209 protein-coding genes, 1 other RNA gene, 1 pseudogene and 1 other annotated feature (1 of these 212 cut by a window edge) are annotated in these 230,686 nt (G+C 39.1%); of the genes and pseudogenes, 152 read left to right on the forward strand and 59 right to left on the reverse strand.

Going from position 1 to position 230,686, the window contains the following annotated elements:
• The 15 genes from recQ to holA form a co-directional block, all read left to right on the forward strand.
• On the forward strand, positions 1 to 778 hold the 3' portion of the coding sequence (gene recQ / locus IGL24_RS06280) for a DNA helicase RecQ (protein ID WP_207699376.1). 1,010 nt of this gene lie to the left of the window's left edge; the window shows 778 of its 1,788 coding nt (coding positions 1,011-1,788); its start codon lies off the left edge, out of view; its stop codon occupies positions 776 to 778.
• Between the two features lie 88 nt (positions 779 to 866).
• Complete coding sequence (locus IGL24_RS06285; protein ID WP_206857886.1) at positions 867 to 1,169, forward strand: YlaN family protein; 303 nt, start codon at positions 867 to 869, stop codon at positions 1,167 to 1,169.
• Positions 1,170 to 1,171: 2 nt separating this feature from the next.
• Positions 1,172 to 2,338, forward strand: a complete 1,167-nt coding sequence (locus IGL24_RS06290) for an FtsW/RodA/SpoVE family cell cycle protein (RefSeq protein WP_207699375.1) — start codon at positions 1,172 to 1,174, stop codon at positions 2,336 to 2,338.
• A gap of 20 nt (positions 2,339 to 2,358) precedes the next feature.
• A complete protein-coding gene (locus IGL24_RS06295; protein WP_207699374.1) occupies positions 2,359 to 5,787 on the forward strand; it encodes a pyruvate carboxylase in 3,429 nt (1,142 codons plus the stop codon).
• Between the two features lie 17 nt (positions 5,788 to 5,804).
• Entirely contained in the window at positions 5,805 to 6,935 is a 1,131-nt protein-coding gene (locus tag IGL24_RS06300) for a CAP-associated domain-containing protein (RefSeq protein WP_207699373.1), read from the forward strand.
• Complete coding sequence (locus IGL24_RS06305) at positions 6,922 to 7,353, forward strand: YlbF family regulator (protein ID WP_207699401.1); 432 nt, start codon at positions 6,922 to 6,924, stop codon at positions 7,351 to 7,353. Before IGL24_RS06300 ends, IGL24_RS06305 begins: the two co-directional genes overlap by 14 nt.
• Positions 7,337 to 7,678, forward strand: a complete 342-nt coding sequence (locus IGL24_RS06310; RefSeq protein ID WP_207699372.1) for a YlbG family protein — start codon at positions 7,337 to 7,339, stop codon at positions 7,676 to 7,678. The genes IGL24_RS06305 and IGL24_RS06310 overlap by 17 nt, the downstream gene beginning before the upstream one ends.
• 183 nt (positions 7,679 to 7,861) lie before the next feature.
• A complete protein-coding gene (rsmD, locus tag IGL24_RS06315) occupies positions 7,862 to 8,419 on the forward strand; it encodes a 16S rRNA (guanine(966)-N(2))-methyltransferase RsmD (protein WP_207699371.1) in 558 nt (185 codons plus the stop codon).
• Positions 8,420 to 8,911, forward strand: coding sequence for a pantetheine-phosphate adenylyltransferase (gene coaD / locus IGL24_RS06320; RefSeq protein ID WP_207699370.1), 492 nt, complete (start codon positions 8,420 to 8,422; stop codon positions 8,909 to 8,911).
• Complete coding sequence (locus IGL24_RS06325) at positions 8,901 to 9,944, forward strand: SepM family pheromone-processing serine protease (protein ID WP_207114833.1); 1,044 nt, start codon at positions 8,901 to 8,903, stop codon at positions 9,942 to 9,944. Before coaD ends, IGL24_RS06325 begins: the two co-directional genes overlap by 11 nt.
• A 189-nt stretch (positions 9,945 to 10,133) precedes the next feature.
• On the forward strand, positions 10,134 to 11,402 hold the full coding sequence (locus IGL24_RS06330) for a hypothetical protein (protein WP_207699369.1): 1,269 nt from the start codon (positions 10,134 to 10,136) through the stop codon (positions 11,400 to 11,402).
• A gap of 116 nt (positions 11,403 to 11,518) precedes the next feature.
• On the forward strand, positions 11,519 to 12,160 hold the full coding sequence (locus tag IGL24_RS06335) for a helix-hairpin-helix domain-containing protein (protein ID WP_207699368.1): 642 nt from the start codon (positions 11,519 to 11,521) through the stop codon (positions 12,158 to 12,160).
• 19 nt (positions 12,161 to 12,179) lie between these two features.
• Positions 12,180 to 12,662 (forward strand): ComE operon protein 2, encoded by a 483-nt coding sequence (locus tag IGL24_RS06340; RefSeq protein ID WP_206857836.1) that lies wholly within the window; start codon positions 12,180 to 12,182, stop codon positions 12,660 to 12,662.
• Positions 12,637 to 14,928: a DNA internalization-related competence protein ComEC/Rec2 gene (locus IGL24_RS06345; protein WP_429968416.1), complete on the forward strand. Its 2,292-nt coding sequence runs from the start codon at positions 12,637 to 12,639 to the stop codon at positions 14,926 to 14,928. The genes IGL24_RS06340 and IGL24_RS06345 overlap by 26 nt, the downstream gene beginning before the upstream one ends.
• A 36-nt stretch (positions 14,929 to 14,964) precedes the next feature.
• On the forward strand, positions 14,965 to 16,011 hold the full coding sequence (holA, locus tag IGL24_RS06350; protein ID WP_207114830.1) for a DNA polymerase III subunit delta: 1,047 nt from the start codon (positions 14,965 to 14,967) through the stop codon (positions 16,009 to 16,011).
• A gap of 116 nt (positions 16,012 to 16,127) precedes the next feature.
• Here holA and rpsT read toward each other — a convergent pair whose 3' ends face one another.
• From rpsT to IGL24_RS06370, 4 genes are all read right to left on the reverse strand, one after another.
• On the reverse strand, positions 16,128 to 16,382 hold the full coding sequence (gene rpsT, locus IGL24_RS06355) for a 30S ribosomal protein S20 (protein ID WP_206857832.1): 255 nt from the start codon (positions 16,380 to 16,382) through the stop codon (positions 16,128 to 16,130).
• Positions 16,383 to 16,783: 401 nt separating this feature from the next.
• Positions 16,784 to 17,053, reverse strand: a complete 270-nt coding sequence (locus tag IGL24_RS06360; protein ID WP_206857831.1) for a hypothetical protein — start codon at positions 17,051 to 17,053, stop codon at positions 16,784 to 16,786.
• A gap of 196 nt (positions 17,054 to 17,249) precedes the next feature.
• Positions 17,250 to 17,375 (reverse strand): hypothetical protein, encoded by a 126-nt coding sequence (locus IGL24_RS06365; RefSeq protein WP_010735645.1) that lies wholly within the window; start codon positions 17,373 to 17,375, stop codon positions 17,250 to 17,252.
• Between the two features lie 71 nt (positions 17,376 to 17,446).
• Positions 17,447 to 17,902, reverse strand: a complete 456-nt coding sequence (locus tag IGL24_RS06370) for a DUF441 domain-containing protein (protein ID WP_010735644.1) — start codon at positions 17,900 to 17,902, stop codon at positions 17,447 to 17,449.
• A 435-nt stretch (positions 17,903 to 18,337) separates the two neighbouring features.
• On the opposite strand from IGL24_RS06370, the gene IGL24_RS06375 reads away from it, so the two are divergent.
• The 5 genes from IGL24_RS06375 (at position 18,338) to IGL24_RS06395 (ending at position 21,413) form a co-directional block, all read left to right on the forward strand.
• A complete protein-coding gene (locus tag IGL24_RS06375) occupies positions 18,338 to 18,763 on the forward strand; it encodes a DUF1310 family protein (RefSeq protein ID WP_206857829.1) in 426 nt (141 codons plus the stop codon).
• A 402-nt stretch (positions 18,764 to 19,165) separates the two neighbouring features.
• Positions 19,166 to 19,594, forward strand: a complete 429-nt coding sequence (locus IGL24_RS06380) for a DUF1310 family protein (RefSeq protein ID WP_206857825.1) — start codon at positions 19,166 to 19,168, stop codon at positions 19,592 to 19,594.
• On the forward strand, positions 19,575 to 20,822 hold the full coding sequence (locus IGL24_RS06385; RefSeq protein WP_207699366.1) for a hypothetical protein: 1,248 nt from the start codon (positions 19,575 to 19,577) through the stop codon (positions 20,820 to 20,822). The genes IGL24_RS06380 and IGL24_RS06385 overlap by 20 nt, the downstream gene beginning before the upstream one ends.
• 2 nt (positions 20,823 to 20,824) lie before the next feature.
• Positions 20,825 to 21,154 (forward strand): hypothetical protein, encoded by a 330-nt coding sequence (locus IGL24_RS06390; RefSeq protein WP_207699365.1) that lies wholly within the window; start codon positions 20,825 to 20,827, stop codon positions 21,152 to 21,154.
• A gap of 19 nt (positions 21,155 to 21,173) precedes the next feature.
• The gene (locus tag IGL24_RS06395; protein ID WP_207699364.1) at positions 21,174 to 21,413 is read left to right on the forward strand and encodes a hypothetical protein; all 240 of its coding nucleotides are present in this window, start codon (positions 21,174 to 21,176) and stop codon (positions 21,411 to 21,413) included.
• 66 nt (positions 21,414 to 21,479) lie between these two features.
• Here IGL24_RS06395 and IGL24_RS06400 read toward each other — a convergent pair whose 3' ends face one another.
• Positions 21,480 to 22,436, reverse strand: a complete 957-nt coding sequence (locus tag IGL24_RS06400) for a permease prefix domain 1-containing protein (RefSeq protein ID WP_207699363.1) — start codon at positions 22,434 to 22,436, stop codon at positions 21,480 to 21,482.
• The gene (locus IGL24_RS06405) at positions 22,433 to 22,765 is read right to left on the reverse strand and encodes a helix-turn-helix transcriptional regulator (RefSeq protein ID WP_207699362.1); all 333 of its coding nucleotides are present in this window, start codon (positions 22,763 to 22,765) and stop codon (positions 22,433 to 22,435) included. The genes IGL24_RS06400 and IGL24_RS06405 overlap by 4 nt, the downstream gene beginning before the upstream one ends.
• Before the next feature lie 257 nt (positions 22,766 to 23,022).
• On the opposite strand from IGL24_RS06405, the gene IGL24_RS06410 reads away from it, so the two are divergent.
• Positions 23,023 to 23,157, forward strand: coding sequence for a hypothetical protein (locus IGL24_RS06410; protein WP_277989385.1), 135 nt, complete (start codon positions 23,023 to 23,025; stop codon positions 23,155 to 23,157).
• A 110-nt stretch (positions 23,158 to 23,267) separates the two neighbouring features.
• Entirely contained in the window at positions 23,268 to 24,851 is a 1,584-nt protein-coding gene (abc-f, locus tag IGL24_RS06415; RefSeq protein ID WP_207699361.1) for a ribosomal protection-like ABC-F family protein, read from the forward strand.
• Between the two features lie 116 nt (positions 24,852 to 24,967).
• Here the strand turns inward: abc-f and IGL24_RS06420 are convergent, their stop codons facing one another.
• The 3 genes from IGL24_RS06420 to IGL24_RS06430 form a co-directional block, all read right to left on the reverse strand.
• Positions 24,968 to 25,801 (reverse strand): undecaprenyl-diphosphate phosphatase, encoded by an 834-nt coding sequence (locus IGL24_RS06420; RefSeq protein ID WP_206857805.1) that lies wholly within the window; start codon positions 25,799 to 25,801, stop codon positions 24,968 to 24,970.
• A gap of 155 nt (positions 25,802 to 25,956) precedes the next feature.
• Positions 25,957 to 26,661, reverse strand: coding sequence for a histidine phosphatase family protein (locus IGL24_RS06425; RefSeq protein ID WP_207699360.1), 705 nt, complete (start codon positions 26,659 to 26,661; stop codon positions 25,957 to 25,959).
• 23 nt (positions 26,662 to 26,684) lie between these two features.
• Positions 26,685 to 27,311, reverse strand: coding sequence for an MBL fold metallo-hydrolase (locus IGL24_RS06430; RefSeq protein ID WP_206857803.1), 627 nt, complete (start codon positions 27,309 to 27,311; stop codon positions 26,685 to 26,687).
• A gap of 320 nt (positions 27,312 to 27,631) precedes the next feature.
• On the opposite strand from IGL24_RS06430, the gene IGL24_RS06435 reads away from it, so the two are divergent.
• Positions 27,632 to 29,980, forward strand: a complete 2,349-nt coding sequence (locus IGL24_RS06435; protein WP_207699359.1) for an ATP-dependent DNA helicase — start codon at positions 27,632 to 27,634, stop codon at positions 29,978 to 29,980.
• 59 nt (positions 29,981 to 30,039) lie between these two features.
• Here the strand turns inward: IGL24_RS06435 and IGL24_RS06440 are convergent, their stop codons facing one another.
• Positions 30,040 to 30,534 carry a YajQ family cyclic di-GMP-binding protein gene (locus tag IGL24_RS06440; protein ID WP_206857801.1) on the reverse strand — a complete coding sequence of 165 codons (495 nt, stop codon included), beginning with the start codon at positions 30,532 to 30,534 and terminating at the stop codon, positions 30,040 to 30,042.
• A 154-nt stretch (positions 30,535 to 30,688) separates the two neighbouring features.
• Between IGL24_RS06440 and IGL24_RS06445 the strand changes: the two genes are divergently transcribed.
• From IGL24_RS06445 to IGL24_RS06460, 4 genes are all read left to right on the forward strand, one after another.
• Positions 30,689 to 31,636 (forward strand): YitT family protein, encoded by a 948-nt coding sequence (locus IGL24_RS06445; RefSeq protein ID WP_206857800.1) that lies wholly within the window; start codon positions 30,689 to 30,691, stop codon positions 31,634 to 31,636.
• Positions 31,637 to 31,736: 100 nt separating this feature from the next.
• Positions 31,737 to 32,075, forward strand: a complete 339-nt coding sequence (locus tag IGL24_RS06450; protein ID WP_207699358.1) for a metal-sulfur cluster assembly factor — start codon at positions 31,737 to 31,739, stop codon at positions 32,073 to 32,075.
• Positions 32,076 to 32,654: 579 nt separating this feature from the next.
• Complete coding sequence (locus IGL24_RS06455; RefSeq protein ID WP_207699357.1) at positions 32,655 to 32,819, forward strand: hypothetical protein; 165 nt, start codon at positions 32,655 to 32,657, stop codon at positions 32,817 to 32,819.
• Position 32,820: 1 nt separating this feature from the next.
• Complete coding sequence (locus tag IGL24_RS06460; protein WP_207699356.1) at positions 32,821 to 33,459, forward strand: hypothetical protein; 639 nt, start codon at positions 32,821 to 32,823, stop codon at positions 33,457 to 33,459.
• Between the two features lie 140 nt (positions 33,460 to 33,599).
• On the opposite strand, the pseudogene IGL24_RS06465 reads toward IGL24_RS06460, so the two are convergent.
• Positions 33,600 to 33,750, reverse strand: a pseudogene (locus tag IGL24_RS06465) (phosphoribosylanthranilate isomerase); the annotation flags it as partial.
• Between the two features lie 227 nt (positions 33,751 to 33,977).
• Between IGL24_RS06465 and IGL24_RS06470 the strand changes: the two are divergent.
• From IGL24_RS06470 to IGL24_RS06485, 4 genes are read left to right on the forward strand one after another with little or no spacing between them, the layout of a single operon-like run.
• A complete protein-coding gene (locus IGL24_RS06470; RefSeq protein WP_207699355.1) occupies positions 33,978 to 34,448 on the forward strand; it encodes an ASCH domain-containing protein in 471 nt (156 codons plus the stop codon).
• A gap of 10 nt (positions 34,449 to 34,458) precedes the next feature.
• Positions 34,459 to 34,917, forward strand: coding sequence for a GNAT family N-acetyltransferase (locus IGL24_RS06475; protein ID WP_207699354.1), 459 nt, complete (start codon positions 34,459 to 34,461; stop codon positions 34,915 to 34,917).
• A 14-nt stretch (positions 34,918 to 34,931) separates the two neighbouring features.
• Positions 34,932 to 35,330: a FosX/FosE/FosI family fosfomycin resistance hydrolase gene (fosX, locus tag IGL24_RS06480; protein WP_207699353.1), complete on the forward strand. Its 399-nt coding sequence runs from the start codon at positions 34,932 to 34,934 to the stop codon at positions 35,328 to 35,330.
• A 22-nt stretch (positions 35,331 to 35,352) separates the two neighbouring features.
• Positions 35,353 to 35,799: a GNAT family N-acetyltransferase gene (locus IGL24_RS06485; protein WP_207699352.1), complete on the forward strand. Its 447-nt coding sequence runs from the start codon at positions 35,353 to 35,355 to the stop codon at positions 35,797 to 35,799.
• A gap of 87 nt (positions 35,800 to 35,886) precedes the next feature.
• Here IGL24_RS06485 and IGL24_RS06490 read toward each other — a convergent pair whose 3' ends face one another.
• Positions 35,887 to 36,465: a helix-turn-helix domain-containing protein gene (locus IGL24_RS06490; RefSeq protein WP_207699351.1), complete on the reverse strand. Its 579-nt coding sequence runs from the start codon at positions 36,463 to 36,465 to the stop codon at positions 35,887 to 35,889.
• Positions 36,466 to 36,734: 269 nt separating this feature from the next.
• On the opposite strand from IGL24_RS06490, the gene arsC reads away from it, so the two are divergent.
• From arsC to IGL24_RS06505, 3 genes are all read left to right on the forward strand, one after another.
• Positions 36,735 to 37,166 carry an arsenate reductase (thioredoxin) gene (gene arsC, locus IGL24_RS06495; protein ID WP_242699685.1) on the forward strand — a complete coding sequence of 144 codons (432 nt, stop codon included), beginning with the start codon at positions 36,735 to 36,737 and terminating at the stop codon, positions 37,164 to 37,166.
• Positions 37,167 to 37,245: 79 nt separating this feature from the next.
• A complete protein-coding gene (locus IGL24_RS06500) occupies positions 37,246 to 38,112 on the forward strand; it encodes an AraC family transcriptional regulator (RefSeq protein WP_207699349.1) in 867 nt (288 codons plus the stop codon).
• Between the two features lie 138 nt (positions 38,113 to 38,250).
• Complete coding sequence (locus IGL24_RS06505; protein WP_207699348.1) at positions 38,251 to 38,829, forward strand: ClbS/DfsB family four-helix bundle protein; 579 nt, start codon at positions 38,251 to 38,253, stop codon at positions 38,827 to 38,829.
• A gap of 37 nt (positions 38,830 to 38,866) precedes the next feature.
• Here the strand turns inward: IGL24_RS06505 and IGL24_RS06510 are convergent, their stop codons facing one another.
• A complete protein-coding gene (locus tag IGL24_RS06510; protein ID WP_207699347.1) occupies positions 38,867 to 39,481 on the reverse strand; it encodes a LysM peptidoglycan-binding domain-containing protein in 615 nt (204 codons plus the stop codon).
• 340 nt (positions 39,482 to 39,821) lie between these two features.
• On the opposite strand from IGL24_RS06510, the gene IGL24_RS06515 reads away from it, so the two are divergent.
• Entirely contained in the window at positions 39,822 to 40,256 is a 435-nt protein-coding gene (locus IGL24_RS06515) for a universal stress protein (protein WP_206859434.1), read from the forward strand.
• A 67-nt stretch (positions 40,257 to 40,323) separates the two neighbouring features.
• On the opposite strand, the gene IGL24_RS06520 is transcribed toward IGL24_RS06515, so the two are convergent.
• The gene (locus IGL24_RS06520; protein WP_206859433.1) at positions 40,324 to 40,581 is read right to left on the reverse strand and encodes a glucose uptake protein; all 258 of its coding nucleotides are present in this window, start codon (positions 40,579 to 40,581) and stop codon (positions 40,324 to 40,326) included.
• Positions 40,582 to 40,749: 168 nt separating this feature from the next.
• Here IGL24_RS06520 and IGL24_RS06525 point away from each other — a divergent pair, with 168 nt between their 5' ends.
• Together IGL24_RS06525 and IGL24_RS06530 are read left to right on the forward strand one after the other, a co-directional pair.
• The gene (locus IGL24_RS06525; RefSeq protein WP_206859432.1) at positions 40,750 to 41,013 is read left to right on the forward strand and encodes a hypothetical protein; all 264 of its coding nucleotides are present in this window, start codon (positions 40,750 to 40,752) and stop codon (positions 41,011 to 41,013) included.
• Between the two features lie 22 nt (positions 41,014 to 41,035).
• Positions 41,036 to 41,224, forward strand: a complete 189-nt coding sequence (locus tag IGL24_RS06530; protein ID WP_206859428.1) for a hypothetical protein — start codon at positions 41,036 to 41,038, stop codon at positions 41,222 to 41,224.
• Between the two features lie 154 nt (positions 41,225 to 41,378).
• Here IGL24_RS06530 and IGL24_RS06535 read toward each other — a convergent pair whose 3' ends face one another.
• A complete protein-coding gene (locus tag IGL24_RS06535) occupies positions 41,379 to 41,564 on the reverse strand; it encodes a hypothetical protein (RefSeq protein WP_019724087.1) in 186 nt (61 codons plus the stop codon).
• 159 nt (positions 41,565 to 41,723) lie between these two features.
• On the opposite strand from IGL24_RS06535, the gene IGL24_RS06540 reads away from it, so the two are divergent.
• On the forward strand, positions 41,724 to 42,095 hold the full coding sequence (locus IGL24_RS06540; RefSeq protein ID WP_207116111.1) for a YxeA family protein: 372 nt from the start codon (positions 41,724 to 41,726) through the stop codon (positions 42,093 to 42,095).
• A 105-nt stretch (positions 42,096 to 42,200) separates the two neighbouring features.
• Here the strand turns inward: IGL24_RS06540 and IGL24_RS06545 are convergent, their stop codons facing one another.
• Together IGL24_RS06545 and IGL24_RS06550 are read right to left on the reverse strand one after the other, a co-directional pair.
• Positions 42,201 to 42,632 carry a hypothetical protein gene (locus IGL24_RS06545; RefSeq protein ID WP_206859423.1) on the reverse strand — a complete coding sequence of 144 codons (432 nt, stop codon included), beginning with the start codon at positions 42,630 to 42,632 and terminating at the stop codon, positions 42,201 to 42,203.
• Positions 42,633 to 42,691: 59 nt separating this feature from the next.
• Positions 42,692 to 43,447, reverse strand: coding sequence for a C39 family peptidase (locus tag IGL24_RS06550; protein ID WP_207700254.1), 756 nt, complete (start codon positions 43,445 to 43,447; stop codon positions 42,692 to 42,694).
• Positions 43,448 to 43,715: 268 nt separating this feature from the next.
• Between IGL24_RS06550 and IGL24_RS06555 the strand changes: the two genes are divergently transcribed.
• Together IGL24_RS06555 and IGL24_RS06560 are read left to right on the forward strand one after the other, a co-directional pair.
• The gene (locus IGL24_RS06555) at positions 43,716 to 43,913 is read left to right on the forward strand and encodes a hypothetical protein (protein ID WP_206859419.1); all 198 of its coding nucleotides are present in this window, start codon (positions 43,716 to 43,718) and stop codon (positions 43,911 to 43,913) included.
• Positions 43,914 to 44,162: 249 nt separating this feature from the next.
• Entirely contained in the window at positions 44,163 to 44,651 is a 489-nt protein-coding gene (locus IGL24_RS06560) for a hypothetical protein (RefSeq protein ID WP_207116113.1), read from the forward strand.
• Positions 44,652 to 44,714: 63 nt separating this feature from the next.
• Here IGL24_RS06560 and IGL24_RS06565 read toward each other — a convergent pair whose 3' ends face one another.
• Complete coding sequence (locus IGL24_RS06565) at positions 44,715 to 45,314, reverse strand: nitroreductase family protein (RefSeq protein ID WP_206859417.1); 600 nt, start codon at positions 45,312 to 45,314, stop codon at positions 44,715 to 44,717.
• 372 nt (positions 45,315 to 45,686) lie between these two features.
• Between IGL24_RS06565 and IGL24_RS06570 the strand changes: the two genes are divergently transcribed.
• The 6 genes from IGL24_RS06570 (at position 45,687) to pheT (ending at position 58,723) form a co-directional block, all read left to right on the forward strand.
• Complete coding sequence (locus IGL24_RS06570) at positions 45,687 to 47,150, forward strand: peptide MFS transporter (protein ID WP_206859415.1); 1,464 nt, start codon at positions 45,687 to 45,689, stop codon at positions 47,148 to 47,150.
• Between the two features lie 139 nt (positions 47,151 to 47,289).
• Positions 47,290 to 50,820: a PD-(D/E)XK nuclease family protein gene (locus IGL24_RS06575; protein ID WP_207700255.1), complete on the forward strand. Its 3,531-nt coding sequence runs from the start codon at positions 47,290 to 47,292 to the stop codon at positions 50,818 to 50,820.
• Entirely contained in the window at positions 50,817 to 54,536 is a 3,720-nt protein-coding gene (gene addA / locus IGL24_RS06580) for a helicase-exonuclease AddAB subunit AddA (protein WP_207115251.1), read from the forward strand. Before IGL24_RS06575 ends, addA begins: the two co-directional genes overlap by 4 nt.
• 66 nt (positions 54,537 to 54,602) lie before the next feature.
• Complete coding sequence (locus IGL24_RS06585; RefSeq protein ID WP_019724054.1) at positions 54,603 to 54,944, forward strand: winged helix-turn-helix transcriptional regulator; 342 nt, start codon at positions 54,603 to 54,605, stop codon at positions 54,942 to 54,944.
• Between the two features lie 46 nt (positions 54,945 to 54,990).
• Positions 54,991 to 55,205, forward strand: a binding site (T-box leader).
• 49 nt (positions 55,206 to 55,254) lie between these two features.
• Positions 55,255 to 56,298, forward strand: coding sequence for a phenylalanine--tRNA ligase subunit alpha (pheS, locus tag IGL24_RS06590; protein WP_206859408.1), 1,044 nt, complete (start codon positions 55,255 to 55,257; stop codon positions 56,296 to 56,298).
• 4 nt (positions 56,299 to 56,302) lie between these two features.
• Entirely contained in the window at positions 56,303 to 58,723 is a 2,421-nt protein-coding gene (gene pheT / locus IGL24_RS06595; RefSeq protein ID WP_207115250.1) for a phenylalanine--tRNA ligase subunit beta, read from the forward strand.
• 120 nt (positions 58,724 to 58,843) lie between these two features.
• Here the strand turns inward: pheT and IGL24_RS06600 are convergent, their stop codons facing one another.
• Positions 58,844 to 60,160 carry an ISL3 family transposase gene (locus tag IGL24_RS06600; RefSeq protein WP_429966297.1) on the reverse strand — a complete coding sequence of 439 codons (1,317 nt, stop codon included), beginning with the start codon at positions 60,158 to 60,160 and terminating at the stop codon, positions 58,844 to 58,846.
• Positions 60,161 to 60,305: 145 nt separating this feature from the next.
• On the reverse strand, positions 60,306 to 61,319 hold the full coding sequence (gene trpS / locus IGL24_RS06605) for a tryptophan--tRNA ligase (protein WP_207116098.1): 1,014 nt from the start codon (positions 61,317 to 61,319) through the stop codon (positions 60,306 to 60,308).
• Between the two features lie 251 nt (positions 61,320 to 61,570).
• Here trpS and IGL24_RS06610 point away from each other — a divergent pair, with 251 nt between their 5' ends.
• From IGL24_RS06610 to cbpB, 8 genes are all read left to right on the forward strand, one after another.
• Complete coding sequence (locus IGL24_RS06610) at positions 61,571 to 62,308, forward strand: amino acid ABC transporter ATP-binding protein (protein ID WP_206858790.1); 738 nt, start codon at positions 61,571 to 61,573, stop codon at positions 62,306 to 62,308.
• A gap of 13 nt (positions 62,309 to 62,321) precedes the next feature.
• A complete protein-coding gene (locus IGL24_RS06615; RefSeq protein ID WP_206858791.1) occupies positions 62,322 to 63,137 on the forward strand; it encodes a transporter substrate-binding domain-containing protein in 816 nt (271 codons plus the stop codon).
• 12 nt (positions 63,138 to 63,149) lie between these two features.
• The gene (locus IGL24_RS06620) at positions 63,150 to 63,797 is read left to right on the forward strand and encodes an amino acid ABC transporter permease (RefSeq protein ID WP_206858793.1); all 648 of its coding nucleotides are present in this window, start codon (positions 63,150 to 63,152) and stop codon (positions 63,795 to 63,797) included.
• A gap of 14 nt (positions 63,798 to 63,811) precedes the next feature.
• On the forward strand, positions 63,812 to 64,468 hold the full coding sequence (locus tag IGL24_RS06625; protein WP_207699587.1) for an amino acid ABC transporter permease: 657 nt from the start codon (positions 63,812 to 63,814) through the stop codon (positions 64,466 to 64,468).
• 220 nt (positions 64,469 to 64,688) lie between these two features.
• Positions 64,689 to 65,516 (forward strand): glutamate racemase, encoded by an 828-nt coding sequence (gene racE, locus IGL24_RS06630; protein WP_206858796.1) that lies wholly within the window; start codon positions 64,689 to 64,691, stop codon positions 65,514 to 65,516.
• Positions 65,516 to 66,868, forward strand: a complete 1,353-nt coding sequence (rph, locus tag IGL24_RS06635) for a ribonuclease PH (protein WP_207699594.1) — start codon at positions 65,516 to 65,518, stop codon at positions 66,866 to 66,868. Before racE ends, rph begins: the two co-directional genes overlap by 1 nt.
• Positions 66,869 to 67,381 carry a metallophosphoesterase gene (locus IGL24_RS06640; protein WP_207699588.1) on the forward strand — a complete coding sequence of 171 codons (513 nt, stop codon included), beginning with the start codon at positions 66,869 to 66,871 and terminating at the stop codon, positions 67,379 to 67,381.
• Between the two features lie 108 nt (positions 67,382 to 67,489).
• Entirely contained in the window at positions 67,490 to 67,990 is a 501-nt protein-coding gene (gene cbpB, locus IGL24_RS06645; RefSeq protein ID WP_206858799.1) for a cyclic-di-AMP-binding protein CbpB, read from the forward strand.
• Between the two features lie 167 nt (positions 67,991 to 68,157).
• On the opposite strand, the gene IGL24_RS06650 is transcribed toward cbpB, so the two are convergent.
• Positions 68,158 to 69,075, reverse strand: coding sequence for a mechanosensitive ion channel family protein (locus IGL24_RS06650; protein WP_206858800.1), 918 nt, complete (start codon positions 69,073 to 69,075; stop codon positions 68,158 to 68,160).
• A 177-nt stretch (positions 69,076 to 69,252) separates the two neighbouring features.
• Here IGL24_RS06650 and IGL24_RS06655 point away from each other — a divergent pair, with 177 nt between their 5' ends.
• Positions 69,253 to 70,266, forward strand: a complete 1,014-nt coding sequence (locus IGL24_RS06655; RefSeq protein WP_206858801.1) for a branched-chain amino acid aminotransferase — start codon at positions 69,253 to 69,255, stop codon at positions 70,264 to 70,266.
• A gap of 64 nt (positions 70,267 to 70,330) precedes the next feature.
• On the opposite strand, the gene fabI is transcribed toward IGL24_RS06655, so the two are convergent.
• Positions 70,331 to 71,086 (reverse strand): enoyl-ACP reductase FabI, encoded by a 756-nt coding sequence (gene fabI, locus IGL24_RS06660; RefSeq protein ID WP_206858802.1) that lies wholly within the window; start codon positions 71,084 to 71,086, stop codon positions 70,331 to 70,333.
• A 210-nt stretch (positions 71,087 to 71,296) separates the two neighbouring features.
• Here fabI and fabZ point away from each other — a divergent pair, with 210 nt between their 5' ends.
• Positions 71,297 to 71,737: a 3-hydroxyacyl-ACP dehydratase FabZ gene (fabZ, locus tag IGL24_RS06665; RefSeq protein ID WP_010735583.1), complete on the forward strand. Its 441-nt coding sequence runs from the start codon at positions 71,297 to 71,299 to the stop codon at positions 71,735 to 71,737.
• 330 nt (positions 71,738 to 72,067) lie between these two features.
• On the opposite strand, the gene IGL24_RS06670 is transcribed toward fabZ, so the two are convergent.
• On the reverse strand, positions 72,068 to 72,820 hold the full coding sequence (locus IGL24_RS06670) for a peptidylprolyl isomerase (RefSeq protein ID WP_206858803.1): 753 nt from the start codon (positions 72,818 to 72,820) through the stop codon (positions 72,068 to 72,070).
• Positions 72,821 to 73,006: 186 nt separating this feature from the next.
• Here IGL24_RS06670 and IGL24_RS06675 point away from each other — a divergent pair, with 186 nt between their 5' ends.
• The 9 genes from IGL24_RS06675 (at position 73,007) to IGL24_RS06715 (ending at position 83,026) form a co-directional block, all read left to right on the forward strand.
• The gene (locus IGL24_RS06675; protein ID WP_206858804.1) at positions 73,007 to 74,098 is read left to right on the forward strand and encodes a DUF871 domain-containing protein; all 1,092 of its coding nucleotides are present in this window, start codon (positions 73,007 to 73,009) and stop codon (positions 74,096 to 74,098) included.
• Between the two features lie 174 nt (positions 74,099 to 74,272).
• Positions 74,273 to 75,205 (forward strand): alpha/beta hydrolase, encoded by a 933-nt coding sequence (locus tag IGL24_RS06680; protein ID WP_207699589.1) that lies wholly within the window; start codon positions 74,273 to 74,275, stop codon positions 75,203 to 75,205.
• A 240-nt stretch (positions 75,206 to 75,445) separates the two neighbouring features.
• A complete protein-coding gene (obgE, locus tag IGL24_RS06685; RefSeq protein WP_034689254.1) occupies positions 75,446 to 76,759 on the forward strand; it encodes a GTPase ObgE in 1,314 nt (437 codons plus the stop codon).
• 277 nt (positions 76,760 to 77,036) lie between these two features.
• Positions 77,037 to 77,624, forward strand: a complete 588-nt coding sequence (locus IGL24_RS06690) for a DUF1269 domain-containing protein (protein WP_207699590.1) — start codon at positions 77,037 to 77,039, stop codon at positions 77,622 to 77,624.
• A gap of 143 nt (positions 77,625 to 77,767) precedes the next feature.
• On the forward strand, positions 77,768 to 78,721 hold the full coding sequence (gene rnz / locus IGL24_RS06695) for a ribonuclease Z (protein WP_206858811.1): 954 nt from the start codon (positions 77,768 to 77,770) through the stop codon (positions 78,719 to 78,721).
• Positions 78,705 to 79,493 (forward strand): SDR family NAD(P)-dependent oxidoreductase, encoded by a 789-nt coding sequence (locus tag IGL24_RS06700; RefSeq protein WP_207116106.1) that lies wholly within the window; start codon positions 78,705 to 78,707, stop codon positions 79,491 to 79,493. Before rnz ends, IGL24_RS06700 begins: the two co-directional genes overlap by 17 nt.
• 9 nt (positions 79,494 to 79,502) lie before the next feature.
• Positions 79,503 to 79,937 (forward strand): LapA family protein, encoded by a 435-nt coding sequence (locus IGL24_RS06705; RefSeq protein ID WP_207116107.1) that lies wholly within the window; start codon positions 79,503 to 79,505, stop codon positions 79,935 to 79,937.
• A gap of 264 nt (positions 79,938 to 80,201) precedes the next feature.
• Positions 80,202 to 82,499, forward strand: coding sequence for a single-stranded-DNA-specific exonuclease RecJ (gene recJ / locus IGL24_RS06710; protein WP_207699591.1), 2,298 nt, complete (start codon positions 80,202 to 80,204; stop codon positions 82,497 to 82,499).
• 14 nt (positions 82,500 to 82,513) lie between these two features.
• Positions 82,514 to 83,026 carry an adenine phosphoribosyltransferase gene (locus IGL24_RS06715; RefSeq protein WP_206859404.1) on the forward strand — a complete coding sequence of 171 codons (513 nt, stop codon included), beginning with the start codon at positions 82,514 to 82,516 and terminating at the stop codon, positions 83,024 to 83,026.
• Positions 83,027 to 83,242: 216 nt separating this feature from the next.
• Here IGL24_RS06715 and IGL24_RS06720 read toward each other — a convergent pair whose 3' ends face one another.
• Together IGL24_RS06720 and lexA are read right to left on the reverse strand one after the other, a co-directional pair.
• Positions 83,243 to 83,461 carry a hypothetical protein gene (locus IGL24_RS06720; RefSeq protein WP_207699592.1) on the reverse strand — a complete coding sequence of 73 codons (219 nt, stop codon included), beginning with the start codon at positions 83,459 to 83,461 and terminating at the stop codon, positions 83,243 to 83,245.
• A gap of 183 nt (positions 83,462 to 83,644) precedes the next feature.
• Positions 83,645 to 84,268 (reverse strand): transcriptional repressor LexA, encoded by a 624-nt coding sequence (gene lexA / locus IGL24_RS06725; protein WP_181055241.1) that lies wholly within the window; start codon positions 84,266 to 84,268, stop codon positions 83,645 to 83,647.
• A 151-nt stretch (positions 84,269 to 84,419) separates the two neighbouring features.
• Between lexA and IGL24_RS06730 the strand changes: the two genes are divergently transcribed.
• The 3 genes from IGL24_RS06730 to IGL24_RS06740 all read left to right on the forward strand — a co-directional run bounded on the left by IGL24_RS06730 (position 84,420) and on the right by IGL24_RS06740 (position 87,892).
• Entirely contained in the window at positions 84,420 to 84,671 is a 252-nt protein-coding gene (locus tag IGL24_RS06730; RefSeq protein ID WP_206853042.1) for a DUF896 family protein, read from the forward strand.
• A gap of 98 nt (positions 84,672 to 84,769) precedes the next feature.
• A complete protein-coding gene (tkt, locus tag IGL24_RS06735; protein WP_207699593.1) occupies positions 84,770 to 86,764 on the forward strand; it encodes a transketolase in 1,995 nt (664 codons plus the stop codon).
• A 258-nt stretch (positions 86,765 to 87,022) separates the two neighbouring features.
• Entirely contained in the window at positions 87,023 to 87,892 is an 870-nt protein-coding gene (locus tag IGL24_RS06740; protein WP_207116078.1) for a glucosaminidase domain-containing protein, read from the forward strand.
• Positions 87,893 to 88,068: 176 nt separating this feature from the next.
• On the opposite strand, the gene IGL24_RS06745 is transcribed toward IGL24_RS06740, so the two are convergent.
• A complete protein-coding gene (locus IGL24_RS06745) occupies positions 88,069 to 89,364 on the reverse strand; it encodes an ISL3 family transposase (RefSeq protein ID WP_207115953.1) in 1,296 nt (431 codons plus the stop codon).
• A 325-nt stretch (positions 89,365 to 89,689) separates the two neighbouring features.
• On the opposite strand from IGL24_RS06745, the gene cysK reads away from it, so the two are divergent.
• From cysK to IGL24_RS06875, 26 genes are all read left to right on the forward strand, one after another.
• On the forward strand, positions 89,690 to 90,616 hold the full coding sequence (cysK, locus tag IGL24_RS06750) for a cysteine synthase A (RefSeq protein WP_206859274.1): 927 nt from the start codon (positions 89,690 to 89,692) through the stop codon (positions 90,614 to 90,616).
• A gap of 185 nt (positions 90,617 to 90,801) precedes the next feature.
• Complete coding sequence (locus IGL24_RS06755; RefSeq protein WP_019724202.1) at positions 90,802 to 91,227, forward strand: Fur family transcriptional regulator; 426 nt, start codon at positions 90,802 to 90,804, stop codon at positions 91,225 to 91,227.
• Positions 91,228 to 91,590: 363 nt separating this feature from the next.
• Positions 91,591 to 92,943, forward strand: coding sequence for an NADH oxidase (locus IGL24_RS06760; RefSeq protein ID WP_207700299.1), 1,353 nt, complete (start codon positions 91,591 to 91,593; stop codon positions 92,941 to 92,943).
• Between the two features lie 271 nt (positions 92,944 to 93,214).
• A complete protein-coding gene (locus IGL24_RS06765; protein WP_207700298.1) occupies positions 93,215 to 93,505 on the forward strand; it encodes a DUF5960 family protein in 291 nt (96 codons plus the stop codon).
• Positions 93,506 to 93,742: 237 nt separating this feature from the next.
• A complete protein-coding gene (locus IGL24_RS06770; RefSeq protein ID WP_207700297.1) occupies positions 93,743 to 94,447 on the forward strand; it encodes a DnaD domain protein in 705 nt (234 codons plus the stop codon).
• Position 94,448: 1 nt separating this feature from the next.
• On the forward strand, positions 94,449 to 95,114 hold the full coding sequence (gene nth / locus IGL24_RS06775) for an endonuclease III (protein WP_207116080.1): 666 nt from the start codon (positions 94,449 to 94,451) through the stop codon (positions 95,112 to 95,114).
• Positions 95,115 to 95,433: 319 nt separating this feature from the next.
• Complete coding sequence (locus IGL24_RS06780; RefSeq protein WP_429966301.1) at positions 95,434 to 96,009, forward strand: hypothetical protein; 576 nt, start codon at positions 95,434 to 95,436, stop codon at positions 96,007 to 96,009.
• Between the two features lie 539 nt (positions 96,010 to 96,548).
• Entirely contained in the window at positions 96,549 to 98,045 is a 1,497-nt protein-coding gene (locus IGL24_RS06785) for a helix-turn-helix domain-containing protein (protein ID WP_206859294.1), read from the forward strand.
• Positions 98,046 to 98,262: 217 nt separating this feature from the next.
• Complete coding sequence (locus IGL24_RS06790; RefSeq protein ID WP_206859296.1) at positions 98,263 to 99,615, forward strand: lytic polysaccharide monooxygenase; 1,353 nt, start codon at positions 98,263 to 98,265, stop codon at positions 99,613 to 99,615.
• Between the two features lie 322 nt (positions 99,616 to 99,937).
• On the forward strand, positions 99,938 to 101,398 hold the full coding sequence (locus IGL24_RS06795) for an HTH domain-containing protein (RefSeq protein ID WP_207700439.1): 1,461 nt from the start codon (positions 99,938 to 99,940) through the stop codon (positions 101,396 to 101,398).
• Positions 101,399 to 101,434: 36 nt separating this feature from the next.
• On the forward strand, positions 101,435 to 103,180 hold the full coding sequence (locus tag IGL24_RS06800) for a VirD4-like conjugal transfer protein, CD1115 family (RefSeq protein WP_242542684.1): 1,746 nt from the start codon (positions 101,435 to 101,437) through the stop codon (positions 103,178 to 103,180).
• Positions 103,177 to 103,410: a hypothetical protein gene (locus IGL24_RS06805; protein ID WP_206859300.1), complete on the forward strand. Its 234-nt coding sequence runs from the start codon at positions 103,177 to 103,179 to the stop codon at positions 103,408 to 103,410. Before IGL24_RS06800 ends, IGL24_RS06805 begins: the two co-directional genes overlap by 4 nt.
• 45 nt (positions 103,411 to 103,455) lie before the next feature.
• Positions 103,456 to 104,280 carry a type IV secretion system protein gene (locus IGL24_RS06810; protein ID WP_206859303.1) on the forward strand — a complete coding sequence of 275 codons (825 nt, stop codon included), beginning with the start codon at positions 103,456 to 103,458 and terminating at the stop codon, positions 104,278 to 104,280.
• 13 nt (positions 104,281 to 104,293) lie between these two features.
• On the forward strand, positions 104,294 to 104,644 hold the full coding sequence (locus IGL24_RS06815; protein ID WP_207700440.1) for a PrgI family protein: 351 nt from the start codon (positions 104,294 to 104,296) through the stop codon (positions 104,642 to 104,644).
• Positions 104,586 to 106,895 carry a VirB4-like conjugal transfer ATPase, CD1110 family gene (locus tag IGL24_RS06820; protein ID WP_207700441.1) on the forward strand — a complete coding sequence of 770 codons (2,310 nt, stop codon included), beginning with the start codon at positions 104,586 to 104,588 and terminating at the stop codon, positions 106,893 to 106,895. Before IGL24_RS06815 ends, IGL24_RS06820 begins: the two co-directional genes overlap by 59 nt.
• Positions 106,888 to 110,205, forward strand: coding sequence for a lysozyme family protein (locus IGL24_RS06825; RefSeq protein WP_429966302.1), 3,318 nt, complete (start codon positions 106,888 to 106,890; stop codon positions 110,203 to 110,205). Before IGL24_RS06820 ends, IGL24_RS06825 begins: the two co-directional genes overlap by 8 nt.
• A gap of 26 nt (positions 110,206 to 110,231) precedes the next feature.
• A complete protein-coding gene (locus tag IGL24_RS06830; protein ID WP_207116094.1) occupies positions 110,232 to 111,161 on the forward strand; it encodes a hypothetical protein in 930 nt (309 codons plus the stop codon).
• 39 nt (positions 111,162 to 111,200) lie between these two features.
• Positions 111,201 to 115,271 (forward strand): hypothetical protein, encoded by a 4,071-nt coding sequence (locus IGL24_RS06835; RefSeq protein ID WP_429966303.1) that lies wholly within the window; start codon positions 111,201 to 111,203, stop codon positions 115,269 to 115,271.
• 20 nt (positions 115,272 to 115,291) lie between these two features.
• The gene (locus IGL24_RS06840) at positions 115,292 to 117,853 is read left to right on the forward strand and encodes a MucBP domain-containing protein (protein ID WP_429968417.1); all 2,562 of its coding nucleotides are present in this window, start codon (positions 115,292 to 115,294) and stop codon (positions 117,851 to 117,853) included.
• Between the two features lie 47 nt (positions 117,854 to 117,900).
• A complete protein-coding gene (locus IGL24_RS06845; RefSeq protein WP_206857401.1) occupies positions 117,901 to 118,461 on the forward strand; it encodes a hypothetical protein in 561 nt (186 codons plus the stop codon).
• A 47-nt stretch (positions 118,462 to 118,508) separates the two neighbouring features.
• Positions 118,509 to 118,682 carry a hypothetical protein gene (locus tag IGL24_RS06850; protein ID WP_206857400.1) on the forward strand — a complete coding sequence of 58 codons (174 nt, stop codon included), beginning with the start codon at positions 118,509 to 118,511 and terminating at the stop codon, positions 118,680 to 118,682.
• A gap of 74 nt (positions 118,683 to 118,756) precedes the next feature.
• Positions 118,757 to 119,935 (forward strand): hypothetical protein, encoded by a 1,179-nt coding sequence (locus IGL24_RS06855; RefSeq protein WP_207700239.1) that lies wholly within the window; start codon positions 118,757 to 118,759, stop codon positions 119,933 to 119,935.
• A gap of 146 nt (positions 119,936 to 120,081) precedes the next feature.
• Positions 120,082 to 123,072: a BspA family leucine-rich repeat surface protein gene (locus IGL24_RS06860; protein WP_207700240.1), complete on the forward strand. Its 2,991-nt coding sequence runs from the start codon at positions 120,082 to 120,084 to the stop codon at positions 123,070 to 123,072.
• Between the two features lie 24 nt (positions 123,073 to 123,096).
• A complete protein-coding gene (locus IGL24_RS06865; protein ID WP_206857397.1) occupies positions 123,097 to 123,621 on the forward strand; it encodes a hypothetical protein in 525 nt (174 codons plus the stop codon).
• Positions 123,622 to 123,645: 24 nt separating this feature from the next.
• Positions 123,646 to 124,209, forward strand: a complete 564-nt coding sequence (locus IGL24_RS06870; RefSeq protein ID WP_206857396.1) for a hypothetical protein — start codon at positions 123,646 to 123,648, stop codon at positions 124,207 to 124,209.
• A 5-nt stretch (positions 124,210 to 124,214) separates the two neighbouring features.
• The gene (locus IGL24_RS06875; protein WP_206857395.1) at positions 124,215 to 124,577 is read left to right on the forward strand and encodes a hypothetical protein; all 363 of its coding nucleotides are present in this window, start codon (positions 124,215 to 124,217) and stop codon (positions 124,575 to 124,577) included.
• 96 nt (positions 124,578 to 124,673) lie between these two features.
• On the opposite strand, the gene IGL24_RS06880 is transcribed toward IGL24_RS06875, so the two are convergent.
• A complete protein-coding gene (locus IGL24_RS06880; protein ID WP_207116082.1) occupies positions 124,674 to 127,073 on the reverse strand; it encodes a PBP1A family penicillin-binding protein in 2,400 nt (799 codons plus the stop codon).
• Entirely contained in the window at positions 127,063 to 127,704 is a 642-nt protein-coding gene (gene recU, locus IGL24_RS06885) for a Holliday junction resolvase RecU (protein ID WP_207116083.1), read from the reverse strand. Before recU ends, IGL24_RS06880 begins: the two co-directional genes overlap by 11 nt.
• A gap of 64 nt (positions 127,705 to 127,768) precedes the next feature.
• Between recU and IGL24_RS06890 the strand changes: the two genes are divergently transcribed.
• The 8 genes from IGL24_RS06890 to IGL24_RS06925 all read left to right on the forward strand — a co-directional run bounded on the left by IGL24_RS06890 (position 127,769) and on the right by IGL24_RS06925 (position 136,061).
• Entirely contained in the window at positions 127,769 to 128,308 is a 540-nt protein-coding gene (locus IGL24_RS06890) for a DUF1273 domain-containing protein (protein ID WP_206857387.1), read from the forward strand.
• 89 nt (positions 128,309 to 128,397) lie between these two features.
• Positions 128,398 to 128,811, forward strand: a complete 414-nt coding sequence (gpsB, locus tag IGL24_RS06895) for a cell division regulator GpsB (protein WP_206857386.1) — start codon at positions 128,398 to 128,400, stop codon at positions 128,809 to 128,811.
• Positions 128,812 to 128,828: 17 nt separating this feature from the next.
• An RNA gene (gene rnpB, locus IGL24_RS06900) (RNase P RNA component class B) lies at positions 128,829 to 129,199 on the forward strand.
• Positions 129,200 to 129,368: 169 nt separating this feature from the next.
• The gene (locus tag IGL24_RS06905; protein WP_207116084.1) at positions 129,369 to 130,538 is read left to right on the forward strand and encodes a THUMP domain-containing class I SAM-dependent RNA methyltransferase; all 1,170 of its coding nucleotides are present in this window, start codon (positions 129,369 to 129,371) and stop codon (positions 130,536 to 130,538) included.
• Between the two features lie 79 nt (positions 130,539 to 130,617).
• Positions 130,618 to 131,085 carry an ASCH domain-containing protein gene (locus IGL24_RS06910; protein ID WP_207700241.1) on the forward strand — a complete coding sequence of 156 codons (468 nt, stop codon included), beginning with the start codon at positions 130,618 to 130,620 and terminating at the stop codon, positions 131,083 to 131,085.
• Positions 131,086 to 131,135: 50 nt separating this feature from the next.
• A complete protein-coding gene (locus tag IGL24_RS06915) occupies positions 131,136 to 132,638 on the forward strand; it encodes a carboxypeptidase M32 (RefSeq protein WP_207700242.1) in 1,503 nt (500 codons plus the stop codon).
• A gap of 30 nt (positions 132,639 to 132,668) precedes the next feature.
• Positions 132,669 to 133,343: an HD domain-containing protein gene (locus IGL24_RS06920; protein ID WP_207700243.1), complete on the forward strand. Its 675-nt coding sequence runs from the start codon at positions 132,669 to 132,671 to the stop codon at positions 133,341 to 133,343.
• Between the two features lie 210 nt (positions 133,344 to 133,553).
• Positions 133,554 to 136,061 carry a M60 family metallopeptidase gene (locus IGL24_RS06925; RefSeq protein ID WP_207700354.1) on the forward strand — a complete coding sequence of 836 codons (2,508 nt, stop codon included), beginning with the start codon at positions 133,554 to 133,556 and terminating at the stop codon, positions 136,059 to 136,061.
• A gap of 155 nt (positions 136,062 to 136,216) precedes the next feature.
• On the opposite strand, the gene IGL24_RS06930 is transcribed toward IGL24_RS06925, so the two are convergent.
• Entirely contained in the window at positions 136,217 to 136,543 is a 327-nt protein-coding gene (locus IGL24_RS06930) for a hypothetical protein (RefSeq protein WP_206857380.1), read from the reverse strand.
• Positions 136,544 to 136,668: 125 nt separating this feature from the next.
• Between IGL24_RS06930 and IGL24_RS06935 the strand changes: the two genes are divergently transcribed.
• A complete protein-coding gene (locus tag IGL24_RS06935; protein ID WP_207700404.1) occupies positions 136,669 to 137,814 on the forward strand; it encodes a VanZ family protein in 1,146 nt (381 codons plus the stop codon).
• A gap of 75 nt (positions 137,815 to 137,889) precedes the next feature.
• Positions 137,890 to 139,239: a DEAD/DEAH box helicase gene (locus IGL24_RS06940; RefSeq protein ID WP_206857375.1), complete on the forward strand. Its 1,350-nt coding sequence runs from the start codon at positions 137,890 to 137,892 to the stop codon at positions 139,237 to 139,239.
• An 87-nt stretch (positions 139,240 to 139,326) separates the two neighbouring features.
• Here IGL24_RS06940 and IGL24_RS06945 read toward each other — a convergent pair whose 3' ends face one another.
• Positions 139,327 to 139,758, reverse strand: a complete 432-nt coding sequence (locus IGL24_RS06945; RefSeq protein WP_429966304.1) for a GNAT family N-acetyltransferase — start codon at positions 139,756 to 139,758, stop codon at positions 139,327 to 139,329.
• A 362-nt stretch (positions 139,759 to 140,120) separates the two neighbouring features.
• On the opposite strand from IGL24_RS06945, the gene alaS reads away from it, so the two are divergent.
• From alaS to IGL24_RS06960, 3 genes are all read left to right on the forward strand, one after another.
• Positions 140,121 to 142,763 (forward strand): alanine--tRNA ligase, encoded by a 2,643-nt coding sequence (gene alaS / locus IGL24_RS06950; protein WP_429966305.1) that lies wholly within the window; start codon positions 140,121 to 140,123, stop codon positions 142,761 to 142,763.
• Between the two features lie 168 nt (positions 142,764 to 142,931).
• Entirely contained in the window at positions 142,932 to 143,528 is a 597-nt protein-coding gene (locus IGL24_RS06955; protein ID WP_206857365.1) for an ECF transporter S component, read from the forward strand.
• A 34-nt stretch (positions 143,529 to 143,562) separates the two neighbouring features.
• Complete coding sequence (locus IGL24_RS06960) at positions 143,563 to 144,702, forward strand: cation diffusion facilitator family transporter (protein WP_207115938.1); 1,140 nt, start codon at positions 143,563 to 143,565, stop codon at positions 144,700 to 144,702.
• Between the two features lie 71 nt (positions 144,703 to 144,773).
• Here the strand turns inward: IGL24_RS06960 and IGL24_RS06965 are convergent, their stop codons facing one another.
• Positions 144,774 to 145,169: a ribonuclease HI family protein gene (locus IGL24_RS06965; protein ID WP_207115939.1), complete on the reverse strand. Its 396-nt coding sequence runs from the start codon at positions 145,167 to 145,169 to the stop codon at positions 144,774 to 144,776.
• 78 nt (positions 145,170 to 145,247) lie between these two features.
• Between IGL24_RS06965 and IGL24_RS06970 the strand changes: the two genes are divergently transcribed.
• Positions 145,248 to 145,685, forward strand: a complete 438-nt coding sequence (locus IGL24_RS06970; protein ID WP_206857360.1) for an EbsA family protein — start codon at positions 145,248 to 145,250, stop codon at positions 145,683 to 145,685.
• A gap of 104 nt (positions 145,686 to 145,789) precedes the next feature.
• Here the strand turns inward: IGL24_RS06970 and IGL24_RS06975 are convergent, their stop codons facing one another.
• On the reverse strand, positions 145,790 to 146,002 hold the full coding sequence (locus IGL24_RS06975) for a cold-shock protein (RefSeq protein ID WP_242542644.1): 213 nt from the start codon (positions 146,000 to 146,002) through the stop codon (positions 145,790 to 145,792).
• 180 nt (positions 146,003 to 146,182) lie between these two features.
• Here IGL24_RS06975 and IGL24_RS06980 point away from each other — a divergent pair, with 180 nt between their 5' ends.
• The 24 genes from IGL24_RS06980 to IGL24_RS07095 all read left to right on the forward strand — a co-directional run bounded on the left by IGL24_RS06980 (position 146,183) and on the right by IGL24_RS07095 (position 181,448).
• A complete protein-coding gene (locus IGL24_RS06980) occupies positions 146,183 to 147,853 on the forward strand; it encodes a formate--tetrahydrofolate ligase (RefSeq protein ID WP_206857356.1) in 1,671 nt (556 codons plus the stop codon).
• A 268-nt stretch (positions 147,854 to 148,121) separates the two neighbouring features.
• The gene (locus IGL24_RS06985) at positions 148,122 to 148,397 is read left to right on the forward strand and encodes a hypothetical protein (protein WP_207699645.1); all 276 of its coding nucleotides are present in this window, start codon (positions 148,122 to 148,124) and stop codon (positions 148,395 to 148,397) included.
• Positions 148,357 to 155,328 carry a QWxxN domain gene (locus IGL24_RS06990; protein WP_207699646.1) on the forward strand — a complete coding sequence of 2,324 codons (6,972 nt, stop codon included), beginning with the start codon at positions 148,357 to 148,359 and terminating at the stop codon, positions 155,326 to 155,328. The genes IGL24_RS06985 and IGL24_RS06990 overlap by 41 nt, the downstream gene beginning before the upstream one ends.
• Positions 155,329 to 155,465: 137 nt before the next feature.
• On the forward strand, positions 155,466 to 162,590 hold the full coding sequence (locus tag IGL24_RS06995; protein ID WP_429968418.1) for a QWxxN domain: 7,125 nt from the start codon (positions 155,466 to 155,468) through the stop codon (positions 162,588 to 162,590).
• 205 nt (positions 162,591 to 162,795) lie between these two features.
• A complete protein-coding gene (locus IGL24_RS07000) occupies positions 162,796 to 163,005 on the forward strand; it encodes a helix-turn-helix domain-containing protein (protein WP_206857350.1) in 210 nt (69 codons plus the stop codon).
• Positions 162,992 to 163,477, forward strand: a complete 486-nt coding sequence (locus IGL24_RS07005) for a DUF6773 family protein (RefSeq protein ID WP_207699648.1) — start codon at positions 162,992 to 162,994, stop codon at positions 163,475 to 163,477. The genes IGL24_RS07000 and IGL24_RS07005 overlap by 14 nt, the downstream gene beginning before the upstream one ends.
• Positions 163,478 to 163,577: 100 nt before the next feature.
• Positions 163,578 to 163,961 carry a hypothetical protein gene (locus IGL24_RS07010; protein ID WP_206857348.1) on the forward strand — a complete coding sequence of 128 codons (384 nt, stop codon included), beginning with the start codon at positions 163,578 to 163,580 and terminating at the stop codon, positions 163,959 to 163,961.
• Positions 163,948 to 164,646 (forward strand): CBS domain-containing protein, encoded by a 699-nt coding sequence (locus IGL24_RS07015; protein WP_206857347.1) that lies wholly within the window; start codon positions 163,948 to 163,950, stop codon positions 164,644 to 164,646. Before IGL24_RS07010 ends, IGL24_RS07015 begins: the two co-directional genes overlap by 14 nt.
• 4 nt (positions 164,647 to 164,650) lie before the next feature.
• Positions 164,651 to 165,115, forward strand: a complete 465-nt coding sequence (gene lspA / locus IGL24_RS07020; protein ID WP_207699649.1) for a signal peptidase II — start codon at positions 164,651 to 164,653, stop codon at positions 165,113 to 165,115.
• Positions 165,112 to 166,023 carry an RluA family pseudouridine synthase gene (locus IGL24_RS07025; RefSeq protein WP_206857344.1) on the forward strand — a complete coding sequence of 304 codons (912 nt, stop codon included), beginning with the start codon at positions 165,112 to 165,114 and terminating at the stop codon, positions 166,021 to 166,023. The genes lspA and IGL24_RS07025 overlap by 4 nt, the downstream gene beginning before the upstream one ends.
• A gap of 239 nt (positions 166,024 to 166,262) precedes the next feature.
• Positions 166,263 to 166,802, forward strand: coding sequence for a bifunctional pyr operon transcriptional regulator/uracil phosphoribosyltransferase PyrR (gene pyrR / locus IGL24_RS07030; protein WP_206857343.1), 540 nt, complete (start codon positions 166,263 to 166,265; stop codon positions 166,800 to 166,802).
• A gap of 14 nt (positions 166,803 to 166,816) precedes the next feature.
• Positions 166,817 to 168,100: a solute carrier family 23 protein gene (locus IGL24_RS07035; protein ID WP_206857342.1), complete on the forward strand. Its 1,284-nt coding sequence runs from the start codon at positions 166,817 to 166,819 to the stop codon at positions 168,098 to 168,100.
• 12 nt (positions 168,101 to 168,112) lie between these two features.
• Positions 168,113 to 169,039: an aspartate carbamoyltransferase catalytic subunit gene (locus IGL24_RS07040; protein WP_206857341.1), complete on the forward strand. Its 927-nt coding sequence runs from the start codon at positions 168,113 to 168,115 to the stop codon at positions 169,037 to 169,039.
• Between the two features lie 20 nt (positions 169,040 to 169,059).
• The gene (locus tag IGL24_RS07045; protein ID WP_207699650.1) at positions 169,060 to 170,340 is read left to right on the forward strand and encodes a dihydroorotase; all 1,281 of its coding nucleotides are present in this window, start codon (positions 169,060 to 169,062) and stop codon (positions 170,338 to 170,340) included.
• 4 nt (positions 170,341 to 170,344) lie between these two features.
• Entirely contained in the window at positions 170,345 to 171,424 is a 1,080-nt protein-coding gene (locus IGL24_RS07050) for a carbamoyl phosphate synthase small subunit (RefSeq protein ID WP_206857337.1), read from the forward strand.
• Positions 171,424 to 174,609 carry a carbamoyl-phosphate synthase large subunit gene (gene carB, locus IGL24_RS07055; protein WP_207115469.1) on the forward strand — a complete coding sequence of 1,062 codons (3,186 nt, stop codon included), beginning with the start codon at positions 171,424 to 171,426 and terminating at the stop codon, positions 174,607 to 174,609. The genes IGL24_RS07050 and carB overlap by 1 nt, the downstream gene beginning before the upstream one ends.
• Positions 174,610 to 174,775: 166 nt before the next feature.
• Entirely contained in the window at positions 174,776 to 175,552 is a 777-nt protein-coding gene (locus tag IGL24_RS07060; protein WP_207115470.1) for a dihydroorotate dehydrogenase electron transfer subunit, read from the forward strand.
• A complete protein-coding gene (locus IGL24_RS07065) occupies positions 175,549 to 176,478 on the forward strand; it encodes a dihydroorotate dehydrogenase (protein WP_206857327.1) in 930 nt (309 codons plus the stop codon). The genes IGL24_RS07060 and IGL24_RS07065 overlap by 4 nt, the downstream gene beginning before the upstream one ends.
• Positions 176,475 to 177,185: an orotidine-5'-phosphate decarboxylase gene (gene pyrF, locus IGL24_RS07070; RefSeq protein WP_207699651.1), complete on the forward strand. Its 711-nt coding sequence runs from the start codon at positions 176,475 to 176,477 to the stop codon at positions 177,183 to 177,185. Before IGL24_RS07065 ends, pyrF begins: the two co-directional genes overlap by 4 nt.
• Before the next feature lie 3 nt (positions 177,186 to 177,188).
• The gene (gene pyrE / locus IGL24_RS07075; RefSeq protein ID WP_207699652.1) at positions 177,189 to 177,821 is read left to right on the forward strand and encodes an orotate phosphoribosyltransferase; all 633 of its coding nucleotides are present in this window, start codon (positions 177,189 to 177,191) and stop codon (positions 177,819 to 177,821) included.
• Between the two features lie 202 nt (positions 177,822 to 178,023).
• Positions 178,024 to 178,665 (forward strand): YfbR-like 5'-deoxynucleotidase, encoded by a 642-nt coding sequence (locus IGL24_RS07080; protein WP_206857321.1) that lies wholly within the window; start codon positions 178,024 to 178,026, stop codon positions 178,663 to 178,665.
• Between the two features lie 41 nt (positions 178,666 to 178,706).
• The gene (locus IGL24_RS07085) at positions 178,707 to 179,408 is read left to right on the forward strand and encodes a carbonic anhydrase family protein (RefSeq protein WP_206857320.1); all 702 of its coding nucleotides are present in this window, start codon (positions 178,707 to 178,709) and stop codon (positions 179,406 to 179,408) included.
• Positions 179,405 to 180,307 (forward strand): LysR family transcriptional regulator, encoded by a 903-nt coding sequence (locus tag IGL24_RS07090; RefSeq protein WP_207115473.1) that lies wholly within the window; start codon positions 179,405 to 179,407, stop codon positions 180,305 to 180,307. Before IGL24_RS07085 ends, IGL24_RS07090 begins: the two co-directional genes overlap by 4 nt.
• A 205-nt stretch (positions 180,308 to 180,512) precedes the next feature.
• Positions 180,513 to 181,448, forward strand: a complete 936-nt coding sequence (locus tag IGL24_RS07095; protein WP_206857318.1) for an ETX/MTX2 family pore-forming toxin — start codon at positions 180,513 to 180,515, stop codon at positions 181,446 to 181,448.
• 84 nt (positions 181,449 to 181,532) lie between these two features.
• Here the strand turns inward: IGL24_RS07095 and efbA are convergent, their stop codons facing one another.
• The gene (efbA, locus tag IGL24_RS07100; RefSeq protein ID WP_207699653.1) at positions 181,533 to 183,233 is read right to left on the reverse strand and encodes a fibronectin-binding protein EfbA; all 1,701 of its coding nucleotides are present in this window, start codon (positions 183,231 to 183,233) and stop codon (positions 181,533 to 181,535) included.
• 192 nt (positions 183,234 to 183,425) lie between these two features.
• On the opposite strand from efbA, the gene IGL24_RS07105 reads away from it, so the two are divergent.
• The 10 genes from IGL24_RS07105 to IGL24_RS07150 all read left to right on the forward strand — a co-directional run bounded on the left by IGL24_RS07105 (position 183,426) and on the right by IGL24_RS07150 (position 191,943).
• Complete coding sequence (locus IGL24_RS07105) at positions 183,426 to 184,064, forward strand: hypothetical protein (RefSeq protein WP_207699654.1); 639 nt, start codon at positions 183,426 to 183,428, stop codon at positions 184,062 to 184,064.
• A 423-nt stretch (positions 184,065 to 184,487) separates the two neighbouring features.
• Complete coding sequence (gene trpX / locus IGL24_RS07110) at positions 184,488 to 185,513, forward strand: tryptophan ABC transporter substrate-binding protein (RefSeq protein WP_207699655.1); 1,026 nt, start codon at positions 184,488 to 184,490, stop codon at positions 185,511 to 185,513.
• Positions 185,510 to 186,391 carry an ABC transporter permease gene (locus tag IGL24_RS07115; protein ID WP_206857305.1) on the forward strand — a complete coding sequence of 294 codons (882 nt, stop codon included), beginning with the start codon at positions 185,510 to 185,512 and terminating at the stop codon, positions 186,389 to 186,391. The genes trpX and IGL24_RS07115 overlap by 4 nt, the downstream gene beginning before the upstream one ends.
• A gap of 2 nt (positions 186,392 to 186,393) precedes the next feature.
• Positions 186,394 to 187,164: an ABC transporter ATP-binding protein gene (locus IGL24_RS07120; protein WP_206857304.1), complete on the forward strand. Its 771-nt coding sequence runs from the start codon at positions 186,394 to 186,396 to the stop codon at positions 187,162 to 187,164.
• 185 nt (positions 187,165 to 187,349) lie between these two features.
• On the forward strand, positions 187,350 to 188,210 hold the full coding sequence (locus IGL24_RS07125; RefSeq protein WP_207699656.1) for a shikimate dehydrogenase: 861 nt from the start codon (positions 187,350 to 187,352) through the stop codon (positions 188,208 to 188,210).
• A gap of 114 nt (positions 188,211 to 188,324) precedes the next feature.
• Positions 188,325 to 189,473 (forward strand): LCP family protein, encoded by a 1,149-nt coding sequence (locus IGL24_RS07130; RefSeq protein ID WP_206857300.1) that lies wholly within the window; start codon positions 188,325 to 188,327, stop codon positions 189,471 to 189,473.
• Positions 189,474 to 189,635: 162 nt separating this feature from the next.
• On the forward strand, positions 189,636 to 189,899 hold the full coding sequence (locus IGL24_RS07135) for a type II toxin-antitoxin system Phd/YefM family antitoxin (RefSeq protein ID WP_206857299.1): 264 nt from the start codon (positions 189,636 to 189,638) through the stop codon (positions 189,897 to 189,899).
• Positions 189,899 to 190,165: a Txe/YoeB family addiction module toxin gene (locus tag IGL24_RS07140; protein ID WP_207699657.1), complete on the forward strand. Its 267-nt coding sequence runs from the start codon at positions 189,899 to 189,901 to the stop codon at positions 190,163 to 190,165. The genes IGL24_RS07135 and IGL24_RS07140 overlap by 1 nt, the downstream gene beginning before the upstream one ends.
• A gap of 623 nt (positions 190,166 to 190,788) precedes the next feature.
• A complete protein-coding gene (locus tag IGL24_RS07145; RefSeq protein WP_207700481.1) occupies positions 190,789 to 191,343 on the forward strand; it encodes a hypothetical protein in 555 nt (184 codons plus the stop codon).
• Between the two features lie 18 nt (positions 191,344 to 191,361).
• On the forward strand, positions 191,362 to 191,943 hold the full coding sequence (locus tag IGL24_RS07150; RefSeq protein WP_207700480.1) for a hypothetical protein: 582 nt from the start codon (positions 191,362 to 191,364) through the stop codon (positions 191,941 to 191,943).
• 111 nt (positions 191,944 to 192,054) lie between these two features.
• Here the strand turns inward: IGL24_RS07150 and IGL24_RS07155 are convergent, their stop codons facing one another.
• Together IGL24_RS07155 and IGL24_RS07160 are read right to left on the reverse strand one after the other, a co-directional pair.
• Complete coding sequence (locus IGL24_RS07155; protein ID WP_207700479.1) at positions 192,055 to 192,672, reverse strand: hypothetical protein; 618 nt, start codon at positions 192,670 to 192,672, stop codon at positions 192,055 to 192,057.
• 17 nt (positions 192,673 to 192,689) lie between these two features.
• A complete protein-coding gene (locus tag IGL24_RS07160) occupies positions 192,690 to 193,307 on the reverse strand; it encodes a hypothetical protein (protein WP_429966306.1) in 618 nt (205 codons plus the stop codon).
• 961 nt (positions 193,308 to 194,268) lie between these two features.
• On the opposite strand from IGL24_RS07160, the gene IGL24_RS07165 reads away from it, so the two are divergent.
• Both IGL24_RS07165 and IGL24_RS07170 read left to right on the forward strand, forming a co-directional pair.
• Complete coding sequence (locus IGL24_RS07165; protein ID WP_207700431.1) at positions 194,269 to 194,883, forward strand: hypothetical protein; 615 nt, start codon at positions 194,269 to 194,271, stop codon at positions 194,881 to 194,883.
• 88 nt (positions 194,884 to 194,971) lie between these two features.
• Positions 194,972 to 195,592 carry a hypothetical protein gene (locus IGL24_RS07170; RefSeq protein WP_207700432.1) on the forward strand — a complete coding sequence of 207 codons (621 nt, stop codon included), beginning with the start codon at positions 194,972 to 194,974 and terminating at the stop codon, positions 195,590 to 195,592.
• Positions 195,593 to 195,775: 183 nt separating this feature from the next.
• Here IGL24_RS07170 and IGL24_RS07175 read toward each other — a convergent pair whose 3' ends face one another.
• Positions 195,776 to 197,731: an RNase A-like domain-containing protein gene (locus IGL24_RS07175; RefSeq protein WP_207700433.1), complete on the reverse strand. Its 1,956-nt coding sequence runs from the start codon at positions 197,729 to 197,731 to the stop codon at positions 195,776 to 195,778.
• Positions 197,732 to 198,149: 418 nt separating this feature from the next.
• Here IGL24_RS07175 and IGL24_RS07180 point away from each other — a divergent pair, with 418 nt between their 5' ends.
• Both IGL24_RS07180 and IGL24_RS07185 read left to right on the forward strand, forming a co-directional pair.
• The gene (locus IGL24_RS07180; protein WP_207700294.1) at positions 198,150 to 200,321 is read left to right on the forward strand and encodes a type IA DNA topoisomerase; all 2,172 of its coding nucleotides are present in this window, start codon (positions 198,150 to 198,152) and stop codon (positions 200,319 to 200,321) included.
• A 70-nt stretch (positions 200,322 to 200,391) separates the two neighbouring features.
• The gene (locus IGL24_RS07185) at positions 200,392 to 200,706 is read left to right on the forward strand and encodes a hypothetical protein (RefSeq protein ID WP_207700293.1); all 315 of its coding nucleotides are present in this window, start codon (positions 200,392 to 200,394) and stop codon (positions 200,704 to 200,706) included.
• Positions 200,707 to 200,783: 77 nt separating this feature from the next.
• Here IGL24_RS07185 and IGL24_RS07190 read toward each other — a convergent pair whose 3' ends face one another.
• The 4 genes from IGL24_RS07190 to IGL24_RS07205 form a co-directional block, all read right to left on the reverse strand.
• The gene (locus tag IGL24_RS07190) at positions 200,784 to 202,100 is read right to left on the reverse strand and encodes an ISL3 family transposase (protein ID WP_207699991.1); all 1,317 of its coding nucleotides are present in this window, start codon (positions 202,098 to 202,100) and stop codon (positions 200,784 to 200,786) included.
• Between the two features lie 170 nt (positions 202,101 to 202,270).
• Positions 202,271 to 202,405: a hypothetical protein gene (locus tag IGL24_RS07195; RefSeq protein ID WP_429968419.1), complete on the reverse strand. Its 135-nt coding sequence runs from the start codon at positions 202,403 to 202,405 to the stop codon at positions 202,271 to 202,273.
• Between the two features lie 112 nt (positions 202,406 to 202,517).
• A complete protein-coding gene (locus IGL24_RS07200; RefSeq protein WP_207115953.1) occupies positions 202,518 to 203,813 on the reverse strand; it encodes an ISL3 family transposase in 1,296 nt (431 codons plus the stop codon).
• Positions 203,814 to 203,940: 127 nt separating this feature from the next.
• Positions 203,941 to 204,285 carry a GNAT family N-acetyltransferase gene (locus tag IGL24_RS07205; RefSeq protein WP_207700308.1) on the reverse strand — a complete coding sequence of 115 codons (345 nt, stop codon included), beginning with the start codon at positions 204,283 to 204,285 and terminating at the stop codon, positions 203,941 to 203,943.
• 260 nt (positions 204,286 to 204,545) lie between these two features.
• Between IGL24_RS07205 and IGL24_RS07210 the strand changes: the two genes are divergently transcribed.
• Together IGL24_RS07210 and IGL24_RS07215 are read left to right on the forward strand one after the other, a co-directional pair.
• Positions 204,546 to 206,915 carry a cation-translocating P-type ATPase gene (locus IGL24_RS07210; RefSeq protein WP_429968420.1) on the forward strand — a complete coding sequence of 790 codons (2,370 nt, stop codon included), beginning with the start codon at positions 204,546 to 204,548 and terminating at the stop codon, positions 206,913 to 206,915.
• Positions 206,916 to 207,603: 688 nt separating this feature from the next.
• The gene (locus IGL24_RS07215) at positions 207,604 to 207,777 is read left to right on the forward strand and encodes a hypothetical protein (RefSeq protein WP_207700467.1); all 174 of its coding nucleotides are present in this window, start codon (positions 207,604 to 207,606) and stop codon (positions 207,775 to 207,777) included.
• Between the two features lie 47 nt (positions 207,778 to 207,824).
• Here IGL24_RS07215 and IGL24_RS07220 read toward each other — a convergent pair whose 3' ends face one another.
• From IGL24_RS07220 to IGL24_RS07275, 12 genes are all read right to left on the reverse strand, one after another.
• Positions 207,825 to 208,064: a hypothetical protein gene (locus IGL24_RS07220; protein WP_206854078.1), complete on the reverse strand. Its 240-nt coding sequence runs from the start codon at positions 208,062 to 208,064 to the stop codon at positions 207,825 to 207,827.
• Between the two features lie 115 nt (positions 208,065 to 208,179).
• Positions 208,180 to 209,124, reverse strand: coding sequence for an L-lactate dehydrogenase (locus IGL24_RS07225; RefSeq protein WP_206854082.1), 945 nt, complete (start codon positions 209,122 to 209,124; stop codon positions 208,180 to 208,182).
• A gap of 114 nt (positions 209,125 to 209,238) precedes the next feature.
• Positions 209,239 to 209,679: a hypothetical protein gene (locus IGL24_RS07230; RefSeq protein WP_429968421.1), complete on the reverse strand. Its 441-nt coding sequence runs from the start codon at positions 209,677 to 209,679 to the stop codon at positions 209,239 to 209,241.
• A gap of 71 nt (positions 209,680 to 209,750) precedes the next feature.
• Positions 209,751 to 210,095, reverse strand: a complete 345-nt coding sequence (locus IGL24_RS07235; protein WP_206854088.1) for a hypothetical protein — start codon at positions 210,093 to 210,095, stop codon at positions 209,751 to 209,753.
• A gap of 35 nt (positions 210,096 to 210,130) precedes the next feature.
• Positions 210,131 to 210,322 carry a hypothetical protein gene (locus IGL24_RS07240; RefSeq protein ID WP_207115742.1) on the reverse strand — a complete coding sequence of 64 codons (192 nt, stop codon included), beginning with the start codon at positions 210,320 to 210,322 and terminating at the stop codon, positions 210,131 to 210,133.
• A 160-nt stretch (positions 210,323 to 210,482) separates the two neighbouring features.
• Positions 210,483 to 210,770 (reverse strand): rRNA processing protein, encoded by a 288-nt coding sequence (locus IGL24_RS07245; protein WP_206854091.1) that lies wholly within the window; start codon positions 210,768 to 210,770, stop codon positions 210,483 to 210,485.
• Between the two features lie 83 nt (positions 210,771 to 210,853).
• Positions 210,854 to 212,902 carry a beta-galactosidase gene (locus tag IGL24_RS07250; RefSeq protein WP_347564922.1) on the reverse strand — a complete coding sequence of 683 codons (2,049 nt, stop codon included), beginning with the start codon at positions 212,900 to 212,902 and terminating at the stop codon, positions 210,854 to 210,856.
• Positions 212,899 to 215,145, reverse strand: coding sequence for an alpha-galactosidase (locus IGL24_RS07255; RefSeq protein ID WP_207699547.1), 2,247 nt, complete (start codon positions 215,143 to 215,145; stop codon positions 212,899 to 212,901). Before IGL24_RS07255 ends, IGL24_RS07250 begins: the two co-directional genes overlap by 4 nt.
• Before the next feature lie 71 nt (positions 215,146 to 215,216).
• Positions 215,217 to 215,654 carry a DUF3284 domain-containing protein gene (locus IGL24_RS07260; RefSeq protein ID WP_207699546.1) on the reverse strand — a complete coding sequence of 146 codons (438 nt, stop codon included), beginning with the start codon at positions 215,652 to 215,654 and terminating at the stop codon, positions 215,217 to 215,219.
• 12 nt (positions 215,655 to 215,666) lie between these two features.
• The gene (locus tag IGL24_RS07265) at positions 215,667 to 217,001 is read right to left on the reverse strand and encodes a PTS sugar transporter subunit IIC (RefSeq protein WP_207699545.1); all 1,335 of its coding nucleotides are present in this window, start codon (positions 216,999 to 217,001) and stop codon (positions 215,667 to 215,669) included.
• Between the two features lie 133 nt (positions 217,002 to 217,134).
• Positions 217,135 to 218,169, reverse strand: coding sequence for a LacI family DNA-binding transcriptional regulator (locus tag IGL24_RS07270; protein WP_207699544.1), 1,035 nt, complete (start codon positions 218,167 to 218,169; stop codon positions 217,135 to 217,137).
• 166 nt (positions 218,170 to 218,335) lie between these two features.
• Complete coding sequence (locus tag IGL24_RS07275; RefSeq protein ID WP_207699543.1) at positions 218,336 to 219,373, reverse strand: Gfo/Idh/MocA family oxidoreductase; 1,038 nt, start codon at positions 219,371 to 219,373, stop codon at positions 218,336 to 218,338.
• Between the two features lie 211 nt (positions 219,374 to 219,584).
• Between IGL24_RS07275 and IGL24_RS07280 the strand changes: the two genes are divergently transcribed.
• Positions 219,585 to 220,466 (forward strand): MurR/RpiR family transcriptional regulator, encoded by an 882-nt coding sequence (locus IGL24_RS07280; protein WP_207699542.1) that lies wholly within the window; start codon positions 219,585 to 219,587, stop codon positions 220,464 to 220,466.
• Positions 220,467 to 220,541: 75 nt separating this feature from the next.
• Here IGL24_RS07280 and IGL24_RS07285 read toward each other — a convergent pair whose 3' ends face one another.
• From IGL24_RS07285 to IGL24_RS07315, 7 genes are all read right to left on the reverse strand, one after another.
• Complete coding sequence (locus tag IGL24_RS07285) at positions 220,542 to 221,120, reverse strand: histidine phosphatase family protein (protein WP_207699541.1); 579 nt, start codon at positions 221,118 to 221,120, stop codon at positions 220,542 to 220,544.
• A 178-nt stretch (positions 221,121 to 221,298) separates the two neighbouring features.
• A complete protein-coding gene (locus IGL24_RS07290) occupies positions 221,299 to 221,916 on the reverse strand; it encodes a TetR family transcriptional regulator (RefSeq protein WP_207699540.1) in 618 nt (205 codons plus the stop codon).
• A 19-nt stretch (positions 221,917 to 221,935) separates the two neighbouring features.
• Positions 221,936 to 222,619 (reverse strand): ABC transporter ATP-binding protein, encoded by a 684-nt coding sequence (locus IGL24_RS07295; RefSeq protein WP_207115734.1) that lies wholly within the window; start codon positions 222,617 to 222,619, stop codon positions 221,936 to 221,938.
• A 4-nt stretch (positions 222,620 to 222,623) separates the two neighbouring features.
• On the reverse strand, positions 222,624 to 223,697 hold the full coding sequence (locus IGL24_RS07300; RefSeq protein ID WP_207699539.1) for an ABC transporter permease: 1,074 nt from the start codon (positions 223,695 to 223,697) through the stop codon (positions 222,624 to 222,626).
• Positions 223,698 to 223,976: 279 nt separating this feature from the next.
• Complete coding sequence (locus tag IGL24_RS07305) at positions 223,977 to 225,821, reverse strand: carbohydrate-binding domain-containing protein (protein ID WP_207699538.1); 1,845 nt, start codon at positions 225,819 to 225,821, stop codon at positions 223,977 to 223,979.
• Positions 225,822 to 225,836: 15 nt separating this feature from the next.
• Positions 225,837 to 226,511 (reverse strand): DUF4956 domain-containing protein, encoded by a 675-nt coding sequence (locus IGL24_RS07310; protein ID WP_207115731.1) that lies wholly within the window; start codon positions 226,509 to 226,511, stop codon positions 225,837 to 225,839.
• Entirely contained in the window at positions 226,501 to 227,226 is a 726-nt protein-coding gene (locus IGL24_RS07315) for a polyphosphate polymerase domain-containing protein (protein WP_207699537.1), read from the reverse strand. Before IGL24_RS07315 ends, IGL24_RS07310 begins: the two co-directional genes overlap by 11 nt.
• Before the next feature lie 142 nt (positions 227,227 to 227,368).
• Here IGL24_RS07315 and IGL24_RS07320 point away from each other — a divergent pair, with 142 nt between their 5' ends.
• The 3 genes from IGL24_RS07320 to IGL24_RS07330 all read left to right on the forward strand — a co-directional run bounded on the left by IGL24_RS07320 (position 227,369) and on the right by IGL24_RS07330 (position 230,614).
• Positions 227,369 to 228,043, forward strand: a complete 675-nt coding sequence (locus IGL24_RS07320) for a response regulator transcription factor (protein WP_207115729.1) — start codon at positions 227,369 to 227,371, stop codon at positions 228,041 to 228,043.
• 4 nt (positions 228,044 to 228,047) lie between these two features.
• Positions 228,048 to 229,358, forward strand: coding sequence for a sensor histidine kinase (locus IGL24_RS07325; protein ID WP_206854132.1), 1,311 nt, complete (start codon positions 228,048 to 228,050; stop codon positions 229,356 to 229,358).
• A 257-nt stretch (positions 229,359 to 229,615) separates the two neighbouring features.
• Positions 229,616 to 230,614 carry a tyrosine-type recombinase/integrase gene (locus IGL24_RS07330; RefSeq protein ID WP_207699536.1) on the forward strand — a complete coding sequence of 333 codons (999 nt, stop codon included), beginning with the start codon at positions 229,616 to 229,618 and terminating at the stop codon, positions 230,612 to 230,614.
• The last annotated feature ends 72 nt before the right edge of the window (positions 230,615 to 230,686 follow it).

A 230,686-nucleotide genomic window follows, 5' to 3' on the forward strand; every position in this document is an offset into this window, starting at 1 on the left:
AAAGTTTTTTGTTCAACAATCCCAACGAGAAGAAGAGCAAAAACATAAAGAATACGACAAGATCAAAGCCATGACAGAATATGTGCACATCGAGTCTTGCCTTCAAGAATATATCCTCGATTATTTTGGGGAAGTAAGTGAACCTTGTCAGCGTTGTGGAAATTGTTTAGATGATCGTGAACTGATCGATGTCACGACAGAAGCGCAGATGGTTTTATCTTGTTTGAAACGAATGGGTGAGAACTACGGCAAACAACTATTGATGAAAGTCCTTGCAGGATCAAAAGATCAGAAGATCAAGCAGTTTCAGTTTGATCGATTGTCTACGTATGGGCTATTAAAAAAACAATCACAAAAAAATATTTTACAGCTGATCGAATATTTGATCTCAAGTGGTTATTTACTAGCAGCTAGTGGAGAGTATCCTGTGTTGAAAGTCAGTGAATTAGGAGTACAAGTCCTTATGGGGAAAGTAACAGTCCATAAAAAAGAACCTAAAAAAGTACAACAGCTGTCTGATGATGAAACAGACGGATTATTTGAAGTATTGCGCCAGTTGAGGACCGACTTGGCTAGTGAAGCTGGAGTGCCACCTTATGTCGTTTTTTCAGATGCGACGCTAAAAGACATGAGTCGTAATCGTCCAAGTGATCGTTTAGCTCTTTTGCAAATCAAAGGGGTAGGTCAGAGTAAGCTGGATAAGTATGGCAAGGTGTTTTTACAAACGATCCAAGATTTCCAAGAAAGCGCTACGCAAAGTGATGGTAAAAAAACATAAAAAAAAGCCTAGATAAATCTAGGTTTACGCTCAGATAGGAACGAAAATATGCTATAATGAATGAACTTAGAAATGGAGGGAAAGACAAATGGATTCTCTTTCAAAAGAGACGGCACTCAATGTGTTGATCGATGAGGCGGATCGTATCAAGCGTTTGATCCAAAATCAAACAAACAGTCTTTGTATCTCGCAATGTAAAGCATTTGAAGAGGTGGTCGATACGCAAATGTATGGATTTTCTCAGCAAGTGAATTTTGCGATACGAGTAGGTATCATTGACAAACAAGAGGGGCAATTGATGCTCAGCGAGTTAGAACGTCAATTGAATCATTTATACAATGAAGTCTATCGAGAAAATTATGACAAAAAAGAAAGTGGCAAGGGGGAATAGGCTTGCCTAACAAGGTAAAAAAAAGGCATCTGTTGGATTATAGTATTTTGATCCCATATTTGATTTTATGTATCATCGGATTGATCATGGTTTATAGCTCTACGTCCTACTTACTATTAGCCAATGGCAATAATCCAGCATCATCCGTCATCAATCAAAGTATTTTTTGGGTGCTAAGTTTGATCGTCATCGCACTATTATACAAAATGAAGATCGGTGTATTGAAAAATCAGCGATTGATCATGGCGGCTATCGCAGTCTTGACGATTTTATTATTGATCGTCTTGTTTTTTGGGGAAGAACGAAATGGTGCCAAAGGTTGGCTTGAGATTGCCGGTTTTTCTCTCCAACCCGCAGAGTATTTGAAAATCATTGCTATTTGGTATCTCTCCTTCACATTGTCGCAACGACAAATGAGTGTGCAAAAAAACTTTATCGGGACCGTCAAACGTCCCTTGCTCTTAGTCCTTGCCCTGACAGCATTAGTTGCAAGTTTACCCGATTTCGGGAATGCAACGGTTATTTTTTTGATCATCATCGTGTTACTATTAGCTAGTGGTGTCAACTATCTGTATACCTTGATCGTTGGTGTCGGAGGAGTCATTTTTAGTGTCGTAGCGATTTGGTTGATCAATGTGACCCAAGGGCGATTTTTCCCAGGGCGATTACAATATATTTATCATCGCTTTGAGATTTTCCAAAATCCTTTTTCTGACGAGTTGAATAGTGGACACCAAATGGTCAACGGCTATTATGCGATGTTCAATGGTGGACTATTCGGTCGCGGATTAGGAAATAGTATCCAGAAAAAAGGGTTTCTACAAGAGGCCCAAACCGACTTTATTTATGCCATTGTAGTAGAAGAACTAGGAGTGATCATGGGGATTTTGATTTTAGCCTTATTGATGTTCATGATTGCTCGTATCATTTTGGTGGGTATCCGCTCAAAAGATCCGTTCAATTCTTTACTATGTATCGGGATCGGTTCGATGTTTTTGATCCAAGTATTTGTCAACCTTGGCGGGATCACAGGGATCATCCCATTAACAGGGATCACATTCCCATTTTTAAGTCAAGGTGGTTCGAGTTTACTGATGCTTTCGATCTGTGTAGGCTTTGTCCTGAATATCAGCGCAGATGAGAAACGTAAGAGTTTAGGTATTTACTAAAATGACGTAGGAGTGATTCGATGAGAAAAGTTTTGGTAGCTAACAGAGGAGAGATTGCTGTACGGGTATTTCGTGCCTGTACAGAATTAGGGATCCAAACTGTAGGTGTCTATGCAGAAGAAGATGAATATTCCGTGCATCGCTTTAAAGCGGATGAGGCATATCTAGTTGGTAAAGGAAAAAGACCGATAGATGCGTATCTTGATATTGAAGGGATTCTTGAGATCGCGAAAGCAAGTGGTGCAGACGCGATCCATCCAGGTTACGGACTATTATCTGAAAACTTACACTTTGCGACACGATGCAAAGAAGAAGGAATCACTTTTGTTGGGCCAGAACTTCATCATCTTGATATTTTTGGCGACAAGATCAAAGCAAAAACAGCGGCGATCGAAGCGGGTATCGCATCGATCCCTGGAACAGATGGACCAGTAGCATCCGTTGAAGAAGTGTTGTCTTTTGCTGATCGTTACGGTTATCCAGTGATGATCAAAGCAGCATTAGGTGGCGGTGGTCGTGGGATGCGTGTGGCCTATGACGAAAAAGGCGCACGTGAAGGATACGAACGTGCAAAAAGTGAAGCTAAAGCTGCTTTTGGGAGCGATGAGGTCTATGTTGAAAAATATATCTCTGATCCGAAACATATCGAGGTCCAGATCTTAGGAGATACTCATGGGAATATCATCCATTTATTTGAACGTGATTGCTCCGTTCAACGACGTCACCAAAAAGTCGTCGAAGTAGCCCCTTGCGTCTCAATGGATGAAAGCCAACGTCAACGCATTTGTGATGCGGCTGTCCAATTGATGAAGCATGTCGGTTACGTCAATGCAGGAACCGTTGAATTTTTAGTTGAAAAAGACGAATTTTATTTTATCGAAGTCAATCCACGTGTCCAAGTGGAACATACGATCACTGAGATGATCACTGATGTCGATATCGTGACGACTCAATTATTGATTGCACAAGGAAAAGACTTACACCAAGAAATCGGCTTGCCACAGCAAAGTGAGATCAAAATCAAAGGCTCAGCGATCCAATGTCGGATCACGACTGAAGATCCTTTGAGTAATTTCCTACCAGATACAGGTAAGATCGATACCTATCGTTCTCCAGGTGGGATGGGCGTGCGTTTAGATGTAGGAAATGCTTATGCAGGTTATATCGTTACGCCTTACTTTGATTCTCTTCTAGTAAAAGTTTGTACACATGCAGCCGATTTTGCGACAGCGATCCAAAAAATGGAACGCTGCTTAAGAGAATTTCGTATCCGTGGAGTAAAAACAAATATCCCGTTCATGTTGAATGTGATCTTGCATCCAGAATTCCAATCCGGGCAAGCAAAAACGACATTTATTGACAGTACGAATGAATTATTTGTTTTCCCGCGCTTACGTGATCGCGGAAATAAAACAATGAAGTATATCGGAGAAATCACTGTGAATGGTTTTCCTGGAATCGAACGTGGTGAGAAGCCTTACTACGATGCGCCACGGATGCCTAAAGAATTGATTACTCGTCCAGATTACGTCACAGCTAAAAACGTCTTAGACCAAGACGGTGCCTCTGCTTTAGTGGATTGGGTCAAGCAACAAGAAAATGTGTTATTGACGGATACAACGTTCAGAGATGCGCATCAAAGTTTGTTGGCAACACGTGTACGTACAAAAGACTTCAAAGAAATCGCCCGTTTGACTGGCGAAGGACTTCCTGAGCTGTTTTCAAGTGAAATGTGGGGTGGCGCAACCTTTGATGTTGCCTATCGTTTCTTGAATGAAGACCCATGGAAACGTCTGCGCAAGATTCGCTCGTTGATGCCGAATACGTTATTGCAAATGCTCTTTAGAGGTTCGAATGCTGTCGGTTATTCGAACTATCCAGATAATGTGATCGCTGAATTTATCAAAGAGGCAGCTACGCAAGGAATCGATGTTTTCCGAATTTTTGATAGCTTGAACTGGGTACCGCAAATGGAAAAGAGTATCCAAGCGGTTCGTGACACAGGTAAAATCGCAGAAGCGACGATCTGCTACACAGGAGATATCAATGATCCAAGTCGTGCAAAATACAACGTACAATACTATAAGGACATGGCTAAAGAGTTGGAGCAATTAGGTGCTCATATGATCGCGATCAAAGATATGGCAGGATTGTTGAAACCACAAGCTGCTTATCGATTGATCAGTGAATTGAAGGCGACGACAGATCTACCGATTCATTTACACACACATGATACGAGTGGCAATGGGATCATTACTTACTCTGCTGCAACTAAAGCTGGCGTCGATATCGTCGATGTAGCGATGAGTGCGATGAGTGGTAACACTAGTCAGCCAAGTATGAGCAGTCTGTATTACGCTTTAGTCAATGGCCCACGTGTACCGGAGATCAATGTTCAAAATGCGCAACAACTGAATCACTATTGGGAAGATGTCCGTATGTATTACAAACCATTTGAAAATGGCTTGAATGCGCCTGAAACGGAAGTCTATATGCACGAGATGCCAGGGGGCCAATACTCAAACTTACAACAACAAGCCAAAGCAGTCGGCTTAGGCCATCGTTGGGATGATATCAAAAAAATGTATCATACAGTGAACTTGATGTTTGGTGATATTGTCAAAGTTACCCCATCTTCCAAAGTCGTAGGCGATATGGCATTGTTCATGGTCCAAAATGAGTTGAGTGAAGAAGATATTTACGAAAAAGGTGAAACATTGAGTTTCCCAGAATCAGTCGTTACGTTCTTCCAAGGAGAACTAGGGCAACCTGTTGGCGGCTTCCCAGAAAAACTCCAAAAAATCATCTTGAAGGGACGTCCGGCAATCACTGAACGCCCTGGATTATTTGCTGAAACTGTGGACTTCGAACAGGTCAAAGCAGAATTGGCTGCTAAGATCGGCTATGAACCGAAACAAGAAGAAGTACTAAGTTACTTGATGTATCCACAAGTATTCTTGGATTACCAAACAGCATATAATCAATTTGGAGATGTCACATTGCTTGATACACCTACTTTCTTCCAAGGAATCCGCTTAGGTGAAACGGTCAATGTCCAAATCGAGAAAGGCAAGATCTTGATCATTCGTTTGGATGAGATCGGTGAACCAGACATTGAAGGAAACCGCGTGTTATTCTTTAATTTGAACGGTCAACGAAGAGAAATCACTATCAAAGATACGTCGATCGTCAGTGCGGTAAAAACAAGACGTAAAGCAGAACCAACAAATCGAGAACAAATCGGTGCAACGATGTCTGGTTCAGTTTTAGATGTCTTAGTGAAAAAAGGCGATACGGTCAAAAAAGGTGATACGTTGATGATCACTGAGGCAATGAAAATGGAAACAGCGATCGAATCACCATTCGATGGGGAGGTCGCACATCTGTATGTTACTGCTGGAGAGCCAATTTCTTCCGGCGATCTATTGATCGAAGTCACAGAAAAATAAGAAAGGGGAGGGAATATTTGAAGCGATTAGGTTTATTCATAGCGACATTACTATTGGTCACAACAGCTTTATATTTGGAGCCAGTGGTGTTCCCTCCTAAGCTTGAAACATCTACACAAGACCAACAACTGATGGGAAATCAAAATCAGGTAACGTCTTGGAAATACCAGGAGCTAAGTGCGACTGGTTTTTCTACATATATTGGTCAGCCAGTCACCAAATTAGAATCAGCGATTGGCTCACCTAAAGACCGCTTGACGAGCGGATTCGGTTTTGAGATCAGATATTATCAAGATCCCATCAATCAAATCGTACTCGAAGCAAATATACAAAATGACCAAGTTGAGGCTATTAAAGTTTTAAATGCGAACGCGACGAGTTTAGCACCTTTTTCCGTTGGCATGACTATGCAGGACCTAACAGAAATTACAACGATTTTTCCGAACTTCACATTCGAATATGAAGACACGGAAGTCGGGATCGAATTAACAGAAGAAGACATGAATTATCGTCCCTTGATTGCTTTTGATAACGGCACATTTGCGATGCTTTTCTTTGATCAGGATACAGGCGGATTATTCTCAACGGTATATTTAAATAAGAAAAGCTTGTTGAAACTAATGCCCTATCAGGTCTTTGGTGAAGGCTTGCCACAATACCAAGTAGATGAGTCAGCTGACTGGGAAAGTATCAATCAGTCAAGAGAGCGTGTCGTCACCAGGTTATTGACACGATTGCGCCATGAAGCTGAACTGCCTGATTATTACCATTCTCCTGAGTTTATGATCCAAACGGATGTATTGTTAACCGATTTTCTCAATAAACCAGAAGAATGGCTGGCAGATAATCGTTTGGCTGAATGGGAAATGGCATCACAGACTGCCCAAACAACTGTTAGATTTACGCTTTCAAATGATGAAATCAATCGTTTGGTAGAAAAGCGGCAATTAGACCAGACAACAGGGATATTCATGCATCCAATCATTGATCCGACTTTTTCATTTTTATTGTTGTATACTGATCCTTATTATCATGATCGATTTTTGGATAAGGAGCCAACGCAGTTAGGCGTTGCGTTTTCAAAAGAAAACATGTTAGTCTTAATGCAGGAAAAAGAGGAGACTAGTGAAAGTAGTGATAATCAATGATGAGTTGTTTCAACTGGAGGATCAGTGCAATCAGCTTGTTCAAACGATTTTGACAAGTCATTTGATGGAAGAATATCTAAAGAATAAAAAAGAGATGGATCGTTCTATAAAAGTCGCTCAATTAAAAAATGAGTTTATTTCAAGCAGACAAGCATTTGAGAAGATTGAGCCTTATGGGAAGTATGTACCAGAGTTTCGTGAAAAACAGCGAGCCGTACGACAAGCCAAACGGCAATTGGATCTCAATGAAGAAGTAGCTGCTTTTCGAATAAGTGAAAATGAATTACAGAAAATACTTGATTCCATAGGAAAACAACTTGCACATACGATTTCTACTGAAATCAAAATCAGTGCAGGTAGTCCATTTTTTGAAAAAAGTGAAGGGTGCGGAGGAAACTGCCATGGACATAGAAAATAAAGAATTTGAACGAACACAACGACGAGGGTTGGTCGTGTGGGTATACAGTCTGAAACAACTGAAAAATCTTCGTAAATTTGGTTTGGTCCATTATGTCTCTCGTAAAATGAAGTACGTGATCATGTATCTGAACGAGGACAACTATGAACAAACGGAAGAAAGAATCAAAAAACTACATTTTGTGCGTAATGTCGAACGTTCTTACCGCCCAGACATCGAGATGAATTTTGCTGAAAAAATCGGCAAAAAAGTGGATGTCAAAGATGAAGGTTTTGAGATTGAAGAATTAAATACCAAGATTCGCTTGGCGGATCATGTTTTTTAAATGAAAGAAACTCATATCTTAGTAGCTTATACCAACGAAAATGAAGAAAATGTGAACAAATGATTTTGATTTTTTATAAAAAGTTAAGTTAAGAAAAAATAGACTTGAGATTTAGCGATTTTAATCGGAATCAAGTCTATTTTTTTGGTATACTAATAACAGTATGTTTCAAGGAGTGAGTAGATGCGAGTAATTTCAGGAGATTACGGCGGTCGCCGTTTAAAAAGTTTAGCAGGACCCAATACTCGACCAACATCTGATAAGGTCAAAGAATCGATCTTCAACATGATCGGTCCTTATTTTGATGGTGAAGTCGTATTGGATCTTTACTCAGGGAGCGGTGGGTTAGCGATTGAAGCTGTTTCTAGAGGATGTAGCTACGCGATCTGCGTGGAAAAGAATTATCAAGCATTAAAAGTGATCAAAGAAAATATCGAGATCACAAAAGAGCCGCATAAATTCAATACGATGAAATTAGATGCCGATAAAGCAATCGAGTCATTGGCTACAGAAAAGCAAATGATCGACATTCTATTTTTAGACCCACCTTATGCAAAACAAAAAATCGTCGATCAAATTGAGCGTATGGCAGAACTTGAACTTTTTCAAGATGCTGCGTTGATCGTCTGTGAGACAGATAAGGCAGTTGCGCTTCCTGATACGATTGGAGATTTCAAACAAATCAAGCAGCAGACCTATGGTATATCAGCGGTCACCATTTATAGAAAAGAGGAACAATAAATGAGAAAGGCCTTATTTCCAGGAAGTTTCGACCCATTGACCATGGGCCATTTAGATACGATCGAACGAGCTGCGAAGTTATTTGATGAAGTGATTGTCGGAATCTTTATCAATACATCAAAAAAAGCACTATTTACGTCAGAAGAACGCTTGGATTTGATCACACAAGCAGTAGCACATATAGAAAATGTTCGAGTGATCCATCAAGAGACACAATTGACGGTGACCACAGCAAAGGAACTAGGTGTTCAAGCATTAGTCCGTGGGGTTCGTAACATCAAAGATTTTGAATATGAGCGAGATATTGCCCAGATGAATCATCATTTGAGTCAAGAATTAGAAACGGTGCTTTTTATGGCAAAACCAGAATATAGTCATATCAGTTCAAGTATGCTTAAAGAAGTTCTTTATTTTGGCGGCGACGTAAGTACCTATTTACCGACAGTGATCAATGAAGCACTAGCTAGAAAGCGTGATGAAGATGGGAAATAAGAAATGGTGGAAAACATTATCCGTGATCCTTTTAGGCGGGTTATTAGCAGCCTTCGTTATTGTGCCTTTGCCGTATTATGTGGAAGCTCCAGGAGCGACAATCGATCTAAAAGATATGATCACCGTCGATGATCAAGAGGATAAGGAATCAGGATCGTTCTCTCTAACTTCTGTCGGCATTCGCAGAGCGACAGGCTTTGGGGTCGTCTCAGCACTTCTCTCAGATTTTCAAGACGTCCTGAGTGAAGAACAATTGACCGGCGGAGCAACCAACGAAGAGTACAATCAAATGCAAAGATACTATATGGAATCTTCCCAAAATGCGGCAATCGAGCAAGCCTTGAAACTGGCGAACATTCCTTATACGATGGAATTCAAAGGTGTTTATGTCATGAGCGTCGAAAAAAATTCGAGCTTTTATGGGAAATTATCCGTTGGTGATACGGTCACACAAGTGGATGGTCGAAGCTTTAAGAGTGCCGAAGAATTTATGGAGTATGTTAAAGGGCAAGAAGTCGGACAGGTGGTCACGATCACCTATACTCATAATGGAAAAGAAGAAGAAGCTTCTGGTAAACTGATCGAGTTATCCACGGATAAAAAGCCAGGAATCGGCATCACTTTGACAGATCATACAGAAATCGCCACAGACACAGAAGTTGCTATCAATTCTGGCTCGATCGGTGGTCCTTCCGCTGGCTTGATGTTTACTTTGGAGATTTACGAACAGTTGACGGATCAAAACATTCGTAAAGGGAAAAAGATCGCTGGTACAGGTACGATCAATAGCGCTGGAGAAGTTGGACGTATCGGCGGCATCGATAAAAAAGTAGCAAGTGCAGATGAAGCAGGGATGGAAATCTTTTTTGCACCAGACGATACGATATCTGATGATGTGAAAAAAGAAAATCCGGACATCAAAACGAATTATGAGGAAGCTAAAGCTGCAGCTAAAAAACTCAATACATCCATGAAGATCGTTCCTGTCAAAACAGTACAGGATGCTTTGGAATATCTTGAGAACATGGAATAAATAGTTGTTGACTTGAATGATCTGAAACTTTATTTTAAAAATACGAAAAAGTAGAAGTCTGATTTTATTCAGGACTTCTACTTTTTCGTTTATTTCAAAAATAGCAAAAAAACGTTTTGTTATTTTGTAGGTTATTTTAACTAAATTTGCTACCATATAACAAAAGAGTTGGAAAGGAGCAATCAACATATGGAACAATCAAGTAATCGTCAATCATCATTTGACTTTGGGCAATATTACTCAATCAAAAGGTATAAGAAACACTTTGGACATTTGAACAAAACAGCAGATTTCAAAAGAGTATTGATCGAGTGTCACAAACAAATGGAAGAAACACAAGATCAGTTACCAAAGCATCGCAACGGTGCGTTATGGATCAGACAAATTCTAACTGATTTTAAACAGAAAAAACAAAGTAGGTCTGATCGATTTTTCAACTTTGTCCTTAGACGAGACCAAGTGAAAGAGCCAAAAAAATACGAAAATACATTGAAAGAACTGAATAGCAAATATTTTGATCGAGAATACCTTCAAGGAATCATTAATAAAGGAGTATCGATCGATCGACCAGTAGCAATCGATGAGGCAAAAGTCGTTAGTGAAATCAGCCGTCTTCAGGAGACAGCGACACATAGGAAACCGATTAAGCATATACAACAGGAAAGAAAACCTGATCAACGAAATCAACAACCGCCAAAAAATCCAATAAGTACATGGAAAAAAAAGGAGTCAGAAAAAGAATTGGTTTACGCTGACCTCGACTTGCCAGTAAATCCGATAGGAAAAAAGCCCACTTACTCTGTTACTGTGAATAGTACATCTGACGAGATTCCTTATGCAGTGATTCAACATACAGTAGCTCAAGCATTTTCAGAATTAAATAAGGATACAGTTGAGGTAAATATAAAAGTTTCACGAGAAAATAATCAACAAATACATGAACGGAAAGAACTTGTCATTGAGCAACAAGAAAATCCGCCAAAATTACCTCCAAAAAAACACAGGAGAAACCCTTCTGTCCATGGAGAGGTGCCATTTACTGGACACCATGATAACCCGATCATGCCTAGACGTTTATCGACTATATCAGAAGTTTCTCATGATTCAGCGGTCTCACAAATCAGTGCAGGAAACGGTTCGTTGAAAAAAGCCTTTGAAAGGCGCAATTCGATACTTCAGGAATTACGCTCCGCACCGCAACAAGTAGCAAGTACATCAACATCCATGGCGAAAGAGCAAACTAGTAATAGTAAGCGTTCGGTGATGCAACGAGTATGGGAGATAGAAAATGGTTCTGGAGCGCCTAAAGGAACGTTTACCCACCAGGACCATGGGACTTCAAAACGCCCTTTGAATCTTACCATGCAAGAAGCGGTACGAAAATCTGGCAATAACCGACCGCCTGAAGTACCGTCTCGAAGCCTGAAACCAAAATATAATTCACAACAACGGGCATAAGTCGTGCTTCATACATAAAATGAATTAAACGTTTTAGGCGTATCTAATAGTGAAGGAGCATTACAACAAAGTGTTCCTTTACTATTTTTTAGAAAGGGAAAGTAATTGCCAAACCAATGAAGAAAATTGTTCAAGAATTCTTGGATTCGCCAAAACGTATAATGGGGTTCATCATAGTCAGTTTATTGCTTCTTAGCGTTTCAGTAGTGTTTATCTATCGATCGAATGACTCTAATCCTTTAAATGAATTTGCGGAAGAACCTTTCATGACATACTCATCAAGTACACAAGAGTCTGCAATCAGCGAAACAACAAGCGAACGAGTCATGTATGTAGACGTGAAAGGAAACGTCCAACAACCGGGGATGTATGCTTTCACAGACGTAGAACGGGTATTTGACATTATCCAAAAAGCAGGGGGATTGACGCCTAAAGCGGATGAAAAACAAATCAACTTTGCAGCAAAAGTCTCGGACCAACAAGTTCTATATATCCCAGAAGTTGGGGAAGTATTGCCCGAATTTACCGCCGTAACAGAGGAAGAAGAACTAGAGGATAAAAAAGTAAACCTCAATACCGCCTCTTTAACTGAATTACAAGAGCTTCCAGGTATCGGCGTAATGAAAGCACAAGAGATCATCAACTATCGCGAAACCAATGGCTCTTTTCAAACGATCGAAAGTTTAAAAGAAATTTCAGGATTTGGCGAAAAGACGGTTGAAAAACTCAAAAACTTCGTTACAATTACAATAGACTAAACCATTGAGGTGACAAATTATGAGCAATGAACGGATTCCTTGGGATCAGTATTTTATGGCACAGGCTGTATTATTATCATTAAGAAGTACTTGTACACGTTTAGAAGTAGGTGCGACCCTCGTGAGGGACAAACGGATCATTGCGGGCGGTTATAATGGCGCAGTGAGCGGGGATGTTCATTGTATCGACGAAGGCTGTTACGTCGTAAATGGCCATTGCCTGCGGACGATCCATGCAGAAATGAATGCGTTATTGCAATGTGCAAAATTAGGTGTGCCTACAGAAGGTGCCGAAATCTATGTCACCCATTTTCCATGTTTGGCATGTACAAAAGCGTTGCTTCAAGCAGGGATCAGAAAGATCCATTATTTACATGATTATCGTAATGACCCCTATGCACAGTCATTGATTACTCAATTGGGCGCATCCGTCCATCAGGTAAGCTTAGATATGAAATATTTTGCAAAACTGCAACATGAATCAACAGGAGAACTTGATTAAACGATTTGGCGAACAAGTTCGTAACCACTTGATATTACCAGCAATCTCTTCGATCATTTTATGTTCCGTCTATTATAGCGAGCATGATCTGCCTCGTGTGATCGCTGGTCTTTTTCTTCTCATTTTATTGAAACAAAACCGTACAGTAATCTTTCTTTGTTGTTTTTGTACCGTGACCGTCTGGTTCGCTTGTCTGCGAGCAGAGATCCCTACGATCGATCAGACTAAAACCACTGAGCAGTTGTTACTAGCAACTGATATGCTTCAACGCAATGGCGACTGGTTGACTGTAGAAGCACGGAGACTACCAACAGAACATAGAATCCAACTAAGTTACCAAGCGAAAACAAAAGAGGAAGCAGAGCGATGGGAGGACTTTCGAGGTGAAACGATCCAGCTTCAGGTCAATGGAAGTTACCAGATGATAGAACCATTACGCAATCGCTATGCTTTTGATACAAACAGCTATCTAAGAGGCAGACGTATCAGTGGTCGTTTCCATGCGACTGATTTTCAACTCGTTTCTGCTACAAGCGACTGGAGACATCTCGTTGGCGAACTTCGGGGAAAAGCGATCCACTATGTTAAGGAAAGATTTCCTCAAAAAATAGGAATATACATCAATGTTTTACTATTCGGTTTTCGCGATCATTCCTTTCGCGAATCAGAGACGATTTTTAAAGAAACAGGGTTACTTCATTTATTTAGTGTATCTGGCATGCACGTCCATTATTATTTAGGTTGGTTATATTACTTTTTTCGAAGAAGCGGCTGTCTTTTACAAATCAGTATTTTCCCTCTGATCCTACTCACAGGGACGTATGTTTTACTTGCTGGAGGTTCGTTTTCTGTTGTCAGAGCAGGGAGCTTATTTGTATTAAAACTTCTACTAAAATTATGTTCCATCAAATTATCCGTACTTGATTGCTATTCAATCAGTCTATGGGTGCTACTATTGTACGATCCATTGATCCTCCTTCAAACAGGCGGACAACTAAGCTTGTGGCTGAGTTTTCTTTTCATGATGCTCCCTCATGCATCAAAAGGGTGGCAAGACCGTTTGTTTATTGTATTTCAAACAACGATCATCTTGTTACCATTAAGTACATGGTATTTCTACGAATGGTCATTTTTAGGTGGTTTATTTACCATGATCATGATTCCTTTGTTCCAATCGATCGTTCTTCCAGGTGTATTTTTACTGTTTTTAACAGGGAGTATCCTTCCGCAAACAGTAATCGACCTCAGCGAATCTTTTTTATTTCACTTTGAAACATTCCTCGCTTGCTTTGATTTTTCCACATTGACTTTCGGTCAGCCGGCCTTCTTTTTTGTTTTATTAAGCATCATAATCCTCTTATTGATTTTTGAAAGAACCACGCTTTCTTTAAGGAAAAAAATCACGTATACATTACCGATCATCACCAGCTTTTTCTTGCTACCAATGTTTGATAGCACGACAACGATTACGTTTATCGATGTCGGACAAGGGGATAGTATTCTACTAAAAAGCCCAAGGAAACAAGAAGTGATATTGATTGATACAGGGGGAAGATTGACCTTTAAAAATGAGCCTTGGCAACAACGAGTCACTCGTCCTCATGCAGAAAATAATATTGTACCTTATTTAAAAGGGCAAGGTATCACACGAATCTCTAAATTATTTCTCACGCACAATGACACCGACCATATCGGCGAATTGGAAAGACTCGCGTCACATTTCACCATTGAACAAATCTATATTGGTTGGGGCGCACTTCAAGATCAAAAGTTTCGAGAACGCCTACTAAAACTCAGTAAGGAAGGTACGAAGATCATAGAGGTCAAGCAAGGCGAACGGCTATCCGCATACTTTGAATTGTCTGTTTTGATGCCTAACAAAAAAGGGCAGGGGAAAAATGAAGATTCAATCGTTCTTTGGTTTATGTATAAGAATCAGCGGTTTTTATTCTTAGGTGATTTGGACCAAGAAGGAGAACTCGAACTATTGGCGACTTATCCAACACTAAAAGCCGATGTCGTCAAACTAGGGCATCATGGGAGCCGCAGTTCAAGTCATCCGAGATTTCTGGAGGCGTTACAGCCAAGTATTGGTATCTTGTCGAATGGATTGAATAATCGCTATGGTCATCCGCATCCAGAAGTTATGGATACGTTAGAAAGTTTAGAGATAGCAGTTTACCGGACAGATCAAAATGGAGCAATCACTTTTTATTGGCATCCTCTTTGGGCGCAAAATGGACGTCTATTGAAAATGATAGACTAGTAATTTTTGTTTTCTCATGATAGGATAAATTGGAAAGTGGTGAGAGATGTGAGTATACAAGCTGAACTACAAAAAATCCGTAAAGAAAAACTCGCACCTTGTTATCTCGTTTTAGGAACAGAGAAATTTTTACAAGATCAAGTGCGCACAGAAATCCTCAAGAAAATACAAATATCTGGAGAAGATGATCTTAATTTTCTACGATTTGATATGAATCAAGCAACGATCGACGACGTGATCGCAGAAGCAGAAACGTTACCGTTTTTTGGTGATCAACGAGTGGTCTTTGTTGAAAATCCCTATTTTTTGACGGGTGAAAAAAGCAATAATAGTGTTGAACAAAATACGGATCTTTTAGTAGATTATCTAAAAGAACCACTTGAATCAACAGTACTCGTATTTTTTGCATCGTACGAAAAATTGGATGAACGCAAGAAAGTCACCAAGCAATTAAAGAAAACAGCTATAACGATCAACGTACAACAGTTGAATGAAAAAGAAGTGCGACAGTATTTATTGAATACCTTAGAAAATACGCCAATCACTTTAGATCGTAAGGCAATCGATCTCTTTTTGCGATTGACAGACTTGGATTTATCAAAAATGATGGCAGAATTAGATAAATTGCTCTTATATGGTCAAAATCAATCAGAAATCACTGCACGGGAGATCGAGCAATTAGTACCCAAGACATTGGAACACAATATTTTTGACATGACACAATACATGCTTTCTGGTAATACAGAGCATACGTTACGATTATTCGAAGATTTAGTGACGCAAGGGGAAGAGATCATCAAGATCAACGCGATTTTGCTTTCTCAACTGCGCTTGTATCTCCAAACAAAATTTCTAGTGAAAATCGGCTATCAACAAGCGAATATCGCTGAAACCTTGAAGATTCATCCATATCGCGTCAAACTAGCGATGCAAGAAGTCAGGAAGTTCGATGAACAAACATTAGTCCAATTGTTCGACCAACTCGTTGAAATGGATTATCAGGTGAAAACCGGGCAGATCGAAAAAAAATTGAGCTTTCAACTATTTGTGTTCCAAGCGGCTGAAAGACTTAAAAATAGATAGTTTTAATAGCAAACAAAAACACACACGATTTTCGTCGATGATTGAAAGAATCAGCGAAAGTGGTGTGTGTTTATTTATAAGAAAATAAATAAAAAAACCGGCCGTAGCCGATTTCCTTATTTAGCGATTTTTTTGCTTAAACGAGATTTGTCGCGGTTTGCTTTGTTTTTGTGGATAAGACCTTTAGTTTCAGCCATATCGATCGCTTTAGTAGCGTCTTTGTATAACGCATCTACGTTGTCAGCACCTGAAGCTACAGCATCCTCAAATTTTTTGATTGCAGTACGCATAGCACTAGTTTGAGATGAATTTTTTACATTCGCGTTTTCGCTTGTGCGAACACGTTTGATTGCAGATTCAATGTTTGGCATTTGTTTCACCTCCGATAAGTAAAGTTCTTACGCGTGTTACCGCATAATTCAACATTCATTATTATACCTAATGCGAGCGCGCATTGCAATATCAACATGACAAGTTTTTTTCCTTAACACGTAGGAAATTGTCAGAGACAGTGGATTTAGGCGCAGAGAAGATGAAAGAATAAAAGAGAAAAAGCGCTGTTGTGGGAGACAACAAGCGCTTAACCAAACGTGGTTTAATTTATCTTGGTAAATAAATAATTGAATGGGATGTTTGGTACTGGACTAGTATATAACAAAGTCAACCGTTTGCAAAGTTTTTTTTGAAAAGGGATACGATTGCTTTAAACCAATGAATCATAACGTTAACATTGAATAGTTATTTTATAACTGAAAAAATAAAAGAAAACAAACTATTCAGGTGTTCCGATGATTTTGATGTATTCATCGATGTTCTTGATCATCATTCGCTTGATGACTAATTGGTTTCGGCGATTCCATTTTCCACTAACTTCCAATACATACTTGTTTAATGGTAAACGTAAAACATATTTTGCCAAATAGCGATCTTTAAGTAGGCAATTGATCATGCGATCTTCAAGTTGGAGATTCAAACCAGTCAACATCATTGGTTGTTCTTGTAAAACATAGGTATCAATCAAAAGACCTTCAAAAGTTTCCATGAGCGTCTTCCTTTCTTCTGATTCAAACATTGCGCACTTCTTTTAAAATTTCTAACATAAAAGAGGTGTACTCACACCTAGTATAACAAAAAAGAAGCATCAAGCCAAAAAAAAGCCGAAAGAACTTGAATGATATCATAAGCATTCAAGTTTTCCGACTCTTTTTTCTAACTATTTGAAAAAACAGTTACGTCTATTAGAAATTGGCATCAAAGACATTTTGGATCAGATCAGGAAATAGTAAGTAGGTCAATCCAATAATCAATAGAACAGCCAATAAAAACCAACCAACAGTTCCAAAGAAATATTTTAGTTTTTGCATGTTGTGATCACCTCAAAATCAGTATACCATGAACGCCAAAAATATCCTTTCTTCAGCCACTCAATGCTTGATTATTTATTAAAAGAAAATAACTGTAGAATGCAATAAGCAATCCCTGAGGCAATGACAGGACCAGCTGCGATCCCTTTTAAGAAAACGACACCTAAGATCGTACCGAAGACTAAAGCCACGGTGATCTGTGGATCTGTAGCAATCAAGCCAACACCCTTAGACGAAAGTACAGCCACTAATCCACCACAAAAGATCGCTACCCAACCCATGGGTGATTTAAAGGCATCAAGTAAATCTTTTAAACCAATATCACCAGTAGCAATAGGCACTAAGATGGCGGCAGTAATGATCGTCACACCAATATTGATCCCTTTGCCTTGAAGCCATGTCAAAAAATCTTTAGATGCAGGAATAAACTTAACAAGTAAAATAAAACCAGTCGCTAACATCAAACTCTGATTTTTAGCAAGGACGGCAACTAGCATGATCAACCCAAGAAATAACCAACTTTCCATAAGAAAACCTCACTTTCTAATTAACCATCATACCATTTTTTTATGACGTTGCAAAAGAGTCATTAGTAAAATGTTTGATAGATCATGGAAAGAATAGAATGTAGTGAAAATTAATTCAGAATACAAAAATGAGATAAATAGCTACGTTGATGATGTCAAAACATGTTTTTATGAAGTTAAGGAAAGAATGATTGGATTGTCGTGTATACTTGATGTGAAAAAAGTAACAAATAAACGATACACAAAAGGAAAAAGTTAGATTTTTGTGTGAGTCAATCGAAATGGCGTAATTAAATAAGAGGAGATAAAACAAAGAGACTAAGATTATGTGACATGTCATTCTATACATAGGTTGATCAATAAAAAATACATAAAAACTGTAATGTAGTGCTGACGATTGAACAATGATAGACATATTTAAAAAGGAGGTCATTTATGAAGCGAAAATGGATCAAAAAGCGCCAAATCGTATTGATCATCACTGGCATATGCCTATTGTGGATTGGAGGAACGATGTATATGGACCATTTAAAGTTAGAAGAAGAAATGATCAAGGTAGTCAAAAGTGAAGAAGCAAAAAACGTTTTGGAAACAGGATTAAAAAACTTGGATCCTAATGCGTTGACAGCTGAAGGAGTGATTAAAAGTTATAAAATCGATTATGAAAATATTAAGAGCAATCCAATGGGAGGTATTAGTGTACCCCTAATTATCAATGGTAATTATAAACTAGTTATTTCCAACCTACTAAGTCGTAATTCGATAGATGGCGAGCTAGGTAATCTTAAAATTGGTAGCGCAAATACTACCTATGAACTAGGTGAATTGTTGAAAGAAGGAGTGGAAGATAGTGAGGAATAATGAAGAAGCAAAGGTTGAAATAGCAAAGCAATAATATGAAGATTTACATCTGAAAGGGGAGATATTTATAAATGGGAATAAAAACTTGATTGGCTACGTCTCCCACATCAACTGCAAATTCACCGGAGAACAATCCTTTATCATCACCGATAGCAAATATGTACCGTTATCCGCACCTCTCAGCGAAAGGGAAAACGTAAAAGAAGTTACTGTTTTGTATCGTGGTTCGTCATTTGATTCTTCATTGGATACTAAATTGGGTTGGCGGCAATCAATCTTTTGAAAGATGATTTTTTTGTCTCCTTTATAGACAGAAGATGTGTACATAGAAATAAGTATAGGCTGAAAAAAACTCTTAAAAAAGAGATAACATAAAAACATTAAAGAAAAAGGAGGTCATTTATGAAGCGAAAACCGATCAAAAAGCGCCAAATCGTATTGATCATCGCTGGCATATGCCTATTATGGATAGGAGGAACGATGTACATGAACCATTTAAAGTTAGAAGAAGAAATGATTAAGATAGTCGAAAGTGAAGAAGCAAAAATCGTTTTTGAAGCAGGGCTGAAAAATATAGAACCAAAGGCGCTGACATCTGAAGGCGTCATAAAAAGTTATAAAATTGATTATGAAAGTATTAAGAGGAATCCGATGGGCGGTATAAGCGTGCAACTGATTATCAATGATAATGATGAACTACTTGCTTATAATATTTTAAACCGCTATATGATAAACGGGCAACTTGGTGAACTAGAAAATGGTGGTGGAGGTTGGTCTAATGCACTTGATAAATTATTAAAAGAAGGGATGGATGACAGTGAAGAATACTGAAAAGGATAAGGTTGAAATAGCAAAGAAGCAATACGAACAATTAGATAGGGACAGTCCTTTTTCAATAAATAATAATAAAATAAATATCGGCTACGTCTCCCACATCAATAGCAAATTCACCGGAGAACAATCCTTTATCATCACCGATAGCAAATATGTACCGTTATCCGCACCTCTCAGCGAAAGGGAAAATGTAAAAGAAGTTACTGTTTTGTATCGTGGTTCGTCGTTTGATTCTTCATTGGATACTAAATTAGATTGGATATACAACAATTTTTATACAGCTTTTCAGGTGATCAATGGTGGTGGGTCAACTGGAATGCCTCAGCTCCAGTCTTCTGCTGTTACGCTTCAAAAAACATTGAAAGCTTATCCAAATGCTGAATTCAATGTATATGGGCACTCTTTAGGATCAATGAATGCGCAATATGCGTTGGCTAGTATCAGTTCAAGTGATGCTGATCGAGTCTATGGCTATGTGTATCAGGGGCCGAATATCTATGAAGTATTAACACCTGAACAAAAACAGCAAGCGGATTATTTGACCGAAGAGTATCGTGTGTTGAATTACATTGATTCAAAAGATTTAGTTACGATTGGTTACGGGAACGGCAAAAAGGCAGTTGGACAGATCGTTTATCCATTATCTGAACCGCTGGGCTTGATGGGAACGATCGATCAACATATGTGGGGCGGTTACCAATTTGATGAAGATGGTGATTTATTAACAACGAATGGTAGTGGCAATGTATTAATCGAATATCAGAGACGATTGAAGGAAAGATCGTTTGCTGGTCTTATGGGTACTTGGGGGAGTCAAGCAGGAGGAATGTCGACAACTAAAGAAGTCTACCTTGATGCAGTTCAAGCTAAAAGTATTGTCTCGGGAATGAAATCAGTGATTGATGAAAAAATCACTGATCTGATGACGGTCTATCAAACGGGTATCGATCAGGCAAACGAACTGTGGCAAGCGACAATAGCTAGTGCTCGTTCATTTGGAAGCAACCTTACAGAAATGGAACAAATAGAAGCATTAGAGCAAGGGGGAGTCACTCGACAACAAGTATTGATCGAACCAGTCACTGATTATGAAGCGTCGTTGAATCAACTTCGCTCGATCAAATCAAGTTATGAAGATCTGATTTACCAAATCAATCGAACGATCGAGCGCCAGATACAATTGGATAGTGAACTAGCAAGCCAATTTAAGAAAGGAACATTCTAGTGATGACTGATAATGAATCGAAAGAAATGAAACAAATCGAAGAGATTTATTGGCTAAAAAAATTAGAATTAGAGAATAAAATGGCGGATCTTGAAGCAGAAAAACGTTCATTTAATCGCTATTTGGATCAATTAGCAGAAAAAATTCCAATGATTCAGCGACTATTTTCAAATGAAGAAAGTATCGATCCTCGTGTTGCGTATCGTTTGATCAATGATACAAGAGAGGAAGGACAATATCTTGTACGCAAAGCATTACATAAAATCGAGGACGAATTAGCAGAAAATCAACAAAACTATCATTCAGCAAAATCCAACCATAAAAATTTTTAAATGGAAAGGAATGAAAATAATGTTTGATGAGCAAAGACAAGAGTTAGAAAAAGCACTGATTACTTTGTTTACCGCTAGAAGGGCCCGCGTTAGTTCAGATACAAAAAAGAACACCATCCAAGTCACGAGAGACCTCACGAATCAAGAACTAAAAGAGCTGACGAAACAATACAGCGATCGTTTGACTGATTCTGCAAAAGGGGAATGGGTAGATAAGGCAACAAATGTGGTACAAAAAATCACAGAATCTTTTAGTTAGAAAAAATCTCCCAATAAAAAAGTCGAATCGACCCGAAAATTTCGAGTGATTCGACGAAAAGAGCAGTTATTTACGTTTTAATTTTTCAAGAAAATAATCTTCAAAGATGCCACCTAACACAAAGAGGAGCCAAGAGTAACCCCAGCTTCGGGTCAAGAAGGACCAAACCATGTAAATGACGAAAATACTTGGCCAGTATAGGCGTTCAAATAAACGAATCGATTCGGCTGAGTCGCCATACATGTGTTGTGAAGCTCGTGGGCCTGGCTCATCTTCATCTGAGATAAAGAAAGTGCCTTCTGCCACTTTGGTAAACCAAGTATAGATGATGCTGACATAAACGATAAAGAACACACCTAGTGCAATAGCAGTAAAGAAAATTAATAAAGCCAATGATGTAGGAAATCCAAATGCATTAGTAGCAAAAAAAGGTGTGACTGATAGAATACATAAAGTGATACCTAAAACTAAACCTACACGGAAACTTTTCTCGTAGTTTTCGGTTTGACGACTGCCCTCAAACTTAACTTCTTGTGAATAAGGACGATCATTTAATTTCTTCTTTGTTGCTGAATAACTTAGGCTTGACGTAATGATCAAACCGACACCTAGAGCAATCAAGACAAACATTGCTAGAAGTCCGATGACATCATTCAAATGATTCGTTAAAAAGATCATGATTCCAACGGCTAGGATACAAATAGCAATACCAGCTGAAAGGAATAGAGAAAAGTTGCGGACCTTATCCCAAAAAGAAAGAGCTTCATCGAGTTCGATTTCATTTTCCCAGATTTCTTCATCAAAAGCTGAACGTGAAAGTTCCAATTCTTGCAATAATTCATCAATCGAGCCAAATTCGCTGATGACTGCACCAATTGCTTCATGTTCTGATTTGCCTTCTTCTAATAATCCATGATACTGATCTTCCATGATCGCTAATAGATCTTCTTTGGCTTTTTTCGTTTCAGGTGTGATCGGTACATTCAAAAATAAACTATCTAAATAATCTTTAATGGTTTTCATGTTTCTCCTCCTTGTAGAAAACGGTCAACAACGATCTTTGTTTGCTGCCACTCGTCTTTTTTTTCTTCTAATAATTTCTTCCCAGCGCTACTGATTCGATAATAGGTTCGCTTCTTTCCATGGGTGACTTCGCCAGGATAAGAAAGGATCAGTCCTTGCTTTTCTAAGCGTGTAAAAGCGGAGTATAAGGTTGTTTCCTTGATGACATACATTGAATCAGTTCCTTCACGAATCTGTTTTGAGATTTCGTATCCATAGGAGTCTTCTTTGGAAAGAATAGATAAAATGATGGCATCATTATACCCACGAATTGCATCACTTGATATCACTTGATCGCCTCCTTTGTAATTACTCCATCTGTCGTAATAATTATAAAACAATTACTACGACAGGTAAAGTAAATAAAATAAATTATTTACAATTCAGTCTCAGGTCCTAGTTTTGTTTTTTAGAGAAAGTGTAGGTGAACACAAGAAGAATAGACTTGAGACAAGGTTGGCTATTTTTGGTAAGGGTTTCATTTGAACTTTGATTTTTGATTTGATACAATTGAACAAATAGATAGTGAAAGGGAGGGACATATTAAATGGAAAGCTTGACTAAAATAACAGAAGCCAATAATTTTTCTAGATATCATATCAGCTTTAGTCATGCAATTATTTTTGTATTTTCTATTCAAGGCACCAGTGCGCTTAAAAATAGAAAAATCAATCAAAAATAAATGACCATTCAATATGTTTATTCCATTTGTAGCTACTCAACGAATAAATGAAATAACAAAAGGTCATGAATTTTTCATGGCTTTTTTGATTGGTCTTGAGGAGCGAGAAAATGTATATTCAAGCAAATAAGATCAGTAAAAATTATAGTGGGGTCCCACTTTTTGAAAATTTAAGTTGTGTGATCAATCAACAAGATAAAATCGGATTGATTGGACAAAATGGAACCGGAAAAACTACACTTCTTCAAATTCTGATGGGAACTGAAGGGATAGATGAAGGAACAACTAGTAGAAAAAAAGGACTATCGATCGGCTACATTCCACAAAAACTGGAAAATGGCTCAATCGCTACTTTTGACTATGTCTATCAAAGCTTTAAAGAGATCCATGATTTGCAAAAGCAACTTCATTATTATGAAGAAAAAATGTGTAGCCCAACTGAAGATCTGGACCGTATCATGAAAGTCTATGGTGACTTGCAGCAACGATTTGAGACGATGGGCGGCTATGGCTTAGAAGATCGGATAACTAGTATTCTAAAAGGCTTAGGACTTGATAGACAGCTTTTAACACCACTGGATCAGTTGAGTGGAGGCGAACGTATCCGAGTAGAGTTAGCCAAAGTATTGATACAAGAAAATGATGTTCTTCTATTAGATGAACCAACGAATCATCTTGATCTTGACTCTGTTCAATGGCTGGAAGAATATCTGAGGCTAACAAGTTGTGCCTTTCTCGTGATTTCCCATGATCGGGCTTTTCTCGACAATGTAGTCAAAAAAATATTGGAGATCGAGGACGGTCAGATAATCGAATATCCAGGGAATTATAGTCGTTACATGACGTTGAAACAATTACGAGTACAAGAACTCCAAAAGAATCATGAACTTCAACAAAAAGAAATCAAACGATTGAAGTTAATGATTCGCCGGTATCGTCAATGGGGAACTGAAGGGGACAACGAAGCATACTTAAAAAAAGCGAAAGAAATCGAGCGAAGACTAGAGAAAATGACGATCATCCATGCACCAGCCGTACCGCGTAAAAAGCTAACGAAGATCCGTCAGGAAAATCTTTCTGGTAAGGAAGTGCTGATTGCCAAAAATATCAAGAAAACAATAGGTAACAAATGCTTGTTTTCAGATAGTTCTTTTATGGTCTATCGTGGCGAACGGATCGCACTATTGGGTAAAAATGGCTCTGGTAAATCCACACTTCTAAAAGTAGTGATAGGCGAAACCGAAGTAGAGGAAGGGTCAATTAAAACTGGCGCAAGTATCTCCATTGGTTATTTGCCTCAGCGATTGTCGTTTGACCGCCCTGAACAGACGATATTACATTATACGAAGTACTTGATATCTGATGAGCAGAAAGCGAGACAAGTCTTAGCAAATTTTGGATTCTTTAGTGGGGATGTCGCTAAAAGAATCAAAGATCTTTCCGGAGGAGAACAAGTAAGGCTGTACCTTTTGAAACTGTTCCAGAAGAAAATCAATGTATTGATCTTAGATGAGCCAACCAATCATTTGGATATCTATGTCAGAGAAGAAATCGAAGACTTACTGGCTTCATTTACGGGGACAATTTTAGCGGTTACGCATGATCGCTATTTCTTACGAAAGAATTTCGATCAGATATTATTGTTAGAAAATGAAAAAATCGAAAAGCTGTTGTATGAGGATCGGACGCTTTAGAAGGAAGAAGTAATAAAAAAAGTAGTAAGCTCATAGGTTATGAGTTTACTACTTTTTTCATACTTGTTGCCCGGAACGATGATTTAACTGGTCAACGATAAATGTATCATTGTATCTTACATTGCGATAAACCAGTAACCGATCAAGATAACCCCTAAAATGATGCGATACCATCCAAAAACAGTAAAGTCATTACGTTTCAAGTAGTTGATCAAGAACTTGATTGCAAAAATCGATACAACGAATGAAACAACAGTACCAACTAACAGAATAACTACTTCTTCCATTTGGAAACTATTCCCATCTGCAAGGTATTTCACGATTTTTAATCCACTGGCTCCAAACATCACTGGAATACCAAGGAAAAATGAAAACTCCGTTGCGACAAAGCGAGAAGCCCCGATAAGAATTGCTCCGAGGATCGTCGCACCAGAGCGAGAAGTACCAGGAATCAATGCTAAGACTTGGAAAGCACCAATCAAAATCGCTGCTTGAAAAGTCAAATCATTCAAAGTCGACCAACGAGGTGTTTTGTTTTTGTTTCGTTTTTCAACAATGATAAAGCCGATACCGTAAACGATCAAAGCGATCGCTACTGGTAAAAATTTATAAAAATGAGCATCTAACCAATCGTCCAATAATAAACCAATAATGGCTGCTGGAATACAAGCAACGAGTACTTTTGACCATAAAACCCAAGTATCTTTTTTCTCGATCGAGGATTTACTCGGTGCAAAAGGATTCAACTTGTGGAAATATAAAACAACGACGGCTAAAATCGCGCCTAATTGGATCACGACATTGAACATTGACATGAATTGTGAACTCGCATCAAGCTTGATGAATTCATCGGCTAAGATCAAATGTCCTGTACTACTGATGGGCAGCCATTCTGTGATTCCTTCAATGATTCCTAGAATCGCTGCTTTTATGATATTTGAAAAAAACATAAATTCCTTCCTTCCCAATTAAAATACAACAATTAGTATACCGTTCTTTGTTTCTAAAGCCAAATTGTTTCTTCAAACTTAAAGCAAAACTAAAGACGTGAAAAAAATAAGCACACTGAAATCCGAAGACTTCAGTGCGTTTATTTGCTAACTTGCTACATAAATGATTCTCTTGTTTGTTGCTTTCCTTGTTCGATATAGCTTGTGTCATTGACACTTTCAATTGAAAAACGACCATTTTTATAGGTTACTTTTGTGACACTTCCATTCAGCAAACCTGCGCGTACCGGTTGACTAGGGTCGATCAGACTTAGCAGAAAAGCAATCGTTAGTCCATGAGAAACAACCAAGACATTGCCACCGTTGTTTTTCTCACATTGGTGTGCGATATCCTCAAAACCTGACCAGACACGTTCTTTTAATTCTGCATAAGGCTGTGCCCATCCAGCAGTGTCCGTTTCGTAGATGGCATTGGCGATTTGTTCAAAAGTAACATCTGTGGTGAACATTTCATCGTACGTTTGGAAGTTTAGTACGCGAGGAATGACACCCCACATTTCCATATCGTAGCCACCTTCTAAAGAACCAAAGCACCACTCGCGAATCCGCTTATCGATAAAATAAGGGATTTCTTTACCTTTGCTATGTTCGCCTAAAATGATACGTGCCGTTTCGTTTGCTCGACCACTGTCGCTTGAATAGGCATAAGAAAAATCGATGTCTTTTAGACCTTTTCCTAGAAAGTGGATACCTTCTTGACCTTGTTTCGTCAATGGGGTGTCACACCAGCCTTGCACACGTTCAATTGTATTGAACATGGTTTTACCATGACGGACGATATATAGGGTTGTTTCACTCATTTTGAACGACCTCCTAAGTTTGATTAAGCATTAAAAAATGGATTAGTTTTTTTCTCGTGTTCGATGGTTGTTGGCTCTCCATGGCCAGGGTAGACCACAAATTCGTTCGGTAAAACAAAAAGCTGTGTGGTAATACTATAAAGTAACTGCTCTAAATTGCCTGTATAAAGATCTGTGCGCCCAATACTTCCTTTGAAAAGGGCATCCCCAGAGATAACAAAATCATCAAAAATAAAGCTGACACTACCCGCGGAATGTCCTGGAGTTGGTACGACTTCAAAGGACATATTTCCAAGATGATACTGTTTCATTTCAAATTCATATTCTGCTGGAGAAACAATGATATTTTCCATATCATCATGTCGTCCAAGTCCTGAAAGATTCAAGATCGGGTCACCAAGCCATTCTTGTTCTAATGGACTGACATAAACAGGGATATCATATGTTTTTCTTAATGCTTCGACAGCGCCAATATGGTCATAATGCGTATGCGTCAACAAGATAGCGACTGGTTGCTGCTGCGTTTTTTCGATTTGTTCTTGGATCATCTCAGCATCTGCGCCTGGATCGACGATCAAAAGCGCTTCATCATTGTAGACAAGGTAACAGTTTTCCTCGATTGTTCCGGTTTTTAATTGTAAAACATGCATAAAAGAAACCTCCAACTTTTAAAAAATTCTTTCTAGTTTCTATCGTTCGATATAAGTATAACGCAAATATTGGCTTGAAACAAAGGTGTCTACTTAATATAACAGGACTTATCTGAATTATCAGATTATATGAAAACTGTCTAAAGATTTTAAACGTAAGAATAGAATTTTTTCATGGAAATTTCATTTATCATTGTTACATTGAATGTATCCAAAAATCCAAATTCTATATCCTATATCCCTGCTTATCCGAGCAGGGTGTTTTTGTTTTTTGCGAAAGCTACTATTTTGCGGTACTCTATTACAAGAAGGGGGCGACCATGGTGAAAAAATCTAAAATCTCTGTCCGTCATTTAGTCGAGTTCATCTTGCGTCGCGGCAGTATCGATAACCGAAAGAAAAGTAATCATACCGCCTTAGAAGGTGCTAAAATCCATCGCAAGCTCCAAAAAGAAGCAGGAGAAGAGTACCAAAAAGAAGTATTTTTACAAATCAACGTACCACTTGATCCCTATGAATTGATCGTTGAAGGACGAGCAGATGGGATCTTTAAACAAGATGGTGTGTATTACATTGATGAAATCAAAACGTCAGAACCACGGTTTGAAGACTTAGAACCAGAACAAGTCGAGCTATTTTTTCATCAAGCGAGAGTCTACGCCTACATTTACAGTCAGGAAAACAACTTGGAGGAAATCAATCTTCAATTGACGTATTACCAAACAACGGAAGAAGTGATCACACGAAGAGTTGAGCATCAGACGAAAGAGCAACTGGAAGTGTTTTTTAAAAAACTGACTGAGGATTACCAAGAGTGGTTGATTTTTCAGGAAAATTGGCGGACTGTCCGTAATGCCTCATTGATGGCACTGAAGTTTCCTTATGAAAAGTATCGTAAAGGGCAAAGGGAGTTAGCTGTGGCGGCGTATAAAACGATTCGCACAAAACAAAAACTGTTTGCGGAAGCACCAACGGGGACAGGGAAAACGATCTCTACATTATTCCCAGCGTTAAAAGCGATTGGGGAAAATGAAGGAGAACGGATTTTTTATTTAACAGCGAAGACCATTACGAGACAGGTGGCAGAAGATGCGTTAGAAGCGTTGAAGGATGTCGGCGCTGAAACAAAAAGCGTGACATTGACAGCGAAAGATAAGATTTGTTTTTTAGATGAAACGACCTGTAATCCAGATCAATGCCCTTATGCAAATGGTTATTATAATCGTATCAATGAAGGATTATGGGATTTATTGAATCATGAGAATCAGATCACTCGTGAAGTCATTGAAAAATATGCAAAGAAGCATACTTTATGTCCATTTGAACTTTCTTTAGATGTCAGCTTATGGTGTGATGTGATCATCGGAGATTATAATTATCTTTTTGATCCGACGGTTTATTTAAGACGTTTCTTTGAAGAAGAGAAAAATGAAAATCATCTTTTCTTGATCGACGAAGCCCATAATCTAGTCAATCGTTCCAGGGAAATGTATTCCGCCGAACTATCTTATGGAAAAGCACGCAAAGTCTATACAGAGATCCCTAAAGAATTTAAAAAACTACGGCGTCGTTGGAACCGTCTTTTAAAAGCTTTTGATCAGATCCAAGAAATTGCCCTTGAAGAAGGCTGGAACTATCATCATCAAAAAGCACCAGCGGATTCCTTGATCAAAGCAGGATTTCAACTCGGTGAATTCATTCAAGAATGGTTGGCTGAATTTCCAGAACATCCAGTACAAGAACAAGTTTTAGGCTTTTATTTCGATTTGCTGCACTTTTTAAAAATCAGTGATTTCTATGATGATCACTATGAAACGACTGTGGAGAAAAGCTATCACGATTTAGTGGTGAAGCAATTTTGTATCGATCCTAGTTCATTCTTAGAGCAATCGCTGAATAAAGGACGTAGTAGCCTCTTATTTTCTGCTAGTTTTTCACCGTTATCCTATTATCAAGAAACATTAGGAGGAAAGGAAAGCCTAGCCTATCGCTTACCAAGTCCTTTTCCAGTTGACAATCAACAAGTACTCGTAGCAAGTTACCTCGAAACGACGTATCGAAAAAGAGAACAAAGTTTGCCACGATTAGTTGAAACGATCCAACGATTCATTGAAGGGAAAACAGGGAATTATATGATCTTCTTTCCCTCGTATCAGTATTTGGATCAAGTCGCCGAACTGTTTAAAGAGACATATCCTGAGAGAAAGACGCTCATTCAAGGAACAAATATGAATGAAGAAGAAAGAGAAGAATTCTTAGCAAAATTCATGCTTGAACCGCAAGAAACATTAGTCGCTTTTTGTGTACTTGGCGGGATTTTTTCCGAAGGGATCGATTTACGAGGATCACGATTGATCGGTAGCATGATCGTTGGAGTCGGATTACCACAAATGAATCACGAACAGGAATTGATCAAATCCTACTATGATGAAAAAGAAAATCTAGGATTTGCTTACGCCTATCAGTTGCCAGGGATGAACAAAGTATTACAAGCGGCAGGACGTGTGATCCGTGACATGGATGACCAAGGAATCGTCGTTTTAGCAGATCAACGGTTCTCCTCACCGAACTATCGCAAACTCTTCCCACCGCATTGGCAACAAGCGAAAGAAGTTCGAACGGTAGAGGCATTGTCACGCACGATCCAAGAATTTTGGCAAGACCACTAAAAAAGGACGAAGCGTAAAGCTTGTCCTTTTTTGATGTGCGCTCAATAAGTACTTATTGACTAACGGTAGTTTGTAAATTGCAATTCGATCGGCAAGTCTAATTTTCTTAAAAGTGCGATCACTGCTTGTAGGTCGTCACGACTTTTACCAGTCACGCGGATTTGATCTTCTTGGATCTGTGTTTTTACTTTCAGTTTTTCATTTTTGATCGCTGTGGTGATCTTTTTACCGTTATCTCGGTCGATCCCATTGACTAGATCAGCGGATTGACGTGCTTTCCCACCTAAAGCATGTTCCGTTTCAGAAAAATGGATATTTTTGATCGGTACATTGCGCTTATTTAATTTTCCAAACAAAACATCTTTGATTTGCTCGATTTTAAATTCATCGTCACTTAGTACGACCAGTTTATTTGTATTCTCTAACTTGATCTCAACTGTTGAATCTTTGAAATCAAAGCGATTAGTCAATTCTTTAGTTGTTTGTTGGATTGCATTTTTTACTTCTTCGACAGATACTTCTGAAATGATATCAAAGCTTGCATCTTTTGCCATAAGGTCCTCCTCGTACATTCGTTTTCTTTTATTGTAGCATAGGCTTATTTTTTTGTGACCTCTTTACTAAAATTCTTCTCATTTAAGTAGGGACTATTTTATTTTCTGGAATAAACTGTTATTCTTACATTTGAAATAAACTTGAAAAGGAGAGGTGCTTGTGAGCAGATTCATGACTGTCTATCAAAGAAACGAAAATCTTAAGAAAATAGTGGTTATCTTGATGACCGGTTTGACTGCAGCGGTGGCATTGAATTATTTTCTGATTCCAGCCAACGTCTTTTCTGCAGGAATGAACGGGATCGCCCAAATCATTGCTTCACTATTATCTGAATGGGTTCATATAGATGTCGATACTGGAACATTTATTTTTCTATTGAATATTCCTGTATTTATATTAGGCTTTTTAAAAGTCGGAAAACGTGCAACTGTACTTAGTTTCATCAACGTTGTTTGTGTGTCAGTCATGACAACGGTGTTACCGACAGGACAAGTGACAGATAATATTTTGATGAACGCATTAGTCGGTGGTGTTTTACTTGGTGTGGGTGTCGGTATTTCACTAAAAATGGGTTTTACGACTGGTGGGATGGATATCATTTCATTAGTTCTTTCTCAAACAACAGGAAAAACTGTAGGAAACTACATGCTGATTTTAAATGGGATCATCGTCGTCGCAGCAGGTTTCCTCTTTAATTGGGAAAGTGCCTTATATACGATCATCTCGATCTATGCGATGACCCAAGTCATCGATGCGATCCATACGAGTCATCAAAAAGTGACTGCCATGATCGTGACAGTAAAACCAGAAGAAGTCACAGCTGCAATTTCGCAACGGATGGTGCGTGGAATGACTTTGTTACCTTCAGTAGGTGGATATTCCAAACGTGAAGGAAAAATGATCATGATGGTTATCACACGCTATGAAATGTATGACCTTGATCAGATCGTCCATGAGATCGACGAAGATGCATTTATCAATATTTTACCAACACACTCCGTCTTCGGTCGCTTTGCCAATGAAAATGAACAAAGAATGTATCGTTCAACGGGCGTTTTTCCTGAAATCAAACAAACTTCAAAAAAAGTAAAAACTAAATAAACAAAATTTCTGTATCAAGAGAGAGACCGGAAATGAATATTTACAAATACCTTAAAAAAAGGTATGATAAACAAAACTTGTGAGAAGGAGAATCCGAAGAATGAGTGAATCAAAATGGTCTGCTGAAGAAGTAGATGAAATCAAAGAGCGAATTCTCACCGCGTTAGAAATGGTGATTGACCCCGAACTAGGAATCGATATCGTGAACCTAGGCTTGATCTATGAAATCGAATTTGACCCTGAAACTGGAGATACTGTCGTTAAAATGACCCTAACAACAATGGGCTGTCCATTAGCCGACATCTTGACCGAATCGATCCATGATGCGTTAAAAGAAGTCCCAGAAGTATCAAAGGCAGAAGTAAAATTGGTTTGGTATCCCGCATGGACGACTGATAAGATGAGTCGTTATGCACGAATTGCGCTAGGGATTCGTTAGGTAATAGGTTCTTTATAAGGTAGATCAAACCTGTAGTATAACTAATGATGAAGTAAACGTTGAACTCTCCTATCAACTTTTTTAGAAAAGTTGATAGGGGAGTTTTTTTTATCTTAGACAGCGCTACTATATGGATGAAAGTGAATAAAACAGTTCAAATAAAAATCTTTTTTTTTAGTAGTCATGCGATGCTTTTTAGCTTGGAGACAACCAAATTTTGAACGGAAGATGACAGAAATGGCTACTCGATCAATGAGAATTTTCATTCTTTGGATGAGAGGTATGCAGAAAGAGTAAAACTGATTCATATTGATCTGTCTTACAATACTGGGATTGCCTTGTTTAAATACAACGATAAATTTAAACATTCGACATGAGTGAGCTTTATTAAGAACAGGCTGGAAATGCTAAAGATATTAAAATCAATAGAATAATCAACAATCATAAATCTTGATTTTAGTTTAAAATTATAAGTATCGTTAGGGATAACGTGTGTACTTTGTATGTAACGTATTCAAATTACTGCGAGGAAATGATATAATCTATCATGTAGTTAATAATAATAAGGAGTCGGTATTTATGGCAAACATAAGTTTAGAACGTCCAATTATTTTATCTAAAGAAGATGTCAAAATTATTGAAAATACGCACCCTACAAAAAGATTCTATGACTTATTAGAAAAGAAATCTAGTGATCGTAGTAGCAACAAGGAGCAAGTGCCTAATTGGATGAGAAAAAAATAATATGGACTATACTGTGATTTCATTAAGTAGACAGATCAAAATGCTGGTTGAAGTTATTAAAGAAGAGGAAACTGAGATTGGAAATAAAGCTCTTAGAAAAAAGGTAAGAGAACGCTTTTCGAACTTTGTAGAATCTTCTTTTTTTTGTGAAAATAATTCAGAAATGACTGAATTTTTAAAACATGATGCCATACAAAAAGAGCTTTATCATGCGACAAGGACGTATTTGATTTTTAAAGATGAAATACAAGAACATCTCTTAGGTTTTTTTACGTTAGCAATCAAAGATTTAGATATTAGCAAGCTTGAGATAAAAGAGAAAAAGAAATTAGTTTTTAACGGGAAATCACCGAGTAAAGTAGGCGTTGCATCCTCTTATCTAATTGCTCATATCGCAAAGAATGATTCTTTTTCTAAAGAATTTTCAGGAGAAAAAATCATTGAAGAAGCTTTATTAATTGTTGACGATGTTAGAAAATCAATTGGTGGAAAATTAATCATACTTGATAGTATTTGTATTCCAAAGGTGATGGATTTATATAAACAATTTGGATTCCGTGAAATTGGAGAAACATTTACATCACAAATTGGACAAGAGCTACAGTTGATGGTGCTTTCAATGCCTAACTCATTAGATTGATAAGAGAACGCTTGGAAATAAATTAATTAAGAGTATAGCATTTTTATGATAGGTTCTTTCTTGTAGACGAATTTTTTTGATTACATAAAACTTGTTGGTTTGCCAATTATATAAGCGATCTTTATCAGGCGCAGCCCAACCCAACCACGTGGGTCTCCAGGAACGTGGATATCGATATCTTTTGCTTGCCAGTCGATACGATAAACCTAAAGAACCTAGTAATAATGGAGTGATCTGGTGCTCGTTTAGTTTTTGAGTGATCAATAAAAATTCTTTGAAATGAAGTTCCATGGATGGTCTCCTTTTTTATGATTGGTTGTATTGTACGTCTAATCTCCAATTGAATCCTGAGACTAAAACCAGCTTCTCATAAAAAGAGGAGTTGGTTTTTCTTTTATCTAAAAAAATGAGACTGCATCAATCCAAATGTACGCTTTGCAAGCGTTTGATCTTGGTTCGCTTAGTCTCTTATTATTTGTTACACTTGATTTACGATCTATCAGAAAGAAGGTGACTGTATGAATCTAAAAGCACAAAAATATTGGGAACGTTTTTGCTCCAAAAATGATGTGGCTCACGCGTCACTCTATGAAATTTTTGCTTTTGGCAATACGAAAGAACACGCAGATGAATTAGCTAATCTGGTTTTAGCTGGAAAGAAAACGGGGACAAGCTCGGGTTATGAATTGTACCAGATAGATAATGAACCATTACCTAAAGTTGGTGATTACTCTATAGTTGTGAATGGGTCTGATGTACCGATGGGGATTATTCAAACGGTCGAAGTAGCGATCGTACCTTGGAAAGAAATCACCGAAGAACAGGCAGCTACGGAGGGGGAAGGCGATCTATCTCTTGCTTATTGGCAAAAGGGGCATTACAAGTATTTCAAACCTTATTATGAAGAACATGGACTCTTGCTCAATGAAGAAACGAAAATCGTCTTTGAACGATTCAGACTAGTTGATCGATATCAGCCGAATGAGTAAGGAGAGATAAATGCGAATTTATTTAGTAGAAGAAGTAGTAGAAAAGAAAAAAATCGTTCAAGAAATCTTGGCTGACTTGCCAGAATGGTTTGGTTTACCAGATTCAACACAAGAATATGTTGAGAACTGTCAAAATTATCCGTTGTGGGCCTTACAAGAAAATAACGAGTCTATAGGTTTTATCAGTTTGAAAGAAACAAGCAAAGCCACTGGTGAGGTCTATTGTATGGGTGTCAAAAAGGCCTACCATCATCAAGGAATAGGAAAGCGATTGCTACAGGAGTTGCAATCGTATGCTAGTGAACATTATAAGTTCTTACAAGTAAAAACAGTCGCTGAAGGAACATATGGTACTTATGATCAAACGATTCGATTTTACCGAACAATGGGCTTTGTTGAATTAGAAGTATTCCCTACGCTATGGGATGAATGGAATCCATGCTTGGTAATGATCAAAAGTCTTAACTAAAAAAGGAGAAAAAGATGAAACTCTCACATATGACATTTATCGTACGTGATTTAAGTCGTTCGACGGAAATATTTACGGAGATTTTTGCTGCAAAAGAAGTGTATTCAAGTAAGGAAAAGCAATATTCTTTATTTCCAGAAAAATTCTTTTTGATCGATGATCTATGGGTCGCACTGATGGAAGATCAGCAAGCGAAACTTCCGAAAACTTATAACCATATCGCTTTTGAGATCACTACCGAACAAATTCCATTATATAAAGAAAAACTTCATCAGTTAGATCTAAAAATTGAAGAAGGTCGTTCGCGCGTATCAGGAGAAGGGGAATCGATTTATTTTTATGATGACGATGATCATTTGTTTGAACTTCATGCGGGGAATTTAGCTGATCGTCTGAAGAAGTATGAAGAATAACTAAAAGTTTAGGAGCAATGGTATGATCAAAAAAGTGCAAAAGCTAGACCAACAGATGATGGATCGACTACTTACTATTTGGTTAAAGACCAATGTCGAAACACATGATTTTATTGATGCGACTTATTGGCATGAGAAAAAAGTTTTGCTAAAAAAAGAGTTGCCGAAAGCAGAAATCTATTATTATGAAATTGAAGGTCAGATCGTTGGTTTTATGGGAATCATAGATGAATCTTATTTAGCTGGTATTTTTGTCGAGTCAATGTTTCAGAATAAAAAAATCGGCCAAAAATTGATTGAAGCAGCGAAAAAAGAAAAGGAACGAATAGCCTTACATGTTTATCATAAGAATCAACGAGCGATACGCTTTTACGATAGAAATGGCTTTAGAAAAGTGGCTGAACAAATCGATGAATCAACGAATGAGAAGGAATATCTCATGGTCTGGGAAAGAACTGAACAGATTTAATGAGTACAAAAATCGCTTGTTCCGATTCCAAATAGTAAAAAAACAAGATCCATCCTTGAAGGCAGATCTTGTTTTTTTGCTTGATTACTAGCGATTGAAAAGTATAAATGGCAAACTTGCGAGTAATGCGATCACTCCACAGACGAGCGCAAACAAAATGACGATTCCTGCTTTTTCAATTAGATTTCTGGTCTTGTTTCTTTGTTTACGAAGAGGTTCGACATCTTTGTTCTCCATGAAAGCAACGATTTCTTTGTAGGTTTTGATATTTTCTTGTTTTTTGAGTCGATCGACTTTTATTGCACCGTACATGCTGATGGTCCAAAAAAGCAAGGGAAGCATAAGTCGCCAAATCCCAGGTAAAAACAAGGATGGTCCTACTGAAATCAAGGTGAGAAGCATAAAGCCTAACATGACCTTGGTATATTTGTTTATTTCAGAAAGTGGTATATTTTCTTTCATTTTTTCTACATCTCCTTTGACTAATTCATCCAAAGAAACGTCAAATAAGACACTCATCAATAGTAGATTATGAATATCGGGATAGCTGCGCTCATTCTCCCAGTTTGAAATCGTTTGTCTTGAAACATATAACTTTTCTGCTAATTCTTCTTGGGAGAAAGCTAATTGTTTACGATATTTTTTGATTTGATGACTTAAGTCCATCGTATCCGCTCCTTCTGATCTCAGCATAAATGAAAAGGCAAAAATCAACGATCAAAGGTTTTTGTCATTAACGAAATCAACGTGTAAAAAAGTCTTTGACATGTTTGTAAATGCTGATAAATCAATCTTTTTCGTTTTCTAATTTTATGTAAGATTATGACTATTTTTTTCGTGAACTGTCTCTTTTTTGTCGTTAAGAGCAATCTGCGTCTAAGTTTATGATATCATAAACTTAATCCTTAAAGGAAAAGCGGAATGGAGGAATGGTTTTGGACAAAACAACAGATGTGAAAAAGAGAATCTATTTTTTATGTACAGGTAATTCTTGCAGAAGTCAGATTGCCGAAGGGTATGGGCATGCATATTTGACGGATCAATTTGAAGTTCGGAGTGCTGGAGTGGAGACACACGGCTTGAATCCACGAGCAGTCAAAGTGATGGCAGAAGATGGAGTTGATATTACAAGTCAAACATCCGACTTGATTGATCCGGATTATTTTAACGATGCAGATTTAATTATCACACTGTGCGGAGATGCGTTGGATAAATGCCCGGTGATTCCTGCTCATATTCGCCATGAACATTGGGATCTAGAAGATCCAGCGAAAGCTGCTGGGACAGAAGAAGAGATTATCGCTGAATTTAGAAAAACTCGCGAAATCATCAAAGACAAGATCAAGGCTGTTGCTAACAAAGCCTAGGGTGTATTGATTATTGTGGTCTAAGAAAAATCAAGTGATGATTGTACGAACCTTGTAAACTAAGTAGTGAGGTGAGAGGATGAAAGAATTGAACGAACTGATCGCTTACATCGAAGAACGTTTAACAAGTGAGATCAAGTTAGAAGAAGTGGCACGACGATTGGGTATTTCTGAATATCATTTGAAACGGACTTTCTCATTTGTTGCGGGGATATCTTTGTCGGAGTATATCAAGAATCGGCGACTTGCTTGTGCCAATGAAGATCTTGCTAAAGGTGAAAGTGCAACAGTTACAGCTTTTAAATATGGCTATCAAACGTTAGAAGGTTTTTCGAGAGCGTTTCGTGACTGGACAGGCTACTTGCCTTCAGAAGTCAAAAAAGCAGGAGTTTATAAATCTTATCCTAAACTTGCCTTTCACTTAGAAATCAAGGGAGGAAATTCAATGGATTACCGAATTGAAGAAAAAGATGCCTTTGCAATTGTCGGAGTATCAAAACGTGTACCGATCCAATTTGAAGGAGTCAACCAAGCAATTATCGAATTAGCAAAATCAATCACAGAAGAACAAAAAGAGGAAATGCACGCGTTGGGTGATCTCGCACCTTATCAAGTGGTGAATGCTTCCTTTCAATTCGATGAAGGACGCTTGGAAGAAAAGGGCGATTTGACACACATGATCGGTTTCTTAACCTCAAAAATCGACCATTGTGAAAGTTTACAGCAACGGATCATTCCTGCACACACATGGGCTATTTTTCCAAATCAAGGACCTTTTCCAGAAGTCTTACAGACGACGATGGCAAATATTTTCTCAGATTGGCTGCCAACCTCTGGATATGAGTTGGTTGAAGCACCCGAGATCTCATTTACCAAATGGCTTGATCAAGAAGAGGCCTATAGTGAAGTGTGGATCGCTGTCACAAAACAGAATACAAATCGTTGAATCAAACGAGTAGTATCAGAGAATGGTAGTTCATTCTAGGATATTACTCGTCTTTTTTTGAGAAATCAGGCATACTAGAATTATAGTTTGATTGGAAACGTTTTAAAACGAATGTGATTTTTTGATAAGGAGAAGTTTATGAGACCAAAGTCAAGAGAGGAATTATTGACACTCGCAGCTGAAAATTATGAGAAGTTAAATCAGTTGATTGAGTCAGTACCGATTGAACAAAGAGAAGCAACCTTCGATTTCGATGAAGCATTTCTAGAAAAGAAAAAAGAAACGCATTGGCGAAGGGATCAAACGATCAAAGATGTGTTGATCCATCTCTATGAATGGCATTGTTTGCTATTGAAATGGGTGACACATAATCAACTAGACGAAGCAATTTCTTTTATACCAGAACCATATAATTGGCGAACGATTTCTGAAATGAATCGTGGGTTTACTAAAAAGCATAAGTCTACTACCTTAGAACAAGCGACTGACTGGTTCAAGAATAGTCATGAAGAAGTGATGCGATTGGCGCAAAGCTTCGATAATGATCAGCTATTCCAAAAAAATCAATATCCTTGGGTGGGGAATACGACGCTAGGCAGTTATTTTGTATCTTCTACATCGAGTCACTATGATTGGGCAATCAAAAAAATCAAACAAAGTCAAAAGCAGAAACAAAAATCAAAGGCAGCTAACGCAGAAAAAGAACAAAAAAAATAGGAATCTATAAGATTCCCATTTTTCAAACTCGCTCTTTTTAGTACCAACCGTTAGCTAACCAGAAAGCTTTTGCTGCGTCCCAAGAGCCATAACGAGAGGCAACATATTGTTCTGCAACTCTTTCTTGGTTGGCAGCTGAGTAGTCACCATTCAAGTAAGAAGAGTCTAATTGGTAACGGCCGATGTAGCGTCCGTTTGTTGCTGTGTAAGAACCGCTAGATTCTTTTTGTGCGATCCATTCTTTCGCATCGTTTGTACCAGTCGAAACTGCCACTTCAGCAGCAGGAGCTTGTTCAACAACTGGTGCTTGTTCGACTACTGGAGTTTGTTCCACTACAGGTGTTTCCACAACTGGAGTAGTTTCTTGAACAGGAGCAGCAGGAGCTTGAGTAGCTACAGGAGCTGTTTTTTGTTCGCCAGTAGGAATAGTTAGTTCTTGACCTGAAAAGATCAGGTGAATGTTTGAGATTGAGTTTGCTTCGGCAATTGTTTGGATCAAGGAGTTGTCACCAACGTATTTTTGAGAAATCGTTGATAAAGTATCACCTGATTGAACAGTGTAGGCTTCGTCTGCATGTGCAGAAGTACCCATAAATAAAGCAGCGCCGGCAGCCAAAGTTGTTCCAAAAAGAATTGTTTTAAGTGATTTCATGAAAGATCTCCTTCGTGTTTTAAAAAGTTATTTGATTAGCTGTTTCGCTAACGAGTAATACTTTAACACGCGATCATATTTCATAGGTGAAAGATACGTGACAGTTTGTGACAAAAGTGCATTTTATGTAACAAATGTATGTTTAAATAATGTGCGTTTTAATTAGAAAAAAATCATAAATGGATAATCATGCGCTTCTGACATTTGTTTTTTATTAGAAAGATTTAAAAATGAAAAAGCGAAAAAGACGCAAATTATTTTTCACGAACCAAGAAAAAAGTGAATTTTTTATAAAATTCGTACAAAATGATACACTAAAAGATATAAGGAGGCGGTACTAATGGGTAAAATGTATAATAAAATAATGGTGGCAATTGATGGTTCAGCGAAAGCGGAGAAGGCTTTTGCTGAAGCTTTAGAGTTAGCGAGGGATAACCAGGCTGAGTTATTGATCGTCTCGATCATCAATAAAATTGAATTGACGCATAGCGCCTATGCATTCTCAAAAATCTATGCAGAAGAAAAGCAAAAAACGGAAGTAGAATTATTGAAGCGAATCAATGATGCAAAAGAATTTGGTATAGAAACGATCCATGCAATCGTCGAAACTGGTGATCCGAGAACATTGATCGCTACAGTATTGCCAAAACAAGAGTCGATCGATTTGATCGTGATGGGTGCAACTGGTAAAGGATCGATCCAACAAGCATTGGTAGGATCAACAGCTTCTTATGTAGTGACACATGCGCCATGTAATGTATTAGTAGTTAAATAAATAGTAAGAATGAAAGCTGCGTTGTTCAAATTCAACGTGGCTTTTTTAGTGTAAACAGCTAGATAGTTTACTTCGGATGTTTGTAAAGATAAAAGATCCATAAAATCAATAGAATCATTGAAACAATCAAACCAAATTCATGAGAAAGCAATTTTCGAGTGGACTCCCAATGCCGCAAGGAAAAGATCCTGTAAGAGAAATACGCTACAGGAAGAAGTGCAATCAAAACGGTAACCTTACGTTTGGTCCACTTTGTGTAGTAGATCGCTAAAGCTGTCATTAGAAAAAAAGGAACATAAAAGACTAATTGTCCCAAAGTGTCCATATTATATACGCCTCCAAGGAAATGAAATCCATAATTAAAAATAACATTTTGTATGTTTTTACACAAGGGTAGATGTTATAAAATTTCTTGATTTTATAAAAAAGTCGTTTTTTTGATTCTTAGTTCACTTATTGTTATAATCCTTTTAAGGAAAGGGTGTAATGTTTCATGGACCAAGTAATTTTAGAAGTAGATCTACATTTAGTGAATAATATCCGTATTTACTACTATATAGTTAGCAATAGTGTGGAACCGCGCGTTTTGATGAACAAAATCGATGGTATTTTGTCAAAAACGGATTTTCATCAATTTACAGATGGGGAAGAGAGTTACTACAGCATTCCGGTTGAAAAAGTGATTTATACAAAAGTGAATGTGCGCAAAGATCTAGACACGAAAGAAGTACATGCACCGATATTCACTGAATACTGAAAGAAGCTGGAGGTTATCTGAGATGAATCCCTATGAGCAAATGATCCAAGATTTAATTGATGGAAAAATCGATAAAATAGAGGTCAAGCGTGAGGAAGTCATGGCTTTTCGCGAGGCGTGGTTAAAGCTTGAAAATCGCAAGTTTGTGGTCGGTAAAGCCCAATTGAATGGCTCTGTGACTTATCACTATGACCCTACAAGACTATTTTGATAGTAGGATAGGGCAGAAGGATGCCTTTTTTGAACATCGACTTTTCGCAAAAAAAGTCAAAGAAACTCTAAAAAAACCTCAACAATCATTGATTGTTGAGGTTTTTTTTTAGCTTCTGTCGTGTGAACTTTAATCATGAGATAGCGACACAACTTTATTTGAATAGATTTTTAAATTTGTCAGTTATTCCTTGAAAGTCGACATTTTGCAAAAATTCTTGGGCTTTTTCTTTGTAAGGACCTAGTTGTTCTTTATGCTCTTCGAAAAATGTTTTGGCTTCAGTAAAATTTCCACTTTGGACCAGATCTTTGATTTTCTGAAGTATTTCTTCTTTATTCATAATGAAACACATCCTTTCTTTCTTATAATAATAGCAGAAATAAATGAGATTTTGTAAAAATAACTTCTGTGCGAAAGTCTGATAAAAAACTCAATCCACAGACGGATGTTAGAAATTTACCCACAGGATATACTCAGAGAGTAAATAGGAGGTAGGAAAATGAAAATAATCAAAGTTTTAGTAAGTATTGCAGTATTTAGTGGTTTGGCGTTATTTGGTTTAAAGTTTTACACGCAAGGGGCAAGTGGAGAATTGCCAGCAGTGATTGATCAGTTAAATCCATTGGTCACAAAGGGAGAAGTTTATGTGAAAACAAAACAACCAGATGAAGTCAATTCATATGGTACAGCAAAATATATCCAAAAAGCAGTTGATGCGAATGGAAATGAACGTGAGATCGAGTTTAATGGTATCTCCGTTTTAAAAGAAGATCGTTACTTGAAACTAACAAATAAAGGCGCCCATGTTGAAACGTACGAAGAAGTTTCAAGAGAAGCGGTTCCTGAAAAAGCATTATCAGTTATTGGTTAATTATATTTTTATTATGTAAACTACGAAATAAAACGGCACCATACTCAAAAAAACAAGCCTAAGAATGATCGATTCGTTACGTAATCTTTCGTTCTTAGGCTTATTTTATTTTTCTTCGTTTTTCTCAATATTCAGTTTCAATTGGTCGATCCGCCGTTCGATTTTTTTGATCAATCCACTAGGTAAACCGATGATTTCTGCTGATGCTAAGACAGAAGAAAGCAATTGATATTCAAGTGCTTCTGCATGGATTTTACGGTAGATAGTCGCTAGGCGCTCAATGTATTCAAAATGGGTATAACCAGTTTGAATGATCAAAAATTTTAACAAATCGATCGCTTTTTCATAGTCTTGCTCAGAATAATAAGCTAGTGCTTGCCGATATAGTTTGATTTCTAGTAAATCAAGGGAAGCAGGGCTGTATCGATTTGTCCATTCATTGACTGACACTTTTTTTTGGATGTTCCCTGAAGTATCACGGACGAAAATGATTGGGATCTCATTCGGATCAGCCTTTTTATGAATAAATCGTTCCACAGCATCTCACTCCTTCCATGCGTTGTTAGCTTGAGTATAAGCTATTTTTCTAGGAATTACTAGTTCTTTTCTAAAGTGAGCATTTGACCACCCATTGCCTCAAACACTTGCTCGAAGTCATCGATGGGTACCGCCCGATTTTTTTCACCGTAAGGATCGTTGACATAGATCGACTGCTCATCAAAGCCAGTGACGACGCAGGCGTGGACTAATGGAGTGACTTGTACTTCACCGTTTGCAGTCGTCCAAGTCATGAAGTCATATTCTGTTGGCACTTGAAAGTCGATCGTGACAGAAGTCCAGACCGGTTTGCCATCTCTGAGCGCAGATTTGATATCTGCCAAACGAGCATCTGTCTGCGGTTCGGTATGATAATCGGTTTGCACGATTTCTTGAGCTAATGTAGCGATAGGTGGCACATAGACGCCCATTGCCCAATCGCCACCCCAGATCTCACCGACGAAACCTTCGTTTGGATCGCCATGAGTACCATCCTCATTGAAAACTGGAACATAATTCAACTGTTCGGCTAATTGATTTTTCGTAGTTTCGTAGCCATAGAAGCGTAACAACATCGATAATGCAGTCACTTCGCAACCGTTCTCTAGCGCAGGTTCATCGAATTGATTTTCAATTGGCACATCGAGAAGTACTTGTTTTTCTTCATTTTTGATCGTTTGTTCAACTTTTTCAGCGGATGTGGATAACGATTTTTTATCTTCCGTTTGTTTATGAGTAAAGTAAAAGACGCTTGAAATCAACACGAGTGTTGTCCCAACGAGCAAGAATCGCTTTTTACCTTTTTGTTTTGACATGGAATTCTCCCCCAGACTGTTTTCTATTATAATTGTTTTTCTGGAAAAAACTACTGTAACCTTTTTTTTGTGTATAAAAAAACGAAAATTATCCGAAAAAACTACTTTTTGACAGATTCAGCTGTTTAAATTTGTGAAAACGAAAACAGTACGCTATAATGCGGATAGATCAAATAAGATTTTGATCAAATCATCACTAACGACACACACAGATAAATAATCGATGATTTTCTGTGGCAAACTGTTTGAGTAGTTTAGGAGGATTTTGATGACGGAAGAAATGATTAATTTAGGAGAACAATATTCATGTAGGCCCATTGGTTTTACCAAAGCAGTTGTTGGAGAAGTTGTTTCAAAAATGACAAATTGCGCCGTAGTCAAAGTTGCCCAATGCGCTATAGAAGATCAAGAATTATTAGAAGAAAAAGCTAGCATGGTAGTAGCTAAGTATGATACATTTGAATAAGAAGATCTGGACCTGCAACATCGAATAAGTAATGTTGCAGGTCCTTTTAAGGTTATGAAAGAAGCGTTTAGCACGTCTTATGACCGAAGTGTTGCTCCTTGAATACCGATTATCTAGGTCGTGAAAAAAGTGATCTGATCTTAGCGTTGAAGGTCAACTTTTGGATCACCGATCGTTTAGTTAAAGAAGGGGACAGGATTTACCCCTTGGATTTTCTAAGAGTTGAAAATAGAGGTGTGGATCGATAAGATGGTTTCCTTTTTAACAATAGTTCTTTTTCTATTTGTCATCGTCATGTGTTTATTTCTTTGGCTGGTACGCCGAGAAATCGTGTATAAAACGGTGCGGAATCGCTGGGTCTATTTAGTTGTTCCTTTTCTAGCTATACTTGTTCTATGGTATACATTGGTTAGCCAACCAACTTTAGATGAGTTAGTGAAAGGGGTCTTAGCTTCGCTTGTCTTATTGAGTTTCTTACTAGACAGTCGAGGTCTGACAACAGAAGGGTTAGTACTGAATAGTTTTGACCGTCGAGGCGTGCCTTTTTCTGAAATAAATAAAATCGTTCTTTACCAACCAAAAGATTCGAAAGAAGTCAAAATGAATTTTTTCCGAAATGGTTGGCGTGGACCGTTATTGAAGTTTTCTGTTTCATTAGAAGAACTGATTCCCTTTTTAGCGAAGCATTTAAATGATGATGCAGAACTTGATATCATGATCGAGCATGAAGACGAATAAATACTAAAATGAAAAACAGCTCCCTATTTTAGAATAGGAGAGCTGTTTTTTGTCATTGACGAACTATGCACCAAATACACGGAAACGATCTGCATCGTTCATATATTCTTTTTCGCCAGCTGGAGATTCAGGTGAACCAAAGACTAATTGTGCACGTAATTTCCAGTTTGCTGGAATTGACCATTCGTTTGCTACAGCTTCATCGATTACTGGGTTGTAGTGCTGTAAGTTGGCGCCTAAGCCTTCTTCGCTTAATGCTACCCAAGTGTTTGCTGTTGCAATCCCGTTTGATTGTTCTGACCAATCTGGGAAATTGTCTGCATATAATGCAAATTGTTCTTGCAAGTTTTTGATAATATCTGTGTCTTTAAAGAATAAGACAGTACCATAGCCTTTTTTAAAGCTTGCTAATTTGTTTTGTGTGTTAGGGAAAGCTTCAGCTGGTGTCAATGGACGTAATGCTTCTTCTGTCATTTCCCATAATTTTTCGTGTGCATCGCCGAATAGGATCACAGCACGTGTTGATTGCGCATTGAAAGCAGTAGGACTTTCTTTGATTGCTTCTTGGATCAAAGCAGTTAGTTCTTCATTTGATTGCGAAACGTTGCGTCCTAAATCATAAATCGAACGGCGGTTTTTTAAGCTATTTGTAAATTCAGTCATAAATCAGTTCTCCTTTAAATCGCTTTTCTGCGTTTTTTTCTTGATGACAAAATGAAGTATATCACCTTACAAAAAGTAAGTAAAATGAAATGCTCAAAAAAACTTTTTTAAATATAATAATTTTAGATATGATTTAAAGGCCTTGATATAAGACCGTTTACATGACGGATCTAGCGATATTTCTTAGAAGTTGCGAGAAACGAACTATATAATTATTAAAAATAACCTATGTTTTTTCTTATCATTTTCCCATTGAAATTTTGTTGTATTTATAGAAAATAGGTATATATTTCTTAGATATATATTTTCACACGAATTTTCGGCAAATGTGTGTATTATTTTCTGAAAATTAAAAGAATTGGGGTATGGATTATGGAAAAACAAGACAAAGGGTTCTTCGGTCAGCCGAAGGGATTGTCTACATTGTTCTTTACAGAAATGTGGGAACGATTCAGCTATTATGGAATGCGCGCCTTACTGATCTACTATATGTACGATACAGTAGCGAATGGAGGTCTTGGCTTACCTCGAGCAACAGCCTTGTCGATCATGTCGATCTATGGTTCGTTGATCTACATGTCAAGTATCGTCGGCGGTTGGTTTTCTGACCGGGTGTTAGGAGCAAAACGGACTGTCTTTATTGGTGGGGTCTTCATCATGATTGGACATATCGTTCTAGCATTGCCGTTTGGTGTCTCAACTTTATTTATCTCGATGGCATTGATCATCATTGGTACCGCCTTTTTAAAACCGAATGTTTCTGGCATGGTTGGACATTTGTACACTAAAACCGATCTACGAAGAGATGCAGGATTTTCAATCTTTTATATGGGGGTCAATCTTGGGGCATTACTCGCACCGTTGATCGTCGGCACGATTGGGCAAGAGTATAACTATCATTTAGGGTTCTCATTAGCAGCGATTGGTATGTTCTTCGGATTGTTGCAGTATGTGATCCAAGGACGTAAGACGTTGGATGGTGTAGGGATGACAGCACCTAATCCATTGACACAACAAGAACGTAAAGGATTTATCCGCAATGTTGTGATCGCTTTGATCGTATTTGCCATTATTTTTGGCGGGGCACAACTAACTGGACATTTGACGATCGATTTCTTCGTCAATACAATCAGTGTCTTGGGGATCGTTTTACCACTTTATTACTTTATTAAAATGTTGACATCAAAAGATGTATCGACGGAAGAAAAACCAAGAGTATGGGCATATATCCCGTTATTCTTAGCAGCAATCATCTTTTGGTCATTACAAGAACAAGGCTCATCGATCCTTGCTTTATTTGCAAGTGAACGGACACGATCCACTTTGATGGGCATACCGATCCAAGCTAGCTGGTATCAATCATTGAATCCGATTTTTATCTTTATTTTGACACCGGTATTCGTGACATTGTGGACTCGCTTAGGCAAACGTCAACCTTCGACAGTAGTGAAATTCTCGCTAGGTTTACTATTTGCAGGGCTATCTTATCTATTATTGATGTTACCAGGTATGTTATATGGAACAGCTGGCAAAGTAAGTCCGCTTTGGTTAATCGGAAGCTTCTTCATTATTGTGCTTGCTGAACTTTGCTTGTCACCAGTTGGACTATCTGTGACGACGAAATTAGCACCAAGAGCTTTTGAGTCACAAACGATTGCGATCTGGTTCTTAGCGGATGCTTCTTCACAAGCCATCAACGCACAAATCGCTCGTTTTTACACACCGGGTACCGAATCAGCTTACTTCGGGATCATTGGGGTCGTGGCGATCGTAGGTGCAGTGATCTTGTTTGCAATCAAAGAACCAATCAAAAAATTAATGGGTTCGATCCATTAAGCCATGTTTTTGTCGGAGAGGACGATTGTCCATCTCCGGCTTTTTTTATTTCCAAAATTTAGGCGATAATAGAACAAATGTTCAGTTGTTTTTGTTATAATGATGACGTATATCAATTGGGAAAAAAGGAGGAAGCAAGGTGTCGTTACAATTTATCTTGGGGAATGGTCAAAAAGACCACCGTAAAGCACTAATTGATGAAGCAGCCGCTTGGCTTGAAAAAGATGAAACACATCAGGTATTTTTCCTTGTACCTAACTATAATAAATTTGAGCAAGAGCAGGAATTATTAGCCGAGATGCGTAAAAAAAGCGGAAAAAGCTCTTTTAGCACAACGAATATGCAAGTATTCAGTTTCTATCGTTTGGCTTGGTACTTACTGCAACAAACCACATTGCTTTCAGGAAATGAATTGACGGAAGCTGGTTCAGCGATGATCCTACGTCAGATTTTAGAAAAGAAACAAGAGGAACTGACGATTTTTCGAGGTGAAATCAGAAAAAAAGGCTTCATTCGTCAGTTGCAAGAATTATATAGCGAATTACAGGTAGGCAAGATAGCGCCAGCTGATTTGCTGACATCTGTGACAGGCGAGTCACCAAGAGATGAGGATCGTCAATTAAAAATGAAGGATCTGCAATTGATCTTCACCGCTTTTGAAGAGGAGTTGCTTCAACGAGCGCTCCAATCGGAAGATGCGTTAACCGTATTAGCAAATTATATGGCAACTCAGGATTATCGAAACATCAAATTTTTAGTCAGTGGATTTGCGCGAATCAATGCGCAAGAATTCCAATTGATACAAAAAATGATGGAAAAGGGGCAGCTTGTCGTTGATCTCTTATTGGATCGCCCTTATAAATCCGACTTGCCTGATCCATTGTCCTTGTTTTACAACACAGGTAAGGTTTATTTTCAACTACTGAACGCTGCACGAGAACAAAGTGTCCCTGTGGCAGTCGATCATTATGCGCCGGCACGAGCATATAAAAAAGAACTTCAATCGTTACAACAAATGTGGGAAGAAACTTCCAGTCACCAGAAAAGCACACCAACAAAGATTGGTGCGCAAGAGACACTACATCTATGGGAAGCAGAAAATCCAACGGAAGAAGTTCGCCAATTAGCGGTGGAGATCCGGCGTTTGGTCAGCCAAGAAGGGTTTCGTTATAAAGACATCCAAGTATTGACAAAGGATATGACGCTATACGGAAATCTATTGCGACCGATTTTCCAAGAAATGGCGATCCCTTTTTATTTGGACGAAGAACAACTGATGGAAAACCATCCATTGATCGAATGGATCAATAGCCTATTTGCTTTGGATCGTTACCAGTATCGTTTAAACGATATCATGCGTTTCTTTAAAACTGAGTTAACGATCGGTACACCAACCGATGAACTAGATCTTGATACGTGGCAGACGGCCAGAAACCAGTTTCGCACGGATCTGGATATCACAGAAAATGTTGCTTTAGCATACAACTATCAAGGCAATTATTGGCTTCGAGAAAAAGATTGGCAGTTTGTCGCCTATGATTTTGAAGCAGAACAGCTAGAAGACGTCAAACAGTTGGAAGAGCAATCAAATACGATCCGCAGACTATTTCGCGCATTGGTGCCTGTATTTATTGGGGATATCAAGAAATGTCAAACAGGACAAGAAGCAGTCACGTTGTTTTATCAGTTCTTGATCGAAAGTGGCGTGCAACAACAATTACTTTTCTGGCGTGACCAAGAAGTAGCCCGAGGAAACTTAGCTGCGGCTAGAAACCATGAACAAACCTGGGGTGCTTTGATGGATCTTTTGGATGAATATTCATTGATCTATGGAGAAACACCATTTGACTGGTCCTTGTTTCAAGAGATCATCACTAGTGGCTTAGAAAATCTCAGCTATGGGAAGATCCCTACGGCAATCGATCAAGTTCGGATCAACCGTTTGGAACTTGTACGTGCGAATCAAGCGAAGGTCACATTTGCAGTTGGCTTGAATGATCAGGTGTTCCCAGATCGCCATGAAACGAAAGGCTTATTATCTAGCGAAGAACGAGAAGCGTTGAATCAAGGGCTGGCTGATGATCAATTTTTATTTGATCCCGCAAAGGAGAGTATGTCATTTGAACCTTTCCAAGCTTATTTAGTGTTTGCCTCGGGAACTGAACGGTTGTACTTGAGCTATGCGCAAAGCTATGATACGAATCGCTTGAAAATGTCTCCTTATTTGAAACGAGTCGTCGATTATCTGGGTATTCCGGTCGAAGCAAAATGCCAGTTGCAGTTGACGAGTGAACCCGATTGCTACGTGGGAACGTACCGTAGTGGCATCAATACGATCAATCGCGTCTACCGTTTAGCAAAAGAAGCAAAACAGGCTGTGCCGCTTTATTGGCAACAATTAAAAGATTTGGTGCTTCGTTCTAACGAACGGAATTTTGCGTTGACGATCTTTGAAAGTCAAGATCACCTGAATGTCCCTGTATCTTTGTCAGAAGAGATGGCAGAGGCCTTATACGGTAAAGAAATCTATACGTCGATCTCACGGATGGAAAACTTCTATAATTGTGAATATAAGTATTTTGTTCAATTTGGCTTGAAGCTGAAAGAACGTAATATTTATGGTTTGACACCAGCTGCTACCGGTGATTTTTATCATGAGTCACTCGATCGTTTCTTCAAGTTGTTATTCTCCAATCAACTTTCACTCGTAGCAATGTCTGAGAAAGAGCGTCAAGAATTTACTGAAAAAGTGTTACAAGAAGTGTTCGGTGAATTGCGTTTTGAGATTTTAGATAGTTCTGCACGAATGAACTATATCCGTTACCAATTAGGACAAACGATTCAAAAAGTGGCGTGGGCGTTACAAAAACAAAGTAGGAACACTGGTATGAAGCCGTTACAAACAGAGATTTTATTTGGACAGATTGCTGGTGCTCGAGGGATTCCTGGGCTTGAGATCCCTTTGGATAAGGGCGGGAAGCTCCATGTACGTGGAAAAATCGATCGGATCGATGTCGCTACTGAACAAAGCGACACGTGGTTGAGTGTCGTGGACTATAAATCAAGTGGCCGTTCCTTTGACGTGACAGAAGCATATTATGGAATGGCGATGCAACTATTGACCTACCTTGATGTAGCGTTGATGGATGCCGTACGTTTAACCGGCAAGGCAGCAGTCAAACCGGCAGGCTCTTATTACTTGCATGTGCATAATCCCGTGCTGACGGATACGACAAATGTCGAGAAAAACACGTTAAAGAAATTCAGCTATGATGGGGTTTTTGTCGATGATCCAGGCTTATTAGAAGTACTCGATCATTCATTGGAAGCGAAAGAAAGCTCACTGATCTATCCGGTGAAGAAAAATGCCAAAGACGAGCTGCAAAAAGGCAGTTATAGCAAAGAAAAATTTTATACAGAAGAAGAACTGCAATTGTTCATGAATCATAATCGCGAGAATATGCGTTTAGCTGGTGAGGCGATCACATCCGGAGAGATCAAACTGAATCCAGCCTATAAAGACAAACAAAGAATCGCTTGTGAATATTGCCCGTTCCGAAGTATCTGTACGTTCGATGTCATGCTGAAAGAAAACAATTACCATCGTTTAGAAAAGCTTGATAAAGAAGAAGCATTACGCAGAATATTGAAAAGGAGTGAAGAAGAGTGACCTCAATTCCTTTAAAACCAGAAAATGAGCGCTTTACCGATGAACAGTGGCAAGCTATTTTTGATCAAGGAGATAATCTTCTTGTTTCGGCATCGGCTGGCTCAGGTAAAACAACTGTTTTGGTTCGCCGAGTGATCGAGAAACTAAAAATGGGGGTCAACATCGATGAGCTGTTGATCGTCACGTTCACGGAAGCCGCTGCAAGAGAAATGAAAGAGCGCATCCAGTCTGCGTTACAAGAAGCAGTCAATAGTGAAAGTGATCCGGTTTGGCAAAAACATTTTACGAAACAGCTTGTGTTGCTCCCAACAGCAAACATCTCAACACTCCATGCGTTTTGTTTGACCGTCATCCGTAAATATTATTATTTGATCGATATCGATCCAGTGTTTCGAATGTTGACAGATGAAACAGAGACGATCTTAATGAAAGAAGATGTGTGGGATGAAATCAGAGAACAGCTGTACGCTGAAAACCAAGAAAACTTCTTTCGTTTAACGATGAACTTCTCAAATGATCGTTCAGATGATGGATTGACGAATCTCGTGTTTTCTCTCTATGATTTTGCCCGCGCAAATCCTGATCCTATCGTTTGGTTGGACCGTTTACCTGAAGCTTATCGCTTAGAAGGTGGCTTAGCAGCTTCTACGTTGTATCAAGAACAGATCCGGCCATTGGTTTTAGCTGACTTACTTCATTGCACGCAACTTTATGAAGAAATGGTTGTTTTGGCACAAGAGGAAGGGCTAGAAAAAATGTTGGAACAAGTTGCCCAAGAGCAGGCAAGTATCCAACAAATCTATGAAGGATTCGTCAGTGATGAATTAGAGAATGCTTATCAAGGATTAGAAAATTTGACGTTCACAACATTCAAAAGCAGTCGCAAAGCGGAGTTAAAAGAGCGTTCGGCTGAAGTCAAGGCGTTAAGAGATCGTGCCAAAAAAATCTTGCAACAAATCGGTAAAAGCTATTTCCCAGTTTCACCCGCACAAATCGAAGAGTTAAGCCAAAAAGCGTTACCTCTCGTTGAACAAATGACGGAAGTCACTAAACTTTTCATGGAAGGATTCAGTGCGCGCAAACGCGAAAAAGGCGTACTGGATTTTAACGATTTGGAACACTTAGCGCTACAAATACTGACGAAACAGCAAGAAGAAGCGTGGCAACCAAGTGAAGCCTCGGATTATTATCGCAGGAAGTTCAAAGAAGTGATGGTCGATGAATACCAAGACGTCAACCAGCTACAAGAAGAATTACTTTATTGGGTCAGAGAACCGGATGAAGAAAAAGGCAATCTCTTTATGGTAGGGGATGTCAAACAGTCGATCTATTCGTTCCGTTTAGCTGATCCCACCCTTTTTATCAATAAATATGAGAAATTTTCGGAAGAAAGAGGCGGACGACGGATCGTCTTAGCTGAAAATTTCCGCTCACGGCAAGAAGTTTTGGCATTTACCAATTTGATCTTTGAACAATTGATGGACCCGACAGTCGGACAGATCGCCTACGATGAAGCGGCTAGACTTGTCCTTGGTTTTTCTGGTTTCCCAGAGAATGAGCGATTTTCACCAGAGATCCTGATTTATGAAAAAGCCCAAGAAACATCAGAAATCGAACTACCCATGGATGAAGTATTGGAAGATAAAACAGAAGGCGAATTGTTTATGACAGGGTTGAAGATCCGTCAGCTGATCGATTCACAGTTCATGATTTACGATAAAAAAAGGCAAGAAGAACGGCCAATCGAATACAAAGATATCGTTTTGCTGACGCCGACGAAGAAAAACAATCTGACAATCTTAGAAGTGTTCAAAACCTTTGATATTCCCTTAGAGTTAAATGATGCTCAAAATTATTTCCAAGCAACCGAGATCCGCACGATGATCTCCTTGCTGCAACTGATCGACAATCCTTATCAGGATATCCCGTTGGCTTCTGTCCTTCGTTCGCCGATCGTCGGCTTGATCGAACCAGAATTAGCGCGTATTCGCTTAGCAGATCAGGCGCATACTTACTATGATGCAGTGCTAGCTTATCAAAATAATAACGAAGACGAGTTGTCGGCTAAACTCCTTCATTTTAACAAGCAATTACAACAATGGCGGGAGTTAGCACGTCGTTCTTCAATCACTGATCTGTTATGGGAAATCTATTACCAAACGGGCTATTTGGAATACGTCGTAGGGTTACCAGCTGGTGCGCAGCGTCAAGCGAATCTTTATGCGTTAGTGGATCGTGCGAAAGCTTACGAACAAAGCTCTTTTCGCGGACTTTACCAGTTTGTCCGCTTTATTGAAAAAATGCAGGAAAAAGACAAAGATTTAGCGGAACCTGTCCTTGCTTCCAGTGACAATGCCGTTCGTGTCATGACTATCCATGCCAGTAAAGGATTAGAGTTCCCAATCGTCTTTTTATTAGATATGACGAAGCAATTTAATTTGCAAGACTTAAAAAACCGCTATGCTTTTGAAGAAAAACTCGGTGCAGGGGTCCGCTATATGGAGCCAGATACTCGGGTCTTATATGATACCTTGCCTTATCAAGCCATCAAATTAGCGAAACAGAAAAAACTGCTCTCGGAAGAAATGCGTAAATTATACGTGGGCTTGACACGAGCAGAGCAAAAATTGTTTATTGTCGGTTCCTATAAAAGCAAAGAAGACACGTTCAAAGCTTGGTCAGAAGCAAGCGAACAACCTGACTTAGTGCTAGATCCAGTGATTCGTCTGAAAAGTATGAGTAGTTTGATGAATTGGATCGGCTATAGTTTGATCCGCCATCCGAAAATGACTGAATACTTCCCAGAAGCTACACCGTTGCCACAACTAAAAGCTTCGCCTGGAGACTTTACGATCACTTGGATGAATCAAGAAGAGGTCATCGCACAACGCCAAGCGTTAGCAACAAAAGAAGAACAAGCAGAAGAGCATGTAAGCGATCAAACACCATTGTCCGCAGATCTAAAAACTCGTTTAGCGTTTGCTTATCCTTATGAAGCTTCTTCGCAAACGACTAGTTATCAATCTGTTTCTGAGATCAAACGTCTTTTTGAAGACCCGGATGATTCACCAGATGCACGATTGACCTGGGAAAGAAGTGATAAAAAAGCATTTGCACAACCGTTCAGGTATACACAAGATCAGTTGGCAGAACCCCGTTTTTTACAAAAAGAGCGTAAAGTTTCTGCCGCAGCAGTGGGGACTGCGACACACTTTCTGTTACAGTTATTACCATTGGAAAACTTGACGAAAGAGCGAGTCGAAAAAGAATTAGCGATACTGGTCAAAAAACGCTTGGTGGATGAGAAAGTTGCTAAAAGAGTACCGATTGCAGCTATTCTTTGGTTCTATGAATCATTTCTTGGCCAATCATTGATCGAACATTCAGAAAAAGTCAAACGAGAACAACCATTTTCAATGCTTCTCCAAGCAGAAAAAGTATTCAAAGAATATCCAAATGATCAAGACGAATTATTAGTCCATGGGATCGTGGACGGGTATCTCGACTTTGATGAGTATGTACAGCTTTATGATTTCAAGACCGATTTTATCTTGCATCCAGAAGATCCTGAGGAAATAGAAAAGGTCATCAGCAAATACCGTGGTCAATTGAACCTCTACCAACGAGCATTGAGCGAAGCGTTGAATAAACCCGTACAAGATGTCTTTCTAGTGTTATTACAAGCGAAGAAAATAATAAATCTTAATAAAGAATAAGAATTGAGCAAACTGGACTTACACTTTGTAAGTAATATGCTATACTCATAAAAAGAGGTGAGTAAGATGGAGCTAACACAGACAGAATTCATTCTGTGTCCCAAATTTGAAAAAACATTCTCGATTTTAGGAAAAAAATGGAATGGATTGATTATCGATGTATTACTCGAAAATGGTCCGCAGCGCTTTGTTGATCTCTCTGCAAAAATCCCAATGGTCAGTGACCGTGTCTTGGTCGAACGATTAAAAGAATTAGAAAAAGAAAAAATCGTTACGCGTAATTTTTCATGCAATGAATCGAGTCGTTCTGAATATATGCTGACTGAAAAAGGAGCAGATTTACAAAAAGCGATGGTCCAGTTACAACTTTGGAGTGAGAAATGGGTCACACCCGAAGAATGCAGTTGATTTTGTCTCAAAAATCTTGTACACTGGTTTTTAGTTGAATAATCAAAAAAGAACGATGACGAAAAAGAGTAGTTTGGTTGAACCAGTCAAGGGAGATCTGTCATAGACTGAAAGCAGATCCTGTGTTTGAAAAATGAAGTTCACTTTCCGAGTTCGTCTGGAATTTTTTTCAGGCCGGCAGAACGTCTGTCGTTAATAAAATGAGTGTACGGTCGTTTGGATCGTAAATTAGGATGGTAACGCGAAGACCTCGTTCCTTGATAGGAATGAGGTCTTTTTTGCATTTGAATTTTAAAGGAGGAAATCGCGCATGTCTTTACAAGCACAACTCGAAAGCTTGAAGGAAGCAACGATCGTCAAGATCAAGCAAGTACAGGATCTAAAAGAATTAAATCAGATCCGTGTCGAAACACTAGGAAAAAAAGGACCAATCACTGAGGTCTTGCGAGGAATGAAAGATTTAAGTCCGGAAGAGCGTCCAAAAGTGGGAAGCTTTGCCAATGAGATCCGTGATCTATTGACACAAGAGATCGAGGAAAGAAAAGCAGTCTTAGAAACTGCTGCCATGAATGCAGCATTAGAAAAAGAAACCATCGACGTGACACTGCCAGGTCGTTCAGTCAAACAAGGCACACGCCACATCTTGACACAGATCATGGAAGAAATCGAAGATATTTTTGTTGGTATGGGCTATCAAATCGTTGAAGGCTATGAAGTGGAGTCAGATCATTATAACTTCGAACGAATGAATTTACCAAAAGATCATCCAGCTCGTGATATGCAAGATACCTTCTATATTTCAGAAGAAATCTTGATCCGTACGCATACGTCGCCTGTCCAAGCACGGACAATGGAAAAACATGACTTTTCAAAAGGCGCGCTACGTATGATCTCACCTGGGAAAGTTTTCCGACGTGATACAGATGATGCAACGCATAGTCATCAATTTCATCAGATCGAAGGATTAGTGATCGATAAGAATGTCACGATGGGAGATCTGAAAGGCACATTGGAAGTCGTGATGAAGAAGATGTTCGGTGAAGATCGCCAAATCCGTTTACGACCAAGTTATTTCCCGTTCACAGAGCCTTCTGTTGAAGTCGATGTCAGCTGTTTCAAATGCGGTGGCTCAGGCTGTAACGTCTGCAAACACACCGGCTGGATCGAAATTTTAGGCGCTGGGATGGTTCATCCGAATGTTTTGGAAATGTCAGGGATCGATCCTGAAGAATACTCCGGTTTTGCTTTTGGACTGGGACCAGATCGTGTCGCAATGTTACGCTATGGTGTCAACGATATTCGTAATTTCTATCAAAATGACTTGCGCTTCTTAAGTCAGTTCAAGGGGGAGTAAAAGAATGTTAGTATCATATAAATGGTTGAATCAATACGTTGATTTATCAAATGTGACACCGCAAGAACTTGCGGATAAAATGTCGGTCACAGGAATCGAAGTCGAAGGGGTCACTGTACCTGAAGAAGGCTTGAAGAAAATCGTTGTGGGAGAAGTGAAGGAATGTGTCCCACATCCTGATTCTGATCACCTATCGATCTGTCAAGTAGACATCGGTGAGGAAGAATTATCACAAATCGTTTGTGGTGCGCCGAATGTCAAAGCAGGAATCAAAGTCATTGTGGCTTTACCAAATTCACGGATTGCAGGCAATGTCAAAATCAAAAAAGGAAAAATGCGCGGACAAGTCTCTAATGGGATGATCTGTGCGTTACAAGAAATTGGTTATTCTGACAGTGTCGTACCTAAAGAATATTCAGAAGGTATCTACTATTTACCACAAGAAGCGGTCAACGGTGAACCAGTCTTTTCTTATTTAGATATGGATGATGCGATCATCGAATTATCGATCACACCAAACCGTGCGGATGCCTTATCAATGAGAGGTGTGGCTTATGAAGTCGGCGCGATCTATCGTCAAACACCGGCATTCAATGAGGAAGAATTAGTAGAAGTCGATCGTAAAGCTTTAGAAAAAATTGCGGTAACAGTGGAAGACAAGGAATTGGTACCAGCTTATCAAATCCGCATCATTGAAAACGTCAAGATCCAATCGAGTCCACAATGGCTGCAAAATATTTTGATGAATGAAGGAATCCGCCCAATCAACAATGTCGTGGATATCACAAACTATATCTTATTATTGTTCGGCCAACCATTACATGCGTTTGACTATGATAAGTTAGGCACAGAAGAAATCGTGGTGCGTCACGCAGCAGCAGAAGAAAACATTGTGACGTTGGATGGCGAAACTCGCACATTGACCGCAGAAGATCTAGTCATCACGAACGGTCAAGTACCAGTGGCTTTAGCTGGTGTCATGGGCGGACTTGATTCAGAGATCACAGAAACAACCACAACTGTGGCATTAGAATCTGCTTTATTCGACCCAATCTCGATTCGCCGAACAGCGAAACGTTTCAATCTTCGTAGTGAATCATCTGCGCGCTTTGAAAAAGGCATCAATAAAGCAACTGTAGGCGAAGCAAGTGATGTGGCTGCGGCAATGATCGTTGCTTTAGCAGGCGGAGAAGTGTTACAAGGTGCTGTCAAAGGCTCTGAGTATCAAGCAGAAGAAGTAAAAGTGCAAATCACATTGGATCGTATCAACCATTATTTAGGTACAGCATTGACTGTATCTGAAGTCAGTGAGATTTTTGAAGCATTAGGATTCGGCTATCAAGTCGAAGGTGAAGCATATACAGTCATCGTGCCGCCAAGACGTTGGGATATCCAGATCGAAGCAGATATCATTGAAGAAGTAGCACGTATCTATGGCTACGATCGTCTGCCTTCAACGTTACCAAGTGGCGAAACAGTTGCAGGAAGCTTGACACAAGAACAAGCGACTACACGTAAGATCCGTACGTTACTGGAAGGTAGCGGATTAAGTGAAGCAATCAGTTATGCGCTGACCACAGAAGAAAAATCTCGTCAATTCGCGTTGAAAGAAACAGCAATCACTCGCTTGGATTGGCCAATGAGTGAAGACCGTTCTGTCTTACGCATGAACTTGATCAGTGGTCTATTAGATAACGTCCAATATAACACGGCACGTAAAAATGCGGATATCGCATTTTATGAAGTGGGTCGCGTATTCTATCAAGAAAACGATCCATTGACTCATCTACCACAAGAAGTCACTCACGTAGCTCTTGCAGTAACTGGTACATGGGCAGAGAAAAGTTGGCAAAGTAAGCCGCAAGCAGTTGACTTCTTTACTGTCAAAGGGATCTTGGCCAATGTTTTTGAACAGCTTTCATTGGCTGATGACATCAGTTACCAAGCTTTGACAACGATCAAAGAACTTCATCCAGGTCGTACTGCGGCAATTTATTTAGGGGAGACAATGATCGGCTTTGTTGGTCAAGTCCATCCGATGACCGCAAAAGCTTACGATATTCCAGAAACATATGTTGCTGAGTTTGATTTAGCGACCGTCGTTGAAGCAGCTCAAAAAGGGATCACATTCCGACCAGTAACAAAATTCCCAAGTGTAACGCGTGACATTGCGATGTTAGTTGCTGAAAATGTGACGAACCAAGAAATCGTTCGCACAATCCAATCAGCTGCTGGCCGTTTCTTGACAAATGTTGAACTATTCGATGTATATCAAGGTGCAAACATCGAAGCAGGACACAAATCAGTTGCGTATACATTAAGTTTTGAAAACCCGGAAGCAACACTAACGGACGAAGAAATCAATCAAGCGATGAGCAAAGTTGAGAAGGCGTTGGCAGAAACAGTCAATGCAAGTATTCGTTAATATTAAATCGACAAAAAAATTGGAACAAGGTCATTGAATGACCTTGTTCCAATTTTTTTATGGCTCTTCGACAAGTAGTGTTGGTGAGTTCAAATTGAAAGAATTTCATCGTGAATCAATCTAAGCAGAAAGAAGCTTAGATTGATTCTTTTTTGTATTGGATTGGTCTTGAAAAACTAATCCTTGAATCAAGTAAATTCGGTCACGAAAATGGAGAAAGTTACGGTAACCATAAGCAACGCGTTTGATCACCTTGATTTTATTGTTTGTCCCTTCTAACGCCCCGTTACTATAGGGTGTTTGAAAGGCATTCGCGATGCCTGTTCTATATTTATTGAAGAAAGTGAGCTTCTTACGAAACCACTCAGGAAGTTGTGTATCTAAGGTGTTCACCACTTCGAAAAAGTAGTTCGTATCCTTTTGTTTATAATGATAAAGAAGGAGTTGGCAGGTGTCATAAGCCAGCTTCAAGGTGGAATCATAGCTTAGTAGTTCATCGACAATCGCTTTTTCAGTCATTGGTCGCTTAAAGGAATAATCATAACGGTAATGAGAGCTATTTAATAGATAAGAATCCTTTAGAAGCAACTTCCAGAAACGTTTGAATCGTTTGTACTTCAGGCGATCGATCTTGCGATACGTGTTCATGATTTGAATCCGTAAATGGTTCAATGACCGGTGGATATGTTGGATAATATGAAAGCGATCCGTGATAATTTGTGCATGGGGAAAAATACTTTTCGCTAATTCAAAATAAGGAGCGTTCATATCCATGACGATATATTGGACATTTTCTCTTGCTTGACGGGTGTAGCGAGAGAAATAGGTACGTAAATAAGCAAGTTTACGACTTTCAAGAAGACCTAGAATCTGATTGGTTTGGCCATCCATGAAGATAAAGCTCATTTTCCCAACACAAGATTTCATCGCTTTAAATTCATCAAAGCAAAGAACAGAAGGCAAGTAGTCAAAGCAGACTTTCACGTTCTTCACGGCTACTTTCATGATGCGTAAAATCGTTACATCCGATACGAAGTACCGGATGGCAATGTCTTTTCTACTAGAGTTGATCGCTAATTCTGCCATGATTTTTCGTTTCAAGTTGACAGAAATCGAACAATTTCGATCGACTAAAGAAGTTTCAGCGGAGAAAGTTGCGCCACACTCTTTACATAGAAAGCGAGTTTTTTTAAGACTTAAGACAGTTTTGTTTGAACGAATCGGCAGTAATTGAATCGTGGTTTGGTGAGTACCATACTTAATTACTTGTCCTTCGTTTTTAATCCCACATCTTGTACAGCAAGAGGGAGTGTAATCTAAGCGACCATGAATCACATGGGAGGTAATCCCTCCTTCTTTCTTTTCAGAAAGCCAATCTGTAGGGAAAATGATATTTTCATCTGTTAAACCGAGTAATTTTTTAGTATGATAGTCCATGGAGATATCCTTTCTTGATGAGTTGGTTTTGGTCGACTTAATTCTATCAATTTGGATATCTCTTTTACTATCTTTTTTTACAAAAAATAGTGTTAGCAGAAAACAAAATTGTTTTCCACCAACACTAGATATTATAGAACCTTTTTTATTTGTTGAAGTAATTGATGCCCATTGCTGCTTTTACTTCCGAAAGTGTAGCTGCGGCAACTTTTGCGGCTTCTTCACTACCATGACGTAAGATATCCATCACCGCTTGTGGGTCCTTCGCCAACTCTTCACGACGTGCGCGGATCGGCGCGAACTCAGCCTCCAACACATCAATCAAGTAACGTTTGATTTTCACATCACCTAGACCGCCACGACGATAATGAGCCTTCATTTCTTCGATCGCTTCTTTATCTGTACCAAAAACATCTAAGTAAGTAAAGACCATATTGCCTTCGACTTGTCCTGGATCTTGGACATGGATGTGATTTGGGTCGGTATACATACTCATGACTTTTTTCTGCAAGACATCAGCAGGATCAGAAATGTAGATGCCGTTACCTAATGATTTACTCATTTTTCCGTTACCATCGATGCCTGGTAAACGTCCCATTCCTTTAGGAGGGAAGACGCCTTTAGGCTCAACGAGTACTTCACCATACGTATGATTGAAGCTTTGGACGATTTCTTGTGTTTGTTCTAACATTGGTTTTTGATCTTCACCAACTGGGACTAGGTTTGCTTTAAACGCAGTGATGTCAGCAGCTTGTGAGACAGGGTAGATGAAGAAACCTGTTGGGACACTTTCACCAAATTTCTTTTGCTCGATCTCTGTTTTTACAGTTGGGTTACGACGGACGCGACCCACACTCACTAAGTTTAAGTAATACATTGTCAACTCTGCTAATTCAGGGATCTGCGATTGGATGAACAATGTTGATTTGGCAGGATCTAACCCGACCGCTAAGTAATCTAAAGCAACTTCTAATACATTGGAAGATACTTTTTCCGGATTTTTGGCATTATCAGTCAATGCTTGCATATCCGCGATCATCACAAATAACTGATTCGCTTCATCTGCTTGCATTTCTACACGTTTTTTTAATGACCCGACATAATGGCCTAAGTGTAGTTTGCCAGTAGGACGGTCTCCTGTTAAAATAATATTTTTCAAAAAAGAACACCTCTTTGTAATTTGTCAGACTAATACTTAATATCTTACCGTTTTTTTACCGAATAGACAACAGTCCAGACAGAAATCATCGAAAAAAGTAGCTGAAAAATCGTTATTTATACCAATTATAAAAGAAAAGGGATGGGTAATTTTCTTGGAAACTTTACAAGTTGCCAAAGTTTCAGATATAATGTGTTCTATTATATTACTTTAAAAGAAATCTTACTAAATAATAATGGGAGTGTAATGATATGACAATGATTAAATTTGACAGTGTGGAAAAGTATTACGGCAAATTCCATGCTTTGAAAAACATCAATCTTGAATTTGAAAAAGGAGAAGTCGTCGTTGTCATTGGTCCATCAGGATCAGGGAAAAGTACGATGCTACGCTGTATCAACGGCTTAGAAACAATTACTTCAGGAAAACTTTTGATCAATGATGTCGATATTCGTGACAAGAAAACGAAACTGACGGAGATCAGAAAAAATGTTGGGATGGTATTTCAACATTTCAATCTTTACCCAAATAAAACGGTTCTGGAAAATATCACACTAGCACCGATCAAAGTGTTAAAACAAGATGAAGCGACTGCTGTGAAAAATGCAGAGAAATTTTTAAAAACGGTCAACATGTTAGACAAAAAAGATTCGTATCCATCAATGTTATCTGGAGGACAACAACAGCGTGTGGCGATTGCTCGCGGCTTAGCGATGAATCCTGAAATGCTGTTATTTGACGAGCCAACATCTGCGTTAGACCCAGAAATGATCGGTGATGTTTTGGACGTAATGAAAAAACTGGCAAGAGATGGGATGTCAATGATCGTCGTGACCCATGAGATGGGCTTTGCCAAAGAAGTGGCTGATCGTGTCATCTTTATGGCTGACGGTCAAGTATTAGAAGATAGTCGCGATGTACGCAATTTCTTTGATGATCCAAAAGAAGAACGTGCAAAACAATTTATCAGTAAAGTAATCAACCATTGATAGGAGGCATAATATGCGAAAGACAACATTCACTCGTTTATTCTTTCTTTTTGGACTAGTATTTCTAGTGTTAAGTGGCTGTAAAGGCAGTAGCTTAGCAGAAAAAGATATCTTGACTCGCAGTAAAGAAACGAATGAGATCGTTTGGGGCGTCAAGTATGATACTCGTTTGTTCGGCATGATGGATATCGAAAGCCGAACAGTCCAAGGATTTGATATCGATATCGCCAAAGCAATCACGAAAAAAATCTTAGGTGATGACGGAAAAGCATCCTTTGTCGAAGTTACTTCAAAAACCAGAATCCCATTATTGAAAAATGGAAATATCGACGCCATCATCGCAACGATGACGATTACTGAAGAACGTAAAAAGCAAGTTGATTTCTCATCCGTCTATTTTGATGCTGGGCAATCATTATTAGTGAAAAAAGGAAGCCCAATCAAAAGCGTAGAGGACTTAAATGCGGAAACGACCATTCTAGCAGTAAAAGGATCAACTTCAGCCGTAAACATCAGAAAACATGCGCCGGATGCTCAAATCTTGGAATTAGAGAACTATGCAGAAGCATTTACTGCTTTACAATCTGGTCAAGGCGATGCCATGACGACGGATAATGCAATTTTACTTGGGATGGCAGCAGAAAATCCTGACTATGAATTAGCAGGTGGAACTTTTACAGAAGAACCTTATGGGATCGCCATCAATAAAGGACAAGAAGACTTTTTGAATGCCGTCAATCAAGCATTAGAAGAAATGGTTGAAGACGGTACGTATGATAAGATTTATGAAAAATGGTTCCCAGATACGACTCAGGGAAAAATTGATTAAGGAGGGAATACAATGAGTGATTTGATACAAACTTATGGGCCAGCCTTCCTTGATGGATTCAAAGTAACGATCCTATCAAGTGTCTTGGCGCTTTTATTCAGTTTGATCATCGGAACGTTGATGGCGATTTTTCAATTGTCACACAATCGTTGGATAAGAGGCTTTGCGAAAGCCTATGTTGAGTTTTTTAGAAATATCCCATTACTGATCATCGTGATGTTCTTCTATGTTGTATTACCGCTTTACTGGATCAGTTTTGACGGATTTCAGGCAGGGACGATTGGTCTTACGATCTATACTTCAGCATTTATTGCAGAAACGGTTCGTTCAGGAATCCAAACCGTGCCAAAAGGACAGATGGAAGCAGGGCTTTCTTCAGGATTTACGTACTCAGAAACCATGCGTTACATCGTGTTGCCGCAAGCATTTAAAATCGTGATCCCGCCATTAGGCAATCAATTCATCAATTTAGTCAAAAATTCATCGATTTTAGCTATCGTTGCTGGGTTGGATCTAATGTACCAAGGCGATTTGATCGCTAGTGAAACGTTCAACACTTTTGACACGTATATCATTGTCGGGTTGTTTTATTTGATCATTACCTTACCATTGTCTTACTTGATGGTTTATCTTGAGAAAAAATGGGCAGTTCGTTCATAGAAAGGAGAATCTCAATGGATTTTAGTGGTGCATTTTCATGGATGAATATTCGCTTTTTGTTAGAAGGCTTAAAAGTAACGATCGAAGTTTCGTTATTCTCAATTATCTTCAGTTTTCTGATCGGTGGATTGACAGGTGTTCTTCGTTTCGCGAGTATTCCGTATTTATCAAAAATACTAGGTCTGATCATCGATATCATTCGTAATCTGCCTTTATTGCTTATTATCTTTTTCACCTATTTTGCTTTACCGCAAATTGGTATCCAAATGAATATTTTTTGGTCCGCGGTTGCGGCATTGACTATTTTTGAATCTGCAATGTTATCAGAGATTTTCCGTGCCGGTCTGAATGCTGTGCCTAAAGGGCAAATGGAAGCCGGTCTCTCTACAGGACTTACTTATGTAGAGACGATGCGGACCATCATCTTACCTCAAGCATTCAAGTCGATGATCCCTGCCATTGTGAGTCAATTGATCTCATTGATCAAGGATACATCGTTAGCCGTGATCATTTCTTTACCAGAGTTGACGCACCAAGCACGTATCGTCTATGGTCAAAATACCAATTACGTCTTACCGATGTTCGTAATGATGACTTTCATGTATTTTGTCGTATGTTACGCACTTTCTCTACTATCCTCATATTTGGAAAGAAGAAAGTACAGTTATTGATAGGAAAGCATAAAAATCGAATAGTGAACGGTTCGTAAGAAGGAATCCACGAAATTTGGTCTTCAAATTTTTTGTGGATTCCTTCTTGAGTTAGTAAACAAATTTTTCCAGGGCAAACGTTCGAACGAATTGTCGGAAAAGACGTGGAAAGAAGGTGATAGTACTTGATAAATCACCTCAAAAAGTCCACAATATAGAAGATAGAATTTTTTGAAAAAGGATGATTCGATTGACAGATAAACGTCCGATCGGTTTTATTGATTCAGGAGTTGGTGGTCTAACGGTCGTCAAAGAAGCACTGAAGCAATTACCGAATGAAAACATATTATACGTTGGCGACACAGCACGTTGTCCATATGGTCCAAGACCAGCAGAGCAAGTGATCGCCTATACATGGGAAATGACGAATTATTTAGTTGAAAAAGGCATCAAGATGCTTGTGATTGCCTGTAACACGGCAACAGCCGTGGCCTTAGAAGAAATCAAAGCAACTCTATCGATCCCGGTGATCGGTGTCATTTTGCCAGGGACGAGAGCCGCAGTAAAACAAACAAAAAATCAGCGAGTCGGTGTGATCGGCACGCTCGGTACAGTCAAAAGCGCAGCCTATGAAACAGCCTTGTTGGACAAAGCACCTGACCTAAAAGTCACGAGCTTAGCCTGTCCAAAATTTGTTTCTGTTGTCGAAAGCAAAGAATATCGTTCATCAGTTGCCAAAAAAATCGTCGCTCAAACATTGGCTCCGTTAGAGTTAAGAGGAATCGATACATTGATTTTAGGCTGTACACATTATCCGTTACTTCGCCCCATCATCCAAAATGTTATGGGGGATAAAGTCACCCTGATCGACTCAGGTGCTGAAACGATCGGTGAGGTGTCCATGTTGCTTGATTATTTTGAAATCAGTAATTCACCAAAAAATGGTCGCACGTTATGCCGGTTTTATACAACAGGCTCAGCTAAAATGTTCCATGAGATTGCCCAAGATTGGTTGGGATTAAAAGAACTGATCGTTGAATCGATCGACTTAGGAGGGAAAGTGCAATGATGCGTCACGACGGAAGGAATGTCCAAGACTTACGAGAAATCACCATTGAAACGAACGTGCTGAAACATCCGGAAGGTTCGGTGTTGATCAGCTTTGGCGAAACAAAAGTGATATGTGCAGCAACCATCGAAGATTCCGTACCACCTTTTTTAAAAGGAAGTGGTAAAGGCTGGGTAACAGCAGAATACAGCATGTTACCGCGAGCAACGAACACGAGAAATCGTCGTGAAAGCAGTAAAGGAAAGTTAAGTGGCCGTACGATGGAGATCCAACGCCTGATCGGCCGTTCCTTGCGGGCAGTCGTCGATTTAGAAAAATTGGGTGAACGGAGTATCATCGTTGATTGTGATGTGATCCAAGCAGATGGTGGAACCCGAACAGCAAGTATCACAGGTGCATTTGTAGCTTTAAGATTAGCGATCGAGAAGTTATTGCAAGCAAAAGTGTTGCCAAATGATCCAATCAAAGAACATATTGCTGCAATCAGCGTCGGTATTTTAGCAGACGGGACATGTGTCACTGATTTAGATTATCATGAAGATGTTGCGGCAGCAGTCGATATGAACTTAGTGATGACTGAATCAGGTAGATTTGTAGAGATCCAAGGAACTGGGGAAGAAGCAACCTTTGATGGCGAACAGTTGAATGAAATGCTTGTGTACGGAAAAACAGCCATCGAATCCTTGATATTGGAACAAAAAAATGTTTTATTGAGTGAATTTGCCGAGGCGACAGAGGCACAACAAGAGAAAACGATCGTCATTGCCACTCGAAACGCAGGTAAGGCAGAAGAATTCCGCACGTTATTTGCAAAAGAAGGGTATACAGTCAAAACATTATTTGACTATCCTGAGATACCAGATGTCGAAGAGACAGGTACGACATTTGAAGAAAATGCGCGTTTGAAAGCAGAAACGATTGCACGAGTATTGAATCAGCCAGTGCTGGCGGATGACTCTGGCTTAAAAGTCGATGCCTTAGGCGGCAGACCAGGAGTTTATTCTGCGCGTTTTGCCGGGGAACATAAAAGTGATGCCGGCAATAATGCGAAATTACTTTTTGAGCTAACAGATGTACCTGATGAAGAACGCACCGCACAATTCCACTGTACATTAGTCTTTGCGGCGCCAGACAAAGAAAGTCTAGTAGTAGAAGCAGACTGGCCTGGTCGAATCGGGCGAATCCCTAAAGGTGAAAATGGCTTTGGTTACGATCCATTATTCATTCCAGACGGCTACGATAAAACAGCCGCAGAGATCTCAAGTGAAGAAAAAAATGAGCATAGTCACCGAGGGTTAGCAATGGCAAAACTAAGTCAAGAATGGCAAGCATGGTTGGAAGGAGTGGAGTAGATGCGTTATTTAGTAGTTAGTGACAATCACGGGGATCGAGCAATCGTGCAAGAACTGCTTACCCGTTACCAAAATGAAGTCGATTATTTCTTTCATTGCGGGGATTCAGAACTTGACGCAAAAGATGAAGTTTGGGAAACTTATATCGGCGTTCAAGGAAATTGTGATTTTAGTACCGATTTTGAAACGAAACGAGTAGTCGATACAGGGCTCGACCGCGTATATATGACACACGGACATTTATCAAATGTCCGCTTTGGTTTGACACAGTTAGCGCTTGAAGCAAAAGAACAACAAGCAACGATCGCTCTTTTTGGTCATACGCATCAATTAGGTTGTGAATTTGAACAAGGGATCTTGTTCTTGAATCCGGGAAGTATTTCCCAACCGCGAGGCATGATCCAAATTCCTGCGTATGCACTGATCGATAGTACGAAAGACAAAATTGCAGTACAATATTATAATCGATCACACCAAAAGATCGATAACATGGCGTTTGAGTATAAACGTTGAGAAACAAACTCTAATTTTTGCTAAAAATAGAAATGTTTGTCTGGATTTTGCATCCGTTTTCGGTAAAATAGAGATGTTGAAAGAAATTGAAATGGAGGCCAATGTGTAATGATTGGACCAATCGTAAGAGAATTATTACTGCAAAATCAAGAGACCTTTTTGGTTCCAGCAGAAAACGTGGCAAATGTTATGTATCAACATCCGTTATCACATGGATTATTAGTTTTATCGAAAGTGGGATACACCAAAATCCCTGTCTTAGGAAAAGATGATCGCTTTGTCGGCTTAGTCAGCCTATCGAACGTCGTCAACAAAATGATGGATCTGCAAACAATCAGTATGGAGCCATTAGAAGGTTTGACGGTAGCTGACGTGATGGAAACAGATGTACCAACGATCGATGAGCATTGGGATCTAGAAGAAGTACTTCATCTATTGGTTGATGCATCATTCCTACCAGTTGTCACTGAGGATAAAGTTTTCAAAGGAATCATCACACGAAAAGAATTATTGAAAGCAGTCAATTATATGGTACACGAATTAGAACGTCAAAATATCGTGTCACCTAAAATAGATGAATTGAGAGAAAGAATCGATATTGTTAGTTAAAGAGTAGTCGATTTTACTAACTAAATAAAAACTAAGCAACCTCCAAAAGCTAGATCTTTATGATCATTTTGGAGGTTGCTTGGTTTTTAAAGATGGATGGAGCTGATCAAATAATACAGTGGTACTATTTTTTTTAATATATCTTTATTTCAAAAATGATATAAAAACTATTTCAACACGATCGGTGTATTCGGAATGCTGTAACCAGCGGCTGTCAGTTCTTTGACGTAAGAACTTAAAAATTCTTCTTTTAGCTCAAATTGCTTACCGTTCAAGACGTAACAAATCGTACGGATCGCAAAGTTACTGTTTCCGATATCTACAAGACCAAAAATCGTTGGCTCTGTTTGTAATTCCTCTTCGTATTTCACAGCTAATGTTTCATTGACTTTTTGAATGATCTCATAGATCTTATCATAACCTTCTTCTGGAACGATACGGATATCAAGAACGACTTGCATATTCGAACGAGAAAGGTTACTGATCGTTGTGATGCTACGGTTTGGGATAAAGTGGACTGTGCCATCGACACCTTTTAATTGCAAGGTACGGATACCAACTGATACAACTGTTCCTTCAATGGTCAAATTCGTTAACTTGACGTAATCGCCAACGTCCATTTGTTGTTCCATGATGATAAAGAAGCCAGTGATCACATCACTCATAAACCCTTGTGCACCTAAACCAATCGCGACACCTGCAATCCCTGCACCGGCTAACAATGAACCAATCGGCACACCGATGACGGAAAGAATCGCGTAAATAAAGAAGAAACCAATCGTATAATTGAAGATGGTATTTAAAAGACTTTGTAATGTCTTTAAACGGCTGCCGTTAAGGACGGCTTTTTTTGAATACTGTTTAAAAGACTTATCGATCAAGTATTTACCGATGCGATTGATAAGACCAAATAGGAGAACCAAAAAAATCAGATATAATCCTTTTTGGATCATCGTAGAAAAGATGCCATCCCAATCAATATCATTCCAAAACCGTTGGAAAGCATTGACTTGATTAACTGCTTGATCTGTCAAGGTTTCTCCGGTTGAGCTGGTTGTTTCTGCTGTAGCAATGAATGAAAACATAAAATCCCCTTTTCTAAATCTTCTTTTTTGTATTGTAACAAGAACAGCGCAAAAATCAAAATAAATCATTACATAAGTCCATAGGAACACTTGCAATAACAACTGAGCAAAATAAACGATGACAAATGAGAGAGATAGTGCTAAAATATTTCAAAACTGACGATTGGTGGTATGAACATGCAAATAGATTGGGATAACTTAGGATTTTCTTACATCAAAACACCTTGGCGCTTTGTTGCCAAATGGAAGGATGGAGAATGGGAAAAAGGCGAACTGACTGAGGATAATCATTTATCTCTTCATGAAGGATCACCTGCGCTTCATTATGGTCAACAGTGTTTTGAAGGACTAAAAGCTTACCGCAGAAAAGATGGGAAAGTCAATTTATTCCGTCCGGAGCAAAATAGTCGTCGCTTGAATCAAAGTGCGAGACGTTTATTGATGCCAATGGTTCCAGAAAATATGTTTATTGATGCAGTGAAAGAAGTCGTAAAAGCAAATGAAGCGTTTGTTCCTCCTTATGGTTCTGGAGCAACCTTGTATCTACGTCCATTTTTGATCGGTGTAGGAGAAAACATCGGTGTTCATCCAGCACCTGAGTATCTGTTTGTCGTTTTCTGTACGCCAGTTGGTGCCTATTTCAAAGGTGGATTAAAACCAACGAACTTTATTGTATCTGAGTATGATCGAGCAGCACCTAACGGAACCGGCGCTGCGAAAGTCGGAGGAAACTACGCAGCGAGTCTATTGCCTGGAACAGAAGCGAAGGAATTGAACTATTCGGATTGTGTCTACCTTGATCCAGCCACTCACACAAAAATCGAAGAAGTGGGGGCAGCGAATTTCTTTGGTATTACGAAAGATAACCAGTTTATCACACCACAATCGCCTTCAATTTTACCAAGTATCACGAAGTATTCTTTGTTACAGATCGCTGAAGAACGTTTAGGCTTAAAAGCAGTGGAAGGGGACATCTATGTCGATCAACTCGATCAGTTTTCTGAAGCTGGCGCGTGTGGCACGGCAGCGGTGATTTCGCCGATCGGTGGAATCTATTATAAGAACAACTTACATGTCTTTTATAGCGAGACAGAAGTAGGACCTGTAACTAAACGCTTGTATGACGAATTGACAGGTATCCAGTTCGGTGATATCGAAGCACCAGAAGGTTGGATCGAAGTGGTTGAATAACAACTTGATTTATACAATAAAAAAATCAGCTCTCATCATAGAGGGCTGATTTTTTGTTCGTTGATTAAGACAAGTGAACACCTTTATCGACATAAATGATGTCACCGATGATCCCACTTGATAACGGGCTGATCAAGAACGCACAAGTATTACCGACTTCTTCGATCGTTACTCCTTGTTGATCAGGTGTACGTGACTCAGATAGTTCGATCAATTTTTGGTAGTCTTTCACACCAGTTACTGCTAACGTTTTGATCGCACCAGCTGAAATTCCATTGACACGGATTCCTTTAGGTGAAAATTCTGAAGCTAAGTAGCGAATAGCTGCTTCTAGTGATGCTTTTGCGATCCCCATCATGTTGTAGTTAGGGATTGCTCGTTGTGAGCCAAGATAAGACATACTTACGATCCCACTGTTAGGTGCTAAGTATTTTTGTGCATATTTTGATACAGCGATCAAAGAATAGCTGCTGATATCTTGCGCTAATTGATAGCCGTCTCGAGAGATATCAGACACATTACCTGAAAGCTCTTCTTTGTTGGCATAGGCGATCGCGTGGACTAAGCCATGGATCTCGCCCGCATATTCACCGATCGCATCCATTGCTTTTTCGATGCTCTCGTCGCTTGCTACATCGCATTCCACTGTGAAAGCATCTTCACCGACTAATTTGACTAGTGATTTCTTCATGCGTTCATTTTGGTACGTATAGATGATCTCCGCGCCTTGTTGCATCATTGCTTCTGCACAACCCCAAGCAATACTACGTTTATTCGCAACGCCCATGATCACGATTTTTTTTCCTTCTAAAAAAGACATATAGACACTCCTTTGATTCAATAAAAGTTTTGTGTGACGAAAATATAAGTGCAAAAAAATAACTTCTTGATTTCTTATTATTAAGTAAAATGCTTTGATTGTCAAACTATTTTTTTGATGAATAAAAAATGATTGCCAAATAATCAAGAATATGATACTTTGATAATCAAAGTATTGATTACGGCAATTGCCTGAAAGAAGGAGTAAACTATGTCATACGCACTATCAGCAACGGAAGTAATGGATCTTATTCCAAACCGTTATCCAATTTGTTATATCGATTACGTTGATTCGATCGATTCTGGAAAGAAGATCATTGCAACGAAAAATGTAACGATCAATGAAGATTTTTTCCAAGGTCATTTTCCTGACAACCCTGTCATGCCGGGGGCTTTGATCTTAGAAACCCTTGCACAAGCAGGCTCTATCTTGATCTTGAAATCAGAAGAGTTCTTAGGCAAACGTGCGTATATCGGGGGGATCAACAAAGCAAAATTCCGCCAAAAAGTCGTTCCTGGTGATGTGATGAAATGTCATTTTGAGATCATCAAAATGAAAGGTCCAGTAGGGACTGCTATTTCTGAAGCCTTTGTCGATGACAAAAAAGTATGTGAATGCGAGTTTACATTTATCGTCAACGAACAAGCCTAAGGACAGTATTGCGCTTTAAGGAGGCAGAGACCGCTTCCTCAAGAAAAAAATAAATGAAGATAGGAAAGTGGACCATCATTTTCCTTAAAAAAAGAATCATCTTGCGGATAGGTTTCTATTCGCGGATGATTCTTTTTTGTGCTTTTCTAAAGGTTGCTACAAAAGTTTAAGTTTTTTTAAACTTAAATGATAATAAATCTTTTTTTCGTAAAAAAATAAAAAATAGTCTTATCTCGAAAATTCAGGGAAATCTAAAAAAGAGACGCCCAAAAAGTAATCTACTTTTAAGGCATCTCTTTTTTAGTTCAGCGGTCAACGTACAATCGACTGCTATTTTGCTTCTTGTAAGATATTGATTTTTTCGATCTTCACATCTTCTGTTGGTTTGTCTGAGCTATCTGTTTCGACAGCCGCGATCGCATCAACGACATCCATACCTTCAACTACTTGCCCAAAGACAGTATATTCACCATCTAAGCTAGGGTAGCCACCGTCTTTATAAGCGTCGATGATTGCTTGTGGGTAATCATCTTTTAATAGGCCATCATGCATATCATCTGAATTTTGGACGATGAAGAACTGACTGCCATTACTGTTTGGATCTTGTGTACGAGCCATTGAGAGAGCTCCGCGAATGTTGTAAAGTTGGTTTGAGATCTCTGTTTCAAAGCCTTCTCCCCAAATACTTTCTCCGCCAGTACCGTTTCCTTCAGGGTCGCCACCTTGGATCATAAAGTCTTGGATCACACGATGGAAAGTAACGCCTTCATAGTAACCATCTTTGGCGTGAGTCATAAAGTTCTCTACTGCTTTTGGTGCAAGCTCTGGGAACAATTTGATCTTGATCGTTCCTTTACTTGTGACCATTTCAACTAGATCTTCGTTATCAGCAACTTCTGTATTCAATTGAGGTAATTCTAATGAATTTAGATCAATACTTTCTACAGTGCTCGTCTCTGTTGTTTTTTCTGTTGTTTCATTCGTACTTGAAGATGCGTTATCTGAACCATTCGAAGTACAACCTGCTGCAAATAATAGCGTTGCAGCCATACTCATGCTTAAAAATAATTTTTTGTGTTTCATAAGTAATTCCTTTCTGATTTTGTTCGTTGTTATCTTTAATGATAGCAAATTATAAGATAAATACCTACACTTTTTCTTATAATAAACGAAATTATTTAATAAACATTAAAAGGTGTAGACCATTTGGAAGCGGTTTGTTATAATGTAAGTGGATACAAAAACGCACATCCAGGAGGGTAACATTACATGGGAAAATTAGGGATTTCAATTTATCCAGAACGTTCAACATTTGAAAAGGACAAAGAATATTTAGATTTAGCACATAAATATGGATTCAAACGTGTGTTCACAAGTTTATTACAAATTGCCGATGACAAAGAAAAAGTTCTGGCAGAATTTAAAAAAGTAGTTGATTACGCGAATGAATTAGAGATGGAAGTCATGGTCGATATCAATCCGGCGTTATTTGAACAGTTAGAAATCTCGTATGATGATCTATCTTTCTTTGAGGAGATGGGTGCTGATGGCATTCGTCTTGATATTGGTTTCACTGGAGCAGAAGAAGCAAAAATGACTCGTAATCCTTATAACATCAAAATCGAGATCAATATGAGTTCTGGCACGAATTATGTAGACAATATCATGAGCTATTCTCCAAACACTGATAATTTGTTAGGTTCGCATAACTTCTATCCTCATCGCTATTCTGGATTAGGGTACGATCATTTTGTCGCTTGCTCGGAAAAATTCCGTAAATATAATTTAAATACAATGGCTTTCGTCAATTCGCAAACGGCGGATTTTGGTCCATGGCCGACACAAGACGGGCTTTGCTCATTAGAAGATCATCGCGATCTAGAAATCGCAACACAAGTCAAACACTTGATGTTAACTGGTTTGATCGATGATATTTCGGTAGGGAATGCCTACGCAAGTGAAGAAGAGTTGCGTGCGATGTCTGAAGCCTTCTTTGCAAGCTATCCAACATTGAAAGTAGATGTCGCAGATGATATCACGGAAGACGAGCGTATTTGTTTATTTGATAATCTTCATAGTTATCGTGGCGACCGCTCAGAGTATATCTTGCGTTCAACAATGACACGTATCTACTACAAAGACAAACCTTTCCCAGCGCATAACACGAAAGATATGACGCGTGGGGATGTATTGATCGATAACGTTGGTTACGGGCAATACAAAGGCGAAACGCAAATCGCTTTAAAAGAAATGAAGAATGATGGACGAGTGAATGTAGTGGGGCGTATCTCAGATGATGAGTTGTTTTTACTTGATTTCTTAAAACCATGGTCAAACTTCAAGTTGATCGAAAGCAAATAAATACGTTTAGAACGATTAAAATAGTCAGTCGAAAGAGACCTGTAAAGCCGTAATCGCTTAACAGGTCTCTTCTTTTCAATCACAATTATTATTTATTCTACATTGCATCACACGGACTCTTTGTTTATACTAATTCCAGATAGTACGTTAATGTAAAAGCAAGGAAGGTATAAAATGAAACTTTGGATCAAGATTTTAATCGGTGCAGCATTACTCGTAACAGTCGTATTAGTCTTTGCGGGAAATTATTTTTATAATTATGCTGTTGTTCCTTCAGAAAAAGATTTTTTGGAAGGCGATACGCCAGGAACAACCAAAACAAATGAAGAATCAGCGGCGCAATCGTGGTTTGCAAACCCTGAAAATCGTAAAGAGTGGCACCAGACATCTGCGGATGGTTTGGAGCTATCCGCAATTTATCTGCCCGCTTCAGACAGCCACAAAACAGCAATCGTCGCTCATGGGTATATGGGGGATGCGGAAACGATGGCAAACTATGCGAAGATGTTCCATGATCTTGGCTACAATGTATTAGTACCCGATGCGCGTGGACATGGGAAAAGCGAAGGAGATTATATCGGTTTCGGCTGGCACGAACGTAAAGATTACGTGAAATGGATCGATCAAGTGATCGAAACGAATGGACAATCGGAAGAGATCGTCCTTTATGGTATCAGTATGGGAGCTGCGACTGTCATGATGACTAGTGGGGAAACGCTGCCTGCAAATGTTAAGGCAATCATCGAAGACTGCGGATATTCATCAGTCAATGAAGAGTTGAGCTATCAGCTGAATGAACTGTTTGGTTTACCGCCATTTCCATTGATCCAAGTTACTAGCCTGATGACAAAAATCAGAGCAGGTTATTTCTTTGGGGAAGCTGATTCAATCAAGCAACTAGAAAAAAATAAATTACCAATGCTGTTTATCCATGGCGATGCAGATACATTCGTTCCATATAAAATGTTAGACAAAGTTTATCAAGCGACAAATGGACCGAAAGAAAAATATGTCGTTCCAGAAGCAGAACATGCCAAAGCATATTCGGTTGATCCTGAGAAGTATCAACAAACTGTAAGTAGTTTTTTAGAAAAATACGTAAAATAGCGGTTGTGACCAAAGTGTTTCTTAAAGAACTTTTTTGAAACGTTTGGTCACAACGTTTTATTTTGTCTTGATTCATTCTTGCAGTAAAATAAAGAAAGAGTCAGGAATTTCCGTGAAACTTTCAGTTTAATGATGGACAAACGGTCCATTCACCGATAAAATAGACAGGACTTGTGTTTATTGTGGAGATTCAGGTAGTCATATAGTAAGAATAGATAAATGAAATAGGAGGACGAAAATATGTCCATGTTTTTAGATCAAGTAACGATCGACGTGAAGGCTGGTAAAGGCGGCGACGGGATGGTTGCCTTTCGTAGAGAAAAATATGTACCTGACGGTGGTCCTGCAGGTGGCGATGGTGGTCAAGGCGGCGATGTGATCTTAGTCGTTGACGAAGGATTACGTACGTTGATGGACTTCCGTTTCAACCGTCACTTTAAGGCTCAACCAGGAGAAAATGGTATGAGTAAAGGGATGCACGGACGTGGGTCAGATGATACGTATGTCAAAGTGCCTCAAGGAACAACAGTCCGTGATGCAGAAACAGGTGCGTTATTAGGTGATCTGATTGAAGATGGCCAAACGTTAGTAGTTGCCAAAGGTGGACGTGGCGGACGTGGAAATATCCGCTTTGCTTCTCCAAGAAACCCTGCACCAGAGATTGCAGAAAATGGAGAACCGGGACAAGAGCGTAAAATCGAATTAGAATTAAAAGTTTTAGCAGACGTGGGTCTGGTTGGTTTTCCTTCAGTAGGAAAATCGACATTACTTTCTGTGATTTCTTCTGCCAGACCAAAAATCGGTGCGTATCATTTTACGACATTAGTGCCCAATTTAGGGATGGTCACAACAAGTGACGGACGTAGTTTTGCTGCGGCGGATCTTCCTGGTTTGATCGAAGGCGCTTCTCAAGGTGTCGGCTTAGGTACACAATTTTTACGCCATATCGAGCGTACCCGCGTGATTTTGCATGTCATTGATATGAGTGGCATGGAAGGCCGCGACCCTTATGAAGATTACTTGGCGATCAACCACGAATTGTCTTCACATAACTTGCGCTTGTTGGAACGCCCACAAATCATCGTTGCCAATAAAATGGATATGCCAGATGCAGAAGAAAACTTGGTGAAGTTCAAAGAGCAATTAAATAAAAACAAAGAAGATGAATTTGCGGATGACATACCAGTATTCCCAATCTCTGGCGTGACTCGTAAAGGATTAGATGCGTTGCTGAATGCGACAGCTGATCTATTAGAAGTAACACCAGAATTCCCATTATATGAGGAAGAGATCGAGGAAGAAACCGTTCATTATGGCTTCAACCCAGAAGGTCCTGAATTTACGATCGATCGTGAGCCGGATGCAACATGGGTATTGTCAGGTGAGAAGATCGAGAAGTTATTCCAAATGACCAACTTCGACCATGATGAAACAGTCATGCGTTTTGCACGTCAATTACGTGGTATGGGTGTCGATGAAGCATTACGTGCTCGAGGAGCCAAAGATGGCGACTTAGTACGCATTGGCGAATTTGAGTTTGAATTTGTAGAGTAAGCTCTTTTTAGACAATAACGATTGCAACGAAAGACAGTATAAGAAAATGTCCAACACCAGATAGTAAGGCAAGATCTGAGAGACAAATACACCTTATTTTGTGGATTTTGTCTTACTATTATAAGTGTTGGCTTTTGCTTCTTTGTTTATTCAATTTTAGGAGATGACGGATGTCATACTCCTTTTTTTGTATACTGCGTTATTTTTTGAAGGGTTTCCCTTTTATTTTTGGTTATTCCAAGGTACACTAAAAGAAAATGAGAAAGAGGCGATCTCTATGAGCAAACGAGTGATCATATTAAATTTTGAATTGGAAAGTCAAGCTTATCAAGCATTTTCTGAAATCAAAAAACTTCACATGACAAGAGCAATCAAAGGCGAACAAATGGCGGTCATCAGCCATGTTTCAAATGGGGCACATCAATTTAAAATCGAAGACTTTTTAGATTTTACTGGAAACAATAAATCTTCTAAAGGTGGCCTTATCGGAATGTTAGTAGGTGTTTTAGGCGGACCATTAGGGATTTTGTTAGGCTGGTTTGCCGGTGGGATGATCGGTGCGAGCCAAGACGCAAAAGAAATCAAAGATGCACAAACTGTGTTTGATTTTGTCGGCAATAAAATCGGTGAAGGTGCAACAGGTCTGATATTGATTGCGGAAGAAGAGGATAACCGACCATTGAATCAACTTGTGATGATGGAATTAGGTGGAGAAATCACTCGTTTGGATTATGAAGAAGTAGAGCAAGACGTTCATGATGCAACAGAAGTTGAAAAACATGCAAAAGAAACAGCGCAGAAAAATTGGGATGAAAAACATCAAAAGCCAACCCCTGGCTCAGAGGATTCTACACCTTCTGAATAAGAAGAAAGCATCGAGAGTAGTATTTATTCAATCTTTTGGTTCAGGGAAAATCTTTCTATGAACAAATATCCTACGACTTTCGGTTGATTGTCAGTTGATTTTCCCCTAAAATTAATAAGAATGAATAGAAAGTCAGGTAAATTATGGAACTAGAATTTTTAGGTACAGGTGCAGGCGTTCCTGCAAAACATCGCAATGTCTCAAGTATCGCATTGAAACTATTAGACGAGCGAAATGAGATTTGGTTGTTTGATTGTGGTGAAGGCACACAGATGCAGATTCTGCGAACGAACATCCGCCCAAGAAAAATAGAAAAAATCTTTATCACTCACCTTCATGGCGATCATATTTTTGGTTTGCCAGGGTTGATCAGTAGTCGTTCTTTTCAAGGTGGTGAAACACCTTTAGAAATCTATGGCCCTAAAGGTACAGAAGCATTTGTGCGTAATGCATTGACGATTTCTCAAACGAAACTAGGCTATCCACTCGTCTTTATCGAATTAAATGAAGAGCAGGCAATCTTTGAAGATGCCCATTTTTCTGTTTATACCAAAAAATTGAATCATGGCATCGATAGTTATGGGTATCGGGTCGTTGAGCATGATCATAAAGGCGAATTGCAAGTTGAAAAACTCAAAGAATTGAACATTCCCGCTGGTCCCATTTATGGTAAGCTGAAAAAAGGTGAGACCGTTCAATTAGAAAATGGACAGGTCATCAACGGCCGTGATTTTGTCGGACCCGATAAAAAAGGACGGATCGTGACGATTTTAGGTGATACTCGTAAAACGACGAATTCCGTTTTGTTAGCGAAAGATGCTGATGTGTTGGTCCACGAAAGTACCTTCAATAAAAATGAAGCAAGAATGGCGCATAATTATTTCCATTCAACGACTCATCAAGCCGCAGAAGTGGCAAAAGAAGCGAATGTAAAAAGGTTACTATTGACTCATATCAGTGCAAGATATTTAGGAAAAGCAACAGTAGAACTTGAACAAGAAGCACAAGAAATCTTTCCAAATACAAAAGTCATGAAGGATTTTGAGATTGTGGATGTTCCATTTCAGGAGGAGAAACAGGATGAAATTAGAAAATAAAGTCGTTTTAGTCACTGGTGGCTCCGGTGGTTTAGGTGCGCAAATCTGTTATGAAGCAGCCAAACAAGGGGCAATCGTTGTCACTTGTGCCAGACGGATCCAACAAATCGGTGAAGTGAAGGCAGTTTGTCAAGAATTGAGCGGAAAACCAGCTTATGCGTTCCAATTAGATGTCAGCAACCCTGACAGCGTCGACGAACTATATGCGAAAGTGATGGCTGAGGTCGGACGTGTCGATATTTTAGTCAATAATGCTGGATTCGGTATTTTTGAAGACTTTTTATCGTTTGATTTAGGCAAAGCCTATGATATGTTCGAGGTGAATGTCTTAGGTATGATGGTCTTGACGCAAAAATTTGCGATCGATATGGCAGAAAGACGTGAAGGCCATATCATCAATGTGGCGTCTATGGCTGGAAAGATGGCGACAGCCAAATCAACGATCTATTCAGCGACTAAATTTGCTGTTTTAGGTTTCTCTAACGCGCTACGCTTAGAGTTGAAACCATTAGGAGTAGCTGTTACGACTGTCAATCCTGGACCGATCGAAACAGAATTTTTCGATAAAGCTGATCCAAGTGGCAGTTACTTGGAAAAAGTCGGTCACCTCGTTTTAGATTCAGGGAAATTAGCTCAAACGATCGTGCGAGCGATGAAGCATCCTAAACGTGAGATCAACCAACCATTATTACTTGAGATCGCATCAAAATTTTATACTCTTTTCCCAACCATTGGAGATTACTTTGCAGGTGGAATTTTTAATAAAAAGTAGGTGAAGTAAATGAAAAAGCAAGGTAGTGTGATCGTTGGTTTTTTATTAGTATTGGTCATTGTTGTGTTTGCTGTATTGAATAATCAAAATGTTCCTGTAAGCTTTGGTTTTGCTTCTTTTAACGCCCCATTGATCTTAGTGATCATCGGTTCGGCGTTGATCGGTGCATTGATCATCTTTTTAACAGCATTTACAACCCTATGGCAACAAAAGAAACAATTGAAACAATTAAGAAAAGAACTAGCAGAGAACCAAACGGACATCCAAAAGAAAATCGAAGAGGCAACAGAAGAACAAAAAAGAGAATTTCGCAATGAACGTGCGGAGCTTGAAGCTGCCTATCAAGCAGAATTACAAGCAAAGCAAGCACAGATCGAACAAATGAAAACTCCATCTGAGTCCCCTTCTCAAACACCAAGACAAAGTGTCAATTACTTTGATTGATCATGAGCGATTGCCAAAGTAGGCAAGCGAACCACTTTCGTAGAAATGTTTAGCTCCGAGAAATAAGCCGTGAGACCCGAAATTTGATCGTCAAATTTTGGGTCTCACGGCTTATTTTTGAAGGAATTGCTGTTGGAATACCGTTTCTTCGTTTTTAAGGTTAAAAACGGAAATGATTTTTATTTCTATTCCATTCGCGCGTCTACTGAAATTCTTTTTTTTAGAGGTGACGTTTGCTATAATGACTAAGTTAGGGGTGAGCATGTGAGACGAGCAAATTTTGATTGGAAGGTCAATGAAACAACACCTTCTGAATCCTTTATCCAAATAATCAAAGAACAACGATTATCTTCGATGATCGGACAATTGTTGTGGCAAAGAGGATACCGAGAACAAGAAAGTATCCATAAGTTTTTACATCCAAAAGAACAAAAACTGCACGATCCATATTTGATGTTTGACATGGACAAAGCAATCAGCCGTATCCAAGAAGCGGTGATCAATGGCGAACAAATTTTAGTCTATGGGGATTATGATGCAGATGGAATCACTAGTGCGACTGTGATGAAAGAAACGTTGGAGTTGCTTGGTGCCCAAGTAGAAGTCTTTTTGCCCAATCGTTTTGAACATGGGTATGGACCTAATCCAACGGTGTACCAAGAGAAAATAGCTGCTGGAACGCAACTGATCGTCACTGTTGATAATGGAGTAGCGGGGCATGAAGCTATCGCCTATGCCCAACAACAAGGAGTAGATGTGATCGTGACAGATCACCATGAGTTGCCAAATGAGTTGCCGGCAGCTTATGCGATCATCCATCCTCGTCATCCGCAAGGCAATTATCCCTTTGGCGAATTAGCCGGTGTCGGCGTAGCATTCAAGGTAGCGACTGCTTTGTTGGAAGAACCACCCGCAGAGTTTCTTGATCTAGTAGCGATTGGGACGATTGCTGACTTGGTTTCGATGACGGATGAAAATCGAACGCTCGTAGCGTTAGGATTACAGGCAATACGTCAAACGGAGCGTGTCGGCTTACAAGCATTGTTTGCCCAAAGTAGTGTGCGTGCGAATGAAGCAGATGAAACAATGATCGGTTTTTCTATTGCCCCACGTTTAAATGCCATCGGCCGCATGGGCGATCCTAATCCAGCAGTCGATTTATTAGCGACATTTGATGAAAGCCAAGCGCAAACATTAGCGGAACAGCTACAAACAGTCAATGAAGAGCGTAAAGCAATCGTGGAGCAGATCACCACTGAAGCATTAGCGATGATCAATGAAGAGAATCAGATCCATTTATTGGCACATCCAGGTTGGCATGAAGGTGTTTTGGGGATCGTGGCAGGCAAGATCATGAATCAAACTGGCAAACCAACGATCGTTCTAGGAATCAAAGATCAAACTGTCGCAAAAGGATCAGGTCGCAGTATCGAAGCATTGAACCTTTATGAGATGCTAAATGAGATGAGCGAACTGTTTACATTTTTTGGCGGCCATCACGCAGCAGTCGGCTTGACGATGCCCGCAGAAAATATCCCGCAGTTACAAGAGCGGATGAATGCCTATGTGAAAGAGAAGGCAATCGATTTATCAAAAGGACCAGTATTGGCGATCGATGAAATCGTCTCGCCAAAAGACGTGACTGTTGAACAAATCGATACGTTGAAATTACTCGCACCTTTCGGAACCGATAATCCTGTCCCGAATTTCTTATTTAAACAGGTCGCTGTCCAAAATGTGAAACGAATTGGCTCAAGTCAACAGCACTTGAAACTTTCTTTAGTCGATGAAGAGAGTCAGCTAGATGCAGTCGCATTTGGTTTTGGGGCACAAGAAAATGAGTTTTTAGATGATTCTCTCGATATCGTAGGGCAATTATCGATCAATGAGTGGAATGGTCGTAAAAAACCGCAGTTGATGGTTTCCGATTTTGCAGTAGAAGGGTTACAAGTGTTTGATTGGCGAGCAAAACGCTATCGAACATTGGCAAATGAAATCGAGCGTCCGATCTATTTAGCATTTGATGAAGCATCGATCAAAGAATTAAACGCCTCTTTACAGGAACAAATCATTCTTTGGTCAGAGAAAGAGACAGTCCAAGCATGGATCGAGGAAAATGATCCGAGTGCGCTTGTCGTGATCGATTGTCCGGCTGAATTACATGTCTTAAAAGAGATCTTAGCTCTTGGTACGTTCAGTCGTGTGTACTTCTTAGGTATTTCAGTCGATGAAGCGTACTTGAATGGCGTAGGGACGAGGGAACAGTATGCTAGACTCTTTAAATTGATCCATGCACAAGAACGGATCGACATCAGGCATAAATTAGGTGCGATCTCAAACTATTTAAAAATCCCACAAAAATTATTAATTTTTATGATACAGGTGTTTTTTGAGTTGAAGTTTGTTACAATAAACAATGGTGTTTTAGAGAAAGTCGCAGATCCAGCGAATCATCCGTTGACAGATAGTCTTCACTATCAAAAGCGGTTGAAGAAAATCAAATCAGAGGAATTTTTACTATTAAGTGACATTCCCACAATAAAAAAATGGTTAACAACCTAGGAGGAAACGAAAAAGTGGATTTAAAAAATTATATTGCTAGTATTCCAGACTATCCGTCAAAAGGAATTATATTTAGAGACATCTCTCCGTTGATGGCTGATGGAGATGCTTATCGTGAAGCAACAAAGCAAATCGTTGATTATGCCAAAGAAAAACGGATCGATATGGTTGTAGGACCTGAAGCACGTGGATTTATCGTAGGCTGCCCAGTAGCATATGAGTTGGGTGTCGGTTTTGCCCCTGTACGTAAGAAAGGGAAGTTGCCTCGTGAAACGATCGAAGTGACTTACGGACTTGAATATGGGACAGATACATTGACATTACACAAAGATGCGATCCAGCCAGGACAAAGAGTCTTGATTTGTGATGACCTGTTAGCGACAGGCGGAACGATCAAAGCGACGATCGAATTGATCGAAGAACTTGGTGGAGTTGTCGTAGGCTGTGCCTTTTTGATCGAGTTGATGGACTTGAATGGCCGTGACAAAATCGAAGGCTATGATATGATCACTTTAATGGAGTATTGATCAGAGAATCGAACAATTGAACAAACTTAACAAACATCCTTACCACGAACACACTGAAGGTTCGTGGTAAGGATGTTTTTCTTGTGTGGAGGGGGAGAGCTTCAATTGTTCAAAGTAAGAGAAAAAAACTGTAGCAAATTGGTCGAAAAAAAAAGCAAACGACGATCGATCGTTTGCTTGGAAGGGGTTATTCATAGAATCTTAACTACTTACTTTTTACGTGTGCCTGGAGCTGTAATAGGTTTCATGGTAAAAGGAGTCTTCATGTGTCTGACGACGTTGTGATTGACGGTATTTTTTTTCATCCCACAACATGAACCACAATGTAAACAAAGGAACAAAAAACAAAAGCGCTGTACGCAGCCCGAAATTACCAATAATAATACCTAAAAACAAAACGATCAACACTAAACCAAAACGTCTCATTGATTTCATGACATTCACCTCTTTATAGAATGCGAACAAAAGTTCGTACTATTAGTATACGAACTTTTGTTCGGTTTGTAAAGAGGGAAGTTTAAAAAGAGCAAAATATTCCGTGAAAGAGGAAAAGAAGAGCTTGAGATCATGATCTCAAGCTCGCACATAAATGCTCATCGATTGTATTGTTTTTTCTGATCAATAAATATGGCTTCGGTAAAGACCAACGACACGACCTAAGATCGATACCTCATCTAAGATGATCGGTTCTAACAGATCATTTTCCGGTTGTAGACGGAAATGGTCTCTTTCTTTGTAGAAACGTTTGCACGTTGCTTCGTCTTCAGCAGTCATCGCAATCACGATATCGCCATTTTGAGCAGTTTCTTGTTTGCGGACAATGACATTGTCACCATCTAAGATCCCTGCGTTGATCATACTTTCTCCGCGGATCGTCAACATGAACAAACTACCTTCTTCGGAAGAAAGATTTGGTGGCACTGGAAAGAAGTCAGAAGCTTCTTCGACAGCTAATATCGGTTCTCCGGCAGTTACTACACCTAGTACTGGTATCGTTGAGGGACGGATACCGATTTTTGATAATCCTTGTTGCGTCAATTCGATCGCACGTGGTTTCGTAGGGTCTCTTTGAATAAAGCCTTTTTTCTCTAATCGGGCAAGATGACCATGGACTGTCGAGGTAGAAGAGAGCTGAACGGCTTCTCCAATCTCACGGACAGTTGGTGGATAGCCTTTTTGGGTCACTTGTTCGTGAATATATCGTAAGACTTCGATTTGTCTTGTTTCAGTTTGTCGGGCCACAAGGTACACCTTCTTTCACTTGATAAGTAAATAGTACCATAGAAAATGCTTGATTTCAAACAAATGTTCGCATTAAAACCTATTGATGTAGTTGTTTTTTTTTCATTTTTTATATAAGATATAGGAGAAGCAAAAGCAAGGAGGGATATTGTTGTTATCACCTGATAAAATCGAACGTATCAATCAGTTAGCTAAAAAGAAGAAAGCAGAAGGATTGACACCTGCTGAAGTCAAAGAGCAAGCGAAGTTACGTGAAGAATATCTAGCATCTTTTCGTTCTGGTATGAGACATCATATCGAAGGAATGAAAGTCGTAGATCCTGAAGGAAATGATGTTACACCTGACAAATTGAAAGAAATCCAGAAGCAAAAAGGTATCCATAATAGAAATGACAACTTTTAGTAAAAAAAACTAAAAGTCGTTGCTTTTTCATGGGAATTGCTATAAAATAAGAATGAGAAATATAGGTAAAAAAAACCTAAATTACAGGAGGGGTTACATTGTTTGATAAAATTGATCAGCTTGGTGTGAATACGATCCGTACATTGAGTATCGACGCAGTACAAAAAGCAAATTCAGGACATCCGGGGTTGCCAATGGGTGCCGCACCAATGGCTTATGCGCTGTGGACGAAACATTTGAAAGTAAATCCTAAAACATCTAAAAATTGGGTCGATCGCGACCGCTTTGTCTTGTCTGCGGGACACGGTTCAGCGATGCTCTACAGCTTGTTACACTTAGCAGGGTACCAAGTGACGATCGATGACTTGAAACAATTCCGTCAATGGGAATCAAAAACACCAGGACACCCTGAAGTCAACCATACAGATGGTGTGGAAGCGACAACTGGCCCACTCGGTCAAGGAATCGCAATGGCAGTCGGTATGGCGATGGCAGAGGCACATTTGGCAGCGACGTACAACAAAGAAAATTTTGATGTCGTGGATCATTACACGTATGCGTTATGTGGCGATGGCGACTTGATGGAAGGCGTTTCTCAAGAAGCAAGTTCAATGGCTGGCCATATGAAACTTGGCAAATTGATCGTGTTATACGATTCAAATGATATTTCTTTAGACGGACCAACCTCAAAAGCCTTCACTGAAAATGTTGGCGCACGTTATGAAGCTTATGGCTGGCAACATCTTTTAGTCAAAGACGGGACAGATCTAGAAGCAATCTCAAAAGCGATCGAAGAAGCAAAAGCGGAAACGGACAAACCGACATTGATCGAAGTGAAAACAGTGATCGGTTTTGGCGCACCTAACCAAGGAACTTCTGCGGTCCACGGTGCGCCGATCGGTATAGAAGGGATTCAAAAAGCCAAAGAAATCTATGGCTGGGAATATCCAGACTTTGCCGTACCAGAAGAAGTAGCGGAACGTTTCCGTCAAACGATGGTCGAAGAAGGCGAAAAAGCTGAAAATGCTTGGCATGACATGTTCGCTGCGTACAAAGAAGCTTATCCAGAATTAGCGCAACAATTTGAAGATGCGTTTGCAGGCAAATTACCTGAAAATTGGGATGCAGAACTGCCAACATACGAAGAAGGCGAAAGCCAAGCAAGTCGTGTGTCTAGTAAAGAAGTCATCCAAGAATTATCAAAAGCGATCCCAAGTTTCTGGGGTGGTTCAGCCGACTTATCCGGCTCAAACAATACGATGGTCACAGCGGACAAAGACTTCACACCTGAACACTATGAAGGCCGCAACATTTGGTTTGGTGTTCGTGAGTTCGCAATGGCATCTGCGATGAATGGGATCCAATTACATGGCGGTACACGCATCTATGGCGGGACATTCTTTGTCTTTGTCGATTACTTGCGACCAGCTGTCCGTTTAGCAGCGATCCAAAATACACCAGTCATCTATGTGTTGACCCATGACTCGGTAGCGGTCGGTGAAGACGGGCCAACGCATGAGCCAGTGGAGCAATTGGCTTCTGTTCGAAGTATGCCAGGAGTTCATGTCCTACGTCCAGCAGACGGGAACGAAACACGTGCCGCGTGGAAAGTAGCTATGGAATCAACAGATACACCGACGATCTTAGTACTAAGTCGTCAAAACTTACCTGTTTTGCCATCAACAAAAGAAGTGGCAGATGACATGGTCAAAAAAGGCGCTTACGTCTTGTCTCCAGCAAAAGGAGACCAACCAGAAGGGATCTTGATCGCAACTGGTTCAGAAGTAGCTTTAGCTGTCGATGCACAAAAAGTATTAGCAGAACAAGGCAAAGACGTTTCTGTCGTTTCAATGCCAAGTTTTGATTTGTTTGAAAAACAATCAGCTGAATACAAAGAAAGTGTCTTGCCAAAAGCAGTGACAAAACGTGTGGCCATTGAAGCAGCAGCTTCATTCGGCTGGGAACGTTACGTAGGTACAGAAGGGAAGACGATCACATTCGATCACTTCGGCGCTTCTGCACCTGGAAACAAAATACTTGAAGAATTTGGTTATACCGTGGATAATGTTGTTAATGTCTACAATCAATTTTAATCAAATAATAAAAGCAGTTCGATTGGAGTGCTTGGAGATTTTTTCCAAGCCTCCAATTTTCTATTTTTTTCGACTAAACCGAATGAGAAGAGATGTATTTATATTGCTTTTATATTACTTTTTTGTTACGTAGGTATTACAAAAACGGAATTATATAAGATTTATTTGAGTTTCAATAAAATAAAACGTATAATTTAAATGATTAAGTTTCGTTTAAGAGGAAGTTTTATTCACCGTTTCATTTGAGGAGGAATTTGAATGCAAGAGCTGAGAACCCGTAGTGCCCGACATCATAGGCCAAAAAGGAAAATGATCATTAATAAAAAAGCCATTGCACCCTTAGTGGGTACAAGCCTATTAGTTGGGCCAATGTTGGTCACAGCAACACCACAAACAGTACGAGCAGATGAACTAGAGGTAGCATCTTCTGCCGATCCACAAGCCTTTATCAATCAAATTGGCTGGGCGGCGTCTGAAGTTGCAGCAAGTAATGACTTATACGCATCGGTCATGATTGCACAAGCATTACTAGAAAGTGCTTATGGAACGTCTGGATTATCAAGTGCTCCATATTATAATCTCTTTGGAGTAAAAGGTAGTGCAGGTCAATCTGTGGTGTATATGAATACGAAAGAATTTTTGAATGGTCAATGGGTGACGATGAATGAACCGTTCCGTCGCTATTCATCTTATTGGGAATCTTTCCAAGACCATGCAAATGTTTTACGTTCAACAAGTTTTTCTACAGGAGATTACCATTACTCAGGTGTATGGAAAAGTAATACAACAAGCTATTACGATGCCACAGCGTACTTAACTGGGAGATATGCAACAGACCCAAATTATGGCAGTAAACTAAATGAATTGATCAGCACGTATGATCTGACTCGTTTTGATACACCATCGACTGGATCAACAACAACTAGTACGACAAGCACCACAACGACAAGTACAACAACCTCAACGACAACGACGACAAGCAGTAGCCAGACTTATACAGTTGTTTCTGGTGATACACTTTGGGATATTGCCCAAAAATTCGGCATGTCCGTCGATGACCTTATGGCGAAGAATGGCATGACGATGTCTAATTATTCATTATTAGTTGGTCAAGAAATCAACGTCTAAGCATTAGACCGAGTATAAAACAAGAGGGTAGGAACGATTCTGGCTCTCTTAATAATAAAGTAAACCCCGCGAAAATCGCTTCTCGTATTTTCGGCTCTTTGTCAATAAGGACTGATGAGTGCAATCAAGTGAAATCCGGAAGAAGAAGTGAACACTTCTTCTCCGGATTTTCTTCGTTATTTGACGTGAATGACTTGATTCGTCAAAAAGATTCGGATGCGCATGTTCTCAAATGATTTAAAGCCATAAGACACTCGTTTGAGTGTTTTGATGTGGGTGTTTTTTGCTTCAATTTTCCCATTAGAGTAAGGATAAATCAAAGAATGACGAATCCCTTCTTCATAGCTCAGAAGATTTTGTAGTTTTAGCCGAAATTCTTTATCTAATGTTTCTGGTAACTGATGCAAGAGAGTGAAAAATGACTCGTGGTCTTTGTCACGAAAGGCATCCGCTAGTTCATGGAACGCTTGATAGGCGACTTTCAAGGCAGTTGAAGCACTTAATAAACGGTCAAGCACCATGGCTTCTGTCAGGTAAGGATACTTTGGGGCACGAAAGCTACGCCAAGTTTTATATTCTGTGTGGTTGATATTCTTCCGATTTTTGGTGAGTAAGCGCCAATGGCTTTTTAATTTCCTTGGCATTGTCCGATTGCCCGAAGCAATCAGGCGTTTCATTTCACGGACACGAAAATCTTGGAACGCTTGATTCATGTGTTTGACCACATGAAAACGATCAATGACCAGTTTGGCATGAGGAAATACTTTTTTTGTTAGTTGAAAATACGCCGCATTCATATCAGTAACTAAATAGTCGACGTCAGATGGATTCACACATGTCTGGAAATAAGTGGTCAACCGAGACAATTTTCGAGTGGGTAAGATATCAACTAATTGCCCGGTTTCCCCATCGGCACAAATAAAACTCATCTTATCTTCTGAGGATACATGGGAACGAAATTCATCGACCATCAATACTTTGGGCAGGTGGCGCTTGGCTTGTTTTGGTAAATAGGTTTTTAACGACTTCAAAATACGCGTCACCGTTGGAATAGACACCTGGCAATGCTTTGCGATAAAAGATAAGGAGACCTTTTCGGTGAGTAAAGCAATGATTTTCATTTTTACATGCTCGGCAATCGAATGATTTGGCCGAACAAAATAGCTTTGGGCTGTCCAATGGGTATGGCAGTTTCTACAGTGATAACGTTGTTTCTTCAGCCGCATGATTAGCGGTAAATGGTTGAATTGATCGAAACGAATGCAGGTCATTTTCTTGCCATTTTTGACAATGACCGTTTTCCCCTTCGAATCTCTCACGGCAGAGCCACAAGTCAAACAAGCAGAAGTAGGAGGAGCTAACACTGCGTCAATAACTAAAGTATTGGTTTGATGGAACGTTTCGTAAGAAACATCTTGGATGGTTAAATATTTATCTGTTAATCGGAGCATTTTTTTGATAGAATTTTCCATAGAGCATATCGTCCTCTCAGTTGTTTATTTTGTGGTGATTTAATCATACTAGAGAACGATATGTTTTTTAATACCCAAAAAGAAAAAGTGGACTGACGAATCAGAATTGATTCATCAGTCCACTTTATTATAGAGCCGTATTTTCGCGGGGTTTCTTTTATTTCGTCGCGTTTGTCTTGTATCATTTAGTCAGTTGATAGATCAAAAAAAATAATTTTCGTTATTCATTTTTGACCTTTTTTTTGCATGATTTAGGAATAAACACTCGCAGACACAAGACTTTTGTATTATGATGAATAGAGAAGCAAATGAAGGGGGAAAAAACATGACACAGATTTATCAGTCGATCACAGAATTGATCGGTAAAACACCTATCGTTCGATTAAACAATATGGTTCCAGAAGGAGCTGCGGATGTTTTTGTTAAATTAGAATTTTTCAATCCAGGTGGTAGTGTGAAAGACCGGATTGCATTGAATATGATTGAAAAAGCAGAACATGACGGTTTATTAAAACCAGGCGATACGATCATTGAACCGACTTCAGGTAATACTGGTATCGGATTAGCAATGGTTGGTGTAGCCAAGGGATATCATGTGAAGCTTGTGATGCCTGAAACGATGAGTATTGAACGCCGTTTATTGATGAAAGGCTATGGCGCTGAGCTTGTTTTGACTCCAGGAACTGAAGGAATCAGTGGTTCAATCAAAGAAGCCAAACGTTTAGCAGAAGAAAACGGCTATTTCTTACCTCTGCAATTTGAAAACCCGGCGAATCCAATGGTTCATGAAAAAACGACAGGTCCAGAAATCCAAGAAGCATTTGGTGTAAACGGTTTAGATGCATTTGTCGCAGGTATCGGTACTGGCGGTACGATCACTGGAGCAGGGCACGAATTGAAACGAATCAATCCATCACTTAAAATCGTGGGGGTTGAACCAGCAGAATCTGCTGTCTTAGAAGGAAAAGAACCTGGGCCACATAAAATCCAAGGTATTGGTACTGGCTTTGTACCGGATACGTTAGATACGAATGTATACGATCAAGTCGTATCAGTATCAAGTGAGCAAGCAATGATCACTGCTCGCCGAATGGGTCAAGAAGAAGGGATCTTAGTCGGCGTTTCAGGTGGAGCCGCAGTGGAAGCAGCCTTGAATGTAGCCAAAGAGTTGGGCGCTGGGAAAAAAGTTTTAGCTGTTATTCCAGACAACGGAGAACGTTATTTGTCTACTCCTCTATATCAAGAAATGTAAAAGAATAATCGAAAAATATGAATAAAAAGTGTAAAATAATGGTGTAACATCCGTTATTTTACACTTTTTTTGTCTAAAATTGGTTAAATTATAAAATTCTTTCCTTTTTCTCTCCATAATATGTAGATTTAAAAAAATAAAAATAGTATGATAATACAAGAACAATAAGGTGGGGTTTTGTTTATATGGAAAATAAAAAAGTAGAAGCGGCAATCGAGCAATTAAAAAAAGAAAATATTCGCATTACGCCGCAAAGATATGCAGTTTTAGAGTATCTGATCGAACATCGCTCACATCCGACTGCAGATGAAATCTACAAAGCGCTAGAACATCGATTTCCTAATATGAGTGTTGCTACGGTTTACAATAATCTACGGTTATTTACATCGATCGGCTTTGTTCAGGAAATGAAGTATGGTGATGCTTCAAGCCGATTTGATTTTAGTTCGCAAAGACATTATCATGTGATTTGTCAAAATTGCGAGACGATTGTTGATTTTCATTATCCTGGTTTAGAAGATATTGAAATGGCCGCGGGACGCTTGACTGATTTTGAGATCCATGATCATCGATTAGAATTATATGGATTATGCCCGAATTGTAAAAAATAAATTGGATAGTCAATAGAAGCATCGCTAAGGTCGAGTGACTTTGTCGATGCTTTTGTCTTTTTCTTTCCTATCTAAAGAAATACTTCGATAACGAATGCGTTTTAGAAAAAGTGTCTTATAATTAAGAAAAATCCCAAAAATTTTATTCTATTTTTTTACGATTTCTTATTCCTTCACAAGCGATTGGTTATTCGTTACTAAAATCACAAAAAGAACGTTTATTTATCAGCTTTTTGAAACACAAATGCGCAAGAAACGACAAGCTTCTTCTTGTGAATTCACAAGCATAAAACTGTTGAAGCCGTTTTAATTTTGCTATAGTTAAAAATGTCAAAGGACAAAACGTTTATCGGAGGGACACACATGAAAGTAGTAGTAATCGGCTGTACCCATGCAGGAACAGCGGCAGTAAAAAGTATCTTAAAAAACAACCCAGAAGCAGATGTAACTGTTTATGAGCGTAATGACAATGTCTCATTTTTATCTTGTGGGATCGCATTGTATGTCGGAGGCGTCGTAAAAGACCCAGCAGGCCTATTTTATTCAAACCCTGAAGAATTAGCTTCTCTAGGCGCGAAAGTGAAAATGGAGCATGATGTGACTGATGTTGATACGGAAAACAAACAAGTGACAGCGAAAGACTTAAAAACTGGCGAAACTGAAACAGTTTCTTACGACAAATTAGTGATGACAACTGGTTCATGGCCAATCATCCCACCAATCAAAGGGATTGAATCTGAAAACATTCTTTTATGTAAAAACTATAACCAAGCAAACGAAATCATTGCAAAAGCAGAAGATGCGAAAAAAGTAGTCATCGTTGGTGGTGGATACATCGGAATCGAATTAGTTGAAGCGTTTGTTGAATCTGGCAAACAAGTAACGTTGATCGATGGTTTGGATCGTATTTTGAATAAATATTTAGATAAACCATTTACAGACGTATTAGAAAAAGAATTAGTTGACCGTGGTGTGAATTTAGCTTTAGGTGAAAACGTTTCTGAATTCATTCCAGACGAAAACGGTAAAGTGAAACAAGTAACTACCGCTAGTCAAACATTTGATGCGGATATGGTCATCTTATGTGTTGGTTTCAGACCAAATACAAAATTGATCGAAGGTAAAGTAGAAACATTACCAAACGGCGCAATCAAAGTAAATGAGTACATGCAAACAAGTGATCCAGATATTTTTGCAGCTGGAGATTCAGCAGTTGTCAACTATAACCCAAGTGGTACTCAAAACTATATTCCTTTAGCGACAAACGCTGTCCGTCAAGGTTTATTAGTAGGGAACAACTTGACAGAACAAAAAATGGCTTATCGTGGTACACAAGGGACTTCTGGTTTGTACTTGTTCGGTTGGACGATCGGGTCAACTGGTGTTACAAAAGAAAGTGCGCCAATGAATAACTTGGATGTCCAAGCAACATTATTCGAAGACAACTATCGTCCAGAATTCATGCCAACTAATGAAAAAGTTATGATGGAACTTGTTTATGAAAAAGGAACAAATCGTATCGTAGGCGCACAATTCATGTCTAAATACGACATCACTCAATCTGCGAATACAATGTCATTAGCTGTTCAAAATAAAATGACTGTCGAAGATTTAGCTCTTTCTGACTTCTTCTTCCAACCTCATTTTGACCGTCCTTGGAACTATTTGAACCTTCTTGCTCAAGCAGCGCTAGGAGAAATCGAAACAGCGCAATAATTTGACTGGGTGTTATAAGACACATAGCTGATTGGATAAAATGGATCATCTGGAAACAGTAGTGTTTCTGGATGATCTTTTTTTGTGATTTTTCTACATCTATTTGTTCAAATTCAAAGTCTTTTGTTTTGATTATCACGAGAGGGTAGCGGATTGTATCAAATTTCACCAGTTGCAATTAGTTGTTTTTCACTGATATTTTTGTCAAAATAATAGATGTAATTAATTTCTGACTAAGGAATAAAGAAAGTTGGAATAGAGGAGGATCATTATGGAAAAAGAGTATTTCGTACAACAAGACAACTTTATCGAAGATTATAAAAAAGTAACAGGATCTGAAACGGTCGATATTGATGCTTTAGCGGATAAAGTGATCAATCAGTTAAATGAAACACAAGCTGAGGAATTCGTCTTATCTGGTGAGGATACGAAGACGGGGGAAGAACATCAATTTCCATTTAGTCGACGAATCTATACCAATGAAAATGATGGCACATTGAATACAGAATATACGTACGAAGGACAACCGTACGAATTACGGACGGATGACGAGACGGAATAATATAGTCGACGAAAGTATCGTGAATAAGCTGTCAGAGCTGCTTGTAATGCGTGCGCGCTTTCCTTGATAGGTGGGAGAAGTGCAAACGTACAAGCAGCTATTCTCCTGATATAAATATATTCCGAAAAGTGAATAGCAGAACGAAAACAAACCAAAACTATTTTAAAAAATTCAACCAATCCTTTCTTGCTTCAACTCTTATTTTTACGTATACTAAATTTAAAGCGAGGGATAATAATGTTGAATTTAGAAAACTATTTAAAAGCGGGTCAAACGATCGTTTCCAATCTTTTGCTGAAAAATTATCATCGCATCGGCTTAGAAGCGGATGAATTTTTGTTTATTTTGCAATTGCATATGGCACAATCAGAGGGTGATTCCTTTCCAGATCTGATGGCTATTGCCCAAGACATGGGTGTTAAGCAAGACAAGGTTTTTCAAATCTTGAACCGTCTAGTTAGTGGTCATTTTATTTCAATCGAAACAACCCTGATTGATGGACGGAAAGCAGATCGCTATGATTTGACACCTACTTATGCACATTTGGAAAGATTATTAGAAAAAGATACACAAAAGCAAGAAGAAGAAGTTCAAGAAAAAGCGACACGATCAGTTTATCAACTCTTTGAGCAAGAATTTGGACGCCCGTTATCCTCGATTGAGTTCCAACGGATCGGTCAATGGTTAGAAGACGATCATTATCATCCTGAAATCTTGAAATTAGCTTTGCGTGAGGCTGTCTTGAACCAAGCGTATAGCTTTAACTATATCGACCGTATTCTCTTGTCATGGGAACGGAAAAACCTAAAAACAAAACAACAAGTAGAAGAAGATCAAAAGCGCAGAAAGCAGCAACTGCTTCAAAAAGAAATCGATCAGCCAGCCCAACAAGCAGAGCTGCCTAAAGTGTCACTGAAGAATTGGCTGGAAGAATGGGAGTAATATGTTAGGTAAACAACGGACAATGGAAGCTTTTGAAAAAATGTACGAGATGTTTCCAGAAGCTCATGGAGAATTACAGCATAAAAATCCATACGAATTATTGATTGCCGTCATTTTAAGCGCACAAGCGACAGACGTTTCCGTCAATAAGGCGACACCTGCTTTATTTGAAGCTTTTCCGACACCAGAGGCGTTAGCTGAAGCCCCACTGGAAGAGATCATTCCTAAAATCAAAACGATCGGGTTGTATCGGAACAAGGCAAAAAATATCAAAGCTTGCGCCCAACAGTTGATTGACCATTTCGGTGGCGAAGTCCCTCAAACAAGAGAGGAACTTGTTTCATTACCCGGTGTAGGCAGAAAAACGGCGAACGTCGTACTAGGAGATGCATTCGGTGTGCCAGCAATAGCTGTCGATACTCACGTAGAAAGAGTGACGAAACGTCTTAGGATCTGCAAATTAGATGCATCAGTACAAGAAGTTGAACAAACATTGATGAAAAAGGTGCCGGAAGAATTATGGGTCAAAACGCATCATACATTGATATTCTTTGGTCGTTATCATTGTACAGCTAGAAGCCCACGTTGTGAGGTCTGCCCACTATTGGATATGTGCCAAGATGGGAAAATGCGGATGAAAGATCCGGCGAACAAAAAATTGAAATGAACATTGAAATGAACCAAGAACGTCGAAAGTCGGGAGGACTTCGACGTTTTTTTGTATGGACAGATAACAGTTGCATGTATCCTTAAATGAATCATCCATTTTTCTTCGCTCGTATAAATTATATGACAAGTGATTTTTCTTAAACAAATTTTATAAATTATTTTATATTTTTTTATATTGTCATTTATTAAACTTTTTTTCTTGTTAAACGGTGATTAGATAACTTTTAGTATTTATTTATTTTATTTAAATTTTGTTATATTTAATATTTTAAAAAACAAAGGTTTCTGTTAGAGTTTAATTATAGAGGAGGAATTATATGATTAAAAAAACATTACTTTTATCAACTTTAGTTTTAACAATGGCAGGATGCGCAACAGCTGCTCAAGGAGAAGATACGACAAGTACCACAAATGAAGTACAAGAGGAAACACCGGTCATTACCCTTTCGGATGTCGAAGAGGCACAACAAGAATGGGCAGAAAACATCATTGCGATTGGGGCAGCAAGCTTAGAAAGTCATGAGGAAGCTGAAGTAAAAGCGCTTGAGACGCTTGAGAACCTGTATGCGTATGATGATGGTCAAGTATTATTCAAACCAACTAAAGCAGCAGAAGTGCCATTCCGAGGAACAAAAGATGACGCATTATCTTACTTTGTCGGTGGGGATATCGAAGAAGACGGTGGGTTTGCCTTAGAGCCTTGGACAGACATCCGTTTTGATAATCACGACACGATCCTTAATGGCAACACAGCGATTTCATCAGGTGTATATTACTTTACTTCAGGAGAAACTAATGAGGAAGTGAAAGTGGAGTATACTTTTGGCTATATCATGGATGAAGACGGCGACTTGAAAATCCAGTTACACCACTCAAGTGTTCCATTCGGCTAAACGACAGATGTAGGTATTGAGATAACATCTCAATGATCGACTATCCTGCTTGATCTTTTAACACTTCCACCATTTAAGATTGTTACATAGTGCAGGATAGTCTAACTGATGTAAAAGCAAATTGAATATGCGCATTGGTTTAAACAAATTTAAACTATATGTAAGAAAACTGGGTGTTCAAAAACTAAATTTGATCACCCAGTTTTTGTTATGTTTTTTATTTGGAATCAGGCCATAAAGTTCTTTTAAATTAATTCGAAGAAAAATGAAGTTGTATATATAATTATTGGAATTTTTTCTCAAAATAACTTACTATTAAATTGTATTTGTTTTTTTATAATAGTTATTTTAGGTTATCAATGGCAAACATAAAGAAATAAACTATGTTTATTTTAAATAATTACTATAAATAAGCAACTATATATTGTCTTTTGAATAGTAAGAATATTTTTACTATTCAGAAATAAAAACAAGGATTGAGGTGATGTTATTAATAATTGAACATTAAATTTCAACTATAGATCGAGGAGAGAATAAATATGCTGCCAGACAAATTAACATTATTATTCATTACAAAAACACAATTTCAACAAATGAAAGTGTTGAAAGAAATAAAAGATGGAGCAGTCTCAATAAAAAAACTGGAAGATGAAATGGATCTAACAAAAAGACAAGTAAGAAAAATCATTCAAAATTTGATGAATGAATATGAAGAAAGTGGTTTTTCTAAGAAATATCAGACATCCTTGATTTTAGATAAAGATAAATTGTTATGTATTCCTCAACTAACAGATACGGAATATCTAGAACTGATCAATATTTTCCAAGAAAGATATTTTGCAGAGTCCAACCTATATCAAACATTATTATATGTATTGGAAAAAAGAAAATTCAGTGTTTCAGATATCGCAAAATATTTAATCTATAGTGAGTCTCATGTATATAAACTTTTAGGAAAGTTGAAAGAATTGTTCCGATTATTAAAAATCGATTTAAGGTTGACGAAAATCAACGAAACGTTGATTGAGTTGACAGGTAGTGAATCTACTATACGCATGTTGCATTATTTAGGTATTGCTGTCATTTCAAAAGGTAACTATTGGTTATTCAAAACGATCACGCAAGAAGAAGTAAACGATTTACGATTGTCAATCAACTTTGACCATTACGAAAACCTATCTCCATTAGGGAAAAAGCGTATCAACTATCTATTAGCAGTTGGTCTTATATCATTGAAAAATGGTTACCAAATCGATGATCTACCTCTAGAACTCGTGGAATTAGGGGTAACAATCTATAATGAGGAGATAGATGCTTGTTTAGATCAGCTAACTGTCAAAAAAGTGATGGATGCAGCGAACTCACGAAATGAATGTATTCACTTTGCATTTCTATCCAACTATTTTGCACAAGATTTGCATACGAAAGAAGAAAAAGAAAAACTTGGAAGAAAGTTGGCAGAGCTAAAGAAGAATTCGATTGTTAGCAGTTGCAAAAAACTACTCATGTGTATGATTGAGTACTTTCATATACCAGAAACTATTTTTTATCGATTGCTTTATTATTTAACCAATAAATTAGTTACCATCCATCACCTGGAATTATATAAATTTATGCCTATATATCATGATGCGCTACCCAAAAATAATTATGGAACCTACATTGAGCGTTGCATCGATAAAAGTTTGAAATCTTACCAAAATCAACATTCTTTTAATCATATTAAAAATAGTTTCGTACAAGTCGTCCTAGGAAGCTTAGCCTCTAACAGTCTTAAATCCGAACATAAAGTGTATGTAGAATTTTTCAACCTTCCTGAATCTAAAAATATAGTCGAAAACATCATTACCCACTATTACAATAGTAAAAGGATAAAAATTGTTGAGTCTTATCATCACGCTGATATTGTTATTTCTGATACACATGGATATGAAGACAAAGAATTATTTTATTTTAAACATATACTAGACAAAGAGTCGTGGACAAGATTGGGATCTTATTTTAATAAAATCATCGTAAATACGTATAAATTTTGAACAACTCCTATGATTGTTTTATCGTCTCTTGGTTTAATTGAACATCAAATGAATAATAGTTATATATTTCACAATATAAAATACTTATATATGAATAAAAAAATAATTTTTTTCGTTAAATTGTGATTATTTGAACAAAATCTAGCGCTCTATTTGTAATTAATTAATTGTGTTATAAAAATAGTGTAACAAAAAAATATTGGAAGGAAGGTATTGTATGAAAAAAAGAATATTGGGTAGTGTTGTAGTTGTTTTAAGTCTAGGCGGAATACTTTTTGGCGCAACAAAGGATGTTTCTGCACATGGTTATGTGAGAGAGCCAATTAGTCGAGGATACCAAGGTGCATTAGATGCTCGCACAAACTGGACAGCCGCTTTCCAGAAGTATGGGGCAGTCATCAATGAACCACAATCATTAGAAGCGTTGAAAGGCTTCCCGGCAGCAGGTCCTGCAGACGGACGAATTGCCTCTGCGAATGGTGCATTGGGTTTCCAGTTAGATCAACAAACATCCACGTTATGGACAAAGCAAGATATCAATACCGGTCCAAATAATTTTACTTGGCATTTCACTGCAAATCATAGCACTGCTAAATATCATTACTACATGACAAAAAATGGCTGGGATCAAAACAAACCGTTAGCACGTCAGGATCTAGAGCTATTGTCTGAAATCGATGGTGGCGGACAATCTTCTGCGAATATCAGTGCGACACATACGGTCAATATTCCAGAAGATCGGATGGGCTATCACGTTATTTTAGCTATTTGGGATATTGGCGATACCGCAAATGCTTTTTATAATGTGATCGATGCGAATATCAAAAATAACGGTGCTATACCAGTAGTTCCAAATAAACCAACAAATGTCAGAGCGGTGAATACAACAAAAAATTCTATCTCGCTTTCTTGGGATGCGCAAGCAACAGTTGAAAAATATAATGTATACCGTGATGGACAACTGATAGCTACAACCTCTTCAAATAATTATCAAGATGACAAATTAACAGCAAACACAAAATATAAGTATGAAATTGAAGCAGTTTCATTTTCAGGGATAAGCTCTGAAAAGAGTGATGCGCTTTATGTGACAACTTTAGCAGATAACGAAGTGGAAGTACCAACAACACCAGGAAACTTACATTCAATGGGTGAAACAGATGACTCTATTTCATTGATGTGGAACCCATCTAGTCATTCTGCCGGTATAAAAACATATGAAATTTACAGAGATGGTCAATTAGTTGGCGAAACTACGAAAACAACGTATCTAGATTCAGGATTGAATCCTGGTACTCAGTATACGTATACGATCAGAGCAGTGAGTAATGATTCGATTCGCTCAGAAGCAAGTAATCGATTGGTGATTTCAACTAAAACCAATGAAATCACACCGCCGGGTGAATATCGACAATTTGAGTTGGGAAGTTTAACTAACCCCGTACTATACACAAAAGATGAAATCATCTTTCATAATGGGAAACTATATACGACATTAGTTACTCACTTTAATTATGGAGATCCATCGTGGGCACCAGATAGCGCGATTACTTTGTTTAGAGTTAAATAACTTTTAAAAGTTTTTTGGGTTTTATCATGCTCAGGGATATTCCTTGAAATTAAATGTTGTAAGATTTATGGATAATTAAAGAAGCGTATATTGAGTAGATAAATATATCAATATACCATTATTAATTACGCCTTAAAGAGGCTATACAATCTGTATAGCCTCTTTTTTAGTGTTATCTCTAGAATGATAAAAACTATAAAAAGACTCTTAAAAGTCTTGATATTCATCGGAATTTTTTTTCGCTATGTCAGGAAATAAGATACCTCGAAATGAAAAAATATATTGTTTATAGTGAAGTTGTTATGTGAAAGGGGGAAGGTAAGTGGAAGAGATTCTTGAACGATTAATATCTAATGAGTACAAAAAACGTGTTGTATTTATTCTGAATACTTTAGAGAGAAGAAAAAATGTGACCGTTCAGTACCTTGCAAAAAGTCTTAAAGTAACTAGAAGAACGATTACCAATGATTTAAAAACGATTCAAGATGAATTTTCCGACACAATTGAAATCTTGACTTCCTATAAGGGAGTCAGCATGTATGTATTGAATCATTTTAAGTTATTTGAGAAAAAAAAGTCATATTATATGAATGAAGATTTAGTAAAAGTAACGACAAGTATTCTTAAAGGCGAATTAAAGCCTGTGATTGATTGGAGTTGGGAATTGAACTATTGCGAGAAGACGGTGGCACAGAAAATGCGAAAGCTAAAAAAATTCTGTTATCAATATGGTTTAAATCTAAAGCTTTCTCCAGTTGAATTTATAGGAAAAGAAATTAAAATCAGAAAATTATTCATCGATCTTTATATTAAATCAGCTTATCTAGAAATTGAAGATTATTGTCCCTATAAAAATGAAATGGAAGAAATAGCAAAAATTGTTCAAACTTTATGTTCAGATGTTTCCCAATCACTTACCAAAAAAATACTTGCTTTAACTTTTATACGATTTGGAAAAGATAAATTATGGATGCATTCACGACTGTTACATTGGTTTAGAAACAATCCCTTAGTAAATCAATTATTCAATGAATTTATTCAATTAGATTGTTTCAAGACTTATTCTAAAGAAGTCATTTTCGAAGAATGTTGTTTTATTGCTTGTATGATCCACTTACATGAATGTCATTACACAGAAATAGAAAAGCACAATAAAGGATTTGCTGAATATTTTGGTTTTTCTGAAACAGTTAAACATTTGGTTTCAGATTTGAAGAGTGTTCTTGGTAATCGAATCCAAGTCGATAACGAGCAACTGTATTCAATCGTCAACTGCTTTTTATTTCAAGAAAAAATCAAACAGGATCTTGAAATAGATTTTTCATATAACGATGAAGAATCGGCAATGCTGATTGACTCCATCAATCGCCGTCTATATAAAGAAATGAATACAACGATAAAAAGAAACAAAAATATTCAGAAGAATTTTCTACAAGAAAGATGTGACGCATCATTTACTTCTGACTTATTGCTTTTTTTATATACGAATAAGGCATGTGAAGTGTTAAGTACGGTTGTTGTCGCACTGAAAAGAGGTTTTTTAGCAGATTTTGCTTTAAATGAAGTAATTGAAAGATATTTACACACAAGAGCAAGCATCTTGTACCAGGAACAACTGGAAACAATCGAAAGTCCACTTGAGGCAGATATCTTAGTGACAAATATTCTGCCATTTCCGTATCAAGTTGGTGATAAGACAAAGATGTTTTATCTACCAGAAAAAGCAGATATCGACCGAACGATGGACGTCGTTTCAGATTTGCTTGTCACGGATTTTAGATAATAAAAAAGATAGCTTTATGTCGCTTAGGAGGGAAAGTTGAAAAGTTCAAAAACATGGGTTTATAAATTACTTTTACTATTTTTATTTCTTGTATTTGCGTATACGGCAAACCGGACCATCCTACTCTACGGAAATTTCCGACAACAGACCGAAGATATCGCACAAGTCCTTGTTCGTACAATCGACCAATTTGGACTTGAGATCAGTCGTTTTGAATTTCATTTTAGCTATAATTTAGCAAGTATTCTCGGGACAGGCACGATCGTAGGGGGGATTGCTCTAGGTATCTTGTATCACTCTGGTATGCCGAAACATACAGAGTATGAATATGGAAGTGCCAGATGGGGCAACAAAAAAGATATTAAGCCGTTGATGGATAAAAAAAAAGACAACAATATCATTCTCACAAAAAGTGAATCGCTATCTATGTCTGGACGCATGAAGATTACTAAATCCAATAACTTTAATCGGAATAAGAATGTCATCGTAGTGGGAGGAGCTGGATCAGGTAAAACAAGATTCTATGTAAAACCTAATTTGATGCAACTGCATTCTTCCTATGTCGTCAGTGATTCGAAAGGACTCTTGCTAAGCGAAACAGCAACGATGTTTAAAGAGGCCGGATATGAAATCAAGGTTTTTGACTTGATCACACGGGAAAATACGGACTTTTATAACCCGTTTACTTATATCCGTTCCGAAGATGATATTTTAAAGGTCGTCAACAATTTGATCAAAAACACTTCAGATCCAGAAAAAAAGGGTGGCGATGATTTTTGGGAGAAAGCTGAGACAGCCTTATTAATGGCTACGTTTAGTTACCTTTTGCAAGAAGTCGACGAGGAGGACCAAACATTGACGAATGTCGTTGAAATGGTTCGTTTAGCAAACTGTCCAGAAGATGTTCCCGATTACGTCTCACCTCTGGATGTGATTTTCAATGAACTTGAAGAAAAAGATCCTGCCAACTTTGCAGTCGCACAATACAAGATTTTTAAGTTAGCAGGGGATCGCACCGCAAAAAGTATCTTAGTCAGCTTAGGCGTCAGATTATCGCCATTTGATATTCCGAATATCAAAAAAATCGTAAGTAAAGATACATTAGCACTAGACACTGTTGGTGACAAGAAAACAATTATCTATATTCTATTATCAGATACAGATACGAGTTTCAATTTCTTAGCAAGCATGCTATATCAACAATTATTCGATAGTTTAGTTTATAAAGCAGATAATGTATATAAAGGCCGGCTTCCGCATCACGTACGATGTGTTTTGGATGAATTTGCTAATATTGGCCAAATACCAGACTTTGAAAAAGTGATTTCAGTGATTCGAAGTCGAGAGATATCGGTAAATGTAATCTTACAAAATATCAGTCAGCTCAAAAATTTATATAAAGACACTTGGGAGACAATTATCGGGACCAGTGACGTGTTTCTATATTTAGGTGGAATGGAGTTAAGCACACATGAGTATATCTCCAAATTACTAGGAAAGAAAACGATCCAACATAAGAATATCAGTATCACCAAAGGTAGTAATGGAAATTTCAGCGAGAACTATCAAAAAATGGGTCGGAATTTATTGGATGTAGATGAAGTGGCGAATCTAAGTGGAACACAAGCGATTTTAAAGATTCGTGGAATAGTTCCATTTATATCAGAAAAATACGATATAACTAAACATAAAAATTATAAAAAACTTGGAGATGTGACTCCAAAGAATTGGTATGAACGAAATCAATCACCGAAAAATGAAGAGGAGAATGGATTGAAATGAACAACAATCAACAATTACTACAAGATGTATTTAATCTGATTTCAAGATTTACAATGGTTGGCGGAGGATTATGGATTATTTGGGGAACAGTTATTCTAGCCGGAGCATTAAAAGATAAAAATGGCCCGCAACTACAACAAGGGATTTGGCAAGTCGTTGGTGGCGCATTGATCTTAGTAGCTGCAGTGTGGTTTGTGACCGCATTTGATGTTGCTTCACTTTTGAGATAGGCAAAAAGATACAGATCAAAATATATTTAGAAAGAAGGTTCATCCGTGCGCGCAGCAATAATGATGCTTTTCACTCGAATGATGGAGTATTTAAATGGAGACAATATTGCAGAGACCTTAAGTCGTGGATTACAAGATTACATGGCCTCTGCCTATAAAGTAGCAGTAGAAATCCAACAAACGATTATTGCTCCAGTCGCATTTTCCATTTTGGCAATATTTATCTTATTTGAATTTCAAAAAATTTCTTTAAAAGTAGAAAATGCAGGTGGTGCACCTACTTTAGGATTTGAAATGATCATGAAAGCATTCGTAAAATTTATTATTTGCTATATCGTCATTTTAAGAATCCAAGTTATTCTTGATGCCATTGTTGCATTAGGATCAATGTTAGCTGGGCAAATAATGGCCTACAGCCAAAACGATCTTTTAGATTCTTATTACAATGTAGTCGATTCGGTCGTAAGTAGTCTTTCATGGTGGGAAGTAATGGTCGTATTGATGATTTTTGTTGTTCTATTTTTAGTTTCTTTAGTTGTAGGAGTTTTCATCAATGTCATCGTCTATCTAAGATTTTTTGAATTATATATCTTTAGTGCGATTGCTCCTATTTCAATGGCAGCTCTACCTAGTCAAGAATTTTCTTCTATGGCTAAGGGGTTCTTCAAAAATTTTGCCGCATCCTCATTACATGCTGTAATGATTGCATTAGTATTGACCATCTATCCCTTGATTTTTGTAAATTTCCTCGAATCCCATAGAAGAGGGATGTGGTCGCTTATTTTTGGTTTAACGATCTATATGATCGCTTTGTTGTTTGCGATAAATAAAACAAAAGGGTGGGCAAAAATGATTGTATCCGCCTCATAGAAAGGAGGAAGCTATGGCAATTGAAGTGAAAGTCCATAAAGATGTACGGGAATATAAAGAACGAATCGTTGCAGGAATGAGTGTGCGACAATTAGGTTTTTTATCTATCGCGGTGTTGACTAACATTGTGATCAGTATTGTGTTTGTTCGCTTTTTTGGTTATTCCATGGATGTGATCAGTTGGCTGATGATTCTTGTTTCAATGCCAATCGTCGCATTCGGTTGGCTAAAAAAAGAGGGACTTCCTTTTGAACGTTATTTAAAATATTTTTTTATTTACCATCTTGATCAAGGAGTAGTTGTGTATGAAGAATCTGATACGTCCCAACTTGATGAAGGTCAACTTCAGACAGAAAAAGAATAAAAAAAACAGGCAAGAGGAAAAGAAATCTTTTTTTCTTTTTGAAAAAATCTATGACAATGGCATTTGTCTAATTGACGAAAATGAATACTCGCTAACGATCAACATCGAAGATATCAGTTATCAACTTTGTTCAGAGGAACAACGCATGCAGATATTCATTAAATATTGTGAATTTCTAAATTCTTTAGACGCTTCCATTGATTATAAGGTTACGTTAGTAAAAAAGAAAAAAACAGTTGAAGAATTGGATCATGTCCTTTTTAAAGAAAAAAATGAGCGATATGATGATAAATACCGCCAGGAAATGAATGATTATTTAAAGACGAAAATCAATGAAAAAAAGAATGCTTTTGCGAAAAGGATTTTTTTAACATTCACACAGAAACATGAGAATCAAGCATTCGCGGAAAGAGAACTATTTTTGATTGCCGATCAAGTAGAATTATTCGCTAGAAAGATCGGTTCTACGATCCATATTTTGAATGGTGAGGAACGCAAAGAGTTGATTGGTCAAGTTATTAAAAATGAAAATAACGAATTACTTCCAAAGCGAATCGACTTTAAAGCGGATAAACAGTTGATCAAGATCGAAAACAAGTTGAATCAAACACTCTATTTGAGCGGATATCCTGCTGAACTTTCAGATGAATGTTTAACAGGTCTAATGGAGATCGATGAAGAAATCACGTTGACTGTCAGTTGTCGACCAATACCGATCGCAAATAGCTTCGATCTAGTAAAGACTAAAATGGCCTATATGGATCAGCAAAAAGTGGATGAGCAACGAAAAGCGTTGAATAGTGGTTATGATTACGAGATGCTTCCATACGATCTATCCTATTCACTTGACGAAGCAAAAGAGCTATTGGATTCGTTACAAAGCAAAAGTCAAAAACTATTTGAAGTAACCGTCTTGATCAATTTTTATGCAGAGGACCAAGGAAAGTTAAAAAAAATCGCAAGTAAAATCAAGTCAGTAGGTCGGAGATTTGGCTGTACGATCATTGAAATAGCTTATTTGCAGAAATTAGCCTTAAACACGGCTTTACCAATAGGGAAAAACCATATTCCATTAAATCGTTTATTAGCAACATCGGCAGTTTCCGCATTGATGCCATTTTCGGTTTCTGAAATGCTCCATGAGAATGGAAATTATTATGGAATCAATTCTGTGACAAAAAATCTGACGATTCTTGACCGCAAGAAACTAATGGCTCCAAATGGATTTGTCTTAGGAACACCAGGATCTGGTAAGAGTTTTTCTGTAAAACGAGAGATTGTCAATGTTTTGCTAAGAAACCCCAAAGATGAGGTGATCGTCATTGATCCAGAGTCAGAATACCTTCATATTTGCAATGAATTTGATGGTCAGATGGTCCGATTGGCGGGGAATTCAACCACCTGTATCAATCCCATGGATATCAATAGTAACTATGGCGATGACTCAAACCCGATTGCTCTAAAAACCCAATTTTTGATTTCACTATGCGAGTTGATCACAGGCGGTATCTTAGGGCTGTCTTCGCAACAAAAGACGATTATCGACCGAGTATGCCGTAACATTTACCACGAACCTAAACAAGTACCCACATTGAAAGAATTTTATATGGCGCTAAATGAACAGCCCGAAGAAGATGCAAAGCAATTGGCGATTGAATTGGAGCTTTATACAGAAGGTAGTCTAGCACTATTTTCGAAACAGACGAATGTTGATTTGAATAAACGTTTGATTATTTTTGATATCAAAGATCTAGGAAAACAGCTAAAACCGTTTGGAATGTTAGTTGTCTTAGATCAAATTTGGAATCGTATCACGCTAAATCGAGAATCAGGGATCCGTACATGGTTATATATCGATGAATTACAGCTACTGTTTACAAATGAATATTCCGAAAATTATTTCTTTGAATTGTGGAGTAGAGCAAGAAAATGGGGGGCTATACCAACAGGAATCACGCAAAATGTCGAGACATTATTACTATCTGATCTAGCCAGAAGAATGCTTTCTAATAGTGACTTTGTTGTTATGTTCAATCAAGCAAAATCGGACCGTTCAGAGTTGACTCGTTTATTCGATATATCGGAAGAACAGGAAAAGTATGTATTAAATGGGAGTGAAGGGACTGGATTGATGGTGTTTGGCGACACGATCATCCCATTTGAAGACAGACTTCCGAAAGAGACGAATCTCTATCAAATCATGACGACTAAACCTGGTGAAGAGGTAAAGACAAAGCAAGATTATGAATGAGACATATGAGGGGAATAAACAAGAAAACAACAAGCAGCAAGAGTTGTTATCGATTAAATTGAAACATGTCAGCACGAAAGAACAAGAAAAGAAAGCACTAAAAAAACGAATCCGTCTAAAAAAACATCAACAAAATTTAGCTAGAAAAAAAAGTAATAACTTACAGCTGAAAAATAGAAATATCATTGACTTCAAACAACACATGGTGAATAGCCAGGTAAGAAAAGCACCATTAGGTAAGGGCGCAACAAACAAATATTCAAAGAAAATTAGTCACTTTAAAAAGCGCCAGCTTATCACAAGAAAAAATCAGCTAAACAAAGTAAATCGAAACGAAAAACATAGTACAACTAGAGAAAAAGCATATTTCATAAAGAATAAACATAGATCTCCTAAAGAAATCGATCATGCGCTTCTTGGAATAAAAAAAAGGCAAATTTTCCCTAATAATAGTGGAACGAGTCGACGAAATAAGCTCTCTTCGGAAACAATCAATAAACAAAAACTAGAATCAAAAAAATTCTACCATAAGAAACAAGAAAAACTAGATAACAATGGCCTCAATCTAGCTGGAATAAAAAATACACTTACAGCAAATAAACAAACCAGAGCAAAGAAGCTTGAAGAAAAACTATTTGGTATCAAAGACAAACTTGAGCATAAACATCAGGTGTTGAGTAACTCTAAAAAAATCAAGCGATTAAAAAAGAAGACAAAGATTCCATCGAAAAAAAAGTTCAAACCTAATTTTAAAAAAAATCTAGCACAAACAGCAATCGATACAGTTGGCAGAAATAAAGATGGTGAATTAAATATACTTGGTGTTCTTTTAGTCTTGTTTATTATTCTAAAGTTGATTCTGATGTTGCTATCCGTCAAAGTAATGATGATTTTGGCGGTTGTCATCGTAGTGGTAGTTGTAATCGTCGCTATCTTTAATTTTATTGCCAGTATATTTACGATAAAAACAGAAGATATGGCTCTGGCAGAGGCATACGAGCACGTCACGTTTTTAGATGCTAGGAAGAATAAAGAAGTTCAACAAGTTTTTGAAGATTTTTCTGAAGATTCTGAAATTGAAGAGGTTTATTTCGTTGTAAATGGTGTAGCAAGACCAGATAATAATTTTTTGTATAGTTCTGATGCAGATACGTATCTTTACTATTTGAATGCAAAATATGAAAACTATGATATAGATCAACGAATTTCAGCAGACAGTAATCTTTTTGGTGCAACAAGAGTTCGTGGAGAATTAGAAGGCATCCATAGATATACCTTTAGTTACACGACAGAAATCGAAACAAGAGAAGTTCCAATCATTTATCCTGAAGAACCAGAAGAAGGCGATGGAACCGAGGAAGAGCCAGAAGAACCAGAAGAAGGCGATGGAACCGAGGAAGAGGCGGAAGAACCAGAAGAAGGCGATGGAACCGAGGAAGAGCCAGAAGAACCAGAAGAAGGTGATGGAACCGAGGAAGAGCCAGATGAATCAGAAGAAGATGATGGAACCGAGGAAGAGCCAGATGAATCAGAAGAAAATGGCGGAACCGAGGAAGAGCCAGATGAATCGGAAGAAGATGACGGAATCGAAGAAGTACCAGAAGGAGAAAGTGGGAACGAGGTAGAATCAGAGGAATCAGAAGTAGATGATGGAACACTGGAAGAAACAAACAATCCAGAAGAAGAAATCGAAGAATCAGAGAATGAAGAGGAAGTCTTAATAGATGAGCCGCAAACAAATAGAGACCCAAGTGAGGAACAGCCAGTTGATCCGCCGATTGAAGAAGATCGGCCAACTCATCGAACAATCAAAGTGGCATTGATCAATATTGAAATCAAGACAATCAGTCAGTTTATTGATGAAAACTCAGATACTCTCTCAGAAGAAGAACTAGATAAGTTTGGACCGATACAGGAATTAGATCGGTTTGAAAATAAAGTGTTTTTACAAAGTCCTTTTGGTATGAGTCAAGATGCAATCGTTGTTGAAAAATATGGCTATCGTGGATTAAATGAAAGAAATAAACACAATTATATTGAATTACTAGCTGAAGCTGGTACACCAGTTTATGGACTTGACAATTCTGGCTCAGGAAGAGTTCATGCAGTTGGGAATAATTCTGTCACTATCAATACTTCCTTAAATAAAAGAGTTGTTTTATCTCCATTAAAAAATATCAAAGTGAGAAATAGAGATTGGGTCGATGCCGATACACTGATAGGAGAAACGACTGGGAATTTGAGGGTTGAAGTCATTGAACGTCGAACCCTTCGGCCAAATCGCAATATTTATCCGTCTGCTTATATTTTTGATTTGATATTTCAATATCCGTCTGAGATAGATGGATTTACAAATAATTCGTCAAGATCAATTTCAGGAAGTCTTAAAAACCCAGGACAAATGATTTTACAATGGGAACATCTTGTTCGAGAAGCCTGTGAAAAATACGGTATTCCAGAATATGTCAATATGATCTTGGCAATCATCCGAGTAGAGTCTGGTGGTGATGCAGAAAGATTTCCAGATATTATGCAAGCCAGTGAATCGCAAGGTATGCCACCAAATACGATCGATGATCCAGTAACTTCTATTGATCGAGGAACTCATTATTTTGCTCAATTATTGAACAAAGCCAGAACATTGCATTTGGATGATCGTGCGGCTCTTCAAGCGTATAACTATGGAGAAGGCTTTTTAGATTGGTTAGCTAATACGAATAAACAATATAATCTACTTCATGCAGAGTTATATGCTAGAGAGAAAAGTAACAGACAGACTGTGCGTTACACACATCCAGTAGCGATTGCTCATGGATTTTCCTGGCGATATGCCTATGGAAATATGTTCTATGTACCTATTGTTACTAATTATCTCTGGCTTGAAAATTCAAGATTTCTTGAGACAGCGATCAACGAGATTGGTACTTTTCATGGAGAGAAATATTGGAGATGGTACGGTTTTGAAGGACGGGTTGAATGGTGTGCGATTTTTGTGAGCTGGGTAGCAGATCAAGTCGGTTACCTAAACCAAGAAAAAATAATAAAATCAGCAAATTGTTTAGAGATGATCAACTGGTTAACGGAAAAAGGAAACTATAGGAAAACTTCAGAGAGTTACCATCCGCAACCAGGTGATTTGATTTTCTTTGACTGGAATGGAGGTGGTACAGGGAAAGATCATGTAGGAATCGTGGAATTTACAGACGGAAATATCATACAAACCGTCGAGGGGAATACTTCCAATAAAGTAGCCAGAAGAACCTATTTCCTCAATGATCCAAGCATTTCGGGTTATGGTATTCTCCAATAAAAAAGAAAAGGGCGAACAATGAAACAATGAAACGATTAAAAAATATAGTTGAGTCAAAAGAAGGAAAAAGAATCGTGATAATAGCTAGTGTCATTTTCATCACAATGTTCAGTTTTATTTTCTACTCGATATTTTTTCACCGTGGGATAAATGGAAATTCAGAAACTACTGCGAGTAGTGAGCGTTTATCTTTAAGTGAACAAAGAGAAGAAGAACTGAATTTAGTAGAAAAAAACGAAGCTTTAGTTTATCGAGGAATTTGGTATTCTGATCGAGCGGATGGCATGGTTCTGGAATTAAAAAGTGACGGAACTTATCAAAGTACCAGTTGGCTCACAACAGGTCAGTATCGCTTAGTAGATACAAAACTTGTTCTAACGGACAAAGAGAAAGAGGAAGTCTCTTTTGAGCTGATGACAAGATTTGGCGAAACGATTTTCTTTTACGAAGATAATGACGGAAATACGACCTATTTCTATCCTAATGTTGACTTGAGAGAAAAAGCGAAAGAGATGGCTGATTCTGGAGGAGAAGAAACACATGAAATGATCAGTCAAAAATGGTCGGATGTGTTAATTCAAGGTAGCTGGTCCAATACAACGATGAATAGTCATGTGTTGATCGATTTCACAGAAGACACATACGTCCAAAGAAAAATGGAAGATGGAAAAGAAATAACTAAAATTTTTTCCTATCGAATCATTTCTGAAGATGTTTCTGAGACTTTATGTGTGTTGGAATTATCTGTCATCGACGAGCATTCAGCAGTCAATAAATTTGAGATCACATTAGAAGAAACTCCATTTGGCTATCGCATGTATTCTCTTCCAGGAATGTTTCTATGGGTAAATGATTATGAAAAACCTCAGCAAGCCGTGCGGTTAACTCAAACAGGAGTTTTTAGAGAAAATAATTCATCTTTAGATCATTTACTTGAAAATCGCTTAAATGGCTAATCGACTCTTAAAAAAATCTTCATTGAATGGAGGAGACCGATGTTTTATAAAAAATATGAAGAATATCTTAAAGAATATATAAACAAAGATATTTCAATAAAATCAGTAAAACCTCATGAAGAAAAAATATTCAATGATTTTCGTTCACAGACAGTATCAAACAACAATCCAGAGACATTAAGAGAAGAATTTCACTTTGTACTAGATTTGATTTCTTCGAGAAAAGAAGTGGCTAAAGATAAATCAGATGATTTAAAAAAATCATTTGAAACGATGCTCCAAGACATCGATCCATCGGCTTATGATGCATTGAGGTTTTCAATTTATAAATCGAGGATGATCGTTTTAAAAGAAAATAGACGTGAGCAAGAAACAAGGACAAATGATGCGCAACCTACTTTTACGTCAAACACACCTTTACAAGCATCCGATGAATTAGCAAGACCTAAGTTAGTGGGGGAACAGGAAAAAAGATTTGCAGAACAAACAATGCAAAATAAGAGAGGCAATGTGAAGCAGGAGGGTTTTTCAAATCAGCAAATCGAAGAGAATGTCACTATGCACGAAAATTATGTACAAACTACGAATCAATCGACAAAAGTAGAGTCGCATAAAAGTCTTAAAGTGAGTGATTTAAAAGCACAATTTGAAAAAGAACCTTCTTATAATAAAGAACCGTATTCAGCTGAAGTACCATCAGGAACAGTCAATCGATTGCGACAATACTATGAAGGTCTGAATCATTCACCATTAGAAAGAGAAACTCGAAAGTCGCCTAGATGGAGAGCCTCGCAATCAAATCATTCGGCGACCGTTCAAAATAGGAAAAATCAATCGATAGATCGACAGAGACAAAGAAATGAAGGGGCATCGTCCTACCAAAAAGCTCCTCCATTAAAAAGCACTAGCGAATTTGTACGTAGAGGAAATGAAAGCACAGTTTATACAAATGATTTATCAACCACAAATAAAGCAGAGTCCCATCAAGACGGCATGACGAAAGAAGAATTTCAAAGGCGACGAGACCAATTTGAAAATATGCCTGGACCAAGTAACGAACCACCAGTCACAGAAAGAACAAACCGAAGAGAACCGGATAATTACCAGACAGCTGCTTATCAAAATCCACCTAGGCAACAACGAAGTAGTGAGCTAGTCCAAGAAAGCAAAGCTAGTACGATAGATAATATTGGATTGAGAGCAGACAATGCAGGATTGAGTGAAACTGGTAGGGCGAACGAAGAATTTCAAAGACGACGAGACCAATTTGAAAATATGCCTGGACCAAGTAATGAACCACCAGTCACAGAAAGAACAAACCGAAGAGAACCGGATAGTTACCAGACAGCAGCTTATCAAAATCCACCTAGGCAACAACGAAGTAGTGAGCTAGTCCAAGAAAGCAAAGCTAGTACGATAGATAATATTGGATTAAGGGTAGACAATGCAGGATTGAGTCAAACTGGTAGGGCGGATGAAGAATTTCAAAAACGTCATGCTCGATTCGAAAACATGACTAGTACAAGTAATGAACCATCGCTTGCAAATAAAACAAAATTGAATCAAACCGGCTTGACGAATGAAGAATTCCAAAAGCGTCGCGCTCGATTTGAAAATCCTAGTGTAAAAAGTGATAACCGTCTTGCACCAGAATCAACGGGTCGAGTGAAGTCAGTGAGAGACCAGTTTGAAAAAACGAATGTGCATTCTAATGAACGACCAGTACCAGAATCAACGGGACGAGTGAAGGCAGCGAGAGACCAGTTTGAACATGTGAATGAGCTTCCCAATGAACGACCAGTACCAGAATCAACGGGACGAGTGAAGGCAGCGAGAGATCAGTTTGAAAAAGCGAATGAGCTTTCTAATGAACGACCAGTACCAGAATCAACGGGACGAGTGAAGGCAGCGAGGGACCGGTTTGAAAATGCAATTAACCCTCCAATCGAACGACCAGTGCCAGAATCAACGGGACGAGTGAAGGCAGCGAGGGACCGGTTTGAAAATGCAATTAACCCTCCAATCGAACGACCAGTGCCAGAATCAACGGGACGAGTGAAGGCAGCGAGAGACCAGTTTGAACATGTGAATAAGCTTCCCAATGAACGACCAGTACCAGAATCAACGGGACGAGTGAAGGCAGCGAGGGACCAGTTTGAAAATGCAAGTAACCCTCCAACCGAACGACCAGTGCCAGAATCAACGGGTCAAGTTGAAGCGATGCGAAGGCAGTACGAGTCCAGAATTGGGAGAGAAACTGAAGCTAGTATATCTAACGGAACATTACAGCAACAAAATAGCTTGGCTAATAAGACAATTCGTCAACGCCGAGCCCAAGTTGAAAATCCTGCTGTAACAAGTAGTGATGGGCAAAAATCGGAAGAAACTGTGACAGCCGATCAGCTAGCTCGTAGAAATGAAACAAGCAACCAATCTACTGCTCCCTATACTCCTCAAACAGATCAAACAGGTATCGTTGCTGGTAACACAAAAAAAATCAGTGAATTGTTAGCTGATAAACTCAAATTTAATCCAATAGAGAAAGCACCACCTGAAACAAATACTCAAACAGATAGTTCCAACGTGCCAGTAGAGGAATCTTCCTCAGACACTCAAAACAGCCAAATGAGAAATCGGATGAGTGAAGGTGGGGAACCGAAACCAACGAAACTGGATGAATCGAGTATAGCAACTCGAGGAATGGATAAAAAGCAGTCGCAAAATGCAAATGATCCTTTAGATAAACTTGGAATGGATGCGAGTAGTGATACTTTTGGTTTAAATGAGAATGTTTCAGAAAAAGCGGATAAAGGTACAGAAACCAATTTCATGGATGACGATGTAGAGTTGCCAGGTTCAGGACCGCTTACAGAAAAAAAGAAAATCCACACAAAAAAAAGCCGAGCTATTCAAATCGGAAGAATTTTGTTGAACTTACTGCCATTAGCATCTTGGCCGTTGATCAGTATGTGGGTAACTGGTATTTTAGGTATCGTTCCAGCTTACCTTGCTATGTATGGACTACCACTAACTCTATTTATTTACGGGACTATTTTGACTGCCGTTTATGGGCCAAAACTCATCAACTATATTCGTAAACTTCGTTCTAGAATACAAACCTATCGCCAGGCAGAACGAAATCGACAGAGAAACTTAGAAGATCGAGTGATTGATCCAAAAGAAAAATCGATTCAAAGAGAGCCCGACGTTCATAAGAAAGAATCGGCAAAAACAAAACAACAGAATCACTCATCAGAAAAAGTTAGTCCTGAAAATCCAGAAAAAGACAAATCTGTAAAGGGCTATTTTAAAAGAAATTGGAAATCTCTCGCCATCATCTTTGGTGTTGGGATAGTTGTAGCAGGGGTGGGTGTCGCACTGACACCAGTAGTAGCACCATATATATTTGCGATAGCCACCTCAACTCCTTTGTTTATGTACAAAGTAACTTCGATTATTGCAATGGCACTTGCTGTTTCCTTTGGTGTGACTGCCTTGAGTAAAGGACTGCATGCACTACAAAGGAAGTTTTATAAAAAAGAAGATCAATCATTAGAAACGACGACACAAAAAGAAACAATCGAAAAAAATTCTATAGAGGTAGACAAGAATTTTGATAAATCCTATGAAAAAGTAGATAAGGATGATCGTGCACCTACCCATGATAATTCTTCAATAAAAAGTGCTGGATTCAAAGAAGATGGAATAAAAATTGCTAGTACTGAAACGAAATCACTAGAAAAAAGTCCATATGCATGGGTCTATGGTCAAGAGACAGAAAATAAAACCCCAAATGAATCGAATCGTTCAAGTCGGTCGAATTCGTTCGATACTCATGAAACACTTCATGTGAAAGCGGATATTCATGAGCCACCATCACAATCATCTTGTGAAAACCGTACGAAAAATCAATTAGGTGAAGCCGCAAGACATCGGTCGGATAATACAAAATCTGAAAGTAATCCACAGATTGCTGAACAGAATAAAGGAATCAATCGTCAGCCGGCCGTCAAAGAAGCATTTGATTCAATCAAACAAAAAGCAATTTCAAAGAGTAATAATGTCAGTGGCAAGCCCCTACTGAAAGGTCAAATATCTTTTGAAAAATAAAAAATACGGAGAGAGATTCAATGAATAAAATCAAACTAATGAGCATATTTAGCGTCATCTTGTTGCTCTTGTATTTTCCAGTGAGTGTTTATGCTACTTTTAATGATTATATGCTCGATGAGATACATCAAGGAAAGAGCTTACGTGCATGGTTGTATGACGAAGGAGAAAACGCAATCTCTCAACAGATCAGTGCTACACCACAAGTAGATAGTTCTTTAGGGGTTAATGTGGGGGATAGTGTAAGTTTTTCGATTAATATTCCTACCTATGCCCTTGTAACAGATCAAGGTGGTTGGATTCCAGCACTTACGGGAGGTAAGAGTGGAAATACGCCTGTACCCAATTACTTTTATACTCAGATGCGTTATGGAAAGGCACCTAATCTGTCAGGTAATTTTAGCATAGGTGAGGTGACTGCGACAAATCTTCCTTCGGGAGTGACCATTAGTAGGGTAATTGGCCCGACCACGGGAAATCTTACAAGAGTTGATGTGACAGTTACTAGGACACAGATGAGTGCTACAAATGGTCATACTAACTCAATCAATCTTAACTTGAGTTCGCTTTATTTAGATACATGGGCAATTGATCCAACAACTGCTGATTTTTTTGGAAACAATCCGATTAATGTAGGGGGCATTACACTTACTGATCTTAATTTGGGCACATTGTCACTGCGGACAAAAAATTCAATCAGAGTGAGATATATCGATGAGGCAGGTAATGAACTCCGAGATCCGTTAATAGAACAAATGGAGATTGGACAAAACTATGCGTATACACCACCAGCCATTCCGGGATATACCTTTAGCAGATTATCATCTGGAAGCGCAAGTGCTTCTGGTCAGATGGCAGCTGGGACTGAAACAGTTGTTGAGTTTGTTTATACAAAGAATCCAACAGCAGGTGGAGCGATCACAGTAAATCATGAATTTATCGGCAATTCTACTCTGAATACAAGTGAGACATTCACAAATGTAGGAAACGTAGGCGATCGGTTTGAATTGACGCCTAGAACAGAAGCCGGTTGGCGAGTAAAAGATTTGCCACAAGTGACAGTAACAGAACAAGCGCAAACCGTAACGATCACTTATGAACGTGAAACAGGCGGAGCGATCACGGTGAATCATGAATTTATTGGTGACACCACTTTGAATACAAGTGAGACATTCACGAATGTAGGAAACGTAGGTGATCGGTTTGAATTGACACCTAGAACAGAAGCCGGATGGCGAGTAAAAGGTGAGTTGCCACAAGTGACGGTGACAGAACAAGCCCAAACGGTGACAATCCAATACGAGCGACAAACTGGAGGTGCAATCACCGTAAATCATGAATTCATAGGCGATTCTTCTCTGAATACGAGCGAAGTGATTACAGATGTTGGGAATGTGGGTGATCTGTTTGAATTGACGCCACGAACAGAAGCCGGATGGCGAGTAAAAGGTGAGTTGCCACAAGTGACGGTGACAGAACAAGCCCAAACGGTGACAATCCAATACGAGCGACAAACTGGAGGTGCAATCACCGTAAATCATGAATTCATAGGCGATTCTTCTCTGAATACGAGCGAAGTGATTACAGATGTTGGGAATGTGGGTGATCTGTTTGAATTGACGCCACGAACAGAGGCCGGATGGCGAGTAAAAGGTGAGTTGCCACAAGTGACGGTGACAGAACAAGCACAAACGGTGACAATCCAATACGAGCGACAAACTGGAGGTGCAATCACCGTAAATCATGAATTCATAGGCGATTCCTCACTGAATACGAGCGAAGTGATTACAGATGTTGGGAATGTAGGTGATCGGTTTGAATTGACGCCACGAACAGAAGCAGGGTGGCGAGTAAAAGGTGAGTTGCCACAAGTGACGGTGACAGAACAAGTCCAAACAGTGACGATCCAATACGAGCGACAAACCGGAGGTGCAATCACCGTAAATCATGAATTCATAGGCGATTCTTCTCTGAATACGAGCGAAGTGATTACAGATGTTGGGAATGTGGGTGATCGGTTTGAATTGACGCCACGAACAGAAGCAGGGTGGCAAGTAAAAGGTGAATTGCCACAAGTGACGGTGACGGAACAAGCACAAGCGGTGACGATCCAATACGAGCGTAAAGTCGGTGGTCAAGTAGCCGTTAATCATATTTTTGAGGAAGCACCTGAAAAAAATCGAATGGAAATTCTACTTGGAAAATGGGGAGAAGCTTTTAAGGCAGAGCCAATGGAAATAGATGGTTGGGAAGTCAAAGAAATCATCGGGCAACCTACTGGTGTGTTTACTGATGATGAGCAAGAAATAAAATTCATCTATGTCAAAAATGAAGAGACCTCAGAAAAAGAGGATGGTAAACCCAATGATAAAGAACCTGAAACAAAACCTGAAACAAAACCAGGGAAAGAGGTAAATAACAAGAAACCATCAATCGAAAAAAATGATGGGGTCAAAATCAGAAGAAAGCAAGAGAATCGTTCATTACCAAAGTTAAATGGTCAAGCAGACATTTATTTAACTATAGTAGGAACATCTATCGTCGCCTTTGTCCTATGGAAAAAGCTAAAAAAAGCAAACTAAATTTAAAAACCAATGATGACACTCTACTAGTTTAAAGGAGGAATTCGATGATCACAAATGAACAGCCAGATCCAGAGGTAAAGATGCTACAAAAAACATCCCTGAAATCACCCAAAATTGGTTTTATGGGACTGAAGTATTTAGGAAGATTTGTCGTCAAAGTAACGAAGATGATCAAAAATAGAATCACAAAAAAGAAAGAAAAAGAGCAATCACCAATAGAAGCATCTGCGAATACGACGAAGTCAGCAAAAAAACAACCTGTCAAAATGGAAGCTTCAAAAGAAAAAGCTCCTGTTGTAAAAAATATTGCAACAAAAACCAATCGGAACCTTTTTCAGTTTTTATACAAATTAGGAGCGAACTTCATGAAGTTTGATCTTTTGAAAAGTATAAAAACATTGGGTATCAGCGCAACATCTCAACAACGAAGAATTAAATCTGCCGAAGCTAAAACGGTGAAGGCGGCCAAACAACAATCTGTTTCTAAAATCAAAAAATTAAGTTTTGCTTCAGTAAAAAAAGAGGCAATCAGTAAAAGTAATAAAATCAATCAGTTGTCTAAAAATAATCAATTAACAAGAAGACCGTCGTTGCAGCGATCATAAAGAATTTTTAAGTATCATTTTGGGACATCACGATTGGAGGAGAAATAATGGAACATGATCGTATGCGTGATGAACAACGAAGAGTAGGCCGCGAAGCCAAGCGAATCCAAACAATGAAGAGGATAGAAGAAAACAAGAGAGAACAAGAACGTGTCTATTTAGAGAGTGTCCGATCATCAGAGGGGTTCAAACGTTCGTTACAAAAGAAGAATAAAAAATAGGAAATAAGTCATTTTGTTCATGGATAATATCACGAAGATAGTTAAAGGATTTCTTTAAGAAAGTGGGAATGACAATGGATGAACAACTCGTAAAATTAAATCAAAGAATTGAACGTATAAAAGATATAAATGATCCTGAGTACGATCGCTTAGTAGCAGAGAGAAATAACGTGCGACAGCTGATCGCTGCACGAGATCAAATACAGCCGATTGCTTCATCAAGTGCATCGAGAGATACTGAAGTAAAAAATGATCCTGAGAAGATTGAGAAATTAACAGAAAAAATTTCAGAGATACAAGCGAAAATAGATCGCCTCAAAGATATGAGTGATTTCCGCTATGATGAATATGAAGCAGAAAAAGCAAAGTTAATCAGAGAAAGAGAAGCAGAAAGAATTAAAATTGGTAAAAGTAGTAAATTGAAAAAAAGTACAGATTTGTCTAGCCAAATGAAAGAGATGTCGCCAACCGTTCGAGCAGATTTAAAAAAAGCAAAAAAAATGATCCATCGTGATCTTGACGAGCAATTTGAAAAATTATCTGTTTTTTTTGATCAGTATGGTTCATCAAAGGATGAAAAAAACATCAAGGAATTAGGTAATAAAATCGAAATGCATAAAAAAAGATATGACTTTAAGATGGATTCTAGTTTTAATGACGCGAGTTTCTATGGCAAGTTCAAGCAACATGAAAAACAAAGTGAATTAGCGCTTAATAACTTTATCGAAAACTGGAAAGAAGATCAAGCTTACTATCGAAATACTCATTCCGTTTTTGAAAAAATTCATGAGTTAAAAGAAAACATCGTAAAAAATCATAACTTAGAAAAGTACAGTATGAAACTCAATACGAAACAAAATGAATTAGCCGAATTAAAAAGTAAAAAACAACGAATCAATTTTTTTAGTAAGTATATTTTTAACCGGCAAAAATATCGCCAATTAAAAAATCAGATCAATGAATTGAAAAATGATTTAGATATTGTACAGAAAGCTCGATCGTTAGCTATGAAAGGAGATCATGCAAAAGCAGAGGCTTTATTCAATGTGAGTGATCGCACGGGGACTTCACATGAAGTGAAGCAACGAAGACTGACTCAAAAAACTTTACCTCCTTCCTTAGCCACAAGTATTCCTAGTCCTAGTAAGCTACAAAACAAAATGGAGGCAAGCATAAGCAAATCAGCAGAAATCATGCAACGCAAGAGTTCAGAGAAATTACGTAGTTCTTCCCCTAAAGAGCAACGTGTATAAAAAAGTATCTCTAATTGATAAAAATTTTATCAATTAGGGATACCAATGATTAATTGTCTGACGAATCGTCACGTTGTTTAATTATAAGAACTCTAACAAAGAAAAAATATTCGCTTATTGCAATAGCTAAAAGTTAAGGAGTACTAATGAAAAGCAAAATTAATAGTAATAAAACAATCATCTTAATGACCGTAATTGTTGTTCTTTTGACCCATCTGCCTTTTCATTTTGCCTATGGATCAGAAACTAGTGAATCCGCTCCTGAAAACCAAAACGATCTAGGTTTAGGAATAGAGAGAAATGCAACAATCACATTTGAAGCAAGTCCTTCAGAAGGTGGTAGACCTATTTCTATGCCTCATATAACTCCGCCAGGGGGAAGTTTATTATACACTATCAGTGCAAATCCGAACCAAGGGTTTCGTTTTGTTCGATGGGAGCTAATCAATGGAGGGAGTGCTTCGATAAGCAATCTAAATGCAGAAACAACAAGTCTTAATATTGCTACAGGAGGCCCTATAGGACCACCAGTGCATGAGACGGTAACGATACGAGCAATATATGAGAGAGTTTACAACTTAAATTTCCAATCTTCTCCAAATGCTGGAGGAAATCCAAGAGCGGATCAAACAATACTTTCGCAAGGTGAAACGACCACGATCCATGCCAATGTTTCGAATGGATATCGCTTTGTTCAGTGGGAACCTGTTTCTGGAAACACGACTATCGCTAACCAAACGAGTCCAAGTACGTCTATTACGATGGGGGCAGGAGATACGACGATTCGAGCAGTTTACGAACAAATCACCCATAGTTTGAGCGTGCAAGCCAACCCGGCGATTGGTGGCAATCCCACGGCTTCAGCCTCATCTGGTGTACAAGGAGCAACTATCAATTTGAACGCGAATCCAGCGGTCGGATATCGGTTTATCAATTGGCAGTTTCAAACACAAAATGGCGCAATAATCACGAACAGTAATCTTGCCAATACCAGTTTACGGATGGGGACGGGTCCTGTGATCATCCAAGCTAACTATGAACGCTTGCAACAAGGTAGTGTCGTTGTACGTTATTTGGATGAAGCAGGGAATGAGTTAGCACAAAGTGATATTTTATCAGGATTTAGCGGTGAATCATATCGCACAGAAGCAAAAGAAATCGAAGGTTGGGAGTTGGTTGCTACCCCAGAAAATGCAACAGGTGTTTTCACAAATGTTGAGCAGACAGTCACTTATATCTATCGGAAGAATCAGGAGTTATGGGGAAGCGTTCCATGGGAATACGACGAGGCAACGAAAACCATCCACTTGTATGGAGGGATAGCTGGATCGGTCCCAGAAGCACCTTGGAAAGTCCATTCAGAAGTTGAAATTATCGCTGTCACCAACGAGGTACTTTTACCGGAAAATAGCGCATTTCTTTTTAGCGAGGCAAGGCAGTTGGCAAGTATTGAAGGTGCAGGAAACTTTAATACATCTAGGGTAACGAATATGGATGAGATGTTTGCACATACTTCGGCTCTAAAAGAGTTAGATATCAGTCAGTGGGATGTCTCAAATGTTACCAGTATGAATTTTACATTTGCTTGGATGAGCAATTTAATAAAGTTAGATGTTAGTCAATGGGATGTGTCTAATGTGACGAATATGAGCCACGCATTTGCTTGGACATACAACTTGGAGGATATCGATGTCAGTCAATGGAATGTTGAGAATGTGACCAGTATGACGAATTTATTTATGTCTTCCTCTTCACTAACTGAATTAGATTTGAGTAATTGGGACACAAGAAATAAAGATATTAGGGGTATGTTCTATCTTGCATCAAGACTTTCATCCCTTAAATTAGGAGAAGAATCAGTTATCGGAAATACCAGCTTACGAAATATCGTTCCTACAGCGGAGTATACAGGCCGATGGGTCCTTGAAGAAAGTTTGGATAGTTCCGTTCGAACAATCACGTTTGAGAATTCAAATGAATTTATGGAAAATTATGACGGAAATCATCCAGGAACTTATGTGTGGGAGCGTTTTCGTCCGGAAGAATTGGTGGCAGTATTAGACCCAATTAGTGATCAATCAACTGCAATCACTGGCTGGATGACAGAAGTAACAGATATGCGAACAATCACCTATCAAAATACAGCGGGACAAACAATGACTGTGACTAACGAATCGCCAAGGATCAAGTGGGGAGAATACCAAGATCCCGATCAACAGATTCGTCAGTTTGAGATACCCTTGGAAGAAAATGAGCGGTTAGCAACAGATACACAGGTAACACTCAGTCTATCTAAACCTTCCGTAGAAACGACAGGTGATTTGACTATTGATGAAAAGGTAATCAAAGGAATCGACTATACTGCAAATAACTTCACATTAGATCGTTCTAAATTAGAAGGGCTAACCAGTGAAGCAGAACTGCATGAATTGATTCTGAAAGAAAGTCAAGCATCAGCACACGATGTTTTATCACAGGCCGATCAAAGTCAGGAAATTAAAATAGTGGCTACAGATTTAACAAATGGCGAAGTAGAAGATGGGACATATTTTGCCACCTTGGAAGTAGGAAACAAAGCCTATCAGTTTTCACTAGGCATTGATGTAAGTTCAAAGATCCATCATCTAAAAGTTTCGATTCCAACTAAAATGATGTTTGAATCACTCTATCAAGGAGAAGAAACCAATCGGGAATTTACTAGTCCAGATTACGAGATACGTAATCATTCGGAACTTTCGGTCGATACGTATGTCAATCAATTTATTGTTGAGGAGGATGCAGGGATCACCTTGCTAAAGGAAAATGAAAATCCTTTAGATCACGATTATCTGCAAGATGGACAAATGAAAAAACTTTCTGATATCAAGCAACCACTGATGGAATTACAAGTGAGCTCTAATGGAACGAACATTCCTTTGTATGAACGAACAAGTGAGCAGCGCTTAGCTCAAGTCGCGCCAAATACAAGCGTACCTTTCTATTTAACTGGTCGATATTATGGCCCATACCCTAAATGGATCTCGGACAATGAATATGAACAAGGTGGCTATTATGAAGACTCCTTAGTTCCAATTTATCGTCTCATTTTACGATTTGTCCCAAGAAAAATATCTGAGATCAATCCTGTAAGTGAATAAAAATGATTAGGAGAGCTTTAATCAATGAAAGAACCAAAACGTGCCAATCGGCAGAAAAAACAACGAAAGAAAGTTGTTACCTTGTTACTTATTTCTTTGACTATTCTTGTTATTGGTAGTTGGTATTGGTTCAGTCAAAAAGATCCTGTCCCTGTTATCAGTGCAGAATTACTACCTGAAATCAGTGATGCGAGTGATCAACGGATCTCTAAGCGTGCACAAGAAGTAGCAGATGCTAATTATTTCACTTTGCAGATCAACCCAGAAGCAGTTTTTGAAAATGGCAGGAGTCGTGGATCGATCGAAATCGTCAATCCTGGCACGAATGTTTATCCGATTGCGGTCGATATCATGCTCGCTGACACGAAAGAAGTGATTTATTCTTCTGGCGCTATCTATCCCAATCAATTGGTTGAATCTGTCTATTTGAAGAGGCCATTAGAAAAAGGCGAATATCCAGCGACAGCGACAGTCAATATCTATGATCCAGAAACCAAAGAAAAGCAAGGAATAACTGAAGCAGAAATAACTATATTAATCAATAACTAATCCAATTTAAGTGAGGCTACCAAAATGAAGAGAGCAACAAAATTAGTATTAAGTATTCTAACAGTTACGGGAGTGTGTATGAGTGGAGCTACCGCTTTTGCTAATCCACTCCAAACAATCGATGGTCGAGAGGGTACAACCTCGGGAGATATCACTATAAAGGGGATTATTGGTGAATTTGATAATACAAAGCCAGGTCCGAACCCAGAAAATTTAGATCGATGGATCAATGTGACAATACCAACAACAGCCATTTTCCATACAACAGAAGAATCTGAGCATAAAAAGATTACTTCTCCTTCTTACCAAGTGACAAATCATTCTGCGCTAAGTGTGCGGGCAACAGTCTCGAATGTCACAGAAATCAAAGAGATGAGTGAAGTGGATCGACTGACGATCAACACGATCGAATTATTTAACAAAGGAGTTTCGACAGTGACAGCTACGCCTTTATTTACCCTGTCAGGTAATCAGGGGAGTAATACAGTAGGAAACTTCCAGTTTATTGGAGATGCGACACCAAAAAACGCATCTGTAGAAAGTAATCCGAGTTTTAACCTCGTATTAAATTTTGCGGTAGAGGCATAAAGTGAATGGAAAATCTACTATCAGATAGTAAGATGGGGAAGACTAGAAATAAAAAATGGCAAGTTTTATGTATACTAAACATGCTTCTTATTATCAGCTTATCATTTTCGACCATAGTCAAGGCGGAAGCAGTGCAATCCGATCATACGATTAGCGTATCTGGTACGATTGGGACGACCTTTGAAGAGCAAAACGAAGCAAACGAACATAAGACTTTAGTCGCCGATCTTTCTGGGGTAAGTCAAAAAAAACTACCTGAAACAGGAACAATAGGTGATCAACGAATCGTTTTCTTAGGCTATCTAATCATTTGTATTTGCGGAGGAGTTATCTTGTTTTGTAAAAAACAAAAGTATCATATTAAATGAATGAAATGATAAAGATAGCAGAAAAGTAATCGTTGAAAAATGACCGAATAAGAGCAAACAAAAAAGCCATCCTTTCCGGATGGCTTTTTCTATTGATCAATCACTACTACTTCTGGATGAAGCTCGAGAAGAACGGGATGTTCGCGTTCCACTATCACCAGCAGCATTCGCATCTTCAGAACTTGGCGGCGTAGCAGAGGATTCAGGTGGTGGTGTTTCCTCGCTAGAAGATGCTGGTGGTTCTGTTGATGGTTCGCTGCTAGGTTCTGTTGGTTCACTGCTTGGTGGTGTCGATTCTTCAGTGCTAGGTTGAGTCGTTGAGCTTGTTGATGTCTCAGGAACGGTTTCACTAGTTGAAGACTCAGGAACCGGGCTTACTGGAACGACTTCAGATGAAGAAGGAATCGTTGCAGATGGCACAGTAGCGTTTGTATTACCAGATGATGACGATTGATTTCTAAAGAATAGTTCGCCACCAGAACGGTACAAGCCACTTGGCATCGTCCAATCCGTATTTGTTACATTTGCCGAGACAAACTGCATCAACTCACGATAGACATCGGAAGCGACATCTGTTGCATTGGAAGTGATCGGTGTCATTTTGTCGTTATAGCCTGTCCAAACGGAGATCGCATAGTTCGGTGTATAACCTGCAAATAAAATATCAGGATAAACACCAGTTGTCGTCCCTAATTTTGCATATTCCTCGTCTGTATAATTAGATGTACCTGTTTTACCTGCTTGGATCAATCCTGGAATTGCGGCATTCGTACCGGTTCCGCGAGTGATCGTGTCCTTCAAGATGTCGGTAACCATATACGCTGTTTCTTCGGACATGGCTCTTGTTCCTTCTGGTTCGAAGGTTTCTTCTGTGCCATCTTGGAAGACGATCCGATTGACGTATTGTGGTTTATAATAAGTACCACCGTTTGCCAAAGCAGCGTAGGCCGCAGCCATTTTTTCAGAAGAAGCACCGTATTTGGTCCCATCTTGTTGTTCTGTATTACTTGAAATCGCATTTGATTGGTGGATCGTGCTGTATTCGATCCCTAAATTACTCAAGAATTCAGCAACTTTATCTGCGCCTACTTCATTGAAAAGTTTGACAGCAGGAACGTTTCTTGAGAGGTATAGTGCTTGACGTAAAGTGATCATGCCCATGTAACGATTGTCCCAGTTGGACACAGGAATCGTGGTTCCTTCATAATTGTAAGGTGCATCGGCGATCAATTTACCTGTTGAATAGTTCAATTCTTCAAATGCTGGTGCATAGTCAGTGATTGGCTTCATCGTAGACCCAAAGTCACGAGAAGTATTGACAGCTAAGTTGTTTCCTAAAGCGACATCATCAGGGATGTTTCTTCCACCGATCTGTGCTTTGACTTGTCCGGTATTGACATCGATCAACGTAGTCGCAACTTGCATTTGATCGTCAGGGAAAGTCACGTATTGATCAGTATTCACAACATCGTATAAGTGTTTTTGTGCATTTAAGTCTAGGTTTGTGTAAATATCTAAACCGTCAGTATAAACATTCTTATCTGTTTTCGCATGGACTTCATTGATGACCTCTTTGACGTAATTGTCAACGATTCGTGCATTGGAGTCTTCTTGTGTTAATTCTTGTAACCCGTCTGTGATCGGTGTATTGATTGCTGTGTCATATTCTGTTTGAGAGATTTTTTCGTTTTGGAGCATCGTATACAATACTGTGTCACGGCGTTTTTTGGCTTGCTCTGGAAACTGATAAGGATCATAGGCAGAAGGAGCTTGAGGCATTCCTGCTAAAAGAGCGGTTTGCGGTAGATCCAATTCTCCTAAGCTTTTTCCGAAATAGGATTGAGCGGCTGTTTCCATCCCGTAAAGACCGTTAGACATATAGACTTTATTGACGTAATAAGTCAGTATTTCTTGTTTTGATTTCGTTTGTTCCAGTCTGACAGCCATCCAAGCTTCTTGGGCTTTACGTCTGATCGTTTGGTCTTCGGTACTGGTAGAGAAGAATGAGAGCTTGATCAGCTGCTGTGTCAATGTACTACCACCTTGTAGCCCGCCAGAAGTAAAGTTTGATAATGCGGCACCGATGATCCGAACAGGGTCAACACCGATATGTTTATAAAATCGTCGGTCTTCGACTGAAACGATGGCATCTTCAAGTGTTTTTGGTAGTTCATTGGCAGAAATCTTTTCTCGTTTTTCTGCCCCTAGATCTTCAAAGAGTTCACCATCTTTAGTAAACAGTTTTGATGAAACCGTGGCATCCAGTTTTTCATCGGTCAACTCAGGGGCATCTTTGGCATAAAACCAAAAAAGTCCGACGCCTGCAAGAAAAGCGACACATATTAAGGAAAGACCTATCAAAAGGATACGTGTGATCAATCCTTTACGATCTTTTCCAGTGCCTTTTTTTGTCGGTTGTTTTCCTCTTTTCTTTGCATTTTTTGCAGAAGAAGAGGAGGTACTTCGTTTAGAAGATCTCGTTTGATTAGTTGGCATTCGTTGGTTCTCCTTCATTAGATTCTAAGTACTGATCGATTGCTTGCAAATAAGGTACGCGAGGGGCGTAACCAGTTGGAATCTCGATACCTAGTTTTTCGATCAATGAAAGCGGCAAGGATTTCCTTCCTTGTGCCTGTTGTTCATGCCAATAGTGTACTAAATGAGTACTATCTAAGTAGAAACAACGATGCAAGGTAGAAAACCATAATAGAACAAAACAGATTCCTCCTTGTTTTTGGCAAGCTTCCATATGTGAGATTTGATGGGGATGAAAATTTTTAAATGGAAACGAAGTCTTGTTTTTCGTCTCTTTTGCTTCAAAATCCAAATAGAAACCTCGATAGACACCATTATAATCAGTTGTTGAGGCTTGAGCGAAATAAGCTTCTTTGATCACAGCGGCACTTCGTCGAGGGTAATCAACTTTTACGATTTGAACCGGTGTTGGCTTCTTATGGATGACTGCCATTTGATGCGCCAGATAATACTCGTTGCTTTCATTGATGGCTTCTTCAAATCGCATCCCACGATTGCCAAACTCCGTGTTTGGGTTCCTTTTTGCTTGTTTTTTTTCTTTGGACGAGGCATCCTTGATATAAGGACGGCCATTTGGATAGCGTAACACCATGATCGAATCACTCTCCTAGGCCACATTATAGCAAAAAAGCACAGAGAAAGAAAAGGAAACTGGAATGGATAGTATAAAAGTGATGTATATCTCTGGTTATCGAAGTTTTGAATTAGGAATATTCAAAGATAATGACCCTAAAATGACAGTTATTAAAAAAGTTTTAAAAAATGAATTGACTCAATTAGTGGAGGAAGGATTGGAATGGGTGATCATTAGCGGGAATCTTGGCGTTGAATTATGGACAGGTGAAGTCGTTGCCGAAATGAAGATGGATTACCCTGATTTGAAGCTGGGGATCATCTACCCGTTTGCAGAGTTTGGAAGTGGTTGGAATGAGAATAATCAGGAAAAGAAAAGGTTGGTAGAACAGCTTTCTGACTATCGTGAAGCGGTCAGTCATCAACCGTATCAATCGCCTAGTCAATTGAGAAATCATACGCAATTTCTTTTGCAGCATACGGATGGAACGTTGTTGATCTATGACCCCGAATATCCTGGGAAAACGGACTATTTTTTGAAGGATGCACTAAAATATCAAGAAGGTCATCCTTATGAGATTCGAACAGTCAGTATGGACGATTTGCAAAATTTTAGTGAATAAAATAATATAGTGTTTGATTTATCAAGTCTTTTCCGATACAATAAAAAAGTAGAAACGTGAATACGTAAATGAGAACTAGAGGTGTAAATATGGCGAATTTGATTTATAGTCCTAAAGACATTTTACAACAAGAATTCAAAACAAAAATGCGCGGATATGATCCGATCGAAGTGGATGAATTCTTAGACAATATCATCAAAGATTACGAGACTTACAGCAAACAACTCCTTGCTTTACAAGAAGAAAACGATAAATTAAGTGCAAAAGTCGCTCAATTATCTAAAAACCAAGGAGCAGCTCCAACACGCACACAACAAGCAGAAACACCGAAAAGTGCGGCAGTAACGAATTTTGATATTTTAAAACGTCTATCAAATCTTGAACGTGAAGTATTTGGTAAAAAACTAGATGCACAAGCAGGAAATGTTCCACCAGCAACACCTAATCCAAACAATTACACATCAACAAATGAACATGACAACGAAGCAACACGTCAGTTCTAAACAATGAATAGATTGTGGTTTTCGGGTAATCGCGGTCTGGCTTTGACCAGGCTGAGGAAAGTCCATGCTCGCACAGGCTGTGATGCCTGTAGTGTTCGTGCTTAGCGAAAAAATAAGCTAAGGTACTCTTTTAGAGTAACGGCAGGAAAACAAGCTAAGGCTTAGGCTATGCTTCAGTATCCTTGAAAGTGCCACAGTGACGAAGCGAACGAGGAAACTTGTTCGGTGGAACGCGGTAAACCCCTCGAGCGAGCAACCCAAACAACGGTAGGGGCGCTTTTTGTCGGGGAATCAGAACGAGACAAAAGGGCAGTTGATCTGCAGATAGATGGTTACCGCTTTGTTTTTTCTCCCTGGAAAAACAAAGTACAGAACATGGCTTATAGAAAACCACGATATTCAGGGAACAAAGCGATAGGCGATTTGCCTTCAAAAATCAGCGTTAAAATATTTTTTCCTAGATCGTGGCTTTTAAATAGAGAAGGTTGGATTTAGGGGATTGGAAGTCTGGGATTTTACTCATTTCCCAGACTCTTTTTTGATATAAGGAGAGTAAAATGGATAAAAATAGAGAATTTAATTTAATCGCGACAGCGGCAAGCGGTTTAGAAGCATTAGTCGGCAAAGAACTAAGAGACTTAGGGATCGAATGCCAAGTAGAAAATGGACGTGCGCGTTTTAAAGGAACAATGGAAACGATTGCGACTGCTAATCTATGGTTAAGAACAGCTGATCGCATCAAGATCGTTGTTGGTGAATTTGATGCACGGACTTTTGACGAACTATTCGAGCAAGTCAAAGCGTTACCATGGGAAGATTATCTTCCTTTAGATGCGTCATTCCCTGTAGCTGGGAAATCGATCAAATCTACGCTTTATAGTACACCAGACTGTCAAGCGATCACTAAAAAAGCAATCGTTGAAAGACTGCGGACTTATTATCATCGTCCGGCAACTGTTCCGTTGACGGAAACAGGCGCGCATTTCCAATTAGAAGTTGCTTTGCTAAAAGATCATGTGTTAGTTACCCTTGACACTACTGGCCCAAGCTTATTTAAACGTGGCTATCGTTTAGAAAAAGGTGGGGCACCATTGAAAGAAAATATGGCAGCGGCTTTAGTGATGTTGACAAATTGGCGAAAAGATCGCCCGTTTTATGATCCAGTTTGTGGTTCAGGAACGCTTTGTATTGAAGCGGCACTTATCGGGCATAATATCGCTCCTGGATTCAACCGTGAGTTCGTTTGTGAAACATGGGATTGGTTCGATGCGTCTGTAATGGAAGCTGTTCGTGCAGCAGCGGAAGAACAGGCAGATTATGATATCGAATTAGACATCACTGGTTCGGATATCAATGGTCAAATGATCGGTATCGCAAGAGCCAACGCTGAAGAGATCGGTTTGGGCGATTCCATCACTTTCCAACAAAGGGCAGTGAAAGACTTCAAAACAGAAAAAGAATACGGTGTGATCGTTGCGAATCCTCCTTACGGTGAGCGTTTAGGTGAAGAAGAATCCGTTCGTCGTTTGTACAAAGAAATGGGCGAAGTTTTCCGTCCATTGAAGACTTGGAGCAAGTACATCTTGACAAGTGATCTGGCATTTGAAGAGTTTTATGGACAAAAAGCAACAAAGAAACGCAAGTTATACAATGGTGCTTTGCGCACGGATCTATTCCAATATTGGGGAACGCGACCACCAAGAAAAGAACGAACAGAAAACGAATAACTAGGATATAAGTATGGACACCAAAAAATGGTTGGGGACTTTAAAATCTTTAACCCTATGATTTTTGGAGGATATAAAAATGAATGAACAAGCAAAAAAGTATTGGGAAGAATTTTGGCAAGGTGAAACCCCTCCAACACATGTGACAGCAGAGCAGTGGGGCTGGGAGGGAACACCGATGGCAGATGAGTTGACGGCCTTGATTTTAAAAGGGATCAAAACAGCGTCATGTTCATCCTACGATGAATGCCTGTATTACGGTGAAGACCCTCTGTCTAAAATCGGCAATTATACCATTGTTTTAAATCGTAAAGACGAGCCTGTAGGTATCATAAAATATACAGATATGACGATAATGCCGATGAATGAAGTAACAGAAGAAATTGCCCGTGCGGAGGGTGAGGGTGATTTGAGCTATGATTACTGGTATCAAGTGCATAAAAAGTTTTTTAAAGAGTTGATGCCTCAAATTGGAAAAGAATTTTATGAAGAGATGCCCCTTGCTGTTGAACGGTTTGAATTAATCGATGCAAGGAAATATAAGTAAGATATAACAATTGGATAAATAATAATTAGGATAATTTGGAGGATTTTTGGATGAACGAAAAGGAATTTTTGGAAGAAGTCAAAGAGATCGATTTAATGGATCAAGCATTAACTGTACTTGAATGGGATATTCAAACAGGCATGCCGGAAAAATCAAGTGAAGACCGTAGCGAAGTCAATAGCTATCTATACGGACTTTACTTTTCAAAAAAAGTAGGACCTAAAATCGCTGAAGCAATCGAGTATTTTTCAGCACACCCTGACGAATTATCTGAAGTTGGTCGAGCTGTCTTTGAGAAAGTCAAAGAAGACTATGAATTAGAGCACAAAGTACCTGAAGAATTAATGAAAGAATTGACTTCTGCGACGTCTAAAGCTCATACAAAATGGCAAGAATCTCGTGAGTCGAAACAATTTGGTGATTTTGAAGCAGCGTTGACTAAAAATATCGAGATCACAAAACAGTTGATTCCTTACTGGCGTAAGGATGAAAAAACAGACTATGATGTTTTATTGAACCAATATGAACCAGGAATGACAGTAGAGATCTTGGATCAAGTGTTAGATCAAGTAAAAGAGGGGATCATTTCCATCCGCCAGGCGTTAGTTGAAAAAGGAACAGCGCCCGCAACAGATTTCCTTTCACGTAAAATGACAAAGGAACAGCAAAAACGCTTTGTTGTCAGCGTCATTGAACAATTAGGGTATGATTTTTCTAGAGGTCGCTTAGATGATACGATCCATCCATTTATGATCGGTATCAATCGCAATGATGTGCGGATCACGACTCGTTGGAATGAAGAAGACTTCAAGATGGCGACATTTGGGGTCATCCATGAAGCTGGCCACGGGATGTATGAACAAAATATCGATGAAAAATATCTATATACACCAGTGGGCGAAGGCACGTCAATGGGTATCCATGAATCGCAATCACTATTCAATGAGATCATCGTTGGTAGCAACCGCAGTTTCTGGGAGAAACAATATCCATTCTTCCAAGAATGCGCAGAAGGCACATTTGATGATATCTCTTTTGATGATTTCTATCGTTCACTACAACACACAAAAGCAAGCTTGATCCGAATTGAGGCGGACAGCTTGACGTATCCATTGCATATCATCATTCGTTATGAGATTGAAAAAATGATCTTCAACGAAGGATTAGCAGTTGAGAAATTACCAGAAGTATGGAATCAAAAATATGAAGAATATCTAGGTATCCGTCCGACAAATGATTTAGAAGGAATCTTACAAGATGTCCATTGGTCAGGTGCAAGTTTTGGTTACTTCCCTTCCTATGCGTTAGGATTCATGTATGCTGCACAATTAGTGCATGCGATGAAAAAAGATCTCTCAGTCGATGATATTCTTGCTTCTGACGATTATTCTCCAATCAAAGAGTGGATGACAGAGAAAATCCATCAGTACGGCGCGTCAAGAAAACCAAATCAATTGATTTTAGATGCAACAGGAGAACCGTTGAATCCGCAATACTTGATCGATTTTATGAGAAAACTTTATTTTAGCGTATACGGTATCGAAGAAGCCTAAGAAATTTCCTAGTAAAAGGTGGATGCGGAAGTGGATAAATTAAGTAAAATAGCAAACTATAGTATGGAACAACTGTCCTTGGATCGTTCAGGACATGGGGCCGACCATACAAAACGAGTCGTTGAATTGGCTCGTCAAATCTTAGAAACAGAACCGCAAGCTGATTCTTTTATCACTATTGCTTCCGCCTATTTACACGATACGATCGATGACAAGGTGGTCGAAGATGAAGAACAAGCAAAAGCGCATCTTAAAGGATTTCTAACGAGTATTGAACTAACAGAATCAGAGATCCAACATATCTTTCATATCATCGAGAATATGTCTTTTTCAAAAGGGTTGTCTGGTCAGGTCGATTTGTCCTTAGAAGGGAAAATCGTGCAAGATGCAGATCGTTTAGAAGCTCTGGGAGCAATAGGCATCTTACGAACCGCCTACTATGGTGGCTTTCACGGACATCCGATTTTCGATCCTGCGATCCAACCGATCAATTATACGAAGAAACAAGATTATCGGAAAGGATCGACAGTCATCAATCACTTTTACGAAAAATTGTTGTTACTGTCAGATCAAATGAATACAAGGTATGCTAAACAAGAAGCGAAGCGACGTGAAGCCTTCATGCGTGACTTTTTGAAGGAGTTTTACGAAGAGTGGTTTGTAGGAACAGACTCTTCTGATAGTCAAACTTGGCGTGATCGCTAAATGACGATATACGACTGGAACGTTTTCCTGAAGACGTTTCAGTCTTTTTTTATTTATATTATCAAAAAATCTATATATTTCGTTAACAAAGCACAGAATATTATTTTTGTGTTTTCAATTTTTCCTTACATGAGAAATAACTAAAATAAACCTTTTTATCCAACGTGTTATAGTTATGTTATTAATAGAAAATAATGAAGAGGTGTTATTTTGAAAAAGGGTAAAGCAATAATTTTAAGTAGTTTGTTGTTTAGTATGGTTATTTTATCGGATGTTAATACGGTGGAGTCTATGATGGATGATTCAGTAGAAATAAAAACTGAACTTTATTCAACTTTACATAAAAACCAGAATGTTTCTCGAAAGTTAGAATTGAAACAATCAGAAAACTTAATGAGTTATCGTATGTCAGTATTAGATAACAAATTTGGTCCGAGTTCGAATCAATCAACAGGTATTTATAAACGTGCAGGGGATACGATTGAGATCTATGTTGATGAAACGACTGATCAGACAGCACTGCCTATTTATTCGATTTCTGGTGCCGCATTAAAAGATAATTTTGAAGGTTGGAATCAAATTGGTCAATTGCGCAGAGGAAGAAATGTCATTGCGACAAATCAAGAAGGTGTCATTCATCTTAGAAATGAGACAGCTAGAACTGCTCAAGGAAAATTAAGTGTAGAGATTAGAGGAGGAGTCACGATTCCTCGGTTTATTTTGGGCGAAACTACGACACAAGAATGGGCATCGATTTTAGCCAATCATCCAGATGCACAAGGATATGAATTAGTAGCTGATCGCCTTATCTTGACAGGCTCAAACCGAACAATCAATTTGGTGAAGGATCCTGAACTGATTTTGAGAAGTCATTTGAAAGTAATTGAATTACACGATCAAACATCCGGATTAGATGGCAGCGGCCCTCAACATCGTTTACCAATCAATTTAGGTCAACATATGCGTGAAACAGCACAAGATAGCTGGTATATGTACGCTTTTTTCCAACATACTGGTTACCATCAACAAGGTGGGATGCAAGTTGTTCTTGATCCATTAAATGCAAACCAATGGGGAATTTGGCATGAATTAGGACACATTTATCAAATGACACGCATGGATTGGCGAGGTTTGGATGAAGTCACTGTCAATATTTTTTCGTTGAGGGCTCAAAAAGCACTTGGTGTGCGCAGTCGATTAGAACAAGAAAACACGTATTCTACGATTTTTAATTACTTGAATAGTTCAGGGCAAAAGCATTTTGATAATCAAGGAATATGGACTAGATTAGGAATGTTCTGGCAATTAGAATTAGCTTTTGGAGAAGATTTTTATCCCAATTTACATAAATTGTATCGAGAAGAAGCCCGTTCTCTTCCATCTGAACAAGCGAAACGCCAATATTTTGTTACGTCCGCTTCAAAAATAAGCGGCAAGAACTTATTACCGTTCTTTGAGGCTTGGGGAATTGAAGTCACACCAGAGAGTCGTGCAGAATTAGAGAAACTACCCAACTTGACCAAAAAGATTTGGGAGTACCGGGATGAAATGACTGGTGAAGTCGGAAATATCGATGGTGAAGAGAACAAAGATACTCAAGCACCAACGGTTCCAACAGGATTAACAGCAAGTGAAGTCACAACGAATTCTGCAACGATCAGATGGAATCAAGCCTCAGATAATATCAAAGTTAAAGGCTACCATATCTATCGTGATGGGAAAAAAGTTACTTCTGTTGAAGGAACAGAATTTACCGATCAAAACTTAGCAAGTGACACCGCTTATTCCTACGAAGTCAGCGCCTACGATGAAGCAGGCAATGAGTCAGCAAAAAGTAATGCATTGACTTTACGTACAAAAGGCGAAAGTACGGATACGCAAGCACCAAGTGTACCAAATGGGTTGGTCGCCGAAGAAGTGACGACGAATTCAGTGAAACTGAAATGGAACCAAGCAACGGATGATGTGGGCGTGAAAGGTTACCATATTTATCGTAATACAGTGAGAGTAGCGACTGTCGATCGTTTAGAACATTTAGATTTACAGTTAGTGAGTAATACAACTTATGCTTATCAAGTGAGTGCGTTTGATGAAGCAGGGAATGAATCGGGCAGAAGCCAATTTTTAACGGTCGTCACTAGACGTGAAGAGCAAGCTGATACACAGGCACCAACTGTTCCGAGTAGTCTGACAGCTGGTACGATCACAACGAATAGCATCAAGCTGAACTGGCAAACGGCTACAGATAACGTAGCAGTGACGGGCTATCACATTTATCGTGATGGTGTCCGTATCCAATCGATCAGTGGCACATCATTTACCGATCAATCTTTGACGAGCAATACCACTTATACCTATCAAGTGAGTGCTTATGATGCAGCTGGGAATGAGTCAGGAAAAAGCCAGCCATTAGCAGTAAAAACAAATGAAGAAGCAGCGAGCCAAGATACTTGGAGAAGTGACCAAATCTACGTTGCTGGAGATACAGTTATCTATCAAGGAATCGAGTATCGTGCAAAATGGTGGGTTCGAGGTGATCGCCCGGATACTTCGGCGGCATGGGAAAGAACAAGTCCACTATCAATGGTTGAATGGAATAGCAGCCGCAGTTATGTTGGTGGGGAACGAGTGCGTTATCAAGGGAAGATTTATGAAGCAAGATGGTGGAATGTCAATGCAAATCCAAGTACGAACAGTGTCTGGGTATTGATAGGCTAGACATTTTGTCTAAAAAGTTGTCCATACGATCAACGAGATAAAAATAAGGTGAAGGATCCAGAAATAGTTGCTATTTCCTGGATTCTTCGCCTTATTTTCTTTGATGGAAGCAAGCTAGATGATCGTTCAGTTATATTTGTCATCAGTAATGTAGTTCACCGTTCTTTTTTTCGCAATTGTTGGATACGTAGCCAAGCTCGGATGACATTTAGTAGGACTAAACAGCCCGCAATAGTGATAGGCACCCAAATCAAATACACAGAATAGCCAAGTTCTGCGGAAAGTTCTGTGCTTGATGTATGCGCAAGCTCAGTTAGTGCTTGTTGCCATGTCTGTAAATTGAAAACCAGCATAAAACCGGCAATGATCAATAGGATAAAACCCAAATAGTGGATCGATGTCCGTTTGCGGATCAAAGCAAATAATAAATATAGAATGAGTAGGAATGCTGGAACACCGAATACAAAATAAATGTTAAGCATAATAGATCGCCTCCTTATATCAATCATACTTCAAGTGGATGAAATTTAAAAATAATTTAGTCAATACTTGCGTTTCTTGAAGCAATGCTGATAATATGACTGTATTCAAAGGAGGATTTATATTTATGGCAAGCTATATCGAGCCGATTCGTTTTGCGTTACTCGTATTTCCATTTCTCGCATTAGCGATTTCTGCTGTCTTTTTTATTTATGAATACCGAAAATACGGGACATTTCTCCTGACAAGAGCAGTGATTTTGTATTCATTTGTTTTTTATCTATTGTGTGCGTACTTTTTAGTGATTTTACCGTTGCCGACCAAAGAAGCAGTGGCGCAAATGACTGGTCCGAAAATGGAATTGCAGTTGTTTGCAACTTGGTACAATTTCAGAGCGAATACTGTTCTTGTGTTGTCTGATCCAAGTACGTATTTACCGGCTATGAGACAAAGTGTTTTTTTAGAGCCATTATTCAATGTCTTTTTACTTTTACCTTTTGGGATCTATTTAAGATATTATTTTCGACTGTCTTTTGTGAAAACAGTCATCGCAAGCTTTTGCCTTTCGCTCTTTTTTGAATTGACACAATTAACCGGGTTATACTTTATTTATCCACGCCCATATCGTTTGTTTGATGTCAATGATTTACTGACGAACACCTTTGGAGGGATGCTTGGCTTTATCGTAACACCGATTTTCACGTTCATGTTGCCTACACGAGCAAGGATGGATGAAGTATCATATGAAAAAGGAAAGACAGTTTCATTGACACGTCGCTTAGTTGCCTATTTGATCGATTGGTTCGTTCTGTCCATTTGTACGTCGATCCTAGGAGTGGTGGGCCGTCTATCGATCGGGAGTGGCGAATTTACCTCATACAGTTGGTGGGTATTCATCCAAGTTTTCTTGTATTTCATGATTCTCCCTTTTTTAACAAATGGACGGACACTTGGGAAGAAAATCGTACGGATCAAATTAGTCGAAGAAGGCAAGGAACGGATCAGTTTTCGCGCGTTGTTCATCAGGTACGCGTATCTCTATTTCTTATTTTTCGGTTTGAGTTGGTTAGGGCAAGTTGTTGGACCAGTCATCAATGAAGCGACTGGTGTCACACAGATGAGCGCGGTATTTATTTTCTTATGTATCTTTGTTGCACAAATCGTTTTCAGTCTGAATCTATTTTTATCATTTATTCGTAAGAAGCGCGTTTTATTCTATGAAAAAGCAAGTCACACTTATACGATCAGTACGATCAAAGAGAGAAAAGCTTGACCTTTTCAAGCAAAATAAGCAAATTTATGTTATAATTCCAAAGTCGTGAAAAATACAAAGAGAAGAGGTGTCGAAATGAGTCATTTTAAACAATTCAATTTTCAACCGTTTATCAACGAAGCGTTAGCAGAAAAAGGTTTCCAAGAACCAACAGAAGTACAGGAACGTTTGATTCCTTTGATTTTAAAAGGAAAAAATATTATTGGGCAATCACAAACTGGTTCAGGAAAAACGCATACGTTTCTTTTGCCTCTATTTCAAAAAATCAATGCAACCAAAGAAGAAGTCCAAGTGGTCATCACTGCGCCAAGTCGTGAATTAGCCACACAGATCTATGAAGCTGCTGTTCAAATCGCAAAATTTTCTGATCCAGAGATCCGTGTGTCGAATTTTGTCGGCGGAACAGACAAACAACGTCAATTAAGTCGCTTGAACCACCAACAACCACAAATCGTCGTAGGTACACCAGGACGTATCCTTGATATGATGAATGAGCAAGCTTTGAAGATCCATACTGCGTTTGCTTTTATCGTAGATGAGGCGGATATGACTTTAGATATGGGATTCTTGAATGAAGTCGATCAAATCGCTAGCCGCTTGCCTGAAAAATTACAGTTTTTAGTTTTCTCAGCAACGATCCCAGAAAAATTACGCCCATTCTTACGTAAATATATGGAAAATCCGATCATCGAAGAAATCAAACCAAAAGCTGTGATTTCTGAAGATATTGAGAATTGGTTAGTTTCAACAAAAGGGAAAGACAAGAATCAAACAATCTATCAACTTTTGACGATCGGCCATCCTTATTTAGCGATCGTGTTTGCAAATACGAAGCAACATGTTGATGAAATCGCGGATTACTTGAAAAATCAAGGATTGAAAGTTGCGAAGATCCATGGAGACATCACCCCTCGTGAACGCAAGCGTGTGATGCGTCAAGTCCAAAACTTAGAATATCAATATGTCGTTGCGACTGACTTAGCTGCTCGTGGGATCGATATTGAAGGCGTTTCTCATGTCATCAATGCGGAGATCCCAGAAGATCTTGACTTCTTTATCCATCGTGTCGGTCGTACCGGCAGAAATGGCTTAAAAGGAACAGCAATCACGTTGTATTCACCAAGTGATGAAGAATTGATCGCAGGAATCGAAAAAATCGGTGTCGTCTTCGAGCCAATGGAAATCAAAAATGGCGAGATCGTTAAAACGTATGACCGTAACCGTCGGACAAAACGTGAAAAATCAAAAGACACACTTGATCCAACATTGATTGGTTTAGTGAAGAAGAAAAAGAAAAAAATCAAACCTGGCTATAAGAAAAAAATTGACTGGGCGATTGCGGAGAAAAACAAAAAAGACCGCAAGATCGAAAGACGTCAACAAACGCGTACAGCCAGAAAAAACAAAAAGAACTCAAATCAATAAAAGTAGTCTTGGTCCAATCAAACGAATGACTATAAGCGTCAAAAACCGAAATAGAAAAACTATTTCTTGGTTTTTGACGCTTTTTTGTTAGTGATGAAGCTTTTTTCGCATTTGTTGGCAAAGGATGCCGTCTTCGATCAGTGGGTCTGAGAAAGGCTGATACCCTTGCTTTTCATAAAAAGGAACTGCCGCCATTTCTGCAACTAGATAAATTTCCTGAAAAGCATCACTTTTTGCTCGTTTTTCTGCCGTTTGGAGCATTTCTCGACCAATACCGCGTTTACGCCAATCTTTTGCGACACAGAAACGGTCAAATTGGACTTTCGCATCGTTTAGTTTTTGATAACGTAAGGTAGCGATCGGTTGTTCTTGATGAAATCGTACAAGGTTAGGGTAATACGCATCTTTGCCGTCAAATTCTAAATGTGCAGGTATTTCTTGTTCTAAAACGAAGATGGCATAACGTAACGTGTAACTAGCAGCTTTTATCCATTCCTCTGTCCCAAAATAAGATTCCATTCGTTTGCCTCCTCGTTCTCTCTTTTTTGATTATACCAAGGAAAAATCAAGGAGCAAACAACCAAAAAATAAAAAAGGAGGATTGACACCTTCATCAAGAATACGTATACTAATAAAGTACAAAAAAGGACATAGTTTGTTTTAGACAGACTCACAGAAAATTCTTTCTAGGCTGAAAAAAGAATAGTCACTGTTCAAACTGCTCCCTTTTTTCTTTGATAGAAATATCAACGCGACTCAGCGTTAACGAGTTTAAGAGGTAATGAGTAAACATCATTGCAATCAAGGTGGTACCGCGAGTTTTCGTCCTTGGCTGTAATGATGTTTTTTGTCGTTTATCATTTAGAAAGAAGGTAAAAGGAATGAAAAAATTAAGTAGTGCTGAAGTACGTCAAATGTTTCTGGATTTTTTCCAAGAAAAAGGACATACGATCGAACCGAGTACTTCACTAGTACCAGTCAATGATCCAACTTTATTATGGATCAATTCAGGCGTAGCAACGTTAAAAAAATATTTTGATGGATCAGTTGTGCCAGACAATCCAAGAATTACGAATGCACAAAAATCGATTCGTACGAATGACATCGAAAACGTAGGGAAAACTGCTCGTCACCATACAATGTTTGAAATGTTAGGGAACTTTTCAATTGGTGATTATTTCAAAGAAGAAGCAATCCATTGGGCATGGGAATTTTTGACTAGTCCAAAATGGATGGCGTTTGATCCAGAAAAATTATATGTAACTGTTTATCCAAAAGATACAGAAGCAAAACGGATCTGGCATGAAGAAGTTGGATTATCACTTGATCATATCGTGGATGTGGAAGACAACTTTTGGGATATCGGTGCTGGACCATGTGGACCAGATACAGAGATTTTTTACGATCGTGGCGAAGCATACAACGACTTGGCAGAGAACGATCCTGAAAATTATCCTGGTGGCGAAAACGAACGATACCTTGAAATCTGGAACTTAGTATTTTCAGAGTTCAATCACAAACCAGATAATACGTTTGAACCTCTTCCACATAAAAACATTGATACGGGCATGGGCTTAGAACGGATGGTTTCCATCGTTCAAGATGCACCAACGAACTTTGAAACAGATCTATTTATGCCGATCATCCATGCAGTTGAGCAATTGAGCAATAAAGTGAAATACGGGGAAGATGCGTTGACTGATATTTCATACAAGGTGATCGCTGACCATATTCGTGCATTATCTTTTGCTATCGGTGACGGTGCATTACCTTCAAATGAAGGTCGTGGCTATGTGTTACGTCGCTTGTTGCGCCGAGCAGTGATGCATGGTAAAAAACTAGGCATTGAACAAGCTTTCTTGTATCGTTTAGTACCAGTTGTTGGTGAAATCATGGAAAGCTATTATCCAGAAGTGTTGGAACAAAAAGAATTTATTGAAAAAGTAGTTCGTACAGAAGAAGAACGTTTCAACGAAACGATCAATGAAGGTCTTGAAATCTTGAATCAAGTGATCAAGGACGTGAAACAAGCAAATGGCACAACGCTTGCCGGAAAAGATATCTTTAAGCTATATGATACTTATGGATTCCCGGTTGAATTGACAGAAGAAGTAGCAGAAGACGAAGGCTTGACTGTCGATCATGAAGGCTTTGAAACAGAAATGCAAGCACAAAGAGATCGTGCGCGTGCAGCTCGTCATACAGAAACATCTATGGGCGTACAATCTGCTCTATTGACAGATATTAAAGTCGAAAGCAAATTTATCGGTTATGATCATATCGAATCAGACAGTGAATTATTAGTGCTTATTCAAAACGAAGCAATCGTCAATGAACTTTCTGAAGGTGAAGCACAACTGATTTTTGACCAAACACCTTTCTATGCTGAAATGGGTGGACAAGTAGCGGACCAAGGTTGGATCATCGATGCCTCTGGTGAGACAGTTGCAAATGTTACTGACGTTCGTAAAGCACCAAATGGACAATTCTTGCATACAGTGGAAATTCTTTCAAGTATCAAAGAAGGAAACACATATCATTTATTGATCGACGAACCTAGACGTAATCGAATCATCAAAAACCATACAGCAACACACTTATTGCATAAAGCATTAAAAGAAGTACTAGGCGATCACGCAAATCAAGCAGGGTCATTAGTTGCACCAGGTCACTTACGTTTTGACTTTACGCATTTTGGTCAAATCACGAGCGATGAGTTAGCACAAATGGAAAAAATCGTGAATGAAAAAATCTGGGAAGCGATCCCTGTCGAAACAATTGAGACAGACATTGATACGGCGAAAAACATGGGCGCGATGGCTTTATTTGGTGAAAAATATGGCAATGAAGTCCGCGTGGTGAACATCGGCGGTTGGTCAATCGAATTATGTGGTGGTACGCACGTTGGCAATACTGAAAATATCGGGATCTTTAAAATCGTTTCCGAATCTGGGATCGGTGCAGGCGTTCGTCGTATCGAAGCTGTAACAAGCAAAGAAGCGTATGAATTGTTGGAAAGTGAAGAACAACAACTAAAAGAAGTTGCGGCAATCGTGAAATCACCGCAATTGAAAGAAGTTGTGGCAAAAACAGAACAATTGCAACAGCAATTGAAAGAACTTCAAAAAGAAAATGAGCAGTTGGCAAGCAAACTAGCAAACCAACAAGCAGGGGATATTTTCAAAAATCCAGAGACGATCAATGGAAAAACGATCATTACTGCACAAGTAAAAGTCAAAGATATGAATCAATTGCGTCAATTGGCAGACCAATGGAAACAAAAAGCTGTTTCAGATATTCTTGTATTGGCAAATGAACAAGAAGGCAAAGTCAGCTTGTTGGCTGCAATGACACCTGAAGCAAATGCAGCAGGTTTGAAAGCCGGCGATCTAATCAAAGCAATCGCACCGAAAGTGGGCGGTGGCGGCGGTGGTCGTCCAGATATGGCACAAGCAGGTGGGAAAAACCCTGCTGGTATCCCTGATGCTTTGGATGAAGCAAAATCATGGTTGGAAAATAAATAAGATCAACCATGCATTTCAATTAGTATAGATAGGCAAACGAGTTTGGGACGAGTTCCTAAGCTCGTTGCTTATTTTTCATCGAGCCAGCTTTTTGACACGATATACACATTTATTGACAAATCAGTAAAACGCTATAGGATTAGAGTAAAGCAAACAGGGGGAGATACAATGAACAGTAAAAACAAAACATTTCGGCTAGTACTTCGTGCCATTTTATTAGCTATCATTATTGTCCAATCAATGGTTCCATGGTTAGGTTTTATTCCATTAGGTTTTATCAGTCTGACGATCATCCATATCACTGTGATCGTAGCAGCCGTCGTATTAGGCCCGAAAGATGGCATGTTGATCGGTTTGTTCTGGGGAATTGCGACGATCATTCGTGCGTATGCCATGCCAACGACCCCGTTTGATACATTAGTTTTCACGAATCCAATCATTTCAGTCTTACCAAGAGTCTTGGTAGGTCTTGTTGCTGGCTTGGTATTCCATTGGTTGTATAAACGAACAGCTAAGATCGTTATGCCATCCATTGTGGCAGGTGTTTTAGGCTCATTAGTCAATACCGTCCTTGTCTTAGGCTTTATGGGCTTGTTCTATACCAATGCCACAGCTCAAGCATATGGTGTCGATTCTTCCGTTTTATTCAATACACTTGCTGGGATTGCAGCGATCAATGGGATTCCAGAAGCAATCGGAGCTGGGATCATCACACCTTTACTCGCTAAAGCATTATTTGCAGCCACACCTTTGAAACCTGAATGAGGTCGAGCAATCACAGATAAAAGGAGTCACAAACTTGGTAAAGAAACAAGAAACACTCACAGCAAAAGAACGTACAAAAAAAGCATTGATGGCAGGGATATGGGGACTACTGACAAATGGGATCTTATTCGTGGCGAAATTGATGATCGGACTGCTCTCTGGAAGTGTTTCGATCATGGCAGACGCCATCAATAGTTTGTCAGATACAGCTTCTTCTGTCTTGACCTTGATTGGGTTCAAGATCGCAGCGAAACCAGCAGATCCTGAACATCCTTACGGTCATGAACGATTTGAATATATCAGTGGACTATTTGTCTCTCTCATCATCACGTATGTTGGGTTTCAGTTCTTGCATTCTTCGATCGAGAAAATCATCCACCCTGAAAATATTGCGTTATCACCAGTGATTTTTTTAGTCTTAGTCTTTTCGATCGCTTTGAAATTTATTCAAGGACGTATGTATAAGAGAACTGCAACCACGATCGATTCGGAAACGCTACATGCGACTGCCAAGGACAGTTACAATGATGTGTATACGACATTCGCTGTTTTGCTTTCCGCTTCTGTTGAGTGGCTGACAAATTGGCGTGTCGATGGCTACATCGGTTTCTTATTAGCACTCTATATTTTGTATAGCGGAGTGATGATGTTAAAAGAATTCGTATATGAGTTATTGGGTAGTCGGCCAACTGTCGAGCAGATCCAGGCGATGGAGGAGCAACTGAACGGGTATAAGAAAATACTCGGTTATCATGACTTATTAGTGCATAACTATGGACCAAATCAGCGCTTTGCCTCTGTGCATGTCGAAGTCGATGATCGACTGGATCTGAATGAAGCGCACAAGATCATGGACATCATCGAGAAAGATTTTAAAAAGTCTTTAGGTGTCGAGTTAGTCTGTCACTTAGATCCTGTGCCAGTTGGCAATGAGAACTATCAAGAGATCCTTAATGAACTGAAGAAAATTATCCATGAGACAGCAGAAGGCTTGAAAATCCATGATTTTCGCATGATCCATAAAGGACAGATCCTCCAATTCGATGTCGTTGTTCCTGAAGGTATTCGATTGTCGGATGAGGAACTAGAACGAACGATGCGTATCCAAATCGAAAAGAGGATCGGCGAGTATCAGTTAGATATCACATTCGATCATAACTATTTGCTTTTTTAAACATTTAAAAAAGCCCACTTGGAGAAAATCTGAACGATTTTTTCCAAGTGGGCTTTAAAAATCTTTTTTAATTATAAAGCTTTTTGTAAAGCTTGCCTTGCTAAATTGTCTGCGCCTTTATTTTTACTTTCAGGAATCCACTGAAGGATCAACATTGAAAAATCTTTTAATAGACTTTGTATTTTTTCTAAATAAGGCAAAAAATCTTTGTTGGAAGTATGATCTTTATCAATCGTTGAAACCAACACTTTACTATCGGAATAGCAGAGAATGATTTCTTCGGTCAGCTGTCTATTCTTTAGAATTTCTAAAGTTTTTAAAAAGACTTCAAACTCGGCTTGATGGTTGGAACCAAAGGATAAAGGGATAGATAACTGTTCTTGTTGCTGATCAGAGACGATCAATATTCCTCCACCACTAGGTCCAGGGTTGCCTTTTGTTGATGCGTCAATGTATACTTTTAACATAAGGAAAAATACTCCCTTCAAAATAGATAGTAGGTTCGACTTATTATACCATTACAGATAAAGACACGAGGTTGAAGAATGAAAAAAAATATTCGCTGGCAGCCGGAAACGGCACAGTCGATCATCTATTGGTCATCAACATTTATTATTTTGTTTTTAAGTTTGATTTTATCGTTAGAAAATACAAGGCCCTATTGGAAAAGCAATATCATAATGGGTGTATTCTTTGTTTTCCTATTGTTAGGACTGAGACGCTCATTTGTTTTAAAGAAAGACGCCATAAGAATAAAATATGCTGCTTTTTGGAGAGATCGTGACATATCGATCGATGAAATCAAAGAAGTCCGCGTACAAAAGCGTAAAGTATCTTTATCATTTGCCACGGGGAAAGAGCCATTTGTGATTTTCGTCAATCGGAAAGCACAACAGAAGTTGCTTGAACACTTGAAACACCCGATGGAAGAAGCAATCAAACCTTCTTCATTACTAAACAAGACGAAAGATCTAGTTGAGTAAAAAGCAATGGCAAGCGTGCAAATAGCTTCTTATTTCTAAGATCACTTGCAAAAAATAAAAAAGCTATTCCGATAAAAGTATATCGGGATAGCTTATTTGTTTGGCTATACTTGCTCATTGATCTTTTTGACATGGGCCGCTTGAGCACCTCGATTACCTTCAATGACGGTAAATTCTACCACTTGGTTTTCCTCAAGTGTTTTGAATCCTTCTTCTTCGATCGCAGTAAAATGTACGAAGATCTCTTCTGTTTCATCATAACTAATAAAGCCATATCCTTTTTTGTTATCGAACCATTTCACCATTCCTGTGGTCAAAACACTCACGACCTTTCTATGTCTGATCATAGCCTATATTATAAAGAGAATTAGCAAGTACGTCAAATAAATTAAAAATCGGTTTTTTTTGTTTTTTTTTGGAATAAAAACGAGTATAATGAATATAACTTAACGAAAAATAATTATTTGCGCGAATAGTTCGTGAAAAGGAGCGTTTTAATGAAAAGTGATTTAGAAATTTCACAAGAAACACAGCTAAAACCGATAATTGAGGTAGCAGGTAGCATTGGGATCGCTGAAGATGCACTAGAATTATACGGAAAATATAAGGCTAAAATCAATTTTTCGGCAATCAAGGACTTTTCGGAAAAAGAAGATGGCCATCTGATTTTAGTCACTTCAATCAATCCAACACCAGCTGGCGAAGGCAAGTCGACGGTGACAGTCGGGTTAGGGGATGCATTGAACCAGTTGGATAAAAAAGCAGTTATCGCTTTACGTGAACCATCTTTAGGACCTGTGATGGGTATCAAAGGAGGTGCAGCTGGCGGTGGTTATGCGCAAGTCTTACCAATGGAAGATATTAATTTGCATTTTACTGGGGATATGCATGCGATCACATCTGCCAATAATGCGTTATCTGCTTTATTAGATAATCATATTCATCAAGGGAATGAGCTTGGGATCGATCCTAGACGTGTCATTTGGAAGCGTGTAGTCGATTTAAATGATCGTGCTTTAAGAAATGTGATCGTCGGCTTAGGCGGCCCTGTTCAAGGCGTACCAAGAGAAGACGGGTTTGATATTACCGTAGCCAGCGAGATCATGGCGATCCTATGTTTAGCTGCGGATCTAGATGATTTGAAAGCACGCTTGGCACGGATCGTGGTTGGCTATACCTATGATCGCCGTCCTGTGACAGCCGGTGACTTGCATGCAGAAGGTTCATTGGCATTGTTATTAAAAGATGCAATCAAACCTAATCTCGTACAAACGATCTACGGTACGCCAGCACTGATCCATGGAGGACCTTTTGCCAATATCGCTCATGGCTGTAATAGTGTACTCGCAACCAAAACAGCATTAAAACTTGGTGATTATGTAGTGACTGAAGCTGGTTTTGGGGCAGATCTAGGTGGTGAAAAATTCCTGGATATCAAAGTACCTAATTTGAACAGCGCACCAGATGCCATCGTGATCGTCGCAACGATCCGTGCTTTGAAGATGCATGGAGGACTAGATAAAGGGGAATTACAAACAGAAAACTTGCTTGCGTTAGAAAAAGGCTTTGCTAACTTAAAACGGCATATCCGTAACATGCAAAGCTACAATATTCCAGTGATTGTCGCAGTCAACGAGTTCGTCACTGATACAGAAGCGGAATTAGCGTTATTGACCGATCTGTGTGAAAAAGAAGGAGTCGTAGCAAAACGTGCAAGTGTGTGGGCGAATGGTGCAAAAGGCGGTGTCGAATTAGCACAAAGTGTTGTGGAACTGATTGAAACACAAGAGTCTAACTATGTACCGCTCTACCAAAAGAACGATTCGATCCAAACAAAAGCAAAAGCAGTCGTACAAAAAATCTACGGTGGCAAGGATGTTTCTTTTAGTAAGAAAGCAGAAAATCAAATGGCTGAGTTTGAAAAACATGGTTGGTCTGATTTACCGATCTGTATGGCGAAAACCCAGTATTCTTTTTCTGATGATCCGGCTTTACTCGGTGCTCCAGAAGATTTCACGATCACGATTCGTGAATTTGTCCCTAAGCTAGGTGCGGGCTTTTTAGTGGCCTTGACTGGTGATGTGATGACAATGCCAGGCTTGCCAAAAAAACCAGCAGCATTGAATATGAACGTGACGAACGAAGGGGAAGTCATCGGTTTATTCTAGTCAAGAAACATGAAAATTTGAAATAGTCATTACTAAAATTATTTCTATCCGAAGACGTATCATCTAAAAAATAGATCCACTATTTTTTAGATGATACGTCTTTTTTTATATTGTTCGATATATACCAAAAAGATTAAAAGTTCAAGTTTTTATTATTTTAAAAAAACTAGTCACGAAGGCTAATGAAGTGACATGTATAATGATGGCATAAAATTTTGTTGATGTCTGTAGGGAGAAATCGAAGGGATATAAAGAAGGAGAGAGAGCTATGCCAATTGATAATCAAAGTAATCGACAACGGAATGGTCAATTCAACAATAAGCAGAATGAGAAAGAGAATCAGCGGATTTTTCAAGAGGAGGTCAATGAGATTTCTCGTTGGGTGACTGGTCGTGGTCCTACCCCAGATATTCTTCACTCGCCATTGTTATTATCTTTATATGTTTCTAGTATCTTAGGCAATGTAGTCGTCCAAGGAGAAGCGCCAAAAAAAAAGGCAAGCCATGATTGGAGAAACGCCCGACCTGAAGCAAGCACCACATGATCACAGAGCTGTCTTTGAGGCAGAAACCACTGTTGAAGTAAAACAACAAGGCATGCGTCCGGAAATGCTCTATGCACTTGCTTCGAACTCGACTGTTGATACTACGTTGATCAGTCCGGCTTTGCCGGAAAATAGCACTGCAATTTTTCCACTTCAACTACCCGTTCATCCCCAAAATATGACGATTGATTTAGTTGATATTGTTCATGACTGGAGTTTGAATATCCATAAAAAAGCACACCAAATTGCGGAAGTTTATGACTGTACAACTAATAAAACTGTTTCCTCCCTCCCAAAATTGAGGTTTTGGGAATCACCTGACCATACCCAAGCTCATTTTAAAACCGTTTGTAAAGTTGCCATTGCTGAATCCCAAGAAATCAATCAACAACGAATAGCTCACCCGAATAATATCCAACAATTTTCGTTCAAAAGAAATAGCGACGGAAGTTCCGAAAACCAATTCTCATTTGAAGATTCAGCGGTAAAGCTGAAAAATATTTTTCAACAAGCATATGAAAAAACAGTGAATCAGACGAGTCAACAGACGACAGGAAATACAACAAATACCCGTCCAGAGGAAGCCGACTTTTTTGGCGGATTAACGAACGCTTTTACTACGTTTTTCAGGCAATTTGACCAACCAATCTATACAGAAAAACAAGAAAGTTTAAATGGCGATTCAGTGATCAGCCGCTTTTTAGACAAGGTTGCCCGCAGTATGTTCTATGAAAAAGAAGCAGATTATCCAGGAAAGTCTTCGATCAATACCAATATTCCACCTTCTTTTCAATCGACTGAGTTTTCAAGTGAAGCCTCTATTTTAAATAAAGAAGAGGTAGGATTTGCGACCCAATTTTGGCAGTTGTTTAGTAAATTGGACGAGATAGTTACTGACTTTATCAAGAAAAGGGACCCATTGACTATACGTGGAGCTGAGGCAAGGCCAATCAATGATCCTCGTTTCAATAATAGAGGGGGAGAAGGGAGTAAAGCAGTCACAGAAAATCAACCAGTGCCAAGCAACAAGAAGGCTTCTGATTCTTCCAAGCTAGCGGTAGCAAGAAAAATCGCGGAAGATATTGAACAAAATCGTGTCCCAGCTGAACGCTATCAAGAACCTTTACCAAATTTTTTTTACGATCTTTCTTTGTATAGAAATAAACATAAAACAGAAGACGTCATCAATAAATTGAAAGTATTTTTAGTAAAACAAAAAGTTCTTGATCGAACTGCTAGTGATATGGAAGTCATCACAGCATTAGAGAATTGGGCAGGAATCCGTCATAAAAATGATATTTCGCAAGACTCGTCTAAAAACCAATTTGCTGCCTATCTCATTCGAAGGTACTATGGTTTAAAAAATGTCAGACTAGGGGATGCGTTAACTACGGCACAACTACAAGCAACTTTCATGCAGTTAAAAGCCAATGTACACTTGGAAAATTATACCTATGAAGATAAGTCAAAACCCATTCAGTTCTCCGAGAAGGAAACACCTGTTGGTTCTTATTATCGGACAGAAACAATGGTGTGTAATCAAATTTTTGCGGACTTCTTAAATGATGTTGCTGCCACTGTGCCAAAAAATCAAACGATCACATCTATTATTTACAATCGCGATCTTTTTAATGATCGGGAGAAAACAGAAAAAGTAAATCAAGAGATGACCAAATTTGCGCAAACACAAGACAGTACGTTAAAAGACCCAACTCCGAGTGAACTGGTGAGATGGATGAGAAAATGGCTATTTAAAACGCAAAAATATGAAGAGATCGTAAGTAGAGAAGCATTAGCCGCTAAGGAGTTGCTAACAGCATTTGGATCGAATATGACGATTTTGGGAACAAACGATGCACGAGCAGTCATACTTCAGTGGGAGAACAATAATGCACAAGTAGGATATAACTACAAAGATACTACCATCGATGCGATTTCACCAGATACTCTCAAAGATAAATCAGACCGGACAGAGGAACAAAAGGTCCTATCTTTTCTTAAAGAAAATCGGATCGTTCCTACGAATGAAACCACTAGTGTAGTTGAAGAAGGAACGAAACCAAGTATTTTTAGCGAACGAGAAGAAGTGATTGATAAACGTATTGTCGCTTTTTTGAAAACAAAAGGAATCGTTTGTGATCCAACAAAACCTCAAGCGTTTGTTGATAAAGTTTCTAATTGGACGATGCTTGAGGGAGCAAATCAAAAAGTAGTCGACCCGGTCAAATTAAAGCAAATTGCTCAAGCGATGCTTGGCGAGGAAAATAACGGACTTATTTCAAACGAGGAAGCAGAACTAACCTTTACAGGATGGCTAGAGAAAAAAATAGAAAAACAAGATTTGGAAAAGCAAGATGTAACCAGTGTGCCTGATAAGCAACCAAAAATTGAAAATCTTAGTTTAAAAGATAAAGAAAATATTTTGATCAGTCAGCAAGTGTTTGAGAAAATGAAAGAACATTTACGTGAAAACAAAATAGTGATCGATCACACAACAAAAGAAGAGATCATAAGTGGTTTGGCAAAATGGTTTGTGGAAAACAAAGAAAAGGGAGAAATCAGACCCGAAAAATTTCAAGCTGTAGCAACGATCATCTTGAAAGAGTCGAAATTATACGGCGGAGCAGAGGATGAGCTGATCTCGGATTATAATGCAAAAAAAACAGTGATGAAATGGGTGTTGGAGACTGTCTTGGGTAGTTCAATTGATGCGTATGCAGCGAAAAAAATTATTGACCATCCTAATCCTGCGAGTTTTACGATCGGTCAGCTTAGAAAATCATTCAGTCTGAATGAGTTGGTGAAGGACGGGCAACTCACTCTTCACAAATATAGTGATCCGAGCAAACAAAGAGAATTTGAGTCTAAAATAGGTTATTTATGGAATGTTTCTTTGGACCAAATCCTGCCAAATTATTTTCTCCAATCCAGTGAAATGCCTGACGATCTGTTGATTTCCAATTATCGTTCGTTGCTACATCTGGTAGGTTCAAGAATATTGGCAGCTTCAGGTATTCTCAAAAAATTCGAGCAAAAAGAGGTACGTACGTTGGGCCAACTTTTCTTTGAGTCAGTCAGTGAACGCGGGGTGAAAGATATAGAAGAATATAATCATCTTTTACTACCGGCACTATTTACTGCTGCTCAGTTGGATGCACCAGCCTTGAGAACAGCTATGGCGGAAGGAAACTATAAGGAAGTCGCGATCAGTATGTTCATTGGTTATTTCCAGAGAGGTTATTTTGCGATTATGGAACATCAAGAAGAAGTCAATCGATTCTATGGAGGCTACCAGACAGCAGTGATCAACTTTCGCCGAAAACAGGCGTTAGTGAAAGAGGTGCTAAAGGAATGTGAAAGACTCGGGATAAGAATTCCTCCATTGGCAGGAGAAATATATTTAGCTGGAGGGAATCCCTGTCCAGGACCGTGGATTCCTCGTAGCATTGAACCGTGGTACAGAGAGTTAACAAGTGATGTGGCGGAGTCTTATCATTTATTTAATCGAAAATTGATCAGTTTATCCGTTCATTCGATTGGTCAAGCAGAGTTAGATTTTATGTTTTCTCCTGAGACTCGAATCTATGAAGGAAAGGCTGAGTTTAGAGATGAAGCGGCTCTTGCCTCAAAACCGATCGGATCACTTCCGTCCCTTCTGATAGCCAAGAGAAAAGAAACAAGGGATGATTTGATCTTAACCCAAAAACAAACAGATATCTTTGTCGCCATTCGTGGCAATGAAGAACGGGTGTATGCGTTGAAGAGGTTAGATAAAGACGGTGGTTACACTGTTTATCGTGTGGATAGAGATCCCCTTCTATTTTTAAAGAACGATTTAATCGATCTAAAATCACTTTGGTGGAAGAAGTATAGAAAAGAAGGGGAGAAGGTTCGAATCGGTGATTATTCCTATTCTTTTATGCTACAAATCAATCAAGATAATCAATTATCCCATGGTGATCAGAGGGAAGACTTATGCAATCTTATTAGCATGAAACATAAAGATGCATTATATACCCAATTATATGAATCAGGTAATGACCAGACGATGGCAAGTAAAACCTGGAATGTTGTTAGCCATATCATCCCATTTTATGATTGTGTCGTTGGGATCATCAACAAAGATACGGAAAGTGCGGCTTTTAATTGTAGTATTGATGCTATTTTAGCTTTCCCAGTATTAGGTCAAATCAGTTCCATGAGTGCCCGATTTGCTTTAGGATTAGCAAGAGTTCTCGCAAGAGGTGGATTAACAGGGTTAGTCAAAAATAGTGCGAAAATAATGCCCAAACTTTCTGAAGTTAGAAGTCTTTTAATGAGTGGCGTACGTTACATTGACCCAGGGATCGATTTAGCCATAGGTGGTGGACGCATAGTCATCCATAATTTAGTGAAACTAAAAAATTTGCCTGCTATCACAAAAAACATCCAGTTCAAGCAAGTGTTAGAAAAATTAGAAATACATGTCAGGGCGGAACCAGTGCCCCAACTATCGAAATCAACGATCGAAGCACGTTTACCAGAAAATGGTCCGCAAGTTCTGGTGAAAAAAATAAAGAATGATTTATATGTCAAAGTATCAGATTATAAAAAAGGCGATGTTTATGGAAGATACTTTACTTTGAGAGGCGACCAATTGAGGGAGTTTGAAGGTTCTGTTTCGTTTACAGAGAGAGAAAAGGAACTTATTGATTCTGTAAAGATCGAACTCCAGCCAGACGAAACGATTTTTAAGAAAATGAATTACTACCCTAAAGGCTATGGCGAAGGCGCAGTCATGGATATACTGAAAAACGGTATGAGACAACAAAAGACGGCAATTGAAATGAACGGAAAACTTGTTCCTGTTAGAACCCAAGTGATAGAAAAACATGGTGCGCGGTATGATGTATTAGCTGGCAATCATGTATTACCGGTAAACTATAATGGAATCGAATGGTATTTTGAAGGAGAGATATCTCCAAGACTTCATGAAGCTGTGGGACGTAACCTTGCGAAATGGCAGTCACACTATGAGGCATTGACTGACCCGGCGACTCTTTCGGCCCCAGATGCAAAAGGTTTGATGTGGAGTAAGGAAGGGCGATCATACATTAAATTTCAAAATCGTTATATTCCTTTAGTTTTAGTAGATAAAGAGACTAACCAATATCAATTAGTGAAAAAAGATATATTTTTGGAAAAGACAATCTTGCGATTTGATCCGGAAATCAATCAATTTCGTTTTGAAACTGATTTGGAGAAAAAGATTGTTGAACGTCCCGAGGGCATGTTGATGGCTGGTGGTTTCGATGAAGGAGCGAGTACATCAAGAGGATCAAGAGGAGGAACAGGTTCTGCCCAAACTGCGCTAGTTTACCAGACCATAAATAATCCCTTATACCCACCATATCTCTGGTTACCAAGATCACCTAATCGATGGCAGGAATGGAAAGCGAGAATGAATGCCATCGAAATCACTGACCTTAGCATCAACTATCGAGCAGAATCGAATCAAGTTATACTTCCTCGATTGACTAAGTTTATTCCGATAGAACGGAAAAAAATCATGACAAATGAAGCTGAGACCTTAAAAAGTATCACGCAAGGTATCCAGCATTGTTTACCGGATGATCTGAAAAATAAAGTGCGTGTTTATGCTGGTTTAGATGCTAATAAGATGCCTGAACATCTCAAACAGTTTCAAAAGACACTTGCAAAAGAGTATACTGTGTCTTTGGAAATTTTAGATAATGTCATCAAAGAATGTAAGAAAATGCTGAAGTTAAAGCAAATAAGTAGTACAGAGCGAGGGACTTACTTATCGAATATGTTTGTATTATATGGGAAGCCAGAGGAACAGGCAGTATTGAGAGAAGTAGTCAAAAGGCTTTTGACGATTGCTGAAAGAAACAAATTGTTTCTTCAACAATCAGCAGATTGGGGATTTAAGAATATTTTGATTGCTTCCACGGACTTTCAAAAAGATCCGGTTACACAGGTATTCTATTCAGCAAATAAGCAACGTTCTTCAACGTATGGATTTGTCATTAGACAAGATGCTGAAAATCGAATCATCATCATGGCTGATTCTTTCAATAAGAATCCTAATGTTTGGCCAGAAGCTGAATTAGCCCCACCTGTATCAGAAACTTTGCTGCATGAGGCATCTCATCTTTCTTCAATGGCTAATGATATTATTTCTTATGGAATGGCTGCTCGTGGATTTAGAAAAAGAGGGAAGGATGCACAAATAGACTTCTTTTCTCGTTATTTTAAGGATTTCGGATCGGATGGTTTTTATAAGTTCGGTTATGCGGTGGCCGATGATCTAAAAATAGAAGGCTTATCGATGATGACGGTTTTTGAAAATTTAGGCAAGGATCCGATGTTGTTTGCGAATTATTTGATGACTGACGCGGAATACGTTGCTACACTTCTAAGAGATATTGCCTATGGCTATAGTTTTGAACAAGCAATCTTACGCCAAAAACGTTCGACCGATGAACCAATTGAGAAACTTGGAGATGGCAATTTCCTCATAAGCATGTCATTGGTAGCAAGCGGCGATTTTGCAACGATAGGAAGACATATTGAGTTGGAAGTGACGAAAGAAACTACTTTAGGAAGCACGCTTGAGTCTACAGCTACGACAACCGCATTTTCCGTTCCTGTAGATATGCAATCAGGAAGTAATACAGAAATGCGCTTGGATCAACCGCAAGAGATGAAGCCTCCACAACACCCAAGAATGAAACGAAGTGACTTGAACTTACAAGAAGGGGAAGTCAGTCTAGGACCTGCTAAAAATAGTCGATTGGAACAAGCAAATCCATCAACTGGAGTTTCTCAGCCAACAAGTCCTAATCCGTCACTTTTGCAAAGTTTCACTACGCTTGTCAATAAAGGTATTGGTAGAAGCAAGGCACAAAATGTGTCTCAGACAAAGTGACAGAAACAAAAGAAATTAGTTGGGTTGAATATTTAAAATTGAATACTAGCTAGCTGAATTAAAAAAGTGCTAAATCAAGCACACATCTGATCAATCTTTTAGTGGACCTGTACAAATTTTAATAAAGGAGTTTGAAGATGCCTATAGAAGAACATCGAAAAAAAACCGGTCTATTCAACAGCAAATCCCGAAAGCACCTCACTCAAAAAGAGCAACAAAGGAGACTACATCTGCTTGCTCAAATACTTGGGCATTACCCTGTTGGACGAGGCATATGGACGCCAGCAGGAATGCTGTACCTGTTAAGTATTGGGCAAAATTTCCGAATAGTTAATGCGAATCTGCCGAATCGTCAACGTGCGGTACAAGAAACGAAAGCTGCTTTTGAAGTGGATACTTTTGTGGAAGCACGACAGCAAGGCGAAGAAATCAGCGTGCAATCTTTAGCGTCAAGCTCAACTGCTAATCCACGCCGGTTTGTACAACCTCTACCGCAGAATACTCCTAGGAACATGACTCAAACGATTCAGGCACCACTGCCTTCAAATCCACTCATTTACTTGGTTGAAAAGGCACACCAATGGAGCATAGGAATACATAAAATGGCGTACAGTATTTCACATTTAGAGAATTGTACGACCACAAGTGAGGTGTTTCATCAAAACTCACTAGGACTTTTTAACGGTGCGAATCAGACACAAGCCCACTTTAAAACCGTTTGTCAGATTGCTGTAGCAAAAGCACAAAAAAAGAATGAACAGCCGATAAAGGTACCTGCAGGTTTTCAAAAATTCCATTTTACGCATCGTCAAAACAAAAATAGCACACACCTTTTCACCGCTGAAGAAGCAGCGGTAAAGATGAGAAAGATGTTTCAAGCAACAATGGGTGATTTTGATCAGCCCGTAAATCTCACGACGATAAATCAAGCAAGAAAACAAGTGGATCAGCAAGACACTCCTATTATTGAAGCTTTTTGGAATGAAATGACTGAGCTTTTTACATCATTTTTTAGCCAACCAGAAAATACTACCTTTACAGAACAACAAGCGGATAAAAATGGCTATTCAGTAATGGATCATTTTTTTGAATGGATGGGTCAAACGTTTTCGGTCAATCTTGACACGTATGACTCAACGGACAAGCAAACCAATGAGCACTTCAACAACCCGAGAGTGACAACTCCTTTCGATCCATTAACAACAGAGTCGGCGGCAGACAAACCAGACATCACTGAAATTGAACCAGGAGCGCTGGCTAAACTATTGGAATTAGGCAACAGATTGTCAAAAAAATTCGATGATTTCATTAAAAAATATGATCCATTAGTTGGAAGGGGTGCAGAGGCGGCGCCGGTGAATAGCCAACCAGATCGTTCGGCCGCCGCTGAACACCTTCAGAGTTCACCAGTTATTCCCGCTAAGGATTCAGAATATGAACAAGTTATTCAGATCATTGATGCCATTTCTCAAAATAAAAGACCTGCGGGAAATTTGTCTGTATTACCTAATTTTCGTTATGACGAGTTGCTTTATGATAGAAAAAATCAGACTGCTTCTGCCAATGTGATGCTTAAAACCTTTTTCGTTGACCAAAATTTACTTCAGTCGTCAGCAAATGACCTCGAACTGATTGAAGTGGTCCAAAGATGGGCGGGTAGAAATTGGGGGAATGAAGATAATACACAATCTCAAAGAGCACAATACCTCGCTTATCTCATATTGGAAAGTTATGGGGTAGAAGATGTTCGGATAGGGGAGTTTTTGTCGAACAGCCAATTGCAAGCAATCTATAAGCAATGGAAAACAAATACGCTACTAATGGGGTATCCATACAAAGAGGTGAACGAGCAATCTCACATATATCATCTGTCTCCAGCAGAAACTCCCTCAGTTACTCGTTTTTTGCAACAAATGAAGGTAAATAAGCAAATCTATAAAGATTTTATCCATGAGCGCCCGGCGAGTATTTCCAAGAATACAAAGATTCCACCGATCTATCACCAGAAACAACTTTTTAACATGCGAACAAAAACTGTAGAAGTGAATAATGTCGCCCAAGATTTTTTAAATAAGCAACGAATCTATTTGGATCAACCGACACCAGCTCAGCTAGTCATCGAGATGCGTAAATGGATCTTAAATGGAAAACGATATGAAGAAATCGTTCGAAGACAGATAGCCGCAGCAACGATGTTACGGCAAGCACATGGAGCGACAGAGAAACCCTTGACAGTGAGTGAGGCACGAGCAATTTTGTTGCAATGGGAAGAAAATAATGCACAGCTCGGGTATGTATACCAGAAAACAAAGAAAAAAAATTGGGGCATCGATATCAATAAAATCAAAAAAGAGCAAGAGAAGGAACGAGAAAAACAAGTAAAACAAAAAATTGAATTGTTCCTACGTGAAAATGGCTTGTCTTCTTCGATAAAGACACCTTTCCAACCAGAAAAAACGCCAGAACAACAGACATCGATTGAAAATCAAGAAATCATACAGCAAAGAGTGGCAAATTTTTTAACTGACAAGGGGATTGCGTGTAATACGACAAATCCGAATCTTTTTGCTGAGGCTGTTTCCAACTGGGTGTTACTTGAAGGAGCGACCCAAAAAATCATCGATATGGTCAAAGTAAAACAAATTGCCCAAGTGATCCTTGATGAAAAACTCGATGGAGTCATTTCAAATGAACATGCTGAAATCACTTTTGTCAAATGGTTGTGGGATCTGATTGAAACCGACGAATCCTTATTGACTGTCGTGCCACGTCCTGTGAGCGACGAACAGATCATCACAAGCATGCCAACTTCTCCGGCGCCTATGATGAACGTAATGAACCAAACAGAAACAACAATAGGAGAAGAAGCTAAAAATACAACAAACAACGAGCAGTGGCGTAGTCTGAAAGTAATGAAACAAGTCGAAGCTTTTTTTCGAGAGAAAGGCTTGCTCGTTGGCGAGGTGACGAAAGAAGATGTTTTAAGTGCGATGGGAAAATGGTTCATCGAGTCGGGTGAACGAACGAGTGTGATGCCTGAAAAGATCCAAGCAGTCGCTTCTGTGATTTTAAAAGAATTGAAACTGTATGGTGGTGCACCAGAAGAAGTGCTTTCAGATGCGAGTGCCGAAAAAACAGTGATGAAGTGGGCATTTGAAAATGTGTTGGGCAGTTCGATTGAAGCATATATTGCAAAAAATATCGTTGATGTACCTGACCCATCCGCTTTTACGCTTGGTCATCTCCGGCGCTTGTTTACATTTGAAGAATTGAAAAAAACTGGGCGGATCAATTTTTCTTCCCAACAGGATAGCAAGGTATCCATAGACGCAGAACGAAATTTGAAACGGCTTTGGGCAACCTTATCTAACCGAGCATTGCCTCATTACTTGCTGAAATCAAGTAATCTCCCAGACAATTTATTGATTTCTGACTATAGTTCACTGACACAATTAACAGGTGCGAGCTTATTGGCAGATCTAGGATTTTCTAAAAAGTTTAACCAAACTGAGACTCGTTTACTAGGAGAATTTTTTTTAGAGACGCTCAGTCTCAAAGGCGTCCACCACTTTGAAGAGTTATCGTTTCTTTTGACACCAGCATTAGTGACTGTCGCACAACTTGAACCTGATAAAATGCGAGCGGCTCTTGTGAATGACAACTATATCGAAGTCGCACTCACGACCTTTATCAGCTATTCACAAAGAGGGTATTTCCAGCTGATGAAAACACAAGCGATCCTTAATGACCTGACCGCTACCTATCAACAAGCAGTCATTGACTGGCGGCGAAAACTAGCGCTAGTTGATGAGGTACTGGCAGAGTGCAATCGATTGGGAATCAGGGTCAGCATGGCGGCAGGGCAAGTGTATTTAGCTGGGGGCAATCCTTGTCCTGGACAATGGACGCCACCGGATCTTGAAAGGTGGTATACTCGGCTAACAAAAGATGTCGCAGAATCCTATCACTTGCTCAATCAATTTTTGATCCAGCTTTCGATCCAATCGATCCCGCAACAGGAACTCGCTTTTCTATTTTCTCCCAATAGTCACATTTACGCAGCTTCTGCTCAATTCAAAAGTGAAGTTCGTCAGTATGATCCTCCTAAAAATATGCGCTCAGTCCCGCCCCTTTTATTATATAAACAAGAGGAGCTATTAGATACGAAACTTAACTTGAATCAAACGGATCTGTTCGTCGCTAAAAATGGAAATGAGGAACGATGGTATGCGCTGAAGCGTCTGGATGAAGGAGGATATAAATTTTATCGAGTCGATCAAGATCCTTTTTTGTATCTTATCTATGGTCTGATGGATCGCAAAGATCTTTGGGACGGACAATTCCGAAAAAACGGAGATAAGATCCGCATCGGGGAAAAGGATTACATGTTTACAACCCAAGTGCATATGGACAAAGAGTATCCTCATGGCGAAGGAAATACAACGCTAGCCAATCAAATCAGTTTGGAGCATAAGGATGTGCTCTATCAACAACTATATGCATCAGGAAATGAACAGACAGTAGCGACGAAAGTTTGGGATGTCTTAAAACATGTGATTCCTTTTTATGATTGCGTTGTTGGTGTTTCGGCACATAATGCAGAAGAAGCGGTCCCTAATTGTCTGCTCGATGCTGTATCACTCATTCCAGTTTTAGGACAAGTCACATCTTTTAGTATGAGTTTTGCCTTAGGAGTCGCAAAGTCGGTTGTTAAAAGTGGGTTAAGTACGACGTTGAAAACAGGCACTCGCTATCTCCCTACGTTGCCAGAGCTTAGAGGGCTGTTCGTAACTGCGATACGTGCTTTTGATCCTGGAGTGGAAATGATCACAGGAGGCGGGCAATTCATTTTGAAACGCTTAGTGACTTTAAAAAATGAAGAATTTGTAAGTAAAGAACTAAAAGCAGTGTTGACAAAGCTCGACCTATTAAAAAAACAACAGCCTGATGTGACGCAAAATTTTGTGACTGCTCGCTTGTCGAAAGACGGTCCAGAAGTTCGAGTGAAACGTATGCAAAATAACTTGTATTTAAAAGTGAACGATCTTAAAAATGGGGATGTGTCCGGAAAGTACTTTACTTTGCGCGGTGAGCAGCTACGAGAGTTTGAAGGACCAGCAACTTTTACTCCAAGACAAAAAGTCGTGATCCAGCGACTATCCAGAAGCTTAGATGTCGATCAGATATTTGTAGAAGAACCCAACTTATATCCAAAACTTTATGGAGAGGGAAAAGTATATACCTACAAAAAAAAGGATGGACAACGAATTTCCGCGATCAAAATGGATGGACAGATCGTTCCTGTTCACATACAGGTACTCGAAAAACATGGTGTTCGCTACGATATTTTTGATGGAGAGAAGCTTTTACCTGTCAATTTCAACGGGATTGAATGGTATTTTGAACCAGTGACCTCACCAGTGATTTCGAAATCTGTCGAAACCGAAGTGACACATCGCCTCAATCAATTTGAAACTTTGTGGGATGCGGCTACGCTTTCGGCTCCCGATGAAAGAGGCTTGATGTGGAGTGCTGAAGGTCGGTCTTATATAAAAATCAATGATCGCTATATCCCGCTGATCTTACTGAATAAAGAAGAGAATCGGTACCATTTAGTTAAAAAGGATATCCTTGAACCGCTGACGGTTTTACGATTTGATTTGAATGAACGTTCGTTTAGATTCGAGACTGAGAGAGAGAAGCTGGCGTTTGAGTTGCAAAGCCATATCAGAAGAGCCGGTACAAGTGACGACTTGATTCCAGGAACCTCAAGTGGTAGTGCTGGAACATCCCGCGAAACGAAGTCCTATCCTCCGCTTCCAAATACGCCAGCAAGATGGAAAGAGTGGAATGAGTTTCGACAAGCAGAAATATTAGTTGTTGAACCCCTAAAAAGGCCGGTCGATCGAAATGTCGTATGCAAGAAACTCTCTACTTTTATCCCAGAGCCAAAAATCGTAGTCTCACTGGATGAAGAAAAAGAGAGAAAAGGAATTTCTGAGGCGATTGCACACATGTATCATTTGCAGCCAGTTGATTACCAAACTTTTTCTGGTTTGAATCCGAACAAGGCGCCAGAGTATCTACAACCGTATTTTAAGAAAGTTTCAGAAGCATTCTATGAAGCGATCGACTATTTCCAACGTACAAAAGAACGATGTATTGAGTTGTTGAAACTAGACAAGATTGCTGGAACGCCGGAAGGACAGTACGCAGTAGAGATGTTTGACATGTATCAGATCAAAAATCGAGAGCCATATTTAAGAGAAATCTTTAAACGCTTATTGTCTGTATCAGAAAAAGGGGAACGGTTTCTCCGACAGTCAGCGGATTGGGGATTTGAGAATATTTGGATCGTCTCTACAAAATTAGAAAAAAATGAAGCGAGACAAGCTTATTATACAAAGGTTGAAGCTATCCCCCGTACCAGTGCATTCATGATGACTCGTGATCCAGAATGTCGAATCATCTTTATTGCTGATACGAACCATATTGATCCAGATCATCTACCGAACCTTCAGTTAGCGATAGATCCCAAAGAAACCTTGATGCATGAAACAGCCCATGTCGTTTCCATGGCATATGATGTTGTATCAGGGTATCCCTATGTAGCCAAAGGTTTTTCAAAATGTGGACAAGATGTTCGCGATCAATATTTCAGAAGATTTGAAGGTTTTTTCAAAACAAGATACTTTGACAGTTATGTCGATCAATTAGCCGATGTTCAAGGATCGCCCATGTTATCGAATGAGGCAGTGATCCTTGCAGAAAAAACGGATGCAATGCTAAGCATGAATATCCAAATGCTTGATGCAGAAACATTGATGATCATGATTAGAGATGTGGCAAAAGGGAATAAATTCAATCAACGGCCAAAAGTTTTTAAACGAGATGTAAGTAGTGAACAGAGTGAAATAAAAATAACTGGAGAAACATTCATTGCGGTCGCATTGATGAAATCAGGGTCATTCTATACGGTAGAAAAGAGTCCGGAGTTGAAAGTCCCGCAAAAACAGCCAGATAGCACAACTCTCTCTCCTGATTCTACAACCAAGACTCAACAGGTAAATACCAAAAAGGCGAATTTTAACCCGGCAACGCCAAAACAAAGCAAGAAAAATCAGAGCAAGTCGAAAAAAGGGAAACCGCGTATCCAGAAACTTGTCGGTTTTAGCACGAAAGCGAGTATCTTCCTGAATGAAGGACAGAGAACAACACCAGTGAAACAAAAACGAAGTGAGTTGAATTTGCAATATCGTTGAAAAGCAAAAATAGAAGTATTTAACCATTAGAAATAAAGGGATAGCCACAAAAATTGTTCTTCAACATTTGTGGCTATTGCTTTTTTTTCGACGATTGGTTCTTTTGAGTAATTATTCTAACGATTTTTTGCAATATATATTTTACATAAAGCAATTTATAGTTTACACTATCGATAAGAGCTGAGAATGGAGGGTAGCCATCAACGTGAAAAATATTCGAATGAAATTGGCACGTTTAGCAAGTGAATTGAGCCAAGAAGAGTTAGCCCAGCGTGTGGGTGTCACACGTCAAACAATCGGGTTGATCGAAGCGGGAAAGTACAATCCTACGCTTAAGCTATGTCTGGCGATCTGCCATGAATTGAATCAAACACTAGATGAACTATTTTGGGAGGATCAAGATGAAAAAGAATAAGCCTAAAGATGAGCGTATCATCCAAATAAATAATAAAATACAAAGTGAAGCCTTTTTACTGCTATTAGTGCTATTAGGTATCTCTTTATTTGTAAAGAGTTATCTGTTGGATCTGCCTGTGTCTGATTCTCTTGCCGAGTTTCTTATCTTAGGAGCCGCAGTCCTTTATTTATTGATTCGTGGGGCATTGATCGGACATGAGATCATCGATACTTCGAAACATGCTAAAATATTACAAGCCGTATCGATTGTTGGTGGGAGTCTCCTTGTTGCTTTAGTGACCGGTATCAGAAACTATTCCTTATATCAACATCTTTACTCTGGCTACCTAGATCCTCACTTGTTAGCTGTAGTAGGGATTACCTTTTTATCATCGGTCATTTTTATGGCTGGATTATTGTTTGTTGTTTTTTCTGTCAATCGCTTGAGTCAGAAAAGGTTAGAAAATAAGATCGATGATGATCTGGAATGAGCCACGACAAAGCTAACAAATGTTTTTACCTAACACTCGTTGGTCCTACAGATTCCGCTTGTATTTTAAGAGAGACTACCGCATAATAGGAGGAGCAAAAATGGAAGTAAAATTCACTAGAAATACTGGTTTTTACGGAATGGGTAGTCCGATCACCTTGCGTATCGACGACCGAAAAATCAGTTTGTCTCATAATCAGTCAACTAAAGTGACTGTCCAATCCCCATTTACGATGCAAGCTTCCTTTTTTTGGCTGAAAAGTCCTAAGTACGTTATTACTGAGCCAAAGAAAGGATATACGATCACCATGAATATTCTGTTGATACAACTCTATCCTTTCCTTTTTTTATTCTCAGGGATCAGTGCGGTATTTTTCCAGAATATAGGCTATAGTGTCATGATCGTATTCATGATGATCGGCTTCTTTTTGTTCATCAAAAATAAAGCATATACAATCAAGGAGACTGTTGATGAAGAATTCTGATCTTTTTTTAAGCAGCTTTAATCGAATCGAAAAATGGCTCCAAGAAGAGATGGGGAATCCACGAAACATGGGATTTACCGAACTCGTTCGACGGTTAGCACAAAAACAACATCAAAGTGTGCGTAAATACGAAGATGACCTCTTACAATTGGCGCAATTGCGTAATGCGATCGTGCATGACCGCATCGCGGTAGACTTCATTATTGCTGAACCCAATGACTGGGCGACAAATCGCATCCAGAAAATCGAGCAAGAACTGATTCGTCCTGAAACCGTGTTGCCACGTTTCGCAAAGCATGTGACTGGTTTTGAATGGGATATCCCGTTGCCTCGTTTGTTGGAGACAGTGGCACAAAAGCGCTATTCTCAATTTCCGCTTTATCACAAAGGAACGTTCAAGGGCTTAGTCACTTTGCGGATGTTAGGCTTTTGGTTGGCAAAAGAAAGTCATCAAGGTGTGATCGATCTACAAGGAAAAACTGCCGCAGATCTGATCATACAAGATGGTAAATACACCAATTACCACTTTGTCTCAGCCCAGACAACGATTGCTGAAGTAGAAAGAATGTTTGGTGAGCAAGGAACACTCGAAGCCGTGCTGATCACCAAAAATGGTGACCCTAACGGAAACTTGTTGGGGATCATTCGCCCGAGAGATATTTATCATGAAGTAGAAAAGGAATGATTATTTGTTAGTGATATATTGGATTATAAGTGCATTGATCGTCGGTTTGGATCAATGGGTAAAATGGTTGATCGTCGAGAACTTTGCTTTAGGCGAAACAAAGTCCGTGATTCCTGGCATCTTATCGCTGAATCATATTCGTAATTTTGGCGCAGCATGGAGTTTGTTAGAAGGAAAAATGTGGTTCTTTACTGTCGTGACGATCGTTGCCGTTGTCGTGGTCTTGACGTTGATGATCAAAAACCGTAACAATGGGAGCCGTTGGTTCATGGTCGGTCTGACATTGATCCTAGCTGGCGCAATCGGCAACTTTATCGATCGTGTCCGCTTAGGGTATGTGGTCGACATGTTCCAAACTGATTTCATGAATTTCCCGATTTTCAACGTAGCCGATGTTTCATTGGTGATCGGCGTGATCTGCGTATTGATTTACATTATTTTAGATGAAAAGGAACAACGAAAAAAATGACACAATTAAAAGCAACTATCCAACAAGAAACAGGACGGATCGACAAAGTCCTCACGAATTTATTTGCTGATTACAGTCGTTCGCAAGTCCAACAATGGTTAAAAGACGGTGCGGTAGCTGTAAATGGTGAACCTGTCAAAGCAAATTATAAAGTAAAATCGGCTGATGAGATCGTCGTGGAAGTACCAGAGCCTGAAGAGCTTGAAATCTTGGCTGAAGATTTACCGATTGAGATCGTCTATGAAGATGATGATGTTGCTGTCGTCAATAAACCACAAGGAATGGTCGTTCATCCTTCGGCGGGGCATACGCACGGCACACTTGTCAACGCATTGATGTATCACATGAAAAGTCTGTCATCGATCAATGGAGTGATTAGACCCGGTATCGTTCATCGTATCGATAAAGATACTTCTGGCTTATTGATGATCGCTAAAAATGATCAAGCCCATGAATCTCTAGCACAACAATTAAAAGATAAAACTTCTCTTAGAAAATACGTTGCTTTAGTTCATGGTGTCATTCCTCACGAGAAAGGAACGATCAATGCACCGATCGGTCGTTCCAAAGTCGATCGAAAAATGCAAGCCATCCGTGAAGACGGAAAACCCGCTGTCACTCATTTTACTGTTTTAGAACGTTTTGAAAACTTTACGTTAGTGGAATTACAACTGGAAACTGGTCGTACGCATCAGATCCGTGTCCACATGAAGTACATCGGTTATCCATTAGCAGGAGACCCTGTCTATGGACCGAAGAAAACGTTGAAGGGAAATGGACAGTTCCTACATGCTAAGCTGTTAGGTTTTACACATCCTGTAACAAAAGAAAATCTAGTGTTTGAAGCCCCACTGCCAGAAGTTTTTGAAAAAACTTTAGAGAAGTTGAGAAAAGATGTTGCTTTTTAAAACACTTAACGGTATAGTTATAACCAATAAAAGAAAAACTTAATAGAAGTCCTTTAAGTTTAGTCCCGTGAGGCTAAGAAGGGTGTGAGTAAGAAGACCTGTGGTGCGCCATAGCGAGACTTACTCAATGACGTCGCATACTCAAAGCGATCAGTGTAGCAGTATACACTCAGTCTAAAACATTCCTCCTGTCCTCTTAGGGCAGGAGTTTTTTTGTGTAAAAAATTGGAGGGAAAAAGATGCAAGCTAAAGAAGTAGTGGATCAAGTAACGATGAAACGAGCTCTTACGCGTATCACCTATGAAATCATTGAAAGAAACCAAAGCATTGAGGAGATCGTTTTAGTCGGTATCAAAACGAGAGGGATCTATATTGCTGCTCGAATCGCCGAACGGTTGAAACAACTAGAAAACATTGAAGTACCTGTGGGAGAACTTGATATTACCTTGTACCGAGATGATAAAAAAGAAATCGCCCAAGAACCAGAATTACATTCGTCAGATATTCCGGTCAACCTAGAAGGAAAAGAAGTCATCTTGATCGACGACGTACTCTACACAGGACGCACGATCCGTGCGGCAATGGATGCGGTCATGGACTTTGGTCGTCCAAGAAAAATCTCATTAGCAGTACTCGTTGATCGAGGACACCGCGAATTACCGATCCGCGCAGATTATGTAGGGAAGAACATCCCAACTGCCAAAAAAGAAGAAATCTTAGTTGAGATGCAAGAATTAGATGGACAAGATCGCATCATGATCTTAAAAGAGGAAAAGTAGAGGGGTAAGGCAATATGTCAGAAGAAAAAAAGTTTCACAACGATAGCGTGGTATTAGATATCCATGATCGACCAACCATTGGACACTGGGTCGGATTGAGTTTACAGCATCTGTTCACGATGTTTGGCGCAACCGTATTAGTACCGATCTTAGTCGGGATCGACCCAGGGATCGCCTTGGTCAGCTCAGGGTTAGGTACACTGGTTTATCTGATCACGACAAAAGGAAAGATCCCAGCATATTTAGGAAGCAGCTTTGCATTTATCGCAGCGATGCAAATGCTGATGAAAACAGATGGCTTTCCAGCAATCGCACAAGGGGCGATGACAACCGCTCTGGTCTATCTGATCGTTGCTTGGATCATCAAAAAAATCGGTTCAGCTTGGTTGGACAAGATCTTACCGCCAATCGTCGTGGGACCAGTCATTATGGTGATCGGATTAGGTTTAGCCGCAAATGCAGCAAACAACGCGATGTTCAATCAAGACAACTATGATTTCAAATATCTGCTAGTTGCTCTGATCACTTTAGGATTGACGATTTTCTTCAACATGTTCCTACGTGGTTTCTTAGGATTATTACCGATCTTGTTAGGGATCGTTTCAGGTTACATCGTCGCTCTGCTCTTTGGGATCGTCGACACACAACCGATCATTGACGCACCGTGGTTCGCACTACCGAACTTTGAGATTCCATTTGTACAGTATCAACCAAAGCTTTATATCGGAGCAATCACTACCATGGCACCGATCGCTTTTGTCACGATGACCGAACATATCGGGCACTTGATGGTCTTGAACAAATTGACTAGACGGAATTTCTTCGAAGACCCAGGATTGCATCGCACATTGACAGGGGACGGGTTGGCGCAATTAGTTGCCGCTTTTGTCGGAGGACCTCCAGTGACAAGTTATGGTGAAAATATCGGTGTCTTGGCAATCACACGCGTACACAGTGTGTTCGTCATCGGAGGCGCAGCGGTCTTCGCAGTCGTTCTTGGCTTCGTTGGCAAACTAAGCGCTCTGATTTTAAGTATCCCTGGCCCTGTTATTTCAGGTATCAGTTTCATCTTGTTCGGTGTAATCGCCGCAAGCGGAATGAAAATCTTAGTCGAAAACAAAATCGATTTTGACAAAAAGAAAAATCTATTGATTGCTTCAGTTATCTTAGTCGTAGGTATCGGGGGATTAGTCCTTGAAGTAGGAACATTCACCTTATCTGCAATGGCACTCGCAACAGTCTTAGGAATTATTTTGAATCTTATCTTACCAGAAACTTCACGAAGCGAAGAAAATTAAGGAGGACATCGCATGATCATCAAATCAGAACGCATCAGTTTAAAACACTTATTAACGGTAGAAGCATTGACGGACCAAGAAGTAATGGGGTTGATTCGTCGTGGGCAAGAATTTAAGCAAGGAGCTAACTGGACACCGCAAAAACCTCAGTATTTTGCCACGAATCTGTTCTTTGAAAACAGCACGAGAACCCATAAAAGCTTTGACGTAGCAGAAAAGAAACTTGGGCTTGAAGTAATCGAGTTTGAAGCAAGTACAAGCTCGGTCACAAAAGGCGAAACATTATACGATACTGTTTTAACGATGTCTGCACTTGGTGTAGATGTAGCTGTGATCCGTCATGGAGACGAGAACTACTACGATGAACTGATCCAAAGTAAAACGATCCAATGCTCGATTATCAATGGTGGTGACGGCAGCGGACAACACCCAACACAGTGCTTACTTGATTTGATGACGATCTATGAAGAATTTGGACATTTCGACGGGTTGAAAATTGCGATCGTCGGCGACATCACACATTCTCGTGTCGCAAAATCAAACATGCAAATGTTGAAACGTCTTGGTGCCCAAGTTTTCTTCTCTGGACCAAGAGAATGGTATGACGACGAATTTGAAGTTTACGGTCACTATCTACCGCTAGATGAATTACTCGATCAAGTCGATGTCATGATGATGTTGCGTGTACAACATGAGCGTCATGATGGAAAAGAAAGTTTTTCAAAAGAAGGTTATCACCAAGAATACGGATTGACGGTAGAACGCGCGAAGAAAATGCAAAAGCATGCAATCATCATGCACCCAGCTCCAGTAAATCGCGATGTCGAACTGGCAGATTCATTAGTGGAAGGATTACAATCACGGATCGTACAACAAATGAGCAACGGTGTATTTGTACGAATGGCGATCTTAGAAGCTGTATTAAGTGGAAAAGCTTAAACATAAGAGGAGGAAGAAACATGAAAACACTCATTAAAAACGGTCAAATCAACACAAAAAGAAATGAAACAATCCCAGCAGAAATTTGGATCGAAGAAGGAAAGATCAAAGCAATCGGCACAGGTTTTCCTGAGACCGAATTTGATGAAGTGTTTGATGCACAAGGACAACTGATCACTCCTGGTTTAGTCGATGTACATGTCCATTTGAGAGAACCTGGATTTACTTATAAAGAAACGATCGAAGCAGGAACGAAAGCCGCAGCACGTGGTGGCTTTACTACTGTTTGTGCGATGCCAAATCTGGACCCAGTTCCAGATACTCCTGAAAAATTAAAAAATATCTACGACATCATCAAACGTGATGCAGTGGTGAAAGTCTTACAATATGCACCGATCACTGAAAATCTACGAAGTGAAGAATTAGTTGATCAAAAAGCCTTGATCAACGAGGGCGCATTTGCATTCACCAATGATGGTGTGGGTGTCCAAACAGCTGGCACGATGTACTTAGCAATGAAAGAAGCAGCAAAAAACAAGAAAGCGCTCGTTGCTCATACGGAAGACGAGTCATTATTATTTGGCGGTGTGATGCATGCGGGAGAAAAAGCGGAAGAGTTAGGACTACCAGGTATTTTGAGTGTGACTGAATCTTCACAGATTGCGCGTGACCTTCTGTTAGCAGAAGCGACAGGTGTTCATTATCATGTCTGCCATGTATCAACAAAAGAAAGTGTGCGAGTGATCCGTGACGCTAAGAAAGCTGGTATCCACGTTACCGCAGAAGTTTCTCCTCATCATCTGATCTTGATCGATGAAGATATTCCAGAAGATTTTGGCTTCTGGAAAATGAATCCGCCGTTGAGAGGAAAAGCCGATCGTGAAGCACTGATCGAAGGATTGCTTGATGGCACGATCGATTGTATCGCAACTGATCATGCACCGCATGGCTTAGAAGAGAAAAGTCAAAGTTTCTTACAATCACCATTTGGGATCGTTGGAAGTGAAACAGCTTTCCAATTAGTGTATACCCATTTTGTTGAAACAGGAAAATTCACGCTAGAGCAAGTCATCGATTGGATGGCAGTCAAACCAGCTGAAATTTTCGGGTTAGAAGTGGGCACGTTAACGATCGGTGCGCCAGCAGACTTGGCAGTGTATGACATCGCGCATACAGCAGTGATCGACAAAGAAGATTTCCTATCAAAAGGCGAAAACACACCTTTTGTTGGTTGGGAGATCAAAGGAGAAACATTAATGACATTTGTCGACGGGAAACTTGTTTGGCATAAGGGGGAATAACTGGATGGAACGGTTGCTGATTTTAGAAGATGGCACAGTATTTAAAGGAAAATCATTTGGCGCGACAGGCAATGTGTTTGGAGAAATCGTCTTTACTACAAGTATGACAGGGTATCAAGAAACGATCACAGACCAAAGTTTTAACGGTCAAATCATCACATTTACTTATCCGATGGTAGGAAACTACGGCGTCAATCGTGATGATTACGAATCAATTGCACCAACGTGTAAAGGGGTAGTCGTCAAAGAACATGCACGTGTGGCATCTAACTGGCGCAATCAAATGACATTAGACGAATTCTTGAAACAAAAGGGAATCCCTGGTATCTCAGGTATCGATACACGGGCATTGACACGTAAGATCCGTGAAGTCGGTACAATGAAAGCAAGTATCGTGGATGCAGGTGATTCATTTGAACATGCTTACGACCAACTAAAAGCAACCGTCTTGGCAACAAACCAAGTACAACAAGTTTCAACAAACAAACCATACCCTAGTCCAGGAACAGGCAGAAATGTAGCAGTCATTGATTTCGGGTTGAAGCACAGTATTTTACGTGAATTGAGTAAGCGTGACTGTAACTTGACCGTGTTACCATATAATACGGATGCGGAAACGATCCTTTCATTATCGCCAGACGGTGTCATGTTGACGAACGGCCCTGGTGATCCGAAAGATGTACCAGAAGCCATTGAAATGATCCGACAAATCCAAGGAAAGATTCCGATTTTTGGCATCTGTTTAGGCCATCAACTGTTTGCCCTAGCAAATGGCGCTGACACTTACAAGATGAAATTTGGACACCGCGGGTTGAACCATCCTGTTCGTGAGGTAGCTACTGGAAGAATCGATTTCACCTCCCAAAATCATGGCTATGCGGTCGATGAACAAACGATCGATCCAGAACACTTACTAGTCACACATGTGGAAGTCAATGATGGCACTGTTGAAGGGGTTAGACATCGTCGCTATCCAGCGTTCAGTGTCCAATTCCATCCGGATGCTGCTCCTGGGCCGCATGATGCGCTACATTTGTTCGATGAATTTATGGAAATGATGGATGCTGGAAAGGAGCAATTCTAATGCCAAAACGCACAGATATCAACAAAATCATGGTGATCGGCTCTGGTCCGATCATCATTGGTCAAGCTGCAGAGTTTGACTACGCAGGCACACAGGCTTGTCTTGCTTTAAAGGAAGAAGGCTATGAGGTCGTTTTAGTCAATTCTAATCCAGCAACGATCATGACCGATAAAGAAATTGCTGATCAAGTATACCTTGAGCCGATCACATTAGAATTTGTTTCACGCATTCTACGAAAAGAACGTCCGGATGCGATCTTACCAACTTTAGGTGGGCAAACAGGTCTGAATATGGCGATGGAATTAGCTGAGTCAGGAATCTTAGACGAATTAGGGATCGAATTATTAGGGACGAAATTAAGTGCGATCGACCAAGCAGAAGATCGCGACTTGTTCAAAAAGTTGATGGAAGAGTTGGATCAACCGATCCCCGAATCAGAAATCGTGACGACGGTGGAAGAAGCAGTGACTTTTGCCAACAAAATCGGTTATCCAATCATCGTACGACCAGCCTTCACATTAGGCGGTACTGGCGGTGGGATGTGTGATAACGAAGCAGAGTTGCGTCAAATCGCGGAAAATGGCTTGAGTTTATCCCCAGTGACACAATGTTTGATCGAGCGCAGTATTGCAGGTTTCAAAGAAATCGAATACGAAGTGATGCGTGACTCGGCAGACAATGCAATTGTTGTTTGTAACATGGAAAACTTCGATCCAGTTGGTATCCATACAGGAGATTCGATCGTTTTTGCTCCAAGTCAAACCTTAGCAGACCATGAATACCAGATGTTAAGAGATGCGTCACTGTCGATCATTCGCGCATTGAAAATCGAAGGTGGTTGTAACGTTCAATTAGCACTTGATCCTCATAGCTTCAACTACTATGTCATCGAAGTGAATCCTCGTGTTTCACGCTCCTCTGCCTTAGCAAGTAAAGCGACCGGTTATCCAATTGCGAAACTAGCCGCTAAAATCGCATTAGGTTTGACATTGGATGAAATGAAAAATCCAGTCACAGGAACAACTTACGCTGAATTTGAACCAGCATTGGACTATGTGGTAGCAAAAATCCCACGCTGGCCGTTTGATAAATTTGAAAACGGGGAACGTGTTTTAGGCACACAGATGAAGGCGACAGGAGAAGTCATGGCGATCGGTCGTAACATCGAAGAATCTTTACTTAAAGCAGTCCGCTCATTAGAAATCGGTGCGCACCACCTTGAATTGCCTGAATTGAAAGAAGTCAGTGAAGAACTTTTAATGGAGAAAATCGTTCGTGCGCAAGATGATCGGTTATTCTACTTAGCCGAAGCAATCCGTCGCGGCTACCCAATCCAAGAATTAGCAGACTTGACGAAAATCGATTTGTTCTTCTTAGACAAATTATTGCATATCATTGAGCTTGAAAAGGAGCTTTCCGAAAATCCAAATCAATTGGACCTACTTCATTTTGTGAAACAAAATGGGTTTACTGATCGAAAAATCGCTGAAATGTGGAAAACGACACCTGATGCGATTCGCCAACTTCGTACAGAAAACAGTATCCAACCAGTATACAAAATGGTCGATACTTGTGCAGCAGAATTTGAATCGCATACGCCTTATTTCTATAGCACATATGAAATCGAAAACGAAAGTCATCGTTCAGAAAAACCATCTGTGTTAGTCCTAGGCTCTGGCCCGATCCGCATCGGACAAGGGGTCGAATTTGACTATGCGACTGTCCACTCCGTCAAAGCGATCCAACAAGCAGGCTATGAAGCAATCATTATGAATAGTAATCCTGAAACCGTTTCGACAGATTTCTCGATTTCTGATAAACTTTACTTTGAGCCGTTAACTTTTGAAGATGTCATGAATGTCATCGAATTAGAGCAGCCGATCGGTGTCATTGTCCAATTTGGTGGACAAACGGCCATCAATCTCGCTGAACCTTTAGCAAAAGCAGGCGTAAAAATCTTAGGAACAACGATCGAAGACCTTGATCGTGCAGAAAACCGTGACTTATTCGAACAAGCTTTACAAGAATTAGGCGTTCCTCAACCACTAGGGGATACCGCAACAAGCAAAGAAGAAGCAGTTGCTGTCGCAAATAAAATCGGTTATCCAGTGTTAGTCCGTCCAAGCTATGTTTTAGGCGGACGTGCGATGGAGATCGTCGAAAACCAACGTGACTTAGAAGACTATATGGAGAATGCGGTGAAAGCTTCACCAGAACATCCAGTGTTAGTCGATCGCTATTTGATCGGTAGTGAGTGCGAAGTCGATGCGATCTGTGATGGGGAAACAGTCTTGATCCCAGGAATCATGGAACACATCGAACGTGCGGGTGTCCATTCAGGAGACTCGATGGCAGTTTATCCGCCGCAAGCTCTTTCTGACGAAATCAAGCAAACGATCGAAGATTATACGATTCGTTTAGCACGTGGCTTGAATTGTGTCGGGATGATGAACATCCAATTCGTGATCCATGAAAATCAAGTATACGTGATCGAAGTGAATCCGCGCGCAAGTCGTACGGTTCCTTTCTTGAGCAAAGTCACGAATATCCCAATGGCGCAGATCGCAACGAAGGCGATCTTAGGCGAAAAATTAAAAGATTTAGGCTATGAAGATGGCTTATATCCAGAAACAGCAAACGTCCATGTCAAAGCACCGGTCTTTTCATTTACTAAGCTGCACAAAGTTGACACATATCTTGGACCTGAAATGAAATCAACAGGAGAAGTCATGGGTTCAGATCAAAACCTAGACAAAGCGTTGTACAAAGCGTTTGAAGCTTCTGGCTTACGTTTGCCTGATTATGGCGCTGTCTTGTTCACGATCGCCGATGAAACTAAAGAAGAAGCATTAGGCTTAGCGAAACGCTTTGCAGAAATCGGCTATAGCTTGCTAGCAACAAAAAATACCGCGGCATTCTTTGAGAAACATGGTCTTGTAGTAACGCCAGTCGCTAAGATCTCCGAAGAAGCAACAGAGAAAAACGTGGTTGACCTGATCCGAGAAGGCAAAGCACAAGTGGTCGTCAATACGATCGATAAAGACCGAGGAAATGCTTCAAAAGACGGCTTTATCATTCGACGCGAAGCAGTTGAGCATGGCACGCCATTGTTCACTTCACTTGATACGGCGGATGCAATCGTTCGTGTGATGGAATCACGCGCCTTTTCAACACAAGCAATCTAAATACAAGAGGAGGGCAATTTGCCCTCCAATAAATAAATGAAAAAAGATTTTTTTCTAGTTAGTCCCTGTGGTGGCTTGGAACTGATGTTTGATGACACGACCCACAAAAAGAAGTAGTTAGCAGTATAACGAAATAGCGGAAAGTCCCAAAAATAGGAGTGTAGAGATGAAGCAAGAAGTAATGAAAATCGTTCAACAGCGGCAACTAGCACCACGAATCTATGAAATGACACTAACAGGTGAGTTGGTCAAAGAAATGAAACAACCTGGACAATTCCTTCATATTCGGGTACCCCGAGCAGATTTGTTGTTGCGCCGACCAATCAGTATCAACCAGATCGATCAATCACAACAAACTTGTCGTATCATCTACCGTGTTGAAGGTGACGGAACAAAGCATTTCACAGCGTTGACTGCTGGCGATTCTTTAGATGTCTTGGGGCCATTAGGAAATGGCTTCGATCTTTCTGGATTGAAGGAAGAAGATGAAGTGTTCATCGTTGGTGGAGGGATCGGTGTTCCGCCCCTCTACGAATTATCGAAGCAATTGAAACAACTAGGCGTCAAAACGATTCACTTCTTAGGATTTGCCTCACAAGAAGTGATGTATTACGAAGAGGAATTCCTAGAGTTGGGCGATACGAGGATCGCAACCGATGATGGCACCTATGGGATCCATGGCAATGTTGGGAATCTTTTACTTGCGACAAAAGAAAAGCCGACAGCCGTTTTTGCGTGCGGTTCAAACGGGTTACTAAAGACAGTGGAACAGCTTTTTGCAGGTCATCCGAATGTCCAATTGTCATTAGAGTCTCGCATGGCATGTGGCGTTGGCGCATGTTACGCTTGTGTCTGCCATGTCCCAGGTGATGAAACAGGAACGAAAAGCTTGAAAGTCTGTGATGAAGGACCGATTTTCCAAGCAGGAGAGGTGATTTTATGAGTAATCGTTTAGCCGTCAATCTTCCGGGATTGAACTTAAAGAATCCAATCATGCCAGCAAGTGGCTGCTTCGGCTTTGGAAAAGAATACGGAAAATATTATGATCTGAATCAGCTAGGTGCGATCATGATCAAGGCGACAACCCCTAAAGCCCGCTTTGGAAATCCTACACCACGTGTAGCCGAAACGCCTTCTGGCATGCTTAATGCGATCGGGTTACAAAATCCTGGGATGGAAGTAGTCTTAGACAAAACGTTACCTGAATTAGCTGTGTACAAAGATTTGCCGATCATTGCGAATGTGGCAGGTGCTTGCGAAGAAGATTATGTCGAAGTCTGTGGCAAAATCGGAGATGCTCCGAATGTCCACGCCATCGAATTAAATATCTCATGTCCGAATGTCAAACACGGAGGGATTGCTTTTGGTACCGATCCAGACGTTGCTTTCCAGTTGACCCAATCGGTGAAAAAGGTAGCGAACGTACCTGTCTATGTCAAGTTGTCACCGAATGTCACGGATATCATTCCAGTGGCGCAAGCCATCGAGGCAGGCGGTGCGGATGGTTTCACGATGATCAATACCTTATTAGGAATGCGTATTGATCTGAAAACAAGAAAACCGATCCTTGCCAATCAAACAGGCGGTCTTTCAGGACCGGCAATCAAACCAGTAGCGATCCGCTTGATCCACCAAGTTGCGGGTGTCTCCAATCTACCGATCATCGGGATGGGCGGAGTGCAAACCGTGGATGATGTACTAGAAATGTATATGGCAGGTGCTAGCGCAGTCGCTGTCGGAACGGCGAACTTTACGGATCCTTACATTTGTCCGAAACTGATCGCTGAGTTACCCGAACGAATGAATGAATTAGGCATCGAGTCTTTAGAGCAACTGATCAAAGAAGTGAGAGAAGGTAGAAATCAATGAATCAACGACCAATTATTGCTTTAGATTTTTCATCATGGGAAGAAGTAGAAACATTTATGCAACGTTTCCCAGAAGACGAAAAGTTATTTGTTAAGATCGGCATGGAACTCTTTTACCAAGAAGGACCAATCATTGTCCGCTGGCTAAAAGATGCCGGTCACGATGTTTTCTTAGATTTGAAATTGCATGACATTCCGAATACTGTCGAAAAAGCCATGGGCGGTTTGGCAAAATTAGGTGTAGATATTACCTGTGTGCATGCGGCTGGCGGAATCCGTATGATGGAAGCAGCCATGCGTGGATTGACTGATGGCACACCAGAAGGAAAGAAACGTCCTTTACTCTTAGCAATCACTCAGCTGACTTCAACGAGCGAAGAAGAAATGCATCATGACCAACTGATCGAAGTACCATTGGAGCAAAGTGTGATCCACTATGCCGCTTGTGCCAAAGCAGCAGGGTTAGACGGTGTCGTTTCTTCTGCTTTAGAAGTCTCATCGATCAAAGAAAAAGCGGGGGAAGAATTTGTTTGTTTGACACCTGGTATTCGTCCAGAGGGAACAGTCGCAGGCGACCAAACAAGGATCGTGACACCAGCGTGGGCAAAAGAAATCGGTTCGACCTTCATCGTTGTTGGACGACCAATCACACAAGCAGAAGATCCTTACCAAGCGTACCAAACAATCAAAGCAGAATGGAGTCGTTAATCTATGAACATTGAACAAACTATTGCTAAAGACTTGCTAGAAATCGAAGCTGTTTTCTTAAGTCCAAGCCAACCTTTCACTTGGGCAAGTGGAATCAAAAGCCCGATCTATTGCGATAACCGTATTACGATGAGCTATCCCAAAGTCAGAAAAGAAATCGCTCAAGGATTAGCTGAAAAAATCAAACAAGAATTCCCAGATGTTGAAGTGATCGCCGGTACAGCAACTGCTGGTATTCCTCATGCCGCTTGGGTAGCAGAAATCCTAGACTTACCGATGGTGTATATTCGCAGTAAAGCGAAAGCACACGGTAAAGGGAATCAAATCGAAGGGCGTATCTTTGAAGGTCAAAAAATGGTCGTCATCGAAGATTTGATCTCAACAGGCGGAAGTGTGTTAGAAGCGGCTGAAGCAGCTAAAAGAGAAGGTGCGGACGTTTTAGGTGTTGCAGCAATCTTTACGTATGAGTTGCCAAAAGGAATAGCGAACTTTGAACAAGCGGGTCTACCATTGATCACCTTGACGAATTATTCTGTATTGATCGAATTTGCATTAGAAAATAAAACAATCAACGAAGAAGAGCTTGCTTTGTTGAAAGAATGGAAAAAAGATCCTGAGAACTGGGCAACAGCTTAGAGATCAGATTAAAAAGGGCGGAAAAACAGATGTTGTTTCAGCCCTTTTTCTATTTAAGATATAGTGAAAACCTGATGATACATAGCGACAACTATTCTTTTGCACATGAAAAATTGTTAAGATAATAAGCTGAAAATTTGCGAATTCCAGTTATTTAATGATAAGATTATCGGAAAAGTCATCTCAAAGAGGAGGATTCTTTATGGGATTGAATGAATTTATTTTAGGGTTAAATAACTTGGAAAGAATCACCAGAGCTCCGGGATTTTTCAAACACACGGAACATACCGTCGCCGCGCACTCTTATCGTGTAGCTTCGATTGCACAAGTATTGGGTGACATTGAAGAACTCCACGGACAAACGATCGACTGGAAGCTCTTATATGAAAAAGCCTTGAACCATGATTATACCGAACGTTTTATCGGTGACATCAAAACACCAGTGAAATATGCAAGTAAAGAGTTGAGAGGGATGCTGCAGACCGTCGAAGAAAAGATGACGGATGAGTTTATCAATCAAGAAATCCCTGAAGCTTTACAAGACGTTTATCGCCGGCGTTTGTTCGAAGGCAAAGACGATACAGTCGAAGGTGAATTACTCGCTGTTTCAGATAAAATCGATCTTTTGTATGAATCATTTGATGAGATCAGTAAAAATAATCCGGAGAAAGTCTATAAAGAAATGTTTATTGAGGCGGTCACAACGATCAAAGGTTTTGACCATCGTCCATCCGTTCAATATTTTTTCAAAGAGATTTTTCCAGAATTACTCAATCAAGAATTCTATGGAAAAGAAGATTTCTTAGCAGCTGTTTCAAGCATTGTCAAAAAAGAAAAAGAATAGTCGAGGTGCCGTGTAGGTAACTGATTCAGGAGGAATTTTAGTTGAAGAAGAATATGGATGTTGAATGGGGTTATTCTGGTGAAAGAGGACCGGAACATTGGGCAGGATTATGTGATTGGTTTGCAAAAGGAGCCGAGTTTGAATTACAATCGCCCATTCCTCTGACAACATGTGAAGAGAGCAGTAATACGAAAGAGACGCTTTCTTTTCACTATCAGAAACAACGATTCACGGATAAGGAGTTCAAGAATACGATCCATCTTGTGCCATATGATCAAATCAGTTATGTCCTTTTCAATGAAGAAACATACTATTTGACCGACATCCATTTTCATATGCCATCAGAACATATCATCAATGGAAAACAAGAAGATATCGAATTTCATTTTGTACACACCAATGAACGACAAGAAAACTTAGTCGTTGGTGTCATGTATCATTTAACAAAAGAAGAAGGCTGGTTATACGACCGCCAGAATGGTGATGAGTGGGATCTTGATGCACATGAGCATTGGACAGATGCATCTGTCTTTTTCCCTGAACAAAAGAGTCATTATCACTATGTTGGTTCCTTAACAACACCACCAACAAGTGGTCCGATCCAATGGTTCGTCATGGACCAAGTTGGTCGATTGAATCGAGATTTCTTGATTCCGTTCAAAGGACAATACGCACAACCCAATAATCGTCCGTTACAACCAGTGAAGAATCGAAAAATTTATTATTACAAGGGGACGAAATGAATATCCAACAATTGAAATATGTCACTGCAGTAGCGAATAACGGAAGCTTTCGAGAAGCGGCGAAAAAGTTATTTGTTTCTCAGCCGAGCCTTTCTGCAGCGATCAAAGAATTGGAAAATGAGTTGAGTATCAATTTATTTACCCGCACGAATCGAGGAGCCTATCTAACAGAAGAAGGACAGATTTTTTTAAAGCGTGCGGAACGGATCTTAGTTCAATTAGATTCATTGGAGAATTATTATCAAAAAAGTGAAAAACGAGAGAGCTTTTCGATTGCTTCCCAGCATTATGATTTCTTAGGTCCGCTAACTGCACAACTGATCGAGACGTTCAAAGCAGAAGTCAAACAATTTCGTATCATGGAAACGACGACTGCAAACGTGATCGAAGAGGTGCAACAACAACAAAGCGAATTAGGGATTTTATATATGAATGACCATAATCGCACAGGGATCAAGCGCTACTTAGAACAAGGAGAGTTGATCGCTCAATCTCTAGGGACATTTAAAACACATATTTTTCTAAGACAGCGGCATCCACTTGCGCAACAAGAAGAAATAAATATTGAAGAACTCGCTGCTTTTCCGCAAGTTCGTTTTACTCAGGATGGCAATAATTTTCCTTATTTTTATGAAGACTTGATTGAGATCCCTGAACAAGAATCAGTGATTTATACAAGTGATCGAGGCACATTGATGAATATTGTGTTAGAGACAGACGCCTATGCCTCAGGATCGGGTATCGTAATTGGTGAAATCAAAGAATATTTACGATTGATCCCATTGGCGGATAGTCCTCTGAATGAGCTTTACGTGATTTATTCCGCAAAACAGCCGTTAAGTGAGATCGGCAAGAAGTTTATCGCAAGTATCCAACGAGTGATGGAGCAGAGGAAGTAATATCCAATAGAAATGAACAAAAGGTAAGCTTGAATGCCAAATAATTGGTTTTCAGGCTTATTTTTACGCAGATCAATATGCAGATAAAAAATTGTTGCAGTAATGTACACAATGAGATGATTCAAAGAAAATGTTTCATACTAAAAGTAGCCAATCGTTTGAGGAACATATTCGCTCAACGATTGGAAAAAAAGGGGGTAAGAAAATGAAAAAAGTAACAAAGGTGATGTTGGGTGTCGTCGGAGCGGCGAGTTTAGGCTTATTTACAGGAGAACCGATGGTAGAAGCCGGTGAGTCGCTTCCGCCAATCGGAGAAGGATATCTAAAATCGGTCAACCAAAGCACGATCGATCGGATGAGTACCATTTCGTACGCTTTATCCTATCAAATGTATCAATGGGGAGATATTGGTGTGAATGAAAGACTTACTGGGGATGAATACAATCCAAGAAATGTTTCTAGTCAAGCATATTCGGTAGGTGTCAATAATGATATGGGCACTAGACAGCGTTCAAGAACTGTCAACACAAGTGTTTTCCATAATAGTACGAACCAAGATCAAACGTTTACGACACCTTCATATTCGGAAACGTATATCGACTCAACAACAACTTCGACTACACAGTCCGCTGGAGTAGCAACATCCACTAGCGCAGAGATCCGTGTACCCATGTTTGGTTCTGCAACGATGGGTGTCGAACTGAATTACAACTTTAGTTCAACCACTTCACAGACGCGAGAAGTACAAAAAAATTGGACGGTTCCCGGTCAAGCAATCAATGTAAGGCCTGGTCATACTGTTGAAGTCAATTGGGTATTCTATACCGGAGAAGCAACAGGGACGGTCAATTTAGAGCAACAGATCCGAGCAGATATCCCATATAAAAAAGATGCTGCTGGACGTATCCATACATATGGCGTAGGGACGGTCGTCGGTGATCGCCAAGTACTCTCGGATAGCTATTGGAACCGTTACATCTCTGAAAGCCGTAATAACTGGAGACGAGTTGACGCCAATGTAACTGGTCGTAGAATGGGCGGAGGCACTTATCGTGTCGATTATGGTTCAGGGTTTGTTTTAGAAGCCTTCGACCGCACAACAGGAACAAAAGAAATCATTGCGACAGGCTATCAATTTTAATTCAAGCCATTTTTATCATCAAAAAATAAACCGATCGCCAAGAAGTAATCACTTCTTGGCGATCGGCTTTTTAACGAAAGGAAATTATTCCTTTTTCATTGCTTGGATTTTCTCTTCTTCTGGTGTTACAATGATCGTTTTTTGGTTTTCGTAAATCACATACCCAGGTTTTGCGCCATTCGGTTTACGGATATGTTTGACTTGCACTAGATCCACAGGTACTTGGGCTGAATGACGATATTTCGAATAGTAAGCAGCCAATTCAGCAGCTTCTGTGATGGTTTCATCAGAAGGTTGGTCACTTTTGATAATCACGTGAGAGCCTGGGATGTTTTGCGCATGAAGCCAGTGATCGGTTTTTCTAGCAGTCTTCATCGTCAATTGATCATTTTGTAGATTGTTTTTACCGACTAAGATCTCAGTGCCGTCAGAAGAAATGTAGCGGTCAGGTTGCGACGGTTTTGCTTTTTTTTGCTTTTTACTTGTTTTCTTTTTCAGATAGCCTTCTGCTAACAGTTCTTCTTTGATCACTTCAATATCCATTGGTCCCGCAATCTCCAATTGTGAAAGAACCGATTCAAGGTAGTCGATTTCACTTTTTGCTTCTTCGATTTGCTTGCCGATCAATTTGACCGCATTTTTAAGCTTTTGGTAACGATGAAAGTATTTTTGAGCATTTTGATTCGGTGTCAATGCCGGATCAAGGGCAATACGGACAGGCTGGTTTTCTTCATAGTAGTTCGCCAAGGTCACTTCGGTCGCACCACGGGGTACTTGGGTCATGAATGTCGTCAATAACTCCCCATTTCGGCGAAACTCTTCCGCATTTTCAGAGTCAAGCAATGTCTGTTCGCGTTTTTTCAACTTATTGCGATTGCGTTTCAATTCATTTTCGATTTTACGGATCAATTCGCCCCCTTGTTGTTTGGCACGATCTTTTTCCGCTTTCTCTTGATAAAACGCATCTAGCAATGCACTTAAAGTAGGGTATTCCTGCATAGAAGCAGCTTGTTTTGCAAACGATTGATAGGCAAACGGTGTGAAGTATTCTTTTGTACCTAATTCATAGTGTGTAGGTAGCGGTTGGTCAACAGCCGCAAAGAATTCTTCCCAGACAGCCATTTTTTCATTTGGGCGCTGGTTGATCCGTTCGCTCAATTCCAATGCTGTGTCGTGACCCAGTCCTTGGAATACTTGCTGTAAGGCTTTAGCATTTGGCTCGACTTTTGATAGACGTTCAAAAACTTGCTCTTTTGTTGCTTGAAAAGGATTAAGCACAGCTTGTTCAGGCGGCGCCACGTATTCGACTCCAGGAAGTAAGGAACGGTACGTATTTTGTGAGCTGCCGATGTGTTTGATCGCATCTAAGATCTTTTGGGATTGTTGATTCACTAAGACGATGGTGCTATGGCGACCCATCAACTCAACGATCAAGACGATATTTTGTAAATCACCTAATTCATCTCTTTTTGAGAAATGAAAGTGGATCACACGGTCATTTTTGATTTGTTCGATACTTTCCAAAATCGCACCATCAAGATGTTTACGTAACATCATCACAAAGTTTGGCGGATTTTCTGGATTTTGATAATCGATTTCTGTGATCTGGACACGGGCATAGCTCGGATGAGCAGATAACAACAATCGGTGGTTCTTTCCACGAGAACGAATCACCAAAATGATTTCATTTTCATAAGGCTGGTGGATCTTTGAGATTCGACCAGATAATAGTGTTTCGCGCAATTCATGGATCATTGCATGGGTAAATACACCATCAAAGGACATGATTCATTCCTCTTTTCTATTCATAAGTACACTTATTATAACGAAAAAAGAAAGGAAAGACCAATGGACCAGATGATTTCTTTCGTTAAATAGAGAAAAAATGCAGGAATTCCATGAAAAACTAGTGTTTTATTTCGTTCTTTCGATTGATTTTAGGTATAATTAGATAAAGGACACGTGGGGGAATAGAGGATGCAGCGATTGATCGTAGAGATAAAGGATAAAATCATCAGAAGTTACACTAATTTATCAGAGGATTTTGAGCAACATCCTCAAAAATATTTCAGACGGATCGGACTTCTTTTAGTGTGTTCCTTACTTTTGACGGCTGCGATGTTCTTTTTGCCGAGTAAAATCAAAGAAGCGCAAGTGGATACGTTGATCTATTCTTCGATTGATTCTGAAAAGCTTCAGCCTTTACCATTTTCATCTGCGCATCAGGAGATCACTGACAGTCGGGCAGTCTCTGTGATGTTCAGTCTGCCAAAAGGAGAGCTTTACCAACAAGTGATCGATATCTTCGAAGACCCACAACAAAGCAGTGAATTGAATCGAACGATCTTTTTTTATCCGTTGGTTTATGACACGCCAGAATTAGAACAACAATACGGGATCAACAAAGATGAAATCACTATCGTTTTCTTTGAAAGAGGAGAAGAAAGGAATCGTTTAGTCCTTTCTGATGAAAACAAAGAAGACCTGGAAAGAACATTGATTCCTGCACTGAATCGTTTACCATTGATCAATATCAAGCAACTGGAAAAAGAGTTAGCAAATGAGGAAGAAACGGCACAATCCACAGATCGTACCACGTTGAGTACGACAGAGTAAGTAATAAGTTGAGCTTAGTGAAAAATAACAAAAAAGAAAATAATAAAAAAATCAGTTGACGGATAAATAAAATTCGATTAGACTTAGGATAACACTTGAAGGAAAGGATGGTCCAAGATGAACTTATCAAAACAATTTTTATCAGAAAATAAAAATAATTGGCGTAACTGGCGTAGATAAGTTGTATCAAGGGCGAACTTTTTCGTAGATACAACTTTTTAGAGTACAACAATGTACGATTCTAAAGTTTGTATCTATGCTGGACATGAATTTGACGACCGCATAGAGACATCTATGCGGTTTTTTGTTGGTAAAAGACAATGACCGTACAAGCGGTGATTGTCTTTTTTTGTTCATTCGCTCGAAGTTACAAAACAGCCGATTTATTTTTAAAAATTACATAATAAAAAAGGGGAAATAAAAATGAAAAATAAACGCTTGATTGCAGTGATCGCACTTATACTTATATACTTGACCGGAACGTTCGTTTATGAAAAAATCAATGATCAACCAGCAGTTGAAGGAAATCGCACAACTGATAAAAAAGTAGTGGGGGTTTTACAGTTTGTTAGCCACCCTGCGTTAGATGAGATCTACCGAGGTATCAAAGATGGCTTAAAAGAGTCAGGCTTGGAAGAAGGACGAAATTTAGAAATCCAATTCCAAAATGGTCAAGCCGACCAAAGTAAACTGGCAACGATGAGTCAGCAGTTGGTACAAGGAAATCCTGATGCGCTCGTAGGAATTGCAACACCAGCCGCACAAGCATTAGCAAACACGACCAAAGATATTCCAATCGCCTTAGGTGCGGTGACTGATCCTGTCGGTGCAGGATTAGTCCAAAGATTAGAAGCACCGGGTGGAAACATCACAGGAGTCTCTGACCAACCACCTGTTGAAGCACAGATCCAATTAGCCACAGAGCTATTACCGGAGGCAAAAACAATCGGAATTTTATATGCTTCTTCAGAAGATAATTCTCGCTATCAAGTCAGCCAAGCAGAAGAAGCTGCGAAAGCAAAAGGACTGACACCAGTAAAATATGCTGTTCCTTCTACGAATGAGATCGCCCAGACTGTCCAAGTGATGAGCCAGTCGGTGGATGTTATCTATGTACCTTTAGATAATACGATTGCCAATGCAATGCAAACCGTCATCAAAGAAGCAAATAAAGCAAATATCCCTGTAATTCCTTCAGTGGACACAATGGTCGAACAAGGAGGATTAGCGACGATCGGAATCAATCAATACGATCTAGGTGTTCAAACAGGTAAAATGGCAGCGGCTTTAGCAAATGGAAAAGAACCAGCAACAACACCTGTGTACGTGTTCGATAAAGGCGATATCATCGTCAATGAAAAACAAGCAGAATTATTAGGGATCACGATCCCTGAATCAATCAAAAAAGACGCAAAAGTACTGACAGAGATCAAGGAGGAAGAACAATGATCGTATCCGCAATTTCTCAAGGCATGTTATGGGCCATCTTAGGTTTAGGAATTTTTATGACTTACCGGATCTTAGATTTTCCGGATATGACAACAGAAGGCTCGTTTCCTCTCGGTGGTGCTGTCTGCGTGACAGCAATCACGCATGGTGTTAGTCCCATACTTGCGACGATTTTAGGCGTATTAGCAGGAATGGCCGCAGGACTTGTGACTGGCTTGCTGTATACAAAAGGGAAAATCCCAGTCATCTTAGCCGGCATCCTAGTGATGTCAGGATTGAATTCAGTGATCTTGTTCGTGATGCGCACACCGAATCTTTCGTTGTTGAATCATCCCGTTTTACAGGATGTATTTCACGGACTTCATTTACCGAATTACTTTGATACTGTGTTATTAGGACTCTTATCTCTTGGACTATTGATCAGCGTGTTGATTTTCTTCTTTAATACAGATCTAGGGCAAGGTTATATCGCAACAGGGGATAACGAAACAATGGCCCGTTCGTTAGGGATCAAGACCGATCGTATGAAGATCTTAGGCTTGACGTTATCCAATGGCGTGATTGCATTATCAGGCGCATTGATCGCCCAAAACGATGGCTATGCAGATGTCAATAAAGGGATCGGCGTGATCGTGATCGGTTTAGCTTCGATCATCATCGGTGAAGTGATTTTCCAAGAATTGACATTGATCGAGCGATTATTAGCGATCGTTGTCGGAAGTATCATTTATCAATTATTGATTTTAGCTGTCATCAAATTAGGCTTTGACACAACCTACTTGAAATTATTCTCAGCGATCATCTTAGCGGCTTGCTTGATGATCCCTCAAGTAAAACAAGCATTGAAATTAAAAACAGGATTTGAAAAGGAGGTCTAATGATGACAGCAATCTTAACGATCAAAAATGGTAGAAAAGTAGTCAATAATGGGATGCACGAAGAAAAAGTATTATTGGATGAGATCCAATTGACCATCAATGAAGGGGATTTTATCACTGTACTTGGCGGAAATGGCGCAGGTAAAAGTACCTTGTTCAATACGATTGCGGGCACACTGCAATTAAGTCAAGGTGGCGTGTACTTCAAAGATCAACCAATCACTAAGCTGTCAGAAGAAGCACGAGCTTTATTTCTATCACGGGTGTTCCAAGATCCGAAAATGGGAACTGCTCCACGGATGACAGTGGCAGAAAATCTATTGTTAGCACAAAAGCGCGGCGAAAAACGAACACTTCGTTTACGCCAATTAAAAAATCAAAAAGAAGTTTTTTATAAACTTTGTCAAGAAGTAGGAAATGGCTTGGAACAACATTTAGACACCCCTGCTGGCGAATTATCTGGCGGGCAGCGACAAGCATTAAGCTTACTGATGGCAACGATCAAAGCACCAGAATTGCTTTTACTTGATGAGCATACGGCGGCACTCGATCCAAAAACAGCTAAGCTATTAATGGAACTGACAAACCAACGGATCACTGAGCAAAAGTTAACCTGTTTGATGATCACACACCGGATGGAAGATGCGTTAAAATACGGGAATCGATTGATCGTCTTACAAAAAGGACGGATCGTCAAAGACTTAGCAAAAGAAGAAAAACAAGCATTATCAATGAATGATCTCCTACACTTCTTTGAAGAAGTGATCGATTAGTTATTTTGCGGATGCATCTGTGTTTGACAAGTTTGTTTCCTTCACTTTATACTTGTGGGTAGCAGGTATAATAACAATCAAAATTTGTAAAGTCAAGATTTAATAAAAAATGATTGATGCCGCTTGTTCTTTCGTAGTTTCTACGAATGGACGCGGCATTTTTAGCGTATTGTAGGAGGATTTTCATGATTTCAGGAAAAACAAGAATAGCAGGGATTTTTGCATCTCCCGTGTCCCATAGCTTATCGCCATTGATGCACAATACAGCCTTTCAAGCTCGTTCGATCGATGCCATTTACTTGGCATTCACAGTCGATCAAACGAATCTCAAGCAGGCAGTCGAAAGCATTCGCACATTCAACATGTTAGGCGTCAATCTTTCAATGCCTAATAAAATAGCGGTCATTCCTTATTTAGACGAGTTAAGTCAAGAAGCGCAGTTGATTGGCGCGGTCAATACGATCGTGCATCGAGACAACCGTTTGATAGGTTACAACACCGATGGTATGGGGTTTATGCGTTCTGTCAATGAAGCAGGAATAGCGATAAAAGATAAAAAAGTGACTATGTTAGGTGCTGGTGGTGCAGCAAAAGCAATCGTTGTTCAAGCAGCGTTAGATCAAGCAAAAGAAATCGTCATCTATAAACGAAAGAACGCAACTTTTGCGAGTGTCGCTTCGACTTTCCAAAAAATTGCCGAACAAACAGGTTGCCACATCACCATCAAGGATTATGCAGACACTGAACAGTTGAAAAAAAATCTAGAAGACACGGATCTTTTGATCAATGGTACCGACATGGGCATGGGGGAGAAAAAAGAAATGGTACCGATCGATCCTCAGTTGCTCCATCCCAAAATCGCAGTGTTTGATTTGATTTATTCTCCAAGAGAAACACGCTTTTTAAAAGAAGCCAAAGCACAGGGATGTTTGACCAGAAATGGCTTAGGCATGTTACTATATCAAGGCGCAATCGCTTTTGAACTATGGACAGGCCAAACAATGCCAATTGAAAAGATCCAACCTTTACTCGATTCAAAAGAATGATAAGCGTATACTCAGAGGATTCGTTAGCTTTTAGTTAAATTTACGTTAACCTTACTGTTTTTTATAACGAAGTATCGTATGATTTTACTGAGTTGAACAAAGGGAGGAACTACAATGAGTCGGATGGATCGTTATAAGAACATCCATAAAAAAGCAAAACCAATCAATGAAAAATCATCGCCGTTATCTTGGCGACGCACCAATAAGAAACAGGAAGATCTTGGAGAGGAACCAAACGCTTCGTATGAAGGTTCTTACGAAGAAAGAACCAGTGACCCTCGAAGACCAACACCTTACGAAGAACACGTTCATTCAGGGCAACAACCACAGAAAAAAGGGTTCTTTAAAAAGAAACCATCCAATAAGCCACGTAAAAAACGTTCTTGGTGGAAGATCATCTTAGGGATCTTATTGATTTTATTTGTCTTTTCGCTGATTTCATTTTTCGTTGGGAAGTTTGTAGCCGAAAATGATCAGTCACTTGAACCAGCGACTTCAGAAACATTCAATGGTGCCCAATCAACAAGTGGCGCGCATAACATCCTGATTTTAGGTAGCGATACAAGGGGCGAAGACGCAGGGCGAGCAGATACGATCATGGTCCTACAATTAGATGGGCCAGCCCGCAAACCAAAATTGATTTCATTCATGCGTGATAGCTTCGTGACGATTCCAGGTGTTGGAGACAATAAAATCAATGCGGCGTATGCCTACGGTGGCGCTGAGTTGGTTCGCCAGACTTTATTAGAAAACTTTGGGTTGAACTGTCAATACTATATGAAAGTCGATTTCAAATCATTTGAAAAAGTGATCGATGCGATGTTCATGAATGGTGTGTCGATCGACGCTGAAAAAGACTTGAATCTAGATGGTGTCGATATCGCCAAAGGTAAACAACGGATGGACGGTCACGTGCTGTTGCAATATGCACGTTTCCGTATGGATGAAGAAGGGGACTTCGGTCGTGTCAGAAGACAGCAACAAGTGATGGATGCGATTTTTGGTCAACTGAAAAATCCATTGAACTTAATCCGTGCACCGTATGCCGCTGGAAAAGCAATCGGCTATACTTCCACAGATGTGCCGATGACTTTTTTAGTCAAAAATAGTTTTTCTATCTTACGTGGTGCTGGTGGAATCGATCGTTTAAGTGTTCCAGCAGATAATACTTGGAGTTATGGACAGAGTGATTACGCGGGTAGTATCCTCGTCTTAGATAAACAAATGAACCGTGAAAAGATTGAACAATTTTTAAGTGAATGATCGTTTATGTTTTTTAAAGGCTTTTCTAGAAGCATTTACTTCTAGAAGAGTCTTTTTTGTGGTGTAAATTTATTTTGCTTGCTATAAGAATAGGTTTATAATTGACGTACTTAATTGAGTACGTTAAAATGTAGGTGATAAATGCAAAAAAGGAGGATTAAAATGTCTAATACTACTTTAAATCCGAGTGCTGCCCGTAAGAAATTTTATCAATTGTTAAAAGAAGTGAATGAAAATCATACAGAAATCGAGATTATTAGTGAGCGTAGTGAGAATAACGCGGTCTTGATTGGTTTAGAAGATTGGCGAGCAATCAAAGAAACGCTACTTTTAGAACAAACGGGTACACTTGATATCGTAAAGAAAAGAGAACAAGACGATACGGGATTTACAAATGTAGATGAGATTGATTGGGATGACCTTTGATGGGAAGTTATAAGGTAGTAGTTAAAAACTCAGCTAAAGCAGATTTAAAAAAGCTAAAGTGCTCTAATTTAAAAAATCAATTTCTTGCTATTATCGAAACATTAAAAACTGATCCTTATTGCCCTAAACAAGCATTTGAAAAGCTAAAGCCAACTAATGAAGTAAGGTATTCAAGAAGATTGAATCGCCAACATCGAGTGGTGTATAAAATAAATGATAAAGAAAAAATTGTTGAGATTTACTCTGCATGGACTCACTATGAATAATCGGTCACAAAGTGATAGCATGTCATCAAATATTTTTTTATGGCTTTTCTAGAAGTATTTACTTCTAGAAGAGTCTTTTTGTGTTTCCTTTTTACTAGTTTCAAACGCATGCTTATTTCCTTAAAAACGTACTTATCCCTAAGGTTCCAAAAGTACACTGATTACTGTCAATCGGTGCTTTTTTTATTATACATACTTCATAGATCGATGCCGATTTCAACAGTTCCGTCTTGTCCCCTAACAAAATCAACTTATCATTCACAATGATTTCATCAATTATTTAACGCTTTTTTTATGCGCTTATTTTTACCTTTATTTCTTAAAAAATAAATGTTTGTTTCATAGGTATGAGGTAATAAAAAAACAACATGGTTTAAACGAAAGAACTTGTCGATTTATTTATCATGCTATAATATAAATTTACAATGATATTTCCACTATTTTGATTTATATAAAATAACGACCTTGAATTATTTTTCAGATTGTCGGGTTGATTTTTTTGAGGTTCGAAAGATCAATATGAATTTTAAGTATAAGTCTGGTAATTTAGGGATAATATGAATCTTTTTAAAAAGTATATGAATAATAGTTAAGTACATACAACATTTCTAGAGGAGGTAAAGATGAAATTTTTAGAAAAGGAAACAGATCGATTTGTTCTGACTATGGTTGAAAAAAATATCTGGATGAAAGAGCTCGTACTTACTTACGGCTTCTTCCATGAAGAAAATTACAAAGGGGAAGAAAGTCACAAAGAAGCAGGACTTGCCTTTGTGACAGCAATCAATCAAAAGAGAGGACATACGAAAATTGAGTATACGGATAGAGTACATTTCCCTGTCAATCTGAGGAAAACTTATTCCATCAATCACACACTGATGCAAGGGTTTTTAGTAGAAGAGAATGTTTTCTTTTCCACAGCCTATGATTCGGATAAGAAATATACTTCCGATTATGCCACTGCTTTCTTTAAATTATCTTCGTCTTATAAAGGAGAAAAGAAAGATTTTATTCAATTGAACAATCGTATCTTTGAGAATAGAGCCAAACTGATTATTTATCAATGGAACAATACTTGGTCAGATTATTTTTCTTACATAAAGAAGATGAGCGGAGCTGCTTACTTATGGACAGTTTACGATGAAGAAAGTAAGAAGTTCACAGTTTTAGGAACTTGAGAAAGAAGGAGGTCAATCATGAGATTATTGAGAAAAGAAACATTCGAGTTTAAACAAAATGCCCACAAGAGAAACATTCCAGTGCAGGGTCTTTTGATAGATTATGTTTTTTTTGAGGAGACCGAGTATAAAGGGCGCTCTAGTCATCGAAAAGTAGCACTTGAGTTTATTAAAGTGATGAATGAAAAAAGGAATGTTCCGGGAATTTACTATACTGAATTACTTTATTTTGATTGTTTACCTAGATATGGCAATCAACTCCAGTATAGATATGCAGTGAATCCAGCCTTAATGTATGGAAAACTCTCAACGATCGAGGACTTAATATCAATAGACAACAAAAGTGCAGGTGGTTATCAATCTATGTATACCTTTCTTTTTCTTCATCCTCCGTACAGTTATGGTGGTAAAAAAAACCACTTTATACAACTTAATGATTGGTTGTTTCCTAACAAAAAAACGCTAACGGTGTATGCATGGAATAGCGAATGGTCAAATTACTTTTCTTTTGGAAGAGAATTATATGATGGATTTTTATGGACGATTTATGACAAAGCGCAACATAAATTTACAGTGATCGGAATTTCAATAGCTGATTGAATGACACAATTGATCAAGTATAATAATATGCAACTGAAAGTCATGTGATGACTCTCAGTTGCATATGTAAATAAGTGAAGAAAAAGCATTTTTTCAAATTCGGGTTCATCACTAAGGATTCAAAAATACACTGATTACTGTAAATCGTTTTCTTTTTTCATCGTAAATACTCCATAAATATGCACCGTAACAATCACGCGCACGACTAAAGCGATTAGAAAAGGATGTATCCCACGCGTAGATTTTTAAATGCTCTCTTTCAGGAAAGAATCGTTGATTAAGCACTAAAAATTGTTCTTTACTCACTGTAGTTGTTTGAGTTTCATGGAAAAAGGCTTTTTCATAGATTCCTCTATTTTTAAATAAGATTTCAGGATTGATTTTTTCTGCTTTCATCATTTCTTTATTGACATAAATCGGGTTTGTTTTCCAACCTAAGTAATCAGGGTCTCTTTTGATATAGATGAGCGGATTAGCTTTTATTGAACAGAAATACTCGTTGAATTGTTCTATACTTACAGGGTTCCCAGTTTTTACATTGAGGTCTGATGCCCAGTGGTTACATTGTGCGATTCGATGTAAAAACTCTAGATATCCTAATATAGCTTGCTGGTGACTGTGAATTCCTTGATAATAAGGTTCATTAAAGAAGCTATAATTAACATAATTTGGTATATTTTCTCCATTCCTATCCCGGCATGCTAGTGTTTCTTTTTCTAATAGTTCCATCTATTTACCTCCTTTTACTAAGGTTCCAAAAGTATACTGATAACTGTAAAACGGTGCCTTTTTTCATCATAAATACTCCATAGATAGGCACCGAAACAATCACGTGCACGATTATAATAATTGGAGAAGGATGTATTCCACTCGTAAACTTTTAGTTGGGTTCTTTCAGGAAAGAATCGTTGATTGAGAGCTAAAAATTGTTCTTTAGTCACTCTGATTGTTTGAGTTTCATGGAAAAAGGCTTTTTCATAGATTCCTCTATTTTTAAATAGATTATCAGGAGTGACTTCTTCGGCCTTCATCATTTTTTTATTGACATAAATTGGGTATGTTTCCCAACTTAAGTAGTCGGGATCTCGTTTGATATAGATAAGTGGGTCAGCTTTAATTGAACAGAAATACTCGTTGAATTGTTCTATACTTGCAGGGTTCCCAGTTTTTCCTCTGAGGACTGATGCCCAGCGGTTACATTGTACGATTCGATTTAGAAATTCTAGATATCCTAATACGGCTTGTTGGTGACTGCGGATTCCTTGGTAATTTTTTTCATAAAAAAAACAATAATTAATGTGATTTGGAATACTTTTTTTATCAATTTTCCAACAAGCTAGTGTTTCCTTTTCCAATAGTTCCATTTTGTCCTCCTCACAAAAATCCACTTATTATTCAGATTGAATTTATTAACAATTATACATTTTTTATGAGCTTATTTTTTTACATTTATTTCTTAAAAAATAAATATTTGTATTGTTCGAATGATCATAACAAATTGAAAAATCTTATTGTTTAATTTAACATTTAATAATATAAACTTATAATTGAATTTTTTGTATTATGATATATTTTAAATAACAATTTACAATTGCTGATTTATAATTACTGCTTAATTTTAGAAGAGGTTCGGGGAATGAGAATGAAACTACCTCAGAGAGAAAATTTTTGGCTACATTAGAAAAATAATTTTTAGTTTTACATTTTGAATAGCAATTATTAAGAGTAATTACAAATTATGCAACATTTTAATTTATATAAGACATTTGAGAGGTTTAGAAAAATCTCTATTTGAGTTTCGAATCAATCGTGAAAACAGAAGAATATTCTGAGACGTACGATAATAAATATGCGATTATAATACTAAGAAAATGGCAATAGTAAAACTCTAAAGATGTAATCCATGGAGTTATGGGCAAAAGAGATGTTAGCATTAAGAAAAGAAGTGATATATTTTTTTATTTACGTCTTGCTAGCAACTATAGACTCCTTGGTAATTATTTTCACTAAAGAAGCAATAATACAAAGTAATAGCAAATTTAACTGATGTAGTGAAATCTTGAATAGCTTGGGAACAGGTATAGTTAATATTATTAACACATAGAAAACGATGATAATAGGACAAAGTGTTTCAATACATAATAATATTTAAATCAAGAAATAGAATCAATTTCATATAAAAAGCAGAGATGAGAAATATAGAGATAGCGGTATTTACTGATTTTTTTAGAGTAGACAATTGAAAAAATAATAAGTGATATATAAATGATTGTTTTATTTATAGAATATATTACTTATGGGTAACTATGACTGGGAGGTAAGAGAATGAAATTATTGGAGAAAGAAAGCTTGCAACTACAATGGAGGGAGGTTATCGTCCCTTATTATGTAGATTATGCATTTATTGAAGAGAAAACTTACAAAGGGAAAAAAAGCCATCAGGAGGCGGTTCTAGAGTTTTTAAATTTTACCAATCGCATTTGGAAGTGCGATATTTGGGCATTAAAACATCATAATAATAGACATGAAGTTATCACTGTTAACATGTTGGAACAGCAATTCTTTTCTAGCGTAGATGAGACAATCATTTATTCAGATCAAAGTTCACTTATAAATAATGGATATCCAACGCTTGTGAATAAAAAAGTGATGGAATCAATTGAAATAAGTCCAAAACAATTCTTTATGGACGGAGGAGTTTACGAACAGGCTTTTTTTGATAATTCTCAAGAAACAGAATTATCAAAACTTGACTTTGAAGCACTAAATCAATTGTTCTTTCCGATGAAAGATAAGTTGATCATCTATTCGTGGAATACAGATTTTACCAACTACTATAATTTTGCGCGTGAAGGACATGGTGCATATTTGTGGAGCATCTATGATAGCGAAAGAAATAAATTTACAGTGATAAGTATAGCTCTGGTAATTCAGGGTTAGGGAAGGATAATTTTTGGTTACATCTATTGTTTAAGCATGTGAAAAATAGCTATTAAGTACATACACTATTTTTAGAGGAGGAAAAGACATGGAATTATTGGTAAAAGAAACATTAGCATTAGGGGAAAAATGGGATATACTTTTTCCGCATTACGTTGGTTATACGTTCTTTAAGGAAAGCGATTACCAAGGGAAGGTCACCCATAAAGAGGCAATTTTGGCTTACTTAAATTATACAAGTCGCTTAATAAGAACAAATCTTTGGTCATCAAAAAAACGCAAAGAAGCTGGAAAATCTATTACCCGTGAAATGTATGTAGCGAAATTTCGTGAACTAAATTCTGATTCAATTATATACACAGCAATTGATCCTACTACGCTAAACTTAGATGGCTACCCCATTGAAGTCAATGAAGAGATGATGGAAGGCATTGAACTAACTGCGGAGGAATTTTTTATGGATGGCGGGGTATATGAGGAAGCTTTTTTTGATGAATTTCATGGTACAAAGTTATCTAAGACAGACTTTAATCTGGTAAATGAACGTTTCTTTCCTTTAAAAGACAAATTAATCATCTATTCATGGAATTCAGAGTTTACAAATTACTTCAACTATCCTAGAGCATGCATCGGTGCCTATTTATGGAGTATTTACGATACGAATACAAAGAGATTTACAGTCATTGATATTTATTTAGGATATGAATAAATTTTAGAACTTAAAAATTATTTCAATTATGCGCGTGTGGGCTGGGGCGCCTATCTTTGGAGTGTTTATGATCCTAGAATCCAAATCTTTACGATCATCGAAATTTATTTAGCAGAACCGGCGTAATATAAGGTACCATAAGATAATATAGGTTCATATTTACAGATTATTGAATTAAAAATTTTAAATAATTGGCGTTAATCTACAAAAAATGACTATGTAGATTAGTTTTTTATAAATAGAACCCGCTATTAGCGGGTTCATTTCTATCATTCTTTTTAGATCTGGATAGGCAGTGAGAATATAATACTTTCTTTTTTTTCGTATCACATTACGGGTACGTTGGATTATTACGCGAGAGTAGGTAATATTACTTACAGGTAAATATTCATTTTTTCCTTCTACTATTCTCCAAAGCCCCCAGCCATTGGGAACTATTCCAGAAATATAGGCATGAGACTGATAAATGACACGATCATTTGATGTTTGTAAATGACATTCTCCTAAAGGAAGCCTGATTTTTCCGTCTAAGTAATTTTGATTCGCAGTAAAAATAGCGATGTTAATATATACCAACGCTTGAATGGGATCATTAAAAGTCGATGTATAATTTAATTTGGGCGATAGATCTAAACGATTTTTTAATTCTCCATTATTTTTCCCTATATGCTTAGCAATCGTATGCCCTTTCCCTCCGTCTGCAAAATGTTCATCATAATATAAGTCAATAGGAGTGTACCACTCAATTTCTTCAACATCGACATCTACTAATTCTTTAATCTTTGTATAAATTTTCTCTAAACTTTCTGAGAGCCAACTAGCTCCCATTGCACCTAGTACTAAAATTTCTTTTGTCTTGTCATCTATAATATTTCCAGTCTCTTCATCCAACACACCACGTTTCCCATCAATAGTGATCGAATCATCATAAGGTATTGCCCCTTCACTATAAGAAAACTCAATTGCACCAACTAAATGCGCTGGAACAGCTTGCTGCGTTTGAGCATAGATAAAGTTTCCGGCGTGATTCAATACGACAGCCGCACCGTATAATGTAGCGATCATTCCTGATGGATCAAAGTCTAATCCGTTGTTGTTTGGAGCGAGGGCTTCGCTTAAGCTTTGGCTGATTTGGCTCGTTCGTTCATAGTACGCGACAGCCATTTCTTTGGCGGTCTCGATGGCTAAGGCTTTAGAAGGTTCATTGACGACCCCAAATTCAAATGGAGTGGTTGCTTGAACATAGTCGAGCAATTGTTCTTTTGTTGTGATTTCCGTCAAGAGTGTAGAAATGCTCGTATCAAGCTTGACTTGATAGTTAAAAGGTTCTGGGAAATCATAGCCGTAGTATGAAGAACCGGTGATGTTCAAGATGGCATCATCTGCTCCTCGAACGGATTCCCCATACTGGATGCTTTCTAAAACAAAGAACTCATTCTTGGAGAAAGAATCGGCTAGTGACGTGTTGCGTCCGACTACTGCTGCTTGCTCTCGTAAAGCCCACGGAATGGTGTAATTGATATAGCGACGATGAAGTTCGACACGGTCACTAACATTGAAAGAAAAGATTCCGTGGTCGCTCTCGCCAGTCAAGTACTCACGCATCAACGCATTGCTTGTTACATCTTGTGCGTAGCGGCTTTGTAAGGCTGCGGAGAAATTGTAGGTATTTGTTGTAGAATCGATTCCAGACATTGCAAAAGCGTTCAGTTCATTTTGAGTGGCGGCACTGCTACCGATCGATTCAAATAAGCCGCTGTTTGTTTTCGCTAAATCAGCTGTTGCAACTCCTAAAGAGGCACCGAGCTGATAAAACCCGACACCTAGGCCAATGCCTAGTAATGCAGGAGCAAGGACAGCAGCGGCTGTGGTCGAGAGTAAACCGGCGCTAAGTGTACTGCCTGATAAACCAGAAGCAAAAGCAGACATGCTCATGCCATTAAAGACATTTAAGGCGACTGCTGCATTTTGTGGTTCTGCGGACGAAGGAATCGGTGAGGTGGTATCGATCGGAACGACGGTTTCGTCAGGTTGGGTGATTTCGCTAGCGATTGATTCTTGGGCGTGGACATCAAGTGGTAAAGTGGCAAAAGGTGCAAGCAACAGGCCAACAAGTAATAGGTGATAAAATTTTTTCATTTTTTTCTCCTTTTTATCAAATGGCTTGAGTGACTACCAACAGTTCAATTGCTAAAAACCTCCTTATTTGTGTCGTAGATTACTTAATTATATTTTCCAAAATATAACAAAAAACTGCAAGTTTATTTAAAATATTAATTATAAAAAAACTCATTTTTTTATATAGTTATTTTCTTTTAAAACACTAATTATATGTTAAGTTATGCTGTTCTTTTATCAGTGTTTTTATTCTTATATAAAAATAACGTGATAATAATAATAAAAAGATGGATGTTCTTCTTTGGGTGATTATAGTTATTTTTTTGTTACGCTTTTTTTCATTTAGCAAAAACATCTTCAATTTTTTCGCTATTCTTTTTGAAAACCATTTGGTAAACTGTTAAAGAATTCTTATTTTATCAAGAGGAGGATGGATAACATGAAAACAGTGATACTCGCTGAAAAGCCTTCTCAAGCAAAAGCATATGCGGAAACATTCAAAAAAAGGAAAAAGCATGAGGGCTATTTTGAAATCAGTGATCCATTATTTTCAGGGGAAGTAACGATTACGTATGGATTTGGTCATTTAGTTGAAATGGTTCCTCCTGGAGAGTATGAAGAACGTTGGGCTAAGTGGTCACTGCCTAACTTACCGATATTTCCAGACCAGTTCAAATACACGGTCCCTCCAGAGAAACGGACGCAATTTGCGATCGTTAAACGGCAATTACAAGCGGCGGATACGATTGTTATCGCAACGGATAGTGACCGTGAAGGTGAAGCGATTGCTTGGTCGATCATCCAGCAAGCCAACGCATTTACAAAGCAAAAGCAGTACTTACGTTTATGGATCAATTCATTGGAAAAAGAAGCTATTTATCAAGGGTTCAAGCAACTAAAACCGGCGGAGCAGTTTTATCCAAAATATAAAGAAGCGCAAGCGCGTCAACATGCGGATTGGCTGATCGGGATGAATGGCAGTCCGCTATATAGTTTACTTTTGCAACAAAAGGGGATCTCTGGCAGTTTTTCATTAGGTCGTGTCCAAACGCCAACGCTTTATATGATCTATCAGTTACAAGAAGAAATCAGGAAGTTCAAAAAAGAGCCTTATTTCGAAGGGGAAGCACAGATCAAAAGTCAACATGGGCAGTTTGTCGGTAAAATCGAGCCGAAACAAACTTTTAAGACTGCGAACGAATTAGTTGCTGCGATTGAAGATAAAGGCGCTCATTTAGGTACCCAGCAAGGAACGATCTTACAAGTAACGAAAAAAGAAAAGCAACAGAGTAGTCCAAGGTTGTTTTCTTTATCTAGTTTACAATCGAAAATGAACCAGGTGATGAAAGTCAGTGCGAAAGCCACGCTTGATGCCGTCCAAGGGTTGTATGAAAGTAAGTTTTTGAGTTATCCTCGGACAGATTCTTTTTATATTACAGAAAGTGAACACCAGTATCTTGTTCAAAATCTTGATCGGTATAAAGCGTTTCTAGGAATCCAAGAGGTAGCAACGCCAGAAACATTTCCTAAAAAAAGATATGTCGATGCCAAAAAAGTCCAAGAGCATCATGCGATCATTCCAACGAAAACGCTACCGACGAAGGAACGTTTTGCGAAGCTTTCTCGGCTGGAGCAAGCAATCTATTTACAAGTGATGCGTACGACTTTAGCAATGTTTGCTGAAAACTATCGCTACGAAGAAACGGTGATACTTACAGGGGTGCAACGATTACGTTTGAAGAGTGTCGGGAAACGTCCGATTGCAGAAGGGTGGCAACAAATCTTGTCTGTCAAAAGCAAGAAAAAATCAGATGGTCAACTTTTGCCTAAAGTCAGTGAACAAGAAGTGGTTACGGTTGATCTAAGGAGTCTTGAGAAAGAAACTCAGCCGCCTAAGCCATACAATGAAGGAACGTTGATCACTGCGATGAAAACAGCAGGGAAGACCTTAGACGATGAAGAAGCGCAAGAGATCTTAAAAGAAGTCGAAGGAATCGGAACAGAAGCTACCCGAGCAAGTATTATTGAAAACTTGAAGCAACGACACTATATAGAAGTCAATAAAAACGATATCCAAGTGACTGCTAAAGGAATTACTTTGTGTAAAGCTGTCGCAGGGGAGTCCTTATTGACAAGTGCTGAAATGACTGCACGTTGGGAAAGCTATTTGAAGAAGATCGGTGAACGTCAGGGGACGCCAGAAGTCTTTTTAGAAAATATCAAAAAGTTTATACTCCATTTATTAGAAGTCGTACCAGAACAAGTGAAAAAAGTCGATTTATCGGAAGAACAAAGTGGCTTGATGCAAATCGAAGCGATGGAAAAGAAGAATGATCAAATAGGGCGCTGTCCGAAATGTAAAAAAGGGATCGTGATGTTATATCCAAAGATTGCGACATGTACGAATAAGGAATGCGATTTTAAATTATGGCCTACGATTGCCAAGAAAAAATTGACCAAAACGAATCTTAGAGAGCTACTATCAAAAGGGAAGACTAGTAAAGTGGTCAAAGGCTTCACTGGTAAAAAAGGGAAATTTGACGCTGTTCTAGTATTGAAAGAGGATTTAACGATCGGTTTTTCATTCCCTTGGATGGAGAAACAAGAATAATGATATATATTCCGAAAAGTCAATATACTTTAATTATAAATACCTAAGTTATGAAGAGGAGTACTTATACGTGAAAAAAATCAATTCACTTTTGAATTATGCAATGGGGTTATTGACGTTGGTTGCTTTATATCAAGTGGTGATCGCCTATCCGGAATATGGCACGAAGTTGTTAGCTATTACGAAACATCCTACTGGCTATTCACCGACTGTGATCTTAACCACGGTGACAGCAGCAGCTAAGAGTGGTACTTATTTGTTGCATACGACTAGCAACTTACTGAAAAGAAAGAAACAACGGAAACAGTTGTTTTTCGTCTTAGTAGCGGCGGGAGTTGTTTATTTCTTACCGTTGATCACTCAATTTGTTCAAAAGTTTATATAAATAGATTTAGAAAAAAAGGGCTCTTCGACAAGTAGTGTTGGTGAATTCAAATTGAAAGAATTTCATCGTGAATCAATCTAAGCAGAAAGAAGCTTAGATTGATTCTTTTTTGTATTGGATTGGTCTTGAAAAACTAATCCTTGAATCAAATAAATTCGGTCACGAAAATGGAGAAAGTTACGGTAACCATACGCAACGCGTTTGATTACCTTGATTTTATTGTTTGTCCCTTCTAACGCCCCGTTACTATAGGGTGTTTGAAAGGCATTCTCGATGCCTGTTCTATATTTATTGAAGAAAGTGAGCTTCTTACGAAACCACTCAGGAAGTTGTGTATCTAAGGTGTTCACTACTTCGAAAAAGTAGTTCGTATCCTTTTGTTTATAATGATAAAGAAGGAGTTGGCAGGTGTCATAAGCCAGCTTCAAGGTGGAATCATAGCTTAGTAGTTCATCAACAATTGCTTTTTCAGTCATTGGTCGCTTAAAGGAATAATCATAACGGTAATGAGAACTATTTAATAGATAAGAATCCTTTAGAAGCAACTTCCAGAAACGTTTGAATCGTTTGTACTTCAGGCGATCGTTTTTGCGAGAAGTGTTCATGATTTGTATCCGTAAATGGTTCAATGACCGGTGGATATGTTGGATAATATGAAACCGATCCGTGACAATTTGTGCATGGGGAAAAATACTTTTCGCTAATTCAAAATAAGGAGCGTTCATATCCATGACGATATATTGGACGTTTTCTCTTGCTTGACGGGTGTAGCGAGAGAAATAGGTACGTAAATAAGCAAGTTTACGACTTTCAAGAAGACCTAGAATCTGATTGGTTTGACCATCCATGAAGATAAAGCTCATTTTCCCAACGCAAGATTTCATCGCTTTAAATTCATCAAAGCAAAGAACAGAAGGCAAATAGTCAAAGCGGACTTTCACGTTCTTCACGGCTCCTTTCATGATTCGTAAAATCGTTACATCCGATACGAAGTACCGGATGGCAATGTCTTTTCTACTGGAGTTGATCGCTAATTCTGCCATGATTTTTCGTTTCAAGTCGACAGAAATCGAACAATTTCGATCGACTAAAGAAGTTTCAGCGGAGAAAGTTGCGCCACACTCTTTACATAGAAAGCGAGTTTTTTTAAGACTTAAGACAGTTTTGTTTGAACGAATCGGCAGTAAATGAATCGTGGTTTGGTGAGTACCATACTTAATTACTTGTCCTTCATTTTTAATCCCACATCTTGTACAACAAGAGGGAGTGTAATCTAAGCGACCATGAATCACATGGGAGGTAATCCCTCCTTCTTTCTTTTCAGAAAGCCAATCTGTAGGGAAAATGATATTTTCATCTGTTAAACCGAGTAATTTTTTAGTATGATAGTCCATGGAGATATCCTTTCTTGATGAGTTGGTTTTGGTCGACTTAATTCTATCAATTTGGATATCTCTTTTTCTATCTTTTTTTACAAAAAATAGTGTTAGCAGAAAACAAAATTGTTTTCCACCAACACTAGATATTATAGAACCAAAAAAAGACAGTGGTAAGAGAAAACATCTTATTCACTGTCTTTTTTCAAGTTTTTGATGTACCAGGCATCCATTGTTGAATGGTCAGAGCCAGGTAGTGGGGCAGACATCAAGTGAAAACCAAATTTCTCATATAGCTTGCAAGCGGGTGTTAAGGCGTGCATCGTTTCCAAATAGCACTCGCGATAATTTGGCTCTTTGTCAATAAGGACTGATGAGTGCAATCAAGTGAAATCCGGAAGAAGAAGTGAACACTTCTTCTCCGGATTTTCTTCGTTATTTGACGTGAATGACTTGATTCGTCAAAAAGATTCGGATGCGCATGTTCTCAAATGATTTAAAGCCATAAGACACTCGTTTGAGTGTTTTGATGTGGGTGTTTTTTGCTTCAATTTTCCCATTAGAGTAAGGATAAATCAAAGAATGACGAATCCCTTCTTCATAGCTCAGAAGATTTTGTAGTTTTAGCCGAAATTCTTTATCTAATGTTTCTGGTAACTGATGCAAGAGAGTGAAAAATGACTCGTGGTCTTTGTCACGAAAGGCATCCGCTAGTTCATGGAACGCTTGATAGGCGACTTTCAAGGCAGTTGAAGCACTTAATAAACGGTCAAGCACCATGGCTTCTGTCAGGTAAGGATACTTTGGGGCACGAAAGCTACGCCAAGTTTTATATTCTGTGTGGTTGATATTCTTCCGATTTTTGGTGAGTAAGCGCCAATGGCTTTTTAATTTCCTTGGCATTGTCCGATTGCCCGAAGCAATCAGGCGTTTCATTTCACGGACACGAAAATCTTGGAACGCTTGATTCATGTGTTTGACCACATGAAAACGATCAATGACCAGTTTGGCATGAGGAAATACTTTTTTTGTTAGTTGAAAATACGCCGCATTCATATCAGTAACTAAATAGTCGACGTCAGATGGATTCACACATGTCTGGAAATAAGTGGTCAACCGAGACAATTTTCGAGTGGGTAAGATATCAACTAATTGCCCGGTTTCCCCATCGGCACAAATAAAACTCATCTTATCTTCTGAGGATACATGGGAACGAAATTCATCGACCATCAATACTTTGGGCAGGTGGCGCTTGGCTTGTTTTGGTAAATAGGTTTTTAACGACTTCAAAATACGCGTCACCGTTGGAATAGACACCTGGCAATGCTTTGCGATAAAAGATAAGGAGACCTTTTCGGTGAGTAAAGCAATGATTTTCATTTTTACATGCTCGGCAATCGAATGATTTGGCCGAACAAAATAGCTTTGGGCTGTCCAATGGGTATGGCAGTTTCTACAGTGATAACGTTGTTTCTTCAGCCGCATGATTAGCGGTAAATGGTTGAATTGATCGAAACGAATGCAGGTCATTTTCTTGCCATTTTTGACAATGACCGTTTTCCCCTTCGAATCTCTCACGGCAGAGCCACAAGTCAAACAAGCAGAAGTAGGAGGAGCTAACACTGCGTCAATAACTAAAGTATTGGTTTGATGGAACGTTTCGTAAGAAACATCTTGGATGGTTAAATATTTATCTGTTAATCGGAGCATTTTTTTGATAGAATTTTCCATAGAGCATATCGTCCTCTCAGTTGTTTATTTTGTGGTGATTTAATCATACTAGAGAACGATATGTTTTTTAATACCCAAAAAGAAAAAGTGGACTGACGAATCAGAATTGATTCATCAGTCCACTTTATTATAGAGCCCGATAATTTTGCTTTGCATAAGATAATGCTTTTTCCATCATTTGATTCGCAATCCCTAAACCAACAGCTTCTGGTGCTAAGTATAATTTTTGTAATTCGCATATCTGCTTTTGCTCGTCGAAGGGCGCAATTCCAACTCCGCCAACCACTTGATCATCGATTTGAACGACCCAATAAGCTGCATGAGGTAACGATTGGTAATAGTCTGATAAATGACTTAATTGAGGATCGAAATACGCCGTGCCTTCAATTGCTAAACCGAGTGATTCGAGGGAATTTTGAATGATTTCTTTTATTGCTAAGTCATCTTGAGGGGTGATTTCTCTTATTCGCATAGAACGTGGCTCCTTTTCTTTAGTGTTTATTTATCGTAATCGATTTAAGTGTCAACGTCAATTTGCTTTTTGTAGAAGTATTGAATGTTCAATCAACTTCTTTCTTGACCCCATGCTTGAACTGTGAAATAATAACCTCATAAAAAATTATGACTTAAGAGCGTTCGCCGGAACGATCTTGCAGGAGACAGACAAACGAACCGTAGGCTTTAATGGTTCGTTTGCCTGGCTCCTTTTTGTTTTGGGAGGTATTAGGCAGAATGAAAAAAATCGAAAACTTACAGACAGATGTACAAAAAGGATTAATACAGCAAGAAGCGCAAGAGCGATTACGATACTATGGATTAAATTCGATTGATACTCAAGCAAATAAAAGTATTTTTACCTGTGTGAAAGAAGCAATGAAAGATATCACGATTTTGATCTTATTAGTTGCTACTGGACTGTCCACGTATATTGCGTATCAAACACATCCAGATGACTTTACAGAACCGGTCGTTATCTTTTCAATCGTTTTATTAAATCTTTATTTGTCGATACGGCAACAAAAAAGTGCAGAAAAATCGATGGAACAATTAAAAAAAATGAGTACTCCAACTAGTAGTGTTTTAAGAGAAGGTGTCGTCAAAGAAATCAATAGCTCGGAGATCGTACCTGGCGATATCGTTCAACTAACATTAGGTGATCGTGTACCTGCTGACGCGAAAGTAATCTCGTGTGTTAATTTCTTTGTTGACGAATCATTCTTGACGGGAGAAAGCGAGCCAAACGAAAAGGATGCTTCTTATCAAGCCAGTGAGACTGACGGATTGAGCGATCGTAAAGATTTAGTCTTTTCTGGTGCATTAGTCGTAACAGGTAAAGCGACGATCTTAGTAGAAAAAACTGGAAATGAGACGGAAATCGGAAAAATCTCTCACTTGATCACGAATGAAATCACCAATGTCGCACCTCTGCAAATCAAAATGCAAAAACTTGGGAAAATACTGGGAATCGTGGCGATCATTGCCGGTTTCCTTGCAATTGGCATAGGAATTACGAAAGGATTGAGCGTAGAAACTAGTATTATGACGGCTATCTCAATGGCAGTTGCGGCAATACCAGAAGTGTTACCTGTTGTTGTAACCATTTCTCTAGCTGTAGGTATGGGAAACATGGCAGTTAAGAAAACGATCGTGCGAACACCATCGACTGTTGAGACAGTGGGGGGCGTGTCAGTGATTTGCTCAGATAAAACGGGGACGATCACTGAAAATAAAATGACAGTGAAAAAAATTGCTCCTCTAGCAGAAATGCCTGCTCTGCTATCTTTCACAGAAGATCAAGAAAAAAATCTCCTTTTCCTGTTTTATCTTGCCAGTAGTTTTTCTGAGAATGAAGGAGGCAGCAATCCAACTGAATCAGCCATAAAAAAGGCAATAGATACTCGGTTTTCAGAGAAGGAATTACAGGAACATCTTTCTCACTTGAAAAAAATCAAAGAATTGCCGTTTGATTCAAAAAGAAAACGTATGACGGTCGTCTATCAAATTGGTAAAGAATATGTTTCGGTAACAAAAGGGGCATTTGACCGATTACAATTGGCAAATCCCAATGAACATTATTTAACGATACATGATCAACTTGCTAACCAAGCGTATCGTGTCTTGGGAGTAGCGTACAAAGTTTTTCAACAACCGATTGAAGACATATCCGAGGAAGATTTAGAAGAGGGGCTAACTTTTTCTGGTTTTGTCGGTATTATAGATCCGGCGAAAAAAGAAGTGGCAAAAGCAGTGGAAGTAGCTAAACAAGCTGGAATCAAAATCGTTAAAGCCTTTCAAGAAAATGACGAAATCGTTGCAATGACCGGGGACGGAGTGAACGATGCCCCAGCGCTGAAAGCAGCAGACGTCGGCATTGCTATGGGAAGCGGCACTGAAGTGGCAAAAGAAGCATCTGATATGATCTTAGTAGACGATCATTTTGCCACGATCATCCAAGCAGTAGAAGAGGGTCGGAGAGTGTATCAAAATATCCGAAAATCACTTTATGCCATGTTAGGTTGTAATATTTCGGCTCTGACGGTCGTATTGCTTTCTTTGCTTTTCGGTTGGGGAGCGCCAGTCACCGCCATTCAATTATTGATCATCAAAGTAGTCGCAGACGGAATTCCTGGTTTTAGTTTAAGTGTAGAACCTTCAGAAGAAAAAAATATGGAAAAACAACCGATCCATAAAAACGAGAGTATTTTTTCTCAAGGATTGGCAGTTAAGATTCTTGAAATCTCTGTTGTGTTTACGATCGTAACTTTATTGGCTATAGTTATTGGACGCACACAATCAGTTGCTATTGCTGAAACCATGACATTTATAGTATTAGGTTTATCAACGATCATCCATATGTATAACTGTCGCAGTGAACAATCGATTTTACGCTTAAAATTTCTAGGTAATCCATTGCTTGTCTTAACAACAATGATTGGCGCATTGATCATCGTTTTGTTAGTAACAATCCCTGTTACACAGCATACCTTTGGGTTTGTTACGATTGGTCTCACGAACTGGTTATGGGTCCTTGGTTTATCTCTAATTCCAGTCATCTATATCGAAATAAAAAAAATGGACACATCTGTTTTAATGAGTAACTGAAGATTTTTCTCTTAGTTAAGTCTGATTATGTTCGTCTGTAGATTTTTTTCTCAATGCTGCAGACGAACTTTTCTTAAAATGACCAAAAAAAGCGCGAATGACAAAAATAAATGCAGACAACTAAAAAAACAAGAGAATTATGGTGATTTACGATTGATAAGAGGGGTTAGAACGAGGAATTATGCAATTAATCAATTTTTATTTATTCTAGTTTACATAATATATATTATACAAAGTAGATTTAAAAAGAACTAAACCTATGTTCCAACCTAAATCCTTCGATTTTGACCTCAAAAACCGTTTTTTTCTGTTCTGCAATATTTTAAAATTATTTTGCACCGATTTGTTTACTTTTTTCATGCACATAATTACATATTTAACTGATTAATTTTTTTACTATCGACATTCCCGTAAGAAATAATTTTTTCAACAAATGTTAGTTCAATCAATCTGCTAGTGTTAGATTTATATTGTTTGATCTGTCGTTACTTATAGATCATTTATGGTTTATCTGTATTTAAGTCTTGCTGATCGTTTCATCCAATCTGTCACTAACATTTTTCAGTAATTATCGCTACACATAACATATCTACATAAGTACCTGTTTTTGCCTAAAATCGCTTTTTTTGTTCTCTTGAACTTTATTTCATGTGATATGTTATGTTTAGAATAAATTTGAGGTGAAAAAATGAAAATTGTTAAACTGGACAAAGAAAAAATCAAACACTACATATTGAATGAAGCAACTGAACAAGACATGATTGAATTGATCGAACTGATGCGTGCAAAGAAAGCGATTTTAGACTTAGAGAAAATTGCTACAGAAAAACAAAAACTTGTTGACAAGTTCAACAAGTTCTAAGAGTCTGACAGGCTCTTTTTTTAGTGCCCTCTTCTCTATCTACACATTTAAAAACGAATGACAGAAGTATGATAAAATATGACTCCAATAAATATCCCAAATATAATATGTACGACAATAGCGATAATAATTGGAACCACACGTGCTCCTTTTTTATCCCAGCTGTATTTCGTCTTTTTGTTTTTCCATAGTAAAGATATAAGTAATAAACTGAGAATCACGACCCATAATAGTAATGCAATGCCAACCAATGGCATAATTTTTTCATTGATAATGGCTATCCCCATAGACTCTCCTTTCTATTCGCATATTTCTTCTATATTAACAAAAAAACGGGAATACTCGGAAATGATGTTTGCTACTTTCCGATTTCCCCGTCTTTTTGTTTATTTGATTGTTGTTTTAGCGTACTGTATCAAGTACTGCTTTTAATTCACTAACTGATTGATGGAACATTGCTTTTTCTTGAGGAGTGATCGATAATTCAATGATCTCTCTTACCCCATTTTCGTCTACGATCGATGGTACACCAGTAAAGATATCTTCTTCCCCATACTCGCCATTTAAGTAAGCTGAAACTGGTAAGACAGCTTGTTCATTATTTAGGATTGCTTTGACGATTCGAGTAGTACTCATACCGATACCGTAATACGTTGCTTTTTTACGATCGATGATTTCATATGCTGCATTTTTTACTTTATCAGCAAGCACTGTTAAATCATTTTCTTCTAAACGATGGTCTTTCTCAACATATTCCATGATTGGTTTGCCACCAACTGTTGTATGTGACCAAGCAGCAACCTCTGAATCCCCATGTTCGCCTAAGATATATCCATGAACGCTACGTGGATCGACTGCAAGTTTCAATGCAATTTCTTTTCTGAAGCGTGTTGTATCTAATGTTGTTCCAGTTCCTACCACTCGAGAAGCTGGTAAGCCAGATTCTTTCCATGTTAAGTAAGTCAAGATATCAACAGGATTTGAAGCTACGACGAAAATGCCATCAAATCCTGAATCCATTACTTCTTTCACGATTTGACGTGTGATCATCGCATTTGTTTTCACTAGATCTAAGCGTGTTTGACCAGGTTTTTGGTTGACACCAGCAGTTAAGATCACTAGGTTAGCATCTTTACATTCGTTGTAATCACCAGACCACACAGAAACGTTCTTTTCGCCCCATGCCATACCATCTAGTAAGTCTAATGCTTCTCCTTCTGCTTTTTCTTGGTTGACATCGATCAAGACAAGTTCATTAGCAACACCTTGATTGATCATCGCATAAGCAATACTTGTACCTACAAAACCTGTACCCACGATAACAACTTTACGACTTGTTTTTTTCATGTCTAACACACCTTTCATCCGTTCTTTGTTATTTTCATGAAAATTATAAATCGGTTGTTATCATTTTTCAATAATATAGAAATTATACATACTATAATAATTTTTTATAGAAAATCAGTAGCGACCAAAATCAGATTGCGTCCTTCTTACTCTAGGTATCTCCTTGCGTGAACCTTTTAACGATGGATCATTCTTCTTTGATAAATTTGCCAAATGCGCTGAGAGATCGATCACTTTAGATTCTGAAGTTCGAAGTTCTGATTTCGATGTTTCGCTTGTCTGCTGTTCGCTAGGAAGTGAATTCGTACTGGTCTGTCGCGAGAATTGACTGTCGTTAGCATCACTATCTAATCGTTTATCAGAAATTTTTAATTGCAAATCTTCAAGATAGATTTTTGAATAAGGTTTCTTATATAGTGGGTCCCCGATTTTAGGCAACCAATTTTTTCTTCTCTGACTTCGCTGTAGTTTATCGGCTAAACGCTCGATTTCATTTTGACCAGTATAGGTCGGGTAATTAGTAGCGTTATAAGTCTCATCGATTGCTTTATTCATTCGAACGAGTAGCTTTTCTCGATAAGTATTTGTATTAAAAAATCTATGTATCTGATAGAGTAAAAAATCCTTCAATAATCGTCCTCCTCATTTTGTTCCCATGTTTCAAACACGTCTCTTTGTCTACTTGCTCGTGCTTTTTCTTTTTCTATGTTTATCCTAATTGTTTCTTCTTGAGCTTTGTAGGAAGCAGCGACTTCTTTTTTGAAGTGCCTGCGATCTTTCCGACTCACTCTTTTTATAAATTTAAATAATTGCCAAATGATCACGACAAGTAAATAGATCGTAAAAAAACCAGAAAAGCCAAACTCAATAATAAACGACAACAGAAAGGCAGCAATCCTACCTGCTTGACTAGCTGATGGAAAGTTTTCTTGCTGTTGTGCAATGAAAGGTAAAACCCAAAACATCCCCATGTTCTTTTTCCCCCTACTCCTCTAAGATCTAGCGACTATTTTCTAATTTTATAACGCTCTTTAGCGATTGCTTGCTTTGATGGTTTCCCTACTTTTGGTTGTGCAACCATTTTTACTGAGATAAAAACGCTTAAAACGATGGCAAGACTTGCAATACCAATGATCATTGAAGAATTTTTGGCGAAATATTTCGTAACTAATTGAATGATATCTAGTTGCCCGTTCATTACTTATCACCTCCTTTAAAAAATACATACGCAATCATAGTTTATAATGAAAGGATAGGTTCGATAAAACTTTTTTTGACAGATACTGGAAAAAAAGTAAAAGAACTTACATCCACAAGCCGTCAGTGAGGCTCTTATAGATGTAAGTTCTTTTGATTGATTATTCTTTATGTTTGGCTTTAAACGCATCAAATTTTTCTTTTGCTTCTTCCACCACTTCTTCGATTTCTTCTTTTAAGGGATGTTTCTCAGGTGTAGGTTCTTCTTCTACTGCATTTGAACCAGACATTGCGACTTCTTTTGCTTCGCCAGAGTTAGTTCCAGCTAAAGCCTCTTCTTTGTCGGTTGTCTCTCCTGAGTTAGTCCCGGCTAACGCGACTTCATCGTCCGTTTTAGGCGCCATTGACCCTCTTAATCGTTTTTCTTTTTCTCCATCATAATTTGTCATATGCTTGTCCTCCTTGTTGCTCTATCTCTATCCTACAACAAGAATAAAATAACTGTCAAAATATAAAGGTGAGATTGAAGTTATTAATTTTCTTTCTTTAAAATTTTTACTTCATAAGGGGCAAATGTGAGTAAGCCAGTAAGCGTTTGATTGGTTTCAAGGTCCAAGAGCGGTTGAAGCAACTCAAGCTGTTGTCTCTCTTCAGAAAAATTCATGAGAAAGTAATAGTTGTGTTGCCCATCTGTTCGAGATTGGATCGATACTTTTGGCTGTGTGTCTTTGACGATTTCTTGTTGCAACGCTAATTGTTCAATCAGTGGCTGATAGAACACTTCTAAAAAATCAAGATCTGTACGAGCAGCCAAGTAATAAGCTGTTCCCTGTCCTAGGCGATTTTCAACTAAAGCAGGTGTGTTGGCATAAAAATCTTGGCTGTACGTAGCAATCACTTTTCCTGTCGTTTCTTGGACAATCCCGCAGTAATCTTTAGTTTGATAAGATTTCCCTTGGTAAAGAATTTGATTGTGTTCCCCTGGATAAAGGGTCTCAAGCTCTTGTGGAAGCAACCCGAAAATGGTTTGTAGCGTTTGTGGCCATTCGCCAAGATGTAACTGATCATTTTCGTTGACCATCCCGGTAAAATAGCTACCGATCAAGATACCGCCCTTTTTCACATACTCCGAAAGGTCCTTCATCGTATCTTCTTGCATCAAATAGAGCATAGGCGCGATGACTAACGCATAATCAGAGAAGTCTTGGTTCGGTGTAAGGATATCTACCGCAATATCTCTTTCCCAAAAGAATCGATAATGCTCTTGCAACGTTTGGATATAGCGACGAGTTGGTCGTCCAAACCCGCCTCCACGTTTCAATGCCCAGTTACTTTCCCAGTCAAATAAAATAGCTACTTTGGCTTCTTTTGGTGTACCTTTGATCGCAGCTAGCGTGTCTAATCGTTTACCATAGGTAGCTACTTCTTGGAAGACTCGATTTTTCTCTGAATTATCATGTCCTACAACTGCACCATGGAATTTTTCGGAATTTCCGAGTGATTGCCGCCATTGAAAATAGAGTGTACTATCTGAACCGTGTGCAAGTTGTTGCATCCCACTCAAAATGTGCATTCCTGGTTTTTTTGCTTTGTTGTATGCGTGCCAATTCACGTAACTAGGTGTTGATTCCATGACAAGAAAAGGTTGTTTTTTCAATGAACGATATTGGTCATGGACGTAAGCCGATTTCATCGCAGTCAGGTGTAAGGGCTCATACGGATTATGCCAGTCAGGATAACTATCCCAACTAACGATATCAACGACTTCTGCAAAGCGGGAATAATCCAGTCCTTCAAGTGGGATAAAGTCCTGTTGATCATGTCCTTCTGCCATAAAATTAGTCGTAACTGGAAGATTAGGAGTGATTTCTCGGATCGGTTCAATTTCATTGAGGAAAAAATCAATCGTCTGATCCGTCACGAATCGTTTCCAGTCTAAGTCCATGCCATGTACTTTATGCTCTCCTAGAGGTGAAGGCGGAACGACTTGAGACCAACTGGAATAACTATTACTCCAAAATGTCATCCACCATGCGTCATTCACCGCGTCTAGTGTCTGATATTTGTCTTTGACCCAGTCACGCCATTTCTCTGCGCAAAAGTCACAATAGCACTCACCAGAGTATTCATTGCTGATATGCCACATCAATAATGCCGGATGATTGCCATAGCGCTCGGCTAGTTGTCGGTTGATTTGTTGGACCTTTTCCCGATAGATCGGTGACGTGTAGCAGTGGTTGTGTCGAAAGCCGTGATGATGCTTTTGTCCAAGAATGTTGGTCCGATTGACTTCTGGATATTTTTCACTCAACCATTGGGGCCTTCCGCCACTTGGTGTTGCTAAAATGACGCGACCATTTCGCTTGTGCATCGCTTCAAATACCTTATCTAGCCACTCAAAGTGATAAACCCCTTCCTCCGGTTCTAATGTACTCCACGAAAAGATACCGACAGTCACTGTGTTGACATGGGCTTTATCCATCAACTCGAAGTCTTTTTTTAATATTTCAGGATGAGCCAACCATTGTTCTGGATTATAATCGCCACCATGTAGCAAACGATTATCGTTATACGTCTTCACTTCGTATCCTTCCTTTCTACGATATGATAAATGAATGATTGGCAATCCCCGGCAAGCTGGTAAGTCGTATGATTGACTCCTGTGAACAAACGGGGTTTTTTCAAGCCGACATTCATCAAAAGATTGCCACAGACCGTCTCTTGTCCATTGATTTGATAATAACGATCTTTTTTCAGATAATCTGGAAAAGGCAGATAAGCTTTTGCGGCTGGATTTGCTCGTGCCATTTTTTGATAAAACCCAATGATCGCCTCGGATCGATCATGACTAAAAACACCCCAGCAAATTTCATTATCATACGGACGATTTGGCAAAATCTGAACAAATTTTCCATGAGTCAGCAAGTGACGATGTGCTTTGTAAAAAGCGATACGCTCGCTGATCTGTTGCTTCTCTTCGTCTGTCAAAGCCAAGAGGTCTAATTCATACCCTAGAGGCCCAAACATCGCTACATCTTGGCGGAAGGCTAAAGAAGTCTCACGTAATACTTGATGGTTAGGTGAAGCAGAAACATGATTACTAAAGCTGGAAAGCGGATAGCCTGCCAACGTTCCACTCAGGATACTTAAACGTTCCACCCCGTCACTGTTATCGCTAGGCCAGATTTGCGGACTATAAAATAGTATGCCTAAATCATATCTTCCGCCGCCACCAGCACACCCTTCGATCAAAAGATCAGGATAAGCGGTCAATAATTTGCCATAAAGCGCATAGACCCCTTGGACATAGCGGTGGAAGAACTCCTGTTGTTGGCTTGCTTGTTTCTCTAAATAAGCAGAATAGGCTTCAGTGATATTTCGATTCATATCCCATTTGATATAAGTTACATTCGTTTCTTCAATAATGGCTGCCATTTGCTCATAGATGCCTGCAACCACGTCCGGATTGGAAAAATCAAGGACATATTGCCCACGTCCGACTGAGATGCGTGAATAGGGATGTTTGACTACCCAATCAGGATGTTGTTTCAACAGCTGGCTGTCAGGAGATATCATTTCCGGTTCAAACCACATACCGAATTGAAGCCCCATATTCTTTAGTTTATTTGCAAAGGAAGCAAGTCCAGTCGGAAATTTTTGTTTATCAACTGTCCAGTCACCTAAAGAGGAACGGTCATTGTTTCGTTTACCAAACCAGCCATCGTCTAAAACAAAACATTCCATCCCTAAATGTTTACCAATGGTCGCAAGAGATAAAAGTTTTTCTTCAGTAAAATCAAAATAAGTCGCTTCCCAGTTATTGAATACGATCGGTCGTGGTGTATCTCGCCATTTACGATCGATCAGATGATTTTCGATAAAATGCGTAAAGTGTTGCGCTAGACCGTTCGTCCCCGCATCACTATACATCAAGACCGCTTCGGGTGTTGTAAAAGAATCTTCAGGAGCTAAAGTCCACCTGAATTGTGAGGGATGGATGCCGATCATCACTCTCGTTTTATCCCACTCATCCACTTCTGCTTGAGCAATAAAATTTCCGGAATAAACGAGATTCAACCCGTAAACTTCGCCATGGTCAAGCGTTGACTGTTGATGATCTAAACGGATAAAGGGATTGTGCTGATGACTACTTGCTCCTTTTAGTGAACCGATTGAGACGATCCCTTGCTCAAGCGGACGCTTCTTTTCATGACGTTCTTTCAGCCATGCTCCTGAAAAATGGGTGAAATCGTAGGCTTTAGTAGAAAGATTCAACACGCCTGAAAGCATGCGGTGGATCTGCAAATCGGTTTTAGATTGGTTCGTCAATGTCTGACTTTGAACGATTGCAGTAGAATCGCAAAACAGTGTGTAATGAAGTATCAGCTCTAGTTGACGTTCTTGATCTATTAATCTTAAAGAAAGTGTTTCCGATTCTTCCTTATCCCCATAAGTTGTTGGGCAATCTAGGTTTCTTGCCTTTCCTTTTTTAGTCGTTGCTTCGACAAAACGAAAATCTGTATAATAAGGCGCTTGATTACTCGAAAGTTCGATAGCCCCCTCTTTAAAATCAGAAGTACCATACACTGGGTATGCTTGTGGATGATCGGTTAAGGTAAAGTTCGAATCATCTTCAAAAAACTTAACTGTTCCAGCCGATTTATTCTGTTCTGCGACTAAATAGTCGATCTCTTCGTCAGTTAAACCGCGTAAAGGTTTTCCATAATAAATTTGCTCGATCTGTCCATTTTGCATGACATGGAGGATAAAGCTAGTGTGAGGATTGCTCATATGAAATAAGCGATCATTTAGTTGTTCAATCATGTGAGGCATCACCATTTCTTTATTTATAGTTAGAAAAAAGGATATACGTCGCTTGGTTGTTTACCAAAAGACTAAATCTTTTGCAGCAAATAATTGACTCGTTTTGCTAAATTCCGATTGTAAAAGAATTTGTAAAAAGGCAGGACAAACAGCAAGCTTAACTGAGTTTTAGCATCGACCAATTCATTTCTTTCGGAATACAACAACGTGAATTGATCGTTTTCTTGACTTTTCAGTTGGTACGTTTGAATGATTTTTCCTCCTGCGTAATCAGTCGTCATTTCAAGTAATTCATCCTTGACCAATCGGCGGATCGTCATCGTACTTTCAACGCTCGTTTGTCCTAGCTTCGTTTGCAAGGCAGTTATGACAGTTGTTCCTTCTGTCAGCTCTATAATCGAAGCATCCTTGCTTTGAAAATAATTCAATTGTTCCTCAAGTAGTACTTGGTAAAATTCTGTAGCTTTTGTCGGGATCTTCTTTCGGTAGTTCAATGTATCGATTCGCACAAAGCTCACTCCCTACTGTTCTTCGATGGTGATCTTCCCGTCCATCAATTGATTTTCTTTTTCTTGTTTTACTTGTTGACGTTCTTCATTCAAGTATTCACGGTCCATCGCAACTAAGAATGGTACCCAGATCAGTGTCATTACTACTACTGTTACGATTTGTAAAAGAGCGCCGGTGATCGAACCTGTCCCCAACCAACCTGAAAGTAAAATTGGAGTAGTCCAGACTACTGTTGCTCCGATTGGACGAGGAACCAAACCAAAGTAAATAGCAAAGTATGAGATCGTCGTGGAAGCCAGCGGCGCTAGGATCCAAGGGATGAATGCTACAGGGTTCAATACAACGGGTAAGCCAAACGTCATTGGTTCAGATACGTTAAAAATCGCTGGTGCAATGATCGTTTTCATCGTTTTCTTCATGCGGATCGAACGAGCAATAAAGAACGCCATCGTGATCGAAATCCCAAGTTGCATCCCTTGATTGACGAAAACGCCCATAAACGTCGTATTGATGATATGTGGCAACTGCTCTACGCCGTCTTTATACGCTTCAAAGTTTTCAATCGCCAATGCTCCCATGATCGGATCGATCACCGCATTGACAACTAATGTACCGTGGATACCGAACCACCAGAAAAGTTGCGTAAAGAAGACAGCAATCAACACAGCTGGCAAAGTCCCGCCTAGCCCCATCAAAGGTTGTTGCAACATCTGATAAACGAAATCGACTGCATTTCCCCATGTCGTAAAAGTAAACAAGTAACGGATGATGTTGAATAAAAATAAAGGAGCAGCACCAGGGATGATTGCCACAAAAGATTCAGCGATCATCGGCGGTACAGATTCTGGCATTTTGATCGTAAATCCAGAACGACTGATGCGGCTATAAATTTCTGTCGCGACAATCGCTGTCAAAATACCAACGAACATTCCTTCAGCGCCTAGTTTAGATAAAGGAATAAAGGTCCCCATTGCTTCGTCACTTCCAAATGGCAAAAGCATGATGAAACAAGAAAGTGAAATGGCACCAGCAAAGACTTGCGGCTGTTTATAATGACCAGCTAATTGGTAGCCGATCCCGTAAACGATAAAAAGTGCAGAAATACTCATTGTCGCATTTCCTACAGGACCAAAAAATTCATTTAAAAAAATATTGAACGCATCCGGTAGAAACGTAGCGAAGCCAAACGTTGTTGGCAAATTTTGGATAATGATCATGATCGAAGCAAACATTGTTGCAGGAAAAGCCATCATAAAACCGTCTCGGAGACTAAGCAGATATTTATTATTTGCGATCAGTGTGGCAGCAGGAACCATTTTTTCAGCTAATTTATCGACAAACTTCATGTTTGATAACTCCTTTTATTCATTTTTATGCAAACGTTTACTTTGCGAGTATAATTGTTTACTTAATGTTTACACAAGAGAAAAATAAAAAAAGTTCAAGAAACTTTCTTTCTCGAACTTTTTTAACATACTATTAATCAGATGAGTGTCCAATGGAATCTCGTAAAACGAGCTGACTGCGACAGATCACTCGAATCGGCATCGTCCGTTCTTTCAACATGCGCTCTTTTGCTAAACGCACCGCTAAGCGGCCCATTTCTTCAGGATTCGCTTTGATGCTTGATAAGCTTGGCGTCATGAACTGCGCCATTTCGATATCGTCAAAACTTACGACAGCGATATCCTCAGGGATTTTTTTATTTGCTTCACTGATAGCTTTATAAACACCGACCGCCATCGGATCACTGGCAACGATGACGGCTGTTGGTGGTGATTGTTGGGCCAACATCTCTTTGCCTAAGCGAAGCCCATCTTCGGGTTTCCAGTTTCCTTGATACACCGTAGCATATTGTTGGAGTCCATTTAGTTTCATCCATTTCAAGTACGACTCTGCGCGGATTTCTTCTTTGCTTTTATGGACTTCTCCGTTTTCAGCCACTCGACTGCTGTGTCCGCCGATAAATGCGATATTCCGATGCCCTTTACGATGGAGTACTTCCAAGACCTCGACTGTTTTTTGTTGGAAGTCTGTCTGGATACAGTCAAATTCTTCGGAGTTGGAGTAATTATCCACCAAGATCAAATTCGGATTGATTGCAGCGATTTTTTTCGTTGCTTCGATCGTCATTTCGCTGATCATGATGACGGCCCCATACTTCGCTAACTCTTTCCATTCTTTATGCGCATCTCTCATGTGAAAAGCACGTATCGTGCGAAAGCGCCACTTGGCGGCTTCTTTTTCGATACCACCACGAATCTTGCGGAAATATGGATCATCCAATTCTGCCTCTACTTGATGTCGTACGATCAAAGCAATCGTCATTTCGTCACCTAAGCTTCGAGTTCCACGTTTATTTTTATCGACAGAATAATTTAATTGATTGGCGATCTCAATCACTCGCACGCGTGTTTGTTCGTTGATACTAAATGTCGGGTCTTCGTTTAGGATACGAGAAACACTAGCTGCTGAAACCCCAGCGATTTTTGCAATATCACGTATAGACGCCATCCTCTCACCTCTTGTTTACTGTTTACTAAATAGTACCAGAATAATGAGGAAAAGGCGAATAGGGATTTGGTGTTTAAGGAAAGAAGCACTGAACCCCAAAAAATAGCTTGGGATTTCAGTGCTTCTTTAATGATGCTGTGGGTATCTATTGAGTTTTTGTAGATATTCAATCCTCAAATACCTTTCTCGCTTCCTCGATCTGTTGGATGCCTGTTTCGAGTATTTTCATTTGCAACAACGTTTCTTCATCTTTAACGATTTTTTCTGCGCCGTTGATCAATGTTTCGTAAATCCCTTCATACACACGTCGATAATCACCGACTTCAGAAACGACTTTCTCTTCGTGATAAGTTCCTTCTTCATCCATGTACGTCAATACGCCGTAGTGTTCGGGTTGATCAATACCAAAATCTGCATTTTCAGGCATATAGAACATTTTTAAGTGTTCTTCTTGACGGTCTTTCGTCTGTTTGACGAACATCCCTTTTTTGCCATAGACGACAAAGCTTGGTCGTTCTTTGATACGGAAATAACTAGATTTGATGGAAACTTTCATACGGCCATAGTAAAAGTCTAAGTCAAAGTAATCATTCATCCGTCCAGTACCTAATAGTTGGCGGACATCATAATGGATATCATCTGGTTCACCAAAGTAAGAAAGCACCTGATCAACGGTATGACAAGCATGACCATAAAGGTAGCTATTTGCCACTGAAAATTCTGTTGTATTCTCTGGGATTTCTGGGCGGAAATAGTCATAGTGCATCTCCAGTTCTAAAATATCACCTAACCTCCCGCTTTCAATGACTTTTTGGACCGTCAAAAAATCTGAATCAAAGCGACGATTTTGGTAACATTGGATGAACAATCCTTTTTCATTTGCTAAGTCAAATAGCTCTTTCGCCTCTTTTGAATTTTCGGCAAAGGGTTTTTCGACTAAAACGTTCTTACCGTTTTCTAAAGCAAGCTTTGCATATTCTGCATGAAACTGACTGGGGGTCGTGATGACGATTAATTGGATCTCAGGATCTTCCCACAAATCAGACAACTGATTGGTATATTCGATGTCATCAAATGTTTCCCATGCCGGTGCCGATGGTGAGAATATTTTTTTGACCTTGATTTTGTCTGGTAGTCTTCTTGAGAACGGTAAGTGATAGCGATTGGTACTTTTGCCATTGCCTAAGTATGCGATTGTTAACATGTCGTTTCCTCCTACTTTCGATTCGTTTCTTATTTTTAAGTATAAGACAGAATGAAAAAAAGAGAATCGTTTCTTGTTTTTTTGGCAAAAATGTTCAAAGAAACTGACAGAAGGGCATGATTTCTGAAAAAGATGTTCAATATTAAAGTGCTGTAAAAAGAAGTGGTTATTTTTCGAGTTATTCAGTAAGATAGATTGTGAGGTGTTGTGTATGCTTATTGAAGAGAAATTAGTGTCACAGGAAACATTTACGACAAATGAAAAACGGATCGCAGACTATCTACGATTGAACCGAGAAGCAGCTGTTTATATGACGATCGAAGAGCTTGCAAAGGAGACCTACACCTCCCACTCGGCCATCATCCGATTTTGTAAAAAGCTCGGTTATAGTGGATTTAAAGAATTTCGTTTTGAATTTGGGCGAGAAGTCCATCAGTTGGTTGCCCAGTTCAATCAAGTGATCGATCCCAATTTTCCTTTTACCGTCGAAGATGATCCGAAGATGATTGCCAAAAAAATGGCGGACTTATCGATTCAAGCAATAAAAAAAGCCCAATTTCAAATTGAAGATCAATCGTTAGAAAAAATTGCGACGGTCTTGAACCAAGCGGAACGCATCTTTTTATTTGCGAAAGGAGATTCGCAAACAACCGCACGGAAATTCCAAAATAAATTAGTAAAGTTGAATAAGTTCTTGATCTTAGCCGAAGAATATAGTGATTCATCTTGGAATGCGGCTAATTTAACGAAGAATGATTGTGCCATCTTTATTAGCTATAGTGGGCGCATCCATCATTATGAACGGATTCTTACTTATCTAACCCATATCGGAGCGCCTAGTTTATTGATTACAGGAAATGAACAGTCTGAAATGGCAAAAAAAGCAGCGATGCGGCTAGTCGTTTCCCAGGAAGAATATGATTTTGCGAAAGTAGCCACCTTTTCTTCTCAAATTGCCTTTGACTACGTCTTAAATACCTTGTACTCCTTGATGTATGCCCAAAACTATCAAGAAAATTTATTGAACTTGAAAGAAAAACAAGAATTGATCCAAAAAGGACTGTTAAAGGAATACAAAAAGCAAGAGCTGTAGCAATTATAAATAGCCTAAAGACAGGAGAACTAGCGCTTCTGTCTTTAGGCTATTTATCTGAAGCAAAAATATTTCTTAAAATTGATGATTGATCGCTTGTATGAATTTAAATTGATGATCGCTATACGCAAATTCTAAAATGCAACAATTTGCAAATTTTATCTTAGCCACTTGTTCATAAGGCAACCATTTTTGGATGAATAAGTACATCGCACCACCGTGGCTCACTGCTAAAACGTTTTGATGGTCTTTTTCCATGATATCGGTCAAGGTCGCGTTCATTCTTTGTTGCAGCTCTTTTGCAGACTCGCCACCATATGGGACAAACGAATCGCCATAGGAAGTTTCCCCAACTGGTCTTTTCGGATTCAAGGCTTCACTTTCCCCTTCAAATCGCCCGAAATTCCATTCTTTTAACCCTTTACTCCGCTGGTATTCCTTTTGTCCGATAATGATCTCTAACGTATCGGATGCTCGTTCTTGGGTCGATGAATAATACGCATCTAAAGGGATTTGATTGGTCTGGAAATATTCTCTCGCCACTTCTGCTTGTCTGATTCCCGCTTCTGTCAAAGGAGAGTCACAAGCACCTTGGATTTTGCCTAATTGATTGAACAACGTTTGACCATGCCGCATAAGATAAAGTTTTTTCATCACGAGTCCTCCATATCGATTTGTGTATGTATGTTCACTTTTTAGTATAGCCTCTGGAGTGAACTCTAAGTCAATAGGGAAATTTCCTTTTCGATGAGTTTGTGACAAAAATAAGCGCCTCTTTCCAAATACAGAATAAATCTGTGGAAGGAGGCGCTTATTTTCGTATGCTTACTTTCTATTGTTCATTCGCATTCTTGCTTTTTATCCCTATTTCTAACCATTTGACTTTATAGCGGAAATCTTCGATCAGTTCTTCTGCCGTCCATTGGTTGACCATATAATCGGTCAAAGAATTCATGACAAGAGCCATCACGAAATATAAAAAGCTGATTGCTTCTTCTGTTGTGTCCATGCTGATCTGGTTGATTTTCAATAAATCCAGCCATTGTTGGACCATAGACGAATCGTGGTTAGTAGGTAAACGTTTTGATGAACCAAGGTCACTCACTCGGGTCAGTAATTTGATCGATCGCCAATAAGGACTATCCTTGCTTAATCCACCACACCAAGCAAGGTATTCTTCGATGCCTAAGAAAAAGTGATCTCGATTTCGATTGATCGATGCAATGATATCTCCGTGGACTCGATTGGAGTAGTTTCGTACAGTAAATGTGTATGCATCTTCCAAATCCTGGAAATATTTATAAAATGCACCGCGGGACATTTCCATGGCTTCAACGATTTCGGAGACTTTGACTTGGCTGATGTGCCGATCATAAAATTTATCGAGTAAAATCTCTAAGATCCATTGCTGCTTTTCTTTAGAAATGTTAAAAAAAGTCTCTTTCGGCATAAGCATTCTCCCTTACTGCTTACTCTGTGATTGATTGCTCTGTCAAATAACCGTCTTCCATGCGATAGACACGATCGCTCCATTGGATCATTCGAGAATCATGTGTGACCATGACCGTGGCTTTTTGTTTCTCATGTGCTTCTTTCACTAGTAATTTAACAACTTCATATGCATGGTCGGTATCTAAACTTGCTGTCGGTTCGTCTGCTAAAATCAAGCTTGGCTCATTGAACAATGCTCTCGCGATCGCTACACGTTGTCGTTCCCCGCCGGATAGATCTTTCGGATAGCTGTCTTTCAATTCGTAGACATCTAGTGATTTCAGCAGTTCGTCGATTCGTTTGTCCTCTTCTTTTTTCTTAGCGACACGATCAACTAAATAAAATTGTTCTTTGACCTTTAGAAAAGGAATCAAATTCGAACTTTGTAAAATAAAACCAATCTCCTTAAAGCGTAAATCCGCTCGCTTTTTTTCATTTAATTCGGAAAAAGAATGTCCGTTAATGGTTATTTCGCCTGAACTAGGTGTTTGTAAGCCACCAGAGATTGTTAGAAAGGTACTTTTTCCTGAGCCTGAAGGACCAATGATACTAACAAATTCTCCTTGCTTCACTGAAAAATCGATTTCTTTTAGTGCAGTCACTTCTGTACGTCCATTACCAAATTTTTTGACGATCTTTTTCATTGTCAAGATTTCTTTCATTTCATTATCCTCCTATCGCAATTACTGGATCAACTTTAGCGACTGTTCGGATCGAGAACAGACCACCGATCATGGCTACGACGATCAAGATCCCGCTATACAATAGCCATTGCGACCAAATGATGGCAAACGGCATGGCTGCTGGTAAGATCAAGCTAGTCAAGTAAGCTAGGACGACAGCGAATAGGACACCGACAAAGCCGACAATGAATGCTTGCGCTACTAGTGACCGAGCGATAAATGAATTTCTGATCCCTTGCGCTTTCATCACGCCGAAAATTGCTGTTTTCTGTAAAGTGATCACGTACATAAAGATGCCGACAACAGCTGCAACGACAACGAATAAGAAATAGATCATCGCATTCAATGTCATATTTTGTGCAGAATATCCTGGTAGACTTTGGATAAAGTCTTCAATCGACAATTTTTGCAGTGTTTTTGATCCACCGTCTGTTTGAATGGTGGCTGCTTGTTTGGTGACGATGGCATTGATTGGTTTTTTCTCATCAGAGGCAAACGGTTGATCGCCAAATTTCAGCTGTGTCCATGTATCAAGATCCGTATAAACGACCGGTCCCACGGTATAGTAAGTCTCTGGGAAAATCCCCACGATCGTCAAGTCTTCATCATAGCTACCTATTTTAATTTTTTCGCCGATCGAAAAACCTAGATCAGCCATATTTTTGGAAATAATGATTTCGTTTTTTTGTTTAAACATCTCGCCTTCCAATAAGTCAGGCAATAAAAACGCATCTCTAGTCGTACCGAAGACAGTGATATTTTCCTTTTCTTCTGCCTTGACTGCTCCGCTGAACAAACCAATCGGCGCTTTATCTTTGGCGTCGACCTGATCCACGTCTCCTCTTACTAATTGGGAAGCAGCAAATACTTTATTTGCATCTTCAGACAATACGATTTCTTGTGCTTGCCAGTCAACGATGGCTTTTTTGAACTCTTCGGATAGTCCGCTTGCTAGACCTGTCAACATAAAAACGACATAGGCGATTAAAAACATGATCCCAATGATCAGTCCATAACGCATTTTGGCATAGCGCATTTCTTTTATCGCTAAAAACATTTTTTGATTCCTCCATTTCGATCACTTTGCGAGTGACAAAGTGTCACTGGAGAAAAGTATAGCGCTTGTATCGACCAAAAGTCAATTGCTTGGTTTGCTTATTCAGTTCATAAGATTATTATTTTTTTAAAGAAAAAAACACTGAGAACTGCTTAGCTGGATGCGAGCAATGATTTTCATAGTATGCAAGGAATAAACGAAAAGCAACCGCCAAAATAGTGCTTATTGGCATACTATCTTGGTGGTCGCTATTATTACTTTACCTTACAGATTTAACATCTAAAATCCTCCTGGTCCCATTTGACCAAAGGAGACTGCTTCACCGGATTGAGAGATCGTCATTGAAGTATTTGAGAAAGTGAAAGTCCCTAGATCATTCGCACCACTGACTGTCGGCTGCTCACTAAGACCATTTTTACCTTCAGTTTGAGTGCTTCCGCCGCTAGCAATAGTATACGTTTCCCCAACCGCAAGCTGTGGTGAGGAGACAACGATTGTTTGATAATTTTTTGATGGTTGATAGGCAAGCACTGCTTCCCCTGCTTCTGATGTGATACTCATCAGTGTATCTGCTTGTTGGACAGTGTCATAACTGATTGCCACCGTTGCCTGAGTGGAACTATCGCTGACGGTTTGCGCCATCCCATTGGAACCAGCTGCCACAAAGGTTCCACCGGTTAAAGTAAAGGTTCCACCGTAATCTAATGCACCGTTGCCGCCATTTACTGGGCCGTCGATCAACATCGTCCCTCCTGACATCTCGATAGTGCCATTGCTATCTAAACCATCACCTTCTGCATTGACATAGACAGTACCACCGTTGATGATCACTTTTTTACTATCATCCGACGCATCGGGTGGTCCGCCAAAGCTGTCAGCGCCAAATTGACCAGTCGTTGTTTCTGTGTCACTACCACCACCAGCATTGATCCCATCATCGCTGGCAGTGACATTTATTTCTCCGTCATTAAAGGTAATGACTGCCGATTCGATTCCTTCATAGGATTGCTGGATCTCGATCATACCGCCATTGAAGGTCAATTCGTTGTCCGTGTGGATGCCGTCATCCCCAGAGCTTAACGTGAGCGTGCCTCCGGTTATTTCCGCAAGATTATTTGTATGGATACTGTCATCTGCACTGTTGATGACATACGTTCCGCTACTGATCAATACGTTGTTACCGGCTTTCATTCCTTTATAACTTTCATTAGTATCTAAATTGGTGCTGTCTGCTCCTTGGGCGGTTTGGATCGTGATTTCTGCTTCTTGGCTATTGATAGCAGTTTCCGCTTGGACACCGTCTCTTCCGCTATTTATCTCGAAAATCCCACCGTCGATCGCTACATATCCTTTTGTTTCATCTTCTGCGTTGGTCGCTTGGATTCCATCCCCTTCTTCCGTGGTGATTTGATAGTTTCCTCCTTTGATGGCTACAGCATCTTTTCCTTTCAACCCATTATTTTTCGCGTTGATCGTGTAAGTGCCAGATATCAAGATCAAATCATCTTTACTACGAATGCCGTTGCTATAGTTTCCATCGACAGTCAATGCACCGGTTCCGTTGATGGTCAAATCTTCTTTACTGTATAGTGTTGCGTCTGGTTCCGTTTCGTTTTCAGCAAGTGTATAGTTTTCACCATCAGATAAATGATTTTCGGTATTTTCTGCTAGGGTTACTATCGCCTTTTCTGTTTGTTGGATCGCAACAGCCGGCCCGTTAGAATTGGTGATTGTTACACCATTGAAGATAAGATGGACTTTTTCTTCTTTTGGCACATTCACGATCAATTGGCCGTCAGTCAGAGTCCCGCTGATCACATAGTTTCCTCCTTGCGTGATCGTTACTTGTTCGTCCACTACTTCGACCCCTTCTCCTTTAACTTCTGTCTTCTCGCCTAATTGGATGTCGATGGCAGAACTTTTCTCATAGCTCGTTGTTAAATCTTCTGTCTCATAGGTGCCATAAGTCGTTTGTTGTTCTGTCGTTGTCGCATCAGTAGACAGCGTTGTCGCCGTACTTGCTTCGGTCGCGTCTGTACTCGCCTGATTCGAAGAAGTCGAATCTGCTGAAGAACAGGCGGTCAATAATAGGCTGGCGGTAATCAATGAATAGATTTTTTTCATGCGCGTTCCTCCTCTTTATAATTCCTCGCGATTTGTTGCTACTTTTCCTAGTACGATCGGTAAATTGCCATTACGTACACGGATGTGATCAATGATTTCTTTTTCCTGTTGGTGATCTTTCAATAAGAGGATATAGCGTAATTCATACAGACTGCCCATTGTCGTTGTTCGGACTGAACTGAGGTGATGCGTATACGTGTATTTCTCAAAAATATCAGTAAATAGTTCAGGATAATCTAAATCTTCTGGGATCGTTACTTTCAATTCTCTTTCAGCTACTTTATTCTGATTGCCAAATGGTGAAAGGTACAGTACTAATAAAAAGATTGCGACAATCACTGAAAATATTAGTACATACGTCACATAGCCCATCCCTGTAGCAATCCCGATACCCATTGACCAGAAAATACTCGTGATCTCCCTTGACCCACCAGCGACGGAACGAAAGCGAATCAAGCTGAACGCACCAACAACTGCTAGCCCTGTTCCCAGGTTCCCGTTTACTAGCATGATGACGGATTGAACGAGTATCGGTAAGACTGCAACAGTAACGACAAAACTTTTTGTATAGACATTCCGTTGCATATGGATAAAGGCGACTAATAAACCTAATAGTAGTGAGGTGGCGATACATAGCAATAACTGGAATGGTTGAATAGTCGTACCTGATTCGATCAAACTAGATAACATGTTGATTTTCCTCCTTTGTTTGAATAAATAAATGTCGCTTATACGTTTCTGCGTATTTTGAAAAACTTCCTTTTCTCAGTTGATACGCATTGAGTAACTCGACAAACCACAAAGGATATGCCCCCAGCGCTTTGACTTCCATCAATACGCCAAGTTCTGGTGCGACTAAGTTTTCTTCTCCGGTGATGGCTAGATCTAGATTTGTTTGGCGAAAACGGATGTGTTGATCAAAGGTTACACGAAAGTCAGGATCGGTTTTGCCAAATAGCGACATTCGCTCATAAATGATCATTGTCTTCGGTGACAAATCCGGATTTCTTCTGAATAACCAATCAACTTCCTGTTGGATCTGTTCATGGTTTTCGCTAGGAAAGTCTTTTGTTTGGAGCCATTTTAGATACTCAGAATAAGTTAGCGGCAGTCTCCTTTTATAGACAATCCCATTGACCTTTTTCTTGATTTCCAAAAAAACGAGCGATGAATCAGTCGGCACCCCGTAGCTTCGCACCCTGAATTTTTCTTTGTATCTCGGCTTATTCATGGAATTTGTAATAAAACGATCGTCTGCTGTATCAAAGTACAACGATAAAATCGTATGCAACCCGTAATCGTCGATCTGCATCTGTTTTTTCAGTTCTTCAATAAACGAATGAAACTGAGTCGTAGTCAATAGGTATTTTGTTTCTTTGCGTTGAAATACATTTTTTAATTTCATTTTCTTTCCTCCTGGTTTTCTTAAGTGATGTCATCTAGCATACAAAGGTTAGCTTAAACGTAACTTAATCCGAAATTTAAGTTTTCTTTATGCTAATCATGGTAAAATCAACACGTATGCTAAAACAATTGAGGTGTAACGTATGATTAAATTATTAGTGATTGAAGATGATCACGTATTGTCGGAGAATATCAAAGAAATCATTTCTGAAATCGGTGAAGTGACCCAAGTCTATGATGGTAGCGAAGGGTTATATGAATTAGAATCTGGGGTTTATGATCTAGCAGTTCTTGATTTGATGATCCCTGAAATGAATGGGTATGAAGTATTAGCACAGCTAAGGAAACAGAAAATGATGACTCCTGTGCTGATCTTGACAGCAAAAGATGGCTTAGAAGATAAGATTGAAGGCTTTGAGCGCGGTGCGGATGACTATTTGACCAAGCCCTTTTATCGGGAAGAATTACTGATGCGCATCAAAGCATTATTGAAACGTTCGCTGGGACTATTTAATGAACATTCGTTGGCGTATCAAGAAATCATCTGCGATTTGCACCAAAATACGGTCGAATATAAGAAACAACTTCTACCGATCCAAGGGAAAGAATTTGAACTGCTTGTTTATTTTTTGCAAAATAAAGGGATCATTTTGACAAAAGAACAGATTTTTGACCGTATTTGGGGATTTGATTCAGACACGACGATCACTGTCGTCGAAGTCTATATGAGTAATCTTAGAAAGCATCTACGTGAAACGGGTTTAGACAAGGAAATCAAAACGTTACGTAATGTTGGCTATATCTTGCAGGGAGAGTGATGCTATGACTGACAGTATTTCAAATAGACAACGTAAAAAACTTTTTGCAGCTAACGTGACAGCATTTGCGGTGATCTTTCTTTTGCTTGGCGGAATCATTTTGCAACTATTGAACCAGACCGCCTATCGTGAAACCGATCTGATGTTGAAAAACAGCACGATCAATTCTCGTATGGTGCAATTAGAAATCGAACGGTACCAACAAGGCGATCCTTTCTTAAACGCCCAAATCCCGCCTCGTCAAGCAGACTCCCTACCAGAAGGTGATCGTTTTAATACGCAAGTCATTTTGTGGTCGGCTTCGGGTGAAGTATTGAATAAAGAAACTATCGGCGGACGGTTTAATCAAATCGAAGGAATCAAGCTAGACACCACTCATCTAGACACGATCCAAAATATTGATTTGGGGCAAGATGGACAAGAAACGCCCCTTACTTTTCGTTCCATCACCAAAAAAGCAACAAATCAAGGCGAAGTTGCCTATGTCCAAGTGTTAGAAAATACCAATCAAATCAGTTCTTCTTTGCGAACATTCCAAACGATCATGATCCTTTGCATGATTGTTTTCTGGTTAGGTTCCATCGGCGTCAGTTATTATTTATCCAAGCTCAATATGCGTCCGATCCTTGCTTCTTGGCGGCGACAACGAGAATTTGTCGAAAATGCCTCACATGAGTTACGCACACCTTTGACGATCATCCAAAATAGTTTGGAACATTTATTCACCAAACCGAACCATACGATCATTGATGAATCTGAAAGTATCGCACAAGCATTGTCTGAAACGAGACGTTTGACTGGGTTGACTTCGGACTTGTTGACGTTAGCACGGAACGACTCAAGTCAAGATACACTCACGAAGCAAGAGTTACGTACCAAAGGGTTTATTGCCGAGCTGGTCAAGCCTTTCCAAGAGATGGCAACGATTGATCAAAAAGAATTTCTTTTAGATAATCAAGCAGATATCAACGTTTTAGCAGATCCGAAAAAACTCCATCAAGTCTTAGTGATTTTGTTGGATAACGCACTGAAATATACAAGTACACACGATCAAATCATCGTCACCTCAACGAACACGAACAAAGATTGGGTGATCCATGTCAAAAATACCGGCCCTTCGATCAGCGATGAAGACAAGAAACGGATTTTTGATCGCTTTTACCGAGAGGATCAAGCAAGATCAAAAGAAACTGGCGGTTATGGTCTTGGTTTGGCGATTGCGAAACAATTGATCGAACAACATAAAGGACAATTGACGGTAGCGGATCATCAACCTTTAGGCGTTGATTTTAAAATCCAGCTGCCTATCAAATAAGCGACACTGTTAGATTTAATCACACGTTAAAAGACACTTCGATCAATAGCTGAGGCTAGGATGAAGTGTTTTTTATTGGTTTTGTTTTTCGTATTCATTGGCTAATTGTAGTAAAATAAACCTATGGCAAAAAATAATTGATACATTTTGTTGCTTACCTTAAAAGACGAATAAGCAAAAGGTTTGAAGTGATCCTATCGAAAAATTTGGCTAGATGCTTCTTCCCTATTCTCAAATAAGAAATGGAGGTTTTTTGCATGGATATGAAAACAAGAAAACAGCTACAAGAAAAATTGAAACAACGGATGCTTCAATTGCCTCCGATCTTCAATGAATTTTTACAAGCAAATCAAAAAAAATTATCGTTGGCTAGTCGCTTTGAGTATGCAAAAGATTTCCATTTATTTACAGACTATTTACGAAAGACGCATAAACAAGAGATTGATGACCAGTTGATCATTCAGTTGGAAAAACAAGTGTATCTAAATTTTTTGAGTGAAGTTTACCTTCATACACGCGCTTTTCATACTGCCGCTTCACAAGAAACACAACAACAATTTAAAAATGGGTATTATGGAATCTCTCGCAAACAGTATGCCTTGAATCATTTTTTACGTTTTTTATATGAAAAAGGTTCGATTGAAAAAGAGATTTCCTTATTAGGAGATAGCTTACCAGAGACGACTGCTCCTGCTCCACGTTATATCGATGCTTCTTTATTAAGCGATTTTGACTCTCTCTTTATTCCTTCAAAAGGATTCAATTCCCCACGAGAAGCACTTTTTGAACGAAAAAACCGTGCAAGAAATCTGGCAATCGTGGCTGTCCTGCTCTATTGTGGCTTGAAGATCCATGAAGTTGTGGAATTAAAGTGGAAAAACATTGATTTAACGAAACAGATTTTGGTTGTTGATCGAAAAGCGAACCGCTTGAATCGAGTACCTATTCCCAATGAAGCACTGCCGATACTCGCAAATTATTATGACCAACATAAAAAAGAATCATCTGGTGAGTCATTTGTTTTCCGCTCTTCTCACGATGAGCAAATCTCTCCTCGAACGATCCGCCAAGTCCTTGAGCGAATCGCTGTGTACAAAAATGTTTCACCGGAATTGTGTCGAAAAACTTTCCGCTATTACACTGAGCTATATTTAGGTGACAAAGATGCTGTGAATTATCTCTGCGGGAATCGCTATGTTCGTTCTCATTCATTTGAAGAAATTTATGAGAAGATGCGTGACTTCTCCTATCGATGACAAACAGGTTGGATCAGAAATATTTATTTTTCAAAGAAGTCGCTTTTGCATTTTTGAGTTCTTAGTGTTGTA

This window comes from Enterococcus sp. DIV2371, from assembly GCF_050498525.1.
GTDB classification, from domain to species: domain Bacteria; phylum Bacillota; class Bacilli; order Lactobacillales; family Enterococcaceae; genus Enterococcus_B; species Enterococcus_B mangumiae.

Bases quoted from the DNA above. Each gene is read 5' to 3' on its own strand.
- IGL24_RS06285 (WP_206857886.1), top strand. From the start codon at position 867: ATGGATTCTCTTTCAAAAGAGACGGCACTCAATGTGTTGATCGATGAG.
- IGL24_RS06295 (WP_207699374.1), top strand. From the start codon at position 2,359: ATGAGAAAAGTTTTGGTAGCTAACAGAGGAGAGATTGCTGTACGGGTA.
- IGL24_RS06310 (WP_207699372.1), top strand. From the start codon at position 7,337: ATGGACATAGAAAATAAAGAATTTGAACGAACACAACGACGAGGGTTG.
- rsmD (WP_207699371.1), top strand. From the start codon at position 7,862: ATGCGAGTAATTTCAGGAGATTACGGCGGTCGCCGTTTAAAAAGTTTA.
- coaD (WP_207699370.1), top strand. From the start codon at position 8,420: ATGAGAAAGGCCTTATTTCCAGGAAGTTTCGACCCATTGACCATGGGC.
- IGL24_RS06325 (WP_207114833.1), top strand. From the start codon at position 8,901: ATGGGAAATAAGAAATGGTGGAAAACATTATCCGTGATCCTTTTAGGC.
- IGL24_RS06330 (WP_207699369.1), top strand. From the start codon at position 10,134: ATGGAACAATCAAGTAATCGTCAATCATCATTTGACTTTGGGCAATAT.
- IGL24_RS06335 (WP_207699368.1), top strand. From the start codon at position 11,519: ATGAAGAAAATTGTTCAAGAATTCTTGGATTCGCCAAAACGTATAATG.
- IGL24_RS06340 (WP_206857836.1), top strand. From the start codon at position 12,180: ATGAGCAATGAACGGATTCCTTGGGATCAGTATTTTATGGCACAGGCT.
- IGL24_RS06345 (WP_429968416.1), top strand. From the start codon at position 12,637: ATGAATCAACAGGAGAACTTGATTAAACGATTTGGCGAACAAGTTCGT.
- rpsT (WP_206857832.1), bottom strand. From the start codon at position 16,382: ATGCCAAACATTGAATCTGCAATCAAACGTGTTCGCACAAGCGAAAAC.
- IGL24_RS06360 (WP_206857831.1), bottom strand. From the start codon at position 17,053: ATGGAAACTTTTGAAGGTCTTTTGATTGATACCTATGTTTTACAAGAA.
- IGL24_RS06365 (WP_010735645.1), bottom strand. From the start codon at position 17,375: ATGCAAAAACTAAAATATTTCTTTGGAACTGTTGGTTGGTTTTTATTG.
- IGL24_RS06370 (WP_010735644.1), bottom strand. From the start codon at position 17,902: ATGGAAAGTTGGTTATTTCTTGGGTTGATCATGCTAGTTGCCGTCCTT.
- IGL24_RS06375 (WP_206857829.1), top strand. From the start codon at position 18,338: ATGAAGCGAAAATGGATCAAAAAGCGCCAAATCGTATTGATCATCACT.
- IGL24_RS06380 (WP_206857825.1), top strand. From the start codon at position 19,166: ATGAAGCGAAAACCGATCAAAAAGCGCCAAATCGTATTGATCATCGCT.
- IGL24_RS06385 (WP_207699366.1), top strand. From the start codon at position 19,575: ATGACAGTGAAGAATACTGAAAAGGATAAGGTTGAAATAGCAAAGAAG.
- IGL24_RS06390 (WP_207699365.1), top strand. From the start codon at position 20,825: ATGACTGATAATGAATCGAAAGAAATGAAACAAATCGAAGAGATTTAT.
- IGL24_RS06395 (WP_207699364.1), top strand. From the start codon at position 21,174: ATGTTTGATGAGCAAAGACAAGAGTTAGAAAAAGCACTGATTACTTTG.
- IGL24_RS06400 (WP_207699363.1), bottom strand. From the start codon at position 22,436: ATGAAAACCATTAAAGATTATTTAGATAGTTTATTTTTGAATGTACCG.
- IGL24_RS06410 (WP_277989385.1), top strand. From the start codon at position 23,023: ATGGAAAGCTTGACTAAAATAACAGAAGCCAATAATTTTTCTAGATAT.
- abc-f (WP_207699361.1), top strand. From the start codon at position 23,268: ATGTATATTCAAGCAAATAAGATCAGTAAAAATTATAGTGGGGTCCCA.
- IGL24_RS06420 (WP_206857805.1), bottom strand. From the start codon at position 25,801: ATGTTTTTTTCAAATATCATAAAAGCAGCGATTCTAGGAATCATTGAA.
- IGL24_RS06425 (WP_207699360.1), bottom strand. From the start codon at position 26,661: ATGAGTGAAACAACCCTATATATCGTCCGTCATGGTAAAACCATGTTC.
- IGL24_RS06430 (WP_206857803.1), bottom strand. From the start codon at position 27,311: ATGCATGTTTTACAATTAAAAACCGGAACAATCGAGGAAAACTGTTAC.
- IGL24_RS06435 (WP_207699359.1), top strand. From the start codon at position 27,632: ATGGTGAAAAAATCTAAAATCTCTGTCCGTCATTTAGTCGAGTTCATC.
- IGL24_RS06440 (WP_206857801.1), bottom strand. From the start codon at position 30,534: ATGGCAAAAGATGCAAGCTTTGATATCATTTCAGAAGTATCTGTCGAA.
- IGL24_RS06450 (WP_207699358.1), top strand. From the start codon at position 31,737: ATGAGTGAATCAAAATGGTCTGCTGAAGAAGTAGATGAAATCAAAGAG.
- IGL24_RS06455 (WP_207699357.1), top strand. From the start codon at position 32,655: ATGGCAAACATAAGTTTAGAACGTCCAATTATTTTATCTAAAGAAGAT.
- IGL24_RS06460 (WP_207699356.1), top strand. From the start codon at position 32,821: ATGGACTATACTGTGATTTCATTAAGTAGACAGATCAAAATGCTGGTT.
- IGL24_RS06470 (WP_207699355.1), top strand. From the start codon at position 33,978: ATGAATCTAAAAGCACAAAAATATTGGGAACGTTTTTGCTCCAAAAAT.
- IGL24_RS06475 (WP_207699354.1), top strand. From the start codon at position 34,459: ATGCGAATTTATTTAGTAGAAGAAGTAGTAGAAAAGAAAAAAATCGTT.
- fosX (WP_207699353.1), top strand. From the start codon at position 34,932: ATGAAACTCTCACATATGACATTTATCGTACGTGATTTAAGTCGTTCG.
- IGL24_RS06485 (WP_207699352.1), top strand. From the start codon at position 35,353: ATGATCAAAAAAGTGCAAAAGCTAGACCAACAGATGATGGATCGACTA.
- IGL24_RS06490 (WP_207699351.1), bottom strand. From the start codon at position 36,465: ATGGACTTAAGTCATCAAATCAAAAAATATCGTAAACAATTAGCTTTC.
- IGL24_RS06500 (WP_207699349.1), top strand. From the start codon at position 37,246: ATGAAAGAATTGAACGAACTGATCGCTTACATCGAAGAACGTTTAACA.
- IGL24_RS06505 (WP_207699348.1), top strand. From the start codon at position 38,251: ATGAGACCAAAGTCAAGAGAGGAATTATTGACACTCGCAGCTGAAAAT.
- IGL24_RS06510 (WP_207699347.1), bottom strand. From the start codon at position 39,481: ATGAAATCACTTAAAACAATTCTTTTTGGAACAACTTTGGCTGCCGGC.
- IGL24_RS06515 (WP_206859434.1), top strand. From the start codon at position 39,822: ATGGGTAAAATGTATAATAAAATAATGGTGGCAATTGATGGTTCAGCG.
- IGL24_RS06520 (WP_206859433.1), bottom strand. From the start codon at position 40,581: ATGGACACTTTGGGACAATTAGTCTTTTATGTTCCTTTTTTTCTAATG.
- IGL24_RS06525 (WP_206859432.1), top strand. From the start codon at position 40,750: ATGGACCAAGTAATTTTAGAAGTAGATCTACATTTAGTGAATAATATC.
- IGL24_RS06530 (WP_206859428.1), top strand. From the start codon at position 41,036: ATGAATCCCTATGAGCAAATGATCCAAGATTTAATTGATGGAAAAATC.
- IGL24_RS06535 (WP_019724087.1), bottom strand. From the start codon at position 41,564: ATGAATAAAGAAGAAATACTTCAGAAAATCAAAGATCTGGTCCAAAGT.
- IGL24_RS06540 (WP_207116111.1), top strand. From the start codon at position 41,724: ATGAAAATAATCAAAGTTTTAGTAAGTATTGCAGTATTTAGTGGTTTG.
- IGL24_RS06550 (WP_207700254.1), bottom strand. From the start codon at position 43,447: ATGTCAAAACAAAAAGGTAAAAAGCGATTCTTGCTCGTTGGGACAACA.
- IGL24_RS06555 (WP_206859419.1), top strand. From the start codon at position 43,716: ATGACGGAAGAAATGATTAATTTAGGAGAACAATATTCATGTAGGCCC.
- IGL24_RS06560 (WP_207116113.1), top strand. From the start codon at position 44,163: ATGGTTTCCTTTTTAACAATAGTTCTTTTTCTATTTGTCATCGTCATG.
- IGL24_RS06565 (WP_206859417.1), bottom strand. From the start codon at position 45,314: ATGACTGAATTTACAAATAGCTTAAAAAACCGCCGTTCGATTTATGAT.
- IGL24_RS06570 (WP_206859415.1), top strand. From the start codon at position 45,687: ATGGAAAAACAAGACAAAGGGTTCTTCGGTCAGCCGAAGGGATTGTCT.
- IGL24_RS06585 (WP_019724054.1), top strand. From the start codon at position 54,603: ATGGAGCTAACACAGACAGAATTCATTCTGTGTCCCAAATTTGAAAAA.
- pheS (WP_206859408.1), top strand. From the start codon at position 55,255: ATGTCTTTACAAGCACAACTCGAAAGCTTGAAGGAAGCAACGATCGTC.
- pheT (WP_207115250.1), top strand. From the start codon at position 56,303: ATGTTAGTATCATATAAATGGTTGAATCAATACGTTGATTTATCAAAT.
- IGL24_RS06600 (WP_429966297.1), bottom strand. From the start codon at position 60,160: ATGGACTATCATACTAAAAAATTACTCGGTTTAACAGATGAAAATATC.
- IGL24_RS06610 (WP_206858790.1), top strand. From the start codon at position 61,571: ATGACAATGATTAAATTTGACAGTGTGGAAAAGTATTACGGCAAATTC.
- IGL24_RS06615 (WP_206858791.1), top strand. From the start codon at position 62,322: ATGCGAAAGACAACATTCACTCGTTTATTCTTTCTTTTTGGACTAGTA.
- IGL24_RS06620 (WP_206858793.1), top strand. From the start codon at position 63,150: ATGAGTGATTTGATACAAACTTATGGGCCAGCCTTCCTTGATGGATTC.
- IGL24_RS06625 (WP_207699587.1), top strand. From the start codon at position 63,812: ATGGATTTTAGTGGTGCATTTTCATGGATGAATATTCGCTTTTTGTTA.
- racE (WP_206858796.1), top strand. From the start codon at position 64,689: ATGATTCGATTGACAGATAAACGTCCGATCGGTTTTATTGATTCAGGA.
- rph (WP_207699594.1), top strand. From the start codon at position 65,516: ATGCGTCACGACGGAAGGAATGTCCAAGACTTACGAGAAATCACCATT.
- IGL24_RS06640 (WP_207699588.1), top strand. From the start codon at position 66,869: ATGCGTTATTTAGTAGTTAGTGACAATCACGGGGATCGAGCAATCGTG.
- cbpB (WP_206858799.1), top strand. From the start codon at position 67,490: ATGATTGGACCAATCGTAAGAGAATTATTACTGCAAAATCAAGAGACC.
- IGL24_RS06650 (WP_206858800.1), bottom strand. From the start codon at position 69,075: ATGTTTTCATTCATTGCTACAGCAGAAACAACCAGCTCAACCGGAGAA.
- IGL24_RS06655 (WP_206858801.1), top strand. From the start codon at position 69,253: ATGCAAATAGATTGGGATAACTTAGGATTTTCTTACATCAAAACACCT.
- fabI (WP_206858802.1), bottom strand. From the start codon at position 71,086: ATGTCTTTTTTAGAAGGAAAAAAAATCGTGATCATGGGCGTTGCGAAT.
- fabZ (WP_010735583.1), top strand. From the start codon at position 71,297: ATGTCATACGCACTATCAGCAACGGAAGTAATGGATCTTATTCCAAAC.
- IGL24_RS06670 (WP_206858803.1), bottom strand. From the start codon at position 72,820: ATGAAACACAAAAAATTATTTTTAAGCATGAGTATGGCTGCAACGCTA.
- IGL24_RS06675 (WP_206858804.1), top strand. From the start codon at position 73,007: ATGGGAAAATTAGGGATTTCAATTTATCCAGAACGTTCAACATTTGAA.
- IGL24_RS06680 (WP_207699589.1), top strand. From the start codon at position 74,273: ATGAAACTTTGGATCAAGATTTTAATCGGTGCAGCATTACTCGTAACA.
- obgE (WP_034689254.1), top strand. From the start codon at position 75,446: ATGTCCATGTTTTTAGATCAAGTAACGATCGACGTGAAGGCTGGTAAA.
- IGL24_RS06690 (WP_207699590.1), top strand. From the start codon at position 77,037: ATGAGCAAACGAGTGATCATATTAAATTTTGAATTGGAAAGTCAAGCT.
- rnz (WP_206858811.1), top strand. From the start codon at position 77,768: ATGGAACTAGAATTTTTAGGTACAGGTGCAGGCGTTCCTGCAAAACAT.
- IGL24_RS06700 (WP_207116106.1), top strand. From the start codon at position 78,705: ATGAAATTAGAAAATAAAGTCGTTTTAGTCACTGGTGGCTCCGGTGGT.
- IGL24_RS06705 (WP_207116107.1), top strand. From the start codon at position 79,503: ATGAAAAAGCAAGGTAGTGTGATCGTTGGTTTTTTATTAGTATTGGTC.
- IGL24_RS06720 (WP_207699592.1), bottom strand. From the start codon at position 83,461: ATGAAATCAATGAGACGTTTTGGTTTAGTGTTGATCGTTTTGTTTTTA.
- IGL24_RS06740 (WP_207116078.1), top strand. From the start codon at position 87,023: ATGCAAGAGCTGAGAACCCGTAGTGCCCGACATCATAGGCCAAAAAGG.
- IGL24_RS06745 (WP_207115953.1), bottom strand. From the start codon at position 89,364: ATGGAAAATTCTATCAAAAAAATGCTCCGATTAACAGATAAATATTTA.
- cysK (WP_206859274.1), top strand. From the start codon at position 89,690: ATGACACAGATTTATCAGTCGATCACAGAATTGATCGGTAAAACACCT.
- IGL24_RS06755 (WP_019724202.1), top strand. From the start codon at position 90,802: ATGGAAAATAAAAAAGTAGAAGCGGCAATCGAGCAATTAAAAAAAGAA.
- IGL24_RS06760 (WP_207700299.1), top strand. From the start codon at position 91,591: ATGAAAGTAGTAGTAATCGGCTGTACCCATGCAGGAACAGCGGCAGTA.
- IGL24_RS06765 (WP_207700298.1), top strand. From the start codon at position 93,215: ATGGAAAAAGAGTATTTCGTACAACAAGACAACTTTATCGAAGATTAT.
- IGL24_RS06770 (WP_207700297.1), top strand. From the start codon at position 93,743: ATGTTGAATTTAGAAAACTATTTAAAAGCGGGTCAAACGATCGTTTCC.
- nth (WP_207116080.1), top strand. From the start codon at position 94,449: ATGTTAGGTAAACAACGGACAATGGAAGCTTTTGAAAAAATGTACGAG.
- IGL24_RS06780 (WP_429966301.1), top strand. From the start codon at position 95,434: ATGATTAAAAAAACATTACTTTTATCAACTTTAGTTTTAACAATGGCA.
- IGL24_RS06785 (WP_206859294.1), top strand. From the start codon at position 96,549: ATGCTGCCAGACAAATTAACATTATTATTCATTACAAAAACACAATTT.
- IGL24_RS06790 (WP_206859296.1), top strand. From the start codon at position 98,263: ATGAAAAAAAGAATATTGGGTAGTGTTGTAGTTGTTTTAAGTCTAGGC.
- IGL24_RS06805 (WP_206859300.1), top strand. From the start codon at position 103,177: ATGAACAACAATCAACAATTACTACAAGATGTATTTAATCTGATTTCA.
- IGL24_RS06815 (WP_207700440.1), top strand. From the start codon at position 104,294: ATGGCAATTGAAGTGAAAGTCCATAAAGATGTACGGGAATATAAAGAA.
- IGL24_RS06820 (WP_207700441.1), top strand. From the start codon at position 104,586: ATGAAGAATCTGATACGTCCCAACTTGATGAAGGTCAACTTCAGACAG.
- IGL24_RS06825 (WP_429966302.1), top strand. From the start codon at position 106,888: ATGAATGAGACATATGAGGGGAATAAACAAGAAAACAACAAGCAGCAA.
- IGL24_RS06830 (WP_207116094.1), top strand. From the start codon at position 110,232: ATGAAACGATTAAAAAATATAGTTGAGTCAAAAGAAGGAAAAAGAATC.
- IGL24_RS06835 (WP_429966303.1), top strand. From the start codon at position 111,201: ATGTTTTATAAAAAATATGAAGAATATCTTAAAGAATATATAAACAAA.
- IGL24_RS06840 (WP_429968417.1), top strand. From the start codon at position 115,292: ATGAATAAAATCAAACTAATGAGCATATTTAGCGTCATCTTGTTGCTC.
- IGL24_RS06845 (WP_206857401.1), top strand. From the start codon at position 117,901: ATGATCACAAATGAACAGCCAGATCCAGAGGTAAAGATGCTACAAAAA.
- IGL24_RS06850 (WP_206857400.1), top strand. From the start codon at position 118,509: ATGGAACATGATCGTATGCGTGATGAACAACGAAGAGTAGGCCGCGAA.
- IGL24_RS06855 (WP_207700239.1), top strand. From the start codon at position 118,757: ATGGATGAACAACTCGTAAAATTAAATCAAAGAATTGAACGTATAAAA.
- IGL24_RS06860 (WP_207700240.1), top strand. From the start codon at position 120,082: ATGAAAAGCAAAATTAATAGTAATAAAACAATCATCTTAATGACCGTA.
- IGL24_RS06865 (WP_206857397.1), top strand. From the start codon at position 123,097: ATGAAAGAACCAAAACGTGCCAATCGGCAGAAAAAACAACGAAAGAAA.
- IGL24_RS06870 (WP_206857396.1), top strand. From the start codon at position 123,646: ATGAAGAGAGCAACAAAATTAGTATTAAGTATTCTAACAGTTACGGGA.
- IGL24_RS06875 (WP_206857395.1), top strand. From the start codon at position 124,215: ATGGAAAATCTACTATCAGATAGTAAGATGGGGAAGACTAGAAATAAA.
- IGL24_RS06880 (WP_207116082.1), bottom strand. From the start codon at position 127,073: ATGCCAACTAATCAAACGAGATCTTCTAAACGAAGTACCTCCTCTTCT.
- recU (WP_207116083.1), bottom strand. From the start codon at position 127,704: ATGGTGTTACGCTATCCAAATGGCCGTCCTTATATCAAGGATGCCTCG.
- IGL24_RS06890 (WP_206857387.1), top strand. From the start codon at position 127,769: ATGGATAGTATAAAAGTGATGTATATCTCTGGTTATCGAAGTTTTGAA.
- gpsB (WP_206857386.1), top strand. From the start codon at position 128,398: ATGGCGAATTTGATTTATAGTCCTAAAGACATTTTACAACAAGAATTC.
- IGL24_RS06905 (WP_207116084.1), top strand. From the start codon at position 129,369: ATGGATAAAAATAGAGAATTTAATTTAATCGCGACAGCGGCAAGCGGT.
- IGL24_RS06910 (WP_207700241.1), top strand. From the start codon at position 130,618: ATGAATGAACAAGCAAAAAAGTATTGGGAAGAATTTTGGCAAGGTGAA.
- IGL24_RS06915 (WP_207700242.1), top strand. From the start codon at position 131,136: ATGAACGAAAAGGAATTTTTGGAAGAAGTCAAAGAGATCGATTTAATG.
- IGL24_RS06930 (WP_206857380.1), bottom strand. From the start codon at position 136,543: ATGCTTAACATTTATTTTGTATTCGGTGTTCCAGCATTCCTACTCATT.
- IGL24_RS06935 (WP_207700404.1), top strand. From the start codon at position 136,669: ATGGCAAGCTATATCGAGCCGATTCGTTTTGCGTTACTCGTATTTCCA.
- IGL24_RS06940 (WP_206857375.1), top strand. From the start codon at position 137,890: ATGAGTCATTTTAAACAATTCAATTTTCAACCGTTTATCAACGAAGCG.
- IGL24_RS06945 (WP_429966304.1), bottom strand. From the start codon at position 139,758: ATGGAATCTTATTTTGGGACAGAGGAATGGATAAAAGCTGCTAGTTAC.
- alaS (WP_429966305.1), top strand. From the start codon at position 140,121: ATGAAAAAATTAAGTAGTGCTGAAGTACGTCAAATGTTTCTGGATTTT.
- IGL24_RS06955 (WP_206857365.1), top strand. From the start codon at position 142,932: ATGAACAGTAAAAACAAAACATTTCGGCTAGTACTTCGTGCCATTTTA.
- IGL24_RS06965 (WP_207115939.1), bottom strand. From the start codon at position 145,169: ATGTTAAAAGTATACATTGACGCATCAACAAAAGGCAACCCTGGACCT.
- IGL24_RS06970 (WP_206857360.1), top strand. From the start codon at position 145,248: ATGAAAAAAAATATTCGCTGGCAGCCGGAAACGGCACAGTCGATCATC.
- IGL24_RS06980 (WP_206857356.1), top strand. From the start codon at position 146,183: ATGAAAAGTGATTTAGAAATTTCACAAGAAACACAGCTAAAACCGATA.
- IGL24_RS06985 (WP_207699645.1), top strand. From the start codon at position 148,122: ATGCCAATTGATAATCAAAGTAATCGACAACGGAATGGTCAATTCAAC.
- IGL24_RS06990 (WP_207699646.1), top strand. From the start codon at position 148,357: ATGATTGGAGAAACGCCCGACCTGAAGCAAGCACCACATGATCACAGA.
- IGL24_RS06995 (WP_429968418.1), top strand. From the start codon at position 155,466: ATGCCTATAGAAGAACATCGAAAAAAAACCGGTCTATTCAACAGCAAA.
- IGL24_RS07005 (WP_207699648.1), top strand. From the start codon at position 162,992: ATGAAAAAGAATAAGCCTAAAGATGAGCGTATCATCCAAATAAATAAT.
- IGL24_RS07010 (WP_206857348.1), top strand. From the start codon at position 163,578: ATGGAAGTAAAATTCACTAGAAATACTGGTTTTTACGGAATGGGTAGT.
- IGL24_RS07015 (WP_206857347.1), top strand. From the start codon at position 163,948: ATGAAGAATTCTGATCTTTTTTTAAGCAGCTTTAATCGAATCGAAAAA.
- IGL24_RS07025 (WP_206857344.1), top strand. From the start codon at position 165,112: ATGACACAATTAAAAGCAACTATCCAACAAGAAACAGGACGGATCGAC.
- pyrR (WP_206857343.1), top strand. From the start codon at position 166,263: ATGCAAGCTAAAGAAGTAGTGGATCAAGTAACGATGAAACGAGCTCTT.
- IGL24_RS07035 (WP_206857342.1), top strand. From the start codon at position 166,817: ATGTCAGAAGAAAAAAAGTTTCACAACGATAGCGTGGTATTAGATATC.
- IGL24_RS07040 (WP_206857341.1), top strand. From the start codon at position 168,113: ATGATCATCAAATCAGAACGCATCAGTTTAAAACACTTATTAACGGTA.
- IGL24_RS07045 (WP_207699650.1), top strand. From the start codon at position 169,060: ATGAAAACACTCATTAAAAACGGTCAAATCAACACAAAAAGAAATGAA.
- IGL24_RS07050 (WP_206857337.1), top strand. From the start codon at position 170,345: ATGGAACGGTTGCTGATTTTAGAAGATGGCACAGTATTTAAAGGAAAA.
- carB (WP_207115469.1), top strand. From the start codon at position 171,424: ATGCCAAAACGCACAGATATCAACAAAATCATGGTGATCGGCTCTGGT.
- IGL24_RS07060 (WP_207115470.1), top strand. From the start codon at position 174,776: ATGAAGCAAGAAGTAATGAAAATCGTTCAACAGCGGCAACTAGCACCA.
- IGL24_RS07065 (WP_206857327.1), top strand. From the start codon at position 175,549: ATGAGTAATCGTTTAGCCGTCAATCTTCCGGGATTGAACTTAAAGAAT.
- pyrF (WP_207699651.1), top strand. From the start codon at position 176,475: ATGAATCAACGACCAATTATTGCTTTAGATTTTTCATCATGGGAAGAA.
- pyrE (WP_207699652.1), top strand. From the start codon at position 177,189: ATGAACATTGAACAAACTATTGCTAAAGACTTGCTAGAAATCGAAGCT.
- IGL24_RS07080 (WP_206857321.1), top strand. From the start codon at position 178,024: ATGGGATTGAATGAATTTATTTTAGGGTTAAATAACTTGGAAAGAATC.
- IGL24_RS07090 (WP_207115473.1), top strand. From the start codon at position 179,405: ATGAATATCCAACAATTGAAATATGTCACTGCAGTAGCGAATAACGGA.
- IGL24_RS07095 (WP_206857318.1), top strand. From the start codon at position 180,513: ATGAAAAAAGTAACAAAGGTGATGTTGGGTGTCGTCGGAGCGGCGAGT.
- efbA (WP_207699653.1), bottom strand. From the start codon at position 183,233: ATGTCCTTTGATGGTGTATTTACCCATGCAATGATCCATGAATTGCGC.
- IGL24_RS07105 (WP_207699654.1), top strand. From the start codon at position 183,426: ATGCAGCGATTGATCGTAGAGATAAAGGATAAAATCATCAGAAGTTAC.
- trpX (WP_207699655.1), top strand. From the start codon at position 184,488: ATGAAAAATAAACGCTTGATTGCAGTGATCGCACTTATACTTATATAC.
- IGL24_RS07115 (WP_206857305.1), top strand. From the start codon at position 185,510: ATGATCGTATCCGCAATTTCTCAAGGCATGTTATGGGCCATCTTAGGT.
- IGL24_RS07120 (WP_206857304.1), top strand. From the start codon at position 186,394: ATGACAGCAATCTTAACGATCAAAAATGGTAGAAAAGTAGTCAATAAT.
- IGL24_RS07125 (WP_207699656.1), top strand. From the start codon at position 187,350: ATGATTTCAGGAAAAACAAGAATAGCAGGGATTTTTGCATCTCCCGTG.
- IGL24_RS07130 (WP_206857300.1), top strand. From the start codon at position 188,325: ATGAGTCGGATGGATCGTTATAAGAACATCCATAAAAAAGCAAAACCA.
- IGL24_RS07135 (WP_206857299.1), top strand. From the start codon at position 189,636: ATGTCTAATACTACTTTAAATCCGAGTGCTGCCCGTAAGAAATTTTAT.
- IGL24_RS07140 (WP_207699657.1), top strand. From the start codon at position 189,899: ATGGGAAGTTATAAGGTAGTAGTTAAAAACTCAGCTAAAGCAGATTTA.
- IGL24_RS07145 (WP_207700481.1), top strand. From the start codon at position 190,789: ATGAAATTTTTAGAAAAGGAAACAGATCGATTTGTTCTGACTATGGTT.
- IGL24_RS07150 (WP_207700480.1), top strand. From the start codon at position 191,362: ATGAGATTATTGAGAAAAGAAACATTCGAGTTTAAACAAAATGCCCAC.
- IGL24_RS07155 (WP_207700479.1), bottom strand. From the start codon at position 192,672: ATGGAACTATTAGAAAAAGAAACACTAGCATGCCGGGATAGGAATGGA.
- IGL24_RS07160 (WP_429966306.1), bottom strand. From the start codon at position 193,307: ATGGAACTATTGGAAAAGGAAACACTAGCTTGTTGGAAAATTGATAAA.
- IGL24_RS07165 (WP_207700431.1), top strand. From the start codon at position 194,269: ATGAAATTATTGGAGAAAGAAAGCTTGCAACTACAATGGAGGGAGGTT.
- IGL24_RS07170 (WP_207700432.1), top strand. From the start codon at position 194,972: ATGGAATTATTGGTAAAAGAAACATTAGCATTAGGGGAAAAATGGGAT.
- IGL24_RS07175 (WP_207700433.1), bottom strand. From the start codon at position 197,731: ATGAAAAAATTTTATCACCTATTACTTGTTGGCCTGTTGCTTGCACCT.
- IGL24_RS07180 (WP_207700294.1), top strand. From the start codon at position 198,150: ATGAAAACAGTGATACTCGCTGAAAAGCCTTCTCAAGCAAAAGCATAT.
- IGL24_RS07190 (WP_207699991.1), bottom strand. From the start codon at position 202,100: ATGGACTATCATACTAAAAAATTACTCGGTTTAACAGATGAAAATATC.
- IGL24_RS07195 (WP_429968419.1), bottom strand. From the start codon at position 202,405: ATGCACGCCTTAACACCCGCTTGCAAGCTATATGAGAAATTTGGTTTT.
- IGL24_RS07200 (WP_207115953.1), bottom strand. From the start codon at position 203,813: ATGGAAAATTCTATCAAAAAAATGCTCCGATTAACAGATAAATATTTA.
- IGL24_RS07205 (WP_207700308.1), bottom strand. From the start codon at position 204,285: ATGCGAATAAGAGAAATCACCCCTCAAGATGACTTAGCAATAAAAGAA.
- IGL24_RS07210 (WP_429968420.1), top strand. From the start codon at position 204,546: ATGAAAAAAATCGAAAACTTACAGACAGATGTACAAAAAGGATTAATA.
- IGL24_RS07215 (WP_207700467.1), top strand. From the start codon at position 207,604: ATGAAAATTGTTAAACTGGACAAAGAAAAAATCAAACACTACATATTG.
- IGL24_RS07220 (WP_206854078.1), bottom strand. From the start codon at position 208,064: ATGGGGATAGCCATTATCAATGAAAAAATTATGCCATTGGTTGGCATT.
- IGL24_RS07225 (WP_206854082.1), bottom strand. From the start codon at position 209,124: ATGAAAAAAACAAGTCGTAAAGTTGTTATCGTGGGTACAGGTTTTGTA.
- IGL24_RS07230 (WP_429968421.1), bottom strand. From the start codon at position 209,679: ATGAATAAAGCAATCGATGAGACTTATAACGCTACTAATTACCCGACC.
- IGL24_RS07235 (WP_206854088.1), bottom strand. From the start codon at position 210,095: ATGGGGATGTTTTGGGTTTTACCTTTCATTGCACAACAGCAAGAAAAC.
- IGL24_RS07240 (WP_207115742.1), bottom strand. From the start codon at position 210,322: ATGAACGGGCAACTAGATATCATTCAATTAGTTACGAAATATTTCGCC.
- IGL24_RS07245 (WP_206854091.1), bottom strand. From the start codon at position 210,770: ATGACAAATTATGATGGAGAAAAAGAAAAACGATTAAGAGGGTCAATG.
- IGL24_RS07255 (WP_207699547.1), bottom strand. From the start codon at position 215,145: ATGATTGAACAACTAAATGATCGCTTATTTCATATGAGCAATCCTCAC.
- IGL24_RS07265 (WP_207699545.1), bottom strand. From the start codon at position 217,001: ATGAAGTTTGTCGATAAATTAGCTGAAAAAATGGTTCCTGCTGCCACA.
- IGL24_RS07270 (WP_207699544.1), bottom strand. From the start codon at position 218,169: ATGGCGTCTATACGTGATATTGCAAAAATCGCTGGGGTTTCAGCAGCT.
- IGL24_RS07275 (WP_207699543.1), bottom strand. From the start codon at position 219,373: ATGTTAACAATCGCATACTTAGGCAATGGCAAAAGTACCAATCGCTAT.
- IGL24_RS07280 (WP_207699542.1), top strand. From the start codon at position 219,585: ATGCTTATTGAAGAGAAATTAGTGTCACAGGAAACATTTACGACAAAT.
- IGL24_RS07285 (WP_207699541.1), bottom strand. From the start codon at position 221,120: ATGAAAAAACTTTATCTTATGCGGCATGGTCAAACGTTGTTCAATCAA.
- IGL24_RS07290 (WP_207699540.1), bottom strand. From the start codon at position 221,916: ATGCCGAAAGAGACTTTTTTTAACATTTCTAAAGAAAAGCAGCAATGG.
- IGL24_RS07295 (WP_207115734.1), bottom strand. From the start codon at position 222,619: ATGAAAGAAATCTTGACAATGAAAAAGATCGTCAAAAAATTTGGTAAT.
- IGL24_RS07300 (WP_207699539.1), bottom strand. From the start codon at position 223,697: ATGTTTTTAGCGATAAAAGAAATGCGCTATGCCAAAATGCGTTATGGA.
- IGL24_RS07305 (WP_207699538.1), bottom strand. From the start codon at position 225,821: ATGAAAAAAATCTATTCATTGATTACCGCCAGCCTATTATTGACCGCC.
- IGL24_RS07310 (WP_207115731.1), bottom strand. From the start codon at position 226,511: ATGTTATCTAGTTTGATCGAATCAGGTACGACTATTCAACCATTCCAG.
- IGL24_RS07315 (WP_207699537.1), bottom strand. From the start codon at position 227,226: ATGAAATTAAAAAATGTATTTCAACGCAAAGAAACAAAATACCTATTG.
- IGL24_RS07320 (WP_207115729.1), top strand. From the start codon at position 227,369: ATGATTAAATTATTAGTGATTGAAGATGATCACGTATTGTCGGAGAAT.
- IGL24_RS07325 (WP_206854132.1), top strand. From the start codon at position 228,048: ATGACTGACAGTATTTCAAATAGACAACGTAAAAAACTTTTTGCAGCT.
- IGL24_RS07330 (WP_207699536.1), top strand. From the start codon at position 229,616: ATGGATATGAAAACAAGAAAACAGCTACAAGAAAAATTGAAACAACGG.